The following is a 187,266-nucleotide window of genomic DNA, read 5'->3' as shown; positions in this document are numbered from 1 at the left end:
CTCTTTGCGTATCTACATTGCGCTTAGGGCTAGAAAGGCGGTGCAGATTTAATTCTCCGATATCACTTTTATCTGATATCTGACTTCTTTATGCTATTTTTCATTAAATCTGCACCTTGTCGGCTTGCGCCGAATGAGGCTCTGCCTCATACTCCGCTAGGGGCTTTGCCCCTAGACCCCACAAGCCCTCTAGCGCCGGGCTTGAGCGTGCGCTTTATCTCTCGCTTCGCTCGGTGCTTTATTTTACTTTATGCTTGTAATTTACTTTGGTCTGCTATGCTCATTCCTCATTTCTCATTCCTCACTTAAATCCCCCCTCCGACAATTTTTACACCCAAAACTGTGTTATGTTTAAACTGAGTTTATAAAACCCTATTATAATATCTTTACAATAACAAAAATAGGAGAAAATATATGCTTAGTTTAAAGGACATAAAAAAAGATTATGTCGTTGGTGATTCCACCGTTTCTGCCCTTAAAGGCGTTAGCATTGATTTTCGTGAGAATGAGTTCGTTTCTATCCTTGGCCCGTCAGGCTGCGGTAAAACCACTCTTTTGAACATTATCGGCGGTCTTGACAGATATACCTGCGGTGACCTTAACATTAACGACAAATCTACCAAGGATTTCAAGGATTGCGACTGGGATTCCTACAGAAACCATTCCATAGGCTTCGTGTTCCAGAGCTATAACCTTATACCGCACCAGACAGTGCTTTCAAACGTTGAGCTTGCTTTGACCCTCTCAGGTGTTTCAAAGTCAGAAAGACGTGAAAGAGCCGTCAAGGCTCTCGAGCAGGTGGGTCTTGGCGACCAGCTCCACAAAAAGCCTAATCAGATGTCAGGCGGTCAGATGCAGAGAGTTGCCATTGCAAGAGCGCTTGTGAATGAGCCTGACATTCTGCTTGCAGACGAGCCTACAGGTGCGCTTGATACTGAAACAAGCGTGCAGATAATGGAGCTTTTGAAGAGCATTTCCAAGGACAAGCTTATTATAATGGTAACTCACAATCCTGAGCTTGCAATGAAATATTCTTCAAGAATAATCAAACTTCTTGACGGAAAGGTCATAGACGATTCCGACCCTCTTGACAAGAATGTTGTTGAGCCTATCAAAAAGCCTGAAAAAGAGCCTACAAAGGCTGACAAAAAGGCGGCGAAGAAAGAGCGCAAAAAGCTTAAAACTTCCATGAGCTTCCTTACTGCACTGTCTTTGAGCCGAAACAATCTTATGACAAAAAAGGCAAGAACGCTTCTTACCTCTTTTGCAGGCTCTATTGGTATAATCGGTATCGCACTTATTCTTTCTATCTCAAACGGCGTTCAGCTTTATATAGATCAGGTGCAGTCTGATACCCTTTCAAGCTATCCGCTTCAGATAACAAAGACCACTGCAAGTATAGGCGAGATAATGAACACCATGGCGAAAAACCATGAGGATTCAGCAAACCACGATAAAGACAAGGTCTATTCTCAGAATGCCATGGGCGAGATGATAAACACTCTCATGGAAGAAACAAAGGTCAACAATCTGGAGAAGTTCAAGAAATATCTTGACGATAACAGCGACCTGAAAGACCTTACAAGCGACGTTCAGTACACATACGCCACCACACTTAACGTTTTTACGGAGAGCGACAGCGGTGTAATGCAGGTCAATCCGTCAACGCTTCTTGAAGATATGGGATATATGTCCTCAACTCAGATGGAAGCAATGTCCATGAGTGGCTCAATGGGTGGCATGATGGGCATGGGTACTGACGTATGGAGCGAAATGATAGATAACGAGGAGCTTATCGACAAGCAGTATGACGTTATCGCAGGACGTTTGCCTGAAAAGTATAACGAAGTTGTGCTTGTAGTTGATAAGAACAACGAGATAAACGACTATGTGCTTTATTCTCTCGGGCTTCTCGACCCAAGCTCGCTTAACGGCATAGTAAGACGTGCCATGGCAGGAGAGGATATATCCGTTGACAGCGAACAGCACGTTTACACCTATGATGAGCTTCTTGACCTGAAATTCAAGGTCGTTCCTACACCTGATCTCTATAAGAAAAAAGACGGTGTGTGGGAAAATATGACAGGCGATGAGAACTACATGAAAAAGGCTGTTGCAAACGGCACAGAAATAAGTGTAGTCGGTATCCTGCGACCTGACGAGGACGCTTCCTCTGCTTCCATAAGCGGTGCGATAGGCTATCGTCATGACCTTATGACATATCTTATCGACGAAGTAGATAAAAGCGAGATAGTAAAAGAGCAGATAGCAAATCCTGACATAGATGTTTTCACAGGACTTAAGTTCAAAACGGACGAGAATGCGGCAGATACAGACAGCAGTTCAGAAACCGTTTCCGACAGCACAGCAGATACAGAAAGCAAGGCTGACAAAACAGCAGACAGCTCCGACGCAGATAAGAAGGCTGGTTTGGTTGCAGGCGACAGCTCTATGGAAATTCCTGAGGGAATGACCGAGGAGCAGTATAAGGCTCTTATGGAGCAGAGCGGTGCTTCCGATACAGGCGAGCTTGCAGATATGGGCATGAATGCCATGGGTTCAATGGATATGTCAGCAATTCAGGGCGGTGATATGTCATCGCTTACCGAAACTCAGAAGAAGTATATAGCTTCACTTTCTGACGAGCAAATGGAGCTTATGAAGCAAATGCTCAAAGAACAGTCCGACACAAATGCGGATCAGCTTGCAAATAGCGGAAAATATTCCACTTCAAACTATGACAACAACATGAAAACTCTTGGCTATTCAGTTGTTGAAGACCCTGACAGCATAAATATCTATCCTGTGGACTTTGCTTCAAAGGAAAAGATAATAGATATTATCGACGATTACAACGACAGTGTTGGCGAAGAGGACAAGATAGAATACACAGATTATGTTGGTCTTATGATGAGTTCTATCACGTCTATAATAAACGCTATCAGCTATGTTCTTATCGCATTTGTTGCAATTTCACTTGTCGTATCATCTATCATGATAGGCATTATAACCTACATCTCAGTTTTGGAAAGAACAAAGGAGATAGGTATTCTGAGAAGTATCGGTGCATCAAAGAGGGATATATCAAGAGTGTTCAATGCCGAAACAGTTATCGTGGGATTTGTGGCAGGTGCATTGGGAATAATTATCTCCTATCTGCTCACAATACCGATAAATATGATAATCTCACATCTTACAGACGTGCCGATAAGAGCTTCAATACCTGTCAGTGCGGCAGTTATACTCATTGCAATAAGCGTTTGCCTGACGCTTATCGCAGGTCTGTTCCCGTCAAGAGTGGCGGCAAAGAAAGACCCTGTTATCGCACTGAGAACAGAATAGTTTATTTTATACCCCAAGGAGGTAATCACTATGAAAAAGCTTACAGCAGAAAAAATTGACAACATCATGGGCGCAATGAGTTGTATCGTAACAGGTTTTTGTCTTATGGCGCTCATTATGATGGGACATTGCTGATTTTCTGACATTTCCATAACAAATTCCTATATAAGCTGCTGCCCGTCATACCATTTTGGTTGGCGGGCAGTAGTTTTCTTGTGAATTGGTGCGGTATGGCTTAGAATATTCTATAAACCGTCACAAATTTTACACAATAATAGGTTATTATATAAGCAAAGAATATGAATTAAGGTAGCAACACACAAGATTTGTATGCAAGCAGATTGCGTGCAAAGCCGACAGGCGTTCCTTGTACGGTGCTGCCTGAATATGGAGGAATACTTATGGCAAAGATACTTGTTGTTGATGATGAGATAAAGATAAGAGAGATAATAAAGGAGTATGCCGAGTTCGAGGGCTATGAGGTGGCTCAGGCTGAGGATGGTATGCAGGCTGTGGAAATGGTGAAAAATCAGGATTTCGATATCATCATAATGGACGTTATGATGCCGAAGCTTGACGGCTATTCAGCTTGCAAGGAGATAAGAAAAATAAAGCAGATACCTGTTATAATGCTTTCGGCAAGGGGCGAGGAGTATGACAAGCTTTTCGGCTTTGAGATAGGCGTTGACGATTATGTAGTAAAACCGTTCTCGCCAAAGGAGCTTATGGCAAGGATAAGGGCGGTGCTTAACCGTGCGTCAGCTTCTCAGCGCACTGAGGACGTTATAAGATACGAGGGATTAGAGATAAACTTTACGGCCCGTGAGGTAAAGATAGACGGGAAGAAGGTTTCCATGACTCCGAAAGAGTATGACCTGCTTTTCTATCTGGTGAAGAACATGAACATTGCGCTTTCAAGAGAGAAGCTTCTTGAAGAGGTATGGGGCTTTGATTTTTACGGTGACGACAGAACTGTGGATACTCACATAAAAATGCTGAGAAACAGCCTTGGAAAATACCGCAATCTTATTGTTACTCTGAGAGGAATGGGATATAAGTTTGAAAAGATCCAGTAAGCTTGCAGAAGTCAAGGAAAAAGTCAGCAATAAGACAGCGGAGATAAAGGCGAAAAGAAGTCTGCGGTCATATGTGTGGATGTATTTTATCTTCTTCACGGCTTTTATTCTTATTCTTATTTGGCTTTTTCAGTATTTTTTCTTGGAAAGATATTATCAGTCGGCGAAGATAAGAGATATTACAGACGCTGCAAATCAGATAATCCAAGCATATGGCACTGACCAGCAGGAGGTAACGAACCGCTCGCTGGCTTTTGACAACAGCCTTTGCATCGTTATAACGGACGAAATGGGCAATCCTCTTGTGATGGAAAACAACATGGGAGCATATTCGCATCTTAACAAGATCATAAACAAGGGCTATGGCATCGGACTTTTCAAGATGATATCTAAGCTAAAACAGTCGGACGATAACTACATCACGAAAATTGCTCAGAATGAGAATTTCAAGAGCAAGGAGATATTTTACTGCACGTCTATCTACACTGATGATTCGGATAAGCAGGCGTATCTTTTTATTGAAAGCTCAATAGAGCCGATAGATTCCACTGTAAGCATTATAAGAGAACAGCTCATTTATATCACTATCATACTTTTTGAGCTTGCTTTTATTGTAACTATGTATATCTCAAAGCGACTTTCAAAGCCTATCGTTGACATTACTAACACGGCGAAGAAATTCGGTGAAGGGGATTATGCGGTGGAGTTCAATGGCCATGGCTATTGTGAGATAGAGGAGCTTTCCACGGTGCTTAACAATGCCAAGGACGAGATACAAAAGGTATCGGAGCTTAGGAAAGACCTTATTGCGAACATATCTCACGACCTGAGAACACCGCTCACTATGGTAAAGGCTTATGCGGAAATGATAAGGGACTTGTCGGGGGATAATCCTGTGAAGAGGCAGGAGCATATCCAAGTCATTATCGACGAGGCTGACAGGCTTTCAAGTCTGGTAAATAATCTGCTGGAGCTTTCAAAGCTGGAGTCGGGCAATGCGGAGCTTAAACTCACGGACTTCTCTATAGTTGACAAGCTCAATGACTGCATGACTCGATATCAGATACTCATAGAGCAAAATGGTTATGATATCAAGTATATCCCAGACGAGGACAGAGTGATAACGGCGGATATTACAAAGCTGGATCAGGTCATTTACAACTTTATAAACAACGCTATAAACTACACAGGTGACAACAAGGTCATTCGTATCAAGCAGATAAACAAGGCTGATGTGGTGCGTATCGAGGTAACGGACAACGGCAAGGGCATTTCTAAGGAGCTTCTGCCGAAGATATTTGACAGATACTACCGTGACGCAAAGGTAAAGCGTGACGTGGTAGGCACAGGACTTGGACTTTCCATTTGTCAGGAGATACTCAAAGCCCACGGCTTTGCATACGGCGTTCAATCGGAGGAGGGCAAAGGCTCGACCTTCTGGTTTGAAGCGAAGATTGCAAAGCAGGAGAGCAAGACTGTTCAGAAAATGGAGAGCAGGCTTTCGCTCAGCGGGCTGGAGGAGAAATAGGGTAAAATATGAGAGTGCATTTCACTGAGGTGGTAATGCACTCTTTTTTATTATATCAGCGTCTGCCATGGTGAAATAACAAAGTTGGGTTTATAAATAATGATCCATGAGCGACAATAAAAAACCGCCTTACATAAAGTAAAGCGGATCGGGTGCAGGGTCAAGCCCCTGCTGGTGGAGCTAACGAGAGCTTAGACGAACACTCATCTAATGCCGCAAATGCCGCTTGTTCCACCACATCAACAGATATTTCATTTTGTGAACTAATATTATATGTGATTATTATTTTGTTGTCATATAATATAACCTTATTCACGAACATATCAATAATATTACGTTGATATTCTTTATTATTTATATCTCCACCGAAAAAACGTTCGAGAGAGAAAATAACCTGTTCTTTCTCAATTACGGGCGTTGTTATTTTTTCCCTTTCTATTTCGCCCTCAATTATAGATTTCTGCTCCTCGAGTTCAAATAATCTGCTTTTCGTTGAGCTTGTTATAATTCCTGCCTCTATCGCTTTCATTATGTTGTTAATAGCGCTCTGAGTATCACGGAGCTGTTGCTCATAGTAGCGGAGCATTGACTTGTCCTCTTGCTCTAGCCTTTGTATCTCAACTACTCGATCAGCAATAAACTCTATTGTTTCCTTGTTGAGTATATCATCTCTTGTTATTCGTGTAACCTCAGTTTCAAGCCATTCTTTTTTTACATTCTTTTTAGTACACTTATTATGCTTGGAGATTTTATCGTGGCAAGCATAATAATAGAATTTGCGCCCTGTCTTACTCGTTCCACTCATTCCTCGCATAGTTCCTTTGCAATGCCCACAGAACACTTTACCGGTCAGAAGAAAATCAACATCACTATTGCTCCGCCTGCTTGCGGGAGCTTTTTTGCTCAGCGCACGTCTTTCTTGCACTCTATTAAATAGATCATCGTCTATTATGCGTGGCATTCCGCCGGGCGTTACAATATCGCCGTAGCGGTATTCGCCTATATATGCCCTGTTGCTCAGCACACGAGATATGCCATACTGCGTGAAGTCTTTACCTCTCTTTGTCTTTGCACCGCTTGCCACAATCTCACGCCATATGTCGGCAATCTTCATTCCCTCGTCGTACTTCTGAAATATTGTCTTGACTATCGTTGCCTCATTTGGCTCAATTTCAAAATACCCGTCTTTGTCTACAATGTAACCTAAGCTCTTTCCGGAGCCGTTGCTCTTGCAATGCAGAGCATTTTCTTTCATACCTCGTTTTATGTTCTGCGACAAATTGGCGGAGTAATATTCCGCCATACCCTCGAGCACGCTTTCAAGTATTATTCCCTCGGGGCTGTCGGGTATGTACTCTTTCGCTGATACGACCTTAACGCCTTGCAGCTTTAGTAGGGCTTTATTTTGTGCCATTTCTGCACGATTACGTCCGAAACGGTCTATTTTCCATACTACAACAACGGAAAAACCGCCACGCCTGCTATCACGGAGCATTTTTTGAAACTCTGCTCGGTTATCGTTCGTGCCCGTGTGCTTGCTGTCCGAGTACACGTTTATAATGCGTATGCCGTTTCGCTTAGCATACTCTTTGCACTCTCGGACTTGGCCCTCTATGCTCGCCTCCGTTTGGTTAGGACCTTCCGAATAGCGGGCATATATCACGCCGTCAATTATTTCCGAATTATTGTCTTGCTTTGCGGCTCTTGCCATTGTCCGCCTCCTTAATTATGCCTTGTAGATAACGACGTGAAGATTACAACCGTAATTCTTGTCTCCGCCGCCTGTTATATCTGAAATTGTAACTTTCATTTTGTTGTTAGGATATTTATGTATCAAATCGCTTGCTAACTCTGCATTTACGTTTCCGAGCTGCTTTCCTTTGGTGGTAAATACGCCGATAGCCTCGGGATATTTTTTAGTAGGTGTTGGTCTAAAAATTATATCCTGCCCTGGAACACACCCGCTTATAATTTTCTGTCTGTCTGTTCCGTCGTCATTTTTAAACGTAACTCCTACAACCTTTGTGTGAAAGTCCGAAACAACATCGTAAAATTGCATATCCATACGAACACTTGCAGGCGCACTAGAAACAGAGCCGCTCTTATATTCCTTGTAAGCGCCCACAATATCAACTATCCACCCTACACAAAAACAACCGAAAGTAAATAGCCACAAGATACCTAGTCCGATTTGTCCTTTGCGAAAGCGGGCATAACCCGTCCAGCCTAAGAAAATAGTAAGTACGAAGTTCACCATAATAAACACTCCCTATGTACAGCGAATTATTTCGCTGTTTGTTTTTGTATATACTCTTTGAAGTTATCATAAACCGCCTTTTCAAGCGAGCTTTGAAGAAACTTATTACGAGAGTATAGAATTTCCATTCGCTCCGATCTCACTTGCGCCGCTGCAAGCGAAATGTCGCATATTTCTGATATATCTTGCGGCGTGTGAACATTTAAAGCCCATAGCACACACGCAGGGGCAAGCAATCTAGCTGCGAACACGTCCGCCTCTTGCTCAATAGTCGGGCGTGACGTGTCAAATGTACGAGCATAGTGTTTGTCACACATAATGTGCCCTAAAAGAATATGCCCGAGTTCGTGAGCTACCGTAAATCTGCTGCGCTGCCTAGGCTCTGTATCATTATAAACGATATACCATTTTGAATTTATAAGATATGTTGCGCCGCTTTCACCCTTTGACAGCTCATTTATAGAACTGTTCTTTATTATCTTTATACCTAATTGCTTAGTGATCGTTGAGGGCTTAACTGGCAACTCTCTTATATCAAAATCAAGCAGGCATTGCCACGCCGCATTACGAGCATTTTTGTACGAACCATATAACAATATTTATCACCTCGCAAGGTAGTGTACCCTGCGAGGTATTTTATTATGTAATTAAATATCGTCGTCAGCTTCAGCGTTTTCAAACTTAGCCACACGGTCAGAAGTCATTTTCAAAGCGTCAACCGCACGATCATCACCACTACGAGCAGCTTTCTGACTTACTGTTATTTTTAGCTCTTGTATATCTAAGAGCTTGTCAATCGCCGCGTGCATTTCGGGGTGTTTTCTGTATTCCATAATGATGAGGCGTTCATTATCGGTTATTTCGGGGTAAATGTCAGCGCCTCTTTCTACGATATTCCCACTTAATAAATCATCAATGCTAAGATTTAATCTATCGCAAACGTAAAGAACAAGAGAAACGCTGCTGTTGACAAGCCCTCTTTTAAGCATATTATCAATCGTAGAATATGAACGATCTATTTGCATACAAAACTCTCTCAAACTCTTATAATTTTGCAAAATGTAATCTTTTAGTTTCTGCTCAACGTCACCTAATGTATAATTTTCCAATATAAGCACCTCCAATGCTGTAATTATATCACAGTTGTATAGAAAAATCAAGAGCAATTCACCCATAAACAAAAATTTTTTATAAAAAGGCTTGACAATTCACCAAATATGGTATATAATATAGAAAATTCACCACGGTGGGTGAACGCACAAAAAGGAGGTATTTATATGTACAGAAACCTTGAAGCGGAACTGAGCCGCTACGGCATAGCAAGAAAAGACATAGCCGCCGTACTTGGGCTTAACGTCAATACGGTATCTGAAAAGCTGTCTAACCCCGACAGGTTAAAGCTTAAGGAAGCTCAGACGATACGCCGAACATTTTTTCCTAAGCTCACTATGGAATACTTATTCGACGACGGCGAGTTGAGCGGCAAGTATCAGCGAGAAGCCTAAACGGACAAAAAAATGAAACGGAGTGATTTCAAATGATTAAGCTGACAATCGAAATAAGCGAACACACAACAGACGAGTTGAAGCCGCATTATGATAGGTTTAATGCTATCGAAACAGCAGCAGGCAGAGAGCCGCACACCTTTGAGGAATATCTTGAAATGGTGCTTACGCTAGGGTGTCACGGTTTTATGATACGCAACGCCGACCGCCTTGAAAGTAGCTTGAAAGCGTATTACAAGCAGACAGGAGGCGATAAGATTGACGAATAGAAAGTTTAAGGACTATCAGAAAAACCGCCTTGCTTTCATAGCTATTTCGAGAAACTATGAGCTGCTCTGCACAATCTTGCTTACTCTTAACAAAGAGTTTCCAAAGCAGTTCTATTCAAAGCGCTGCATTGAGTGGATTGATACATATGCCGAGAGCTGCAAGACGGCAAACGAGCAGGATCGTGACGGCGTACTTGATTTCAAGTTAGAACAGGGCGTTAAAAGGTGTTCTATTGACGTTGACAAGATCAACGCTTTTGTAGCGCGTCGCTGCTCAGATTTCAGCAAGGATAACAAAACCGTTCTAGCAGCCAATGTCAAGCTTGCCCTTATTCAGACTGCCGAGCAATTCGGCGTAGGTGCAAAGCGTATGCAGCGACTTCAAGAGGCGCTGCTTGCCGAACGCATAGCAAAGCCTGCTGAGGAAGTGAGCAAGCTCGGCATAAAGAACTACATAGAAGAAACAAACGTCGGACAAGTTGATTATCGTAAGTTCCAGTACAAGGAGAAAATGAAAGTTACCTTGCAGGAACAGAAAGAGGCAAGAGCAGGCTTAGAGGCGTTCAGACGGTGGACGCAGGAAAACGTCCCACAAAACATAGAAACGGAGTGATTTCAAATGAAGAAAGTGACAGAAGCAGAGGTTTATAAGCTGCTCGTGCGCATTGGCGTTTCCGCAGGGTATACGGGAATTGATTACATCATCAGAGCCGTGTTTGCTATAAACGCAGGAAAGGTTGATAATCTCGGCGAAGTCTACGATATTATCGCCAAAGAAGATAACATAAAGAGCGGCGCTGTTGAGAGAAACATTCGCACCGCTATCAACCGAGCATACGAGCATAGACCCCGCATATTTTCGGAGCTTTTCAGCATTGACAGCAAGCCCACGAACAAGCTTTTTATATACGCCGTAGTCAACTATTTCCGCTATGGCAAAGTAGGCAAAGCATAGGAGCGGTGCTATGTCAGACAAACCATTGCATTATAACTTTGATTGCGCCCTCGAGGGCTGCAAAGAATGTGTATATTTTAATCATATGTGTTGTGAGGATTGTTATTATGACGGCAAGTGCGATTTTTGCGCACACGATAGCGATTACAACCATGTGAGCTTTAACAGCATATGTAGCTACTGCTCGTGCAGAGCTGAGAAATAACCGAAAGGAGGGCGGAACAATGCCCGATATGATGATAGTTAAAACCGAGAGGCTGAACGTTAAGCCCTCTGACATTCCCTCTCACGTTGCCGACGGTTTCGCTCGGGCAACGCTGCGGGCAGTAGAGCGTTATTTCTCAGACCCCGCCGTTAAGGTAGAGTATGAAAAGTGGCTTGAAAAGCGGCGAAATGATATTTTATGCGAAGTAAATGAGGAGGAAAACCATGAAAACATATATTGACGCTAAGTCTCTGATCGATGAATTGTCAGCAGCGTGTATGCCAATATACGAAAAGGGCATAACGGGTATTCTGGGTGACAACAGCAGTATTGCTGACATAATCAATGAACAACCTGCCGTAGACGTACAAGAAGTGAAACACGGGCGTTGGGTCTACAAGGAACGAACGAAAGTCGTGAACACGGGCAATGTCGGCATACTGGAAGGCTATCGCACTATTACCGAAGAAAACATAGACAAAGCAACTATAATTTTAAAAAAACGCATAACGGTCAAAGTACCCTTTTGCTCGTTGTGCGGCGAACACGGCGACAACGAGGGCGACGCAACGCCGTATTGCCCTTGCTGCGGTGCGAGAATGGACAGCGAAAAGCAATATAAGAAACAAGAAACGGAGTGATTTCAAATGAAAGTAGTATCAAGAAATGTAGACTTGCCTATTAGCAAGATTTATCCACACCCCGACAATCCACGAAAGGACGTCGGGGACGTATCAGAGCTCGCCGAAAGTATCAAAGCAAACGGCATTTTTCAAAATCTCACGGTAGTAGGAGGCGGCAAAGGTGCGCCGACGGCGGACGATTACACCGTAATTATAGGACACCGCAGGCTTTCAGCAGCTAAGCAAGCAGGCTTAAAGCAAGTTCCTTGTATGGTGGTAGAAATGGACGAGCGAGAGCAGGCGGCAACAATGCTGCTCGAAAATATGCAGCGTTCCGATCTCACCATATATGAGCAAGCACAAGGATTTCAAATGATGTTAGATCTCGGTGAAACGCAAGACGGGATAGCAGAAAAGACAGGTTTCAGTAAGTCAACGATCAGACACCGCCTTAAACTGCTTGAACTAGATCAAGATGAGCTCCGCAAGGCGCAGGAACGGCAAGCCACATTTTCGGACTATATCGAGCTTGAAAGGATAAAAGACCCGAAAAGCAGAAACGAGGCTTTGAAACAAGTGGGTACGTCTAATTTCAAGTGGACGGTAGACAGATTAGTAAGAGCAGAGAATGCCGAAGCTAATGCGAAAGCTACTATTGCATTGTTAGATAGCAAGTTTAAACATATCGCATATGACAAGCGTTTTAGTTACAGGCAAATAAGCAGTATGTCAATTTCCTCTAAAAGCATTGAAGAAAATAGAAAAACCGTTGAGGAACTGGTAGACAAAAACGCAAAATACTACACGTTGAGCAGCGATGTATACGAATTTGCGTGGGCGTATATCTATGCTGACGCTAAAATGTTGACCGAGGAAGAGAAAGCCGCTGAGGCAGCACACAAAGAAAAAGAAAATCGCCGTGTAGAATGCGTAAACAAGATAAGCAAGCTTGAAGAACAGGCGGCGGAGCTCCGCAAAGCTTTTGTAAAGAAATACGCAAATCGCGAACACATAGAGGTGATAACTAGAGCATTTCTTACAGAGTCCAATCTTGACGACATTTGTTATAGTGATGTTGCAGATATGCTTTATCTTAATGAACAATATGAAAAGTTTAAAGATTTACAGAGCTTTTTGAACTGCAAAGAATATCGAGAATGCGTGAAGAAACATCCGGAAAGCGTTATGCTTACAATGCTCTGCACGATATATGAGGGCGCATACAGGACAACGCTTCACGATTATTACGGAAGTTACTGCCGCAATACGAGGCTTGAAAATTGGTATGCTCTGCTTACTAGAATAGGCTACAAAATGAGTAGCGACGAGCGAAAACTCCTTTCGGGTACTCACGAATGTTTCGGAGGCGAGCGCAATGAATGATACAAAGCTTAAGGAAATCGAAGAACAGCTCGAAACGATATACGACGAACTGACAATATTCAAAGGGCGTTACATCGACGAAGATAACGAGGACAACATAGACGAAGCACTCAGCGGCATTCAACAGGCAATAGACGCTGTAAGCTGTTTAAGGAGTGAGCTTTGAGTAGCAACGGTAAGCGCAAGGAGCTGACTTGCAAGGATTGTAAGCATTGCTTTAAGTGCATTGAATGGAGCAGGCTTTACCCGTGCAGGGAGTTTGCATTATATAAGCCTGGTAACAGAGAAACGGAGAGATTTCACAATGAAAAGAATAACAATCGAAATTCCCGACAGTAAATACGCAAAACTTACGGCGGACGCAGAAAAGCTTATAGCCGTAAAATCAAAGATGTGCCGCTTAGCGGGCGTTGAGTGCCCGAAATACAAAGCGGCGAACATCGTCAAGGAGGCGGCAGAGTTCGGAGCTGTTGAATATGTATCAAATTACATAGAAAACATATCATCTACACTCTCGAAGAAAATTAACCTTCTCGAAAATCATATTGACGGAGAAGCCGAGATAATAGTGCGGGACGCTGCCTCACCTATCAAGCGAATTGTAGCGGCGCTATCCTGCGACAACGAACAGGAGGCTAATTGATTATGATTAAAAAGTGGACTGCCGCCGAGGACAAGCAGGCATTAAAACTCGCAGACAGCGGAAAGAGCCTAGCTGACATCGCCTCGGCTCTTGGAAGAACGGAAAACTCTATTAGAAATAGACTTTACGAACTCAGAAAAGGCAAGAGAGGCTCTGAGAGCCGCCCGTTCCACGTTGTTATTAAGCTTACTGCCGAGCAGTACAGCGAATTGCTCCACGGTGCAGAAACCGCAAAAGAGAACGAGCGCCTCGTCGAGCGTCAAAGATTAACCTATGAGGACTATTGCAGCCTTTACGCCGTATGTCAAAAGCTTTTGAAACAGTACAAAAATCACAGAAACACAAAAGCAGGCTTTGAAGAACTTGAAAGAGAAATGGAGCTGAGAATGCCGTGCCCGTTCTGATTACTATACTGCTAGTCATTGTTGCAATCGTGCTTGCTCTTATCTGCTTTGCGCTCTGCATATGTTCGAGTAAGTTTGAACGCCGATTAGAGCGGCACAAGAAAGAATGGGAGGAGCAGCACTATGACTAGCGAAGAAGCAAAACAAGCGTTTATAAAGCAATGCCCTGTAATTGATCGTAGCTATTCGGCAAGATCAGATGTTCATTATAAATGTATATCGGCATTGATTTATAGAATAATCAACGGCAAGCCCGCTCTTTACGTTGAGCTTGCCGACAAGAATACAAGCAGCGTAACGATAACAAAACCCGATACCGTAAGAGAGGAGATTTTATGAAAACGAAAGTTGTTCCAATGAGGGAATATCCACAAGAGATTGAAGAAACAGTTCAGAAAATCAACAAATGCCTTAATATATCTCTTTTCGATTGGCAGATAGGCTACATTTTTTACAATAAGCCATTGCCAAAGGAAATATCTTTTGCTAGGCGTGCAGGGAAAACACTTGCAGCCGCTCTAAGAATGTGCGTTAGTAAGGCAGAACCGATTTACTTAAGGCGGCGAGATATTGCTCTAGAAGGCACGGAAACGTACAGGGTGTTGTCTTATTTCGCCGATGAAGATGTAGCGAATAAGTGCAGAATGGACATTTTCTACGTAACAGCTAAGGAGGTTTACTTCTCTCTGAAAAATATAAAGGGCATAGAACTGCGTAAAATAATATTTGCATAGGAGGAATTACAATGAATGAGATCAAACTAAGACCCGGTGAGGAGTTCGTATATAATGGTATACGTTTTATATGCCTCGATGTTATCAACGGCAACTACTTAGCGATAACGGCTGAGTGTTGGTGTGAAAAGCGTTTTAACGAGGAGTACAAGGACGGCTGCAACAACTGGGAGAAATCCACTCTCCGCCGCGTTCTTAACGAAAATGTACTCGAGGATCATTTTAACACGGAGCATCTTATAAAGCAAACATCTGACCTTGTCGCCGATAACGGCGATAAAGCTTACGGAACGTGCGAGGACTATATAACGCTCCTTTCCTGCGAGCAGTACCGCAAGTATAGAGACTATGTACCGCTGTTTGAAGAATGTATGTGGACGCTCACTCCTTGGAGGTGCGACACCGGCAACGCTTACTACGTGCGTTACGTCTACCCGGCAGGAGCTATCTACAGCACCAATGCGATCAGCAGTTTCGGGCTCGCTCCGGTTTGCTTATTTAATTCTGATAATCTTACATTGCGCCGACAGGCGCAGCTTATATCCGCTGAATAATTTTCCATAATAGAGCGACTGTCTGTCAAAATCAAAGGCAGTCGCTTTTGTGCCCTTTATATATAGTACAAAAAACAAATCGCTCGGTCTGAGCGTTGCAGGGCTTGTAATGGATATTATCTTTATGCACAAAAAAATAAATCTGTTGTGTCTATGGAGAAAGCGGAGGGCGAGGGGGATTGTAAGGGGGAGAGGGAGGAGCTTTCTCTTTAAGGCGGCTAACAAGCCGCCGCTCTTTATCCCCTCTCCCCCTTACCTACACTAAGCGATAGGAGGAATATATATGCGATGTCTGTACAGAGAGAAAAAATATATATGCGGAGAATATATTGACGTAGATATATACCCCGTGTTCTCGACTTCTCGAGGAGGCCGAGGAAAGAAAGCAAAATGTTCATCAGCGGCGCAAGAGAGGCTTAATCAGCATAACCGTGAAAAGAAATTCTCACGGCTCGTTATGACGAACTTCACTAGCTCCGATCTCTGCATACACTTGACCTACAACGGAGATCATTTGCCTGGGAATGATGAAGCGGTCAAGAAACAATTTCGTAATTTCATCGCCCGTCTTAAGCGCTATCGAAAAAAGCACGGCTTGCCGTCGCTGAAATATATGTCGGTAACAGAAAGGGGAAGCAGAAACGGCCGCTATCATCATCATACGATCGTTAATTGTGGTGATATGCCTGCTCCGGTGCTTGTAGAGTTATGGGGGCAAGGCTATGTTGACATTAAGGTTTTGCAATTCGATCAATGCGGCGTTGAGGGGCTATCTCGTTATTTTTGCAAAGGCAGAAAGAAAAAAGCCGCTACGGACGAGGATATAGGAGAAACTATCGGTTACTCCTGGACGTGTTCCCGAAATCTCGACAAACCGATAGAGAGCAAAAGGGACGGGCGCTTGTCCGCTCGAAAAGTGAAAGAGCTTAGTTCGTTCGGAGAATACGACGGAAATTTAGAATACGAAAAGCTCTATCCAGGATATGAATTTTCGCAAGCGAAGCCGTTTTACAATGACATTAACGGCGGATTTTACATATCATTGCGAATGCGCGAAATCACAAACAGAAAGCTAACAAAGAAAATAAGGGGTGAATGATATGAATTATTTTAAGTCAGCCGAACAGTTGCTCGGGTCTATTCCTGCGCTTAACGCAGCGATAGAAAATATCAATGGCCGAGCAAGCCATATCGCACAGGCAAGCAGTAAGCCTAAGTATAGCAACGTTAAATCTATCGAACAGTATCTCGAATGTGGGCTCGAGGAAATAGAGCTTAAGCGTTGCTTACAGAGGACGAAGAACCTCATATCTGACATAGAGCGTGTATTGTCGCAGCTCGACGACGAAGAACAAGAGATACTCCGTCTTTGGTACGTTGACAAAAAGCCGAAAGAACAGATACTCGCAGCAATGCACATAGAGTCTTTATCGACCCTTTACAGCCTGCGCAACAAAGCAGTTGCTGACTTTGCACTCAGATACTACGGCGCACCTACGTTGATGTCTATATAGCCGAAAATATTCCGTATGGAAATAATTAAATAATCGCCGTATAATCGTAGTATGGAAACGTGCAGCAATGCACAAGGGTATAGAGCATATTAAGATAAGCGAGGGGCGGGACGCACAATATGCGAGAATTTGCAAAAGATTTTTATAACTCAAAGCCGTGGCGTGAACTGCGAGCTTATGTGTATAAGCGTGATTGCGGCTTATGCGTAAGGTGTGGGGCTCCTGGCGAGATCGTACACCACAAGATACATTTAACGCCTAAGAATATCAACAATCCCTCTATTGCACTAAACGAAGATAACCTCGAACTGCTATGCAGAAATTGTCACGCAATAGAACACGAGGGCACTCTAGCAGTAGATCGAGAGCTTATGTTTGACGTAAACGGAAATTTAGTCAAGAGGTGCAGCGATGAAAGTGCAGGACATAACGATATATGCAACAACAGGAGCAGCGATTGAATATACGGTCATTGCTCACAATGGCATAGAGTTTGAGGACGAGCTATGCGCTGCACTCGAGGATGGCTGCGTGCTACTCGACACAGTTGACGGAAACAAAGTGATTATCAATCCGCTGACGGCAGTTGCGGTAGAAATTGCCGCCGTGCGTGAGGTCTAAACGGAATTTTTTCTCAAAATACACCCCCGGGTGCAAAATCGTGAGGTTTATTTTTGAGAACCGCGTATAAGTCCTTTTTGAGCCTCCACGGGTGCATATAGACCCCCCTACTCAAACAGAAAGGAGCTGATTTTAAGGTGAATGAGGACGTATTTAAAATAAGAAGAAAAGAGTTAAACAAACTTAAGAATTTGTATAAAAATATGCCGAAAGATAAGCTTAAAATCAACGAGGACTTGATGAAACGGGCTGTTTTTATGCAAGAAAAACTAGCAGAAATGGAGCAGCGCATAGACAGCGACGGGCTGCTTGTATCTATGCCGCAGGGGAATTATAGCATAGATCGTGCACACCCATTGATTTCTCAGTACAATGCTATGGTTAAGAACTACACGACAATCATTAAGCAGCTCAACGAGGTAGTGCCAGCTGCTGACGCCGACAAAGCAGGCGAGGCGCTGTTGCAGTTCGCCATTAAGAAGCCGAAAGGGAAGCAGCAGGCTTGAACTATATCCGTGAATATGTCGAGCTGATTAAACGAGGCAAAATAAAAACCTCCGCACGAGTGCGGAAAGTCTATACACGGTTGCTCAAAGAAATAGATCGTCCACCAAAGAACTTCAAGTATTATTTTGACGAAGAAACAGGCGAACGTCCTATTAGTTTTATAGAAACTTTTTGCAAGCAATCGCAAGGTGACCTCGGAGCGCCGCTCGAGCTTGAACTCTTTCAGCGGGCTTATATTCAAGCTCTTTTTGGTTTTCTCGACAAAGAAACAGGCTATCGCCGTTTTCGAGAAACGATGTTCCTTGTCGGCAGAAAAAACGGCAAAACAACGCTTATGGCGGGCATTGCATTATACTTACTCACCGCTGACTATGAGGGCGCAGCCGAGATATACTCAGTAGCGACTAAGAAAGACCAAGCTCGAAAGGCATTAACAGAAGCGGTCAATATGATTAAGCAAAGTCCCGAATTGCGAGCGTTGTTGAAAAAGCGTCGCAATGATGTATACTTTGCGGCGACAAGCTCGAAATTTGAAGCGCTTGCCTCTGACAGTAACACCCTTGACGGGCTTAACTCGCACGGGGTAATCATCGACGAGCTGCACGCTATCAGAGATAGGAACTTGTACGAAGTTATGAAACAATCAACATCTTCACGCCGTCAACCGCTCATTGTGATGATTACAACAGCGGGAACGGTGCGTGAATGTATTTTCGACGATATGTACGAGTACGCCTGTCGAGTAGCTGACGGCGAAGAAGTAGACGAAGCATTTTTGCCCATTCTCTACGAGTTGGACGAACGCTCGGAATGGCTTGACCCGAAAATGTGGATTAAAGCTAATCCAGGGCTCGGCAAGATCAAGCAAGTTGAAACGCTGAGATCATTCGTCGAGCGAGCCAAGAAAAACCCTGCTGACAGAGCAGGCGTTCTCTGCAAGGACTTTAACGTGCGGGAGAACGACAGTACGGCGTGGCTGCCTTTCGACGTAATCAACAACGAGGCTACATTTGACCTTGCGGACGTTTACGACACATACGCTATCGGCGGTTGTGACCTATCATCAACGACCGACCTCACTTGCGCTACGTTGCTTATCCGCAAACCGAACGATAAGACAGTATATGTGTTGCAACATTACTTTTTGCCACAAGCCCGAATTGATGAGCTTGCCGACAAAAAGCAACGCAGTGGCGGTCATAGTAACGATGAAGCTCCTTATAAGCTATGGGCTGAAAGAGGATTGCTCACCGCCTGTCAAGGTGCTCGTGTCAATTATAGTGATGTTACAGCGTGGTTTGTACAAATGCGTGAGCGATATAAGATTGACTGTTGGAAATGCGGCTACGACCGGGCGCTTGCCGGCTACTGGGTGGACGAAATGACCGCTAACGGTTTCACAATGGATAAAGTAATTCAAGGAACTTATACATTTTCTCAGCCTATGCGAGAACTCGGAGCGGCGCTGCAAGACAAGCTTGTGAATTATAATAACAATCCCGTGCTTAAGTGGTGTCTATCTAACACGGGTAAGAAAGAGCAAGGGCTTAATAACATAATGCCCGTTAAGATTTCCGAAAAACGAAGAATAGACGGTATGGTATCTCTACTTAATGCCTGGGTGGTATATGTCAGAGATTACGAAGATTATATGTACAACGTAGGGTAGGTGATTTGAAATGCGAAAACGAGGGCTTTTTGAAACAATTTTCGGCAAAAACAAAAATGCTAATACGTCCGAACAATTTCGCTTGCTGAATACCTATCAGACGTTATTTGCGCCGTTTTCGGGAAACGCATATGACATAAATACAGTTCGTGCCGCCGTTGACGCTTTCGCACGCAGATGTGCGGACGTAAGGCCTCGGCACATACGCCGAGGCGAGGGCAAGTTTGCAGATGTTGCTAATAGTCGATATAATAGCTTGCTACAATTCCGACCTAACCCATATACGACGGCGTATAAATTCTATTACCGGCTCGCCACACAATACAAGATATACAATAATGCGTTTGTATATCCTGTATGGAATGCAGCAACAGGCGCCCTCGAGGCGCTGTATAACGTAAACGCAAGCTCTATTGAGCTTATAAACGTCAGCGGCGAACTTTGCTGCAAAATGACGTTTGCAACGGGCAATGTATATACTTTGCCGTATACCGATCTTATTCATATCGGCAGGAATTTCAACGATAACGATATTTTCGGCGATAGTAATAAACCTATTACCGCCGTAATTGCAACAGCAAATACGTTTAATCAATCTATGGGGAAAATGGCCGAGCTAGTCAGCGTTGTGCGTGGTATTCTGAAAGTGCAGTCAACCACAAAGACAGATGATCTCAACCGCCGCCGTGATGATTTTATCCGTGATAATCTTAAAATGGACAATAACGGAGCGGGCGTTATCGTTACTGACAACAAATACGAATACACGCCTATCACGGACAAGCAAACACCTATCCCGACAGGTCAGCTTGCATACATCAAATCCGAAATATATGATTATTTCGGCGTATCGGAAGAAATCGTGCAAAACAAGGAAACACCCGAGCAGGCGTCGTCTTTCTACAACGGTGAGATAGCGCCATTCTACGCACAGTTATCACAGGCTTTCACAAATGGTCTGTTTTCTGCCCGTGAAATGGGTTACGGAAACGAGATTATCTTCGAGGGAAACTCCCTCCAAAACGAAAAGCTCTCCGATAAAACGACCGCCTTGAAGTTTCTCGCTGACATAGGAGCTATCACAGTTGATAACGTACTTTTAGCTTATAATATGTCGCCGCTAGGTGGAGAAGAGGGCGCTCGTCGTGTGCAAACGCTGAATATGGTTAATGCAGACAGAGCCGACGAATATCAGCTCGGAGATAGTTCAGACAATCAACCGCCGCAAGAGGGCGGAGAAGAGGAGGAATAACAATGCCATTCAAACCAGGAGAACGAGAGTATAGAGTATTCTCGTCCGTCGCGGCCATTCCGTCTAGCGACGAGAATACGCCTGCGTACCAGGTCAAAGGACGTGCCGTTGTATTTGATAGCCCTACTTGTCTTGCAGAATTTGAGGGCGTCAAGTATTTCGAGATAATCGACCGCAACGCATTCATAGGGTGCGATACATCAGACGTGATTATGAATTATAACCACGGCGGAAAGGTAGTCGCTCGCCTTAGAAATCATACACTTAAGCTTGACTTTAACTCTGAGGGCGTAGACGTGACCGCCGATTTATCGGGAACGGACGAGGGGCGCAAGCTATGGGAAGAAATCAGAGGAGGCTATATTGACAAGATGTCTTTTGCTTTCACGGTAGCGGACGACGGCGAGGAGTACGACGCCGAAACTCATACCAGGAGAGTTACTAAGATAAGAAAGCTATATGATGTCTCAGCGGTGGATATGCCGGCATATGAGCAGACGTCGATTTCTGCGAGGAAATCTTTCGAGACGGAGCGGCAGAAAGATTTTGAAAAACTGGAGCAGGAACGCCGCAGAAAAGTAGCAATAGCAATGACTTATATTTAACGAGGAGGAAAAACAATGTTTGAAAAAAGAAAGAGTGAGATCAACCGCCGCAAAGCAGAAATAAGGGAACTGCTTGAAAAAGGCGTTGACGCAGACGGAAACGCAATCAACATCGACAATATCACGGAGGAACTGAGGCAGCTCAACGCCGAGCTTTCAGACCTTGACCGCAGGGCGACAGCACTCGGCGAGGCAAGCGAAACACCAAGCTCAATCCCTAATCCGTTCGTAGAGCAGCGCAACGAAGGACACGAGGTAGAGAGTTCTGAGCCTAGGGCTGTATTAGCCACGCCGGAATATAAATCAGCGTTCGCTAAGACGTTGCTTAATCGCTCTCTGACTGAAAAAGAAAGCAGAGCGCTTGACACGGCGCTCACCACTACCGCAACAACATTCGTTGCGCCGAGCGGTTCGGCTGACGGCGTAAATAATGGCGGACTTTTTATCCCAACCGATATGAACCTTTCGCTACTCGAGCATATCGGGCTTGTATCGCCTATTTTCCGTGATGTGTCTAAGACTGCTGTTCCTGGACTTACAAAGTTCCCGTATCGTTCAACAATCACAAAGCCTAAGAATGTAAAGGAAAATGCTAAGACACCCGAAACGTCAATCGAATGGAAAGACCTTACGCTGTCTATTTCCGAGATTGCGGCAACTATCCCTGTTTCGTGGAGACTTGAAGCAATGGCTGTCAAGGAATTTATCTCATATCTTATGGGCGAACTCACGGAACAAATGGAAGATAAGAGCGTTACCGAAACTATCTACGGAACAGGCTCAACAGACGATCAGCTCAGCGGTATATCAAAAGACGCTGTTAAGTACGAATACGAGGGAACGGCTCTCGACGCTATCGGCGTAGCTCTCGGCAAGTTCAAGAGCAAAAAGTACCTCGTAGGCGCTAAGATATACGTTTCAAACTCTATCATCAACGATATATCGTTCACTAAGGACGCAAACGGAAACTACATCTACACGCCTATCAACGGAGCAGGCATTAAGAGCATTGCTACATATCCTGTTGAGGCTGACCCATATCTGAATGACGGTGACTTCATCATAGGAAATCTCAGCAGATACTACAAGATGAACGAACACGAGCGCATTTCTATCACCCGTGACGTGAGCGGAGCTAAGCGCCGCAACGATTACACCGCCTACGGCATATGGAGCGGAGCATTACAGCCCGAAACCGTTGTATACGGCGTGAAGAAAGCAGAGTAACCTAAAAGGAGTGCTGCACAATGAAAGACGCTATATCGGAACAATATGTGATTGCATTCAGAGCGGCGCTCCGTATCAATCATACTCGCCTTGACGATGAGATCAAAGACATTATATCAGCCGCTCGAGCTGACTTGCAGCTTGAGGGCATAAGGCAAGATAAAGTATGCGATGAAGATGACCCGCTTATTAAGCGGGCTATCTCCGCATATATGAAAGCCGAGTTCGGACTTGATAATGCCGACGCTCCTAAGTATCGTGAAAGCTATGAAATGCTTAAGCGCAAGCTTACGTTGAGCGACGAGTATCTTGAAACTAGGGAGGAATAGCTATGCTATGGCGTGATATAGGCTATCTTTGCAAAGCTGTCAAAAAGCTCGACGCTATGAGGCGACCGACCAAGACCGAGTATGAAAAGCGTGAAATTTTCTGCAATGAGAAAGGCATAAAGCGCAATGAGTTCTACCAGGCTCAGACGGCAGGATATAAGCCCGAGCTTTGCGTAGAAATAAAAGCCTCTGAGTATCACAAAGAGGAATATTTCGAGTACGGCGGCGATATGTACCGCATATTGCGTTCGTACCCTACAAAAGCCGAAAACCTTGAAATCATATGCACAGCGTTGGTAAATGAAAATGTCTAAGAAATCAGAAGTTATATTCGTTGATACATCGCCCGAAGTCAAGAAAGTAATGGCAGGGCTTGCGAAATCTGCACTAAGAGCTAGCGTTAAAGTCATAAGAAAGCATATTCGTGATGATGTACCGCTTAGGACTAAGCGAATTAAAAATCATATAGCGTCGTGGGCATTCATCGACCGCAAGACGGGACAACCGCAAATGCAGATAGGTTTCTACGGCTGGCAGAAAGTCAAGAAACGAGGCAAGCAGCCCTCACATTCGTCGCCGTGGTGGATTGAAGAGGGCACAAAACCGCACCTTATACATTCGAGCAAGACAATGTACGATAAAAGTACAGCTACGAAGTACGGACACAACGTAAATCACCCTGGACAAGCAGCAACGCACGTTCTTAGAAATTCTGTATACAACAATATTTCCGAGATACGAGCGGCGCAAGAGGAGTATTTGAAACTGCTTTCGGAAGAAATCGAAAAAGCAAAATCAAAAATCGACGATAAAGACTATGAGGAGGACGACTAAATGTCGGTGTTGTCAAAAAACTTATTTACGAGCATAGTCGGTATGTTCAATGAGATCATACCCGCATACTTTGAGGACGCCGCACAAGACAACGAGCCCATATACTGCGTAATCAATTCGCCTATACGAACAGGTATCACAGACGAGGACGCAGAACTCATAGCCTTTTATGTTGATGTGTACGGAAACGATAAGCTCTTTGACAATGGAGAAGATATAATCGACGTGTGTGATAACTTGCGAAATAGGCTTAATAAGTCAATTATCAAAGCGCTGCAACTAAGCGGGCATTTAAACTTTGAAAAAGAAACGCCGCTGCAAGAGGCGGAGTTCGACATTAATCATCGCCGCCAAGAATGGACGGCAAGAGTATTTTATTACAATAAGGAGGGTGACTAAATGTCAATAGTGAAAAACCTCACAAAAAAAGAAATCGAAAAAATTCAGATTGACGAGGGCGTTATAGTCCTTGACTACGGCGAAACCACCGAAAGACCGCTTGCGCCGTGTCGTGGCGGCGGTGAGTTCACGGCGACGGCAACACTCAGAGATATTGAGTTTGACGGCAGAAACGGCAAGACAGCAGGCTTACAGCCTATCGAAGAACAGGCAGCTAGCCTTAAAGTGACTACTATCTGTATGTCACAGGAGAACTTAAAGCTAGCTATGCCATTCGCACGAATTGAGGGTGACGGCAAAACAATAAAAAATCCGAAAATGGGCGTACCCGAAAGCAGCGACTATCTCAAAAATGTAACGATGTTCTGTCGCACTCTTGACGGCGAGTATAAGAAAATTGTGGTGTATAACGCTATGCACGAGGGTGGCATATCGGCAAAGGCAGTTCAGAAAGCCGAGGGTGAGCTTGCGCTCGAATTTGCGGCGCACTACACCGTTGACGATCTTGACGGCGATCTCTGGCAGATAACAGACGTAAGCGAGTTCACAATGCGCAAAGCAGCTGAAGCCTCGCACGCATAAGAACGGAGGAATAAACAATGCTCAATATAAAGTCAATGGCAATTTTGCTCAAAATCACAGCCAAACTCGACATTAAGCCTGTTATCGACAAGCTTAAGAACCTTGATATATTCGCAGAGGCTAAGTCCCCGGACGAGGCTATGAAACAGCTCACAAAAGAAAAGGCAGCTATAGTAGGTGCAGAAATGTTCGCCGCAATACTGCCTCAGCTCGACAGTGTATCAGATTTTCTCGCTGAGTTCGTAGCGGCTTATAAGGGCGTAAGCGTCGAAGAAGCTGAAAAGCTTGACGCTATCGAGGTAATCAAAGAGCTTATAGGTGATTGCGGCGTTCTGAATTTTTTCAGCTCTGCTCTACGAAAGAAAGTAGAGCGGACACACTAATACTGCTCAATAAGTATTATTGCTTTGACCTAATAGCAGACCTACCGCTCTCAGAGCTTGAAAGCCTTATAGCAGCCGCTCGGCGTAAAGAGGAACAGGCGGCGAAAGCAGACATAGAAAAAAGGTTGTTTCCGTTGTGGCTAGCCAATGACGCAGTAAGTAAGCTTAAAGGCGCTGATAGTCCTATAAGCTATCAAGAATTTTTGAATAAAACAATAGGTGCAGAACGCACGGAGCGACGCCAATACGCACCCGAGCCCTCAACACATAAGAAAACGGGGCAAGAGATCATAGACGAGTTTATGCCGATAATCGAGGCAGACAGGGGGCGTTAATCAGCGTGGCAAGCATATTCTCTCTTTTCGGTGAAATCTTCATTGACAACAAGAAAGCTAACGAAGAAATAGACAAGACAACACAAAAAGGTGAGAGTGCAGGGTCAAAAATCGGAAAGGCATTCGGAACGATTGGCAAGGCCGCTGTCACAATGGGAACGGCAACTATCGCAGGAGCAACGGCTCTCGGCGGTTCAGCTTATAAAATGGCTATGTCAACAGCCGAACAGGCGGACTACATAGACAAGCTCTCAGAAAGAACAGGGATAAACCGAGAAGAACTGCAAAGGTGGAAACACGCAGCCGATCAAAGCGGTGCTAGTGTAGATAGTTTCAAAAATGGTATCAAGAAAATGACTGATACCATAGATAGCGCTAATCAAGGCTCGGCTACTGCTCAGACTGCATTAGAACGTCTAGGACTGTCTCTTGACGACCTTAACGGAATGACAACAGAGCAGCAATTCGACGCCATAACAGCGGCATTAGCTGATATGGAAGAGGGTGCAGAGCGAAACGCTATCGGAAATGACCTACTAGGCAAAACGTACACGGAAATGCTGCCTCTGCTTAATGCAGGCTCAGACGGTATTAAGGACTTAAAACAAGAAGCCGACGATTTAGGCATAGTAATGTCCGAAGATACAGTTAAGGCGGGTGTTAAGCTCGGTGATACCATAGCTAACGTTAAAGACGCACTCAACGGGTTTAAAAATCAAATAGGGGCGGCGGCAATTCCTATAATACAGAAATTCGCCGATATGCTTATAGCGGGCTTGCCGAAAGTACAATCTCTCGTAGAACAGCTTGTTCCTGTTGTTACAGAAGTATTTGATAGTGCTATACCGCCCTTATTTGAACTGGCGAAAACAATCTTTCCAATTCTATTAACCGCGATACAAACGCTATTGCCTCCGCTACAAAGCATTATACAAGCTGTTCTGCCTGTTCTCGTAACGTTCATTCAACAGCTTGTGCCACCATTGCTTGAAATTGCACAAACTGTCCTGCCGTCGGTGGTATCGCTGATAACGGACGTTATACCGATATTCATGCAGATACTTGAAACTATACTGCCGGTACTTATAGAGCTTTTACAAGCTATTCTGCCGACAGCAATACAAATAGTTGAAACAATTCTGCCTGTAATTCTACAAGTTGCGCAGTCACTCTTGCCGATATTAGTTCAAATTGTGGACACAGTAATGCCGCTGTTGATTGAGCTCATTAACGCTATATTGCCGCTTGCAATGCAGATTATAGAGGCTATATTACCTGTATTATTGCAGCTATTTGACGCTCTTATGCCGTTTATTCAATCGGTGGTAGACAATATATTGCCCGTACTGATAGAGCTTATAAACTCAGTATTGCCGCTTGTTACAGAGATAATAAACGCTATACTGCCTGTACTTATCGACCTACTTAACACGTTACTGCCTGCATTGCAGCCGTTGCTTGACTTGCTCGTAACTATCCTCGAACCGATCACAACGCTGCTTGAAAGCCTGTTGCCGCCGCTTATGGACGTTATCAAGTATTTGTTCGAGGCACTATTACCGCCTCTTGAGGCGGCTTTCAAAGCGGTATCAAGCACTATCAGTGACCGATTTAAGGGCGCATTTGAAAGTATTAAAACAGTATTCAATAGTGCCAAGGAGATTTTTAATAGCATTATTGATTTCGTCAAGAATGTTTTTACTGGAAATTGGCGTGGTGCATGGCAAAACATTGTAGACATATTCGGCAACATTTTTTCGGGTATTGGAGAACTCTTCAAAGCTCCGATAAACTGGATCATAGACGGTATAAACGGATTTATCAACGGCATTAACTCGCTCGAAATACCCGACTGGGTGCCGGGCGTGGGTGGATATAGTCTTAATATTCCGAATATATCACGGCTGCGAATAGGTCTTGATTATGTACCATATGATGAATACCCCGCATTACTGCATAAGGGCGAACAGGTGCTCACGGCCTCGGAGCGTGAAGAATATCAAGAGCAAAAAAGTTCTGCTGCTCAAGTCGAGAGTAATCCGCAGATAAATGTTAATGTTTCTGTCAATATAGAAAACATTGAAAATAAAACGGAAAAGGATATAGACGAGTTTATAGAGTATATCTTGCAAAGAATTGAAGAAATAATAAAGAGAAAGGGAGCTGTTTTCGGTTGAGTGTAAAATTACCATTTTTATATTTCAAGGGAAAGAGCTCCCTTGATTTTAACTTAATAATCAAAAGCAAAGGCTCATATAATGCGCCTGCAAGGGACGTAACGATCACAAGCGTTCCTGGGCGCAACGGTGATCTCATACAGGACAACGGACGCTATCTCAATGTAACAATACCTTATGATTTATGTTTGGTTAAGCGTGACGCAAGAGGCTTTGATGAGCTCGTGAGTGAGGTCAAGAACTGGCTGCTCTCTGATAGCAGGTACGCTCAGCTTTGGGATAGCTACGATGTAAGATATTTTAGATATGGCGCATATAGCGGTGGTGTAGACATTAAAGAGGAGCTACGAAATTACGGAGAATGTTCTATAAGTTTTAACTGCAAGCCGTATCGTTATTCGTTCGAGGGTCAAACTGCTGTTGAAATACCAAGCGGCGGCGCAACGCTAGAAAATGCGGAAATGCTCTCCGCAAAGCCATATATCAAGATATACGGCAGCGGTAATATTTCATTGCATATAAACTCAGACACATTCACCTTTGAAAATGTGTCCGACTACATCGAAATAGACAGCGAAACAATGAACGCATACAAGGGTCAAAGTTTGCAAAACAACGTAATGAGCGGTGACGGTTTCCCGATACTTTCTCCAGGTACTAACGCTATAAGCTTTACTGGCTCAGTAACAAAAGCCGAAATCGTGCCAAGGTGGTGTACGTTATGATACCTGTTTTATATGATAAATCAGAGGAAAATTTCACAAGAAACGGCATAGGTTTTCTTACCGACGCTATATCGTGCGAAGTCACCGAAGAAAGAAACGGCTCGTATGAGCTGTCAATCAGCTATCCTATAACGGGCAATATATATGCGTACATAAACGAGGGCAACATCATCAAATGTAAGGCGAATGACACAAGCGACCCTCAGTTGTTCCGTATATATAGTTGCTCAAAGCCGCTTAACGGCATTGTATCAATTAAAGCAGAGCACATAAGTTACGATCTCAACGGCATACCGATTGCAGAGCTTAAGCTTAAATCGGCTACCGCTCAAATGGCTATCACAAAGGCTATATCCGACGGTGCTTTCAAGAGCAAGTTTAAAGCGTTAAGCGATATAGCAACGCTCAATACTATTGACCTTTCCGAGCCTTGTTCAATCAGAGCTGCCCTCGGGGGTCAACAAGGCTCAGTGCTTGATATATGGGGCGGCGAGTACGAGTTTGATAATTACGTTATAAAGCTACACTCACATAGAGGCTCAGACACGGGCGTAACGATCGAGTACGGCAAGAACTTAACTGATATTAAGCAAGATAAAAATATAACAGCAACGTATACTCACATAATGCCATATGCTACATATACAGAGCAGAAAGACGACGGCAACGGCAAAACCACATCAGAGGACAAGTTCGTATATCTCAAAGACAAAGTATTGCCTATCAATGAGGCGGCGGAGCTTGGGCATAAAAAAGCATATATCATAAATCTTTCCGATCAATTTTCAGCGGGCGACGAGATAACACCGGCAACACTCCGCACAAAAGCGGAAACGTATTTGAAAGCACACACAAGCCTCGGAGTTCCGAGCGTAAGCATTACTGCCTCTTTTGTTTCGTTGTGGCAGACTGAGGGATACAAAAATATTGCGCCGCTTGAAAAAGTTAAGCTCTGCGATACTGTAACCGTTAAATTCGCAAAGCTCGGCGTATCAGCAAAAGCCAAGGTAATTAAGACTGTATATGACGTATTAGCCGAGAAATACAAGTCAATTGAGCTCGGTGACGCTAAGAGCAACTTTGCTCAAACTGTCTTAGATCAGAATAAGGCAATAGCGGGAATTACCACGCTTGTGAAAAAGGGGCTTGCAAATGCGTCAACAGAGCTCAAAGAGGCCATAAAAAATGCGACAAATCTTATAACAGGCAACAGCGGCGGTTATGTAGTTTTACACCCTGCGGAAAGCCCGCAGGAAATACTTATACTTGATAGCCCCGACATTGAAAGCGCCGTCCGTGTGTGGCGCTGGAACTCAGCGGGCTTAGGCTACTCAAAAAACGGGTATAACGGCGATTATGGGCTTGCTATAACAATGAACGGCGCAATAGTAGCAGACTTCATAACGGTGGGCACACTTAATGGAGCACTCCTTGCGGCTGATAGCGTACAGGCGAACGCCATATCTCAGGGTTTTAAAAAATCCATTGAGGACAACATAACCGGCGCAAAAGAAAGCGTCGAGCAGGCTTTCAAGCTTGCGGACGAAGAGTTAAAAAGCACGATCACAACGAGCTATACCGACGCCATATCAGCGGCTGAAAGCTCACTCAAAACGCTTATAAGTCAAACTGCTGATAGTATCACATTATCCGTAAGCCAAACTCTTGAAAGCTACGCTAAGACAGAGGACGTAACAGCAGCTATTGAAGTATCAGAAAACAATATAACACAAACTGTAAGCACGACATACGCTACTAAAGCTACTGTAAACAATATGCAATCGACAATGAATACTATGCAATCGTCGATAACGCAGAACTCGCAGAGCATATCTCTTAAGGTGAGCAAGTCTAATCTTGTATCCGAGATAAATCAATCAGCAGGAACGATCAAGCTCACTTCTAACAGGTTTGTTGTTGAAAGCGACAATTTTAAGCTCACCGCCAATGGAACTATAACGGCAAAAAGTGCAACGTTAAACAGTGCAACGATTACAGGATCTCTTACAACCGCAACTACCGATTTAACGTACTTATATGTGCACGGAAATCAGCTTGAATTTTTCAGAGATAATAAACGACTTGCATATATCACCCCTGTTGGGTATAGCAACACTTACTATCAACTTGGAATTATGGCTTCGGGTAATTATCATGGCATAACCCTAGGTGGTGCATATGATAACGGCTGGGAAACATATTATAAGTGCAATATTCAAAGTGCGGCAACTGATATGGATTGCAGGCATTATTTCTATGGCGATATTAAGTTTGGCAACGGAAAAATCAAAAGTATGCTTAATTTTGATGATAACGTCGGCGTTGCATGGGGCGGGAACACGGGGCTTAGGTACTGGAGCAACAACGCAACATACGGAGCGGGATTATATCTCGGTATTACCGCTAATAGCTGTAACACTTACGTTGTCGGAAACTCAATAACAATGCGGTGTGACACCTGGGTGCAAAATCATAGCCTTTATATTCGGAAAGGTTATCTTGATATTGACGACGGCTGCGGAATATGCTGCACAGGCACGATAGCATTTAGGTGGGTCAATGGTAATGGATTATTTGTTGGTATGGACGCTTATAACCTCAAACTTGTGGGCTCAAACATTTATGCTAACGGCTCGCCCGTTGCCGTAACGTCCGACGCCCGAAAAAAAGAAAATATCGTTCCACTTTCCGAACGATATTTAAGCGTTATAAAAAATATAACGCCTGTATCGTTCAATTATACAAGCGATATAGCGTTAAGCGGCAGGACACACACAGGCTTCACGGCACAAAACGTGCTTGAAGCTATGAAAAAAGCAGGCATTAGCGCCTCTGAGTTCGCTGCATTCGTTGATGTAGACGGCGACGGAAAAGAATATGCACTCAGATACGAGGAATTTGTACCGTTGTTGCTAGCATACATTAAAGACCTCGAAAACAGAATAATCAATATCGAAAAGGCGGGATAATATGAAAATCAAGAAATCAAACGCTGAACTCGAGCAGAAGCTAGAGCAGATCAAAACGTTAATCAAGCAGAAAATCGAATTGCCGTCCAAAACGTCATACGCTATTATCAAAAACAAAATTGCGATAGAGCGGGCATTAGAGCCGTTCGTTTTTTCTCGTGATGAGATCATAAAGAATAAGGCGGGCGGCAAAACAAGTGTTTCAGCCAAAGACGACCCGAAAGCATTCAATGAGATATGCGAGGCTATAAACGAAATAGCCTTAGAGCTGTCCGAGGTGGAAATATCAACAATAAAGCTATCTGATATAGCAGAAAGAGAAATGCCTCTTAGCGCTATTGACGCACTTTCTTTTATGATTGAGGAGGGCTAACTTATATGAAAAGTTCAACAAGCATATCGCTTGATGTTTCACGTTCGACATCTCCGCCGATAGTATTCGCCAAGCAAGGTGACAGCAGCAGCCGCTACGTTAATATTACGATAACAGATAACGGCAAGCCGTATACGCTTGACAGCGGTATTACAGCACGAATAAGAGCGGTTAAGGCAGATAAGAAAGCAGTATTCAACAACGCCACTATTGAAAATAACGTAATCGTAGCAGAACTCACAGAACAGATACTCGCAGTAGAGGGCTATGTTATTGCTGAAATATCCCTCTACAAAGAAAACTCGCTGCTTACGACGCAGTATTTCTATATTGCGGTGCAGCGCTCAGCAGTATCAGACGACGAGATAACGTCCACGAATGAGTATAAGGCGCTTGCTGAGGTTTTGAATAAAGCGAGCAAAGCTGTTGATATAGCCTCAGCTGCCGCAAACAAAGCGAACTCCGCCGCCGATAATGCAGACACGGCAAGAGAAAGCCTTACAGGAGCAGTCAATACAGTAATAGCTACTGCTAACGCCGCAACTGAGCGGGCTAATAAGGCTGCCGAGAGCGTCGGTGATGTAATCGACGGCATAGCTCTTAAAAATACTGATACTGGAGCGGCGTTCATTGTTAAACTAAGAATAACCGACGGCAAGCCTTACGCTGTATGCGAAACATTATGAGGAGGGATAGTGTGATAACTATATACAAGGCGACAACTTCACTCACAGACAGAGTGTCTATACTGGAGCTTAGAGGCAAGTCAACCGATACCAAGCCCACGGATATGATATGCGGGTACAAAGTCGGAAACGGCTCGACTTTTTTTGAAATCGACACAGGCGAGGTTTTCGTTTTCGACGGTGAAGCTCTATCCTGGGTAAAGATATAGGAGGCAGCACAAATAATGGACTTAGAAGCAACCGCTATTGCGAGGAAAACCGTAAAATCAGCTAATGTGGCAGCAACAGCCGCAAACGCAGCGGCAGCAGAAGCAGAAAAGGCCGTGAAAAACATTTATCACGACAAGAATTTTTTACTATCAGTAAACAGCGATAAAAGTTTATCGTTGACATATAAAGAAACGGAGGAATAACAATGGCAGAAACAATAGACCTCGTAAGAGACAGCACTATGCAGGGCATAGCTCGTTCGGTAGCTGCGATTGCAGCGAACACGGGCGGTTTTAAAATCAAAAGCTTTGCAGACGTGCGGGCTATCGTAAGAGCGGGTATGGCAGACAAGGTGTTTGCTATCGGCGATCAGATCATAGCCGAAAAAGAAACTGCGATAACTGCAACCGTCGGCAACACAGAGGGCACAAGCGGCATTACCGCTGCCACAGTAGCCGCAGACACGTTCATAGCGGCGGTAGGTACGTCACACAACGGGGAGTATGAGTTTTCATATAACGGCGCTGAGTGGCATTTCAATGGTGAGCCTGTACAGCTTTCGGCGTATGGTATCACAGTAACGGGTACACCAAAGGCAGGCGACGAGGTGCTTGTGCACGAAACGACAAACAAGCTTGTGTTTGACATCATCGGCATAGATCACGACACACCCGCCGATAGTCAATTCAAGCACTCTCTCACATTGCAGCTTCACGACCTCTATCAGAACATACAGTTTGACAGCACAGAGGCTATATATTATGCTCGTGAAGAACTTGCGGCAGGAACATATAACATAACATTGCCTGCGGGATATGATGTAGAAAATGGCGGAGGCAAGACATATCAGTTTACGCTTGCGAAACCTGTACCCGCAGCGGGTCAGATTATGTTTCCGTGGGCGTATCAGCAGCAGGCGTCAGCGACCAAGGTTTCAACATATGTCAATGCTAATGCCTCGGCAGCAATTGAAACTGTATCTGTTAAAGAGGGCTCAGAGGGCACGTCGCTCGGAACAGCAGACGGCACCGTGTCAGACCTCAATCACATTCATCGTGCTCGATATGGTTCAAACAACTGGGCTGAGAGTGATCTCAGAATGAGGCTTAACAGCTCTGCCGCTCCTGGCGGAACGTGGACGATGCAGAGCAAGTTTTCACACAAGCCGTCCTGGGCAGACACTGAAAGCGGCTTTCTGCGTGGCGTAGACCCCGATTTCCTTTCAGTTCTCGGCGAGGTCACGAAAGTAACGGCGCTCAACACACTTACTGACGGTGGAGGTTCTAAAACAAGCACGGAGAAAATATTCTTGCTTTCACGTTCCGAAGTTTACGGAAATTTTGAAAATAGCGTTGATGAGGGTGCGGCTTATCCATACTATAAGAATTATTCGGACTTTGCGAGCAAAAATGACGGCAACGACACAAACCGCATTAAGTATCAAAGTAACGGCACGCCATACTATTGGTGGCTGCGTACTCCTCACACCGGCAGCGCTAGCAGCGTGCGTAGCGTCACCCCGTCGGGAGCTATCAACGGTAACGGTGCGAGCAGCAGCAGCGGGCTCGCCCCGGCTTGTTGCATTATTTAATCAATAATCGCCCTCGATAGAGGGCGGAAAGGAGAAAGTAATGTCAGTTGTAAAATCAAAACAGACTGAGGGCAAGTTATTAGTAGTAACCAAAGCAAGAGAGCTCGCCGCATATACAATTAAGATATGTTCAAATGAAAAGAACTTTCCTAAGCGTTATAGGTGGTGCATTACTGCTAAAATCGTTGATTGTGCCATTGATGTGAGTAGCAACGTTAATGCGGCCAATTCTATTTACGTCAGTGATGATAACAAGAAAGATTATCAGCTAAGACGACAGTATCAAACGAAAGCTCTTGCTGAAACATACGCCTTGCTCAGTATGATTGACATTGCATATAGTGTTTTCGGCATAGAAAGCAAACGTATCGAGTATTGGACTAGACTTGTAAACGAAGTTCAAGTGTTACTGCGTAATTGGAGAAAGTCCGATTACGATAGATACGGAAAGTAAATTAGGGTAATAGTTGTTTTATTTCTGCTTTGTGGTGGCTGCGTACTCCTAACACCGGCAACGCTAACAACGTGCGTAACGTCAACCCGTCGGGAGCTATCAACAATAACAATGCGAACAACAGTAACGGGCTCGCCCCGGATTGTGATAATGCTAGTTTAAAGTAGGCGTAATAGCCGAAATCAATGCGATCACACAAGGAATTATTATCCTAGCCGATATGGTGAAAGTATAACGTTGATGTAATTTACTCTACGAGTAAGCATTACTATTAACAACGTAAGTTTTGTGAAAAAGATAATATGACAGTAAAAGAAAATGTATGTGACTTTGAAAACCTGTACAAAGCAATGTGTATATGCAGGCGCAATGTGATGTGGAAAGACAGCACAGCAGGATTTGTCAAGAACGGCTTGACAAATTGTTATAAGCTCAAAGACGAGCTTATGAGCGGAAAATACAAAATCGGTGCGTACACCGTTTTCAAAATTTACGAGCCGAAAGAACGTGTTATTGTAAGCACAAGGATAAAAGATAGAGTATTTCAACGTTCGCTATGTGATAACTATCTTACAGAACAGATAACTAAATCTTTCATATATGATAATTGTGCTTGCCAAAAAGGTAAAGGCACGGATTTTGCTCGTGAACGGCTAAAATGTCATATGCAGCGATTTTATAGAAAATCGGGGCTAAACGGTTATATTATCAAATGTGATATTTCGGATTATTTCGGCTCTACGCCTCACAGTGTCGCTTGCGCTGCCGTTCGGAAAAGAGTTTCTGACGACTGGGCGTATGCCGAAACCGAAAGAATTATAAACAGCTTTACGCAAGGAGCTGACCCGTCAAAAGGAATGGGCTTAGGCTCACAAGTCACGCAGCTTATTCAGCTTGCAGTATTAGACGACATCGACCATTTAATTAAAGAGCAACTAGGCATAAAGTATTATGTTCGTTATATGGACGATTTCATACTTATACATCAAAGCAAAGAATATTTGACATTTTGCAAAGAGCACATAGGCGAAGAACTCGAGAAACTAGGGCTAAAATTTAGTAAGAAGAAAACTCAATTATTCCCGATTAAACAGCCCATACACTTCTTAGGTTTCAGTTTTAGGCTTACAAGCACAGGAAAGGTCATAATGCGTGTATTGCCGGAAAAGGTCACGAGAGCTCGCCGCAAGCTCGCAAAGCTTGTGCAATTATGTGAACGTGGCGCAATGAACCGAGAACAAGTTGACGAGTGTTTCAAGTCCTGGGCTTCGCACGCAAGCAAAGGAAACTGCTATAAGCTGATAGATAGTATGCAGGAATATTATTATAATCTATGGAGGGAATAGCTATGTTTGGCTACATATCAGTAAAAGAACAGCTCATAAAAGAGCGACAGAAAAGCGCCGCACTTAAGGTGGAAAACGACAGAAACGCCGCTAATATTGACTATATAGCAATGGTGTTTGATGTAGAACTCGAAAACGAAAAAGAGGAGGTGCTTGAAAATGTCACAGAGTAGGAAATATGCTAAGGTCAAAGACTACTACGAGCGTGGTTTGTGGGATATACGCAAGGTATATGACGCAGTAGTGCACAAGTGGATCACAGCCGAAGAATATAAAGAAATCACAGGATATGATTTCGACGACGGCAAGGAGGCATAAATGAAAGAAAACGTATTTAAGGGCATTGTCGCCGCCGCCCTAGGTGGTCTGTCTGCATATTTCGGCGTAATAGCTATACCGCTGCTTATACTGATCGCCGTTATGATTATAGACTATCTGAGCGGGCTTGCGAAAGCGTGGTATAAGAGTGACCTAAGTAGCCGAATAGGGATTGTCGGAGCTGTCAAAAAGCTCTGCTATATCCTTGTAGTGTGCGTAGCGGGTGTCACGGACTGGCTCATAAGTGAGGGGCTGTCCTCGGTGGGAATTGATATAGGATTTAGCTATTATTTCGGCGTAATCGTCACAATATGGCTCATCATCAATGAGTGTATAAGCATTCTTGAAAACCTTTCCGTTATCGGCGTGCCGTTGCCGTCATTTCTCGTTAAAATCGTACACCGTTTAAAAATAACAGTTGAAGAAAGCCAAGGAGGAGAACAGTAATGACAAACATTTCAGAGCAAGAGAAAAATGAAATATTCAAAAGCTTTGCGTTCGGTATGACATATGATGATATTTCGGACGTTTACGAAATTGACCTTACCGACGTTAAAAAGCTCTTGACAGATAACGCCGACAAGGTCAATAAGATCAAGTCCTACTACAAGAAAATGGAGGAATAAAAATGGCTACATACAAAGGCGTAGACGTATCTCAGCATAACGGAAACGTTGATACAAAGAAGCTCAAAGCAAGCGGCATAAACTTTGTAATGATACGATCGAGCTACGGCGACATAATGTCTTATCCTAGGCAGATTGACAAAAAGTTCGAGCGTAATTATGCAAACGCAAAGGCCACAGGACTTAACATAGGTTTCTATCACTATATGTATGCAGATACAGTAGAGGCAGCGAAGAGAGAAGCAACAGGCTTTGTTAATCTCATCAAGTCTAAATGCCCATTCTCTATGCCTGTTGCACTTGACATAGAAGAAGCTGCACAATATAATATGCCCGGACAGCGTGACGACATCATCAAAGCCTTTATTAGCGTTGTTGAGGCGGCGGGATATTATTGTATGCTCTATTCTTACGAAGCTTTTCTCACCGCCAAAGTGTCGGCAGCTCTCAGAAGTCGCTATGCGATATGGTGTGCAAATATCACCCGAACCCCGTCCATAGCGCATAAAATGCACCAGCACAGCTTTACAGGGAGAGTAAACGGCGTTACAGGCAGCGTTGACCTCGATACTGCAAAAGTCAATTTCCCGTCAATCATAAAAGCCGCAGGGCTTAACGGCTATAAGAAAAATGTTACACCGTCGGAGCCGAAAAAAGACACACCTAAAAAGACAGTAACTAGATATACAGTCAAAAAGGGTGATACTCTTTCGGCGATAGCCGCAAGATATAAAACGACAGTCGCAAAAATCGTTAAGGACAACAACATAAAAAATGCTAATCTTATCTATGCAGGACAGGTAATCAAAATTATTAAGTAAGAATAAACGCCTCATGAAATCAATCATGAGGCGTTGTTATTATTCCGAAAAGACCACTCACAAAGAATATATTTGTTGTGTTCGTCTTTTCAACATTTGGTGGAGGTGAGGAGAATCGAACTCCTGTCCGAAAGCCTATCCCCACGAACTTCTACGAGTGTATTCTGTTATTGCGGAAAACTCCCGTTCCCTTGCACAAAGGCAAACAGACACGCCTGTGTGTTTGGTAGGCTGTGATACATCACAAGGCTACAGCCGTCGCTTTGTAACGTTCACCACTGATCGACGCCTTTACCAAAGCCGTGGTACTCTAAGGCAAGACGAGCGCTGACTTAAGCAGCAGCTAATTCAAAATTATCGTTGTCGTCTAATTTTAAAACGTACGCCGTTTAAAGAGTGTGCGCTCCTCTACTCGCTTATCGTGCTTCAAAACCCCCGTCGAAACCTTTACACCCCCATGTTAGTTTCGCTCTTTCATGGCACGCTCTATGTCACGCTGTGCGGCTTTCTTTGCCATGTCGTCACGCTTGTCATAAAGCTTTTTACCTTTGCAAAGCCCAAGCGCAAGCTTGACTCTGCTGCCTTTGAAATATAGCGACATCGGGATAAGCGTAAGACCCTCCTGCTGTACCTTTCCGAACAGCCGCAGTATCTCACGTTTGTGGAGCAGCAGCTTTCTCTCCCGGCGTGGATCACGGTTGAAAATATTGCCGTGTTCATAAGGGGATATGTGCATACCCTTGACCCACATCTCTCCGTCCTCGATAGAACACCAGCTGTCTTTCAGATTGACGCCGCCATTCCTTATAGACTTGACCTCTGTTCCCACAAGCTCGATACCGCACTCTATCTGCTCCAGCACGAAATAATCGTGACGTGCCTTTCGGTTGTCGGCAATCTGCTTTGTGCCTTTTTTGTCTATCGCCATACTGCTCACCTCCCGTGGAATATTATTATAACACCATTTCATGCCTTTGTCAACAGGCAAAGAGTTCAAAAAATTGTACAAATGGTCGTAATGTTTAGATTTTTACTCATCTCTGTGTGTGCTTATGTGCAAATTCGAGTATTGAAATAGCTTTTATGGTGTGATATAATATTAGGTGTGAGAAATAGTTAGTTGAAAGATGAGAGAAGATCCGGTATGAAAAATAAGAAAATAGATATGTTAAACGGTCCGCTTGTGGGCAAGATCGTCATTTTTGCACTGCCCCTTGCATTGTCAAGTATTTTGCAGCAGCTTTTTAACTCCGCTGACCTTGCGGTGGTGGGCAGATTTGACAGCGACAAAGCCATGGCGGCGGTTGGAAGCAATTCTTCATTGGTGAACCTTATTGTAAGCCTTTTTCTGGGGCTTTCTGTCGGTGCAAACGTTGTGGTGGCCAGGCTTATAGGTCAGGGGAGAAAAGATAAGGCAAACGAGGCTGTACATACGGTGGTGCTTTTGGCGGTCATAAGCGGATTTATCATACTGGGTGCAGGCGAGATACTTGCACCGATACTCCTTGGCATGATGAATGTGCCTGACGATGTTTTAAAGCTTGCAACGCTGTATCTCAGGATATTCTTCTTTGCAATGCCTTTTATCGAGATATACGATTTCGGTTCGGCAGTGCTTAGGAGCAAGGGCGACAGCACCCGACCTCTTTACGCTCTTATCACCGCAGGCGTTATAAATGTTATTCTGAACCTTGTGTTCGTGATCGTGTTCAAAATGGGCGTGGCAGGCGTTGCAACGGCAACTGTTATATCAAACTTTTTCAGTGCCTGCATGATACTTTACTTTCTTACCCACGAGGAGGAGATGCTAAGACTCGATTTCAGAAAGCTCAGGATACGCTGGGAATATCTCCTCGGTATCATAAAGATAGGCTTGCCGGCAGGTTTGCAGAGCATGGTTTTCTCGCTGTCAAACGTTGTGATACAGGCGGCGATAAACAGCTTCGGTTCAGACGGTATCGCCGGAAGTACAGCGGAACAGAATTTTGAGTTCATGGCATATTTTGTGATAAACGCTTTCGCTCAGACTGCGACCACATTTACAAGTCAGAATTTTGCGGCTCAGGATAAGGAACGCTGTAAAAAGATATACAGGCTTTGCACCTTTATCGGGCTTGCAAGCTGTCTTGGGCTGAGTTTGATATTCCTTATTGGCAGACACCTTTTTATACAGATATTCTCAACGGACGAGAACGTTATACACTACGCAATGATAAGAATGTGGTCAGTTTGCCTGCTGGAGCTTCTTACGGGCGTTTACGAAATATCGGGCGGCTGTCTTAGGGGAATGGGTCACTCTATGACACCTGCGGTCATAACTGTGCTTGGCACCTGCGTGTTCAGGCTTGTGTGGGTGAACACGATTTATGCGGCTCACAGAAGCTATCTTATGCTCATGATAGTTTACCCTGTTTCCTGGGTGATAACAGGCACTGCGGTAACAGTGGCTTACTTTATCATACGGCGCAAAGAGTTTGCACAGATAGGTAAACGCAGGGCGGATATTATTTGATAGACAGGCGACAATTCAGATAGACGTGGAAATGGGCAAACGCTGTTCGCCTCTACAGAAAAAGATAAATCTGCACTCTGAAAGCTTTAGAATTTTCGGAGTGTAGATTTTTTTTGAAAAAAGTCGCAACTGTCCAAAAAAAGTTACCACAAATGGTTTTTAGTGTGATATAATACATACATCAGGAACGAATCAAGGCAATACCGCACAAGGCACGCCTTATAACTTCTGCACACTCCTTTTAAATTGTTTAAATTGTGTTTTATTTGTTATCTTATGGTGTTTACTACTCTTTTGTTTGATTTTGTTTTGGTTTTTGAAACTTTGCGATGTTTTCATAATACCCCTTTACTGTGTTCCTGAGAGCAGAAGTCATTTTTTTACCGCAGTTCTTTTTGAACTGCGGTATCTTTTTTTATATGTTATATAAGCCTATAAAAACAGGCGTCATGCTTTTGATACAAAGCCTTTTCGCAGAAGGGGGATAAGGATTCCGCCAATGGAGTTGCCAAGGGACATTATAATAAGATAGCCAAAGGCTTTAACGCTCCATAAGTCTGCTATGGTAAAGAAATACATATTAGCGACGCAGTGTTCAAAGCCGCTGAGGATAAAGACCACAACCGGGAGAAATATTGCAAGTATCTGTCCCACAGGGTTTTGGATAGTTTTATAGCCGTCTGCGGCAACGAACATAAGTATTCCGCAGAAAAATGACAGGATAAAAACGCTTGTGATATTATCCCCAAGCTTTATATTGCAAAGCTCTGTGGCTTTGTCGCTTATGGCGGATATGCGTGTTTGGGTAATAAGCAGGGCGGAGAGGACTGCTCCTGCAAAATTGCCGAGCCATATTATGCCAAGCTCACCGAGATAAGAGGGTTTGTTTTCAACTGCATATCCGACTTTTCCTGTGAAGAGATTAAAGCCGAAAGACAGTATCACAAACAGTCCTATGCCAAAAAGGAATGCTCCCAGATATTTGTTAGGGCAGGAAAGATAGACTGTTCCGCCTATGGCTATTGCCACGCCTGTGAGCAAAGAACGCAGAAATATGTCGATAATTTTCTTCATGTTTATTCTCCTATAATTTTTTATGTGACAAAGCACTGTGTTATTATACTATATTATCATGGCGGTTTCAACAAAAACGTGGCATTGTTTACACTTATTTTGATTTTTGTTTCCAAGTAAGCCATGGGTAACATGAGCTTTGTGACATATTTCTTGTGATATGGGAGATATGCGATGTGAAGAATGGTCAGAACAGATCCAGCATACTGTCGAGATAAATTTGCTCTCTGACCTTTAGCTGATGTTCGGGTCTTGTCATATAGTAGAGCAGAAATTCAAGGATAATGGCACTTCCTAAACTTCTGCCCTCTATTTTGAAGTTTGAAAATCCCATGGGGAGATAGGTGTTTTTGATATCCTCTATGCCGATAAAGGCAGGGCTTTCCATGGCTTTTGAAAAGCGGTAGCCCTCTGAGGCATTGGGTGCTTGGCAAATATGGTCGGGGCAGTTTTCACCGAGATTTTTGCGGCTGACGTTTTCATAGCAGTTTTTTCGGTCTGCACAGCCTATATAACAGCACTCGTTGCAAAGAAACTCCACTTTGTTTTTCTGCTCAGTGGTGAGATCGGAGAGTTTATCCAGGGCTTTGTTCAGGCGAAAGTCTGGGACTACATAGGAAAAATCGTCATTATCAAGCTCGTTTACAAGCTGAGAAAACTCGGTAAGGACTTTTGTGGTAGAGGACACAAAATAGAGGTGGGGATAATTCTCTTTCAGATATGAGAGAAGCAGGTCGGAGCATATTATCACGCCGTTTTTTGGGTCTGCATTTTGGGAGAAAAGCTTGCAGAGGTCATTGCGTTTTTTGTCGGAAAGGTGTTCTTCTCTTAGCAGGGAATTGCTGAAGGTCAGCCGTGAGGAGATGTTATATTCTTTCATAAGGTCGAGGACTTCTCGTGGAGAATGTTCGCCAAAGCCTGCTCGTCCGCCGCCCCATATACAGTCGGCAGGTGCGCCATAGACAGAGCCTATTTCGCACCAGTCATAGAAATAATCTCTATGGTCACGGAATATGGGAAGAAATGTGGCGTAAAGCTCGTAAAACTCGAAAAGCCCCGGCAGGTGGTAGTATGCTTTATTGGTCATGTGGGGTCACCTCTTTTTTTATCATTATAGCATGGCGGGGGTGGGAAGTCAAAGGGGTGCGTGGTCAATAAGCTCATAGGTCAGACTATTACGGCAGTGTGACTATTTTATCATAAAGTATCTCAAACTTCGGGTTTAGTTTGCTCACATAGTCGCAGTGATAATGCCCGCAAAACCAGCGTTCATATTGCATTTTATCTGCAAGGTCACGAAAAAACTCTGTGAGCCTGTTTTCTGAATAGTAGAAATTATAAGCGGACGTGCATTTTCCATGCTCCACCTCATATTCGATATCTGTAGGGGCGCAGTGAGTTATAACATAGTCAGCTTTGTATTCGCACTTTTCAAGGGTGGAAAGTGCTTGGGCGTATTCTTTGTTATTAGGAAGCTCCTGCTCCCATATGCTTATGCCTATGGTGCGAAACTCTCTGTCATGGCTTTCTGCACCGCCCATGGTGAAAAAGTTTTTGCCCTCGATATCGAAAAGCTGTCCTCGCATAAGGTGGATAATGCTTGGGGCTATTCGGTGTATCTTTCCGCCATGCCAGTTTTCTACGGGGTAAGCGTTCAGAAGGTCGAAATTCTCGTGATTGCCGTCAACAAAGAGGGTGGTGAAAGGTCTGTCATTAAGCCAGCTTCTCCACCACATATCTTCCTTATCATTGTTCCATACAAGTCCGAAATCTCCGCAAATTATAACGTAATCATCCTTTGTCATGCTGTTGAAAATATCCTTGAAGTCGGGGTTGCCTTTGTTGCTGAGCTTATGGATATCGTGGCTTCCGTGGATATCGCCTGTTATAAGTATCATTTTGCGCTCCTCCTTATTTCATCAAGTGTTCTGGGGGTGTAGTCCATATAATAGAGCATACAGCCCACATTATAGCTTTCAAATGGTATGGCAAGGTTTTTGCATATTTGCGCATACTGCAAAAACGCCTGATAGTCCTTGGTGTTATGGACATGACCATAGAGGTGAACAGCGCCACGATATTGATTATACCAATGGGCGATAGGATAATGAGAAAGCACCGCCTGCGTTTCGTCGTCTTGTATCACTGCATAGTCTTTTACCCACTGAAAGCAGGCTTTCATTTCTTCTGTGGGCTTATCGTGGTTGCCGAGGATAAGATACTTTTTGCCATTAAGCTGAGAGAGCATTTTAAGCCCCTGAGCGTTTTTCCATGCAAAGTCACCGAGGATATAAACTTCGTCGCTATCGGAAACGGTGCTGTTCCAATTTGCCGTCATGACAGCCTGCGTATGGTTGATGTCAGTAAAAGGTCTATTGTCATGGCGCAGGACGTTATGGTGTCCAATGTGCATATCCGATATATAAAATATTGGCATTTTATCCTCTCCTCTTTTAGTACCACAGGCTCACGAAGTTTATCAAATAATCCCATATAATTTTCCTCCGATAGTTTTTTAGATAGTGTTATTATACCATATTCCGTATGTCATTTCAAGTATTTTACTTTGCAATGTGGTACAATTATTGTAGTACTACACAGATTAAAAGGGCTTGACTTTGAGGGCTGTTGAAATATTGCGGATAATGTGATATACTGTCAATAAACGAAATACCGCAGTAATGATAGGACGGACAATGTGCTTGTCAGGTTTTCTTCTTTTGCAAGGCTAAGTGAGGCTTATCCTAATTATTTTGCGGATATAGGGGAATTTGTTGGCGTTGTAGAGGGGTACTTGAAGTGAGATACATTACAGAGGTGACGGCAAAATGACATACCATTATTATGGCGACAAAAATGCTGATATTGTTCTTATCCAGCCTGTGGGCGACCATGATCTGCCTGAGATAGAAAACGAGGTGGCAGAGATAAAAAAGCTCACGAGTGTGGATTTTCAGCTTATTGCGGTGAAGGTCGAGGATTGGAACAGGGAGCTTTCACCATGGGAAGCCCCTGCGGTATTTGGCAATGAAGGCTTCGGCAATGGAGCGGAAGACACTCTGGCGGAGATATTAACGCTTTGCTCGGACAAGAGCAAGAATTATTACATTGGCGGATATTCTCTGGCAGGGCTTTTTGCCTTGTGGGCGGCGTTTCAAACGGAGAAATTTTCAGGCGTTGCGGCGGCTTCTCCGTCGGTGTGGTTTCCTGATTTTGTGGGGTATATGAAAGAGAATAAGATAAAATGCGACGCTGTTTATCTCAGCCTTGGTGACAAGGAAGAAAGGACGAAAAATGCGGTCATGTCAAAGGTGGGCAACTGTATCCGTGAGAGTTATGATTTGCTGACGGGGCAGGGTATCGAATGCGCCCTTGAATGGAACAAGGGCGGGCATTTTAAAGAGCCTGCTTTGCGGACAGCTAAGGGGTTTGCTTGTGTGATGAACGGAAGATAGGGGAATGACAATGGATAAGAAAAAATTGTAAAACAGGCTTATGATATTGCAAAACTAAGAGACAAGTCGATCAAGGGAACAAAAGAGACAATATATTTTGACAACATATCTATTGGAGTTCTTCTAGAGATCATTACAGAAAACACCATTGTTGTTGCAAGCTCCAATAATGGTGCAGTGCAGAATATCGTAAATGAACTTCCTCTCACTAAGGAACAAATCGACGAAAAGTTTGTTGAGGAGCTTAAAGGTGCTGACTATTTTTGCAGTATCGCTCTCAAATAAAGCCTGTACTCACAATGGATGCAAACATTCTGAATATGTTTAGAGAACATTTTGGAGTGACTGAAAAATATTTATCAAATTCCGCATCAACACAGACATTGACTGAATGTTGCTGCTACCCGTGCAAAAAAAGAATTTTATATTGTTGGAGATAAAAAATTATATCTGAATTGCGGCGGTGATACGCTGTTTGATGGGCTATTTGCGTGGCGGAACTTCTAAATTTGGGATTATAGCATGGAGGGGGTGGGAAGTCAAAGTTATTTTTCCATTACTACTATCTTGTTTGATATATTGCTCACAGGCTTTATCTTTTTAAGAAGCTTGAATATTGGGATAAACTCTGCCATACCATCGGCGAGGCTGTGTTCTTCTATAAGGCGGAAGTTCGGGAGAAGCTTTGCAAGCTCTTTGCCGTCCTTGACGCCCCATGTGAATTTGGCTTTGCTGCCCTCGATAGACTTTTCCTTCATACGCTTTACCATAGTGGGGCTCATCGTCTCGACCAATACTGTGACGTGGTCAAAGCGTTTGCTTATGACGTCAAATATCTGCTTTACGTCCTTTTCTGAGAGGTACATAGTCAGACCCTCGATAATGACGATAGCAGGGGCATCGTGCTCGGTTATTTCTTCGCTCCAATCGTCCATGGCGGACATTGCTATCTGGGATATCTCGCCTGATTCAGGGAGAAGCTTTTCTCTCACGGCGATAGTTTCGGGCAGGTCAAGGTTATACCAATGGGTGTAGCCGTTCATTCTGTAACAGCGTGTATCAAGTCCGCAGGCGATATTCACCACCACTGCGCCTTTGTTTTTTGCAAGATACTTGTTCGCAAGCTTATCGAGGACTATTGTCCTTGCCACAACGCCACTGTGCATTGCTGAGTCCTTATCGGCAAGTGAAAAATCATAGTTTATCTTATCTATTATCTCCACGGCTTTTGTATCTTTTATCGCACCCCTTGTTTTGGTTTCCTTTGCACGGGCGTAAACAGTTTGAAGCATAGTTTCAGGCACGCCTGAGAGCTTTGGTTTTTCATTCATATCCATTTTTCTTCCTCCTGTGGTGTTATTAAGATAGTTGCAACTAACTTACTTTTTTTATGATAGCACATTGAGGGGAAAATGTCAATAGAGGTGGGGCGGATAGGGGCGTTGGGGCAGAAAAATACCGATACAGGGGAGCTGTATCGGTGGGTGTGAGTAAAAGGAGTAAACTGAAATTTATTACTCATAAACGGAAAATTTAATAAATTCATATGGCAATCCCATATCTTCGGAATATTTGCGTATCTCTGCCTTTTCGTCATCATTCATTTCGTTATAGAATGGTCGGTCTGATACTTTCCAATATATTTTAACTTCATCTATTATCAACACATCTCCCCAAGGGGCAGCATATAATTCCCCGACTTTATATTTTCCAAGTTCTTTATATACTCTTGTGGTATAACAATATCCCAATTTCTTTAAGTAATTTTGGATAGATCCATATTCATATTCGGGAAATGATATTTTTTCAAACATACAATAGACCTCCTGCAAATGTAACACAAACTGTTTTATCCTAGTCGGTTATGATATTTAACGGGACAAGTATAGCACATTTTGAAGTAATTTTCAAGGGGCTAGTTTATTTTGTCAACATAAAACTCACTGTCTGTTTCAAAACAGTATGCGCACAGCCGTCCACCTGAGGCACAGCCACAGTCTATGGCTATGTGTCCGTTGGCTTTGTAGGCTTCGGGTCTGCCGTGGTTTGGGATATTGGCGGTAGGGGTGTGACCTGTCACAAGGAAAGTATTCGGGTCGCTGAAATAGCGTTTTGAATAGTCGGCACGCTCCCAGATAAGCTGGTGGAGGGTATATTCATCAAGGGGCTTATCCTCGCTAAAGCCCCCAAGACCTGCATGGGTGAGGACAAAACGTTTGCCGTTTATGGTAATATCCTCATACATTGAGAAGCTTTTGAGAAACTCCATGAAGTCCATGCGGTCGGCTTTGGAGAGGGAGATAAATTCGCTGAAAGTGGGTTTGCCTCCGCTGGTGAGCCAATCTATCAGGTCTAGCCGTTCGTCTTTTGTAAGCTTGCTCACGTCATTTTTTATGAGGTGGCGGAGATTGATATAGGCAAGGTGTTCGTGGTTGCCGAACAGCGGGATAACATTATCACGAGTCATGATGTCGTTATAGATCTCCATAGGCTTTTCGCCCCTGTCGCAGATATCACCTAGGATATAGAGGGTATCGTCCTCAGAGAAGCCTATTTTTTCGAGAAGCTTAATATACTCCTCATAACAGCCGTGGATATCAGATATTGCATATGTCATAAAAGCACCTCGCTGGGTTTTGGGTCGGGTTTCTTGTCTATTCTATTATAGCATACTTAGGGGTAAAATTGGGGAGGTTTGAAAAAAATTTTTACCCATTGGCATAGAGTTCGCTTCAAGCTGTATAATGGGGGTAAAATTAAGGGGAGTTGAGCAAAAGTAACCGTAAAATATTCCGCACACTACCCGACTTTGCCACTAAAAAATAATAAAAGGGACAGAATATTCAATTGTCCAAAAATTGTTACCACAAATCTTAAAAAATATGGTATAATATCAGAAATACAGTTTGGAGGTGTGATTATGGAATCTGGAAAAAGCAACAGAAACGAGGAAATGCTTGACGATTATATAGGCTACAAGCTGGCAACAGAAAACAGCTCTCAGCATAGTTCGTTCAATCTCAAAGGAATCGTTGTCGCTGTGTTGATCATCATAGGGATAGCCATGATCTATGATGCCCTGCGCCCCAAATGCGCACACTCGGGCTGTGGCAATTCTCCTGAAGAAGGCAGCTGCTACTGTTTGATACATGACCCTAAGTATTACAATAATAAGAACAGCTATACTTCAGTATTCACAACTGCTACAACATCACGTCCGAAAACCACTACAGCAGGTAGTTCAGCTACCAGAGCTACCCATAAGAATACCAATAAAACCTCAACCAGTAAATCTGCTGAGTATGATGCTCATGATTATGACGACCCAGAGGATCTTTATGAAGATCACTATGATGATTTCTATGACTACGAGGATGCAGAGGATTATTGGGAGGAGAATAATTGACTCGTTTTTCATACAAGAATAAGCACAAATGCAAAAGACGTTCCATTTGGATAAAATGAAACGCCTTTTGTTTGATAATAGTTTTATCGTAGTCCTATAAACAGGAGAATGTAATGTCTACACGACAGACGGATAAATCTGTGAGATATTGTCCCGTATATTCTACTTTCTAAAATCTCTGGGACTGTACCCGTAGGCTTCTTTAAAGGCTTTTGAAAAATAGCTGTGATCGTCAAAGCCGCAAAGCCCACAGATAGCATTTATCGAGTCAGATGTGTTTTTTATCATATATGCCGCATTGCGCAGACGATAATTTTTTTAGATATTCAAACGGCGACTGTCCTGTTATGTTCTTAAAACACCTCAGCACTTCGCTTTTGCTGACAAATGCCGCTGACGCCAGTTATAGGTAAAGGAGAATAGTCTTAATAGGAAAGTGTATATCAATATAGTTTTTTATGTGGGTTCAGTATAGCTTTAGCTATGACTAAGATTTTAAGTACAACACCTAAATGACCTGTCCGTAATTATCCTAGCGAAGATAAGCCCCAAAGGCAGAGCTAGTATTATCAGCAGGGCAGACGCAAGCCATGACGCAGATGTTTCAAGGGACATGACACCCAAATTATAGAAAGCCTTGTAAAGATATAATCCCGGAACCATTATGACTATGGACGGAACGGTTATGGATATTCTCGGATAGCCCACATACTTTTTCAGCAGCGAGGCGAGTATGCCTGCGGTGAATGCCCCCACAAACGCAGCAGCTGCCGGAGGAAATGAAACAAGGTCAACAAGTTCCAATCTCAGAGTGTTTGCAAGTGCACCTATAACTGCCGCAGAGGCTGCAAGCTTGACAGGGCTGTTGAACATAACGGAAAATCCGAAAACCCCGCAGAAACTTGCCGCAAGTCTGAACAGTATGAACTGCCATAAGGTAAGGTGCAGAGGCAAAAAGTCCATTGGCGTAAGGTGCAGGATAAGTGCCATTAACCACGCCGTCATTGTGGCTACAATTATAATGATGAGGGCGTAGGTCAGCCGCTCGATGCCCGAACGCATATCGAGCTTTGAAAGGTCTATGCCGCTTGTGATGAACGGAAAACCAGGTATAATAAAAAGCATTGCACATATGTAGCCTGCCTCATGCTGCATTTTTATATTGAAAAGTATTTTCGCAAGTTCAAACAGCCCTGCATATGAAAGGCACGCCGCCGATACTGAGGCAACTATTCCAAGCACAAGGGTAAGGTGGTGCTTTGTGAATTTGCTCCGCACATAATTGCCAATGCCTGCACCGAAAAATGCACATATCATCTCGGTCAGTCCACCGCCAAGCAGGAATGTGAACGCTCCGCAGGCAAGTGCCGCCGCAAGACCCAAAACAGGCGGCGAGTAAAGTCCGTGTATCTTTTCGATATCGTCAAGTTCATTGTGGACCTGTTCGCAAGTCAAACTATCGCAGCGGCCGACAAAATCGTTGATGAAATTTTCAAGACGTGTTAGCTTTGAATTGTTTACTCCCGTGTTAGTAAGGCAAAGAGACTGCGAAAAGCAAGCCTCGCCGTCAAAACAGGTGTAGTTTATGGACATAAGCCCGATATCTGCTGTGCAGGTCAGTCCCATACATTCCGACATGGTGTTCATGGAACTTCTCACACGCCACGCTCCTGTTCCGCAGGAGAGAAACATCATTCCCACCCTGCCTATAACAGAGGCTTTTTCTTTTAGGCTCGCCTTTGATACCGGCTCGTCCTTTTCGGCGTCTGTGAAATCGTGCCATGGGATATCCATGTGATTTTTCTTAACTATAGTTTGTGACATTCAGTATCACTTCCGTTTTTAAAGATCAAGGCTGTCTGAGCCTGCTTTTTTCATCATTTCCTCACGGCAGGCAAGCACAATGCCGTCTATCTCGCTGAGGTGCATGAGCATTTTCTTTTCAAACTGATGAACAGGCAGTAAAACGCCGATCTCATCAAATGATTTTCCAGCCTTTTCGCCTGTTTCTTGTCCGTAATAGACCATTGCAGTTGGGGCAGTCTGCTGTATCTTGTGGAAAGTATTCCATATAACATCATAGGTCTGAGCCTCGGAAAGTCCAAGTTTTACAGTGTCAGGCAGGGCGTAAAGTATAAGCACGCCACGTCTTTTGTCAACACGCTTTTCCTTAATGTTCATTCCGTCGGTATAGACCCTCATAAGGTCATATCCGTCTGCAAGATAAAGCTTTGAACGTGGTGCACAGCTGTGGTTTTTGTACACATCACGAAATTTCTCGAACTCATGCTTTGTGACAAGCTTTTTCTTTTCTTCAATGACATCGCCTTCAGGGGTCGTAAGGAGTTCAGGATTTTTTCCGGCTTTTCCGTGAAAACGCTTTGGTATAAGGTAAGCCTCTCTCAGCAGATCGAAAAGACTTCTTCCACAAAGCTCCAGAAGAAGTGCACTTATATCACCGTTCGTATATGCGGTCAAAAGCACCTGCACAAGATGTTTTGGGTCAGGATCGGTCTGCATATCATCGTCACTAAGGTGATCGTAAAGCACGTTGCTGAGCCTTTCGCAAGCTCCTTCCGATGCCATTATCCTTGAAAAAAACTGTTCGACTTCATTTTCTTTTGGCAAAACTGTAGGCATATTATTATCTCCTTTCATGTATGTCATATCTCAGCATTTGCAAACATATTACACTTTTTCAGTATCATTTTTTGTATCTCTGTAGCGGCGGCATTGAGTTTTTTGTCTGCATTTTCTGCAAGAACGATGCTCCTCTTTGGAAACTCTTCATCAGTTTTCAGAATATAAACATCGCCGCTTTGTGCCATTGGTTCAGGTATAAGACCTATGCCAAGGTTGCTTTTCACAAGCGGCATTATCTGATCGGCAGTTGCGACCTCTATATCCGGCTGAAAATCTATTCCATGCTGGAAAAAGAAATCGGAATAAAAATCATATGTCCTTGTGTTTCGGTTAAGTGATATTATAGGGTGGCTGCAAAGTTCCTCAAGAGTGAGCGTTCGCTTTGCAAGATCCTTTAGCTTTGTGCTGCATATGATAAGTTCACGGAACTCTCTGAGCTTATGAAAATTCAGCGAGCCCTCTGTGCTTATCGGCGTTGTTACCACAGCGAGGTTTGCAATGCCGCTTTTGAGAGCAGTCAGTGCCTGAGGGGTTGAATGGTTCAGAAGCTTTATTTTTATTCCCGGATATCTTTCATGGAACTCATTGAGAAGTGGCAGCATAACGCCGTGAAGTGCGGTCTCCGTCACACTTATGGTGACAGTTCCGCTTTGCAGGTCGTTGGCTTTTGAGATCTCATCTTCGCCCTCTGTAATAAGTTCCACCGCCTTTGAGATGTGCTCGTAAAGTATCTCTCCCTCAGGGGTAAGCGTGACGCCGTTTTTCATTCGATTGAAAAGCGTGCAGCCAAGTTCTCCTTCGAGTATTTTTATCACCCTTGTGATATTAGGCTGATTTGTGAGCAGCACTTTTGCCGTTCTTGAAAAGCTGCGGTTCTTTGCGGCATAATAAAATATCTTATAATATTCGTAATTTATATTCACTTTATCACTTCCCTGCTATATCAATATTTTATATCTTGCATATCAATTATATATTTGACTTATATATCTGAGATAATTATAATGGAAAAAGGAGAAAATTAAAGTGCATAAAAATATTTTTCTTGTTAATTTTTTATGAAGGAATATGATAAAATGATGTTACGATCAAGAAAACAAATGTCTGAAACCAATATGCTCATGATACTTCTGACCATATCAGGGGGCTTGCAGGACGCATATTCGTATTTTGTGCGAGGTGAAGTTTTTTCAAATGCACAGACGGGAAACATTGTGCTTATGAGCACATATGTCGCAAAAGGCAACTGGCACAGGGCGTTGCACTATCTTATACCTGTGCTGGCGTTTGCAATGGGGATTTTCATAGCCGAGCGTCTGCACGCACGTTTCAAGGACGTGGGATTTATACATTGGCGGCAGATAATAGTTTTCACGGAAATGGTGCTGCTTTGCATTGTGGGGTTTATACCGCTTGGCGGTTCATATGATTTTGTTGCGAATGCACTTTCATCATGTGCCTGTGCAATGCAGGTGCAATCGTTCAGGAAAGTAAATAGTTATCCATACGCAAGCACGATGTGCATAGGAAATATGAGAAGTGCAATGGAATCCATAAGTGCATACATGAGGATAGGGGACAAGTCGCTGCTTAGGAAATCGCTGCAATATTTTCTTACGATATTCGTATTTGCCTGCGGTGCAGGAATAGGCGGAGCATATTCATTATACATAGGCAATGAGTTTATATGGATATCTTGTGCATTGCTGCTTATATGCTTTGTGCTTATGTTTATAAAGAGTGAGAATGATATGATGAGGGAGGATATGTAGGGCACATTTCGGTTAGTATTGTATTATAAAGGTCAAAAGCCGCAAGGTCGGACAGCTTTTTTGCTGGTTTGACTTTGCGGCTTTGATTTTGATATAATGGATAAAATAGTTGCAGACGGGGTAGATAGACACCTTGTAAATGTGGAGGAGCGTAGAATTATGATCGACAAAAAATATTATGAAAAAGCGGCAAGGTACGTTGGGACGAGGCTTTGACAGTTGTGATTTTTTATTTTTATAGGGATAAATGATTTTGTGAGGAAAATTGAAAAATTTTTTCGCTGCCCCCTTGAACAAACCTTATTTTATGTAGTATAATTATATAAAAAACAGGAGGAAAAACTATGTCAAACTTAACGATCAGATTTTATTCAAATTGCCTGCGGAGGTATACCACGTTTAAAATGTACCTGCCATGTGACATAAGGCAGGACTGGGGGCAGACAGATACGAAATACTCGGAAAACAGCACCAAAACGCTTTTCTTGCTGCACGGTTATACAGGCGACGCAGAAAACTGGGTGCCTGAATATCTTTCGGACAAGTATAATTTTGCGGTAGTTATCCCCTCGGGCGAAAATTCTTTTTGGCTGGACGGACGCTCGACTGGTCATCAGTTCTGCAAATTCGTCGGCGAGGAGCTTGTGGACTATGTAAGACGAGTTTTCAGACTTGCGAAAGACGGCAGTGAAACATACATTATGGGTCTTTCAATGGGCGGATTTGGTGCGCTTCATACAGCATTTGCATATCCAGAATCCTTTGGCAAGGTTGCTGCATTATCTTCGGCTCTTATCGTACACGAAGTCGCAGGAATGTCAGAGGGGCAAGGCAATGCCACAGCGAATTATGAATATTACAGAGAATGTTTCGGCGAAACGTCTGAGGTGCTGAACAGCAGGAACAATCCCGAATTTCTTATAGACGAACTTCAGCGAGAGGGCAAAAATATCCCAGATATATTTATGTGCTGCGGTACAGAAGATTTCCTGCTTGAAAACAACCGTGATCTTCACAAATTTCTTGAAAGCAGAAACGTTTCTCACGAGTATTTTGAAAGCAAAGGCAACCACGACATGATTTTTTGGAGTGAGTATGCTGAAAAGGCGGTCAAGTGGATGTTTGAGGAGAAGTAAGAGCGGTGATGTCTTTGCGGTTTCTTATGTGATAATATGAAACACAAGAAACCTCATACAAACTGCACAATATAAAAATACCCTTTGAGAAAGGGATTTCACCTCTCTCAAAGGGATTGATAAATGGGAATTTTCAAATTAGTCTTTGCAAATAACCTTTGAACCTTCACCATCAATTACAATTCCCTGACGGTTGTTAATCGGGCATAGATTCAAATCCGAAAACTCAGTCATTATTTTCTCGGTAACTTTCTTAAATGGTGCTGTAAGATAATGCGGAAGAACATAGAAATCAATCAAATCAAGCCCTGCATCATCTTCTTGTGAGTAGTCTTCCGGCTTTTCATCCATTTGCTCGATATATTGGATGCTTGGAGCGCATATAATTGCGCCTGCCGACTCGCCGATCATCAATTTTCCATTTGCCAATTCCTTTTTCAGTAGCCCATCAGTTCCCGTTTTACGGAGCTGGTCCATAAGAAAGAAAGAATTTCCGCCGGTAAAATATATCACATCTGCTTCTTCAAAAACAGACTGTATCGTTGAATAAGCCTCCGTTGAAATATCAATTTCAGTTACGATTGCTCCCAACTTTTTGAATAATTTTCGAGCCGAGCCGACATAACCGGTGTAGCCTTCACGCAGTGAAGCTGTTGGAATAAATGCGACTTTCTTATTTTCAATTTCTTCCTTTATCAGACTTCCCACACTTGAAAAGTGCGAACATAAAAATAGTTTCATCAATATTCTCCTTTATAAATACCAATTTATCTTTTTCTTTCTGAAAATGGGCAATCCCGATTGGAATTGCCCATTAATTCTACAAATTATCTTACTATGTTTATTCCAACGTCTTCATCGTAGGGAAATACCCACACCGCCTTTTTATATCTTTTCAAAAGCTCGCAAACCCTTGATTTTACTGGATTTGCGACGTTTTTGCTTTTTACAAAAGTTTATATATTCTCGCAAAACCTACGCCATTTTGGCGTAAAATTGGCGTATTGGTATTTGGTGGGGGATGAGCTAATCTAAAAAAATTTTATCATTCTTTATTTTTCTTATAGTATAGCTTTCCAATTATATGCTTATATTGCCCAATTTCCTTTTCTGCTTGCTTTATTTCATTGGACATAGCTAGATTAGTTTCTTGGAGAGATTCTATATCCTCATCAACCTTTTTCCGGAACGTTTTCATGTTGCTTAAAATTTTTTTATTTTGCTCCTTTAAAATAAGATTTTCCTTTTTTAGTGATTCAAAATCATCAATAATCGTAGTTCTTTGTTTTTCCATGCCCCAACCCTCACGTTTTTCTAAGGATATTACTTTTACGGAACTAAATCCATAAGTTTGTCCTATTCTGGTGTCTTTTCTTGGTAATATTCTATGCCCATTTTTACATTTCAATGATATTTCAAAGGTTCTGCGTTGATTTCCTCTTTTTAATTCTAACCCTGCATCAAATGATAAATAACTATTACATATTTCGCATTTTGCAGAATCAGTTCGCTTAAATCTATAGTACCCATCTTTAGTACGTGTTTTTTCTTCTATCTGCTTTATTCTATTTAGATTTTTAAGATGATCATTTATTTTACTACCATAAGCATATTGATAATTTTTAAGTTTATCACAAATGGCTACCATTTCCTTGTTTTCAACATGGCAGTTGTAATAATTGAATAATAAAGTTAAATAATCTTTGATAGTATCAATTCCTAAAACATAATCATTAACAAATTGAGTTTTTAGTTGCAATGATTTATATTGAAGCAATAATTCCAATGTAATCACTTTTTCCCTGCAAATTTTAAATGTGGAACAAAAAACATTTTTGTGATAATTATTTTGATAAATCGGATTATCTGTGATCTCACCATTTAAGTGATTCCATACATGATTTTTATACTGTAAGGATTTGTATTTGCCGTTTTTGGTTTCTCCTAAAATAATCAAATCATTTAATATAAATATATGATCTATTTCGCAGGATACCCGACCATAAATCGAATAGTAGAATAGAATAACTGGTCCAAAAGTTTTCACTTTAATTCCCAATTCCATTTCTATTTCTTTTACGATATCTACTATTTTCTGTTCTCCTTCTTTGCCAAGTTGTTCGTTTGTCATATTATCTCCCTTGACTTTTTAGTATGAATTAAATCATAATTACTGCAATTCTTAAGATAAATGCTAATCCATTTACATCACGATTTTCTCAATCCTGCAGCAATGCCTCTTCTCATCGTCATAACTTATCCTCACAAGCAAAACCTCGCCCGAGTAGTTTTTCAAACAATCAGGATAATTCTTGTCCTTTATCTGCTGTATCGCTGACGAAATCAATCAATTCATTCATATCTTTTGATTCACTGAGAAAATTCACCATATTTATATGGATAACATTATACTTGTTCAGGTGCTTTTCAAAGCTAGCAGATTTCGCAATTTTTAGATTAGAAAACATTTCACGAGAATCGCAGCCACGGCTGTAATAAGCAGTGAGCATATTTGCGGTCATTGATTTGTCGAAGCGCAAGGGCATAGAGATATTGATAAAGCGATCTTCTGTATCGATATATTTATTGATACATTCTATTATCATACTTTTGTCAACGTATATATCCTGTTGCAAACATTGCTGAAAATTCGCATTATCAGGGTTAACGTAAATGCCCATACAGTCTGCCTTCTTGAAAAATATTGTTATTCTCATTATACCATTTTTCTGCGGGGAAAGCAAGCTGAATCGAAATAACAGCCACTCCCTGTGCAATCAAATCAACACAGAGTATGGCTTGTCTATTATTATTATTCCATTGCATTTAAAATAGAATAAATATTTTGTTCGGATAAATATCCGGAAGGGATATGGCTCTTGTTCTCGTGATACTCAAGATTTGCTCTGCCATTAGTTTCTGCCACCAGCAATGCAGTAAAAAAACGCTCCCAACTGAAATACTTTTCACAATCTATATGTTCTGCCGGGTCAGCCAAAATCTCTTGAACATTATCGTTACGGTCAAAAATCGCCGAGCGGAGAATAAGCCATTCAAAACTCTCCGGCAAAAAGAGGTCGATCTTATTATTTGATACAGATCTCAAATACATAAGCACTTTGATTTCTGAACCAAGTGCCGCAGCGTCGGCTATTACAAGAATGCGCTTACCTTTATGCTGTTCCAGTAATTTTACAATTCCGCTTTTTCCATTAGAGCTGATACATTCGAGATCACGATCTTCAGTTGCTTTCTTAAAGAACTGAAGCCCCGACCTGCTGTCTTCAACGATCACAATATCATATGGAAATGCTGATATATCCTTTTTTGAAATGTTCTTATATATCTTCTCGAACTTCGGTTTTGCACCATTTTTATGGATCTTCCTGATAGCATCTATGCTGTATGGAATTTGTGCCAATGGCTCTCTTGTTACAAGAACATAATAATTATCAGAACCCTGAATCGCTTTTGCAAACTCATAAGAAGATAGAAATTGCGTACTTTCTTCAACAAAAACAATGCTCTCGTGAGTATTTTCAAGAATGGTTTCCCAATTAGCATTTGACAATACAAGGCAAGGCTTACTGCACTTTAAAGTTACACCGCTTTGTTCACCAAGTTCGGAATAGTTTCTCACCATATTGATGAGTTTCGTTTTTCCAGTGCCACTGTCCCCTGTCAATATCGTTACATTTCTCTCAAGAGTAAAATTAAACGTTATGTGCCTGTTTTTTATTTGTATTTTTATTTTACCCCTCATTATCTTCACTCCTCAGATATCTATCTGCAAGCATCAAATATTCAATTGGGTCTGTAATCACTTTTCTTTTTCCTTCATTTATTATTTTCACAGAAAAAGACTTTCCAAAGTCCATCAAATGATGCAATGATACCGTAATATCCTTGCTTTCAGCCATTTCAAGCAGATACTTTGAGCAGTTATCTCCGCAATTTGAAATATTGAAGATCTTTTTAGGCTGATTATATATCAGCAAAAGAGTCTTAACGCCCGCTGACAATTCCGTTGAATTAAATTTGCCAAAAATATCGTTTTCTATAAGATCAGGGCCAATTACAGTTGAGTCATCAATATCCTTAATGATCTTTTTTGCAAATGGTTCCATGACCCACATTTTATCATACTGATTTGCATAATAGACCTCAGTATTGTATATTTCTTTAGGGTGTTTTCCAAAAAATATTCTAAGCACAACACCATCTCCTTATAGCTATTATTCACAAGCGAAACGGACGTATACGCCCATACAGTCTGTCTTCATTGAAAATATTTGTTATTCCTATTATACCATTTTTCTGTTGGGAAAGCAAGGGCAGAGTAAAGTCTGTCAGATAAAAAAACGATACAGCCGCCAAGCCATATCGGTGCCGATGATAAATTTCAGCAATAAAAAAGATAGCCAGACGCATCCGACTATCTTAGGCTTAGTCCGCAGACGTCAGCCGCTATTCTATATTATATTATACTACATCTGTATAAAAAATGCAAGTTCCTTGTGTTGTCAAATCGGCACAGAGCGTAGCTGTTATGTTGATAATAATTTTGTTGTACATCTATAAGTTGGAATTTATCTTTCAGCAGCGATCAGTATAGCTCTGCAAGGCGAACCGTCCGCACCTGATAGATTTAATGGTGCTGCGTTTAAGAAATAAACGCCCTCTGAAACTTCTGCTAAACGTATCCCTTCAAGCAATACAGCGCCAGCTCCTAATAGGATAAGGTGTACTTCCATCGGAGCATTTTCAGGACCGACAGTTTGAGATTCATTACCAAGAAGTAAAATGTTTGATTCAGCAAACACTTTAGCTGCTTCCGCAGAGACCTCTGCATCTCCCTTGATAAGAATTCTCTTTGCCACTTCTGAATTCTGTTTTTTCGCTTTTTCAAGTATTTCCGTGGCATCATCGGCAGAAACGATTCCATTATGTTCTGCAACATAAGCCATTCCTATAAATGTATCTAAACTTACGGAATCTACGGTTTTTCCGTCTTTGATAAAATGAAACGGCGCATCTATATGCGTGCCGTTGTGAGCGCACATACTAAAAGCCGTCAGGTTATACAAATCGCCTTTTTCCATTGAAGAAATCACCCTTTTTTTCGGTGTCGGGTCGCCTGGATATACCTGACAGCCGAAAACCTCTTGAGAAATATCATAGATTTTCATTTCATATTCTCCTCCACAAATTCCGATTGAGATTTCACCTGTTTTAAGAAATTTAATAACTGTTATATTTTATTATTAAATTCTTCGCACCCCCTTGAAAACACTGGATTTGTCGCAGGTGAGCTTTCCCTTATTATTTCCCTTGTGTTATATCGTCCCATCAGTGTTTATGCACTCTGATAAGGGCAAATACAAGGGCAAGAAAAATCTATAAGACAGTATAACACAAAATAAAAGTGACATGGTGAACTGATTGAAATGCTTCTTAATTTTTGCTACTACTGATTGATTAAATGATAAGGAGATGGGATACGATGAGAACAATATTTGCAGAATACAATCCACAGTGCAACAGCATTGATGTATATACTAATACGGGCTATATACTCCGTATTGATTGTTGGGAAGCAGAAAAAAATTTAAGAACCACACCTGGATCTGATTGTGCTTTGACATCGCTTGCAATCGATGAGCCATTAGAATATGCAAGGTTATATCTTGATGGGAATTTACAGATGTGGGTAGATGCTGAAGATTCATTAGAGTTATGATTATTCCAATCAAAATCTACTAGAATTTATTAAAAATTATATATGTCTTTTTGACTATCTTTTTATATCTCCTTAAATGTCCGCAAAGCCTTATTTTATAGGCTCTACGGGCATTTTGCTTTTGTGGTAAACCTCACATATCTAGGTCTATCTTCTTATATTTTCGCTATCAAGCGTGGTTAAAATCGTGGTAAATACTTCTATGCGATTAGACGCTGAACCTCTGATTTTGCGGTATCTATGGACGCATGAGCGTACCAGTTCATTGTGATACTAATGTTTGAATGTCCCATGATATACTGTAAATCTTTTGGGTTCATGTTCTTGCTTGCCAGTCTTGTGCAGAATGTATGGCGTAGCGTATGCGGTGTGATATGTGGCAAGGGATTGTCCTTGTGGTGCTTGTTATATTTCTTTACCATACGGACAAATAAGGCGTTGTAATCAATCGCAACTTTGGGCTTGCCTTTATGATTGACAAATAAGAAATTGCTCTGTCCGTCTATCACAAATGGTTCTGCCTTTGGGCGTTTCTTCATAACCCGTTGAAATGCCTGTATTGTTTCTCTACTTAATGGCACTTGTCTTATTCCGCTTTTCGTCTTAGGCGTTTCAATATAATAGCCCTGTTCCTTGCTCTTTAGTAACTGGTGGTCGATAATTACAACTTCATTCTTGAAATCAATATCAGCTACTGTCAGTCCGCACAGTTCCGAGATACGAAGTCCAGTCTTTAACAGTATCAGCACATCATCATAATGCTTGTGATACACATTGTCTGTCTTGATAAATGAGAGTAAGGCTTGTTCCTGTTCCTCTGTCAATGCGACTTTCTCTTTGGTATCATTTTCTAGGACTTCACTTAACTTAAAATCAAAAGGGTTCTTCCTTACACAATCGTCTTGTATGGCGATATAGAATGACGCTTTTAACGAGCGTTTATGGTTGTTAATGGTGTTATAGGAAAAGCCTTTATCTTTCATGCGTAACGCCCATTCCTTAGCGTCAGAGGGTTTTATCGCATCAATGCTCCTAGCACCCAACTTGTCCTCTTTCAATAACCGCATGAGTTGTTCCCGTTGTTTTTGTGTGCTTTTCTTCACATTCGCCCTCTGTAAGTTCTGTTTGGCATAGAGTTGGCAAAGCGTCATTTTCTTGCCTGTGCTGTCGATACCGTCCTCAATATCCCGTCTTATCTGCTGTTCCAGTTCACGAAGTGAGGGTTTTTCCCGTTTTTCCTTTGGTGTCGGGTCTGTGGGTGTCAATCTCCAAGCATACACATATTTTGTGTTTCCAAATGCGTCTACATATTTATATAAGTATTTCCCGTCTGTTCGTTGGCTCTCTCCAGTATGCAGGATACGTCCTTTACTATCCCGTCTTTTTTCTTTCATGGTGTCTGCTCCTTTCCTTGTTGGAAAGAGCCTTGATATGACTTGTGTTCATCATAACACATACAAGGCTCATTTGCATTAGATTGCGTCCAATTTGTCAATAACCTGTTCAAACTGTCGGCGTTTAATCTGTATGCGGTTGCCATTCATAATGAGCCAGCCAGCGTCCTTGTTTTCCTCTGCTAAGCGTCTTAACTTGTTTTCTCCGATACGGAAATACTTTGACGCTTCTTCAATGGTAAGGGTATATTTTTCCCATACGGGAATATCCTGTGCATTACTCATAAAACACCCCCTCACTTTCGATTACATCTGCTATATCCGTACACATCTGTTCTACAAGCATTTCCTGTTTTTCGGAAAGGTTGGTACATTCATCAATCATTTTCATGTAGTTTGAGCCTGTCAGCCTGTCGATTTCCTCTATCATCACGATTGACGGCATGACCTGTCTTTCCAGCCATTGCAGAGTGCGTTCCATATTGACAGGTACGGGGTTCATTTCAAAAGGTAAACTGTCATGGGAAATGAATATCTCCCACAGCGGATAATCGGGAAATTGCACAAAATCAGTAATAAGGTAAAACACCAACCCATGAGGGTTATATGTCAATAACAATTCCTCAACTGCCTGTACTGCCTTTTTATCACGCAGACGAATTTCAAAACGGTTGATAATATCCGTATGTTTCTTTTTGGTTGCCTGTTCCTTTTGTTTTTCATACAGGCAGAAATATTTTGTGCTTGCCTTTGAGCCGATATAAAGGGTACTTGCTAAATTACGGTTTTTTCCGCTTAGTTTTCCACCTTGTACATTTTCATAGTTTTTACAGCGACAATCCGCACCGCCATTTTTGTATTTTTCAGACAAAACGGGAATATCCAGCAGACCGCACATATCATTGATTGCCAAGTCAAAACGTCGGATAACACCGCCACAGTCAAGACAGCGGTTTAAAAATGAATACCAATCCCTGTTCTGTGCCTGTAAGACATATTCCATGTTGCGTGAGCCTGCCCCTTTTAATTCTAAAAATACACCCATGTGTTCATCATCAGAAGCCATGACCTTGATTTCCCCGTAGGCATAATGCTCCTTATAGCCATAATACCCATAGTCATAATGGATAAAATAGTCCGCTTTCATGCCAAGCACCTTTCGGATAACTTCTAATGCGTCAGTCGTTGGAAAACGGACAGACAGATAATCAACGAGCAGATAAAAAGGCTTATCACAGACATAGTAATTCAGACAACGCAGGATAATGTTCTGTGTTTCTTTACTTGCGTTGGCTTTTCCGTTCTCAAAGCGGTTGATACTATATCTTGATACATGGGTAAGACTTGCAAGTTCTCCTTGTGAAAGACCGCTTGCAAGACGTTTGTTCTTCATTTCAAGTGCAAATTCTAAATTGTTCATTGTATTCCTCCAATCCCACAACAGCCTTGAAATACCTGTAAACCACTATTCAAAAGAATGTGAAATTACTATCTTCTTAAAACTTCTCATTACTACTCACAGGTTTGGGGTTGTATGGTTTTTGACTTGTCTTTTGTGAAATAGTGCCCCCCTGTTAGATAACGGGGGCACAGTCAAGGCTCGCAGGCTCGCCAGCCGACAAAGCATTTCTTCCCCTTGACACAAGGTGTCATGGCGGTAAGCCTGAGAGGCTTCCGCCACCGTGTCAGAAATACTTTGTCAGCAAGTCCTGTTTTGCCTTTTCTAACAAGTTCCATTTCAACCAATATTCATATCTACGGGTTTAATCAGATGGGTATTTCTTTTTGAATGTTTTTGTATTTCATGCTATTGTGCTTATTCACTCACAATAGCATAGTAATTCTTATATGCTTATTTGTCAATATCTTTTTTTGTCTTTACAAATCATATTAAGCATGATAGACTTATAACAGTGAAGATATAACGAGATATGGAGGGTTGTGCAATGAAAATAAGCCATTTAGGAAATAATATACAGACCATAAGAAAATTTAGGGGAATGAAACAACAGGAACTTGCGGACAAAATCGGTATCAATATGCAGAGCCTTTCCAAGATTGAAAGAGGGTTGAACTATCCTGCTTATGAAACGCTGGAAAAGATAATGGAAGTGCTGGACGTAACGCCGAATGAATTATTATCGGGAGAATGGAAGTATGTCAATCAGTCTGAAAAAGAAGTCTGTCAGTTTTTAAGAACAGAAGAACGTCTAAATGCAGAACTGAAACACGGACACTATGATAACTTCTTTGACAGCGAGGAAGAATGGCTGGAATATGAGTTGGAAAAGTTACGGGAATACATTACAGACTATATCAACGGGAAAAGCATTGAAGCGTCCGACCTTTACCCAATCAAAGAATTTATCCAGCATTTGAAGTTTCAAAAATTACTAGACCGCTATGATGATTTATACAGTATGGATATGTTTGGGGAAAGCATAGAGGGACATAAATATAGGACACCTTATCAAGTCGTGAAAATGATAAATCCGAACTCAAAAGAGGATATGGAACTGTTACGGGAAGTATTAAGGAATAACCATTTTGATGATGAGGACGAGTAATCTTTTTCCTCTTGCGAGAAGATACAGCAAACAAAAAGCCCGATCAAGAGTGCAAAGCACCACCAATGGTGGCAAGCTCTTGACAGGGCTTTTTCTTTTCTGTTGTGGGTACTCAAGAGGAAAAAAGGAAAAGTGTGATGTCTCAATTTTTTTATCTTGCACGCATAAAAAGATTGAAAGAGGTGTTTGTTTCCAGTATAATGTTTTTTGTATAGAAGCAAGGATTGAATTTTTTTGAAAGAAAGGGTTGACAGTCATGTTCACACATTGTTACGCTTGCGACAGACAGACAGACAGACAGACAGACAGACAGACAGACAAGTAAATTCTGCCCTTTTTTCAATTCTATCAATAATAAACAGAACGCACAGATTATCCAGTTATAAGGGGGAGTTTGTGCGTTTTTCTATGCAAAGAATTTATGAAAAATAAGGAGTGAACAAACTATGAAGAAAAAACAAGTCCTTGCAGTAAGTTCCGCATTGATGATTGGAACAACAACTGCACTTACAGGGCTTCCTACTCCTGTCATGGCACAGGAAAACACAGAAGTTGTGCAGGAAGCCGTTGTAGAAGAAAACAAGACAGAGCAAGTTCCTGTGGAACAGAAAACAGAAAACGCAGAAGTACAAGAGAATATAACAGACAAGGAACAGGAAGAAACTGCTGAAAATGCAGAAACTTTAAAAGAAGAAAGTACAAAACAGGAAACACCTGCAACACCAGAAAAAGAAGTGGTTACCGAAGATAAGACCGTTGAAGCAAGCAAAAATACAGAAGTAAAAGCTGGAAGCATTGCTATTGATGAAGCACATTTTCCAGACAAAGTATTTAGAGAACAAATCATTGCAGAATTTGATAAAGACGGCGATAGTGTGTTATCTGTTGATGAAATATCAAAAGCCCAATTCTTAAACTTGCATGATATGAAAACGATATCTTCATTAGAGGGTATTCAATATCTAACAAATTTGCAGTCTTTAGATGTTTCTACGACTTCTGTTTCAGACTTAAGTCCGGTTAAAAACTCATCTTTAAAAAGATTAGATTGTCGTTCTTCAAAAGTAAGAAGCGTTGATTTAACACGTTATCCGAATTTGGAAGCTTTCGTTTGCGATAATACATCAATTAACAGTCTTGATGTATCTAAGAATGAAAAATTGAATACGTTATTTGCAGATAGTACCTCTATTTCCAATTTAGATGTAACAAACAATCCTAACTTAGAACAACTATCTTGTAGCAATACAGGATTAATGGAACTTGATGTCACACATAATCCGCAATTAGTCACTTTAGATATAGGAGATACAAAAGTAAAAACACTTGATATAAGTAAGAACCCTAATTTGAAACAACTATCATGTTATATGACAAATATAGCTGAATTAGATGTAACAAAAAACACAAAACTGACACGCCTTTTTTGTCATGATACAACTATTAAAAAATTAGATTTAAGCAATAATTTAGAACTTGAAATGCTACGTTGCGGTGAAATTTTTGAACAAGGGATAAGAGGTCTTGATATAAGTAAAAACACAAAAATTAAAAAATTAATTTGCGATGATTTATACTGGTTAAATGTCGGAGAGAATAAAGTTCTTGAAAATAATCATGCTTTTGTAGGCAACGGTTATATTGATATTAAAGGGAATAAAATCGACTTAAAAAAAGATGTTGAACAAGGAATAGATATTTCAAAAGTAAAAGTTACTGCAAATGGAACTTTAGATAAAGATACAGGAATTATAACGGTAGATGATGTAAAAAAACCAGTTACTTATGAGTATGATTGCGGTACTTATAAAGACGGAAACGTTGTTTTAAAAGTAGAATTATCGTTAAACTCACAAGGAGAAGATAATACAGCACCAACTATTTCTGCAAATGATGTTACATTGAATGTAGGCGATACTTTCGACCCATTGGCAAATGTAACAGCAACAGATAAAGAGGACGGAACTATCACTTTGACAAAAGATAATATTGTTGCAAATGATGTAGATACTTCTAAGGCTGGTACTTACCATGTGACTTATAAAGTAACAGATAAAAACGGAGCTTCTGCTAAAAAAACGATTACTGTAACTGTGAAACAAAATACAGGCGACCTTAACTCTGCTCCAATCATTTCAGCAAATGATGTTACATTGAATGTAGGCGATACGTTCGACCCATTGGCAAATGTGACAGCAACAGATAAAGAGGACGGAACGATTATTTTAACAAAAGATAACATTATTGCAAATGATGTAGATACTTCTAAGGCTGGCACTTATCATGTAACTTTCCGTGTAGTAGATAAAAATGGTGCAATTACTGAAAAAACAATTACAGTTACCGTAAAAGAAAAAGTAACAAATAAACCTGTAAGTCCACAACAGCCACAGAAACCGAGCAAGCCAACTACTCCAACAAAGCCTAGCGGACAAAAGAACCCTGTAAAAACAGGTGATATGACAAACGTAGGATTGTTTACTTCTATGTTTGCTGGTTCAACCGGTGTATTAGCTGTTTTATTAACGACAAAAACATACCCAGGAGGACTTTTACATGACCCAAGTACATTTTACACTGAAAAGCGAAGAGATTCAAAGCATTATTGAATATTCTGTAAAGGATGACGTTTCTAAAAATATTTTAACAACGGTATTTAATCAACTAATGGAAAATCAACGAACAGAATATATTCAAGCAAAAGAATATGAACGAACAGAAAACCGACAAAGTCAACGAAATGGCTATTATGAGCGCAGCTTTACGACACGTGTAGGCACGCTAGAATTAAAAGTACCCAGAACACGTGATGGCCATTTTTCACCCACAGTGTTTGAACGTTATCAACGAAACGAAAAAGCCCTCATGGCTTCAATGTTGGAAATGTATGTATCAGGCGTTTCAACTCGTAAAGTATCAAAAATTGTGGAAGAACTTTGTGGTAAATCCGTCTCTAAGTCCTTCGTTTCTAGCTTAACAGAACAGCTAGAACCTATGGTTAACGAGTGGCAGAATCGTTTATTATCAGAAAAAAATTATCCTTACTTAATGACCGATGTACTCTATATAAAAGTACGAGAAGAAAATCGAGTACTCTCAAAAAGCTGTCATATAGCGATTGGAATAACCAAAGATGGCGACCGTGAAATTATCGGCTTCATGATTCAAAGTGGCGAAAGCGAAGAGACCTGGACAACATTTTTTGAATACCTAAAAGAACGCGGTTTACAAGGTACGGAACTCGTTATTTCTGATGCGCACAAAGGATTAGTCTCTGCCATTAGAAAATCCTTCACCAACGTAAGTTGGCAAAGATGCCAAGTTCACTTCCTAAGAAATATCTTTACCACCATTCCTAAAAAAAATTCAAAATCTTTCAGAGAAGCTGTTAAAGGAATTTTTAAGTTCACAGATATTAACTTAGCGCGTGAGGCTAAAAATCGATTGATTCATGATTATATCGATCAACCAAAATATTCAAAAGCTTGCGCATCATTGGATGATGGATTCGAAGACGCCTTTCAATATACCGTACAAGGAAATTCCCACAATCGACTAAAGAGTACCAATCTAATTGAACGACTGAATCAAGAAGTACGCAGAAGAGAAAAGATTATTCGCATCTTCCCCAATCAAACATCAGCCAATCGCTTAATTGGAGCCGTTCTTATGGACCTACATGATGAATGGATTTATTCTTCAAGAAAATACATCAATTTTGATAAGTAGAAATGGTAAAAACATTGTATAGCATTTTACACAGGAGTCTGGACTTGACTCACTTCCTTTATTATTTTTCATTTTTTTAAACTATTTAATACTAATGTCTTTTATAATAGCTTTTCATATATTATATAATCAATCTTTATAAGTCCTTTTATAAATTTCTTTTCTACCATTTTCGATAAATTCCTGTTTAATATTTTTAATTCCATAAACAATAGTTTCAATAGGATAATATTCTTCAACTATATCTTGATATTCTTTTGCTTTCTCAATATCTATATTTCCATACATTCTTAATATATCTTCTCCAAAATTTGTTCCTATTTCTTCTTCACTATCTTCAAGTAAGTATATAAAATCACAATATTCATCTATAATTCCAGAATCTCCAAAATCAATTATTCCAGTTAATCTATTATTGCCATCTAACAATAGATGATTACAACTAAAATCATTATGGCATAAACACTTTTTACCCTCAAAAACTGTTGTTGCATTTAGTCTTTCCATAAAACTTTCTATATAATCTTTTTCTATATCAGTTAAATCATTATAAATAGTTTCACGCAACAATATATACTCTTCTAATACATTTTGTTTATTATCAATAGTACATTCACTAATATCTGTATAATCTAAACCGTGCATTTGTCTTAAAAAACTGGCAATATCTCGTTTTAACAAATTTTGTTCTTCTTCTGACATAGTAGAATAAATTTCTGGTGTTAAAAAAGTTCCTTTAATTTCTTTATAACCTAGTATAGATAATTCATCACTAATATACGAATATTCAATATTAGGAATTTTTACATTAGTTTCTAAATTTGTATTTAAAAAATTATATATTGCTTTTTCTTTTGCATAACCTTTTTTCTTATTAGTACTAAATTTTGTTTTAAAAATGTATTCATTATTAACTAAATATGCCACACTATCATAACCACTACCGATTATTTCAATACTATCTACTTTGAAATTATCAAAGTAATGCTCAATTAAATATTTCATTGCCTTAACATTTGTGGCATTATCATCATATCTATATTCCATTAAATAACAATCTTCTTTTTTGCCCTCGTGTAATTCATGTTCTGGCAAATCTTCAATAATTCTAAAACCAGATTTTTGGTATGCCCTTATTGCTCTTGGATTATTTTTATGAGGGTCTAAAATAACTGCATTAGCATTTCTTTCTTTTTTCAAAAATTCAAAAATCAATTTAATATATCTTGTACCAATTCCTTTACTCCAATAATTTGGCTCTCCTATAAATTGATCCATACCATAGACTATCTCATCAGTTTTTGGATAATGATAATCAGTATATAACTCATCATACATTTTATATATTTGTCCATATCCAATAGGAACATTGTTATATTCAATAATTACTCTAAAAACTTCATCTTCCCAAGGCTCTGTATAATGTTTTTTTAATGATTCTAATGTATATTTTTTATCTCTACCACCATAAAATTCTAATACTCTTTCATCAGTTAACCATTTTAACATCAAAGGAAAATCATCATCTATTAAAGTTCTTATACATATTTCATTTTCAACTATATTCATTTATTTATCACCTTTTTCATAATCATATACATATACTATTTCATCTTTATAATCATTTTTACCACCTAATTTTTCATATACATGGCAAGCTCTAGGATTACCTTTATCAGTTATTAAAAACATTTCAGAACAACCAATCTCTTTAGAATATTCCTTAATAAAAGATAATAATTTTGAACCATAACCTTTGTCTTGATAGTTAGGTAACATTCCTATTGAGTGTAAATAAAACATTGTTTTTCCATCAGGTCTTAAAAGTGTATAGCAATATGCAAATCCTATAATTTTATTATTTTCTTTAGCTATAAACCCAAATGAACTGGTATCATTAAGAAATCCTTTTAAATTATCAATATCAAAAACCATATTATCATCAATTAAAACTTCTTCCATTTTCAGCCTGTATCATAGCTAAACAAATCGAGTTGTGTGTCCGTTTTTGGGCGTTCTGCTAGCTTGTTTAAAGTCTCTTGAATGAATGTATGTTCTAAGTCAAAAAACTCTGACAGCGCCTTTATATAGCTTTCTTTTTCTTCTTTTTTTACTTTAATGATCGATAGCAACAATGATTTAACACTAGCAAGTTGAATGCCACCATTTCTTCCTGGTTTAATCTTAAAGAAAATTTCCTGATTCGCCTTCAGTACCTTCAGCAATTTATCTAATGTCCGCTCAGGAATGCCTAGCGCTTCTCTAATCTCTTTTTTAGTCGTCACCAAATAAGGCTTGTATACATCACTTTTTTCGCTAATATAAGCCATTAAATCTTCTTTCCATTCTGACAAATGAACACGTTGACGTTCACTTCTTTTTTTCTTGAATTTAAACCACCCTTGACGGACAAATAAATCTTTACTGGTTAAATCACTTGATACCCAAGCTTTGCAAAGAATGGTAATGTATTCCCTATTAGCCCCTTGATAGTTTTCTGAATAGGCACTTCTAACAAGTTTAATCACTTCTTTTTCTTCTAAGGGTTGATCTAATCGATTATTAAACTCAAACATATTATATTCGCACGTTTCGATTGAATAGCCTGAACTAAAGTAGGCTAAAGAGAGGGTAAACATGACGTTATTACGCCCTATTAAACCCTTTTCTCCTGAAAATTTCGTTTCGTGCAATAAGAGATTAAACCAGGGTTCATCTACTTGTTTTTTGCCTTCTGTACCGCTTAAAACCGTTAGACTTGAACGAGTAAAGCCCTTATTATCTGTTTGTTTGAAAGACCAATCTTGCCATTCTTTGAAAGAATAACGGTAATTGGGATCAAAAAATTCTACATTGTCCGTTCTTGGTATACGAGCAATCCCAAAATGATTGCACGTTAGATCAACTGGCAAAGACTTTCCAAAATATTCTCGGATATTTTGCGAGATTATTTTGGCTGCTTTGACAGATTTAAATTCTGATTTTGAAGTCACATAAACTGGCGTTTCTAAAACAAAATATGCTTGATAACCTTTATCAGATTTGATAATTAACGTAGGCATAAAACCTAAATCAATAGCTGTTGTTAAAATATCGCTTGCTGAAATAGTTTCTTTTGCCGTGTGAATATCAAAATCAATAAAGAAGGTATTGATTTGTCTTAAATTGTTTTCAGAATGTCCTTTCGTGTATGAACGGTTTTCGTCTGCATACGTACCATAACGATAAACGTTTGGTGTCCAATGCGTAAATGTATCTTGATTTTCGTGAATCGCTTCTTCGGAAGTCAGAACAACGCCACGTCCGCCAATCATGCTTTTTTTTGAGCGATACGCAAAAATAGCCCCTTTGCTTTTACCTGGCTTGGTAGTGATTGAGCGAATTTTACTATTTTTAAATTTGTACTTTAACAAGCCGTCATGAAGCACAGTTTCTACAACAAAAGGGATATTCATTCAGCTGTTCTCCTTTCTTACGAAAATTAATTAGTTAGAAGCTACGATCAAAGTTGAATCACAACAAAAAAGGCAATCAACTAAGTTTTTCTTAATTGATTGCCTGGTATCTTCTTAAAGACTTGAAATTCCCTCAAAAACCCGATATAATGGGTTTACAGATATTTAAGTATCTGATTAATAAAGTAATTAAATACTTTACCAAATTTCGGGTCTCGACTTCTTTAATTGATTGGTGGTAATCAATTAAGGCTCGCAACTTATTTTCTTGGCGGAAAATAAGTTGGTCGTGGCTCTTTTTTTGTATTCTTTATTCAGTTCGTTGTTTCGTTATATCTAGTATACCGCTTTTAAAAAAAATAAGCAACAATTTCGTTAAATATATTAACGACAATCATTGCTTCTCTTCTTCTATTTGCAACTCTACTTGTTCTAATTCATTAGGAATTAAGTCAATAACTAAGGTTGAGTTTGTCAATTCTGCAATTCGTTCCAATGTTTTTAATGTCGGATCTGATTTTCCTGATTCAATCAATGAATAATTTGATCTACTCATTTCTAATTCTTGGGAGAATTTTTCTTTTGATTTGGTACCTCTCATCTTTTTTAAGCTTTCTCTAAATGCTAGTTCCAAGTTTCTCCCTCCTGTTTATGTAAATATTTTGCACGTTTTCCATTTAATTATATCGTTACACCTTGTAAATCACAAGTGATTAATCACAAATCACTTGTGATTAGTGATTGTTATTGGTGTTGCCTAGAACGATTCTAAGCACATGTTTAATTTTAAAGTGGGCAATTATCTTTAAAATGTCCTACAATGATTCAATAAAAGCATGGCTGCTAGTGAAACTTGCGACCATGCTTTTAAAAATACTTAATGGGGTCCCGAGCGCTTTAGCTCCTTGGAAGCTGTCAGTAGTATACCTAATAATTTATCTACATTCCCTTTAGTAACGTGTAACTTTCCAAATTTACAAAAGCGACTCATAGAATTATTTCCTCCCGTTAAATAATAGATAACTATTAAAAATAGACAATACTTGCTCATAAGTAACGGTACTTAAATTGTTTACTTTGGCGTGTTTCATTGCTTGATGAAACTGATTTTTAGTAAACAGTTGACGATATTCTCGATTGACCCATTTTGAAACAAAGTACGTATATAGCTTCCAATATTTATCTGGAACATCTGTGGTATGGCGGGTAAGTTTTATTAAGACACTGTTTACTTTTGGTTTAGGATGAAAGCATTCCGCTGGCAGCTTAAGCAATTGCTGAATCGAGACTTGAGTGTGCAAGAGCAACCCTAGTGTTCGGTGAATATCCAAGGTACGCTTGTAGAATCCTTCTTCAACAATCAGATAGATGTCAGACGCATGGCTTTCAAAAACCACTTTTTTAATAATTTGTGTGCTTAAATGGTAAGGAATATTCCCAACAATTTTATACCTCTGTTTGTTAGGGAATTGAAACTGTAGAATATCTTGGTGAATTAAAGTGACACGAATGTTCAGTTTTAATTTTTCTGACGATAAGTTGAATAGATGACTGTCTAATTCAATAGACGTTACCTGTTTACTTATTTTAGCCAGTTTCGTCGTTAAATGCCCTTTACCTGTTCCAATTTCGTAAACGGTATCGGTTTCTTTTAAATTCAATTGTTTTATTATTTGGTTGAGTACTTTTTCACTCGTTAAAAAGTTTTGAGAATATTTTATATTTTTGTTCATGTAATCACTCCTGAAGTGATTACATCTATAAATAAATACAGAAGTTAAACGATTTGTTTGTAATTTTAGTTATCTGTTTAAAAAGTCATAAGATTAGTCACTGGTAGGAATTAATCTAACGTATTTATTTATCTGCGTAATCACTGTTTTTAGTCTGTTTCAAAACAGTAGATGTTTTATCTACATTACGCATTTGGAATACCAACATGACGAATCCCTCCTTCTTAATTACAAATTTTTAGCATCTAATTTAACTTCAATTCCTATTATACAATATAGTGGTTCAGTTGTCAAGACAAAAATCTAAGCTTTTTATAATGAACTGATATATGTAACTGGGTAGGGGAGAAAATCCCCCCTTAGGCTGCATGATCATCCAGTAACAGAATCGGATAATAGCAGGATGCCGGTGTTTGATTATTGAGTGCAGAATGACAACGTTCAAAGTTGTAAGTGTGCACATATTTACCGATTGCCTTCCGTGCTTCTCTGATATTGTTATATTGGGTCAGATATGCTTCCTCGTACTTGAAGCTTCGGAACCATCGTTCAATCATGATATTGTCAGCCCACCGGCTTTTACCATCCATGCTTTGACGGATCTGGTTCTCTTTGAGGAAATTCATGTACTCATTGCTTGTAAACTGACAGCCCTGATCTGAATTCAGGATAACAGGTTTTGCCACTATAAACGCCTTTTTTAACGCAGTTATGACCATTCTGGTATCCAGAGTATCATCGACTTCCCAGCCAACGATACAGCGGCTGTACCAGTCAATCACAGCGGTCAGATACAGAAATCCACGCTTAATGGGGATGTATGTAATGTCGATTGACCATGCCTGATTTGGACGGTCGATAACGGCGTTACGTAGCAGATACGGGCAGACTTTAGCCTGTCGCATACGTTTAGAAAGGTTCATTTTTGGATAAATTGGATCAATCCCCATTTCATTCATATAACGGCGCGTTTTCCGGCGACCAACCTGATGCCCACGCTTCTTCAGTTGAGCAGACAGTTGTCGTGCTCCCCAGGCCGGATTATCCGTGTGTAATCGATCTATGATCGATTTGCAATCCAACTCCTCCTGAGATATGGGCATGCCCTTGTAATAAACACTGGTACGATTGATATCAAGAAGTGTAGCTCCTGTTTTAACTGGAAGTTCTTTAGTCTTCAAAAGGTTTTGGACTAAATTTACTCTCGTAGTCAGGTCCAAGTGTTTCTTCAGATTTTTTTTTCAACCAATCCACCTGCATGGTGAGCTGGCCAACTTTTTTCGCATATTCAGCTTTTTCCTTGCGTTCTAAAGCGAGTTTTTCTTTCAGATTATCCTCTCGTGTGTCATTAAAAACCACGGATGCTTTATCGAGGAACTCCTTCTTCCAGTTGCGGAGAAGATTCGGCTGAATATTGTTTTCGGTTGCGATTGTATTTAAGTCTTTTTCTCCTTTGAGCAGTTCAATCACTAATTCTGATTTGAATTTGGCAGAGAAATTTCTTCTTGTTCGAGACATAATAATAATCCTTCTTTCTGTAGTGTTTACAGTATATCAGATTCATTAAGAAATGTCTCTTGAAGTGTCTTAAATTACGATACCATTATACAAAATTTTAAGATAATGCACTATCAACACACTCTTAAGTTTGCTTCTAAGTCTTATTTCCATAACTTTAGGGTTAACCATACGCAAGACCAATCACTCTCGGACAATACTCATGATTTTCGGTAAAAAACGTAAAAGAAATAAGAACAATTAACAAAATGTATAATAACAATCAATAGCGACTAATGATTTTCATGTAAAAGGACACCAAACTATACGGTGTCCTTTTCAAATTCTTACGTCATATCAAGGCTCATTCAATCGTGGTAAATTCGTGGTAAAATGAGTGCTTTCCTATATTTCAAAATGCTTGAAAGTATAGTGTTTATGCGGATAATCAAAAATCAGATATAAAATTTAAATATAAATTAGCTTCATAATTTTAAAAGGACAGCCCTATTGCTATGAGGCTGTCCTTAAAAATACAATAGATAAACCTAGATTATTCTTGCTACTATCTGATTGTTAAATTTTCTGTATTCCATATTGCAAATCTCCCTTTTCGCAATATTTTATTAGTATGAATGCCAGAATCGCTGAAAAAACACGTGCCAATACCGTACTCCACCATATCATAATCTGTCCACCAAATAAAGGTGGTAAAACAAGCATAAATATCAGCATCAATACTGGTTCAATGAATGTAAGAATGTATGACAATCCACTTTTTTCAGTAGCATAAAATCCAGCTGTCGCTATTCTGGTAATCGCAACAAATGGTAATGACACTAAAAATATAGGTACAATTTTAGAAATCTCAATACTTACTTCATAAGAAGCTCCGAAAACCCCTCCAATATTTGCTCTGTTTACATACATGATAATTCCACCACAAACAGCAAGAATTATTGCAAAAATGTATGCCATTCTCTGAACTCCTCTCAGGCTTTCTTGATCCTTCTCACCATAAAAACGGCTCATTAAAGGTTGACTTCCATCACCTACGCCCTGCAATATGAGATATATGATACAGATAATATAGGATACACATGCATAAGTTGCAATAGCTTTTTCTCCCCCATAAGAAGCGGAGAATCGGTTTATAAACACCAATGAAATATTAGGAGTCAATGCTAGCCCAAATGGTGCAAGACCTACTCTGAATATAGCGCCACACATTTCTTTTACATTTTTTAAGGATACATACACATAAAACTTTTTATTATATAATGCGTATATGATTGCAATTGCTGCAGTCACACCCTGTCCGGCTATTGTAGCTGTGGCTGCACCTTTCATGCCCATTTCATATATCCATACAAAGATAAAATCCAGAACAATATTGGTTATGAATCCACCAACCATCGCAAACATTGACCAGAAAGAGTTTCCATAATTTCTAATGAATGGCATCATTCCAGTTCCAAGAATCTGCAATATTGCTCCAAGTGCTATAATTTTGATATAATCTGTCGCATTTGTTAATATAATTCCATCTGCTCCAAGCAATCCTAAAATTTTAGACGAAAAGGAGTAAATAATTATGGTATTGATAACACTTACTATTACAAGAAGCCACCAGCTTGTAGCAATAAATTCTTCTGCCCGTTTTCCTTTCTTTTCTGCTGCATTAATTGAGTAATAAACAGCTCCTCCCATACCAATTCCTGTTCCAAGAGCCTGAATCAAAGCCACAATCGGATATGCAATATTAATAGCCGAAATTCCAGCATCTCCTATGGTATTGCCTACAAAATATCCATCCACTATCGCATATATTCCTGATAATGCAAATGCTATAATAGATGGAATAACATATTTAAAAAATAATGATTTATGATTCATTTTTCTTACAATCTCCTTCCTTGAAAAGTCTGATAAACAGCTCTGTATTATCATTAAGACTTTCTATATTCTCTAATCCCATTTTTTCGATTACATATATTTCTTTTGAGTGCAGTTTTTCTATGATATCTTTCGTATATTCCATTCCTGATTCTGTGAGGCATATCAGCTTATTTCTCTTGTCTGAATCATCAGATACCATATTGATGTATCCTTTTTTCTGAAAATCTTTTAGTATCGTATTTACCGTTTGCTTAGGTATATTCCATTTTTCACTTATCATTTTCTGCGTGCATCTTCCATTACTTTCATAAAATGAATACAAAGCAAAAACTCCATTTGAAGACAGTCCCTGATCCTTTGACCATTCCTCATACATTGCTGTACATTCTTTCCATAAAGCATAATATCGTTGCAACTGTATTATCATATTATTATCTTTTCTCATCTTTTTTCTCCTTAAATTAGTACGAATCCGGACTTTTATAGTATAGTCCGAGTTCGTACTAATTGTCAAGATTTATTTATATACTTTTTCTTTATATAAACAATCAATAGTCCCTTACTAAGGACAGGAAGATTATGAAATTTCCCTGTTCTCTTTTAATAATATCCTCGTTCTTCCATCCAGTCTTTCACATAACATCTGATTCCAATATAAATAATATGCGACAGTAATAGCAATACAATAAGATTTATCGGATTAGCGTTTTTAATCCATTCTCCAAAGTAAATTACAACAGCTGTACTCGTTATCGCTACCACGATACTGATGATATCCCAACAATATTTCCGGTAGATTTTTCCTACCTGATAACCAATCCCGATTATCAGCCACCCGGTTATTACGAATAAAATTGCCATGACAGTACCGGCAATCAGCCAGTACACAATCCCGGAAAGAATACTGTTAGGTATTCCACTGCTTAACTGTCCGAAAGAGTCTGCACCTGTCACAAACTCCCGAAATAAACTTCCCATTCCTTTTCCTAACGCACCAAAAAAGACGATACAGTCGTTAAGGAAAACCGGCGAAAGAATCGCAGTAAACAGTGTTGTTGTTATGCTGTACCATGCCAGTAGAAACAAGATACTTTCATAACCAATCGTCATATTTTTATATTTCTTTTCTAACTGGCTTTTACGGCTATCGCATTTTTCTTTTGCTTTCCGGTAAGCAGTACGGTCACATTTTTCACATTTCTCATAAGGCACTTTTTTCTCAACAGCTACCTCTACCGTCTTTTGGTGTGTCTGTGCATAAAGTTTTTCCTGCTCTGCTTTTTCATACTTAAATTTCCATGCCACGGCTTCTGCGTCGGCTCTTTTCCTGCTGTCTGTCTCGCTGGTCAATCGTTCCTCTGTTTGCCTTAATCTTGTCCGCAATGCTTCGATATTCTCGGCTCTGTTTTCGCTGTTCAATTTCTCGTTCAAGGTCAGCGATTCGCTTAGCTGCCTGTTTAGTTCCTGGATTGTCTGGTCTTTCTGATCCAGTTCGTCCTGCATCTGTTCGGTCATCAGCAGAAGTTCTTCCACCTGCCCGACGTTCTCTAAGTTTCTGCATTCGCTCATCGATCTCCCTCGCTTTCTCTATCTGCTGTTTAAGGTCAGCAATTCGCTGTTCTGTTTCTGCAATAAGCTGTTCTCGTTGTTCAGCTTCTGCGTTAATTCCTGCCATTGCTGATTCTCGTTTTCCAACTGTTCGATTCTGGTTTTCTGTTGCTCGATCTGTGAGAGCAGTTCTTCTGTATCTGGCAAAAGATTTAGCAGCCTGGATAATTCGCTGTTTAAGCTTTTTAAACTCTGGTTCTGCTCCTGAAAAGACAGGAGCTGTCGATCCCGTTCCTGCAATTCCTGTACCATCGCTGCCATAAAATTCTGCTGTTCCTCGATCTGGTTTATCATTGTCTCCATCATGGGAATGACTTCCCGGCTTTCTTCTAATGTCATCCAATCGCTCCTTCCATTGTGTCAATGCACCGGATACCTTTCCGAAAGAAATCTGTATTTTATCCAGCAGTGCATTTTGTCTTTTTATGATCTGATTTTCTACCACTTTCCATGACGCTGATTGTGTCTGCCCATTTTGAAATTTCTCATCAATTTTTCTGGCATCCGCGCCCTCATGGATCGTCGGTATCTCTAATTTCCCCTGCCTTGCATAAGAACGGTGGTCAATGTGATTTTCCGTTTTCAAATGTGCATTACAGACATTCGCCCATTCACTCCGCCACAGTTCACAATTTTTCGGACTGTTCCATCCGGTAGCATCGGTTAATACACGTTTCCACTGTTTACGGTTCCTTGCACCGACTTTCTGATTACCGTTTTCGTCCAATACCGGGATTCGGATTCCATGACGGTCAGGGTCCTTTTTATCCTGCCACCAGTCCGGATGGGATTCATCCACCACAATATTTCCATTTTCATCTCTGACAAACTCCCAATCCTTGATTTCTTTGTTCCCCCATGAGTGGTCTGGATTGAATGGTCGCATCGTCACAAGTAAATGCACATGGGGATTTCCATCTCCTTTATCGTGGATACTCCAGTCCGCACACATTCCCTTATTTACAAAGGTCTTTTGAATATATTCGGTTGTATAATCAATCTGTTCCTGTCTGTTCCATTCTTTCGGAAGTGAGAACTCAAATGACCTGCCGAGTTGTGCATCTGCACTTTTTTCTATCCTCAAAACTTCATTCCATAAACGCTGCTTCTGAAAAGTAAGTTTAAATTTTTTCAGTGCGGCTTCTTTGTTATCTGCCCTTTTATATCGGACAGATTTCTGGAACCGTCTGATATTTTCAGCAGGTACATTCAGCCATTCCTGTGGTGCATTTTCACACATCAACAGGCTGGTATAAACAACTTCTCTTTTGGCAGTGTAGTAGCTGATCCTGCCTGTTTCTTCATTTTTCATCACATCACCATTGAGATACGCAGATGCTGATATGATGGATTTCCCTTTGCTGCGTCCAACAATCTTTACTGTATAATGAAAAATCGCCATGCTCCGTTTCCCCCTTTCTGCCGTATCCGGCTTTGATTTCCGGCAGGTAACGTTTTCCCAAAAAGAAAATGGTATCTGCCGGAACGCCCTCTGCGTAAGAGTGCCCTGTGCATAACAGCCTGCATGGAATGCGCCCCTCTGGCGAAGAGTGCCTCCTGCGGCATGAGCAGGTCTGCATGAAATGCCCGCCGACGGAACGAGCCCGGCAAGCGTAAGCGCAGACCGGTTGCCACCTGTGGCAAACTTATACGGACGACCTCTGGTTGTCCATAAGTGCGCCCTTCATGAAAAAGCAATGAAGGGAATGGAAAACCCACTCCCTCCGGCATTACACTTCCTCCGTATTTGCAACTGGCTCTTTCTGCATTGCCTTTGAGAAAAACTTTCCGTTTGCTTCCTGCCTTTTTAAGAAGCCGATCAGCTTCGGGATATCTTCTTCCTCAATCGCAGAACCCAGCACTGATTCCACCGCACCGCCAATCTGGCAGAGCCTGTGTGTCCGCTTTTTGGTTTCCACATCTTTCTGACGTTTCTTCAGTTCCCGTTTCTGTGTTGCATACTGTTTTGCTTTCTCAAGGCTTTCCTGTTCTTTCTTTTCCAACTGGAGCATACGCTCCTCATAACTCTTTGTTGATCTTGCCATAAATATCATCGTCCTTTCTTTTTCTTCCAAACATAAGTTTCCTGTTGTCTGTCAGACGAAGTACATGGTATAATCTGTTTGCGTGTAGGTATATCATGACTCCGGTCTGATAGAACCTTTGGCGGTTTCTTCGGGAACCGCTTTTTTAAGTTGAACCGTTTCTTGTGACTGCTTTCACATTTCCCTTATCCCTCAAGTCCCTGCCCTCGTTGGCTTCCATAAAAAGTTCCAGCATATCCGTTTTGATCAGCACTTTCCTCCCGACCTTTAATACCGGAAGTTTCTTCCACTCCACCAGTTTTCTCAGGGTGTTCCTGCCGATTCCCGTATAATCAGCAGCTTCCTCAATAGATAAGGCAATCTTTCTTTGTGTCATATGACCACCTCCTCTTTAGTTGCATTATGCAATTTCATTTGTGCTGTCAGTATAGCGTGTTTATATTGCTTTGTCAAGCATTATGAAATTATGTTTCTTTTTCTTAAATTGCATATTGCAATATATTTTGTTGCGTGGTATAGTAATGACATACCGAAAAAGGAGGCACATCAGCATGAAAGATAAAGAACTACGCAAGCTGATCGGCAGCAGGGCAAAACAGCGCCGTCTCGAATTAAATCTGACACAGCCTTATGTCGCAGAGAAGATGGGAGTTACCGCTTCCACAATCCTGCGTTATGAGAATGGTTCGATTGACAATACCAAAAAGATGGTACTGGAAGGTCTTTCGGAAGCACTTCATGTATCGATTGAATGGCTCAAAGGGGAAACCGATGAATATGAAACTGATATTACGGATAAGAAAGAATTACTGATTCGTGATGCGATGAGTGATATTCTCAAACAGTTACCGCTCGACCTCAATAAAACAGAAGACGCATTTTCCAAAGACTTACTGCTGTTAATGTTAAAGCAATATGAACTGTTTCTGGATTCGTTTCAGTTCGCCTGTAAAAATTACAAGGGCAGTACCAAAGATGCGGACATTGCCAAAGTAATGGGCTTTGAATCGAAAGATGAATATAACGAGATCATGTTTCTCAGGGAGATCACACATACTGTCAACGCATTTAACGATATGGCAGATGTGATAAGACTCTATTCTAAGAAACCGGAAGCAGCAGAACAAAGACTTGCCAATCTTTTATCCGAAGTTATGTATGAGGATTCTGAATCGGTATAGTAAGACAACCGGAGTTGTGATATACTTACACGCAAGAAGCATTTCAACAGTTCCGATTGTCTGATATCGAAAGGAGACATACGATTATGGCAAAAGGATCTGTTAGAAAAAAAGGAAAAAAATGGTACTATCGCTTCTATGTAGAAGATGCAAGCGGTAAAATGGTTCAGAAAGAATATGCTGGAACCGAAAGTAAAAGTGAGACGGAAAAACTTCTCCGCAAAGCACTGGAAGATTACGAAAATAAGAAGTTTGTCGCAAAGGCAGACAGCCTTACGGTAGGAGAGCTTCTGGATATGTGGGCGGAAGAAGAACTGAAAACCGGGACACTCAGCAACGGCACAGTGGAAAATTATCTTGGTGCAATCCGCTGTATCAAAAAACACCCGATTGCAGACCGCAAACTGAAAACAGTTACTGCCGAACATTTACAGGCATTTCTTGATCTGCTTACATTCGGTGGTGAGTTTCCAGACGGGAAAGTAAGAAAGGGATACAGCAAAGATTATATACATTCTTTTTCCGCAGTGTTACAGCAGTCATTCCGTTTTGCAGTATTTCCAAAACAACTAATCAGTTTCAATCCGATGCAATATATCAAACTGAAACGACAGGCAGAGGAAGTTGACCTCTTTTCCGATGATGAAGTGGAAGAAGGCACACAGCCGATTTCACACGAGGATTACGAGCGACTTATCAAGTATCTGGAAAAGAAAAACCCACCTGCCATTCTGCCGATTCAGATTGCGTATTATGCCGGGCTCCGTATCGGAGAAACCTGTGGTCTTACATGGCAGGACATTAACCTTGAGGAACAATGCCTGACCATAAAACGCAGTATCCGCTACGACGGCATAAAACACAAAAACATTATCGGACCAACGAAACGGAAGAAAGTAAGGATTGTTGATTTTGGCGATACTCTGACTGAAATATTAAAAGCTGCCAGAAAGGAACAACTCAAAAACCGGATGCAGTATGGCGAATTATATCACCGCAATTACTACAAAGAAGTTCATGTGAAAAACAGAGTCTATTATGAATACTATCATCTTGCCGGAACACAGGAAGTCCCGGCAGATTACAAAGAAATCTCCTTTGTCTGCTTAAGACCGGATGGCTCTTTGGAACTGCCGAGTACACTCAGCATTGTATGCAGATCAGTGTCAAAAAAACTGGAAGGATTTGAAGATTTCCATTTCCACCAGTTACGTCACACCTACACCAGCAATCTGCTTTCCAATGGGGCTGCACCGAAAGATGTACAGGAACTGTTAGGACACTCTGATGTCAGTACCACAATGAATATTTACGCTCACTCAACAAGAAAAGCAAAGCGGGATTCCGCAAGACTTCTTGATAAAGTAGTGAGCAATGCTTAACTAAAAATTTCCCTTATTTCCCTTGCGGATTCCGCATAAGGGCAAAAATAAGGGAAAATACATATCATTTCACTATCTAAGAGGCTGTAAGCCTTGAAAAATAAGGAAAGTTCAGGAAATCTCTCCACAAATTCCGATTTGTATTTCCATTCGTAATTGTCCACTCTACCTTTATCCTCACCTTGCCAAATACTTCTGATACTTACTCTTAGGCTTCTCAGGTATTGTCATAATAAGCCTGCCGCTTGCTATCATTGGCTTGACGTACCTTTCCATAACGTAAGCGATCGTCATTCTGCCATTGAAAAACTCCGCTATCTCATTCCTGCTTTTCGGCGTTTTACAGAATTCAAGTATCTCAGTTTCAATGTCATCTACCGGCACGCTTTTGGCGGCGCTGTTGTACAACGTCACCTTGAATACGCCTCTGTCGCTCTCGAATTTCGGCGCAGGCAGACCGCTTTCTTCCATTGCATTTATTATCGTAGGTATGCCGCTGTATCTGTTCTCCGTTTCACCGAGTATCTCCATAGCACCCGCTATCTTAGGGTTTCTTGTGTCGGCAGACACTTTTCCCAATCTGTCAAGGGTCATTCTGCCGTAAAGTCCGCCGGGATTTTCTATCTCAAAACGGTCGCTGAACATCTTTATGGTTATAGGCGTCGTGTCCGTGTGGATACTGTAATCTCTGTGGATAAGAGCGTTCAGGATAAGCTCTCTTATAGCAATTACAGGATATTCCGTCTTGTCCGTTCGCTTGCCCGTGTTCGGGTCTATGATAGTCGCAGTTTTCATATTTTTGCGCACGAACACCAAAGCATCATTCAGCATCTGCACAAGTGTTCCGTCTATTCGCTGATTGTCTATAAAACGTTCGCCGACGCTTGCCGTACTGCTTATCTCAGTTCCGGGCACAGACACAGCCGTTATGCAAAGCTGCGGAAAAAACGCCTGCGGGTAGTTTGAGAAAAGCATTATCCCTGCCAAAGTCGGTTTGCCCTCATCAGTAAAACCTTGCAGACGGCATATTTCTTCATTTGAAAGCTCGGCAAGATTAGGCTTTTTGCTTTTCAGCAGGTCAAAATAAAGCTTGAATGTGTTGGTCTGAATGTCCTTTTCAAAGGCTCTTTCGCAAGTTCTCAGCTCGTCGTGAATGCTTTTTTTGAAAGCCTCATAGCTGTAAACCTCATATTCCGTCATAAGTCTGTCAGCGTCGCCCGACCTGACATATGAGCCTTTCAGCCTGCCCACACCGCTGTAAAAGCAGGGTTTGTCAGCATTATCAATCTCCTGTATCTCGGCAGATACGACAGTTTTGCCGTCGATAGATGCAACGGAAAACAGCGGTCTTATCACAGGCGTCATTTGCTGACACTGCGCCTCGACTTTTTTCATAAGGTCAGCGGCATCATACACTCCGCAGACCTCGTACCCGTCATTTTCATCTACGCCGAAAATAATAACGCCTCCGCCCGACTGATTTGAAAAAGAGGACAGCGAATCACGCACCTTAGGGCAGCCCTTATTTGCCGCTTTTATCTCTATCTTGTTGCTTTCGCTGCGAACAAGCTGTATTTGTTTCACCATATCTACAAGTTCATTATCCAGCATTTTATCGCCTCCATAATATAATTATACTGATTTTATTAGAATTTGTCAAGATTAAAATCTTATAAAATTGTAATTTGTCTTATAAAAGTCTAATAAAAGTCGTATAAAATGAGGTGGTTGCTTATAAATTGATACGGGAGTACAAAAATCTTTATAAATGGCTGTTAAACGTAGGTTAATGTAGATTTGTATATTGTATCAATTCCACAAAAACAATTATCACATTTGCATACAAGAAATTTAGCAAGTTCCTCAGGCGAGGCTTGACACAATGGTTCTATAGTCACCGATTTTATGGCCTTAAATAGTTCTGAGCCTAATTCAAGTTTCCTGTAAGGGATTAATCGATTTTTATTTGTTCTATAATCAACAGGAGAGATTTTCATATTATTTTCTAAATAATATATATTTCCCATATATTGTTTCAAGCCCGTTGCTCCAATATGTATATCATCAAATACATATTGCTTTATAGCATCATCACTTAATGAATCATATAAACCAATTCGAAATTCATTTTCCGCTAAAAAAGCAGGATTTTTTACTTTAGCTCTTTTAAGCCCTATTTGCATTTTTACTTCACGAGTAAATTTAACTGAGTCTGTTATCAAACTATGCTCATTTTTTATTGAAATCAATTTTTCTGAAATAAAAGAGTGTAATTCTTCCTTTGCCTTATAAGTTACATTTTCAGCGAAAAATCCCTCTTTTACCAACCCTTCAAAAAATGATTTATCAAATCCTATACATATACCTTTACCATCATCACCATAAGCACGCCACTGGTTTAAATCATCTCGTATATTTGAAAAACAACAAATAAAGCACACATTAGCATATAATTCAGAAAGCCTCGTCATGTATTTTTTCATATAATCATCGCTTTCAATATTTGCTTTTTCTTCATCTGATAAACCGTCATATAAGTTTTTCATTTCTTCCTCAAAAACATCTAAAAAATATTTTTCTTCTGAACTATCATTCATATAATGATAGCCTGACATAAATAAAACTTTGTTCTCCACAATAAGACGAAATGTTTCAAGGCTGCAATAATGATAAACTTGGTTTTCAAAAGGCATTTTTTCTGTGATTTTTATACACATAGCATTTCACCACTTCCTACATTTATAGTTAAATCAAATTCTCTTCACATTCAGCGATCCACCTATCCAGTAACTTCACTTAATTCTCATAACATAGAAGATTTATAACTTAGTCCAACTTCAATACAATCTTTGAAATATTTGTTATCCTTATTATAGCATTTTTATGTGTGTATGGCAATGGTGCAGTGAAGAAATCACAAAATATATTTCTGATAATTTGCCTTATGTCTTCTGTGAGCAGATTGGCAAGGAGATTCGGGATATTTCGGACGAGATACCATTTGAGATTCCTGATTCGTGGGAGTGGGTAAGGTTAGGAAGTATCGTTTATAACAGAGGTCAAATGAAGCCTACATCAGACTTCTGCTATGTTGATATTGGTTCGATTGACAATAAAAGACAAAGATTAGGCGATACAGAGAATATCATAACACCCGATAAAGCACCGTCACGAGCAAAGAAAATAATAGATGTTGGCGATATTATCTATTCTACTGTAAGACCATATCTGCATAATATGTGTATCATTGACAGGCAATTTTCTCTACAACCTATTGCAAGCACGGGATTTGCTACAATGACTTGTTACAGCGGTTTACTTAATAAATACTTGTTCTATTATCTACTTGCACCAGATTTTGATAATTATGCTAATGATACTGAAAACTCTAAGGGTGTAGCATATCCTGCAATAAATGATGATAGATTATATAAGGCACTAATTCCTCTGCCACCTCTCTCCGAACAGCACCGCATAGTAGCCAAGATAGAAGAACTCCTCCCATACATCGAAAGATACGGCAAGGCAGAAGAACACATCACTGCCCTCAACACTACCTTCCCCGAAGCACTGAAAAAGTCTATCCTGCAAGAAGCGGTGCAGGGCAAGCTTGTCCCGCAGGATCCTGACGATGAACCTGCAAGCGTTTTGCTGGAACGTATCAGAGTTGAAAAGCAAAAGCTCATCAAAGCCGGCAAGATCAAGAAAAGCAAGCACGAATCGGTCATCGTAACAAGGGATAAAATTCCTTATGAGATTCCCGATAGTTGGGTGTGGTGTAAACTATCCGACTTAGCTATTTTAGAGAATGGAGATAGAAGTAGTAAATACCCTGTTGAAGCAGACTATGTTGAGATTGGTATCCCTTTCTTTGGAGCTAAAGACATTGATGGTGATATGATGAGCTTTCAGAATGTTCGATTTATATCACAACAAAAGTATGATGAACTTGGCAATGGCAAACTTGTAGACGGGGATATAATCTGCTTACTTAGGGGAAGTGTAGGAAAAACAGCGAAATTTGAAGCTAATGAACAATTCGATACGGGCTTTATATGCGCACAAATGCTTATAATTAGACTGTTGGATAAATCCTTGTTTGGTTATATATCAAGTTATTTCAAGTCACCCGACTATACGAATTATGTAGAAAGCAAAGTAACAGGAACAGCAGTAAGACAAATGCCTGCAAAAGAAATGGGTAATCTGCTTATCCCGCTTCCACCTCTTGCCGAACAGCACCGCATAGTCGCAAAAATTGAAGAAATCATGCCCATGATTGAAAGATTAACTCTGAGGTGAGAGTATGAAGCAAGGCGAACAGGAAGCAAAAATGATACTTGTGCGCAAGGGAGTAGCTTTTGATGACAATTATCACGATGACAACTCCCGTCCGTCTATGCCTGATTTCAAGTATCTGGACGAAGAGCGTTTTCTTGAAGTCACCCACACACTACATAACAATGCAATCATAACGCATATCAATCGGTTTCATCGAAAAAGCACCGCAGAACAGCTTGAAATCATGGAGAAAGCACGAAATGTTTATGATAGAATCCATGAATACCGTTATCCCAATACAGAGGAAGGAATGGCGCAATACAGATGCGATTTGAAGCTCGTGAAATCGCATATGGGATATGATCCTACAAAATGGGACTTTGCAGAAAAGCTTTATGAGTTTTATTGCGATTCTCCAATCATCGAATGTTCAACTGAAAACATTCTGCGTGAAGTGCGAGAGAAGGGCGAAAAGCATAAAAGCGGCAATACCGACCTGTTCATCTTCGTCTTGGAAGATGAATTTCGTGTGATGATGGATTTGCTTCACAGCGGACCACAAAACGGTTGTTACGGTGCTTTTTTCAAAGCGATTCTGCGTTCGCCCTTTCCTGCTGTGTATGTCTGTGCATGGAACTGGGAGACTCAGACATACGAGATTGATGATCCGCTCATCATGAAGTTTGAGAAAACTGAGAATGGCGGTATGGTTGCAGGGCGAATATAATACCTATTTTTTTAAATCGTATATTCAGTTATAATTATATCGGAAGGAGGTCTTTCGATATGATTGACACATTTAAGGCATATTTGGACAAGACAAATCTGTCCGAAAACTCGAAGTTTGCCTATCTGTTCGCTCTGAGACAGTTCATCGAGCAGTACGGCAGCGTGACCAAGAAGAACCTCACGGCATACAAGGTGTGGCTTGTGGATCACTTCAAACCGCAGACGGTAAATCTCCGCCTGCGTGGAATGAACTGCTACCTTGAAAGCGTGGGCAAGGAGAAGTGGAAGCTGTCCTTTGTAAAGGTTCAGCAGAAGCCGTTCCTCGAAAATGTTATCAGTGAAGCGGATTACTTGTACTTCAAGAAGCGTCTGAAAGAGGACGGCGAATTGTTCTGGTACTTTGTGATCCGCTTTCTTGCTGCAACGGGAGCGAGAGTGAGTGAGTTGATCCAGATCAAGGTGGAACACGTCAGACTCGGCTATCTTGACTTGTACTCTAAGGGAGGTAAGCTCCGCCGCATCTACATTCCGAAGTCCTTGCAGGGAGAAGCCATTGCGTGGCTTGCAGAAAAGAAGCAGGACAGCGGTTTTATCTTCCTCAATCAGCGTGGACAGCGTATCACCACAAGGGGCATTTCGGGTGAATTGAAAAAGTTTGCGGAGAAGTACTGCATCGACACAAAAGTGGTATATCCGCACTCGTTCCGTCACCGCTTTGCCAAGAGCTTTCTTGACCGCTGCAATGATATAGCGTTTCTCGCAGACCTTATGGGACATGAGAGCATTGAAACAACTCGCATTTATCTCCGCAAGACCGCCACGGAACAGCGTGAGATCGTGGACAGCATTATTGACTGGTGATCCATAAACACAACGGGCATACCCTCAGAAACGAGAGTATGCCCGTTTTTTATAGCTTGTCGCAGTATTGCATAAGTTCTTCTATCTTTGCGACTATTTTCTTTTGCTCAGCTAAAGGTGGGAGTGGTATTAGTAACTTGTCTATTGCATTTGATGAAAGTCCTTGTATGCCTATACCCTTACCGCCAATCAATCCAGCTCTTTTATACAGATAAAACACATAATAGAAGAAGTAAACCTCGACGGGAGCATAAGAGCGTAATCTGTGTATGTGATTTTGAATACGCATAGGATAGTCATAATTCCAGATTGCCGCTCTGCCTATATCTCCGCCTTCACAAACAAGCAAGTCACCCTTAGTGACAGTGCATTTTTCTACCTCACTGTCTGTAAATAGCATTTCCTTGAGCTTATCCAATTCAAACCTGTCCCAATATAGATTAGAGGTTGTAATATACTGCATCATTGTTCCTTGATGATTTGAGGAATTAAGAGCCTTGCCTGTGTTATGCTGAAATATCGTTCCCAGCCTACACCAGCACCAACTCTCCGGCAGCTCAAACGGCACTTCATCGGCTATACACCGTTCTTTTCCGTCTATGATCTCATAAGGAATTTTATCCCTTGTTATGATGGCCGATTCGTGCTTGTCTTTCCTTATCTTTCCTGCCTTGATAAGTGCCTGCTTTTCAGCTCTGATACGCTCCAGCAGTACGCTTGCAGGCTCATCATCGGGGTTCTGCGGGACAAGCTTGCCCTGTACTGCTTCTTGCAGGATAGACTTTTTCAGGGCTTCGGGGAATGTGGTGTTGAGGGCGGTGAGGTGTTCTTCTGCCTTGCCGTATCTTTCGATGTATGGGAGGAGTTCTTCTATCTTGGCTACTATGCGGTGCTGTTCGGCAAGCGGTGGGATAGGAATAAATAACTCTTTGATCCTATCCGCTTTCAGTTCCTTTTGCTTTGTTGAGCCTTCGCCGCTTTCTTCAAGATACGGCTGGTACCATTTAAGGATATAATAAATATACTGCGATATACTTTTGCATACCCTTACTATGGTGACGTGAGAATCAGGAACTAAGGGTAAATTGTTTGGATTGTCCCTATCAGAATATAGACCAATTCTACCAAGTGTACCTGTACCAGTAGAATTGACGATAATGTCTCTGTCCTGCATATATTCCTCTTGCGGATATTTGCTGATAACACTATCTGAAAGATACTTTGCAAGCGTGATATTGATTCTGCCTGTTTTTACATTACATTTCTGAGCGAATACAAGGACAGAGCCACTATCTGCATAAACAGGCGATTTTCCTCGCTTAATCTCTTTGATGGCTAAATCCGAAAGCCTGCACCACTCCCACGAATCAGGAATCTCAAATGGTATCTCGTCCGAAATATCCCGAATCTCCTTGCCGATCTGCTCGCAGTAGGCATAAGGCAAATTATGGGCAGCACCTCTGAATATCTCCGAGGACTTCTTATCCTTTTTTATTTTGCCTGCCTTGATAAGCTCCTGTTTTTCGGCTTTGATACGCTCTAACAGTACACTTGCAGGCTCATCGCTGGGATCTTGCGGAACGAGCTTGCCCTGCACTGCCATTTGGAGTATGGAGTTTTTTAGCTGCTGTGCTGTCATGTCAAGTCCTCCATATCGCTGATACCGAGAATACCCGTGATCTGCTCCAAAATACGGTCAATATCCGCATTTAGGCTTGCACGCTTCTCCTGATACTGCTGGATCAGCTCTCTCGGAGGGAGTATTTCTTCTTCCTCATGGGGAAAACCGCAGAGGTCAATGTTATAATTTCTCTCCGCAAGCTCCTCAGCCGTGTACTTCTTCGCCTTGTCAAAACCGTCAATGGTTATCTCCTGACGGTCACTCCACCACTCAATAGCAGGGGCGAAGTGTTCGAGCTTCATCGGCTTGGTCTTGGAGAAATTCTTGTACCCGTCTGGCATATCCAGACGATAGAACCATGTTTCTTTAGTAGAACCTGTCCTGTCAAAGAACAGGATATTTGTAGTAATAGAGGTGTACGGAGCAAAAACGCTGTGCGGCATACGAATAACTGTGTACAGGTTGAACTCGCTCATCAGCTTTTTCTTGATAGCGACCTTTGCGTTATCCGTACCGAACAGGAAACCGTCAGGGAGAATAACCGCAGCTCTGCCGTTCTGCTTCAGGCGGTACATAATGACCGACATGAACAGGTCAGCCGTCTCACTGCTTGCGAGATCAGACGGAAAATGATTCTTGACTTCCGTTTTCTCGCTGCCGCCGTATGGTGGATTCATCAGAACAACGTCAAACTGATCGTCCTCCGTATAGTCAAGAACATCCTTTAACAGCGAATTATCGTGATATACTCTAGGTGTGTCAATATCATGGAGCAGAAGGTTTGTGACACAAAGCATATACGGGAACTGCTTCTTTTCAATACCGTAAACCGAGGTGTCAAACGCAGCTCTGTCCTCAACGGTCTTTTTCTGCGATTCAAGGGCTTTCAGCCAACTGATGATAAATCCGCCCGTACCGCAGGCAAAATCAGCCATCTTTTCACCGATTACAGGCTTTATCATCTGTGCCATGAAGTCAGTCACAGCACGGGGCGTGTAAAACTCACCGGCAGAGCCTGCACTCTGCAACTCTTTCAGGATAGACTCATAAATATCGCCAAATGCGTGGCTTTCCTCATAATTGGTGAGGTCGAGCTCATCAATGACATTGACCACCTGTCGGAGCAAAACACCGTCCTTCATGTAGTTGTTGGTGTCCTCAAATGTTGTCTTGACGATAGCCTTATTGATAGGCGTAGTCTTGGAAACTTGTATGCCTTTCAGCGTGGGAAACAGCGTATTATTGACGAAATCAAGCAGATCATCACCTGTCAAAGCTGTACCCTTGCCGTTATCTACCGCCCAATTACGCCAACGGCATTCTTCGGGGATAATAGACTCATAGGCATCATCATCAAATTCCCAATCTTCTTCCTTTGTATCGTAAACCTTGAGAAACAGCAGCCAAGCGATCTGCTCGATACGCTGTGCATCACCATTGATACCTGCGTCATTTCTCATAATATCACGTAATCTCTTTACGAAATTACTTAAACTGCTCATAATTTAAACCACCTTGTAAATTTCTTCTTCAAGCTCTTTTACAGCCTTTTTATATCCTTCCTTACCACCAAACAGCTTAACGATCGCCGCAGGCTTGCCCATACGGATAAAAGGATCAAGCTTTAATACCTGTGTGTCCTCTATCTGATAAATGCCCTCGTTTGAGTACATATCAAGCAGGGCTTCCAGCACTTCTTTCGCAAGACCATTATATTTGCTGATAAAATCACGTTTCTTTACATCGTTTGCACGTTCTTTCCGTGTCAATGGTTTCTTATCAAACGCTATGTGTATTATAAAATCAAAATCGTCTATATCGCACATACCCTGTGACTCTTTTAAGGCCTGAATATCTATCCCGTGTTCTTTAAATAACTCTGAAATAGTGCGTTTCTTTTCTTCGCTGTTCCAACTTCTAATAAAATGTTCCAGGTTGGCAAATTCGCCAAGAATATTTGTCTTTGTATAATCTATTATATTCTCATGACGAAGTAGCTTACCATCAGCATCATAAACCGATACCACTTTGTTTATAATTCGTACAGTACAGCCATCTACATCGACATAAGGCTTAGGCTGCGGCTCAGGAGATGGTAATGGAGGATCAACAGGACCGTCAGTACCGATCTTAGGTTCTGGAGAATGATAATTTTGATCAATTTCGACCGGCCCATCCCAGCCTTCATCATAGAACAACCTCGTAACGCCTCTAAAGTCCATAACAACGAAGTGAGTTTTTCCATATTCTTCACGCAAACGTGTGCCTCTGCCGATTATCTGTTTAAACTCTGTCATAGAGCCGATGTTTTCATCAAGAACTATCAGCTTTGTCATTTTGCAGTCTGCACCTGTGGACAGCAATTTTGAAGTAGTTGCTATTACGGGATATTTTTCTTTAACTGAAATAAAATATTTGAGTTTACTTTTGCCATAATCGTCTGAACCAGTGATACGTACCACATAATCCGGATTTTTAGCACACATATCTGAGTTAAGGTTTGTGAGTGCTACTCTCATACGTTCTGCAGCGTCCTCTGTTGCACAAAATACTATCGTTTTCTGCATGCGGTCAGTACTGATAAGATAATTTGTTATTTCACGAGCAACCTGATTTATACGATCAGCAATAATTATATTATAGTCATAATCCGTATTGTTATAAATCCTATCCTCAATCTCATTGCCATAAAAGTCACGCTGTCCTTTCAATGGTCTCCAGCCGTCACTAATGTCAGTTGTTATGCTGATAACCTTAAACGGGGCAAGAAAGCCGTCCTCTATACCATTTTTCAGGGAGTAGGTGTATATAGGCTCGCCAAAGTAATCTATGTTTGATATATAGGTCGTTTCCTTTGGCGTTGCTGTCATACCGATTTGTGTAGCAGAGGAGAAGTACTCAAGTATCCTGCGCCATTTGCTGTCCTCTTTGGCGCTGCCACGGTGACACTCATCTATAATGATAAGGTCAAAAAAATCTTTATCAAACAAATCAGCATAATGTTCCTGATCATCATCGCCAATAAGCTGCTGATACAGTGAAAAATAAACTTGATATGAGGTGATCGTTAACCTGTCGTCTTTTGCGACATTTATTTTATGGATCACACTTTTAAGAGGCGAAAAATCCTGCTGAATTGATTGATCAACAAGAATATTTCTGTCAGCAAGATACAGTATTTTCCGTTTCATGCCGCTTTTCAGCAGACGATAGACGATCTGAAAAGCCGTATAAGTCTTGCCTGTGCCAGTAGCCATAACAAGCAGAAGCCTATTTTCTCCACGTGCAACAGCATCAACTGTACGATTTACCGCTACACGCTGATAGTATCTCGGCTCATATGTATTTTGGCTTGAATAGTAAGGCTGATCAATAACAGTAAGCTCATCTGCTGATAATCCATTGCCCTTGTTCGCATTTGATGTATAACGCTCTATAAGCTCGTCTGGAGTTGGAAAATCAGAAAGTGGAATCTCACGTTCTTTACTGGTAAGCAGATCGTGTTCATAGAAAGCGTCGCCATTTGAACTGTAAGCGAAAGGCACATCCATCATTTTTGCATAAGTGATTGCCTGCTGTAAACCAAACGAAACGCCATGATTATTGTCTTTTGCTTCAACTATTGCTATTGGAAAGCCGCTGTTCCAATAGAGTACATAATCGGCATACTTTGCGCTTTTCTTATCCCTATGGACAAAGTTTCCGTTCAAACAGATCTTTCCGTCTGTGATCTTTGTTTCCATAGTAATTCTGTTTTTATCCCACTTATCAAGAATAGCAGGAGTAATGAATTGAAGCTTTATATCCTCTTCTGACATTTCTTTTTTTGCAAGTATGGTCATTGTCACACCTCCACTTCAAATAAGATAAAATTATAAGAAGTTATATATTTACATCATACCACATTTCCCACAAATAGTCAATCGCTTAGCTGCGTTTTTTATCATTTTGTAACAACAAATGAAGAAAAGTAACTAAAATCAAGATGAAAAAGCAGCCTTCCGACTTCTTAAAAAGCCGAAAAGCTGCCATAACAAAATTCAAAAATCTCAGCTCAGCGAACTAATATAATACCCTAGTGTACTCTTAGGATTAAGCTCCGAAAGATCGACCGCCACACCTACCGTCATGCCCAGCCGCTCGCGGTCTGCCTGCGATACGTCAAACTCTATGCCCCATGCATTGCCGTCTATGTTTATCCACGCCGTAGGGCCGAACGTTCCGCCGTCAAGCGTTGCACCCTCCAGGCTCGGGCAAATGGCTTTCAGCTCGTTGTACGTCATGCCTACCTGCACGCCCTCGGTGATGTATCCGCCCGGCGTGACGTGTATCGCATACGGAAAATCAAGCGTGCCGATGTTCTGTATGTCCATGGTGTAAAAGCCTATCTTCGTGTTCGGATACACGTCGTCGTTCTCCACAGCGATGATGTTTTCCTGCCCCACTGATATAAAATCCATGCTGAAATCGTCGCCCAGTTCGGCAAAAATATCGTCCGCTGTTTCGTAGATAAGGTCGTTCGCATACACCGTGTCGTCGTAAATGTCATACGGCGCAAGCGTGGTCACGGGCTTAGTCGTGGTCGCCTCGGCGGTCGTTGTGGTGGTAGTTTCCGTCGGCTTAGCGGCGCTGTCAGATTTTTCGTCTGCCGAACTTCCGCCGACTTCGATAAGAAAAGTCGCCGAATGTTCGTCACCGTCTGAATCATAATGGCTCTCAGTTATCTTGAAATCACCCGCATTGTCCACACCAATGCAAGCCTGAGCCTTGCAGGTGCTTCCGATAGGCGCTTCATTTGGGTTTCTCGCAACGTCGCCCGGGTAGCTGTAACCCATAACGCCATTGCTGTCTATTATGGTGTCCTCCATGTCGAAGAAAATGCCCTTTGCTATGCCGTCCTCGTCCTCGTAACCGATGTTTGTATATTCGTAGTCCACGATATAGACCGCCGCAGGATTTTCGTCCGCATACTCATTGCGCTCAGCCGTTTCCGTGACGCCTGTAACGGTAAGCGACCACTGCCCGTCAACCGTCCAAGTTTCGCCAATGGTGTAGTAGTCTTTCTTCTTGCTTTTTTTGCCGCTGCCTGAATCGCTGTCAGAACAAGCGGTGAGCAGCAACAGCGCACCCGTGAGGACTATTGCTGTTAGCTTTTTTATGGTCATTTGGTGATACCCCCTATATCTTGATCTCGATAGCTAGCAGTTTCTCCTCAGTTTTCTCGACCTCTTCAAGAACCGTGCTTCTCGTTCTTACAATGTACTTGTCCACGGTTTCATGAAGGTCATTTTTGATAGCTTTTGCCGTCTTTACGTTTATCTTTATCTCTGCAAAAAGCTTTTTCATAAGCTCTTTGGTAACGTCCTCGTTCATGAATTTCAGTATCTTTCCCATTGATTCGGCGAGCCTTTCCACCTGCTGACTTACTTCTTCTTTGAAAGCCTTTGTTGCGTCAAAAAACATTATTTGGTCGTTCAGCAGCTTTAACGCGTCCATACCAAAAACGATCGCATAATACTCTTTTGACAGCTGCTGATAATAATTATACGCATCGTTAAACTCGTTATTTAGTTTCATTACAGACTTAGAAACAAACATTCCGAATTCTTTGTTTATTTCCTCTTCAAACTTATCGAGCTTATGATGCTTTCGCAGAACAAAGCTTGTACTTGCCACCATATCGTGAAGCTTATCGTGCTCGCTGCGAAACATTTCGTTGGCGTGCTCTTTTATTTTATACGGCACTTTTACCTTGTAATTGTTCCACAAGTTGCGGATAATGCAGTTTACTACCTCTTCGCGCCCAAACTTTTTTACCTCGCCAGAAATAAGTTTTTTCTCATAGTTGTTTACAAATATCACCGAGTCAGCCGAAACGCTGCCGTCTTCAACTATGCGCTTTTTCATACGCTCCGCTCTGTCGTCGTTCTCAGATTTGCAGTGGGTTATCACAACGTTTACGTTGTTTTTCTCAGCTATAAGGTTGTTTATTATGCTTATCTCAAAATCTTCCACTCTGTCAGAGTCGGCGCTAAGGCAGTAGATTATGGTGCTGAACCATTCATTGATAGAGTGCTTGTCGTATTCTGCTACCTTTTCGATTATCTGCTTGTGCCATTCGTCCGCTTTATCGGGTTCAAGACCCCAGCTGTCGCATATCGAAAAAGATATTCGGTCGTTATCTTTCAGCTCGAAAGAATATTCGTGCAGGCCCTCCGCCGTTACGGGCTTTCCCGCACCCGTCTCCGCGACCTCTTCGCCAAATATGTAATTCAGCAGACTGCTTTTGCCAACGCCCGATTTGCCAGCTATCAGTATATTAGTTTTTATCTTGTTGCCTTCCATTATTTTCTTGCTCCTTTTTTCGTATCCTTGAACATATCAACTACAGCTTTTACTATTCTCTCTACAATTTTCTGATCCTTGCCCTTGCTGATCTCTTTCATTACCTTTTTCAGATTTTCAACAGTAAAGTAGTCGGAAATTTTGGTGATCATAAGGTCTTTCGAGCCGCCGTTCTCTATGCAGGCTTTAGTGTATTCCTCGCAGATCTTCGTTATCGCAACGCCGAGGGTAGCCGTAACAGTAGTTGCCACTGAAACATTTACCGTGGCTTTCGCCGCGCCGCCGACAAATGGGATCACCGAAAGCAGCTGAGAAGCCAGCGTTTTTCCTATATAAGAAACGAAGCCCGCTCCGGCTAAATTTTTCACAGCGCCCTTCATATCATTATCTATTCCGTAGCAGCTTAAAATATCCATCGCCATTTTTACCTGTATGCCCATAAGCGGAACCGAATCGGAAAGTGGCACGGGTACAAATGATGTAGCCGTAACAATACCTGCGGCTAAAGCCGCGTATTTCGGTATCTTGTGCTTTATCATCATTTCTGCCATTTGACCCTGCGCTTTTTTGAGCGACGGGATAAAGCTTTCTCTGAGGTAATCGTCAAGATTATGATGTGCCCAGCTGTTTATCTCAGATTTCTGCACATACTCGTCGCCAAGATCGCTGTTAGTAGAATAGGTAAACACCTCAACGCCGTTTATTCTGCTGCGTTTTCCGGCTTCGCCGACAGCGTCCTTTATCTGGGCGACTTCGTTCTCGTCAAGATTATCCACCTTTGTAATAATAACGCACACGGTGATATTTCTCGCCTGTATGTCTTTTATCAGCCTTTCGTCAAGATCCATGAAGCGGTTATTTATGCAGTACCAAACCTCGTGGATGTGCATACCCAAATCCGCAGGATATGTATTTTTGCGTTCGTCGATAAGATCTATTATATTTTTGTAAAAAGCGCTGTTTTCCGGCGTAGACGAGCTTTCTACCTCGTAGCCCTCAGTGTCGAACAAGGTAATGCTCTTCGAACGATATTCGTGAATACCCCTTGTCTGCGGCTTTCCACTGCTTCCGACAGGCGCGGCGCTATCCTTATCGAACTCGAAGAAGTCGTTTATAAGGCTGCTTTTGCCAACGCCGGTAGCTCCGCACACTATGATATTGATATTTTTTGAAGCATTTTCCTTTACTTCTTCATAGCACTTATCATAGTCAAAGTTTTTTACGTCAAATTTCTTGTTGATGTTTTCGTTCATGTCAAAAACTCCTTTTCCTTATTGATTTGTCAATTATCAGCTATAACTGACATAATAATACGTTTTTGTATGTTAATTATAACACATTCTTTTTCACTTTTGTTAAGCTGGCTGCTTAGTATAACGTTTTCGTAAGATATTTTTTTATTTTAACAAAAAACATGGCACAATCCGCTTCTTATACAAATATCGCATTATTTCAAATACTTTACATCATTATATCATATTATTTCACATATTTCAACCCCTTTATAGGAAAAATTCCGACATAATGCATAATGATATAGGATAAAATATTATATATGGGGGTGCAAATAATGTACGAGAACAAATTCATGTATGACAATAATTTTGCTTTGAGGCTCTCAAAACTTCGCACACAGAAAGGTGTTTCCGCAAGGGATATGAGCTTATCTATTGGACAGAACGCAGGGTATATAAACAATATCGAAACAGGAAAAGCCCTGCCCTCTATGACCTCTTTCTTTTATATCTGCGAGTATCTGGGCATTACGCCGCAGGAGTTTTTCGATGCCGACGCCGAGCAGCCGAAAGAGCTAAGTAAGCTTATCTCTGACCTGAAAAAGCTCAACAAAAGGCAGCTGGAGAACATTGCTGATATTGTTAACGATCTGGCTAATGGGAATAGGCGGTGAGAGGGGAAAAGGTAAATTTGTACGTCTGCCACATAGACAAGACCGACACTTTGAAGCATGATTATAAGGTAAATAGGTACAGGAGAGGTGAGTTCAGGGCAAAAAAATCACAGCCTCCTCTAAAGCTGTGATTCCTTTTCAACTCAATACTCCTCCGCCAACAGCAGCGTAATATGATCCACATCGTCGATCATATACGCCTTGTCGTTTACCTCCACGTCGGTCGGTATGAAATATTCAAGCTTAGCCTCAGGGCATTCCTGCATATGATAAATGTGCAGGAATTTTTTCTGCCCTTTGACCCTTGTCACTATCTCGAAAACTTGCAGATAATCAAGCTGTCCGCTGACCTTTTCTCGCATTTGCTCTACGGCTGAAAATAACGCCACTTGCAATTCAATAGGGAAGTTTTCTGCCACGCCGCTTGTGATGTATTTGCTTCCGCTGAATGTGTATGCCATAAAATACCTCCTAATAATATTCCCCCACCAGCACCCTAGCCTCCTCGATACACTCCCTCAACATACTCCTGTCGCAAAGCATACCCTCTATCTCTTCGTCCGTGTAACCCATATCGTAAAGCAGCATAAGATCCTCCTGCGATACCCCGAACATACCACATATATCGAAAAGTTCGTCATCATCATAAGCGAGCTTTCTGTATCCGTAATAGTTCCAACCATAGCAAAATTCGTTCGGTACAAAGCTGCTTTTCTCAAAATGTCCACGCTTGTCAATGCTTATGATTTCCCCTTCTGTGACTTTTATCACTTCAAACGGCAGCTTTTCAAGGAAACTGCCTTTCAGCACGTTCTTCATAATGTCCTCTGTGGACGTGTACACATACAGCCCTAACTGCTTGTAATGGATAAGGCAGAGCGGATTGTCGCCCTTTGCGATGAAAAGCTTGTTCTTGTCGCTCAGTATCGTGAATACGAACGAACCCTCTACCGCCTCTGACATCTTCGCTATGGTCGTGAAATTAAGTCTGCCGTATTTCTCGATAAGCTGTGCGGCAACGTAGCTGTCAGTTTCTATCTTGCTTTTCGGCAGATGTTCAGACTTTGCAAGCTGGCTGTCGTTGTAAAGCACGCCGTTGTGACATAAAGCAAAAGACCCGTCCGCAGTTTTGCCTGTGAACGGGTGGTTATTGTAAATGTACCTAGCGTCGCCTTGGGTAGTCATTCTCGTATGACCTGTGAGGATAACTGTGTCTTCAGGCACATAAAGCCTTACCTTGTGAGCAGGCTTTGCTCTCTTGAAAACTTTAAGTTCGCCGTGTTTCACATAAGCTATTCCCGTTGCGTCTTTACCCCTCACCTCTGACTCGACGGATAATCTGTTGATAAGTTCTTTCATCTCGCTCCTGCTGAGCGAACGTCTGTAATTTACAAATCCAAATATCGCACACATAGTTAATCCTCCTCGCTGACAGGCTCGTTAACATAGAGCCTTTTCTCTTTCAGATACCTGATAAGCTCTGTATATTCAGGCTTTATGCCCAGCACAAAATCCGCCCAGGATTGCTTGTTCATATCATCATCATTAAGGCATACTGCGTTTTGGCATATGCTGTCTACAAGTTCAAGCGTCGCCATAAAGCTGTTGAATTTTAGAGTGCCCCTGAACAGCCTTATCTCAACAGTATCAGCATTTGTGATGTTCACGCAGGCATATCTGCCCTTAGTGCTTTTCTTTGCCTTTTCAAGTATCTCTTTCGGCTTGTCATTGTAGCCGTGTCTTGCCGCCCAGCGGTCAACGCTGTATGCAGTACGCCGTGAGAACTTGAAAAGCTCGTTCCAATGGCTCTCGAAAAAGAACATTATTCGGCTTATGACTTCTTCCTGTTCCTCATAGGAATATCCAAGCTGTTTTCGGCCAATATGGACGTGAAGTCCGCAGGTAGACGTATTATGCGAACGGTAGCCAAGGGAAAGCGCTTTTCTCACAATATCCTCCCACGGAAATTTCTTTCGGTGAAAATCTATTGAACAAGGGTGGCTGACAAGTTCCATTCCCTCGTCAAGAGAGCCGTCTGACTTTATGTAAAGCACTTCATTCTGACCATTAGCTGTATCATATATCTTTCCCGCATTATCATCGTATCTTCCTGCACCGTCTATCTCCAGTTCAACGCCGTAAAAACGCACGTTGTCTTCTTTCGGCAGTTTGTAGAACACGGGCTTTGGCTTGTAGTAATAATCGTTGATGTAGTCGCCGCTGTCACAGCAATCGTCATAACATTCACGGCAATAGGCATTATCGCCGCGCCAGTAAGTATCGTCTGAATGCACGATAGTTTCGCAGTTTGAACAGCGGTAGTAATGATTATCATAGCAATCTGTACAGAGGATAGTGTTCTCATCGCTCACAGTATTCTGTTCAAGACAGCGTTCGCCGCAATGGTCGCAGACCACGGTTTCGTTATCGTAGCAATCCTGACAAAGTATCTCGTTTTCGACTTCATAGCATTCCGCCTCGTCCTCTAAAGCGCAGCCGCAAATGCTGCAATGGGTAAGTTCGCTCATTTTAAAACTCCTTTACAAAATACAAAAATTAAAGGCAGACCCGAAAGCCTGCCCTATGGTGTTCACTCGTCCTTATCTGCGATATAGGTGATGATCTCCTGCGCAATCTCCACCAGCACGCTGCCAACAAGCACGAGTATGACTTTAGCTTTGTTCATCGTAACGCCCTCCTTTCTGCATTTGCGTTACTTCACAAAGATAATGTATATTTGTAAACGTTAAGTTTCCGAAAAGTGCCGTACTAAACCGCTGAACATTAAGATAAACCGATATTTTTTGAAAGGAATGATAAATTATGTTTGACGATATTCCCGACATCCTTACCGCTAAAGAATGTCAGCAGCTTTTAAAGATAGGCAAAAACTCTATGCTTCGTTATCTTAAAACAGGAGAGATAGAGGGTTTCAAGATAGGCAGCAGGTGGAGGATATACAAGTTTAGTGTTATTGAGTTTTTGAGGAAGAGGTGAAAAAAGAACCGCCCATGTACTGTGTTTTTCAGTACAGGGGCGGGTGATTACTTTTGTAGTGTTACAATAGCACTTATACAAAAGTTAATGAAAAAGGACTTGTAAAAAAGCCAAAAGTGTGTTACAATAGAGATGATTTGGTAATTGCAAATGTAAAATTCAAAAATAAAATGATACCTAAATGGCAATAAATCACAATAAGCTGTGAGATTTGCTGATAGATACAACCTGATAGATACAACCATAAATACAAAAACTCATTGTCATGCCGCTTGAACCAGCTAGTCAAATGAAAAGTTTGCATGGAAACTTAGCACAGTCAAAACTCTACTCAAAAAATTAAAAAGCAAATGAAAAAGCTTAACATCTTATATTATATTTCTGATACATCACCTAATACCCCCCGCTAAGATCAACAGTGAAAAACGGCATTTTGAAAATGCTCTTGCAAAAACTTGCAAAATAAAATATGCTAATGATAAATTCAATTAGTGACAGAACATTGAAAGTCGGAAACTCATACATATTTCATTTGAACAATTCGAAGAACTGTTCTTTCAATAAAGCAACTATATAAAGTTCCTGATTTCAGATTTGATACAGACATTTTTACCGCAACTGCAATGATCGGTGGGAAAAGTGATCTTTAGCGTGGATTTTATAACTTCATGATACTGATAAAAGTTACAATATCAACATTATCAAGACAGAATAAAATTAAGAATGCCCCTGTTTACTGACATGTTTCTAAACCGCAGAAACATACCGTCATGGTATTTGGCATTTCAAAAACAATGTAAAACAGAAGCCTAATATTGTTCGTATTTTCCAGAGCAGTTCTGCATGTACTCTTTTTTTGTTTGAATGCATGCACGCTAATCTCTAATACTTTGATAGATTTGATACTCTCGTGCAAGACAGAGCATAATAATCTTAAGGCTCCGTTTTGGATTAGACATATTAAGGATATAATAATTCAAAGAATGTTTAAGTTTATAAGTGTATAAAAGAGGTAAAACTATGCCGGACGAAATAAAAAAAATTGAAATGGGTTCTGCTACATTTGAAGAAAATAAAGCTGATAGTCATATTCCTTCAAAAATCCAAGCAGATACATTGTTCACATTTACCAGTCAGATTGAATATTTAATACCATACATAGAAAATGCTTGTCTTTATCCAAGATACTGTGATGAAGATATTGAATATCTCAATATCGAAAAGTATAAAAAGATCTATATTCCTATGAAGTGCTTTTGTGATATTAATCTTCATAGAATAGACTGCCATTTAGACTGGTACGGTTACTATGGTTTAGCATTTCCAAAAAAGTGGGGTATGAAGAATGGTATCCAACCTATTCAATATATTAATCCAGAATCAAACCTAAGAAAAGACTTTTCTGTTGTTTTTAATCAGATATTAGATGATGACTCATCTGGGACAGATTCTTTAGGAGATATGATGAAGAGCTTCATGCTTCATGAGCTTATGTATTATAAGCCATATGAAGGGAAAATGAGAAATCGAAGATCAAAGATGATTGAGAAGAAGTGCTTTACTGATGAATGCGAATGGCGATATGTCCCTGATCTTTCAAACACAGAATTTCAACATATATACTATGATCCGAATATTATGAATGCTGGTATTATGAATGATATTAGTAATTCGCTCACTAAGGTTGAAGGCATCGCCTTGAAATATGATTATACTGATCTTAAATATATCATAATAAAAACAACTGACGATTTTGTTAAACTGGTTTCTGTTATTGATAGATTGAGGATTGATGTTAACACAAGGAATGAACTCATTTCAAAAATTATAATATGGGATAAGTCGAGGGAGGATTTCTAATGTTTGTTGATTTTAATAAGGTTTTTGGAAAAACACCTCAAACAGAATTAAAGATACCTCAAGCATTAATTGATCAGTTGAGTTCAAAACTTCCTGATGGATTCATTTATGTTGTGGATAGCAATAATAATCTGACTATTTCTCATGATGGTAAAAAAGATTTAAAATATACTATTAGTGGGATGATTCTTGAACCTACTGATCAACAAAAGGAGATATTAGGCGATGATTTCTCCTTTGATGATATTATGAATTTATCATATAACTCTCAGAAACCGGTGCCGGTGAGATTTAAAAATGGTAAGTATGTGAATATTAACGGGACAGATATTTCAATAGAACAACTATCATATAACCCTTTTAAGCCGTATGAACTTGTAATTGATTCGACATATATCCATCCTTCACCTTTCCCTCCTCCATTCACCATACAAATAGGAAATATAAATAAAAAGATCGAATTGTCAATCAAAAGAATACCTCACAACAGTCTTGATACTAATGCGTTTAAATCAGATGATAGTAAATGTCTTTCCGTAGTCTATTATTTAAATCCGGATAAACGATATTTATCAATGACGATAAATATTATGATCAGTAAAGCAAAAAGTGTTCAAGAAATAATAGATTCCATTGAGATCTATAACGCATTCATTGAGGGAAAAGGATATATATTTAACGCATTAATTGATTCCCGACTTGAAACCACAAATGCAAATAAGTATGATGATGAAGCGTTAGCATTTTGGAAGAAAGTCAAGAAACTTGAAGATAAACTTGGTGTTTCTTTTGATCCTCATGCAAGCGAGTTCGAATTTAAAGATATATGCAATATTGAAGAAATATATCAAAATATTATCAATAAAGCTCCTATAAGACATAATACAAGCATTAATTCCATAACAAGTAAAATAGAGTTTTCAAAAGATAATACTGCTAAAGACGCATTAGAAAAACCAATTTATTTTGAATTCAACGGAAAATCTGTAGTTGCGCTTTTGGGACAAGAAATAGAATTACCATGTATCATTGGCGTTTTCAATGCGGTGTTTGCAAAATATGAAAAAAATGAAGAAAGAGATGAGTGTACTATTTTCTTAGAAAATGAATCTGATGAAAAACAAATGTATATTTCTGAACTTAGATTTTTAAATGATGAGGAACTACTAAAATATAAGGAAGAGACGCCGGATCGTATGAATCAGTTCAAAAATGCAAAAAAAATCCACGAGTATTTAACACGATAACAAAGAAATGAGTGTTGCCAGAATGGTAGCACTCATTTTTCTCATCCATCTACGTCGAATACTCATCAAATTTGTACATAATTTGAATGAAAATGTACTCTGTTTGGTCGTATTTCTCGCTATCCGCTGACATCATCATTTTGAGTAATTTATCTTTCACATCTTCATAATCAGTTTAGATATGGTTCCGAAAAATAAACCGTGTAAACGCAATAATCGCCAAATTTCTGACAATACTAAAATTGCAGCCAAGCAGGGCAACGCTGAGGAGCGGCCTGACGCAGGCTGTGAGATAAAATGGTGGAAAGTGGCGGCAGAAATGTCGTCGTTTTTCAATATTCCACCGGATATCTCCAAAGCGGATAAACCTCAGGGGTTTGGGGACAGAGTCCCCGACAGCCGTCAGGCTGCAAATCTGTCCTCAAAGTATATCGCAAACTGAGAATACGCCAGACCCCAGTCTCTGATAGGCATGGTCCACTTCTTGGCTATCTCTTTGACGCTCATATAGATGACCTTGCGTATGGAATCATCAGTCGGAAAAACCGCCTTTGATTTTGTGAATTTTCTTACCATTCTATGGTAGCTTTCGACAGCGTTCGTCGTATATATTATCTTCCTGATCTCCTGCGGATATTCAAAGAATGTTGTCAGTTCAGCCCAGTTTTTGTCCCATGATTTTATGATGTTGAGATATTTCTTGTCCCACTTTTCACGAAACTCTTCCTTGGCAAATTCTGCGTCGTCAAGATTGACTGCACCGTAGATTTTCTTTAAATCAGCGCATACAGCTTTTCTGTCCTTGTAAGGCACGAATTTACAGCTGTTCCTGATCTGATGAACGATGCAGAGCTGATTCTTTGTCTTTGGGAAAATAGCGTTGATCGCATCACAAAGTCCTGTCAGATTATCGTGACAAGCGATGAAAATGTCCGTGACTCCGCGGTTTTTAAGGTCTGAGCATATACTTGCATAAAAGCTTGCGGACTCATTTTCAGAAATCCATATTCCAAGAATTTCCTTATGACCCTCCATGTTGATACCGAGTACAGAGTACACGCACTTATTGATGATTTTATTGTCCTTGCGCGAATTAAAAACGATTCCATCAAAGAAAACGATAGGATAAATACTGTCAAGAGGTCTGTTCTGCCACTCGTTTACTTCGGGAAGAATTTTGTCGGTTATGCGTGAAACAAGTCCCTGAGAAATTTCTGAACCGTAGATCTCATGAAGAGTGTCCTCAATATCAAGCTGAGACATTCTCTTAGCGTACATTGCCATGATCTTCTGCTCAATTTCGTCTGTACGGGTCTGTCTTTTTTCGATGATTTTAGGTTCAAATTCACCGTTTCTGTCACGGGGAACGGCTATTTCACACTCGCCGTAATCGCTGGAAATGGTCTTTTTGCCGTAACCATTTCTACTATTTCCGGAGTTGTTGCCTGCGGCAGAATGTTTCTCATAACCCAGATGCTCGTCCATCTCAGCTTCAAGCATCTGCTCGATAGTTCCTGCAAACAAACGCTTGAGTTTAGCCTGAATATCGCCTGTGCTTTCGCACTCCGCCATGATGAGCTTCACAAGCTCCATTTCCTTCTCGCTTAAACCGTGTTCTCTTGTTTTCATTACAATCTACCTCCAAATTTCTTTGTGGGTATTATTGTCATTTACACGGTTGGGTATTCAGACTCTTAGATATTGTACCTGCCATTACGCATGATAGTGATGAAATTCGATCTTGCATCGCCAATTCAGATATAGTTAACATAGTGGTTACCTACATTTTTCAAATAAGATACGGTGTTATCAATATTTCTATATCAAAAACAACTTCATCGATATTATTATTCACATTAACATTGTAAGCAAATTTCTAACATAATCCAGCAATTTGACAAGCTCGATCTTCGTTCTTTCTGTATCATTTTCTAAGTGAATCTCCATAATATGACCAATTTCATCTGTTGAAAATATTATATTTCATTTTTAAAAAAAGTCAACTAAAAACATTTCCCTTACTCTTAAAATTTATTTTGCAGAAACAAATAATTTGCATAAACAGTTTTTGTTCACCTCTTCATGCTATAAATCATATCGATCCACGCATTTTCCACAAAAAGTATTGAAAAGCCGCTCTTTATATGGTATAATATACATATTGATTAACTTATTAGTACAAAAATAATATAATGGGGTGAATGAATGAAACCGATAATATTCGTTGATACAGAAGTCAGCGAGGCGGATAACAAAGCTTACGATTTCGGAGCAGTTAGCGAAAGCGGAGAAAAATTGCATACGGGTTCTTTCAGCGAGTTTCATTCGTTCATTTCAAACTCAAAATATCTTTGCGGACACAATATTATTGACCACGACTCAAAATACATAGCAGCTCCCGAGAATGCTGAGTATATCGACACTCTCTATCTTTCACCTTTGATGTTCCCGAACAGACCTTATCATAAGCTTTTGAAAGACGATAAGCTGTGCACCGACGAACTTAACAATCCGCTGAACGACTCGCTGAAAGCAATGAGCCTGTTTTATGATGAGATAAATGCTTTTCAGAGCCTTGATAATGAACTGAAACAGATATACTATATGCTTTTGAAAGACTGTCCATATTTTTCAGGCTTTTTCTCATATCTTGACTATTCAGCCGATGATGACCTTGAAACCGCTATATTAGTGTATTTCTCAGATAAAATATGCGAAAACGCACCATTATCAGATTTTATTACCTATTCACCGGTTGAGCTTGCTTACTCACTTGCTATGATATCTGCGACTGAAAAATATTCGCTTATACCAAGGTGGGTGATAATGAATTATCCCAAGGTCGACGCAGTTCTAAAAGCATTAAGAAATACGTCATGTGGCAAATGCAGCTACTGCAAGTCTGAACTTGATCCTAAAAAATATCTCAGCAAATACTTTGGATACCCTGATTTTCGTACATATAATGGTGAGCCTTTGCAGGAAAATGCAGTGAATGCCGCCGCTGAGCATAGATCTCTGCTGGCTATCTTCCCGACGGGCGGCGGTAAATCACTTACATTCCAGATCCCCGCACTTATGGCAGGCGAGACCGAAAGGGCGCTGACTGTTGTCATTTCGCCTTTGCAGTCCTTAATGAAAGATCAGGTGGATAACCTTGAAAAGAGAGGTATCGCTGACGCTGTTACCATAAACGGTCTGCTGAGCCCTATTGAAAGAGCTGAGGCTATCGACCGCGTTGAATCAGGGCTGGCTTCTATTCTGTATATTTCTCCTGAGTCGCTTCGTTCTGTTACGATCGAGAGGCTGTTTTTGTCACGCCATATTGCAAGATTTGTTATTGATGAAGCCCATTGTTTTTCTGCGTGGGGACAGGATTTCCGTGTTGACTATTTGTATATCGGCGATTTTATAAGAGAGTTGCAGGAGAAAAAAGGCGACGGCTGCAAGATACCTGTGTCTTGCTTTACTGCAACGGCAAAGCAGAAAGTCATAAGCGACATCAAAGAATATTTCAAGAATAAGCTTGACATTGAGCTTGAACTGTTTGCAACAAGTGCGTCAAGAACGAACCTCCGCTATGAGGTTTTGTATAAAGAAACCGACGCTGAGAAATATGATGCTCTGCGCTCACTTATCGAGCAAAAAAATTGTCCCACCATAGTATATGTATCGAGGACTAAACGTACAAGAATGCTTGCCGAAAAGCTTACGAGCGACGGATTTAAAGCCCGAGCTTTCAACGGAAAAATGGAGAGCAGTGAAAAGCAGGAAAATCAGGAAGCTTTCATTAATGATGAGATACAGATCATCGTTGCTACATCGGCTTTTGGCATGGGCGTTGACAAGGCCAACGTCAAGCTCGTTGTGCATTATGATATTTCAGATTCTTTGGAGAACTATGTGCAGGAGGCCGGCCGTGCAGGACGTGACCCGTCCCTTCAGGCAGAATGTTATGTATTGTTCAATGACAGCGACCTTGATAAGCATTTTATGCTGCTCAATCAGACAAAATTAAGCATAAGTGAGATACAGCAGGTTTGGAAAGCTGTAAAAGACCTGACCAAAACACGTCCTGAGGTATGCTGTTCGCCGCTTGAAATAGCAAGGCAAGCCGGCTGGGACGACAGCGTTGCCGACATAGAAACGAGAGTGAAAACGGCGATACAGGCTCTTGAAAATGCAGGTTATCTTCAAAGAGGTAAAAATGTTCCCAGAGTATATGCGACCAGCATACTTGTAAAGAATATGATAGAAGCGTCTAGGCAGATAGAGTCGTCTTTGCGCTTTACTGACGAGCAGGAACGTGTTACAGCCAAACGAATAATCAGCTCGCTAATATCAAGCAAGAGCATTTCCAGAGCAGGCAATGATGACGCTGAGTCGAGAGTCGATTATCTCGCAGACCGTTTAGGCTTACAGAAATCAGATATTATCCACTCGATCCAAATGATGAGAGAAGATAAACTTCTTGCCGATACCAAAGACCTTACTGCATATATTTTCAAAACAGATACTGAAAACAAATCGCTTCTTGTGCTGCGCAAATTTCAGACACTTGAAAAGTTCTTGCTTAACTACATTGACGCAGACAAACTTTGTATGAATTACAAAGAACTTAACGAAGCGGCACTCGCAAACGGAATAAAGTCAAGCTCTGTCAATTCGATCAAAACGTTGTTTTATTATTGGACAATACGAAGCTACGTTCAGAAAGAGCAGGACGCCGCCACAAATAAAGTGCTTATAGTTCCAAAGCTTAATTTCAAGACCCTTGCCGAAAAACGTGAAAAAAGTTATCGCATTGCTGAGTTTATCATTCATTACCTATTTGAAAACAGCGACTTTGTATCAGGCGAAAAAGAAGAAGTCTTGGTAGGGTTTTCTATCCTTGAGCTTATGAACGCATATGACGCTGACGTTTCGGAGGAGGACATCGAGGAAGCGTTGCTGTTTCTTTCAAAGATAAATGCTATCAAGCTTGAGGGCGGATTTCTTGTTCTGTACAGCGGAATGAGGATAAAAAGGCTTGTTCTCGATAATAAGATCAGGTACAAGCTTGAGGACTACAAACAGTTGAATGAATTTTATCAGCAGAAAATACAGCAGATACATATTGTTGGCGAATACGCAAATATGATGGTGCGAAATTATGATGAAGCTCTGCGTTTTGTCAATGACTATTTCCAAATGGATTATAAGAAATTCTTGTCGCAGTATTTTTCGGGGGAGCGTGCCGCTCAGATAGTAAGAAATATCACGCCTGCAAAATACAGTCAGCTTTTTGACACACTTTCTGAAAGACAGCTTGAGATAATTCGTGACAATACATCTCAACACATTGTTGTTTCAGCAGGCCCCGGAAGCGGTAAAACAAGAGTGCTGGTGCATAAGCTGGCGGCTTTACTGCTGTTGGAGGACGTAAAGCACGAACAGCTTCTCATGCTGACTTTTTCAAGGGCGGCAGCTATCGAGTTTAAACAGCGTCTAAAAAAGCTCATCGGTAATGCGGCAAGCTTTGTGGAAATAAAGACTTTCCATTCATATTGCTTTGACCTGCTTGGTAAGATTGGAAATATCGAAGACTCAGAAAATATCGTCAAGGACGCAGGCGAGCTTATAAAAAGTGGTGATGTAGACCTTGGCCGAATAACCAAAACAGTGCTTGTTATCGACGAAGCACAGGATATGGATAAATATGAATATCAGCTTGTGGAAGCACTTATGGATCGTAATGATGATATGCGTGTTATTGCCGTGGGTGATGATGACCAAAACATATATCAGTTCAGAGGCTCTGATTCGGTATTTCTAAAAAAGCTCATCACTGAGCACAATGCTAACCAATACTCTCTTGTTGATAATTACAGAAGCTGTCAGAGCGTAGTTTCTTTCGCCAATAGATTCGTAAAAGAAATATCTGACAGAATGAAGGATGAGGATATTGTAGCTGTTTCGCAGTTCAGCGGTGAAACAAAGCTTATAAAGCACAGTGGAAAATACATAGAAACTGCCGTGGTGGACGATATAGAGGCTGAAAATGTGGCAGGAACTACCTGCGTCCTTACAAACACAAACAGAGAAGCTCTGATCGTAATGGGCATTCTCAAACAACGGAATATTCCCGCAAAGCTTATCCAATCTATCGACGGCTTTGATATGTATGACATTGCGGAGATACGTTACTTTTTGAAGAAGCTTCAAGTAGAGGGTGAGGAGGTCACGCCCGTTATAAGCGATAACCAATGGAAAAATGCCATTGAAAAGCTAAAACAGCAATACCGCAATAGCGAATGTCTGCCGTTGATACTTGATATTCTCACCGCTTTTGCAGAAACCAATGCAAGAAAATATCGCACTGACTTTGATATGTTCCTGCACGAATCAAAAATAGAGGACTTTTATCAGAGCAAGCAGGGTGTGGTCACTGTGTCAACTATGCACAAGTCAAAAGGCAGAGAGTTTGACAATGTTTTTATGATGCTGAATGATCCTGACATTGATACCGACGAATCAAAAAGAAAACTATATGTTGGGATAACAAGGGCGAAATCACTTCTGCACATGCACTACACGGGTGATGTCTTTGATAAATTTACAGATGCTGCATCCACGGATGAGATCGACCTGCACTCATACTCTAAGCCTACCGAACTGATAATGCAGTTATCTCACCGAGATGTATATCTTGACTTTTTCAAGGATAAAAAGCTGCTGATACTGCAACTGCGAAGCGGCACGCACCTGTACGCACAAAACAACAGATTGTATATTCGATATAAAGAGAGACTGTTGCCTGTTTTGCAGTTCTCTTCAGCTTGTTATGAAAAGGTCAAAAAATTAATTGCAGACGGATACAAACTTTATGACGCAAAAATACGTTTTATATGCGCTTGGAAAGGCAAAGAAGACGAAACCGAAACGGCAGTAATTCTGCCTGATATTTATTTTAAGTTGTGAAAGGCTTAATAGAGAAATGAGCGATAAAACCAAAAGCCGGGAGGCTGTAATGAAAACAATAAAGTATGACAAACTTGTACGTGACAAGATCCCTGAAATAATCGAAAAGTCGGGTAAGAAATGTGTTGTTGAGGTAATGGATAAAGAAACCTACATACAGTATCTTGACCGCAAACTTAATGAAGAGCTTGCAGAATATCAGTCTGACAAGTCAATAGAGGAACTGGCAGATCTTCTCGAAGTAATGCAAGCCGTTGCTGTTGCAAGAGGTTATTCTGCTGAGGAACTTGATAACGTGAGAAAAGAAAAAGCTACAAATCGCGGAGGCTTTGAAAAACGTTTGCTTTTAAAGGAAGTGATCGAAGATGCTGACTAGGCTCTCAAATAATGCAGGGAACAGTAGTGCTGAAGAAAAATTTGTTCAACTTTTTTGCGATGTTTTTGGTGCTGAAAAAGGGCAGTATGTCTATCTTCAGTACCCCTTTGTAGATATTTACGGTAAACATCGAACTATTGATTTTGCAATAAAAACCGAAGCGGATAAGATCGCTTTTGAAATAGACGGTGAAACATGGCACAACCCGACTAAGGTTTCAAAAGACAAGTACATTGATGATCTGCTGAAACAAAACAGCATGGTTCATAATGGCTGGAAAGTGTTCCGTTGGACTGATTCACAGCTTGATAAAACACCCGAACGAGTAAAAGATGAGCTGGTCACCTTTTTAGGCTATACTCCTACGCTTACATATATAGACGATGATATGCCCTCACAGAAAGGGAAAGTCTTTGAACTCAGAGAGCACCAAGAAGAGGCTTTGGCAAGTCTTAATAAAATGCGCGAAGAGGGAAAAACAATTGCTCTTGTGCAGGGTGCAACAGGCTCAGGAAAATCAGCTATTGGCGTGCTGGACGCAAGATCTATTGGAAAAAGAGTTTTGTTTCTTGCTCACACAAAAGAACTTGTTGAACAGGGTGTTAAAAATTTCGAGAAGCTATGGCCGGAAGTTTCTGTAGGAAGATTTTATGAAAACTATCACGAAACAGATACACAGGTAGTGTGCGGCAGTATCCAAAGTATTATCAGAAATCTTGATCTTTTCCGTCCCGATGACTTTGATTACATGATAATAGATGAGTGCCACCATGCTTCTGCAAAAAGCTACGCTACCATTCTCAGCTATTTCAGGCCTTCATTTACTCTCGGGCTAACAGCTACCCCCGAGCGTGCGGACGGCGAAGATCTGCTTGAAGTGTTTCAGAATGTGGCCCATAAACTTGATATAAAAGATGCCGTTGAAAGCGGAGTTCTTGTGCCTGTACGCTGTATCAGGGTAAAAACGAATATAAATTTGACTGATGTGCGTATAAACGGATTTAAATATAATTCGATGGATCTTGAAACAACAGTCGTTGTTCCTGAACGAAACAAACTGATAGTTGATACTTATCTTGAATATGTAAAAGATAAATCGACAGTAATTTTCTGCACTTCTGTCGATCATGCTGATAAAATAGCTGAATTACTGAGAAACAATGGCGTTAAGGCTGAAAGTGTTTCAGGAAAAACAGAAAACAGCAAACGCAAGCAAATACTTAAAGACTATGAGAATAAAAAGATAAAAGTTCTTTGTGCCTGTGACCTGCTTAACGAGGGCTGGGACAGCCCCATAACCGAAGTTTTGTTTATGGCAAGACCTACAATGTCAAAAACAATATATATGCAGCAGCTCGGAAGAGGTATGCGTATCCACGAAGGCAAAGAGTTTCTTATGGTCTTTGATTTTGTAGATAACGCCAATATGTTCAATTGCCCATACTCACTTCACAGAATACTTAATATCAGCGAATACGTTCCCGGCGGAATGGTTCTTGGAACTAAACACGGTATGTCTTGGGATAAGGATATGTTCAAACATGGTGATAAGCCTGCGGTTCTTATTGATTATCCTATCCACGCTACCGACTATGAGATCATTGATCTGTTCAATTGGCAGGAGAAAGCAGACAAGATGTATTCTCAGCTTGAGCTTACCCGTCACGTTTCAGCACAAGGCGAAACGATCGGCAAATATATCAGAGAGGGCAAAATAAAAGCTGATCTGGAAGTTCCCATAAGTGAAAATAAAACACTTTACTATTTTGAGCGTGAACGCGTAAAAGAATTCTGCAAAGAATTTGGCTGGACTGAAATAACCCCCACTAATCGAAAGCGATTATTTATGGATTTTTGCAAGAAAATGACTATGAGCTATTCATACAAGCCTGTATTTCTCATTTCACTTATTTCAACTATGAACGAAAAGGGTGAAGCAGATCTTGACGATGTTGCGTATGCTTTTTCAGAGTATTATAAAGATCGTAAAGAACAAGGATTGCCTGCTGAGAAGAAAAAATGTATTTTTACTGAGGGCAACTATACTCTGAAAGATGTAGAGAAGCTGATACTAAGTAATCCATTCAAGAGGTTTGAAGATATGGGCTATATGCACCATTCAAAATATCTCGGCATATTGCAGATCGACAAGAGCATAATAAAGCACTTTAACGATAATGATATGTCTGATTTGCTGACATACTGTTCAGAAGCGCTCAATAGATATTGGAAATAATAACCATAGAAGAACTATTTGAGATTCATCGCCTATTTCAAATAGTTCTTCTTTTGATCCCAACAAATCACTCCCTATCATCTCCCCCATACCAAAACACTTCCTTCCCCCTAGACTTTCTGCGTATATATTCATACAACGCTTTTTCCTCCTCACTCGGCGGAGAAAACCCCAAAATAGTGTTCAGCGATTGTAAAAACGGCGTTTCCTTGTCGCTTGTTGGAACTGATGAAACGCCCATATCCTCAAATTTGCTGAGTAGCTTTGAAACTGACCGCTGACATTTTTCGCTGTTCTCTATCACGCTCTCCATAGTAGGTCGTGAAGCGTGCGCAAGTTGCTTTGAAAAATCATTCATCTTTTCGCCAAGCTTTGTCTTGCCCGAAACGTACTTTTTGATCTGTTTTTTCTGCCAGTAGGGCGATATAAAACAACTGTCTTTGTTAAGCACAAAAACGTCATCGAAAACATCTCTTATGACTTCCATTCTCTTACGGTATATTTCCACCAGCTTTTGAGCCGTGTATACTTTCTCGGAAAGCTTGTCCGCAAACTTTTTCCTGCACCTTACTTCAACACGCATAGTGTCTTTGTAATGTTCCTTCTGTTCATCACTGCTGTTCTTTTTACTGCGAACTTCGTGACCCTTGTTATATACAACAAATTCAACCTTTTTAGAGTCATTGACCGCATTGAATGAACTGTCAGGATCAAAATTCTCAGTATTCTCCTCAAGCTTTTTGTTGTGATGAAAACCCAGCGTCAAATAAAGCTGACGCATAATGCGTATGTACTGAGTAATTTTATCCTCAGGGATATCGTGAATATCCTCCGTCAGATCGACCCTTGTGATCTCGAAATCGTCTATCGTCAAGCCGCTAAAACAATACTGTATCTGCATATCCAACCGCTCGACCATATCGCAAAATTCTATAATATTGCTTATATGCTCAGTCTTCATATAAGGCTTATAAAATTTATTAGGATTTATCTTAAGTACTAATTTGTACTTATTGCTGTTTTTATACAATTCAGCCTTACTGCTTCTTCTTGTTTTTATTATAATACCCATGCCACTTAATTCAGTGGAAATAAATTCTTTATTACCTGCCCCTTTTTTAGGGTCTACCATTTTAAAATTTTTAGTTAGTTTAATTATGTCATCGAAGTCGGAACTGTAAGTAAGTTCCAGCGTATCTATGAAATAAATATTCAAGATAATACCTCCTAACAATTAATTTTCAACAAATATTTGTCAAATTAATTTCATGTTATCTTGCTATTTGAATTTTATGTCACAGACAAATATATAAAAATATTAAACTTACAACTATTATTTAGTAAGCAGTATTTATATAATACCAGCTATCAAAACTCCCTAAAATTAGAAATAAGAATTATGGGGGTAAGGGGGAGAGGTATCCTAAAAATGACAAAAAAGGTGCAGCGGTTTCCCATTTATATATAGACAGAAAATCTGAAATACTTACGAAAAAAAAACACAATGGTAACGGTTGAACCCTTATCATTGTGGTTTTTAAACTTATTTTTTCATAGTAAAATTACAGTATATTTTATAATTTACATATATAGTATGTTAGCTGCTTGCGATAATATGTCCTTCGCTTATGGTAAGATCAAGCAGAAGATTCTATTTATTGGAGGCGGGCGATTTAGAGTTCTTATTATTATAATCCTTTCTGCTGCCACAATTTTTTCTCTTATTGTCTGTTAATGACATAAGAAAATATTCATAACACCTTGTGCAGCGTCGATACCCCTGACCTTGCTTATAATTCAGTAATAATGAATAATACATCGCCTCCAAAAGTGTGTTCACCCTTAACGAAAGTCCTTTTTCTAAGTCAAAACTCGGTCTAATATTTTTTATGTTATGCTCGATCTCATCGCAAATAACCTTCTTAGCTATGATTATCAATGCTTCTTTCATCTTTGGTGTGAACTTCTTCAAATCCGGTTTGCCGACATATTCTAGTTGGGTTACTATACGTTTGTCTGCTGCACAATTTTCTGTTACATTTTCTATATCTGCTACTTTTTCTATACATCCCTTCACTATCCCAACTTGTTCAAAATACAGCTTCATAAAAACAATAATTTTAAGATCATCTACATTGTTTTTAAGATTTTCGAAATTAAAAAATAGCGCATTGTTTTGATAATAAAGGGAACCTACGTGGTTTACATCATTTATATTTAAATCCGCTTTAATCTTTTCAAGATCAGATTTTTCTTCGCTTTCCTTGGAATTCTCTGCTTCGATTATCTCAGTATCAGATTCTTCTTTGTTTTCCTTGGAATTCTCCGCTTCTTCGTTTTCTTTTTCTGAAATTTCGGGAAAGCACTCTTCAAATATTTCATTCAATTCATCGTTGCTAATTTTTGCTTCATAAGAACCATACTTATCATCGTCACTGTTCGTTCCCCAACTCCCTAGTCTACTACTATCTGTTTTCAAATGATATGGACCATTTATTAGATCATAATAGTTATGTACACAGGATCTGTATGTGTAATTTTGCAATTTTATTTCTACCGGCTTAGAAAGCAATAATTTTAATACAAGTGCAAGTATAGTTTGATAATAATTATCATTATCTAGATTTAACGAGATCTCATGGATCAGGTCAACAAGAATTGAGAATCGCTCTATTAAACAGATCATTTTACCATACTCTATATACTCATCATCTGTAATAGGGAAAAAGAAGCCATAGTTCTTTATGAAGGTAAAAAGATTTTTCCTAGTCTTTTCCGGATCATCCTTGATTCTTTCAACATTTCGCTTAGCATCTTTGGCTTTTTTCTTATTTATTATATTCAAGAACAGTTTGACGACATCTTTTTCGCTTTTTAAAGGCACCAATGTGTGTGCGTCGTCGTTAAACTCAAATCTTCTTGTGCTGATGGCGGGAACAATACCGCGAATCAAATCAAAACGTATTTTACTTGTATCATGTTTCGGAGTAATCAGTATCTTCTGAGACATATCATTATACAAAAGATTCAAAAAATCAAATCTTTCTTCCTCAGAAATGTTACATAATGTGTTGTCAAAGCTATCACATCTTAGATCATTGAAATTTATGATTTTTTTACATTTTGATTTTGCCACCACAATTACCTCCCTATAATTACAAAAACGGATAAAAAATTTTTATTTAGAAAAAAGTCGGCTCTTTTTTTCTAAAATATATCACATTTTTATTATACAAAATAGCTGAAATTGTTCCGAAGCTGTAAAAAGTGTAAAAAGTGCGAATTTGCAACATAAAAAAGAAGGTGATATAATGTGAACATTAAATTATTCGAAAGGATCTTACTTATGGAAATAAAAAATTACCCCAGGGGCTACTCAGCAGGTCCGGACGGTATCTACTATCACGGCGAGCATTTTTCAAACGCTCTTATAGAAATAACCGATTACTACGAAGTAAAGTTTTTGACTTCGGGTGTCACAAGTGATACCTATGTTGAAGTCAAATTTATAGTGGAAGAAAAAAACTACTTTGCAACGATCCCGTACTACGATCTAAAAAATGCTATGCGCTTTATCCCACGTAATGATGTCAAGTTTGTAAAAAGCGAAAGCGTATGTAACAGATTTTTGTCGGAAACTATTAAAGGAGCTATTCTTAATAAGGAACCCCGAATCAGATATTCTCTCGACCAGGGCTATAATCGCTTTCCCGCAGAGAAAGATTCCGATGCGCATTACGTTTTTCTGCTTGGCAACTGCATTATTGGCGATACGGAACGTATAGGCGTTGATATAGCCCCGCAGAACGAAGCCCTCGCAAAATTTAAACGCCCGCTGTCAACGCAAAATGCTGAATTTATGCCGTGGGTATCGGATTTTCTTGATTCAGATAATATACCCGGCGTATTGCTTATGGCGGCACTTACGCCATTCATAATGCCACTTATAGACGAATCGCAAAGAAGCAGATTTGAGTTCAACACTTACGTTTACGGCGATTCGGGTTCGGGAAAATCTGCGATAACCAAACTGCTTGTAGATTATTTCGAGGGCAGTCCAAATATTATAAATCTGCACAGCAATAAAAGCGAGATCGACAAGATATTCGAGTACAAGCATTGTTGCGTGGCAATTGACGACCTCTGCGGCACTGATTCCAACAGAGAAAGAGAGAATAACGAACAGAAACTTTCGGAAAATCTCAAACGTGTTCAAACTCCGGGGCAGATAGTCCGTGACGGCAAGAAGATCAAAAATGAAAGTATGCTTTTTGTGACGGGTGAATATCTGCTTAAAAGTTCAAGCACGCTGAATCGCTGTCTTGTAGTAAATCTTAAAGATCCGATACCGCCGAAGGAGATCAACAAGCTTTGCCGTAATAAAGATCAGTATCTTGAAATGGTGCGGTGCTTTATCGAGTGGGTCTGCAAAAACTATGACAGACTCAGCAAAAATCTAAACAGCAGGCTTAGCGATGTCAAAAATCACAAAAGCAAGGCTGCGAGATATTCGGGCTTTAACCGAAACTATGCTATAAAGTCCTTGCTGTTTTGCACCTGTGATATATTTTGTGAGTTTATCAGAAGCGTTTCGAACGATGATATGACAATGATCACAAGGCGCCGTTCTATCGAAAACTCTATCGAAGCACAGATAGATGACACATTGCGTCACCTTGAAAACCGCAGCAGCGAATATGCCTCCTCTCGAAACATAGTCGAGGAAGTAGCCGCCGCTATTTTAAATTCGAAAAACGTCTATGACGATATTAAAGTTTTTCGTAACGCAATATGTTTTGACGAAGGTCCTCGTTATTACGATGATCAGCTTGAGGGAAGCTTTATCATTAGCGGAGAGGAACTGAAAAAAATTTTTTCGTCAAGGCTTTCTGCAAAGTCCATAGGTGAAGCCCTTGCAGACGAGAACATGCTTATTCTGTCAAAAGACGGAAGCAGAACATACCCTATCAGAAAGCAGGGCAAGTCGAAAGACAAATGGACGAAAAAGTTTTATCATATAAACGCCGATGCGCTAAAAGAGTATGCCCCTTGTTCCGATGAAACGGAAGATAAAAAGCCTAAAAAGCCTAAAAAGCGTGAACCGGGCATGTTCCCGCTACCAAAACAGTATGGAGTCTGGAACAAACGGAAAAAGCAATGATTTAACTTATACATTATTTTCAAGATACCAAGGAGGTAAGCAATTATGGATATGGTCAGAGAAAGGGAACTCAACGTCCCTATATTTCAAAAGCAAAACCTCACTATCGAGGAAGCCGCCGTTTATTCAAACATCGGTCAGCACAAGCTGAGAGAACTCACGGCAGACGAACGCTGTCCGTTCGTTTTGTGGGTGGGGAACAAAAGGCTTATCAAGCGCAGGCAGTTTGACGAGTATATGTCGAGAGCTTATTCTATCTGAACTGCGAGAAATGTGAAAAATGCCGACCGTCCGGAAAGCCGATGGTCTGCAGAATTTTGAAAGGAGAGTTTTATTATGGCAAAAAGGCGCAGAGACAGCAAAGGCATTATGCTGAAAAAAGGTGAAAGCGAACGTGCGGGCGGCGGTTATGATTACCGCTGGACGCAGAACGGCGAAAGGCGCGTGATATATGCACCCACGCTGCAGGAACTTCGTGAGAAAAAAGAGGAAATCTCTGCCGATGTTCTCAGAGGCATAAGGCCTAACGCCCGAAACCTCACGGTAAATGACATCTATAAAATGTGGGTGAGAGATAAAATGGGGCTAAAGGACAACACTATGCTGAACTATATGTATATGTATGAAATGTTCGTTGACCCCTATATCGGCAAAAGCAAGATTTCAGGACTGCTGTATTCGGACGTTAAGGACTTTTACAATATGCTTTACAGAGAACGCGGGCTAAAAGTTTCTACTATCGACAACGTAAATACCGTGCTTCATCAAGTGCTTGAACTCGCCGTGCAGAACAGGCTTATCCCCGCGAACCCCTCCGACAATGCGATAAGAGAACTGAAACATATGCACGGCAAGGAGATACAGAAGCGTCAGGCGCTTACCGCAAAGGAACAGGAACTTTTTCTTGATTACCTCCGCAGCACGCCGCGTTATCAGCATTGGTATCCTGTATTTCTTACAATGCTTTATACAGGTCTGCGTGTTGGCGAGATAACGGGGCTGCGCTGGTGCGATGTTGATCTTGAAAACGGCTTTATCAGCGTCAACCACACGCTTGTTTACTACAAGCACGATACGAACAAATGTCAGTTCAGCATACACAAGCCTAAGACAGAAGCGGGAAGCCGCAGCGTGCCTATTATGAGCGAAGTCAGGGAAGCGCTCGAACAGGAGAAAGAGTATCAGGATATAGCGGGGCTGAGATGCAAAGTTAAAGTCGACGGCTTTTCTGATTTTATTTTCATAAACCGCTTTGGCAATGTACATAATCAGAACAATCTCAACAGGGCATTGCGCAGGATAATCCGTGACTGCAACAAAAGAGTGCTTTCGGAAGCGCAGAAAAGCGAAAACGTCACCCTACTGCCCGATTTCAGTTGTCACACCCTCCGCCACACCTTTGCAACGCGAATGTGCGAAATGGGCATAAACCTCAAAGTGATTCAAGACGTACTCGGCCATTCAGATTTCAGCACCACGATGAACGTCTACACCGACGCCACGAGCGACTTCAAAAAGAAAGAATTTCAGACCCTTGAAAAGCTTCTCAAGGGCGGCAGTGCCGAATAATAAAAAAGAGATCACCGATGAACCAAAACATCAGTGATCTCTCATATGTTATCATATTTTTTTATAAGTTTCTGACCGATTGGCGTAAAATTGGCGTAAGCCATCGGTCAGACCTGCTGAAAACCCCGCAAGATCAAGGGTTTATCACTCCAACGTCTTCATCGTAGGGAACAACAGCACATCTCTGATAGCCGGTGAATTAGTCAGCAGCATAACAAGTCTGTCTATGCCGTAACCAATACCGCCTGTAGGTGGCATACCTATCTCCAAAGCTCTCAGGAAGTCCTCGTCTGTGTGGTTTGCTTCCTCGTCACCCTGCTTCAATGCCTCTTCCTGTGCCGCAAATCTCTCACGCTGATCTATCGGATCGTTCAGCTCTGAGTATGCGTTGCACATCTCTCTGCCTGTGATGAAAAGCTCAAATCTTTCTACATAGTCAGGATTTTCAGGCTTCTTCTTTGTAAGTGGAGAAATCTCGATAGGGTGATCCATTATGAATGTAGGCTGTATAAGATGCTCCTCAACATATTCCTCAAAGAACAGGTTGAGTATGTCGCCCCTTTTGTGCCTTGCCTCGTATTCAATGTGACGCTCGTCTGCAAGTGCCTTTGCCTCTTCTGTTGTGGCTACCTGTGAGAAATCAACGCCAGAATACTTCTTTACTGCGTCGATCATTGTCATTCTCTCAAACGGCTTGCCAAGGTCGATCATTACATCACCGTATGGTACGCAAGTTGTGCCGCATACCTCTTGTGCAACGTGTCTGAACATATTCTCTGTGAGATCCATCATGCCGTAGTAATCTGTGTATGCCTGATAAAGCTCCATAAGAGTGAACTCAGGATTGTGCCTTGCGTCAACACCCTCGTTTCTGAATACTCTGCCTATCTCGTATACTCTTTCAAGTCCGCCGACAATAAGTCTTTTCAGATAAAGCTCCAAAGAAATTCTCAGCTTAACGTCCTCGTCAAGTGCGTTGTAGTGTGTCTCAAATGGTCTTGCGGCAGCTCCGCCTGCGTTAGATACCAGCATTGGAGTTTCAACTTCCATGAAGCCCTGTCCGTCAAGATATCTTCTGATAGATGAAATTATCTGCGACCTCTTTATGAATGTATCCTTTACCTCAGGATTGCATATAAGGTCTGTGTATCTCTGTCTGTATCTAGTGTCCTGATCCTTCAGACCATGCCACTTCTCAGGCAACGGCAGAAGCGACTTTGAAAGCAGTACGAACTTCTGAGCGTGAATTGATATCTCGCCCATTTTTGTTCTGAATACAAAGCCCTCAATGCCAACGATATCACCGATATCGCCCTTCTTGTAATCGTCAAATTCTTCCTTGCCGATCTCGTTCATTCTCAGATAGACCTGAACCTTGTCGCTCTTATCTCTCAGGTCGAAAAAGCTTGCCTTGCCCATAAGACGTCTTGACATTACTCTGCCTGCAACGCTTACTGTTATGCGGTTTGCCTCGAGAAGCTCCTTGAGCTTTTCCTCGTCTTCGCCTGCCTGCTCCTTAAGCTCAGCCTCAAGCTTTTCATACTGTGCTTTAGCCTCGGCACAGCTTGCCGTAACGTCATACTTTGTTATCTCAAATGGATTCTTGCCCTTGGCTTTCAGCTCCTCCAGCTTGTCCATTCTTATCTTCTTTAAGCTGTTTATGTCCTCCTGAGTAAGCTCTTCCTCAGGAGCGTTTGTGCGGTTTTCCTCGCTCATTTATATTTTCCTTTCCGTGTGTTTTGTAAGTGGTCTGTTACTTTGAAATGTCGATGACTTCGAATTTCAGCAGACCGGCAGGTGTTTCAGCCTCGAAAATGTCGCCTACCTTGTGCTTGAGTGCAGCCTTGCCTATAGGTGACTCGTCAGAGATCTTGCCGTTGTCAGGGTCAGACTCAGTTGAACCTACTATCTGAAGATCCTCGATCTCGTCAAGCTCGATATCCTTTATCTTGATGATAGAGCCTACACCTATCTCGTTTACAGAAATATCATCGTCCTCAACGACAGTTGCGTTTGAAATGAGAAGCTCTAACTCATTGATCTTTGATTCAAGGATAGCCTGCTCGTTCTTAGCCTCGTCGTACTCAGCATTCTCGGAAAGGTCTCCGAAAGAACGTGCTTCTTTAAGCTTCTGAGCAACTTCACGTCTTTTTACTGTAATAAGGTATTCAAGTTCCTCCTGCAATTTAGCATAACCTGCTTTTGAAACAGTCTTAGAAATAGCTGCCATAATTAAACACTCCTATATCAATATAATTTTATACGGGTACTATCAACTTAATATTATACACGATTTGCCCTCTTTTGTCAAGGTCGGAAGCCGTCGCAAACGGGCTTTTTTGCACCTTTGGACAGTCTGCACGATTTTACATTTTGCACAAATTTTCACCTCTGACAGCGTGTTAGGATATTGAAAATAATGATGATATGATCTATAATTATCTTATGATAAAACAAGTTATGAAAAAACATAGGAGGAAATTTTCATGCCAAACCCCATTTTGCCTGCATGGGAGTATATCCCTGACGGCGAGCCGAGAGTTTTCGGCGACAGAGTTTATCTTTACGGCTCACATGACAGAGCTGCTCAAAGCGATTTTTGCGACTATAAACTGAAAGTCTGGTCTGCGCCCCTTGACGACCTTAACAACTGGGTCTGCCACGGACACAGCTTCCATACCCGTGATGACCGTGACCATAAGTCCGACACCGAGGGAATGACCGACCGCAAGCTGTTCGCTCCGGACGTTATAGAAAAAGACGGCAGGTATTATCTCTACGCCTATATAGTCGGCTCAAAGGGAGTTGTTGGCGTGTCCGATAAGCCCGAAGGTCCTTTCAAACTCCTTTCTCAGTATAAATATGACCCTGAGGACGCAGGCGATGACGGCATTTATAATGATGCAGGCGTGCTTGTTGATGATGACGGCAGAGTGTATATTTATTACGGCTTCACAGAATCCAACTTCAACGAGATAGACCCTGCGGATATGTATACCATTAAAAAGGGAAGCTACAAAAGAGCGGTCATTGATGACAGCGACAACGCACCGCAGGAACAGCGCTTCTTCGAGGCAAGCTCTCCGAGGAAAATCGGCGATACATACTATCTTATATATTCCCCATGTGTAGGAAGCAGGCTTGCCTATGCAACCTCAGATAAGCCACAAGGTCCGTTCAAATATCGTGGATATATAATCGACAACGGCGTGGATTTCCCAGGGGGAAATGACCATGGCTCAGTGTGCAACATAAACGGTCAGTGGTATATTTTTTATCACAGAATGACAAACAATACCATAATGTCAAGACGTGCCTGCGTTGAGAAAATAGAGATTCTCCCTGACGGAACGATACCGACAGTGGAAATGACCTCGCTTGGCTTTGAAGACAGCCTTGACCCTTTCAAGCCTTATCCTGCGGATATAGCCTGCGTGCTGAAAGGCGGCTGTTTTATCACCGAAAAGGATATCTTCACAAGAAGTATCGTGAATATCACCTACGGTAATGTTATAGGCTATAAGTATTTTGATTTTGGCGAGGACTTTTCCTCGAAGACCATGAAGATAGCCCTGAAAGTCAGGGGCATGGGAACTATTGCAAAGGTGGCGGTCTATGCTGATGACTATGAGAACAGCGAGCCAGTAGGCTATGTTGATATAGGCACAGGCGACGGAGTTTACACAGGAGTAGTCAAGTCACTCACAGGCAGACATTCTATCTATTTTGTGCCTACTGCTTTTTCAGATGAGCTTGACGATTGGATAGCGGATTATTTCAAAACCAAACCGCTTTTTGAACTTGAAGAATTTGTATTTATGAAATAGGAGGAAATGACATGGAAAAGTTTAGGCTTATCCCACTTCTTACTGCGGCGGTCATGGGATGTACTGCACTGCTTGCAGGCTGTGGAAAGGGAAGTGACAGCTCTTCATCAAAGGCAGAGGATGGCGCAAAGGCCTCTGATGACGGAAGCATAAATAAAGACCTTACCGCAACCGAGCTTGCAAGACTTCTGGGCAACGGCACAAACCTTGGAAACACAATGGAAGCCTACGGTCATAAAAGCTATTCCGCAGACACCGACCCTGAAAGCTTTGAAACTCTCTGGGGTCAGCCTGTCACAACGGAAGAAATGATAAAGGGCATGAAAGCAAGCGGCTTTGACTCTCTTCGTGTGCCTGTGGCATGGACAAACGCAATGGAGTATGAAAAAGGCGATTACACCATAAATGAAGCCTATCTCGACAGAGTGGAGGAGATAATAAACTACGCTTTGGATAATGATATGTATGTTATCATCAACGACCACTGGGACGGAAGCTGGTGGGGAATGTTCGGTTCTTCCGAGCAGAGCGACGTTGACAAGGCGTTTGAAATGTATAAGTCCATGTGGACGCAGATAGCGAACAGATATAAAAAATACTCCGACAGACTTATATTTGAGGGTGCAAACGAAGAGCTTGGTGACAGACTCAATGACACAGACGTGTGCAAAAACTCAGGCTCGCTTTCAAAAGCCGAGTGCTATGAAATGGCCAACAAGATAAATCAGACCTTTGTTGATACTGTCCGTGCAACAGGCGGCAACAACGAACAGCGTTTTCTTCTTATCGCAGGCTACAATACCGATATCACAATGACCTGCTCAAACAAGTTCCAAATGCCAACGGACACCGCAAAGGATAAGCTCCTGCTTTCTGTTCATTATTATACCCCATGGGATTATTGCGGAACAAAGGGTCGCTCAGATTGGGGAACAAAGACAGACTATGAGGAGCAGAACAGACTTTTCAGGAACATGACAAAGTATTCCGAGCAGGGCTACGGCATAATAATAGGCGAGTATGCAGTGCTTACAAACGGCGGTGACGTAAAGAAAGGCACTGACAAGTTTATTGACAACCTCCTTGACAACTGTGACGCCTACGGCTTTGCACCATTCCTTTGGGATTGCAGTGATTTCTTCTCCCGTTCAGAGCTTAAAATGCGTGATGAAACTGTGGCAAAGATATTTGATGAAAGACGCCGTGATAACCAATCCTCGATGACAGTGGAGGAGGAAAGAGCCGCTGCTGTAAAGAAGCTTGATGAAACTCTTGCGGCTGCACCTGAAAAGCTAACAGATGATACCGCACCGCAGGCTGACGAGAACACAGCGGTGGCATGGATAATGTATCAGAGTGCAGATTTTTCCGTATGCTACAGCGTTGGTGACGAGTATGACCCGGCTTCAAAGAGCGACGGAGTTATCGCAGAAAACGCAGTTATAGACGGTGAGGGGACTTACACAGTAAGCCTTGATATGTCATCAAACAACGCCAACGGCATTGCATTCTCGGCTCTGGGTATCGCAAACGGGGAGAAGCTTTATCCGAACTATATCGCAACTATTGACGAGATAAAGATAAACGGCGAAGCTGTTGAAACCACAGCGGAGGGCTACACCACATCTGACGACCAGCTTTGCACAAGAGTGAACCTTGTAAATCAGTGGGTATCCGCACCGCCTGAGGACGCAAGGATAGCAGGCGGTGACCTTTCAAAAGCTTCTCCAACAATACTTGACTATGCAGGAAAAATAAACACTCTCGAAATAACATTCACATACGCTCCTGCGGCATAAACTAAGCAATATAAAAACGGCAGTTCAGCATCAAGCTGTTCTGCCGTTTTGGTTTGTGAAATATCAGAACTGCGAATTAGTCCAGTCCACAATACTTTGGATAGACTTATCACGCTTGTTAATGAACGCTCTTATGCAGTCTGATGAAGCATATCCTCCATGAAGCGCTTCTTCAGCCGAGCCTGTATCCGGGTATCTTGCAAAGAACTGCTCATAAAGAGGGGAATAAATGCTCTCAAATTCTGCGAGCCTATCAAGTGCCTTTTCTTTTTCAAAGGTACCCTCAGACATCTTTAAAAGCCTGTCATTGAAATCGTTCCTGAAATCCTTATTTGACATAAGATAAGCAAAACTCAGCACCGCAGGATTTTTCGTGTCCGTGTCAAGCAGTCCCTTTGGCTTGTAGTTATCCTCTTTCATGGTGTTCGTCCATGCGTCGCCCTCGCCGCTCACTCCGCCAAACTCAACGTCATAGAACATGAAACGCCATTTGCCGTCTGCATATTCGTTGGAACTGTCTGTGTTCTGCACCTTCCACATTGACCAGTTTTTGCCCGGCCAATCCCACTTGTTGTTTATCCAGACCTCTGCAAGGAAATAATCTCTCACGCTGTCCGTGTCAACAAGCTTTGAGAACTCCTCATAATCTGCCTGTGCGGATAAGTCTTTGTGAGAAGCGAAGAAATCTGTAAGCTCCTTGAAGAAATATCCCTCGTCTGTTTCTCCCTCCGGAAGCTTGCCCTCGTCAAGCTTGTAGCCGCTTTGATAGGATTCTGCGTCGCCTTTGTAAACCACCACATCGTCTTTGTTCACACCATAGTGGCTTTCAAAATAATTGTCGGAATAGTCTTCCTCCAGCACATAAAGTCCCCAGTATTCGCCATTCAGATAAACAACGCATGGACGTGAAGCCTTTGTTGAGCCGTCAAGCTCTGTCATAAGACTCTGCCAATAGGTGTCATTGAATTTTGCCGTAAAAGCACAATTTCCACCTGCACGGAGAGTAAGCGTCTTAAAGCTGTCGATAGTTTCATTAGATGCGTTTTTCAGCCCCTCAAAGACCTCATAGTTAAACTTCTTTTCGCCATATTTCTTTCTGGCGTAAAGCCTGAATCCCTTTTGCAGGTCGGAGCGTGAATAGTTTCCCTGTATCCTTATGCCGCAATCCTGTGACAAAGCGTTCGTCACATTTCCCTCGGCTGAAATCTCGTTAAGCTCGATGTGACAATTACGTTCCCATTCCTTGCCACGCTGTTTGTAGTTTGCGTCAAGCTGTCTTGCGGTTTCGTTTTCTATGCTTTCTCCGCCGGATTTATAGTCCTCAAGTGCTTTGTTGAAAATATCTCCCTTGACGTAAATGCCGATCTTGCTGTCGAAAAGATCGCCATAGTCCATTGTGATGTTCATTACCGCAAGGTCATGCCCTGCCGCTTCACAGCTTTCTTTAAGCCCTTTTATATGCTCTTCTGCGCTTCCTATGTAAAAGCTGCCTGAGAAGCTTTTTGAAACGCTTCCGTCGCTTTTTTCGCTTGACGCTCTTATAACAGTGCATTTATCCACCACATTGTCAGAAGGTGCTTTTTTGTTGCACCAGAAATCCCCTTCGCCAAAGCTGAACTCATTGAAATTTCCTGATATCATTTCTGTCGGCACAGCTGAAACCACATTAGGGTCATTGCTCCTGTCTTTTATCTCGATAGGGGCAGTGTATTCTTCTCTCGTGGCAGAGGTCCTAGGGTCTGTGCCGTCAGTAGTGTAGTATATCTTCTCACCCTCGTTTGCGGTAAGCTCAAGGCTGAAACCGCTGTCATAAAAGCCGCTTTCCTGCGAAAAGCCTATCACGCTGTCATTGAGGTCAAACTCAGGCTTGTCTGTTTCAGGCTCGGTGGTGGTATTATCATAGTCTGAAACACTGCTGTCTGCCTTGCCGGAGCTTTCAACCGCTTTTGATGAAGCCTGTGAACCGTCCGCACCCTTTGAACAGCCCGACAGCATAAGCACTGCGGCCATAAGGCATAATATTTTTCTTGCGTTCATATATTTCCTGCTTTCTGTTTTATGTAAACGTTTTACTTTGCACATATGATTGTACCATAACAAAGCTGTGAAAGCAATAGAAACGCATGATTTTTGGCATATGCAACTGTTTAAAGCCCGTTTGTTTGTCTATTATGGATATAAAAAGCGACATAAAAAAGCGTCGGATAAAACTACCCGACGCTTTGTGTATTGTATTTTAAGTTATTGTTTGTTTTTATTGTAGATTATCATAAGCCCTTTGAGCAGAAGCTCATCGTCAATGACGATGTCACGCTTGCAGTAAGGCACTATTATCTTTGCCACACCGCCTGTGGAAACCACAGTGCATTTTTCACCAAGCTCGTTTTCTATCCTCTCTATAACTCCGTCAATGCTTGCGGCGTTGCTATGAATTATACCGCTCTTCATACAGTCGATAGTATTAGTGCCTATGACCTTTTTAGGCGGCACAAGGCTGATAAAAGGAAGCTGTGAAGCCTTGCCCGAAAGCGAGTCGAGGGAAGTTCTAAGTCCCGGTATTATCATTCCGCCTATGAAATTCTTTTCCTTGTCTATTACTGATATGGTAGTAGCAGTGCCCATATCTATCATTATGATAGGCACAGGGTAGAGGTTTATCGCTGCAACTGCGTCAGCAACTCTGTCGCTTCCAAGCTGTGCAGGATTGTCAAGATTTATCTTAAGTCCCGTCTTTATTCCGGGTCCTACCACCATGATGCGCTTTTTGATAAGCCTCTCCATTGCCTCTTTCATAGTAAGCGTAACAGAAGGCACAACGGATGAGATTATGCCGCCCCTGAAATCTGACATATCTATAGAATGTATCTCAAGAATGTTCTTGAGCATTATGGCATATTCAAGTGCCGTGGACTGCTGATTTGTAGAAAGTCTTTCAACAAAAAGTATCCTGTCGCTTTCAAAACAGCCCATTACTATGTTAGTGTTTCCTATATCGACCGCTAAAACCATTTGTATGTTATCCTTTCGGTGAATTTATGCCTGCGCTTTGTTTTTGCTGGGTATGAACCTTGCCTTATAAAGTGCAGCACCCACTGTACCTGTAACAAATGTACATACAGCCATTTCGACCAGAGCGTTTATGCCTACAAAGGTGCAGATGAATACTATGATATTCTTTCCGCCCATAAGCTCTTTTACATAATCGGTGTTGCCGAAAAGCAAAACAAGCGCACTCATAAAGAACGCAGTGTTCAAAAACGCGGTAAAAAAGCCCGTAACAGCATATGAAACATAATTGTTTGTTACCTTGCTCATGCCTTTTGCAATAAATCCTACGATAATGCCGTCAAGAAGTCTTGGTACAAATCGCTGAACGAAAGCCAGAACCGGATCGATCGCAACAAGTGCTGCACCCATTCCGCTTGGCACGCCTATTCCGAAGCACTGCAAAAAGCTGAGCAGTCCGAAAACTCCTCCAATGACTGCACTTCCCACAGGGCCTACCGTTACAGCCGCTATCGCAATAGGAATTACGTTGAGAGTAATTACCAGCGGTCCGATAGGTATAGAACCGATAGGAGTGAACGAGAAGATCATTGTGAGAGCTGTCATCAATCCCAGTATCACCAATGATTTTGTGTTGACCTTTGTTTTCATATTAAATTTCCTCCTTGTTATTATTCCTCCATCATGGGAGGATACAATACAATACCAATATATTATAGCACATTTTTTCGCATATTTCCATAGCTTAAGCAAATTTTTTATGAATTTTTTTATCTTCATAAACAGGAATATCTCCCCACTCACAAATGTATAATTTATTAACAAAAGAAAACGAAATAAGCACTGCAAAATTCCATATAGTGCAAACAAAATCGTGATTTTTCATGTAATTGTGATATTTTTTTCACCTGTTTTACACATTCATATGTACATTTAGCTGTATGCACATACTTATATATGCTATGTAAAAGTTAATAATTAATAGAATATTCATAGATTATGTTAGAATAGTTCATTGACATTTTGTATAATTAAAGTCAAGCAAAGAGAGAATTTGTGTGAGATTTACACAAACCTCTTTGAACACATTATTACATTACATATAGGAGGAATTAGAAATGAGATTTACATTACCAAGAGACCTTTATCACGGCAAGGGAGCATTGGAGAACCTGAAGACACTGAAAGGTAAGAAAGCTATCATCGTAGTCGGCGGCGGCTCAATGAAGAGAAACGGTTTTCTCCAGAAGGCAGAAGCTTATCTGAAAGAGGCTGGAATGGAAGTTAAGCTTCTTGAGGGCGTAGAGCCAGACCCTTCTGTAACAACAGTTATGAACGGTGCAAAGGTCATGCTTGAATTTGAGCCTGATTGGATCGTAGCAATGGGCGGCGGCTCACCTATCGACGCTGCAAAGGCTATGTGGATCAAGTATGAGTATCCTGACTGCACATTTGAAGATATGTGTAAGGTATTCGGTATCCCTGAGCTGAGAAAGAAAGCACACTTCTGCGCAATTTCTTCAACATCAGGCACAGCTACTGAGGTAACAGCATTCTCTATCATCACAGATTATGACAAGGGTATCAAGTATCCTATTGCTGACTTTGAGATCACACCGGATGTAGCTATCGTTGATCCTGACCTTGCTGAAACAATGCCACAGAAGCTGACAGCTCATACAGGTATGGACGCTTTGACACACGCTATCGAAGCTTATGTTTCAACAGCAAACTGTGCATATACAGATCCGCTTGCTATCCACGCTATCGAAATGATCCAGAAGGATCTCGTTGATTCTTATAATGGCGATATGGGCGCAAGAGACAGAATGCACGACGCTCAGTGTCTTGCAGGTATGGCATTCTCAAACGCTCTGCTTGGTATCGTTCACTCAATGGCTCATAAGACAGGCGCAGCTTTCGCTGACTATGGCGCACACATTATCCACGGTGCAGCTAACGCAATGTATCTGCCAAAGGTTATCGCATTCAACGCTAAGGACGAAACAGCTAAGAAGAGATATGGCGTTATCGCTGATTATATGCACCTCGGCGGTTCAAACGATGACGAGAAGGTAAAGCTCCTCATCGAGTATGTAAGAGGCATGAATGACAAGCTCAACATTCCTCACTGCATCAAGAACTATGGTACAGACAGCTATCCATGTGAGCAGGGATTCGTTCCTGAGAACGTATTCCTTGAGAGACTCCCTGAGATCGCTAAGAACGCTATCGCAGACGCTTGCACAGGTTCTAACCCACGTCAGCCTTCACAGGAAGAAATGGAAAAGCTCCTCAAGTGCTGCTACTACGATACAGAAGTTGATTTCTAATTCTCCAGATTATAGAACAGAGAGCGTCCCGAACTTGTTTCGGGGCGTTTTCTGCTTTTTTGTGTATTTCGCTTAAAAACACTTGATTTTTGCTAGATTTTATGTTATAATTTTAGTAGACTTGGGAATTTTTATTATATAAGCAGGGGAGAGTGTTTATTTTGCAGGATATGGACTATTATTTTTCTCATTTTCCTGTGCTGGAAACAGAAAGACTCATACTCAGGGCGAAGACCGCTACTGACGCAGAGGATATGAAAACCTATATGGCTGACGAGAACCTTTACAAATATTGGGGCAGAAACATGACAAGGCAGGAAAGAGAGCCGTCGCTTTTTTTCGGACGCACTCTTAACAACGGCAAAAAGGATCATATAAGCTGGGGGATAGAGCTAAAGAAAAATCATAGGTTGGCAGGGGAGGTAAATCTCTTCAATATCGAGAATGACAGACAGGCAATGATAGGCTATCGAATCTCGGCGGCGTATCAGAACATGGGCTTTGTCACGGAGGCTTTAAGGCGTGTGATCAGATTTTGCTTTGAGGAAACAGGCGTTCAAAGGCTTGAAGCTGAGGTCATGACGGTGAATGTGGCTTCAAACAGAGTAATGGAAAAATGCGGCTTTACCTGTGAGGGAACAAAGCGTCAGGCAAAGTTTGTGAACATCTACACAGATTTCAACATCTATGGGCTTCTCAGAAGCGATATTATGGGAGAGCGTGCGGCTTCTACATAAGACAGAAAAATAACGGGCGGAAGATTTGGTCTTCCGTCCGTTTTGTGTTGTTCTGTATTAGCTTATCAGCCTATGGCTTTGAACGCCTCTCTTATTGAGCGCACACCGATTATTTTCATTGAAAACTTGCTTGTGTCAACGCTTTTCAGCGAATGTGCAGGAACGATACAAGTTTCAAAGCCCATTCGTTCGCACTCCGCAAGGCGCTGTTCACAGTGGGAAATGCTCCTAAGCTCTCCGCCTAAGCCTATCTCGCCAAGGGCGATAAGCTTGTCGCTTATGACCTTGTCCGTCAGCCCCGAATAAAGAGCCAACGCCACCGATAGGTCAGCCGCAGTGTCATCAAGCTTTAATCCGCCTACAATGTTGATATAAACGTCCAGCCCACCGAAAAAATAGCCAAGCCGCTTTTCAAGCACAGCTATTATTATCGCCATTCTGTAGTAGTCAAAGCCCGTGGCAGTACGTCTTGGGGAGGCAAGCACGCTCTTGCATACAAGTGCCTGGACTTCCGCCATAACAGGTCTTGTGCCTTCCATTATGCAGGCAACGCAAGTTCCCGAAGCATCTGTCGGTCTGCCCTCCAAAAACATCATAGAGGGATTTTCAACTTCCAGCAGTCCGCTGTCAGCCATTTCAAACATACCTATCTCGTTGGTTGAGCCAAAACGGTTTTTTATGGCTCGCAGTATCCTGTAGGTGAGATTTCGCTGACCCTCAAAATACAGCACGCAGTCAACAATGTGTTCCATGACCTTTGGTCCTGCAATAGCACCGTCCTTGTTGACGTGACCTACTATGAACATTGGTATCTCTTCCGACTTTGCTGTGCGCATGAACATATTTGTACATTCTCTTACCTGCGTCACAGACCCCTGCGCTGAGGATATCCCGCTTATGTTCATGGTCTGGATAGAGTCGATTATGACTATCTCAGGCTTTTCTTTTACTATCACAGAGCATATCTGCTCGCAGTCATTGTCTGCAAGAAGATACAGATTTTCAGAATCAACATGAAGCCTGTTTGCACGAAGCTTTATCTGCCGTACAGACTCCTCTCCTGATACATAAAGTATGGTGTGGTCTTGACCTAAATACTGACATATCTGCAAAAGCATTGTGGATTTTCCTATGCCCGGTTCACCGCCCAGAAGCACCAGAGAGCCTTTCACAAGCCCTCCTCCAAGCACTCTGTCAAGCTCTTTCAGTCCCGTTGCATAACGTATCTCGTTGTAGCTTGCGTCAACGTCGTCTATGCCAACTATCTTGTCTGAAATATCCCTGACAGTCGTGGGCTTAGACTTTGCACCGCCTGTCCTGACCGCAAGCTCGACCTCCTCAAAGGTGTTCCATTCGCCGCAGTTAGGGCATTTGCCGTTCCATTTTGAAGTTTCATATCCGCACTGACTACACACATACGAAGTTTTCACCTTTGCCATATGGACGTTCCTTTCTGCATATTTATCTGATGATTTGCTGATATATAAAAATGCTGCGCCGATTTTGTGTAGGGGCTGGCGCCCCCGACAGCCCGTTTATGCTGCGGTGATCGCTCGTGCAAAGCGCTGAAATTACTTGCCCTCAAGACCCTTCAAAGCCTTTATCTCGTCACGGTCGAGCCTTATAACAGAATCCTTTATTACCTCAATATCGTCTTTCTTTACCACAACTACATTGTCGTTTTTATCCATTTTAACTCTCAGCTTGCCTGTGAGCAGATTTACTTCCTCGACAACGCCCTTTCCGTCAGCCGTTCTTACGATAGCGCCCACCTTTGGTGTGTGCCTGAGAAGATCCTCATAGCTGTCCTGCTCGTATTTCAGACAGCACATAAGTCTTCCGCAAGTGCCTGAGATCTTTGTAGGGTTAAGTGACAAGCCCTGCTCCTTAGCCATTTTAATAGAAACAGGCTGGAACTCTCCCAAAAATCTTGAACAGCAGAAAGGCTGTCCGCAGATGCCAAGACCCCCAAGCATTTTTGCCTCGTCACGAACGCCTATCTGACGAAGCTCTATCCTCGTTCTGAATACCGCGGCAAGGTCTTTTACAAGCTCACGAAAGTCAACTCTGCTCTCGGCGGTAAAATAGAAAAGAAGCTTGTTGTTGTCAAAAGTACATTCAACGTCGATAAGATTCATTTTCAGCTTGTGGGCGGCTATCTTCTGCTCGCATATCTTGAAAGCGTCCTTTTCCTTTTGTCTGTTTTTTTCGATAGTTTTCATATCGTTAGGGGTGGCAAGCCTTATAATGCCTTTTACGGGGTTTGTGAATCTTGTTTCGTCTATTTCCCTGTCCACAAGCGCAACTTCACCACATTCAACGCCCCTTGCGGTCTCAACGATAACTTTGTCGCCCATTTTCACGTCATAGTCTTTTGGGTCGAAGTAGTATATCTTGCCAACGCTTTTAAAGCGTACTCCGATTATTTTTAACATCTCTTTTTCCTTTCAAATATATATCACGGCTTTGCCGTCAGCTACTTTCCTGTGACAGAATATATCTGTCCTGCCAGACTGTTTATGGTCAGGCTTATGTTGCAGTTTGCGTCTATCCTGCCTATGTAGTCAGAAACTATATCGTAAAGCCTGACCGCCTGATCTGAGGAAAGGCTTCTGCTGAGCGTCTTTGCACCCTCTTTCGCACAGCTCACAGACTTTTCACTTTCTCCCCCGAGCCTGAATGCCGCACTGTCACGGAGTATCTCTTGAAAAAGGCTCAGCCCCTCTCTCAGCAACGTTTTTTTGCCGTCCGCCGCAAATAGCGTTTTCAAAACGTCATATTCGTTTCCGCCGCACATTGCGTCGCACAGACCTCTTGCAAGCTTCACGCTGTCAAAAAATTGGGAGTGTTCAAGATACTCGACACATCTGCCGATATTTCCACGCCCTGCTGAAACAGCTTCGCTTATGAGCGCAGGGGCAACGGCAGGATATTTCTCCTGCAAACACGCCATGCTCTCCGCCTCCGTGACAGAGGTCATGCCAAGGGAAAGCACTCGTGAGATAATGGTAGGCAGAAAAATTTCCTTGCTCCTCGCCGTAAGTATTATAGCAGTATGCTCAGGCGGTTCTTCAATGACTTTAAGCAGAATGTTCTGCACCTGAATAACAGTGTTCACCGATAAGTCAAGGTCAGGGATTATGTATACTTTCATTCTCGCCTCGTTCGGTGCAACGGGAGCTTCCGCAACTATAGGTCTGATAGAATCGTCAACGATATAGTTGCCGTTGCTGTTTGCCTTTGCCACCATAACGTCAGGGTGAGCTCCGTCGGCTATCATTCTGCAAGTTCTGCAAATGCCGCAAGGCTCGCCTGTCTGACGTTCGCACAAGAGTGCCGCCGCTATCCACCGTGCAAGGGTCTTTTTACCAAGCCCCTTTTCTCCATGTATCATTATGGAGTGCGGCTCTCTTTTCTTTTTTATCATCTCAGATACGAGCCTGCGAGGCTCGCTGTTTCCGTATATTATCAAGCCCTCAGACCCCTTTCTGAAAATTTTCTATCCCTTAGACTTTCTCGAAACGCTCGATATCAGTAACGAAAATAGTTGCACCGCCGATAGCCACCTCAACAGGATATGAAGCCGCACCGTCAGGCTCCATGATAGTAGATGACGGAACGAACTGCTTTCTTTTCTTTGAATACTTTTTGCAGACCTCTATAACAAGGTCTACCTGCTCGTCAGGGCAGCAGATAAGAAAGGTGGTGTTTCCTGACATAAGAAAACCGCCTGTTGAAGAAAGCTTTGTGGCTCTTATGCCGGCTTTCAGAAGTCCTTTATTTACAGCGTAGGTATCATCGCTGTTTACGATAGCATAGACAAGTTTCATGACTTTTGCCTCCTGTTATTTTTGATGTAGGAATAGCTTTTTTAGCTACACCTTATATTATAGCACATTTATGCGTTCAATTCCATAGTTTTTCAAAATTTTTATTACCTGCGGTGTTATCTCCTCGCCGCTCACTGCCACAGGCACAGAGGGCTGACAGCTTGTGACGGTCATTCCGCATATAAGACCGCAGGCGTCCTCTACGTTTACGGTGTGCTGAGCTGAAAAAGCCGCCTGCCTTATACCCATGCGTTTTATCCCTTTTGGTATAGCGGGTAAGTCGCCGAAAAGCCTTATCCTAAGCTGTTTTATCTCTGAAAACGCCTTTTCAAGTTTCAAAAAGTCCTCCTCGCTGTTGAAAGGCGACGGCATAAGCACAACATATTGTGTGTCGCTGTATTCAGGCTCGATGCCATATTCCCTCAGCCTGTCTGCAAGGTCGTCACCTGTGATACCGCTTTTGTATGCGGCAACTGTTATCTTCATAGGCTCTTCACCTATGGTATGCCAGCCGAAAGCTGTTATCCTATCTTTGCAGACTTTCACCCTTTCCAGAGTGCGTTCAAGGTCACGAGGAAAACTGCCATTCACATAGTCAGCGCAAAGGTCAAGGCTCTCCATTATAAGATAGGAGGGGCTTGTTGAGCCGAACATTGACATTATCTCTTTGGCGCAATCATCATAATTCGCAGGGGCGTGATTTGAAATATGAAGCATTGCTCCCCCTGTGTAGCATGGAAGCGTTTTGTGAGCAGAGTCACAGCACATATCAGCCCCCAAGTCCATGGGGTGCAGGCTCTCAGGGAGAAACTTCAGATAAGCTCCGTGAGCGTTGTCGCAAAGAAGAGGCACGCCATATTTTCTGCAAACCTCGCTCATGCCCTTTATGTCGCTGAGATCGCCAAGATAGTCAGGTGAGGTCACATAAACGCAATCTGCCTTTGCCCTTGACAGCACCTTCTCAACGTCCTCGGGAGTGACGCTTCCTGCGCATATAGACGTAAACTCGCCCTTTGGATATATCCACTCCACGTCAATGTCAAGGAGTATGCAGGCATTTATAAACGCCTTGTGGACGTTTCTTGGTGCGGCAACAGTTATCTTTTTTCCTTGTCCACTGCGACATACTATGCCAAGCATTGCCTTTATGCAAAGGCTCGACCCCTCGGCAGAGTAAAAAGTCCGCCTGCTGCCATAGGCTTTTGCCATTTTGGCTTCGCTCTGTGCGATGATCCCCTCGGCTTCAAAAAGATAGTCCGCACCCTTTATTTCAGTGATGTCAAGAGCCTCAAGACCATGAAATTTCTGCCCTTTGTGACCAGGCATATGAAACCTCGCTATGCCTGACTTTGCATATTCTCTAACGAATTTATTCACAGGTGCGTTCAATGCTATCTCCCTTTCAGTGCGCTTTTGAGCATGGCAGGTTTCATACCGCAGGATATCCGCTTTCTTGCAAGCCCGATAGTTCTGGATACTGTGGATTTTGAAACACCCTCTGCGTCGGCTATCTCCTGCATTGTCATGCCCTTTGTATAATACATTATTATATAACATTTCTGCCGTTTCGTCAAATTTTCCCGTACTATCTCACGCATGAGCCTGTTTTCTATGGCAGAGGCAGGGTCGGGACTATCTTTCTCGGTGTCACGAGGACTTGAGATATAGTTTTGTGTAAGCTCGTATGATACCTTTGTGTGTTGCATAAAAATCCTTTCTTTATCTTTTTTTGATGTCTTCTGACCATTTTTTTACCCACTATATATTGTGGGCAAATTTTTGGACAAACACAATTTTCAAAATTCTTGTTTAATTTGTGGGAAATTAAACGGACTGTTTGTGCATTTTACCATTGCAATTTAAAGAAATATGTGTTATAATGTATCTGCAAATTTGTTTGAGGGTGTTTTGTTGGACTTATAAATATAAATAAAGAAAAAAGCCGATATGAACATCTTTTGAATGAAAAGGGCGGTATTGTGTAAGCTGCCCGTTCTATTTTGAGCCGAATACTGCGGATAAAAATAAAAACACAGGGCAGTATGAAGCTTTAAGGAGAAGTGTAAAAATTTATGGAGAAAGTAAAGCTTAACAGATTGTCTGAGCTTACTGCTATTGCGAGAAAAAGAGAGCTTACCGCAGAGGAGAAGTCTGAGCGTGAGGCTTTGAGAAATGAGTATCGCAGAAGCGTTATAGCTAACCTGACAGGTCAGCTTGAAGCCACGACGATCATTGAGCCGGACGGCTCAAGAATTAAGGTTTCGGATATGAAACGCAGCGGGGAGGATAAAATAAAGTGACAGGAGTTTCCAGACAGAAACAGAAGCTTTTGACCATGAAAAAGCTTTTTGAGACCAAGACAGACGAAAAGCACACCATTACAGGAAACAGGCTTATCGAGATCCTGGGCGACTACGGCATAAAAGCTGAGCGTAAGACTATCTATGACGATATCAAGACCCTCTGCGACAGCGGAATGGATATCGAGATAACTAAGGACGGTCACTCCAACGCTTATTATCTTGCTCAAAGGCTGTTTCAGGACGAGGAGCTGTATGTTCTTGCAGACGCAGTTGCTTCAAGCAGGTTTCTTACACAGAAGAAATCGAAGGAGCTGTTAAAGAAGATACAATCACTTACATCTGAACACAAGGCAAAGGATCTGCGCCGAATGGTCTATGTGTCAAACAGGACAAAGACCTTCAATGAGCAGATATACTATGCTATAAACAGCATACAAGAGGGCATTTTCAGCGGTTTGGAGATACACTTCAAGTATTACGAATACACCGTTGAAAAGCGCAAACAGCTTCGCCACGGCGGCGAGGTGTATACGGTTTCACCGTATTCTCTGGTTTGGGAAAACGACAACTATTACCTTGTGTGCTATTGCGAAAAGCATGAAAAGATATGCCGCTACAGAGTTGACAGAATGACTCAGGTCACTGTTACAGATATCCCCAGGAGGGAGCTTTCCGAGGAGGAGAAGACAGAGGTCACAAATCGTCAGACTATCTACGGAATGTACGGCGGCGAGCTTATGACGCTGCAATTGCAGTTCGACAATAAGCTCATAGATGTTGTAATGGATCGTTTTGGTGAGAAAACCATATGTCACAAAAATTCCGACAATACCTTCTATATAAATGAGGAGGTACAGGTCGCGCCAACATTCTGGGGCTGGCTTTTCCAGTTCGGCCCACAGGCAAAGGTGCTTGGACCTGAAAGGGCAGTGGAAATGGCAAAGGACGCTATTTCAGATATTGCCGATTGCTACAAATAAAAATTTGGACAAGGATAAAAGAGCCGAGATATAAATAGGCGAACGTCTGCTGTAAAAGGCAGGCGTTTTTTTATTTTGATATACTGTTTCACTATTGATTATAGCACATATGTTCGATATTGTCAAGGGGTAATGTAAAATTTCCGTAAGATGTGGGCAAAAAGTTGACAGCACAGGGGCGAATATGTTATAATATTTACACAAGCAAAGGCGCTTTGAGTAGAAGATACCCAAAGCGCTATTTTTATAATAAGGTAAAAAGGGGTGATAAGCTTGACCACAATGCTCATTTTATCTTCAGTGATAGTGCTGTGCTGTGTGTTTTTCAATAAAATATCGGACAAGTTTGGACTTCCTGCATTGCTGGTGTTCATTCTCCTTGGAATGTTGTTCGGCTCTGACGGGCTTTTTAAAATAGAGTTCGATAACTATAAATTTGCCGAGGAGATATGCTCGGTGGGACTTGTTTTTATAATCTTTTACGGAGGCTTCGGCACGAAATGGAGTGAAGCCAAAAAGGTGGCAGGCAAGTCACTCATACTCGCTTCCGCAGGGGTTTTGCTCACAGCCTTTTCAACGGGAGTATTCTGCAAGCTTGTGCTGGGCTTTGAGTGGCTGGAAAGTCTGCTTATTGGTGCGGTAATAAGCTCCACAGACGCAGCGTCGGTGTTCTCTGTACTTAGAAGCAAAAAGCTGAACCTGCGATACGGTACGGCTTCAATACTGGAGCTTGAAAGCGGAAGCAACGACCCTTGGGCTTATATGCTCACTGTTATAATACTTTCAGTAATGAAAGGCGGTGCGACGGCAGGAGGCTTTGTTGCGAGCTTGCTTGCACAGGTGTTCTTCGGTGTGGGCTTCGGTGCGCTTATATCTTTGGGCGCAGTGTATCTCATAAAACGTGTGCGATTTGACGCCGCAGGCTTTGACGCTATCTTTGTTACTGCCATAGCTATTCTTTCCTATGCTCTGCCCTCGGCGGTGGGTGGAAACGGCTATCTTAGCTGTTACATTGTGGGAATAGTCCTGGGCAACACAAAAATATCAGGCAAAACAGCCCTTGTGCATTTCTTTGACGGAATAACGGGCTTCACACAGATATTGCTGTTTTTCCTACTTGGACTTTTGGCATTCCCGTCACAAATGCCGTCAATAATACTTCCTGCGGCGGCGATAGCATTGTTCCTTACATTCGTTGCAAGACCTGCGGCTGTTACTGTTATCATGAAGCCTTTCGGTGCAAAGTGGAAGCAGATAGCCCTTATCTCATGGGCAGGACTAAGAGGAGCGACCTCCATTGTTTTCGCTATCATGGCGACAGTAGATGACGCATATATGAAAAATGACGTTTTCCATATCGTTTTCTGTATCGTGCTTATGTCTATAGGTATTCAGGGTACGCTTCTGCCGCTGTTTGCTAAAAAGCTCGATATGATAGACGATGAGGAGAACGTAATGAAAACGTTCAATGACTACAGCGACGAAACGGAGGTGCAGTTTATAAAGCTTTCCGTTCAGCCGGACAGCAATTGGGCAGGACGGAAGATAAAGGATATACCGTTTCCGAGAGGTCTGCTTGTGGTTATGATACTCCGTGACAAAGAGAAGATAATACCAACAGGCAAAACCCAGATACTTGCAGGGGACGTTGTGGTGCTGAGTGCGGCAGGCTTTTATGACGACAGCCATTTTGTCCTAAGCGAAATGAACCTTGATAAGCACCACGAGTGGTGCGGTCTGAAAGTGTCAGAGATAACAATGTCAGAGGACAGCCTGATAGTAATGATAAAACGTCAGGGGCGTATACTTATCCCAAACGGCAGGCTGCGGCTGAAAGAAGGGGACGTGCTTGTGGTCACGTCAGGATAGAGAATATGCAGGCGGCGGATTGACTTGCGTTTTGTGTGAGCCGTTTATATGAAAACCACTTTGCTTTTCTTATCAGCTTATTTTCAGTGTCTTTTCATAAAACTATCATATTGAACAGGTATTATATATACAAGGTCAGAGGAACACCGAGAAAGACCTCAGGCAAAAGCTTTGAGCGCTTACTGAAAGTTCCGTCAACCAATTACTCATAATGAGTTTTCATACATGGGCAATGCCGCACAAGGAACGCCTGTCGGCTTTGCACGCAATCTGCTTGCGGATTTTCCGCCATATCACCCAAAAGCTCTTTGACTGGCGTCAGCCAGCCTGCGTCACTTTTAGATGATCTGACGAAAAATCTGACTACGCATCTTACGCACAATCCTTGCGTGGCATTGCCCAATAATTTTCCTTCATTCTTCTTTTCATTTCATCTCGCTGTGCTCTGAATTTTCAGAGTGCGGCAAAAGTGAAATGGCATGGAAAAATACATAACTTTAGCATTCCCCATTCATAATTTTTTCTTCATATTATACTTCTTACTTCTCTGAAAGACCCTGCGGCTTTTGCCGCGGGGTCTTTTGGATTTGTAGAATTTATATCAAAACAAACGTTCTTAACTGTGCATATCGACAAAAAACTTGCTGTCCAAAAAATTACCCCTCAAATTCATGAAGTTGTGTTATCATACATACAGCCCCGAAATAGAAAAATATGAGGATGTGTGTAAAAATGATATGGATAATCATGATGAATGTTTTTATCGTTGCGGCAGGTGCAGGCGGCGACAGGTGGCTTATGAAAACTATAATGAGAATGGTGCTGTTTTTCCTGTTTGTTGCGGTGGCAGAGAGGAACATGGGAGCAGTGTTTGCCGCAGGCATCGTGTTCACAGCGGCATGGGCGGCACTGTCGCTTTTTGAAGCGGAAACCAAAAAGAAACGCCATGCAAATAAGGTCAGACAGTGCCGTGTCAGAAAAGATATAAACCGTACAATACAAATTGAGCAATAATTAACAAAAAAATCACTTATTTTATGGGCTTATGTGTTATAATTAATAATGATTGTAATAATTTAGCCTGAGAGGTGATACAGCTTTTGAAAAATTCTGCTGATTTTGAACTGTATGATAAAATAAAAAAATATAGAAGATCTATTTTGAAAACAAGCGTGTCAGTGATGTTCATTGCTTGTATGCTTGTGTATATCTGTGCCTGCTATTACAGCGGTGTGAACGCATTTCATAAAGAGGCTCAGCTTTGCTCTGCCATAAATGCGGAAGCAGATCAGAACGTGGCTGCCTTTATGAAGAAAATGGAGGACACTGCCAAGCTTATAATGGGTAATGAGGACTATGCGAAATATGATCCTGCTGATACGTCAAAGAGCGAATTTGCTGTGCTTAATGAGGAGAATGCTCTCACTGAGAGGCTTATAGAGCTAAGTACGCTGGGCAACTATACTGATTTTGGCATTGTAAGCAGTAATGAACATAATGTGGGAAAGATAACCGACGGTACAAAGGATATCTTTGATGACGAGATATACAAGAGAATTTCCGCTCTTATGGGGGACAGCAAGATAAAATGGTTCACGGGACAGGACAATAATTACAGGCGTGTGTATTTTGCAGGCAGGATAAATGACGATCTTATTTTTATCTCCTCTGTGTTTTCAACGGAGTTTGATCTTGTTTTTCTGCCCTCTGACAATTACAGCGAGATAAATACCATGCTGTGTGATGACGATGGCAGGATAATCTATGCTAACGACGGAAAAAGAGTTGTCGGCGAAAAGCTCGATGAAAAGCTCTCTAAATTCCTTGAGGGCGGCACCGGAGTCACCGTTTCGGATATGACTACTATCTGTGCTATTGATGATTGCAGTGACGATTGGGTGGTCATTACTACCGTGGATATGTCAGACACTTTGCGCCATTATGTGAGAACAGGGCTTAAATGCCTTGGTATCTTTATTTGCTGCGCAGTCATATTTATTATGATATCTGCGGCAGCGGCGGCGGATAACGATCCGCAGAACGGACCGAAGTTTGGAAAATATCCAAAGGTGGACCAATATACAGGGCTTTTCACTGCGGAATATACCGAAAACAGCATTATGGATAAAATGGAAACTTGTATCTCAGGCTCGACTATCGCATTTATTATCGTGAAAATAACAAATCTGGAGCTTATAAGGCTCAACTATGGCGAGGAGATAGTGGCGGAAGCTGAGCGAAAGGTCGCCGAAATACTGGTGGAGAACCGCAGGGAGGGCGATATCTGCGGAATTTTCAGGGAGGGCGAGTTTGCTCTGTTTGCAGACCACACGGACTTTGACCTTGTTAAAGCTTATGGTAATGTGAGGGCTTATGTTAAAGAGCTTAACGATAAGCTGAAGGAATGTTGCCTTGACGATGACAGGGGCTACATAAAATGTGCAGTGGGTGCGTCGGTCTACCCTGAAACAAGCGATGATTATGATGAGCTTTACGAAATGGCAGAAAAAGCCTGTGAGAAAGCAGAACACAGCGAGGACGCAAGAGCGGTGATATATGATAAAAAAGAGGAAGAGGTGAGCCGTAGTTGAGAACACGCATTGTAAGGTGTGCGGCTTTGACCGCTTCGGCGATCTGCACAGTGACTGTCATGACGGGCTGTGCATTGTCTGAAAGGAGAATGGAGCATACCGTAAAGACCGAGGTGTCCTTCTCGTGGTGGGGCAAGGACGCGCGTAACGAGTATACTCTCGACGGGCTTAAAGCCTATCAGAACAGCAACAAGGACGTTGTGGTAAGACCTGAGTATGCAGACTTTGACGGCTTCAAAACACGAATGGACGTGGAATTTTTCTCTGACACCACCGCAGATATCATGCAGTTAAACTACAGTTGGCTCTATGAATATTCTCCCGACGGCGAGGACTTTTATGACCTTAATGAGCTGTCGGAATACATAAATCTTTCAGCATTTGATGATGACAGCCTTGCATACGGCACTATAAACGGTAAGCTTAACGCCTTGCCTACCGGTACGAACTGTATAACCTTCTACTATAATAAGACGATGTATGACAGATATGGTCTGAGCCTGCCTGAAAATTGGTCTGACCTTATAAATGCGGCAGAGGTCATGAAATCAGACGAGGTGTATCCTGTTGAAATGACGAAAAAGGCGGCTTATCTCAGCTCTGTGGCGTATGTGGAGCAGGTAACGGGAAGAAAAATGTTATCTGACAGCGGTGAGTTTCAGTATACCTCGGAGGACGTAAGGCTCATGCTAGCCTTTTATCAGGAAATGCTGAATAAAAAGGTCACAAAACCTGCGTGGGATTTCGATAGGAACGATCTTGAAAAGTGCCTGACGGCAGGCGTGGCTTCCTGGATATCAGACGCAGAGTATTACTGCGAGCCTGCTCAGAAGTTTGGCTTTAACATCGTTATAGGCGACTATCCAAAGCATAAGCAGGCAGTGAGCAGCGGTTGGTATAAAAAGCCCACTAGCGTTTATGCCATAAAGAAAAATACCAAGTCCCCTGAGGAAGCCGCAAAGCTTCTTGATTATCTTGTGAACGGTGAGGAAATGGCTCTCCTGCAGGGCATGGGAAAGGGCGTGCCTGCGTCAAAGGCGGCATTGGAAGCCCTTGAAGCGAGGGATATGCTTGACGGGATAGAGTATAAAGCCAACGAGAAAATGGCAAACTCAGAGGAGCTTGAAATAATGTCCCCGAAGCTTGAAGATCAGGGGGTACTTGACCTTTTTATAAGCACCTCCGAGTCGCTTTATTATGGCAGGGCGGAGATAGAAAACGCTTCTGAAAATCTGTATAATAAGATGAAGGAATTATACAAATAGTTAAATATGCGAAACAATTAGTGCAAAATGTATTCAAAAATGAATGAGAAGTGTACAGAGTTCACAAAAATAACGAAACTGTTAAATAAGTCTTGACAATTTATTTGTTTTAAGATATAATTAAGAACGATGTAAGGTGATACATCATAAAACGGTGTGTGACAAAGTGTGTGACAGAATTTTTTGTGAGAATGTCAATATAGTGTTACAAATCGTCAAAATGACCGATTGAAAATTAGTTTTTCGTCAAGTTGAACAAAGTTGAGAAAAAATCTGAAAAACTATTGACATTTTGGACAAGATGATGTATACTTTAATCATGGTGATAAGGAGAACACAAAGAACTCCGAAAGCCACTTAATTATTGGAAAGTAGCTGCTTAAATCGGCTTGCAGCTCTTTTATAAACAAATTTATTTAATTTATTATGGAGGGATTTTCTATGAAGAAATCTAACAGAAAAGGTTTCACCCTTGTAGAGCTCGTAGTTGTTATCGCTATCATCGGTATCCTTGCAGCTATCCTCGTTCCTACAATGATGAACTATGTAAAGAAGTCAAAGCTCAAGACAGCTAACTCAAACGCTAAGCTCGTTTTCACAACTGTAAACAACGAAGCTGCTGATATGCTCGTTGAGGGTACATCAGTAACATCTGATGCTTCAATGAAGGTTACATCAGGTAAGGGTAACAAGATTAAGGAGAATTTTGGTGGCACTGATGATACTGCAAAGGCTAAGCTTGCTTCTGCAGTTTGGAATGCACTTAAGGACAATGGTGATGGCGCTGGCTATTGCGTATATGTTCTTGGCGATGATGGTAACGTTACATTTGCTCAGTGGTCTGACGTTGAGAACCCAACAGGTGGAGTTCTTGGCCAGTATCCAAACCCATGTAGCAAGCCTGACAATGCTAATGAGCCATTCGCTGATACAGCATACACAAAGGATTCTTGGGCTGCAGGTGACTAATTTACAATTAAAGCGTTTTGAGAACCGCTCATTTGAGCGGTTCTTTTTTTGTCTGAAAATATATAAAATAGCCAATAAGAATAGTTTGCCTTTGTGCAAATGGTAAAATTGAGTAATAAAGCTTGCCTTTTCCTTGACAAAATCGGGTAAATTTTGTATAATATACTTGTCGAAATATTAAATGGGGATCAATATTCCGATGAAAGAATTGAGGGAAAGACATGAATAAAAAAGGCTTTACTTTGGTGGAGCTTGTGGTGGTTATTGCCATTATCGGCGTGCTTGCGGCTATTCTTGTGCCAACTATGATGAGTTATATCAAAAAGGCAAAGCTTAAAAGCGCAAACAGCAATGCAAAGATAGTGTTCAATACTGTAAATGCGGTCGTTACTGATATGCAGTGTGAGGGAAAAGATATTGATGTCAGCTCTTGCACGGCTGTTGTTGATTGCACCGCCGAGCCTGACTCTTCAAAAAAACTTGAAAAAGCTGTCCATGATGCACTTAATGGAAATGGTGACAATGCAGGCTATGCTTATTGGATCGCAGGGGAGGACGGCAGATATAAGCTTGCACAGTGGTGTGATACAAGTTCGCCAAGGTCTAAAGGCATTGTAGGGCAGTATCCTGACCCTGTGAACAAACCTGACGATCTCCCTGAGAATTTCAGTTGGGGCATTAAATTCTGAAACTATTGACGATCTGTCATTGCCGTGGAATAATTAAGATAACAAAAAAGAGGCATACTGCTGTAAGCGGTTTACCTCCAGTTGGTTAAATTTTGTTTATAACCGTCCTATGTGGTAGTGGGGCGGTTATTTCTTTTTATTGCTGACATTGAGCATAAGCCCGATTATGTCAATATTTGTCGCAAAAAGTTTCACAAAAACATTGACTAATTTCTTAATAAATGGTATAATTTATATGTCAATTATTTTTTTGGAGGATATTAATGAAAGAGAAATTTAAAAGCTGGGCGTTCAGCAAAGAGCATGGAAAATGCGATGTTATAACGCTGATAATATACCTGCTTGGCGTTTGCACTGTATCGTTTTTTCACGAACCGTGGTTTGATGAAGCTCAGGCGTGGGCGATTGCACGTTCGGGAACTATAAAGGAGATACTTTTTGGGATACCACACTATGAGGGTCACCCGCCACTGTGGCATTTGATATTGGTGCCTTTCGCAAAGCTTGGCGCTCCCTATGAGCTGTCCCTTGCGGCAGTAAATATATTTTTTATGACCCTTGCTGTGGCGGTCTTGCTTTTCAAGTCGCCTTTTCCAAAGCTGATACGTTGTCTGTTGCCGTTTAACTTCTTCTTGTTTTATCAGTACGGCGTTATAAGCAGACCCTATTGCATACTTGTGCTTGCGATTTTCCTTGCGGCAGTGTGCTATAAGAATAGAAATGAACACCCTGTAAAATATCTTTTATGCCTTGCACTCATGTGCGCTGTGCATTTAATGGGAATCATCATGGCTGGCTCGTTTTGTATCATATGGCTATGTGAGATTTTTTCAGATAAATACAAGGCAGGGAAGTTATCTGACGTTTTAAAAGATAAACGTTGTTGGCTGATGTTGGCTTTGCTTGCGTTTGTTGTTGCGATTTTGATTGAGATTTACCCTAATCATGATACATATACCTTTAAAAGCACAAATAATGATGAATTATTTGGAGTTGAGTTGAGTCCTAAATTGATTTTTGGTTTCTTTTTGGTACTAGCAGAGGCAACTATCGGTCAGAAACCAGATTCTTTTTTGTATGTATATGACTATATCAGTGCAATACCGCTTTTCTTATTGGCTGTAACGCTTTTTGTGTTGTGCGTAATGATATTTCGTGCAAATAAAAAGCTTTCACTATTTTTATTAACATACACATTTTTTGCAGGCTTTTGCATATTGATTTATTCCTCAAGGTATCACATAGGTCTATTAACTGCGTTTTTGATATTTATGTTTTGGATAATACTAGATGAAAATGGTGCTATTAATTGTCCAGATGCTCTTAAAAAATCAGCAAATAAAATTAATAAAAGCTTGCTCAAAGCAATTAAATGTGCGTCATCATTGATACTTATAATTCCTTTGTTTTGGAGTATGGTTTCATCATATAACGATATATGTTATCCGTATTGGATTCGTGGTGTAGCAGATTTTATAAAGGAGAATAATTTAGAGGGGTATAAAATACTATGTCAATGGAATCAACAGGTTGATGGAGATGAAGCTGAGTATTCTGGATTGGGATATGATGATTCTAATATACCATGGGTTGACTATCCGAACATTCAAGGCGTAGCAGCTGCGTTGGATCCTTATTTTGACCATAATATTTTTTATAATTTCAATATTGATAAACCTGCACAAACTTATGTTACACATAGATCAACAACAGAAAATGAAAACAAAGAGATATTTGCAAAATGGAATAATGTCGGACTTCCTGATGTAGTTATTGGAAGATGTGGTGTTACGAGGGCATTTCCTGATATTAACGTTGATGATTATGTTGCGGTTGCACAAGTTCACGAGTATATGACATTTAAATTTGAAAAGAGTGAAAATTATATAACCATCTATGTAACGAAAGACCTGTTCAATAAGATCGGCACTCTTGAAGAATTGACCGCCCAAAAGCTATACTAGGAACGATATGACAAAAAGTTTGTTTTTGGATTAATTATCCGAAAACACTTTATTTTCCCTTAATGATGTGTTAAAATAATACATAAAACAGGAAACGTTTTACGATGGAGATTTTAATGTGAAAAAGCTTGACCTTGATAAGATAATAAAATTTGTATTGACTTCTGGAATAGGTTTTTTGCTTGATTTCATATCCTACTTTATGATGACGCAACTAATAAATATCAGTGTTGTTTATGCGAATTTTACAAGCTCAATAGTAGGCGCAACATTTGTTTTCATAGTTTCTACGAGAAAGATATTTATACATGATAATGCAAAGATCCCATTAATGTGCAAATATATTTTGTATATAATGTATCAGCTTATCATGATAACGGTGGCGTCGTTGCTGATCTCTTATGTAAATAAATTTCTGTCAGCATCAACGGATATATCATTGATAGTTAAATACAGCAAAATGTTATCGAAGATTTTGGTAACGCCGCTGACGCTTTCGTGCAACTATATTTTTATGAGAACGATTTCCAAGCTGTAATATGACATATATCGATGAAGGAGAAGCGTTATGAAGAAAGATAAGATCATGGTGTTTATACCTGTCTATAATTGTGAGAAGCAGATCACGAGAGTGCTTTCACAAATCAATGACGATGTGCTTACATATGTTGATGAGATCATTGTGGTAAACAATTTAAGCACGGATAATACAGTAAAGGTTACACAGGATTACCTATTGAAGCATAGAGAACTTCCCTGTAAGATAATAAATAATAATGCAAATTTTAATCTTGGCGGATCACACAAAGTTGCCTTCAATTATGCTTTAGAAAATGGTTTTGATTACGTCATTGTCCTCCATGGCGACGATCAGGCTGATATCAGAGACTATTTGCCGATCTTGAAAAAGAGAAGTTATAAAAGGGCTGATTGCGTTTTGGGCGGTAGATTTGAATCAAGATCTCGCCTGATAGGCTATTCAAAAAAGCGTATACTTGGAAACCATGTCTTTAATCTTATCTATTCACTGGCAGCTGGAAAGTCTATAAGAGATATGGGCTCAGGACTTAATATGTATAGCACCAATATGCTCAAAAGTAAATTTTACATTGGTCTGTCAGATTCGCTGTATTTCAATGCCGAAATGCTGCTGTTTTCAGCATATTATAATGTTGATTTCAAGTTTTATCCGATCACATGGCGTGAGGAAGATCAGGTATCAAATGCAAAATTATTTAATTTGTCATATAATTTGTTTGTCATGGCTTTGCGATATAGGCTTAACAAAAAGAAGTATATAGATTCCTACTGCAAAAAAGATATATATGAGGGAAAAATCATTTTTGATAATACTGCTGGGGGAGAGCAATGAAAAATTTTCATTTAATAATGCCAATGGGCGGCAAGGGACAACGCTTTTTCAATGACGGATATGTAGTCCCTAAACCATTGATCGAGATAAATAATAGACCGTTCTTCTATTGGTCAACTATGTCCATACTAAAGTATAATCCAGATTGTGACGTTACTTTTGTTGTGTTGAGAGAACATATAGAGAAGTTCGATATAAAAAATCGCATATTATCGTATTTTTCACAGGCTAGGGTGGAGATAATACCTGAAGTTCTTGCAGGTGCAGTGCTGACCTGTATGGCAGGTGTAGAAAATATCAATGACGATCGTCCTATCTTGTTTAATGACTGCGATCACATGTTTTGTTGCTCTGAGTTCAATTTTATGGATAAAAAAAGTGCGGCAAAGTATGACGGCTTGTTGTTCACGTTCAAATCAGATCTGCCGCAGTTCAGCTATGCTTTGTGTGATGAAAATGGTGTTGTTATTAGAACTCAGGAGAAAGTTGTTATTAGTGAAAATGCAATATGCGGAGCATATTATTTCAGAAATAAGGACATTTTTCTTGAAAACGCCAAGAGATATTTGTCGGAGTGCGAATATAGTGAATATTTTATGAGCGGCGTGTATAACAGCATGATAAAGAATAAACTTATATCCGGCGTAGTGGGTACGGATTATCATATATCGTTTGGTACACCTGCTGAGTATCAGGACGCAGTTGACAGACTGGAATTTGGAGAGCTGCTATGAACATTCTTATGTTTTTAGCTGCGCTGGCTGTGATAACTCTTGGACACTTTTTTAGAATTAGGCGTTGGAAAAGTTTTATATCGGTCTATGAAGATTCACATGATTCAGACTTGATGTTTTGCACAGGAATAGGTTATTTGGTGGATAATGTTCTGCCATTCCATGTGGGCGATATTGTCAGAGCAGCGATAATTGGCAAAAAACTAAAAAATGGTGCTGCATTTTCTCTTGCCGTGATAATCATAGATAGGATCTTAGATGTTTTCGTTGTAGCGTTCATTTATGGGACGATTTTTTTTGTCTCAGGGAAAAATCTGATGAATTTTATTTTCTTCACCGGTTTTTCAGCACTGCTACTGTTTTTTCTTGGGTTGTCGGTTACATTTAGCAAACGTTTCAAAAAGTGTGTGCTTGTATTTTCCTCAATATTTAATACGAAGATCCAGCTTTGCATCTTAGAATTTGTGTGGTCTTTTATCTGTACCATACGCAATACAGTGAAAAAGATCGACAAAACAAAGCTTGTTCTGAGAACACTTTGTATGTGGTCTTGCTACATTTTGTCATATCTGATGTATTCAAATTGCTTAAAAAACACGTCTTTCGTAGATGTTTTCAATAATTTGTTCAGCATAGATTCTTATTCTCCATTTGTTGATTGTGTACGTCATGGCTTTTCTCACTATTATTTTATTTTCCTGCTTTTTAATTTCCTCACTTGTGTGTCTATAATAGTGGTCGCATTTTTTGAAAAATTCAAAAAATGCAGCTCTGAGAATAAAGGAGAGCTTATTATACCATATACAAATGAAAACAGCTGTCTTGACTTTTTGAAAATATATTTCTCAGATATCCGTGATAAAAATTATATTGACCGGTTTCTTGAAATAAATAAAGATGTAATTATATTGAGAAACTGTTCAGCAGGTTCAAATGCAACAACTTTGCAATGTATAAAAAGCGGAAGAATGGTGTATCGGAAGTATGCCTTTGGCAGTGACGGTGAAAAATTATTTGAACAGGTAAAGTGGCTTCAAAATAATAAAGATCAGCTGTATGTTACTGAGATCCTAGATGCGTATCAGAAAAATAATGTTTGTTACTATGATATGCCGTATCTTGGTGATTCTATAGGTTTGTTTGATTACATACATTCTATGCCTTTGGAGAGTTCTTGGAGAATAATGGAGAGCGTAGTCAGCGATCTTGAAAGCAATTATTCTAAGAAATATAGTTTCAAGGCTGACGCTGATACAATAAGGCAGTATTATGATAAAAAGATTAGGTCCAACATAGATAAAATAATGAATGCACACGTTTTGAGCGAATTGACAAACTATGAAAAGGTTGTCATCAACGGTGAAACATATGATAATCTGACAATGTTTCTTGACAAATTATACTCCTTTGACTTTTGGAAAGAAATATTTGAAAATGACTATTATTCAGATATCCATGGAGATTTGACAGTAGAAAATATTGTGTGCAATATTAATTATCCTAAAGGGTATTATCTTATTGACCCAAATGGCGGAAATATCCATTCGTCGCCTAACCTTGACTATTCAAAGCTTCTGCAATCGCTTCATGGAAATTATGAGTTCTTTATGCACACTGCAAAGGTCAAAGTTAATAAAAATGAGATATCGTTTAAGATAACAAGAACTACATCATATGACGTATTGTATAAAAGGCTTGATAAGTATCTAAAAGACACGTTTGATGCCAAGAGAGTCAAAAGCATATATTTTCACGAGATAGTGCATTGGCTAAGATTGATGCCGTATAAAATAAATAATGACAGTGATCGTGCAGCAATGTTTTATGCAGGTCTTGTAATGGTCGTAAATGATATTTTTGAGGAGTTTGATAATATTGACAAAAGGATCGGAATTAAAGCTTGCAATGTTTGACCTAGATGGTACGCTTTTTGATACGAACAAGGCAAATTATCTTTCCTATAAAGAAGCCTGCAACGGTTTCTGCGATGTAAGCGAGGATTTTTTTTACGAGCATTGTATGGGAAAAAGCTATAAGACTTTTTTGCCCCTCTTAGGAGTGCAGAATAAAGAAAATATAGAATTGATACATAAACGGAAAAGTGATAATTATAAGAGCTTTTTCTATTTTATACGTCCTAATTTTTCACTTCTGAAGATAGCTGAACTGTTTAAGACAAATGGTATAAAGATCGCAATAATAACAACCGCGTCAAGAAGCAATACTTCAGCGCTTTTGAAGTTTTTCGATTATGATGATTTTTTTGATCTGGTGGTCACACAGGAAATGACAGATAAGACAAAACCTTTTCCTGACGGGTATCTTTATGCCATGAAGTATTTTCATTGCACGTCTGACGAAAGTATTATATTCGAAGATTCTGACATTGGATTGCAAGCTGCTCTTAATACAGAAACTGCGGTATATAAAATAGTACGCTTTTGAAGGGTGACACAATGAAAAATAAAACCAGAAATTTGATATCTGTGCTTGTAATAGTGCTGTATTCAATATTGTTCTTTGCTGTTATTTTGTCAAAGAATAGAAGTTCCCTTTATGTTGATGATAATATTCTTCAGTGGGGACCTGTTATAAATAAAGCATTTGATAATATTTTCAGCGGTAAGGGCATACCATATTGGAATTTTTATCAGTATAAAGGCATAAACATTTTCAGCAGCGGTTATTATGGCTTGTTGAATCCCTTTATGTATGTTTCCTATGCCATAAGCCATTATCTTTTAAACGGCTTTCTTGAAACGCTAATTGTTTATGAAATAATTATGTATATGCTTGGTAATCTTATGATGTATAAGATACTGAGAACATTAAATTTGAAGCGTAGTACGATAATAATAGCGATGCTTACATATTCAACAAGTATAATTTTTTTCCTTTTCAGCTTTTATTATTTTACTTTCAATAATTATTTCTTTATGCCGTTTTTAATGTGGACCTTTATTCAGACCAACTCCAAAAGGACCCGCTATTTTATTCCTGGCATAGTTTTAGCTTTTTCCCTGTTAATGGGCCATGTTCAATTCAGCTGTTATTATGTAATGGTATACTGTATTTTTCAAGTGGTCGCTTCTGTCCAAAAGAAAAAGTTAAAAGAATTAGTTCCGTTACTAATCAACTTGGTAATATTTACAGGGTTGTCATGCGGAATCATAATCGGTTCTATGAAAGTTTCAGGCGACAGAAGTCTGATACTTTCTGGCTATGGCAACAATGATTTCTTCTCGCAGGACATATCTATTTCAAGCGTTTTTAAACCTATTTATATAGTTCTATTTAATGATAAAATAGTAAAGCGTGATTATTATATGAACTATATTGGTTTGGGCTTTTTTGCTTGGTTTTGTTTGATGTATGCTACACCGATCTTAAAAAAGCTGCACGAAAAGACAGAATACGGCATACATTTAGCCATTAATAAGTTGGCGTCACACGAACAAATAGGCAAGAAGCCAAAAATGATGTTGTATGGGTTGCTTTACTTTGCAGCTTTAAGAATAGTTGTATATTATTTGTTTGAGCAATATCATTACTCGCCAATAGCAGATGCCGTGCTTGTTGTTCTAACTGCAGTCAGTGTTGTGTGTTTGTTGGTTCGTGACCAAAAATCTGATACCCATTACCTGACTTCGCATAAATTAAGAACAGGCTGTGTGCTGTTTTTAATTCTGCTGTTTCTTGTACTAAAGCTAGATATTGTATTATATCTTGCTGTCATAGTATACTATATTTACTTCTTTATAAAAGGAAAATGTCAAAATGAATATAACGAGTCTGAGAAACTTATGCACTGTTTCCTTTTTGCGGCGGCGTTCTTTGTTATAATGGCAGAGGGAAGTGGGCATGGCATTGCTGATATATTAAGTCACCTACCTTTTATCCGTGAATTTCGATTTCTGTATAAATGTTCGTTTATTTATGTGCCGCTCATAATAGTGACGGGGGCGTATAAGCTGGACGGCATAAAAAAATATTATAAAACAGCTATAATTGCTTCAATAATAAGCTCCGTTTCTTCATTCGTTATTGTACTCTATTTCATGCTCTCTGGCAATCATGTATACATTAACAATAAGCACTATGATTATTGGGATTATAAGAACATTAAGTCAGAAGTTGAAATCATGCTTGATGAAAACCATATAGACAATAATTACAGATTTCTTACGATAGGAAAGACTTATAGAGATAACGTGACGTATTACAATAACCCCATTGAATATAGTTCTAAAATATGTTTTTATGGTTTTACAAAAAATATCGGCACTGAGTATGGCTTGTTTTCCTTAAACGGTTATGATAATATATTTTCCAAGAAAGGCTTTGATCAGAGCAATGCGATAATGAGCAGTATCACAGATGAAGGTATGATGTGCAATATGGTAGCATCACCATTAAGTTATCTGCAATATATGAAAGAACCCGAATGGATAAATAAGTTTGAAGATCAGATGATATCAAACGGAGTAAAATATGTTCTGGTCGATAAAAATAGTCTGAAAGCTATCGAAGCATTTACCAAAGTCATCGAAAAATGCCCTAAATTGACAATATCAAATGTACATGATTGGACACGTGGTATGGAGCTTATAGAAATAGACGGAGTCTCTCCTATCTGTTCCTATGGGGATAATATTGAAATTCCAATAAAAGCAGATTTGGATACGCTAAATTTTGATACTGACTTTGCTAAGGATACCGAGATAGTTGTATCAATGACCTACGTTGATAATTACAAATTGACATTATATCAAGACGGAAGATCAGTAGGAGATGCTGAACTGTCAGAAACCTCGGATGGCTATATTTCAGCAGTTATACCTAAGGGTAATTATACAGTGCAATTAAGCTATGAAAACAAGGAAATGGATATAACAGTGCTCATTGCCATATTCACAACAATAATTACATCGGCAGCAACCATTTATTTGTTTTTGGATAAAAGCTCCAAGACAATTAGCACTTGATTTGTATATATCGCTTCGACTGCCACAACTGCACGGACGCTTTGCCACAACTTGTCGCTGACTTACCGTTGGCAATCAGCGACAAGTTCGTGGATATATTGTGCGGTTCAATAGTGGCAAGAGCGCGGTTTTGTAACCGTTAAAGTGCGGTTTTAAGTCAGTGCAGTTGCGGTTCTGTGGGCGGTATATACATTTTTCTATCCAAAATAAACCCCATAATACCTGCAAGCCTTTATCATAAAATCCTCGCTCACATCAAAATGTTGCGCAAGCAGATAAATACTGTCCAGATTTTTCTTTATGGCTTTGATAAGCTCGCTTTTCGGTATCAGATTTTCTATCGCCCACTTGTCTGCACGGTATTCATGCTGTGAGATGTTGTCTGCTGTGGCGTATCTGTTGTAAAATGCACCCTTTATGCAGTGACCTATCTCGTGAGCAGTGCGCTCCTTCAAAAGCCTTGCGGGCGTCTGGCTGTCTATGCCGATCGCACAGCCTCCTGCGCCAAAAAGCGATATCGCCCCGCACTTTGGACAATCAATAAAATCTATAGTTATGTTCTCTCTACTGCAAATATCATACAATTCCTGTATGTTCGTCATCTCTCACTTTTCACCAGCCTTTCTGCGCTTTGCTTCCTCTCTGAGCATGACCATTTCTGCATACTGCTTGACCTCGTCAAACATTTCGTCTGTCACTCCAAGCGTGCCGTTGAATAATGCATATTTCAGCTTCGTGTCAAAATCTTCTTCCCTGCCAGATATAAGATATTGTACGCTCACTCCAAATCTGTTCGCTATCTTTGTAGAATTCTCTGCGGACAGTCGTTCCGTCCTGCCTTTGCTCAGCTCAGATAAACAACTCCTCGTTATAGACAGCTCCTTGCACATCTGCGATACCGTAATATGGTTCTCCTCGCATAGTTCTTTTATCCTTTTGTACATTTCGGTCATATTTTCTTCCTCCAATTGTGACCATTTCACAAAAATACAGAAAACTGTATCAAATTTGCTGATAGCTATTGACTTTTGCAGAAACCTGTAGTATACTATATGTATCGTTAGTACAGATATCTGCATAAAATCTGGCTTTGATATAATTATAATACATTTCTCTGTAAAAGTCAAGAGGATAAACCGCCCCCCTTTTTGACATCTCCGCCCCGAGAAATATACAGAAAACGGTTATCTGAAATGTCATTGCTTTATTTTATTTACAGTATATCATACTAACTGTCCAAATGTCTGTACAAAAAGGCGAAAGGAGAAAAATGTACGATAATATAGATTATTCCGTAGAGGTAAATTCAATAAAAAGGCTTGCGCCCTCAGCGAGCCGATATAATTTCAGAAGCGGTGGAAGCAGAGTTAATACAGCCGCACTGCGAAAGCTTTCACAGTATCGCAAACTAAGGTGGCAGGAGTGGAAGCTTAAAGAAGATATCTGCGAGATGTCCTCACAACTTGCAGCAGTAGGGGAGTATTGCGGACGGATAGCCCACCGTGGCAGAAAGCTCACCGACCTGTGGCTTGAGCTTGCCAAAGTGCAGCTGCGATTGAGAGAATGCGAGGAGCTTGCAGAAAAAATGCCAAAACGCTACCGTGCCGTGGTGAAAAGCAGATACTTCGACGGCAGCAAAAAACACCCGCCTGAGTGGGGAAGTTCCGCCGCAGAGTTCGGCTTTCCCTTTGGAGGAGAAGAACTGCGCAGGCGAGTGACAAAGTGCCTGAATGAAATATGCAATTAATAAAACACCTTACACAAGGTAAGGTTTAAATGCTCGCCACGGCGAACATATAGCTTTCCCAGCATATCATGCCTATGGGCGGAAATAAAAAAATCCGCTACCATAAATGATAGCGGATTTGGTGCAGGTGCAAGCACCCACAAAGTAAAAATAACAATTAACTACACCTAGCGGCGTAATAGTAAGATTTAAAAGAAAGATGGGCGTAAAATGCCCACCACGGCGAACATATAACTCTCCCAGCATATCACGCCTATGGGCGGAAATAAAAAATCCGTTACTATAAATGATAGCGGATTTGGTGCAGGTGCAAGCACCAACAAAGTAAAAATAACAACTCAACTACACCAAGCGGCGTAGTCGTAAGATTTAAAAGAAAGTTGAGCGTAAAATGCCCGCCACGGCGAGTGGCTGGTGCGCCTGACAGGAATCGAACCTGCGACCTCAAGAGTCGGAGTCTTGCGCTCTATCCAACTGAGCTACAGACGCATATAAGGAGCGGAAATCCGCTCCTTGTTTTTTTATAAATTTTTTATCTAAGCTTAGCTCCGCATGGCAAGTCCTGATCCGGGAAAATAACGCTTGCCGCACCGTCAGGTGTGTCAGCCGCACATATCATGCCGTTTGACTCAACTCCGCAAAGCTTCACAGGCTTCAGATTGGCTACAATAACTACCTTCTTGCCAATAAGATCTTCAGGCTTGTACCATGCCGCAATGCCCGATACTACCTGCCTGCCGCCAAAACCATCGTCAAGCTGTAAGCAAAGAAGCTTCTTGGACTTCTTTACCTTCTCGCAGTCCTTAACAAGAGCAACTCTCAGATCTACCTTTGCAAAATCATCTATGGTTATCTCGTCAGCTATAGGCGCAGGCTCAAATCCATCATCAGCCTTTTCCTCAGGCTCTGCATTGCTGCCTATTATCTTGTTAAGCTCCTCTATCTCCTTGTCAACGTCAATTCTTGGGAAGATGATCTCACCCCTGTGAACTGTAACGTCAGCAGGAAGTACACCAAACTTGCCAGCGTTCTCGTATGTGATGTCGCTCTCAGCCGCACCTATCTGCTCCCATACCTTTGGCATTGTTGTAGGCATAAAGTTGCTGAGAAGCGTTGATACTATCCTGATAGTTTCAAGCAGATTGTAAAGAACTGTCGCCAGTCTTGCCTTTTTGCTCTCGTCCTTGCCAAGTACCCATGGAGCTGTCTCGTCAATGTACTTGTTAGCCCTGGATACTACCTTGAATATTTCAGCCAAAGCATTGTTTATCTGAGTCTTGTCCATGAACTCGTCGACCTTTGCTCTAAGCTCTTCAGCCTCAGCTATAAGCTCAGCGTCAAATTCGCCGACCTCTCTGTCAGCAGGAAGCGTGCCGCCAAAATATTTGTCAGCCATAGCTACAGTTCTTGAAACAAGATTGCCAAGACCATTTGCAAGGTCAGAGTTTATTCTGTTTATCATTATCTCGTTTGAGAATGAGCTGTCTGCACCCAAAGCCATTTCACGAAGAATGTGGTATCTGATAGCGTCAGCACCATATCTCTCGCCAAGAATGAACGGGTCAACAACGTTGCCCAAAGACTTGGACATCTTCTGTCCGTTGAATGTTATCCAGCCATGTACAGCAAGATGCTTAGGCAGTGGAAGATCAAGCGCCATAAGCATTGCAGGCCAAATGATAGCGTGGAATCTCATGATATCCTTTGCGACCATGTGAACGTCAGCAGGCCAGAACTTGTCAAAATCATTGTACTGCTCGTTCCAGAAACCAAGTGCAGAAATATAGTTAGAAAGTGCGTCTATCCAAACGTAAACAACGTGCTTGTCATCAAATGTAACAGGAATACCCCACTTGAAAGTGGTCCTTGATACACAAAGATCCTCAAGACCGGGCTTGATAAAGTTGTTTACAAGCTCAGTGGCTCTTGTCTTTGGCTGGAGATAATCTGTCTCAGTGAGAAGCTTCTCTATCCTCTCAGCAAAAGGCGACATCTTGAAGAAGTAAGCCTCCTCCTTAGCCTCTGTTACCTCTCTGTGACACTCAGGACAACAGCCGTTCTCATCAAGCTGTGACTCAGTCCAGAAGCTTTCGCAAGGGGTGCAGTATTTGCCCTTGTATTCGCCCTTGTAAATGTAGCCCTTGTCATAAAGAGCCTTGAAGATCTTCTGAACAGTTTCAATGTGATAATCGTCAGTAGTTCTGATGTATCTGTCATAGCTGATGTTCATGTAGCTCCAAAGCTTTTTGAAAGTCTTGACTATCTCATCAACATATTCCTTAGGTGTAACACCCTTTTCAGCAGCCTTCTGTTCGATTTTCAGACCATGCTCGTCAGTGCCTGTGAGGAACATGACATCATAGCCCTGCATACGTCTGTATCTGGCAATAGAATCGCAGGCAACAGTGGTGTAGCAGTGACCGATATGAGGATTACCTGAAGGGTAGTATATCGGGGTAGTGATATAAAACGGTTTTTTCTCCATATAAAGGACCTCCGTAAAAGAATTTGCATAAGCAGCATTTCTTATATTATACTACTTTACAGTGGTTTCGTCAAGCGGTAAAGCGATTTAAGTGAGGAGTTAGGAGTGAGGAATGAGGAATGAGCAAAGCCTACCAAAGTTGTGCCCCCTGCATCGAGCGTAGCGAGAGATAAAACGCAGGCTCAAGCCCGGCGTTAGAGGGCTTGCAGGGTCAAGGGACAGAGTCCCTTGCGGAGTTTGAGGCAGAGCCTCATTCGGCGTAAGCCGACAAGGTGCAGATTAAGTGAAAAAAGCAAAAGAAAGTATGTACTATTATAAATGTAATATCGGAGCACAAAATCTGCACCGCCCACCCTCGCCCTGAGCAAATGTAAATCCGCAAAGAGCGTAGCGATTTTGCGGCATAACAAACCATAGCAATCAAATGTAGGGGCTGGCGCCCTCGACAGCCCACCCCCCTTGACATTTCGCATTATTGTTTATCTCACAACCCTTGATAACCCCACAAACATCGGTAGGGGCGAACATCGTTCGCCCGTGCTCAGAACTTGCATAAATTCTGAATCATAGAGGACACCACCCGATTTGTGCTGATTTAACAAATAATTCATACACATTTCGTATAAAAATGCTATAATAAAAAGGTTAAAGTATAAATTCTAAGAAAAAGTAATTCTAAGGTGGGAATCGTAAAATGGAAGAAGTAAGAGAAAATAAAATGGGAACGCAGCCCATAGGCGATCTGCTGTTCAAAATGTCCCTGCCGATCATGATATCCATGCTCGTGCAGGCGCTCTATAATATCGTTGACAGCATATTCGTTGCCAAAATAAGCGAGGACGCACTCACTGCCGTGTCACTGGCTTTCCCTGTGCAAAATCTTATGATAGCCCTCGGTGCAGGCACTGGTGTCGGTATCAACGCACTGCTGTCAAAATCACTTGGTGAGAAGAATTTCAAGCAGGCTAACAGCGCCGCCAATAACGGCATTTTCCTTTGCCTTGTGAACTTCGCTATCTTCGTGGTTTTCGGTGCATTTTTCACTGAGATCTTCTATCGCTCACAAACCTCAAGCAAAATAATTATCGAATATGGCGACCAGTACCTCACTGTCATCAGCCTGCTAAGTATCGGTCTTTTCTGTCAGATGACTATGGAAAAGCTTTTGCAGGCAACAGGTAAAACTATCTATTCAATGTATACTCAGGGAATAGGCGCAGTGATAAATATTATCCTCGACCCTTGCTTTATCTTTGGCGTGGGCTTCTTCCCTAAGTGGGGCGTAACAGGTGCGGCTGTGGCTACCTGTATCGGTCAGTTCACCGCTGCAGCCTTCGGACTTTTCTTTAATATGAAGTTCAACAAAGAGATAACCATAAACCTTGTGAAGTATAGACCGCAGGCAAAAATAATCAAGAAGATCTACGCTGTCGGTCTGCCGTCCATCATAATGCAGTCTATCTCTTCTATCATGACATACGGCATGAATAAAATACTTATCGGCTTCTCAAACACTGCCGCCGCAGTTTTCGGTGTGTATTTCAAGCTTCAGAGCTTCGTTTTCATGCCTGTTTTCGGACTTAATAACGGTCTTATCCCTATCGTTGCCTATAACTATGGTGCAAGAAAGAAAAAGCGTATCACAGGTGCAATAAAATACGCCATGATATATTCTGTGTCTATCATGATAGTCGGAACTATCATAATGCAGATTTTCCCTGCACAGCTTCTGAAACTCTTTGACGCAAGCGATAATATGCTAAGCATAGGCGTAACAGCCCTGCGTATAATCAGCACACACTTCTTCTTCGCAGGCTTTGATATAATCATAATCTCATCATTGCAGGCTCTCGGCAGGGGACTTTCCTCTATGCTCGTTTCATTTACAAGACAGCTTGTTGTGCTTCTTCCTGTGGCGTATCTTCTTTCCCTTACAGGCAAGCTTGACGCTATTTGGTGGGCGTTCCCGATAGCCGAAATATTCTCGATCCTGGCGTCGCTGTTTTTCCTTAGAAGAGCCTACAACGCTGAAATAAAACCAATGGCAGACTAACTAGGAGGTATTTTTATGCGTCTTATTTTTATCAGACACGGCGATCCCGATTACGTTCATGATACCCTTACAGAAAAGGGCAAGCGTGAAGCAGAGCTTCTTGCACAGCGTGTAAAGAATTGGGACGTTTCAAAGTTCTATGTTTCTCCCCTTGGCAGAGCGCAGCTCACAGCGGAATATTCCCTGAAACTTCGTGGGGATACCGCTGAAACTCTCCCATGGCTGAGAGAATTTAACGGCATAATACCCACCTCTGACGGAGGACATCGTATCCCATGGGATATGTACCCCACCGAATGGGCGGATAAAGAGATATACTATGACCAAAATAATTGGTTCAAGTCCGACTATATGCAGACAGGCAATGTTGAAGAACAGCTTAAATGGGTGCATGAGGGTATTGATAAGCTTCTTGCCGACCATGGTTATATCCACGAGAACGGTATGTTTCGCATCGAGAAGCACAGCGATGAAACCCTTGTGTTCTTCTGTCACTTCGCCGTATCAATGGTGATAATAGGACATATTCTTGGCATTTCCACCATGAATATGTGGCACGGCTTCAATATGCAGCCTACCTCTGTGACGGTCCTCGGCTGTGAAGAGCGTGAGGGCGACTATGGCTTTTTCAGATGCCACGTCATGGGCTGTACAAAGCACCTTGCAGGCGGCAACGAGCCTATCTCCAACGCAGGCTACTTCACCGACGTTTTTCAGGATTAAATAAACCCGTAAGGGTGACTTTTTCGCTCGCATATTATTGCATACAAAAATATCCTCTAACCGCTCTGTTATTTCAGGGCGGTTATTTTATTGTGCGAAACCTTAGTTTAATATAATAAAACAGTCAAAGAAAACGTTTTCTTCTAAATATGACTATCGTTAGATAACAACATATTCATAATTTGTGAAAAAGCACAACAAAAGCTTCGTGTTTTCGTTGATTTTTTAGCTTACTTTATGTAAACTAAATGCTTTTACCCCCTTGACTTTACTTTCAAAAGGGCTTATAATATCCCATAGCTTAAAAAGAGTATGGGTTTCATATTTTTATATATGTGCCTATGAGAGCATGAAGTTTAGAAGAATAAAAGGAGAGTGAAAGAATATGTTCCAGCTTCAATGGATATGGCACAATCTGAAAGGCTACCGAAAATTCTATGTAACAGCCCTTGTGCTGTCTATCGTATGCAACGCCCTGTATCTTACCACACCTTATTTCAGCAAAGAGCTTGTGGATAAGTTTCTTTCAAGCAAGGACGCACTTTTTAATCTTGAGCATGAAAGAAAGCTGTTCTGGCTGCTGCTTGCAGGCATGGTGGGCTTTACCTTGGTTAGAACTATCTGTCAGTACACCTGCAACATGACCTATGAATTATCATCTCAGGGCATGATATACAGAATAAGGACACACCTTTTCAGACGTATCGAAAATCAGGATATGGAGTTTTATGACCGCAACCGCACAGGCGACCTTATGACAAGACTCACAGGCGACCTTGATATGGTGCGCCATGCAGTGGCATTCGTTTTTAAAGGTATGCTTGAATCATGTTCGCTGTTTATAGCCTCATCAGTTTATTTTTTTATGGTAAGCTGGAAAATGGCACTTCTTCTGCTGGCTGTTACACCGTTTATATTCGGTGTGGTGGTGCTTCTTGATAAAAAGGCAAAGCCGGTCTACGTTGACCTTCGTGAGAAACTGTCTAAAATGAATACAGACGCTCAGGAGAACATCTCAGGCAACAGAGTTGTAAAAGCCTTCGCCCGTGAGGACTATGAGATAGAAAAGTTCCAAAAAGCCAATAAAGAATATTCTGACGCCAACAAAAAAGCGTCACTGCTGTGGCTTAAATTCTTCCCTTATATGGAAGCTTTCGCAAACGCCTTGTCAGTTGTAATGCTCCTTGGCGGTGGATTTTTCCTTATAAAAGGGGAAATAACAATGGGCGAGTATGTTGCTATCTCAGGACTTATCTGGGGCATCGCAAACCCTGTCAGAAACCTTGGTATCTATGTGAACGATATGCAAAGGTTCATGGCTTCCGCAATGAAGGTCATCGAGATATACTATGCAAGACCTATCATCACCGACCGTGAAGACGCAGTTGACCAGACAGAAAGGCTTCACGGAGATGTCGAGTTCAAGGACGTTACCTTTAAGTTTGGCAAGCATATAGTCCTTGACGACGTGAATTTCAAAATAAAAGCAGGTCAGACAGTTGCCATAATGGGCGAAACAGGTTCAGGCAAGACTTCGCTTATAAATCTCATTCCAAGATTTTATGATACCAACTCAGGAGAAGTCCTTGTGGACGGTGTGAATGTAAGAAAGCGTAAGCTCTCACAGCTCCGCTCACAAATAGGCATGGCAACGCAGGACGTTCTGCTTTTCTCAGATACCATAGACGGCAATATCGCATACGGCGACTCTGATATGTCCGAAGAGGACGTTAAGCACTATGCAAAGCTTGCGGCGGCAAACGAGTTCGTTGAGAAAATGCCTGACGGCTATGAAACTATCGTAGGCGAGCGTGGCGTAGGTCTTTCAGGCGGACAAAAGCAAAGACTTTCCCTTGCAAGAGCCTTAGCCATAAAGCCTGCTATTCTTATCCTTGACGATACCACCTCCGCCGTGGATATGGAAACAGAAAAGTATATTCAGGACAGCCTTAGAAACCTCGATTTTCCATGTACAAAGATAATAATAGCCCAGCGTATCTCCTCCACCAAAGACGCTGATATGATAATAATCCTCGATGACGGCAAGATAACCGAAATGGGTACTCATGATGAGCTTATCGCCAAAAAGGGATACTATTACGAGGTGTTCAAGCTACAGAACGATGGCTTCGGAAAGGAGGCGGTCTAAATGGCAAGAAACCGTTATGACGTTGACGAAGTTCTTGAAACCCCATTTGACTTCGCCCACCTGAAACGCTCCTTTGTGTATATCAAAAAATATAAGGGCAAAATGATAACCGCCCTTATGCTGAGCGTGTTCGCCGCAATATCAGGACTTCTCGGACCGCTCATCACCCAGTACGCTCTTGATAATACCATACCGCAGAAAAATATGGGACAGCTCGTCCTGCTCACCCTCGCATTTATCGGCACTATAGCCGTGTCCATAACATTCTCCACTATCCGTTCAAGGATAATGACAGTTGTTGGTCAGGATATAATCTTCGATATCCGTACCGACCTTTTCAAGCATTTGCAGGAGCTTCCATTTGAGTATTACGATAACCGCCCACACGGCAAAATTCTTATAAGAGTTGTAAACTATGTAAACTCCGTGTCGGATATGCTCTCAAACGGTATCATCAATGTTATACTCGAGTGCCTTAATATGCTTTTCATCATGATTTTCATGTTCTTTGTGAATGTGAAGCTGTCATTGGTGGTGCTTTCGGGTCTGCCGATATTTGCAGTCATAATGATGATGATAAAGAAAAGACAGCGTAAAGCATGGCAGGACGTTTCAAACAAATCCTCAAACCTTAACGCCTATTTGCAGGAAAACATCACAGGCGCAAGAGTGACCCAGATATTCACCCGTGAGGAAGAAAACGCCCAGATATTCGACAGACTTTCCGAGAAATATCGTAAAAGCTGGATAAACGCCGTGAAATATTCTAACCTTGTTTGGCCTGCTACCGACAACGTTTCTACTCTTGTGAGAGCCGCAATATTCGTGGTGGGTCTGCTTGTTCTGACCCCTGCGGCAGTGAGCCTTGGAACTATCGTTGCCATGACAAGCTATGCTTCAAGCTTCTGGCAGCCTATCATGAACCTGTCAAACATCTTCAATAACTTCATCAACAATATCGCATACCTTGAGCGTATCTTTGAGACCCTTGACGAGCCTGCCACTATCGCAGACAAGCCGAACGCTCAGGAGATCGGTGATATCACAGGCGAGGTAAAATTTGATGACGTTACATTCAGCTATGAGCAGGGCAAAACAGTTTTGGAGCATATCTCCTTTGACGTTAAGCCGGGCGAAAGCGTTGCCCTCGTTGGACCAACAGGCGCAGGAAAATCTACAGTAGTTTCTCTCCTGTCAAGATTTTATGACCTGGACAGCGGTAAAATAACCATAGACGGCAAGGATATAAGTCAGGCGACCTTGCATTCCCTCCGCTCACAAATGGGCATAATGCTTCAGGACAGCTTTATTTTCAGCGGCACTATTTACGATAATATCCGCTACGGCAGACTTGACGCAACGGAAGAAGAAATAAGAGAAGCCGCAAAGATAGTCTGCGCAGACGAGTTCATAAGCGAAATGAAAGACGGCTATATGACCGAGGTCAACGAGCGTGGCTCAAAGCTTTCAGGCGGACAGAAACAGCTTATCTCCTTTGCAAGAACGCTCCTCTCCGACCCGAAAATACTTGTCCTTGACGAAGCAACTTCATCAATAGACGCACGAACAGAAAAGCTCCTTCAGCAGGGACTTCAAAGACTTCTTGTTGGCAGAACTTCATTTATTATCGCACATAGACTTTCCACTATCAAAAACTGCGATAAGATAATGTATATCGACAACAAAGGCATTGCCGAGTGCGGCACTCATGACCAGCTTATCGCAAAGAAAGGCGAATATTACAAGCTTTATACCGCACAGCATATGGACGAATAAAATAGCATAAAAACACGGGCGAACACTGCCCCCTGCAAATGTGGCTATCCACATCTGTAGGGGCGAACAGCGTTCGCCCGTTTGTTATTTCACCCTGTTATCACGTTGTTTATCTTTACTTTATCGCTATCTTATCCAACGTTTCCCCAACCTTGTCATGGATAACAAGGTCGCAGGAGCCGTCCATGGAAGTCTTGTCCCGATTTATCAGCACAAGATTATCCCCCTGAAAATATCTCACCATTCCAGCCGCTGGATAAACTGTCAGAGAAGTGCCTGCAATAATAAGCGTGTCGCACTGAGATATATCTCTCACCGCCTCCGTCACAGTTTTATCATCAAGCCCCTCCTCATAAAGCACAACATCAGGCTTTATTATTCCGCCGCAGGTGCATTTCGGAATGCCTGTGCTGTTTAAAATATCCTCCGCAGTGTAGAATTTTCCGCAGTCCATGCAGTAGTTGCGGTGTACGCTTCCGTGAAGCTCCAGCACCTTTTTGCTTCCTGCCGCCGTGTGAAGTCCGTCAATATTCTGCGTTATCACCGAAGAAAGTATGCCTGCCCTCTCCATTTCCGCAAGCTTGTAATGCGCCTTGTTAGGCTTTGCCGTCAGACAAAGCATTTTGTCACGGTAAAAATCATAAAATGCCTTTGTGTGCCGCATGAAAAACGTGTGGCTGAGTATCTGCTCAGGGGGATAATCATATTTCTGATTGTAAAGTCCGTCCACCGACCGAAAATCAGGAATGCCGCTCTCTGTTGATACCCCTGCTCCTCCGAAAAATACTATCCTGTGTGACTTGTCTATTATCTGCTGCAGCTCCATTTCTATCACTCCTATGAAAAATGCGGTCTATACCGAAGCACAGACCGCATTGATTATTTACGATATTAGTCGATCTTAACGATCCAGCCGAACTCGTCTGGTATCTTGCCCCACTGAATGCCTGTCATTGTATCATAAAGCATCTGTGAAACAGGGCCGATCTTGTTGTTGTTTATCTCCATTACCTTGTCGCCCCACTTAAGATGACCAACAGGTGAGATAACAGCAGCAGTGCCTGTGCCGAATACCTCGTCAAGCTTTCCGTTGTCATAAGCCTCAGCGATCTCCTCGATAGAGATCTTTCTCTCGCTTACCTTGTAGCCCTTCTTCTTGCATATCTCGATAGCAGACTTTCTTGTGATACCGGGGAGAACAGAGCCAAGAAGCTGTGGTGTAACAACTTCGCCGTCAATAACGAAGAAGATGTTCATTGAGCCAACTTCCTCAACATACTTTCTCTCAACACCATCAAGCCAAAGTACCTGCTCGTAATCCTGCTCGTGAGCTTCTTCCTGACCCGCAAGCGAGATAGCGTAGTTAGCGGCTGTCTTAGCAAAACCTGTACCGCCTCTTACGGCTCTTACATACTTGTTCTCAACATAGATCTTAACAGGGTTAAGACCGGTTGAATAGTAAGCGCCTGAAGGTGAAAGAATAATGATGAACAGATAGTGGTCAGCAGGCTTAACACCTACATATGGGTCAACTGCGATGATAAATGGTCTGATGTAAAGGGAAGCACCCTCAGTGTGAGGAACCCAGTCCTGCTCCATTTTAACAAGAGTTTTCAGAGCGTAGAGCATATCTTCTTCGTTTATCTTAGGGATGACCATTCTCTCAGCAGAGTTGTTCATTCTCTTGAAGTTCTCCTGCGGTCTGAAAAGCTGAACAGAGCCGTCAGCAGTACGATAAGCCTTAAGGCCCTCGAATATCTCCTGACCGTAGTGCAGGCACATAGCAGCAGGGGAGAGTGAAAGGTCGCCGTAAGGCACGATCCTAGCGTCATGCCAACCCTGACCTGCGTCATAATTCATAACAAACATATGGTCAGTAAAAATGTGACCGAAACCAAGCTTTGTCTCATCAGCCGGTTTTTCCTTTGGAGTAGTGGTACGTTCGATCTTGATATCTAACATACAGATCCTTCTTTCTTAAATTAATGATCGGCTCGGCAAGCGAACCTTTACCACATATATTATAATACTTATTGTGATCTTTTTCAAGAGGTTTTGCAAAAAAAAATTCTTTGTCACAGGAAAAATATGCAGGATAACATTTTGAAAACTGCATTTTTATACAACTGTATGAAAACTGTTGAGAAATCGTCATAAAATTGTCTTTATATTGTAGGAAATACTCCTTGAAAAAAAGGTGATAGTGTTGTATAATAGGGTAAAATAAATGTGAAACGAGTATATTATAATAAGGACATATAAGGAAAGGTAATGTTATGAACGATAGAGAAAGAAAGGATAATGAGCTTGGTATAGATCTTGATATGAAAGGTCTTACCCTCGACAGCGATGAAGCCGCAAAGCCGCAGGCGCAGAACCGCCCTATGAGCCATGAGGATATGGCAAGAATGATCGCTAAAAATATGGCAATGCAGGACGGCGGCTTTGACGAGCCTATCACTCCCGTAAGAGGAGTTTCAGACTTTGGCGAGGAAACTACCAAACCTAAAAAGCCCAAAACAACTGAAACACGCAGTAAAAATGCAAAGCCTGCATCAAAGCAGACTTCAAAGAGCGGCTCAAAGAATGGAAAAAAGAAGAAAAAGAAGTCCTCGTCAGGAAAGACTGTCGCAATAGCAATATGCTCAGTTGTTGGCGTTATGATAGTCGCCGCAGGTGGCTTCTATCTGTGGGGCATGAATTCGTATAAGGATAGATTTCTTGGAAATACATATATAAACGGCATCGAGGTCAGCGGAAAGACCAAGGCGGAAGCCTATAAGCTCGTAAGCGAGCAGGCTGTTATCCCAAAAGCCATCACCGTTACAAAGAAAGACGGAACAACATTTTCCATAAAGCTGTCTGAAATAGGCTATAACGATAATACTCAAAACCTTATCACACAGTATTATACTCAGCAAAACCACTATTCATGGTTCTCTTCTGCCATGAAGCGTACGGATTTCACTTTTGAATCTAAGTTCAAGTATGATAAGGCTAAGCTTGAAAAGGTGCTGAAAAGAAAGGTGCTTGACTCTCAAAGCACAAAAGATCCTGAAGACGCCTATATCAAAAAAGACGACGACAACAGCTATGTTGTGGTAAAAGAAACCACGGGCGACGCTGTGGAGGAGGATAAGATAGACGAGCTTTATTCCTATGTGGAAAATCAGCTTGACGACGGCAGCTTTGACGTTGATATCTCAAAGGCAGATTGCTATAAAAAGCCTGCCATAACAGCGGATATGCTTGAAGAGACCTGCAAGAAGCTCAATAACCTTAACGATATCGAGATAACATTCGATTTTATCTACACCACCGAAACTCTCACGGGTGATACTATCATGGATTGGATAACCTTTGATGAGGATAACGCCGAAGCAGGCTATACAGTTGATGAAGATAAGGCAATGGCATATGTTGAAGACCTTGCAGATAAGTATGATACCTTTGGCAAGGACAGAGAGTTCAAGACCACAAAGCGTGGAACTATCACTATCTCCGAGGGCCAGGGCTGTTACGGCTGGTGGATAGACCAGCAAAAGACCTGCGACCTTATCGTAGACCTTGTTGAAAAGGGCGAGTCTGCCGAAACAGAGCCTGTCTACTATGTAAACCCTGACTCAGCCTATGAGTATACCTGCAATAAGGATTGGCGTACAGCCGATAAGGATTACGGCAACACTTATATTGAGGTAGACCTTACTGCGCAGCATTTGTGGTATTATAAAGACGGCAAGCTCACAATGGAGTCTGATATAGTTTCAGGCTATCCAAGCAAGTCAAGAAATACCCCTGGCGGTGTTTATAAGCTTTGGTATAAGGAAAAGGGCAAGACTCTGAGAGGCTCAGCAGACGGACAGTCTTACGCTTCATATGTTGACTATTGGAACAACGTTTCCACTATCGGCATAGGCCTTCACGACGCATCATGGCAGAACGGCAACTTTGGCGGTGAGCGTTATAAGTCAAGCACATGGGGCTCACACGGCTGTATAAATATGCCTTTAGATAAAGCAAAATACGTTTATGAAAAAATAGATATGGGTACTCCTGTATTTATGTATTGGTAAGAGATAATAGCAAGGCAATACGGACAACTCGTATTGCCTTTGCTTTTAGTTTAAGTTAGGAGAATTTATGTATATTACAGATGAAGACAACCCACGCCTGCCATTTCTGCGTGATAAAACTTCAAAGCTCACCACCTCACCGGGCTGTTATATAATGAAAGACAAAATGAAAAAGATAATCTATATCGGCAAGGCGAAAAATCTCCGCAACCGTGTGACATCTTATTTCAGAAAGGGACAGGATCACCTGCCAAAGGTGTGGAAAATGGTGTCCCACGTCTATGACTATGACTTCATCGTCACCGACTCTGAGTTTGAAGCCCTGGTGCTGGAGTGCTCTCTTATAAAGCAGTATACCCCGAAGTATAATATCCTGCTGAAAGACGATAAGGGCTATAGCTATATCAGGGTCACAAATGAGGACTATCCACGCCTGCAAGCCGTCCTGCAAAAATACGATGACGGAGCAGAGTATATAGGACCCTATACAAGTTCATTCGCAGTAAAACAAGCCGTTATCGAAGCCAATAAAGTCTTTATGCTCCCTACCTGCACCCGAAAATTTCCGCAGGATTTCAGAAAACAGCGTCCCTGCCTTAATATGCACATAAAGCAGTGCATGGGCGTTTGCACAGGAAAATTCTCCAAAGAGGAGTATAATTCTATAGTACGTCAGGCGGTGGACTATATCCGAAACGGCTCGTCAGATTCAGTTGAAAGACTCACCGATGAAATGAACAAAGCCGCTGAGGAGCTTGACTTTGAGCTTGCCGCAAAGCTTCGTGACCGTATCCAAGCCATACAGAAAGCCGCTGAAAGTCAGAAGATAATTAATGACGATATTCGTGACACTGATATAATCGCCATTGCTCAAAATGGCGAAATGGCTTGTGCCAGCGTTATAATGTATCGTGGGGGCAGACTTTTTGATAAGGCTTCCTATTTTCTTGGAGAGAAAGATGACAGCGTAAAAATGCGTGAAGATTTTCTCATGCAGTATTATTCCTCCAAAGACAGCATACCGAAAGATATCCTCCTTGACGAGGATATCACAAACGGCGAGATAATCGAGAAATTTCTCCGTCAGAAGTATGACCATGCCGTGAATATCTCTACTCCGAAAAGAGGACAGTTTCTCCGCCTTACCACCCTTGCAAAAAGCAATGCCACCGAGTATCTCTCCATAAAAGTCGGCAGAACGAGCCGTGAGATAACCGCCCTTGAGGAGCTTGCCAAAGCATTGGGACTTCCCAAGACCCCGAAATATATCGAGTGCTACGATATATCAAATCTCGCTTCTACAAATATGGTCGCAGGCATGGTGGTCTTTGAAAACGGCAGACCATGCAAGAAGTATTATAAAAAGTTTTCTATTAAAACAGTTGCAGAGCAAAATGACTATGCCTGTATGCAGGAGGTCATAGAACGTCGCTTTAGAAACTACTTTGATAAAACAGACGAGGGCTTTTCCATTATGCCTGACCTTATCTTGCTCGACGGTGGAAACGGCCACGTCAATGCCGTTGAGCCTGTCTTAGAGCGAATGGGTGTGACCTGCCCATTGTTCGGACTTGTGAAAGACTCCAAGCACCGCACAAGAGCAGTCGCCACAGGCGGCGGAGAAATAAGCCTTGCAAAGTGCAGAGCGGCGTTCAATCTTGTTACCGCCATTCAGGACGAGGTGCACAGAGTAGCCATAACCTATCAGGCGCAGAAACATAAAAAGAATGCCCACCGACTTGAAATAACCAAGGTCAAAGGCATAGGCGATAAAAAAGCCGCAAAGCTAATAACCGAGTATAAGACCAAAGAGGCTCTCAAAAAAGCCACAGCAGAGGAGCTTGCAAAGACCGCAGGTGTGAATATAGACACCGCAAGAGAGCTTAAAGAAATAATCGACGAAATGTAGGGATAGAATTGATAGAAAATACCAAAGACATAGACGAGCTTGAATTTATAAACAGCTTTTCCCATTCAGGTAAGCCAGTGAAAGACTTATCCAGAATAAAAGCCTTGCTTTCCGACCTTGGCGATCCGCAGGACAGCCTTAAATTCGTTCATATCGCCGGAACCAACGGCAAAGGTTCAATGGCGCAGATGTTCAGCGAGGTCTTTCAGTGCGCAGGGCTGAGAACAGGGCTTTTCACCTCGCCTTATATAATAAGCTATACCGACAGGATAAAAATAAACGGCATTGATATTCCAAAGCCTGCCCTTGCGAAAATGGCAAAGCGTGTCAAAGCCGTCACCGATATGCACTGCGACCGTGAGAATTTCTCTCAGTTTGAAATAACCACCGCCATAGCTTTCCTCTATTTTGCCGAGGAAAACTGCGATATAGTCGTCCTTGAAACAGGTCTTGGGGGACTTTTGGACAGCACCAACGTTATAAAAACCCCTGTCATAACAGTCATAGGATCAGTGGACTTTGACCACACCGCCATTTTAGGTGACACCTTGGAGAAAATAGCCTATCAGAAAGCAGGCATTATAAAACCCCACTGTCCATGCGTTTTGAGCGCAGGCAATGACATGAAAGTTATCCGCACCGTCAGAGAGCAGGCAGTAAAAAATCTTTCTCAGCTGGTTATCCCCGACATCAATCAGCTCAAACTTATAAGCTGTGACGTTTTCGGCTCAAAGTTTGAGTTCAAAGGACAGCCCTATGAAGTCACAATGGGCGGCGCACATCAGGTGCTGAACGCCATGAGCGTCATAAGCGGAATACGCCTTATCAACGATACCATGAAAATTCCACAGGATAAAATTTTTGAGGGCATCAAAAAAGCCCAGCTCCAAGGCAGAGTGCAGATACTCAGCCGTGAGCCGCTTTTGGTACTGGACGGCGCACACAATCCCGACGGTCTGTCAGCCTTGGCAGGCGTATTGGAGCATTGTGAAAAACACCCATGCTACGCTGTTATGGGAATGTGCAGGGATAAAAACATCACCGAGGCGGTAAAGAAACTCATACCGTATGTAGACAAATTCTACACAGTTGACGGTTTCAGCGACAGAGCCGAAACTGCCTCTGACCTTGCCGACATCATAACCAACGCAGGCGGCAGGGCAGAGCAAAGTCCAAAGCCTGCCCTTGAAATGGCACGTCAGCTAATAAACGAGAATCCTCACGGAGTGAATCTTATATGCGGTTCGCTTTTCCTCTGTGCCCAGGTGCTTAATGAAATGAAAGATGATTAACGTACATCAGTAGGGGCGACCTCAGGTCACCCCTACATCTTATTCGGGCAAGTTCTTTCGCCGCAAAATCGCTGTCGCTCTTTGCGGAATTCACTTTGTTTAATGGGATAGAAAAAAAAGCGGTGCAGAGATTTTTTCTCCGACACCGCTTTGTTGTTTCTTTTACTTTGTTATGCTTTTAAGTCTTTTTCTGCACCGCTTGTAGGCTTACGCCTATTGAGGCTCTGCCTCAAGCTCCGCAGGGGCTTTGCCCCTTGACCCCACAAGCCCTCTGGCGCCGGGCTTGACCGTGCGCTTTATCTCTCGCTTCGCTCGGTTTCTTCTATTCTTTTTCTGATTTATTTCTCAATAGCCGCTTCGACCGCTTTCTTCCAACCACCTATCAGATCACTGCGTTTACTCTCGCTCATAGACGGAATAAACTCCCTGAACTTATCCGAAACGCCAACAAGCTCTTCCATACTGCCCCAAAGTCCACAGCCAAGCCCTGCAAGATATGCCGCACCTGTTGCGGTGGATTCCACGTTATAAGGCCTTATGACCGAATGACCCAATATATCAGCCTGAAATTCCATTAGAAAATCGTTGCTCGCCGCACCGCCGTCAGCCTTTATGCTGCCTATTGCCCCGGCGTCCTCCTCCATCGCCCTGAGAACGTCATAGGTCTGATAGCACATAGCTTCCAATGTCGCCCTGACGATGTGGCATCTGTTTGTTCCTCTTGTAAGCCCTGTTATCATGCCCCTGGCTTCGGGCTTCCAGTATGGTGCGCCAAGTCCCACGAATGCAGGCACAAAGTAAACTCCCCCTGCGTCCTCGACGCTTCTTGCAAGCTCCTCGGTTTCTGCCGCTGTGCGTATTATGCAAAGCTCGTCACGAAGCCATTTTACCGCCGCACCCGATACGAATACCGAGCCTTCCAACGCATAATTGACCTTTCCGCCTATTCCCCAAGCGATAGTCGTGAGCAATCCATGACGGCTTTCCACAGGCTTTTCACCCGTGTTCATAAGCAGAAAACCGCCCGTGCCATAGGTGTTTTTCACATCGCCCTCACGGAAACAGCATTGCCCAAAAAGTGCCGCCTGCTGATCTCCTGCACAGCCTGCGATCTTTATCCTGCTTCCGAAAATGTTCTCCTCAGTTTCCCCCAAGTCACCCGAACATTCTTTGACCTCAGGGAGCATACAGCTGGGTATGCCCAAAAGCCCCAGTATCTCCCTGTCCCATTCAAGGGTGTGAATGTTGAAAAGCATAGTCCTGGAAGCATTGGAGTAGTCCGTAACGTGTACCCTTCCCCCTGTCAGATTCCATATGAGCCAGCAATCCACGGTGCCGAAAAGTATCTCACCCTTTTCCGCACGCTCCCTCACTCCCTCGACATTTTCAAGTATCCACTTTATCTTTGTGGCAGAGAAATAAGGGTCGATAAGCAGACCCGTCTTGTCCTTGAAAAACTTTTGCAAGCCCTGACTTTCCATTCGTGCGCAGTCCTCAGAAGTCCTCCTGCATTGCCAAACGATAGCGTTGTAAACAGGCTTGCCGGTGTTCTTGTCCCAAAGTATCGTTGTTTCACGCTGATTGGCGATGCCGATAGCCGCCACGTCCTCCGCTGTTATCCCAGCCTTTGCAATGACCTCACGAGCAGAACTGAGCTGACTTTCCAGTATGTCCATAGGGTCATGCTCCACCCAGCCGTTGCCGGGGAATATCTGCGGATATTCTTTCTGTACGCTCGCAACCTTTTCACCCTTTGCGTTAAAAAGCACCGCTCTGGAGGAAGTCGTTCCCTGATCTAAAGAGAGTATGTATTCTTTCATAAAATTTCTCCTTATTGCAAAAAAGGGGCGGAAATCCCACCCCTTATAAATCTGTTATCTAAATTTCTAACACTGTTTATTTCCGTACAAAAATACGCATTGCACTATCATGTAGGGGACGGCGCCCTCGACGTCCCGTCTTGTCGCCTGTACAATCTGCATTATTCGCACAATTTGGTGCATTTCACAAACCCTGTAGGGGAGCGGCTCAATTTCTGCTTTGCAGAAATGCGACGTCCCGCTTGCCCGATGTTTTGTTTACTGATTCTTTTTCGTTACACCACGTTGCGGATATTCTCCCACACTTTATATCGTCATCAAATAAGCCCCGTGTAAAGCAGTATAAGATAAATGATCAACAAAAGCGACAGAACGCCAAGAAGCTTCCAAATACCCTTTATGGCTGACTTTTCCTGCTTTTTAGCTTTAACAAATTCCTCGATAGCGTCCGGAGTGTATTCTTTGTGCATCTGGCTTCCTACTGTTGGATTGAGCATATCATTGATGTTGATGTTGCGGTATTTTTCTTCACGAAGCTTCTTAGGATCGGTCTCCTTGGTGCTGATGTTATCATATGAAGAATTGAGCAGACTCTTGTCCATTTTCTTCATGTTGATAGCGTCCATAGAAAGCTCTGCTTCCTCAGGTCTGCCAAGGCTGTCACCATTGTCGTAAATATGCTTTGTGTCAACGCTCTTCATAAGCTGATTGTTTGAGCGGTTCGCCCTCAGCATCTTGATAAGAGTGTCAGTGTAGAGGTTTTCCTCTTCCTCAGCCTCGTCAGTAAGGATTATGTCCGAGGTGTCGTTTATCGCCTCGTCAACTGTATCGATAAGGGAAGTAAGTCCCTTGTTCGCCTTCTTGTATGGCTTTTTAGCCGCAGGCTTCGGAGCTTCCGCCGCAGGCTGTGGAGCAGGCTGGCTGTACACAGGTGCTGAAACTGTCTGCTGTGCAGACTGTGCTGTCTGAACAGGCGTTGGAGCAGGTGCAGGCTGTGAAACTGGCGGAACAGAAGCAGAAACAGGCTGGCTTGCAGGTGCAGAGCCTGAAATGCCCTCGTGTCCCGGAATGAAGATCTTTCTCTTTCTTATAGGTGCGTTTATCTCGCCGGGAATACCGCTCTGAGCCGCCGGCTCTGTGTTGAATACAGGAGCAGACTGTACGTCCTCTGCAGGCGTCAGAGCAGGCGCAGGAGCAGGCTGTGGCTCCGGTATAGGCTCTGGTGCTGGCTGTACAGCCGCAGGCTCAGGCTGAACGGGAGCTGGAGGCGGAACTACCTTAAGCTCAGGATTTTCCTCAGGTTCGTCAGGTATAGGCTCGCTGTCAGGACCGTCCTCGCCAACGATAGCGTCAGCAGAAATGGAGCTTGCAGCCGCAGAGAAATCGTTGCTCTCGATAGCAGAATCCTCGTCGCCCTCAAAACTTACCATTTTGCCTGTTGTAACATCATAGTATTCCTCGCCGTCCTTGACAGCGATCTTGAGCTTCGGCGCAGGCTCGCCCCTCTTAGGCAGGTTAGCCTGTGGAATGTCAATGTCAGGGAATACCTCGTCAACGTCCACCTTTGCGATCTTAAGTATCTCCATTGCGGTTCTGCACTTCATAGAACCTCTTACCATTTCCTTGATAGGAAGCAGAATTATATCGCAGAATGTGGCATAGAAAGACCTCAGCGCAGACATTGAACCGTCAAGCATATCCTGCGGAAAACGATGGTCAAAATACTTATCCCATTGCTCAGGACTTGACATTATCATCTTGTCTATGTACTGACAAAGTGGTATCCAAAGCTCAGGCTCTTCAAAATCTCTGTCGTTGGTGATGAGCCACATATAACATCTGAGGAAACAGTCATAGCATGAAATATCTCTGAGGTTGAGCATAACGTCATCAATGTTAAGGGAAGCCGAAAATACAGGATCAGAGAATGCGAAGCATCTGTATCCGTTGCTGGCGATCTTTGCATAAGCCGTCTTCAGATCCTTTTCGGAACGGGAGAAAGGCGGCAGAAAATCAAAATCATAAGGCGTTTCATAATCAGCCGTGTCACCTTTAGCCGCCATATCAAGCAGCTTTTTGTATGTGAGCGTGACATCAGCAGTAGGAGTGTCAACGGCTATGCCGAGCACCCTGAAAGGATTGCAGGCAAAAAGTTCCATTGCCGTTACCCCAAGTGACGGTCTTGTCATAAATATATCCTCCTCCATGAATTTACTTCATATATACTTAAGCTTTTACCTTTTTTATTCGTGTTGTCTTCTTCACGATCGGGTATTTTTGTGTATCTTTATGCCAAAAATAGTTTTCTTAAACTAATTTGTTTTTTGTTTTTAATTAACAAAATAAATAACTTAACAAATATAGTATAGCAAATATTAGTATAAATTACATTAACTAAACGTGAATTTTATATTTATATTATATTAATGCGAAACAAAATGCACAAAAAGAGTTTAAAAAATCGTACAAAAAGTAACTGTCAAAAGGTTTGCAATTTTGGTGAAAATATTGTATAATAAATAAGTATAAGATGTCAGGCATAAAATGCCGATATCAGATCATCATGCCAATAAAAAAGGGGGAGATCTTATGGGTCTGTTCAGCAGAAAAAGCTCCGAGCCCAAAACATCGACACAGCCTAAAAAGCAGCAGATAAATGCTGATGATATATGGAACACTCCTGTGAAGAGAGCAGGCGGAGATACGGCTTTTGTGAAGGAGTCCAGCAGCGATAAGGTACACGCTGAGAAGATAACCGATACCATAGAGCCGGAAACTATCCGCAGCAAGATGGAGCAGCTTGAAAAAGAGCTGGCTGAAAAGAAAAACGATCCCGTAAAGACCTATGCCGACTACGACGTGAACCCAGTAGGACAGGCTGAGATAACCGATGCCCAGAGCGAGTATGAAAAGCTTTATGAGGAGGAACACGCAAGATTTGTAGCTTCTCATAAGGAGGATATAAGCGTGGCGTCCGTTGAGGGTATCGACTCAAAGCTTGAGGAGATATATAGGATACATGACGAGAAAGTGGCTCAGGAGAAGCGTGATACAGGCAATATCGAAGCCATAAGTGCAGAGACCACAGCCGCAAAGGTGGCTGAGCTTCCTTATGCAAAAAAGCCTGAGGACTATGCAGAGTATAAGGATATAAAGGGAATATCCGTCGATGAGGCTCTTGTGGAGGGTCTTGGCTCTGTTGACCACAGCGAGGACGACGATGCTATCGGCTCAGTATCGGAAGAGTTTTTGGCGCAGAAGGTGAAAGAATTTAATGAAAAATATGGCAGATGATCGGGGTAAAGGCAGTCATTAGGGGTATTGCCAGAATAAATTGAATTGGAGAGATAAAATTGAAGATCAATACCGATAACCCTATCATAAAATTTTCAGGCAAAGGCAAGCCGTTTCAGTATGATAAGCTGCTTTATGCTACATTAAACGAGTATATACTTGATTATAAGAATGCAAGACTTGATAAACTTACCGATCAGGACGCTTCTATATGCCTTGCGAGAATAATAAGAAAAATGGAAGTCAATGACGTTCCTGTCCAGCAGTTTTTCCATGAAGAGCTTGAAAAGTGGAGCGAGCATACCAACTATGAGAAGATACTCAGACTTTGCGAGCTTATGGCAAAGGATATCTTCGGCTGTTTTGATAAGAACAGAGATGACGGCAACGGCGGCTTCTATAAAACAGACAGGCTCTATTGCGTAAATAATGACGGTGAAAGAGATTATATCGTTTGTGACGAGGTTGAGAAAAAGGGACTTTTCAAGAAAGTTCCAACTCCTGTCACATTGTATTTCAATGATCTTATGGAGAAAAATAAACGTGGCGAGCTGCCAAAATCAAAGTAAATTTTGTATTAACAAATAATAAGGAGAGTATTAACATGGTAAATATAGAAATGGCAAACGGAAAGAATATCAAGATCGAGCTTTATCCTGACGTTGCGCCTATCACAGTTGCAAATTTTGAGAAGCTTGTTAAAGAGGGCTTTTATGACGGACTTATTTTTCATAGAGTTATCTCAGGCTTTATGATACAGGGCGGCGACCCGACGGGAACAGGCATGGGCGGTGCAAAAGAGAAGATAAAGGGCGAGTTCCTTGCTAATGGTGTTCGTAACGACCTCAAGCATACAAGAGGCGTTATCTCAATGGCACGTTCAGCGATGCCAAATTCAGCAAGCTCACAGTTCTTTATCATGCATCAGGACGCTCCTCATCTTAACGGTCAGTATGCAGCATTCGGCAAGGTAGTCGAGGGCATGGACGTTGTTGACGAGATCGCAGCAGTTGACGTAAATTTCAACGATAAGCCGCTTGTAGATCAGGTCATGAAGAAAGTAACTCTTATTGAGGGCTAATAAAAAGGAAAATCATGGGCTGCGGTCTTTATGGCGGCAGCCCTTGTTTACGTCAAAAACAATATCAGGAGAGTAAATAATGGATTTCAAGAAAGTAACAGTGGGATTTTTTGCAGCGGTCATGGCAATGACCTCAGTGTGTTTCGCTGATCCCGAAACGCCTGTGACAACCGATGTGCCAGCCACAGATCCTGTACCGGAAACAACCACTACCGTTCAGCCTCAGCGGGAGGACACTGAAACGACTACAACTACCACAGCTCAGACATGGGAAACCACCACATGGGGAACTACCACATCTTATTCCTATGTTCCGGACACTCCGACTTCTACGCCGACAGTTGTAAAGCTTGTGGTCAGCGAGGTAAAGGATAAAAAGTTCACAGCGAAAATAAATATCCAGTGCGACCACCTTATCTCAAATGCCTCTATCTCCGTGGGCTATGACGATAGCCTTGTAGAGTTTGAAAAATGCGAAACCAACGATAAAGCAGGGGGCATGGCAGTTGACAACGCCTTTGCAGGTAAGTTTGTATATAACTATGTGAACGCAGACGGCACAGACTTTGACGGTGATTATGCGACCCTTCATTTCAAAGTCGCAGACGAAAAACTCACCTCAACAGTGCTTTATCTTACGGTAAATTCCCTTGATGACGAAAACCTCAATGCCATATCAAATCAGGTAGAGAACGGTATCGTCAAGTATCAGGACGCTGCAGACGTTCAGCAGGACGACAGCGATTATATCGAAATAGACGTTGACTATTCCAAGTACCCTATCGCTCCCGAGGATATAGGACTTACGGATGTTGACAGCGTAACAGTAGCCAACGGCGAAGTGCTTATATTCGAGGACGGCAAGTTCCAGACCCTCAGCACAGGCGAAACAAAGATAGATATTGTTTATAAGGACGGCTCAGTAGGGCATTTTAAAATAGTGATAAAAGAACCTGAAGCCGCGAAGCTTGAAAGCTCAGAAGCAGAAGCGACCTCAAAAGCCGCAAGTCCGGTGTCGGAAGAAAAGAGCGGTTCATCAATGGGCGTTATTATTGGCGTGGTCTGCGTTTTGTGCGTAGCTCTTATTGCCGCTGAGTATCTTATGATAGTGAAAAACAAAACAGTAGGCGACAATAAGTCAGCCAACAAGGATAATGATAAAGATATCCACGATACAGACGAAAGCGACGATACCAATTTGTCCGAGCCTGACGAACCTGACGAAAATGAAGAGCAGGAAGAAACTGATAATACAGACGACGATACAGACACAGATAAAGAAACAGAAGAATAAACAAAAAGCGGTGCAGAGAATTGAAACTCTGACACCGCTTTATTTTATTATTTGCTATTATTAGACAATTCCTTAAGCTCTCGACCCTCTTTAAGCAGGTCATGCAACCTTTGAGCGTCATTATTTGCAATAGCATCACGATACTCTGTTAATCTTGCGATTATATGCTCTATTTCGTCCACCAGTGGACCACGGTTCATAAGGAAAAGCTCCGTCCACATATCTTCGTTGAGTTTAGCCACTCTCGTAAGGTCTTTGAATGACCCTGCCGAAAAACCTGCCTGCTTTAAAAGACTAGGGCTTTTTACATAGGAACTTGATACAACATGAGCAAGCTGAGAAGTGAACGCAATGACGCTGTCATGCTCCTCAACGTTTGATACAACGACCTTTGCAAAACCGATATTATATGCAAGCCTTGATATATCCTGCACCACCCTCATAGGCGTTCTGTCAGTAGGCGTCATTATAAAGCTTGCTTTTTCAAAAAGATTGTCCACCGAGTATGCAAAGCCAGAAAATTCACGTCCTGCCATAGGGTGACAGCCGAGGAAGTTTACGCCGTTTTCAATGCAAACGCACTCTACAGCTCTGACTATCTCGCCCTTTACTCCACAAGTGTCAAGAACGATACCGCCTTTCTTGAACTTGCCTGCGTTCTCCGTGATGAATTTTATGGTAGCCTCAGGGTGAAGTCCCACGATAACAACGTCACAGCCTGCAAGGTCGTCAATGGCCATTTCACCGTCGATAGCCTCCTGCGCCAGCGCCCCTGCTATCGTTCCCCTGTCAATATCTATACCGAAACAGCTCTCATGAGTGTTCTTTTTTATTGCCTTGGCAAGCGAACCGCCTATAAGTCCAAGTCCAACTATACAAATCTTCATTGTCCGTCATGCTCCCTTTGCTTTTACACTTTTAAGCTTTTATGTAATAAAGTATACCACTAAAATCACACTTTGTCAAGAGCCATGCACACTCAATTATTCACCGCAAAGCTCTGCAATAGCATTAGCGTACATATTCAGATTTATTTTGAAAGTTTCCATGGAAATATGCTCGTCAGCTCCGTGCATATTGTTGTTTTCCTCAGGAAATTCCGCACCGAACGCAACACCGCCCTTTGTGTTGTGAACGTAGGTTATTCCGCCCTCTGCGATACATTTTCCCTTTTCGCCCTTGACCTTTTCGTATACACTTAACAAGGTCTGAACGAATTCACTGTTTTCGTCCACATAATGGGGCTCCATGCCGTCAAGCTCGTCCACCTTGAAGCCCTTGCTCTCAAGTGCCGAAGTTATGATACCGCCTATCTCAGCAAGCGTCTTGTCAATAGGGAAGCGTATGTCGATACCGCCATGAAGCCTGCCACCCTCAGTTTTAAGGATAGTCAGCGCACAGGTCATCTCGCCTGATACATCGTCTGAAAAACCAAGACCGCAGGATTTTCCGTTGCATTCTCCGTGTGGGAAAAGCTCAGCCAACCCACCAAGGAGAGCATTTTTATTTTTATATTCTGCCACAAATTTTGTCACCGCATTGTCGCCGTTTTCAGGTCTTGACCCGTGTGACGATTTTCCTCTGATGACCTTCTCACAGTCGTCAGCAAACTTCACAATGCACTTGTCAGGGATAGCATTTATAACGCTTCCGCCATTTATCTCAGCTATCTTATCATCTGAAAATTCAGCAGAGAATGTAAGATGCACCATGCCCTTTTCGCAGTTGAGCACAGGAAAAGAGCCGTCGGGGGTGAACACCATTTCAGGGAAAGGCTGTTTGCTTTCATAATATTCCATGTCCTCACAGCCACCCTCTTCATTGCCACCGAAAATAACACGGAAGTTCTTTTTTATAGGAATGTTAAGCTCTTTGATAGCCTTTACAGCCCACAGCACCGCAACGCTCGGACCTTTGTCGTCAATTGTTCCTCTGCCGAAAAGCTTTCCGTCAGCTTTAGTCAGCTTGAAAGGCGGATAGCTCCAGCCCTCGCCTGCGGGAACAGTGTCAAGATGTGAAAGCACAGCAAGCTTACATTCCCCATTTTGGTAAAAATCACCGTGAACAGCATAGCCGTCAAAGTCCTTTGTTGTCATGCCGAGCTTTTCAAGATAAGCCTTTCCCCAGTCAAGAGCCTTGCGAGAACCCTCGCCAAATGGCTTAACAGGGGCGTTTATGTCGCCAACGCTCTCGATAGAGATTATCTCGTCTAGGTCACGAAGTATCTCCTCCATGTGCTTTTCAAAATATTCTGCAAATTGTTTCTGATACATATTTATTCCTGCCTTTCAAGTGTGCAAATCATTATTTCCGAGGGATTATTCAGTCTGAATTTACCAAGTCCTGCCGTAACAGCAAGTTTTGCCAATCCCTGTTCAGCGTTAAGTTCGTAAATGCCCTTTGTGTATCGTGGAAAGAATTTCCGTTCGGGAGAAAGTATTCCGCCAATAAAAGGCAATCTTATAACTCCCCCATGACAGTGACCCGAAAAAGTCACATCTGCTCCCCAGTCCGCATAAGCACGGAAAGCCAGCGGTGTGTGCGAAAGCAAAAAGTTACACTCGCTCCTGTCAGGCTCGCCTAAAAGCTTTGTAAGCTCGTTCTTTGTGATCTGCGGCAGGTCGTGGTGTGAAAAATCTTCGTTGCGGTAAAATCTTTGGGGAAGCTGAGTGCCGTATATATTGATGTGATCCTCGCCTATTTTTATCTGCTCCATGTTGTTTCTCAGAATGTGTACTCCACATTCAGTTAGCTTCAAAGCAAGGGCTTCGGCATTATCCATGTTGTCAGTTTCATGGTTACCGAAAATATAATAGGTCGGTGCAATATGTTTTAGCCTTTTCATAAGGGCAAGCTTCGGTATCATGTCCGTTTCGTCACGGCTGTAAAGATCACCTGCAAAGAAAATAAAGTCAGGCTCGGCGGCAATACAGGAATTTACCAGATTGTTGAAATTATCCCCGTAACGCTTCTTGTGAAGATCTGCAAGAAGAAGTATCTTTTTACCAACAAAATTCTCAGGGAGCTTTGATACTTTCAGCTCATATTCGTTCACCCTTAGCTGTCTGTTTGAAATAAGCATATAACCGCCCAGAAATGTGGCGGCAACAAAAAGCGGCAGCTTGTATGACATTTTATTACCTCATTCCTACTTGCAAAGATATTTTTTCAGGTCGTCCATTGCCCATTTTGCGTGGGCGTAGCCGTAATCATAAAGCTTTTTCAGCTTTACAGGGTCGCCCTCAGTCCTGCCTACTCCGAAGGTGGTCTTTGGTGTGAAAACAAAGACTTTCCCCTCCGCTTTAAGTTCCATAAGCTCTGCCATACATTTGTTGTATCTCTCGGCTCTTGTGGCAAGGGCTTCGGCAAACTCAGGGTGCTTGTGATAATATTTCATGGCAAGCTTTGTGGCAGGCTCTTGGGTCTTTACATAGCCCTTTGGTCGGGTCAGCACAACGATATTTTTGTCACAGCCTGCTTTTATTGCCTGCATATATGGTATTGAATCTGATATACCGCCGTCCATATATTTTTCGCCGTTTATCTCTATCTCAGGGAAAAGCAGAGGAAGCGCACAGGTTGCTCTAAGCAAATTCCAGTGGGTGTCATCTTTTGGCACGTCCATGTACTCAGCCTTGCCGTTTTTTACGTTTGTAACAACTGCACAAAATCTGCCCTTGAAGTTTCTGTAGGCTTCATAATCAAAGGGAAGCTCAACATTAGGCACAACATTGTAGGCATAATCAAGGTTATAGTAGCATCTATTTTTGGGGTCGATAAGATGTCTTGCACCCATGTATTTCTTTGTTCCCATAAACTCAGTTGCAAGGCGAAGATTTCTGCCTATCTGACCTGAGCAATAGGAGATGCCGAATGCCGCTCCTGCCGAAACGCCTATAACATAATCGGCTATTATTTTATCCTCCAGCAGAGCGTCCATTATTCCGCAGGAATAGACCGTTCTGCTGGCTCCGCCCTCTAAAGTAAGTCCAAGCATATAATTACCTCTGTTTCTGAAAAGAGGACGGCTTGACCGTCCCCCAATTTTATTTTATATCTGTATCCTTTAAAATTATGCAGAAAACGGGCGAAGGATGTTCGCCCCTACAGTTTTTATCTTACGGCTTCAGATGTTGTGTCTGCCCTGCTGTTATCCAAAGCTGAATTGTCAAGAACTGTTTCTGTGAACTCTCTGCCGTCGTCGGTAAGAGCCTTTTTCAAGTCATCCATAGCGTTCTTTGTTGCGTTGTCGTCTGTTATCCTTACGATAACATTGTCGCTCATAAGCTTCACTGTGGAAACAAGACTGCTAAGATCTACCACACGCTCATCGATTATATAAGTGCTTCCCGAAACCTTGATGTCATAAAACTCCTTTGGAGCTGCTGTTGTTGTGGTAGTAACGGAAGCTTCATTGGAGGAAGCACTTGCGTCCCTGCCGTCCCCTGAGCCTTCGCCTTTTCCACCGCCCAGTCCAAGTCCAAGATACTGCATTATAAGAATAAGCGCCGCAATGATAATGACGATCAGCATGATACCAAGAAGCTTTTTCTTCTTTTTCTTTTTCTGCTTTTGTCTTTGTTTTTCAAGGTCACTGCGGTAGAGCTTTTCAACATCGTTCTGAATACTCATTTTTATTGTCCTTTCTATTTGGAAGTGTTTATGTATGTAAAGTAAACATTTTCGTATTTGTCTGACACAGCCTGCACAGCGTTTTCAACTATTCTCATGTTACGATAAAGCACAGCGTCACCGTCATAGACCACTGCCGCAAGCATTACTTCACCGTCTGCCGCACCGAGTCCTTCAAAAAGAGATATGAGCCTGCCTGAGATGTCTTCATCAGGGGTCACGGTCATAATATCCTCATCATTTCGGGAAATATACAGCTTGTCAGAGCCGTTTTCATTTCGCATATCAAGCGAGATAAGCATACCCTGAGTGTAGCCGTCAAGCGCCTGCTGATTTTTTGCGGCATTGCTGTTAATGTTCTCAGCCTTTTTATAGGCTTCATCTATCTGCTTTTGCATATCCTCACGGAGCTTATCAAGCTCGTCAGCGGACTTTTGCTTCTGCTCCTCAAGCTGTTGAGTGACAGCCTGCACCTGAGCTTTTGCGTCCTCTTTCTGACTGTCGGCAGATGCGGAAACATCGGTCATGACCCAGAAAAGCATTATCATGATAACATCGAGTAGGGAAGTCAGCTCAAGGACTATGCCCTTATTTTTCCTGAAACCATTCATGGCTGTTCACCGCTTTGGGAATGTTCAGCGTTGTTTCTTTCAAGATAGAGCTGAACATTTTTCTCGTTATCCTCTATTTTTGCAGAGATTATGCCGTCAAGAAATTTGAAGATTATAGCAAAAACAAGTCCCCAAAAAGTGGAGGTCAAAGCGCCATAAAAATTATCCTGAACGTTTGTCATATCGCCCACCATACCGAGGAGGGAGATAACAGTGCCGAGGATACCCAAGAGAGGGAAAATCCCTGTGAGATTTACGAACAGAGAATAAAGGCTTCCTGTGCGGTTGCGCATAGAAACGATATCTGTTTCACGAATGTCCGAAATATCGCTGTCAGCCTGACGGCGGGAAGCACCTGAGTCGGGAACGAAGATGTTAAGATGAAGCTTGTTGTAGAGAACATCAGCCGATTTTTTAGTGAGATAAAAGACGAGGGCGGTCGCGACTGCAACCAAGAAAATTATCATGTCGAAGCCGAAAAAGTTCATAAAAATTACGGAAAAGAGTTTTTTCATGGATAAGACCCCCTATAGAGATAATGATAGCACATTTTGAGGTAAATTGCAAGATGTGGGGGCGGATTTTTAGTGAGGAGGGGAGGAATGAGAAATGAGGAGTGAGGAGTGAGGAATGAGCATAGCAGACCAAAGTAAATTGCAAGCA

General features: G+C 41.7%; 183 protein-coding genes, 1 tRNA gene and 1 other RNA gene. 103 read left to right on the top strand and 82 right to left on the bottom strand.

The window, feature by feature from the left end; all coding sequences use genetic code 11:
* The first annotated feature begins 414 nt into the window (after positions 1–414).
* The 3 genes from DWW81_RS05600 (at position 415) to DWW81_RS05590 (ending at position 5,946) form a co-directional block, all read left to right on the top strand.
* Positions 415–3,342 (top strand): ABC transporter ATP-binding protein/permease, encoded by a 2,928-nt coding sequence (locus DWW81_RS05600; RefSeq protein WP_117896994.1) that lies wholly within the window; start codon positions 415–417, stop codon positions 3,340–3,342.
* Between the two features lie 401 nt (positions 3,343–3,743).
* A complete protein-coding gene (locus DWW81_RS05595) occupies positions 3,744–4,418 on the top strand; it encodes a response regulator transcription factor (RefSeq protein ID WP_117896993.1) in 675 nt (224 codons plus the stop codon).
* Positions 4,402–5,946: a HAMP domain-containing sensor histidine kinase gene (locus DWW81_RS05590; protein WP_242989568.1), complete on the top strand. Its 1,545-nt coding sequence runs from the start codon at positions 4,402–4,404 to the stop codon at positions 5,944–5,946. The genes DWW81_RS05595 and DWW81_RS05590 overlap by 17 nt, the downstream gene beginning before the upstream one ends.
* Positions 5,947–6,106: 160 nt before the next feature.
* Here the strand turns inward: DWW81_RS05590 and DWW81_RS05585 are convergent, their stop codons facing one another.
* From DWW81_RS05585 to DWW81_RS05570, 4 genes are read right to left on the bottom strand one after another with little or no spacing between them, the layout of a single operon-like run.
* On the bottom strand, positions 6,107–7,657 hold the full coding sequence (locus DWW81_RS05585; protein WP_117896992.1) for a recombinase family protein: 1,551 nt from the start codon (positions 7,655–7,657) through the stop codon (positions 6,107–6,109).
* Positions 7,658–7,672: 15 nt separating this feature from the next.
* Entirely contained in the window at positions 7,673–8,203 is a 531-nt protein-coding gene (locus DWW81_RS05580; RefSeq protein WP_117896991.1) for an NINE protein, read from the bottom strand.
* 26 nt (positions 8,204–8,229) lie between these two features.
* Entirely contained in the window at positions 8,230–8,799 is a 570-nt protein-coding gene (locus DWW81_RS05575; protein ID WP_181982674.1) for an ImmA/IrrE family metallo-endopeptidase, read from the bottom strand.
* 51 nt (positions 8,800–8,850) lie between these two features.
* Positions 8,851–9,312, bottom strand: a complete 462-nt coding sequence (locus DWW81_RS05570; protein WP_117896989.1) for a hypothetical protein — start codon at positions 9,310–9,312, stop codon at positions 8,851–8,853.
* Positions 9,313–9,480: 168 nt separating this feature from the next.
* On the opposite strand from DWW81_RS05570, the gene DWW81_RS05565 reads away from it, so the two are divergent.
* From DWW81_RS05565 to DWW81_RS05360, 44 genes are all read left to right on the top strand, one after another.
* Entirely contained in the window at positions 9,481–9,708 is a 228-nt protein-coding gene (locus DWW81_RS05565; RefSeq protein WP_117896988.1) for an XRE family transcriptional regulator, read from the top strand.
* 32 nt (positions 9,709–9,740) lie between these two features.
* Complete coding sequence (locus DWW81_RS05560; RefSeq protein WP_038672241.1) at positions 9,741–9,977, top strand: hypothetical protein; 237 nt, start codon at positions 9,741–9,743, stop codon at positions 9,975–9,977.
* Positions 9,967–10,590, top strand: a complete 624-nt coding sequence (locus tag DWW81_RS05555; protein WP_117896987.1) for a hypothetical protein — start codon at positions 9,967–9,969, stop codon at positions 10,588–10,590. Before DWW81_RS05560 ends, DWW81_RS05555 begins: the two co-directional genes overlap by 11 nt.
* A gap of 6 nt (positions 10,591–10,596) precedes the next feature.
* Positions 10,597–10,932 (top strand): sporulation initiation factor Spo0A C-terminal domain-containing protein, encoded by a 336-nt coding sequence (locus DWW81_RS05550; protein WP_117896986.1) that lies wholly within the window; start codon positions 10,597–10,599, stop codon positions 10,930–10,932.
* A gap of 10 nt (positions 10,933–10,942) precedes the next feature.
* Entirely contained in the window at positions 10,943–11,137 is a 195-nt protein-coding gene (locus tag DWW81_RS13105; RefSeq protein ID WP_117896985.1) for a hypothetical protein, read from the top strand.
* Between the two features lie 19 nt (positions 11,138–11,156).
* On the top strand, positions 11,157–11,378 hold the full coding sequence (locus tag DWW81_RS05545; protein WP_038672233.1) for a hypothetical protein: 222 nt from the start codon (positions 11,157–11,159) through the stop codon (positions 11,376–11,378).
* Positions 11,362–11,778 carry a hypothetical protein gene (locus DWW81_RS05540; protein ID WP_117896984.1) on the top strand — a complete coding sequence of 139 codons (417 nt, stop codon included), beginning with the start codon at positions 11,362–11,364 and terminating at the stop codon, positions 11,776–11,778. The genes DWW81_RS05545 and DWW81_RS05540 overlap by 17 nt, the downstream gene beginning before the upstream one ends.
* A gap of 6 nt (positions 11,779–11,784) precedes the next feature.
* Positions 11,785–13,143 carry a ParB/RepB/Spo0J family partition protein gene (locus DWW81_RS05535; protein ID WP_117896983.1) on the top strand — a complete coding sequence of 453 codons (1,359 nt, stop codon included), beginning with the start codon at positions 11,785–11,787 and terminating at the stop codon, positions 13,141–13,143.
* Complete coding sequence (locus DWW81_RS13215) at positions 13,136–13,309, top strand: hypothetical protein (protein ID WP_181982673.1); 174 nt, start codon at positions 13,136–13,138, stop codon at positions 13,307–13,309. The genes DWW81_RS05535 and DWW81_RS13215 overlap by 8 nt, the downstream gene beginning before the upstream one ends.
* A 138-nt stretch (positions 13,310–13,447) precedes the next feature.
* Positions 13,448–13,786, top strand: a complete 339-nt coding sequence (locus DWW81_RS05530) for a hypothetical protein (RefSeq protein ID WP_038672230.1) — start codon at positions 13,448–13,450, stop codon at positions 13,784–13,786.
* A 2-nt stretch (positions 13,787–13,788) separates the two neighbouring features.
* Complete coding sequence (locus tag DWW81_RS05525; protein WP_038672228.1) at positions 13,789–14,190, top strand: SANT/Myb-like DNA-binding domain-containing protein; 402 nt, start codon at positions 13,789–13,791, stop codon at positions 14,188–14,190.
* Positions 14,191–14,313: 123 nt separating this feature from the next.
* Positions 14,314–14,529, top strand: a complete 216-nt coding sequence (locus tag DWW81_RS05520; RefSeq protein ID WP_038672226.1) for a hypothetical protein — start codon at positions 14,314–14,316, stop codon at positions 14,527–14,529.
* Positions 14,526–14,924: a hypothetical protein gene (locus DWW81_RS05515; protein WP_117896982.1), complete on the top strand. Its 399-nt coding sequence runs from the start codon at positions 14,526–14,528 to the stop codon at positions 14,922–14,924. The genes DWW81_RS05520 and DWW81_RS05515 overlap by 4 nt, the downstream gene beginning before the upstream one ends.
* Positions 14,925–14,935: 11 nt before the next feature.
* Complete coding sequence (locus tag DWW81_RS05510; protein ID WP_117896981.1) at positions 14,936–15,478, top strand: hypothetical protein; 543 nt, start codon at positions 14,936–14,938, stop codon at positions 15,476–15,478.
* Between the two features lie 283 nt (positions 15,479–15,761).
* The gene (locus tag DWW81_RS05505; protein ID WP_117896980.1) at positions 15,762–16,577 is read left to right on the top strand and encodes a hypothetical protein; all 816 of its coding nucleotides are present in this window, start codon (positions 15,762–15,764) and stop codon (positions 16,575–16,577) included.
* 1 nt (position 16,578) lies between these two features.
* Positions 16,579–16,992 carry a DUF1492 domain-containing protein gene (locus DWW81_RS05500; RefSeq protein WP_117896979.1) on the top strand — a complete coding sequence of 138 codons (414 nt, stop codon included), beginning with the start codon at positions 16,579–16,581 and terminating at the stop codon, positions 16,990–16,992.
* Between the two features lie 119 nt (positions 16,993–17,111).
* Entirely contained in the window at positions 17,112–17,453 is a 342-nt protein-coding gene (locus tag DWW81_RS05495) for an HNH endonuclease (protein ID WP_117896978.1), read from the top strand.
* On the top strand, positions 17,404–17,613 hold the full coding sequence (locus tag DWW81_RS05490) for a hypothetical protein (protein ID WP_117896977.1): 210 nt from the start codon (positions 17,404–17,406) through the stop codon (positions 17,611–17,613). The genes DWW81_RS05495 and DWW81_RS05490 overlap by 50 nt, the downstream gene beginning before the upstream one ends.
* 137 nt (positions 17,614–17,750) lie before the next feature.
* Positions 17,751–18,119 carry a hypothetical protein gene (locus tag DWW81_RS05485; protein ID WP_051706657.1) on the top strand — a complete coding sequence of 123 codons (369 nt, stop codon included), beginning with the start codon at positions 17,751–17,753 and terminating at the stop codon, positions 18,117–18,119.
* Positions 18,116–19,789: a terminase large subunit gene (locus DWW81_RS05480; RefSeq protein WP_117896976.1), complete on the top strand. Its 1,674-nt coding sequence runs from the start codon at positions 18,116–18,118 to the stop codon at positions 19,787–19,789. The genes DWW81_RS05485 and DWW81_RS05480 overlap by 4 nt, the downstream gene beginning before the upstream one ends.
* 82 nt (positions 19,790–19,871) lie before the next feature.
* A complete protein-coding gene (locus DWW81_RS05475; protein WP_181982672.1) occupies positions 19,872–21,041 on the top strand; it encodes a phage portal protein in 1,170 nt (389 codons plus the stop codon).
* 2 nt (positions 21,042–21,043) lie between these two features.
* On the top strand, positions 21,044–21,646 hold the full coding sequence (locus DWW81_RS05470; protein ID WP_117896974.1) for an HK97 family phage prohead protease: 603 nt from the start codon (positions 21,044–21,046) through the stop codon (positions 21,644–21,646).
* A 15-nt stretch (positions 21,647–21,661) separates the two neighbouring features.
* A complete protein-coding gene (locus DWW81_RS05465; RefSeq protein ID WP_117896973.1) occupies positions 21,662–22,873 on the top strand; it encodes a phage major capsid protein in 1,212 nt (403 codons plus the stop codon).
* 20 nt (positions 22,874–22,893) lie between these two features.
* On the top strand, positions 22,894–23,202 hold the full coding sequence (locus tag DWW81_RS05460; RefSeq protein ID WP_117896972.1) for a DNA-packaging protein: 309 nt from the start codon (positions 22,894–22,896) through the stop codon (positions 23,200–23,202).
* Positions 23,203–23,204: 2 nt separating this feature from the next.
* The gene (locus DWW81_RS05455) at positions 23,205–23,516 is read left to right on the top strand and encodes a phage head closure protein (protein ID WP_117896971.1); all 312 of its coding nucleotides are present in this window, start codon (positions 23,205–23,207) and stop codon (positions 23,514–23,516) included.
* Positions 23,509–24,036, top strand: coding sequence for a hypothetical protein (locus tag DWW81_RS05450; RefSeq protein WP_147338965.1), 528 nt, complete (start codon positions 23,509–23,511; stop codon positions 24,034–24,036). The genes DWW81_RS05455 and DWW81_RS05450 overlap by 8 nt, the downstream gene beginning before the upstream one ends.
* Positions 24,037–24,435, top strand: coding sequence for a hypothetical protein (locus DWW81_RS05445; protein ID WP_117896969.1), 399 nt, complete (start codon positions 24,037–24,039; stop codon positions 24,433–24,435).
* On the top strand, positions 24,436–25,017 hold the full coding sequence (locus tag DWW81_RS05440) for a hypothetical protein (protein ID WP_051706650.1): 582 nt from the start codon (positions 24,436–24,438) through the stop codon (positions 25,015–25,017).
* Between the two features lie 17 nt (positions 25,018–25,034).
* Positions 25,035–25,400, top strand: a complete 366-nt coding sequence (locus tag DWW81_RS05435) for a hypothetical protein (RefSeq protein ID WP_117896968.1) — start codon at positions 25,035–25,037, stop codon at positions 25,398–25,400.
* A 340-nt stretch (positions 25,401–25,740) separates the two neighbouring features.
* Entirely contained in the window at positions 25,741–27,912 is a 2,172-nt protein-coding gene (locus DWW81_RS05425) for a hypothetical protein (protein WP_117896966.1), read from the top strand.
* A complete protein-coding gene (locus tag DWW81_RS05420) occupies positions 27,909–28,637 on the top strand; it encodes a phage tail domain-containing protein (RefSeq protein WP_117896965.1) in 729 nt (242 codons plus the stop codon). Before DWW81_RS05425 ends, DWW81_RS05420 begins: the two co-directional genes overlap by 4 nt.
* The gene (locus DWW81_RS05415; RefSeq protein ID WP_117896964.1) at positions 28,634–31,606 is read left to right on the top strand and encodes a phage tail spike protein; all 2,973 of its coding nucleotides are present in this window, start codon (positions 28,634–28,636) and stop codon (positions 31,604–31,606) included. The genes DWW81_RS05420 and DWW81_RS05415 overlap by 4 nt, the downstream gene beginning before the upstream one ends.
* 1 nt (position 31,607) lies before the next feature.
* Entirely contained in the window at positions 31,608–31,979 is a 372-nt protein-coding gene (locus DWW81_RS05410) for a hypothetical protein (RefSeq protein ID WP_117896963.1), read from the top strand.
* A 5-nt stretch (positions 31,980–31,984) separates the two neighbouring features.
* On the top strand, positions 31,985–32,665 hold the full coding sequence (locus tag DWW81_RS05405) for a BppU family phage baseplate upper protein (protein WP_117896962.1): 681 nt from the start codon (positions 31,985–31,987) through the stop codon (positions 32,663–32,665).
* A gap of 11 nt (positions 32,666–32,676) precedes the next feature.
* Positions 32,677–32,874, top strand: a complete 198-nt coding sequence (locus DWW81_RS05400; RefSeq protein ID WP_117896961.1) for a hypothetical protein — start codon at positions 32,677–32,679, stop codon at positions 32,872–32,874.
* A gap of 15 nt (positions 32,875–32,889) precedes the next feature.
* Positions 32,890–33,078, top strand: a complete 189-nt coding sequence (locus DWW81_RS05395; protein WP_117896960.1) for a hypothetical protein — start codon at positions 32,890–32,892, stop codon at positions 33,076–33,078.
* A 2-nt stretch (positions 33,079–33,080) separates the two neighbouring features.
* Positions 33,081–34,466 (top strand): DUF6273 domain-containing protein, encoded by a 1,386-nt coding sequence (locus DWW81_RS05390; RefSeq protein ID WP_117896959.1) that lies wholly within the window; start codon positions 33,081–33,083, stop codon positions 34,464–34,466.
* A 40-nt stretch (positions 34,467–34,506) separates the two neighbouring features.
* Positions 34,507–34,920: a four helix bundle protein gene (locus tag DWW81_RS05385; RefSeq protein WP_117896958.1), complete on the top strand. Its 414-nt coding sequence runs from the start codon at positions 34,507–34,509 to the stop codon at positions 34,918–34,920.
* Between the two features lie 446 nt (positions 34,921–35,366).
* A complete protein-coding gene (locus tag DWW81_RS05380) occupies positions 35,367–36,266 on the top strand; it encodes an RNA-directed DNA polymerase (RefSeq protein ID WP_181982671.1) in 900 nt (299 codons plus the stop codon).
* Between the two features lie 2 nt (positions 36,267–36,268).
* Positions 36,269–36,439: a hypothetical protein gene (locus DWW81_RS13210; protein WP_181982670.1), complete on the top strand. Its 171-nt coding sequence runs from the start codon at positions 36,269–36,271 to the stop codon at positions 36,437–36,439.
* On the top strand, positions 36,426–36,584 hold the full coding sequence (locus DWW81_RS05375) for an XkdX family protein (protein WP_117896956.1): 159 nt from the start codon (positions 36,426–36,428) through the stop codon (positions 36,582–36,584). Before DWW81_RS13210 ends, DWW81_RS05375 begins: the two co-directional genes overlap by 14 nt.
* Positions 36,585–37,031, top strand: a complete 447-nt coding sequence (locus DWW81_RS05370) for a phage holin family protein (protein WP_117896955.1) — start codon at positions 36,585–36,587, stop codon at positions 37,029–37,031.
* On the top strand, positions 37,031–37,210 hold the full coding sequence (locus tag DWW81_RS05365; protein WP_117896954.1) for a hypothetical protein: 180 nt from the start codon (positions 37,031–37,033) through the stop codon (positions 37,208–37,210). Before DWW81_RS05370 ends, DWW81_RS05365 begins: the two co-directional genes overlap by 1 nt.
* Positions 37,211–37,212: 2 nt before the next feature.
* Positions 37,213–38,031, top strand: coding sequence for a GH25 family lysozyme (locus DWW81_RS05360; RefSeq protein ID WP_117896953.1), 819 nt, complete (start codon positions 37,213–37,215; stop codon positions 38,029–38,031).
* 97 nt (positions 38,032–38,128) lie between these two features.
* Here the strand turns inward: DWW81_RS05360 and ssrA are convergent.
* Positions 38,129–38,488: a transfer-messenger RNA gene (gene ssrA / locus DWW81_RS05355) on the bottom strand.
* 3 nt (positions 38,489–38,491) lie between these two features.
* Positions 38,492–38,959, bottom strand: a complete 468-nt coding sequence (gene smpB / locus DWW81_RS05350; RefSeq protein WP_022286588.1) for an SsrA-binding protein SmpB — start codon at positions 38,957–38,959, stop codon at positions 38,492–38,494.
* A gap of 216 nt (positions 38,960–39,175) precedes the next feature.
* Here smpB and DWW81_RS05345 point away from each other — a divergent pair, with 216 nt between their 5' ends.
* Positions 39,176–40,543 carry an MATE family efflux transporter gene (locus DWW81_RS05345; protein WP_242989567.1) on the top strand — a complete coding sequence of 456 codons (1,368 nt, stop codon included), beginning with the start codon at positions 39,176–39,178 and terminating at the stop codon, positions 40,541–40,543.
* Positions 40,544–40,990: 447 nt separating this feature from the next.
* Here the strand turns inward: DWW81_RS05345 and DWW81_RS05340 are convergent, their stop codons facing one another.
* The 4 genes from DWW81_RS05340 to DWW81_RS05325 all read right to left on the bottom strand — a co-directional run bounded on the left by DWW81_RS05340 (position 40,991) and on the right by DWW81_RS05325 (position 44,054).
* A complete protein-coding gene (locus tag DWW81_RS05340; protein WP_181982669.1) occupies positions 40,991–41,617 on the bottom strand; it encodes a formate/nitrite transporter family protein in 627 nt (208 codons plus the stop codon).
* Between the two features lie 187 nt (positions 41,618–41,804).
* Positions 41,805–42,704 (bottom strand): hypothetical protein, encoded by a 900-nt coding sequence (locus DWW81_RS05335; RefSeq protein WP_117896952.1) that lies wholly within the window; start codon positions 42,702–42,704, stop codon positions 41,805–41,807.
* A gap of 88 nt (positions 42,705–42,792) precedes the next feature.
* Positions 42,793–43,515, bottom strand: a complete 723-nt coding sequence (locus DWW81_RS05330; protein WP_117896951.1) for a metallophosphoesterase — start codon at positions 43,513–43,515, stop codon at positions 42,793–42,795.
* Positions 43,512–44,054, bottom strand: a complete 543-nt coding sequence (locus DWW81_RS05325; RefSeq protein ID WP_117896950.1) for a metallophosphoesterase family protein — start codon at positions 44,052–44,054, stop codon at positions 43,512–43,514. The genes DWW81_RS05330 and DWW81_RS05325 overlap by 4 nt, the downstream gene beginning before the upstream one ends.
* Positions 44,055–44,445: 391 nt before the next feature.
* Here DWW81_RS05325 and DWW81_RS05320 point away from each other — a divergent pair, with 391 nt between their 5' ends.
* Entirely contained in the window at positions 44,446–45,072 is a 627-nt protein-coding gene (locus tag DWW81_RS05320; protein WP_117896949.1) for an esterase, read from the top strand.
* A gap of 545 nt (positions 45,073–45,617) precedes the next feature.
* On the opposite strand, the gene DWW81_RS05315 is transcribed toward DWW81_RS05320, so the two are convergent.
* The 3 genes from DWW81_RS05315 to DWW81_RS05305 form a co-directional block, all read right to left on the bottom strand.
* Positions 45,618–46,409, bottom strand: coding sequence for a class I SAM-dependent methyltransferase (locus tag DWW81_RS05315; protein WP_347502988.1), 792 nt, complete (start codon positions 46,407–46,409; stop codon positions 45,618–45,620).
* A 177-nt stretch (positions 46,410–46,586) separates the two neighbouring features.
* Entirely contained in the window at positions 46,587–46,886 is a 300-nt protein-coding gene (locus tag DWW81_RS05310; protein WP_022288235.1) for a hypothetical protein, read from the bottom strand.
* Between the two features lie 101 nt (positions 46,887–46,987).
* Entirely contained in the window at positions 46,988–47,689 is a 702-nt protein-coding gene (locus DWW81_RS05305; RefSeq protein ID WP_117896948.1) for a metallophosphoesterase, read from the bottom strand.
* 303 nt (positions 47,690–47,992) lie between these two features.
* Here DWW81_RS05305 and DWW81_RS05300 point away from each other — a divergent pair, with 303 nt between their 5' ends.
* Positions 47,993–48,478, top strand: coding sequence for a hypothetical protein (locus tag DWW81_RS05300; protein WP_117863844.1), 486 nt, complete (start codon positions 47,993–47,995; stop codon positions 48,476–48,478).
* Between the two features lie 162 nt (positions 48,479–48,640).
* Here the strand turns inward: DWW81_RS05300 and DWW81_RS05295 are convergent, their stop codons facing one another.
* From DWW81_RS05295 to DWW81_RS05280, 4 genes are all read right to left on the bottom strand, one after another.
* Complete coding sequence (locus tag DWW81_RS05295; RefSeq protein ID WP_278307760.1) at positions 48,641–48,784, bottom strand: helix-turn-helix domain-containing protein; 144 nt, start codon at positions 48,782–48,784, stop codon at positions 48,641–48,643.
* Between the two features lie 189 nt (positions 48,785–48,973).
* A complete protein-coding gene (locus tag DWW81_RS05290; protein ID WP_022288238.1) occupies positions 48,974–50,302 on the bottom strand; it encodes a threonine/serine exporter family protein in 1,329 nt (442 codons plus the stop codon).
* A gap of 18 nt (positions 50,303–50,320) precedes the next feature.
* Positions 50,321–51,118 (bottom strand): DUF4866 domain-containing protein, encoded by a 798-nt coding sequence (locus DWW81_RS05285; RefSeq protein ID WP_046440219.1) that lies wholly within the window; start codon positions 51,116–51,118, stop codon positions 50,321–50,323.
* 23 nt (positions 51,119–51,141) lie between these two features.
* Complete coding sequence (locus tag DWW81_RS05280; protein WP_022288240.1) at positions 51,142–52,044, bottom strand: LysR family transcriptional regulator; 903 nt, start codon at positions 52,042–52,044, stop codon at positions 51,142–51,144.
* A 135-nt stretch (positions 52,045–52,179) separates the two neighbouring features.
* On the opposite strand from DWW81_RS05280, the gene DWW81_RS05275 reads away from it, so the two are divergent.
* Both DWW81_RS05275 and DWW81_RS05270 read left to right on the top strand, forming a co-directional pair.
* Complete coding sequence (locus DWW81_RS05275) at positions 52,180–52,893, top strand: YoaK family protein (RefSeq protein ID WP_038672153.1); 714 nt, start codon at positions 52,180–52,182, stop codon at positions 52,891–52,893.
* A 344-nt stretch (positions 52,894–53,237) separates the two neighbouring features.
* Complete coding sequence (locus DWW81_RS05270) at positions 53,238–54,029, top strand: alpha/beta fold hydrolase (RefSeq protein ID WP_117896946.1); 792 nt, start codon at positions 53,238–53,240, stop codon at positions 54,027–54,029.
* A gap of 138 nt (positions 54,030–54,167) precedes the next feature.
* Here DWW81_RS05270 and DWW81_RS05265 read toward each other — a convergent pair whose 3' ends face one another.
* The 6 genes from DWW81_RS05265 to DWW81_RS05240 all read right to left on the bottom strand — a co-directional run bounded on the left by DWW81_RS05265 (position 54,168) and on the right by DWW81_RS05240 (position 59,218).
* Positions 54,168–54,770 (bottom strand): Type 1 glutamine amidotransferase-like domain-containing protein, encoded by a 603-nt coding sequence (locus DWW81_RS05265; RefSeq protein WP_055271744.1) that lies wholly within the window; start codon positions 54,768–54,770, stop codon positions 54,168–54,170.
* Positions 54,771–55,074: 304 nt separating this feature from the next.
* Complete coding sequence (locus DWW81_RS05260; protein ID WP_117896945.1) at positions 55,075–56,160, bottom strand: nuclease-related domain-containing protein; 1,086 nt, start codon at positions 56,158–56,160, stop codon at positions 55,075–55,077.
* 169 nt (positions 56,161–56,329) lie between these two features.
* The gene (locus DWW81_RS05255) at positions 56,330–56,710 is read right to left on the bottom strand and encodes an AAA family ATPase (RefSeq protein WP_117896944.1); all 381 of its coding nucleotides are present in this window, start codon (positions 56,708–56,710) and stop codon (positions 56,330–56,332) included.
* A 131-nt stretch (positions 56,711–56,841) separates the two neighbouring features.
* Positions 56,842–57,792, bottom strand: a complete 951-nt coding sequence (locus DWW81_RS05250; RefSeq protein ID WP_117896943.1) for a hypothetical protein — start codon at positions 57,790–57,792, stop codon at positions 56,842–56,844.
* Positions 57,782–58,243: a DUF4869 domain-containing protein gene (locus tag DWW81_RS05245; RefSeq protein WP_117896942.1), complete on the bottom strand. Its 462-nt coding sequence runs from the start codon at positions 58,241–58,243 to the stop codon at positions 57,782–57,784. The genes DWW81_RS05250 and DWW81_RS05245 overlap by 11 nt, the downstream gene beginning before the upstream one ends.
* A 375-nt stretch (positions 58,244–58,618) precedes the next feature.
* Complete coding sequence (locus DWW81_RS05240; RefSeq protein ID WP_117896941.1) at positions 58,619–59,218, bottom strand: cyclase family protein; 600 nt, start codon at positions 59,216–59,218, stop codon at positions 58,619–58,621.
* 314 nt (positions 59,219–59,532) lie between these two features.
* Here DWW81_RS05240 and DWW81_RS05235 point away from each other — a divergent pair, with 314 nt between their 5' ends.
* Positions 59,533–59,769, top strand: coding sequence for a DUF6061 family protein (locus tag DWW81_RS05235; protein WP_002578301.1), 237 nt, complete (start codon positions 59,533–59,535; stop codon positions 59,767–59,769).
* 200 nt (positions 59,770–59,969) lie between these two features.
* Here the strand turns inward: DWW81_RS05235 and DWW81_RS05225 are convergent, their stop codons facing one another.
* The 4 genes from DWW81_RS05225 to DWW81_RS13205 all read right to left on the bottom strand — a co-directional run bounded on the left by DWW81_RS05225 (position 59,970) and on the right by DWW81_RS13205 (position 62,900).
* Positions 59,970–61,163 (bottom strand): site-specific integrase, encoded by a 1,194-nt coding sequence (locus DWW81_RS05225; RefSeq protein WP_021361840.1) that lies wholly within the window; start codon positions 61,161–61,163, stop codon positions 59,970–59,972.
* Between the two features lie 78 nt (positions 61,164–61,241).
* A complete protein-coding gene (locus DWW81_RS05220) occupies positions 61,242–61,448 on the bottom strand; it encodes an excisionase (RefSeq protein WP_002341493.1) in 207 nt (68 codons plus the stop codon).
* Positions 61,441–62,583, bottom strand: coding sequence for an XRE family transcriptional regulator (locus DWW81_RS05215; RefSeq protein WP_021361841.1), 1,143 nt, complete (start codon positions 62,581–62,583; stop codon positions 61,441–61,443). The genes DWW81_RS05220 and DWW81_RS05215 overlap by 8 nt, the downstream gene beginning before the upstream one ends.
* Before the next feature lie 173 nt (positions 62,584–62,756).
* Complete coding sequence (locus DWW81_RS13205) at positions 62,757–62,900, bottom strand: hypothetical protein (RefSeq protein WP_181979568.1); 144 nt, start codon at positions 62,898–62,900, stop codon at positions 62,757–62,759.
* Positions 62,901–63,109: 209 nt separating this feature from the next.
* Here DWW81_RS13205 and DWW81_RS05210 point away from each other — a divergent pair, with 209 nt between their 5' ends.
* From DWW81_RS05210 to DWW81_RS05200, 3 genes are all read left to right on the top strand, one after another.
* Complete coding sequence (locus tag DWW81_RS05210) at positions 63,110–63,730, top strand: helix-turn-helix transcriptional regulator (RefSeq protein ID WP_009242236.1); 621 nt, start codon at positions 63,110–63,112, stop codon at positions 63,728–63,730.
* Between the two features lie 446 nt (positions 63,731–64,176).
* Positions 64,177–66,339: an immunoglobulin-like domain-containing protein gene (locus DWW81_RS05205; protein WP_021361842.1), complete on the top strand. Its 2,163-nt coding sequence runs from the start codon at positions 64,177–64,179 to the stop codon at positions 66,337–66,339.
* On the top strand, positions 66,287–67,459 hold the full coding sequence (locus DWW81_RS05200) for an IS256-like element IS256 family transposase (RefSeq protein ID WP_000195429.1): 1,173 nt from the start codon (positions 66,287–66,289) through the stop codon (positions 67,457–67,459). The genes DWW81_RS05205 and DWW81_RS05200 overlap by 53 nt, the downstream gene beginning before the upstream one ends.
* 129 nt (positions 67,460–67,588) lie before the next feature.
* On the opposite strand, the gene aph(2'')-Ia is transcribed toward DWW81_RS05200, so the two are convergent.
* From aph(2'')-Ia to DWW81_RS05125, 15 genes are all read right to left on the bottom strand, one after another.
* Complete coding sequence (gene aph(2'')-Ia, locus DWW81_RS05195; protein ID WP_001028144.1) at positions 67,589–69,028, bottom strand: aminoglycoside O-phosphotransferase APH(2'')-Ia; 1,440 nt, start codon at positions 69,026–69,028, stop codon at positions 67,589–67,591.
* Positions 69,029–69,421 (bottom strand): GNAT family N-acetyltransferase, encoded by a 393-nt coding sequence (locus DWW81_RS05190; RefSeq protein ID WP_000393259.1) that lies wholly within the window; start codon positions 69,419–69,421, stop codon positions 69,029–69,031.
* Positions 69,422–69,423: 2 nt separating this feature from the next.
* The gene (locus tag DWW81_RS05185; RefSeq protein ID WP_002380753.1) at positions 69,424–70,914 is read right to left on the bottom strand and encodes a primase C-terminal domain-containing protein; all 1,491 of its coding nucleotides are present in this window, start codon (positions 70,912–70,914) and stop codon (positions 69,424–69,426) included.
* Positions 70,915–71,308: 394 nt separating this feature from the next.
* Positions 71,309–71,548 carry a helix-turn-helix domain-containing protein gene (locus DWW81_RS05180; protein ID WP_002380754.1) on the bottom strand — a complete coding sequence of 80 codons (240 nt, stop codon included), beginning with the start codon at positions 71,546–71,548 and terminating at the stop codon, positions 71,309–71,311.
* Positions 71,549–71,909: 361 nt separating this feature from the next.
* The gene (gene erm(B), locus DWW81_RS05170; RefSeq protein ID WP_001038790.1) at positions 71,910–72,647 is read right to left on the bottom strand and encodes a 23S rRNA (adenine(2058)-N(6))-methyltransferase Erm(B); all 738 of its coding nucleotides are present in this window, start codon (positions 72,645–72,647) and stop codon (positions 71,910–71,912) included.
* Between the two features lie 124 nt (positions 72,648–72,771).
* Complete coding sequence (locus DWW81_RS05165; RefSeq protein ID WP_001814874.1) at positions 72,772–72,855, bottom strand: 23S rRNA methyltransferase attenuation leader peptide; 84 nt, start codon at positions 72,853–72,855, stop codon at positions 72,772–72,774.
* Between the two features lie 151 nt (positions 72,856–73,006).
* Entirely contained in the window at positions 73,007–73,828 is an 822-nt protein-coding gene (locus DWW81_RS05160; RefSeq protein ID WP_004841748.1) for an IS3 family transposase, read from the bottom strand.
* Positions 73,818–74,165: a transposase gene (locus DWW81_RS13535; protein ID WP_004615306.1), complete on the bottom strand. Its 348-nt coding sequence runs from the start codon at positions 74,163–74,165 to the stop codon at positions 73,818–73,820. The genes DWW81_RS05160 and DWW81_RS13535 overlap by 11 nt, the downstream gene beginning before the upstream one ends.
* A 555-nt stretch (positions 74,166–74,720) precedes the next feature.
* Complete coding sequence (locus tag DWW81_RS05155) at positions 74,721–76,040, bottom strand: MATE family efflux transporter (protein WP_108817236.1); 1,320 nt, start codon at positions 76,038–76,040, stop codon at positions 74,721–74,723.
* Positions 76,030–76,488 carry a MarR family transcriptional regulator gene (locus tag DWW81_RS05150; RefSeq protein ID WP_108817235.1) on the bottom strand — a complete coding sequence of 153 codons (459 nt, stop codon included), beginning with the start codon at positions 76,486–76,488 and terminating at the stop codon, positions 76,030–76,032. Before DWW81_RS05150 ends, DWW81_RS05155 begins: the two co-directional genes overlap by 11 nt.
* Positions 76,489–76,643: 155 nt before the next feature.
* On the bottom strand, positions 76,644–77,393 hold the full coding sequence (locus DWW81_RS05145; RefSeq protein ID WP_009243742.1) for a DUF6040 family protein: 750 nt from the start codon (positions 77,391–77,393) through the stop codon (positions 76,644–76,646).
* A complete protein-coding gene (locus tag DWW81_RS05140) occupies positions 77,332–79,053 on the bottom strand; it encodes a MobA/MobL family protein (protein ID WP_108817234.1) in 1,722 nt (573 codons plus the stop codon). Before DWW81_RS05140 ends, DWW81_RS05145 begins: the two co-directional genes overlap by 62 nt.
* On the bottom strand, positions 79,029–79,382 hold the full coding sequence (locus DWW81_RS13740; protein ID WP_108817233.1) for a hypothetical protein: 354 nt from the start codon (positions 79,380–79,382) through the stop codon (positions 79,029–79,031). Before DWW81_RS13740 ends, DWW81_RS05140 begins: the two co-directional genes overlap by 25 nt.
* Positions 79,382–79,696: a relaxasome subunit MobC gene (locus tag DWW81_RS05130; protein ID WP_108817247.1), complete on the bottom strand. Its 315-nt coding sequence runs from the start codon at positions 79,694–79,696 to the stop codon at positions 79,382–79,384. The genes DWW81_RS13740 and DWW81_RS05130 overlap by 1 nt, the downstream gene beginning before the upstream one ends.
* Positions 79,697–79,841: 145 nt before the next feature.
* A complete protein-coding gene (locus tag DWW81_RS05125) occupies positions 79,842–80,072 on the bottom strand; it encodes a helix-turn-helix domain-containing protein (protein WP_002578307.1) in 231 nt (76 codons plus the stop codon).
* 175 nt (positions 80,073–80,247) lie between these two features.
* On the opposite strand from DWW81_RS05125, the gene DWW81_RS05120 reads away from it, so the two are divergent.
* Positions 80,248–80,877 carry a helix-turn-helix transcriptional regulator gene (locus tag DWW81_RS05120; RefSeq protein WP_117896940.1) on the top strand — a complete coding sequence of 210 codons (630 nt, stop codon included), beginning with the start codon at positions 80,248–80,250 and terminating at the stop codon, positions 80,875–80,877.
* 86 nt (positions 80,878–80,963) lie between these two features.
* Entirely contained in the window at positions 80,964–82,259 is a 1,296-nt protein-coding gene (locus DWW81_RS05115; protein ID WP_108817231.1) for a tyrosine-type recombinase/integrase, read from the top strand.
* A 177-nt stretch (positions 82,260–82,436) separates the two neighbouring features.
* Here DWW81_RS05115 and DWW81_RS05110 read toward each other — a convergent pair whose 3' ends face one another.
* Both DWW81_RS05110 and DWW81_RS05105 read right to left on the bottom strand, forming a co-directional pair.
* Positions 82,437–83,870: an ATP-binding protein gene (locus tag DWW81_RS05110; protein WP_117896939.1), complete on the bottom strand. Its 1,434-nt coding sequence runs from the start codon at positions 83,868–83,870 to the stop codon at positions 82,437–82,439.
* Between the two features lie 164 nt (positions 83,871–84,034).
* Positions 84,035–84,976: a DUF2971 domain-containing protein gene (locus tag DWW81_RS05105; protein ID WP_117896938.1), complete on the bottom strand. Its 942-nt coding sequence runs from the start codon at positions 84,974–84,976 to the stop codon at positions 84,035–84,037.
* A 166-nt stretch (positions 84,977–85,142) separates the two neighbouring features.
* Here DWW81_RS05105 and DWW81_RS05100 point away from each other — a divergent pair, with 166 nt between their 5' ends.
* From DWW81_RS05100 to DWW81_RS05090, 3 genes are read left to right on the top strand one after another with little or no spacing between them, the layout of a single operon-like run.
* The gene (locus tag DWW81_RS05100) at positions 85,143–86,561 is read left to right on the top strand and encodes a restriction endonuclease subunit S (RefSeq protein WP_117945375.1); all 1,419 of its coding nucleotides are present in this window, start codon (positions 85,143–85,145) and stop codon (positions 86,559–86,561) included.
* Positions 86,562–86,565: 4 nt separating this feature from the next.
* The gene (locus DWW81_RS05095) at positions 86,566–87,267 is read left to right on the top strand and encodes a hypothetical protein (protein ID WP_117896936.1); all 702 of its coding nucleotides are present in this window, start codon (positions 86,566–86,568) and stop codon (positions 87,265–87,267) included.
* A gap of 59 nt (positions 87,268–87,326) precedes the next feature.
* Positions 87,327–88,130, top strand: coding sequence for a tyrosine-type recombinase/integrase (locus DWW81_RS05090; RefSeq protein ID WP_117896937.1), 804 nt, complete (start codon positions 87,327–87,329; stop codon positions 88,128–88,130).
* A gap of 49 nt (positions 88,131–88,179) precedes the next feature.
* On the opposite strand, the gene DWW81_RS13385 is transcribed toward DWW81_RS05090, so the two are convergent.
* The 6 genes from DWW81_RS13385 to DWW81_RS05060 all read right to left on the bottom strand — a co-directional run bounded on the left by DWW81_RS13385 (position 88,180) and on the right by DWW81_RS05060 (position 97,349).
* Positions 88,180–89,769 carry a restriction endonuclease subunit S gene (locus DWW81_RS13385; protein ID WP_117945374.1) on the bottom strand — a complete coding sequence of 530 codons (1,590 nt, stop codon included), beginning with the start codon at positions 89,767–89,769 and terminating at the stop codon, positions 88,180–88,182.
* Positions 89,766–91,253, bottom strand: coding sequence for a class I SAM-dependent DNA methyltransferase (locus DWW81_RS05080; protein ID WP_117896934.1), 1,488 nt, complete (start codon positions 91,251–91,253; stop codon positions 89,766–89,768). The genes DWW81_RS13385 and DWW81_RS05080 overlap by 4 nt, the downstream gene beginning before the upstream one ends.
* 3 nt (positions 91,254–91,256) lie before the next feature.
* Positions 91,257–93,593 (bottom strand): DEAD/DEAH box helicase family protein, encoded by a 2,337-nt coding sequence (locus DWW81_RS05075; protein WP_181982668.1) that lies wholly within the window; start codon positions 93,591–93,593, stop codon positions 91,257–91,259.
* 207 nt (positions 93,594–93,800) lie between these two features.
* Positions 93,801–94,916: a hypothetical protein gene (locus DWW81_RS05070; RefSeq protein WP_117896933.1), complete on the bottom strand. Its 1,116-nt coding sequence runs from the start codon at positions 94,914–94,916 to the stop codon at positions 93,801–93,803.
* 13 nt (positions 94,917–94,929) lie between these two features.
* On the bottom strand, positions 94,930–96,096 hold the full coding sequence (locus DWW81_RS05065; protein WP_117934518.1) for a GTPase: 1,167 nt from the start codon (positions 96,094–96,096) through the stop codon (positions 94,930–94,932).
* A complete protein-coding gene (locus DWW81_RS05060) occupies positions 96,096–97,349 on the bottom strand; it encodes a GTPase (protein ID WP_117896931.1) in 1,254 nt (417 codons plus the stop codon). Before DWW81_RS05060 ends, DWW81_RS05065 begins: the two co-directional genes overlap by 1 nt.
* A 335-nt stretch (positions 97,350–97,684) precedes the next feature.
* Here DWW81_RS05060 and DWW81_RS05055 point away from each other — a divergent pair, with 335 nt between their 5' ends.
* On the top strand, positions 97,685–98,005 hold the full coding sequence (locus tag DWW81_RS05055; RefSeq protein WP_117896998.1) for a helix-turn-helix transcriptional regulator: 321 nt from the start codon (positions 97,685–97,687) through the stop codon (positions 98,003–98,005).
* 143 nt (positions 98,006–98,148) lie between these two features.
* Here the strand turns inward: DWW81_RS05055 and DWW81_RS05050 are convergent, their stop codons facing one another.
* The 3 genes from DWW81_RS05050 to DWW81_RS05040 are packed head-to-tail and all read right to left on the bottom strand — an operon-like array spanning position 98,149 to position 100,533.
* Positions 98,149–98,466: a DUF960 domain-containing protein gene (locus tag DWW81_RS05050; protein WP_117896930.1), complete on the bottom strand. Its 318-nt coding sequence runs from the start codon at positions 98,464–98,466 to the stop codon at positions 98,149–98,151.
* Between the two features lie 10 nt (positions 98,467–98,476).
* Positions 98,477–99,418 carry a glucosamine--fructose-6-phosphate aminotransferase gene (locus tag DWW81_RS05045; protein WP_117896929.1) on the bottom strand — a complete coding sequence of 314 codons (942 nt, stop codon included), beginning with the start codon at positions 99,416–99,418 and terminating at the stop codon, positions 98,477–98,479.
* 2 nt (positions 99,419–99,420) lie between these two features.
* Positions 99,421–100,533, bottom strand: coding sequence for an amidoligase family protein (locus DWW81_RS05040; protein WP_117896928.1), 1,113 nt, complete (start codon positions 100,531–100,533; stop codon positions 99,421–99,423).
* 295 nt (positions 100,534–100,828) lie between these two features.
* Between DWW81_RS05040 and DWW81_RS05035 the strand changes: the two genes are divergently transcribed.
* The 4 genes from DWW81_RS05035 (at position 100,829) to DWW81_RS13100 (ending at position 104,551) form a co-directional block, all read left to right on the top strand.
* Positions 100,829–101,002: a helix-turn-helix domain-containing protein gene (locus DWW81_RS05035; protein WP_038672127.1), complete on the top strand. Its 174-nt coding sequence runs from the start codon at positions 100,829–100,831 to the stop codon at positions 101,000–101,002.
* Between the two features lie 1,020 nt (positions 101,003–102,022).
* Positions 102,023–102,862 carry an abortive infection system antitoxin AbiGi family protein gene (locus DWW81_RS05030; protein WP_117896927.1) on the top strand — a complete coding sequence of 280 codons (840 nt, stop codon included), beginning with the start codon at positions 102,023–102,025 and terminating at the stop codon, positions 102,860–102,862.
* Positions 102,862–104,109: an abortive infection system toxin AbiGii family protein gene (locus tag DWW81_RS05025; RefSeq protein ID WP_117896926.1), complete on the top strand. Its 1,248-nt coding sequence runs from the start codon at positions 102,862–102,864 to the stop codon at positions 104,107–104,109. Before DWW81_RS05030 ends, DWW81_RS05025 begins: the two co-directional genes overlap by 1 nt.
* Before the next feature lie 181 nt (positions 104,110–104,290).
* Positions 104,291–104,551, top strand: coding sequence for a hypothetical protein (locus tag DWW81_RS13100; protein WP_147338964.1), 261 nt, complete (start codon positions 104,291–104,293; stop codon positions 104,549–104,551).
* Here DWW81_RS13100 and DWW81_RS05020 read toward each other — a convergent pair.
* Entirely contained in the window at positions 104,512–105,702 is a 1,191-nt protein-coding gene (locus DWW81_RS05020; RefSeq protein WP_117896997.1) for an IS256 family transposase, read from the bottom strand. The two genes, DWW81_RS13100 and DWW81_RS05020, sit on opposite strands and share 40 nt — an antisense overlap.
* A 612-nt stretch (positions 105,703–106,314) precedes the next feature.
* Here DWW81_RS05020 and DWW81_RS05015 point away from each other — a divergent pair.
* From DWW81_RS05015 to DWW81_RS05005, 3 genes are read left to right on the top strand one after another with little or no spacing between them, the layout of a single operon-like run.
* Positions 106,315–111,069 (top strand): RecQ family ATP-dependent DNA helicase, encoded by a 4,755-nt coding sequence (locus DWW81_RS05015; RefSeq protein WP_117896925.1) that lies wholly within the window; start codon positions 106,315–106,317, stop codon positions 111,067–111,069.
* A gap of 49 nt (positions 111,070–111,118) precedes the next feature.
* Positions 111,119–111,445, top strand: a complete 327-nt coding sequence (locus DWW81_RS05010; RefSeq protein ID WP_117896924.1) for a nucleoside triphosphate pyrophosphohydrolase — start codon at positions 111,119–111,121, stop codon at positions 111,443–111,445.
* Entirely contained in the window at positions 111,435–113,681 is a 2,247-nt protein-coding gene (locus DWW81_RS05005) for a DEAD/DEAH box helicase family protein (protein WP_242989566.1), read from the top strand. Before DWW81_RS05010 ends, DWW81_RS05005 begins: the two co-directional genes overlap by 11 nt.
* 67 nt (positions 113,682–113,748) lie before the next feature.
* Here the strand turns inward: DWW81_RS05005 and DWW81_RS05000 are convergent, their stop codons facing one another.
* A complete protein-coding gene (locus DWW81_RS05000; protein WP_117896923.1) occupies positions 113,749–114,897 on the bottom strand; it encodes a phage/plasmid replication protein in 1,149 nt (382 codons plus the stop codon).
* Between the two features lie 435 nt (positions 114,898–115,332).
* Complete coding sequence (locus DWW81_RS04995; protein ID WP_117896922.1) at positions 115,333–116,817, bottom strand: hypothetical protein; 1,485 nt, start codon at positions 116,815–116,817, stop codon at positions 115,333–115,335.
* A 210-nt stretch (positions 116,818–117,027) separates the two neighbouring features.
* Between DWW81_RS04995 and DWW81_RS04990 the strand changes: the two genes are divergently transcribed.
* The 3 genes from DWW81_RS04990 to DWW81_RS04980 all read left to right on the top strand — a co-directional run bounded on the left by DWW81_RS04990 (position 117,028) and on the right by DWW81_RS04980 (position 120,411).
* Positions 117,028–118,842, top strand: a complete 1,815-nt coding sequence (locus DWW81_RS04990; RefSeq protein WP_117896921.1) for a hypothetical protein — start codon at positions 117,028–117,030, stop codon at positions 118,840–118,842.
* Between the two features lie 51 nt (positions 118,843–118,893).
* A complete protein-coding gene (locus DWW81_RS04985) occupies positions 118,894–119,103 on the top strand; it encodes an excisionase (protein WP_117891941.1) in 210 nt (69 codons plus the stop codon).
* A 75-nt stretch (positions 119,104–119,178) separates the two neighbouring features.
* Entirely contained in the window at positions 119,179–120,411 is a 1,233-nt protein-coding gene (locus DWW81_RS04980) for a tyrosine-type recombinase/integrase (RefSeq protein ID WP_117896920.1), read from the top strand.
* A 144-nt stretch (positions 120,412–120,555) separates the two neighbouring features.
* On the opposite strand, the gene lysS is transcribed toward DWW81_RS04980, so the two are convergent.
* Together lysS and greA are read right to left on the bottom strand one after the other, a co-directional pair.
* On the bottom strand, positions 120,556–122,127 hold the full coding sequence (gene lysS, locus DWW81_RS04975; RefSeq protein WP_117863839.1) for a lysine--tRNA ligase: 1,572 nt from the start codon (positions 122,125–122,127) through the stop codon (positions 120,556–120,558).
* A 37-nt stretch (positions 122,128–122,164) separates the two neighbouring features.
* Positions 122,165–122,641, bottom strand: a complete 477-nt coding sequence (greA, locus tag DWW81_RS04970; protein WP_022287906.1) for a transcription elongation factor GreA — start codon at positions 122,639–122,641, stop codon at positions 122,165–122,167.
* Positions 122,642–122,897: 256 nt separating this feature from the next.
* On the opposite strand from greA, the gene DWW81_RS04965 reads away from it, so the two are divergent.
* Both DWW81_RS04965 and DWW81_RS04960 read left to right on the top strand, forming a co-directional pair.
* The gene (locus DWW81_RS04965) at positions 122,898–124,238 is read left to right on the top strand and encodes a family 43 glycosylhydrolase (protein ID WP_117896919.1); all 1,341 of its coding nucleotides are present in this window, start codon (positions 122,898–122,900) and stop codon (positions 124,236–124,238) included.
* Positions 124,239–124,249: 11 nt separating this feature from the next.
* The gene (locus DWW81_RS04960) at positions 124,250–126,037 is read left to right on the top strand and encodes a glycoside hydrolase family 5 protein (protein WP_117896918.1); all 1,788 of its coding nucleotides are present in this window, start codon (positions 124,250–124,252) and stop codon (positions 126,035–126,037) included.
* Positions 126,038–126,100: 63 nt separating this feature from the next.
* Here the strand turns inward: DWW81_RS04960 and DWW81_RS04955 are convergent, their stop codons facing one another.
* The 3 genes from DWW81_RS04955 to DWW81_RS04945 all read right to left on the bottom strand — a co-directional run bounded on the left by DWW81_RS04955 (position 126,101) and on the right by DWW81_RS04945 (position 129,694).
* Entirely contained in the window at positions 126,101–128,074 is a 1,974-nt protein-coding gene (locus DWW81_RS04955) for a CotH kinase family protein (RefSeq protein WP_181982667.1), read from the bottom strand.
* Positions 128,075–128,278: 204 nt separating this feature from the next.
* Positions 128,279–129,046: a type III pantothenate kinase gene (locus DWW81_RS04950; protein WP_022287902.1), complete on the bottom strand. Its 768-nt coding sequence runs from the start codon at positions 129,044–129,046 to the stop codon at positions 128,279–128,281.
* 24 nt (positions 129,047–129,070) lie between these two features.
* Complete coding sequence (locus DWW81_RS04945; RefSeq protein WP_038672095.1) at positions 129,071–129,694, bottom strand: ECF transporter S component; 624 nt, start codon at positions 129,692–129,694, stop codon at positions 129,071–129,073.
* A 467-nt stretch (positions 129,695–130,161) separates the two neighbouring features.
* Between DWW81_RS04945 and DWW81_RS04940 the strand changes: the two genes are divergently transcribed.
* Both DWW81_RS04940 and DWW81_RS04935 read left to right on the top strand, forming a co-directional pair.
* Positions 130,162–131,376, top strand: coding sequence for an iron-containing alcohol dehydrogenase (locus DWW81_RS04940; RefSeq protein ID WP_117876580.1), 1,215 nt, complete (start codon positions 130,162–130,164; stop codon positions 131,374–131,376).
* A gap of 170 nt (positions 131,377–131,546) precedes the next feature.
* Positions 131,547–132,113, top strand: a complete 567-nt coding sequence (locus DWW81_RS04935) for a GNAT family protein (protein ID WP_038673306.1) — start codon at positions 131,547–131,549, stop codon at positions 132,111–132,113.
* A 65-nt stretch (positions 132,114–132,178) separates the two neighbouring features.
* On the opposite strand, the gene radA is transcribed toward DWW81_RS04935, so the two are convergent.
* The 6 genes from radA to DWW81_RS04905 form a co-directional block, all read right to left on the bottom strand.
* Positions 132,179–133,552, bottom strand: a complete 1,374-nt coding sequence (gene radA / locus DWW81_RS04930; protein ID WP_117896916.1) for a DNA repair protein RadA — start codon at positions 133,550–133,552, stop codon at positions 132,179–132,181.
* A gap of 132 nt (positions 133,553–133,684) precedes the next feature.
* Positions 133,685–134,548 (bottom strand): stage 0 sporulation family protein, encoded by an 864-nt coding sequence (locus DWW81_RS04925; protein ID WP_117896915.1) that lies wholly within the window; start codon positions 134,546–134,548, stop codon positions 133,685–133,687.
* Between the two features lie 41 nt (positions 134,549–134,589).
* Complete coding sequence (locus DWW81_RS04920; protein WP_038672088.1) at positions 134,590–135,585, bottom strand: hypothetical protein; 996 nt, start codon at positions 135,583–135,585, stop codon at positions 134,590–134,592.
* A gap of 34 nt (positions 135,586–135,619) precedes the next feature.
* Positions 135,620–135,943, bottom strand: coding sequence for a cyclic-di-AMP receptor (locus DWW81_RS04915; protein ID WP_022287895.1), 324 nt, complete (start codon positions 135,941–135,943; stop codon positions 135,620–135,622).
* A 57-nt stretch (positions 135,944–136,000) separates the two neighbouring features.
* Entirely contained in the window at positions 136,001–137,332 is a 1,332-nt protein-coding gene (locus DWW81_RS04910) for a PLP-dependent transferase (protein ID WP_117896914.1), read from the bottom strand.
* Between the two features lie 2 nt (positions 137,333–137,334).
* The gene (locus DWW81_RS04905) at positions 137,335–137,649 is read right to left on the bottom strand and encodes a sigma factor-like helix-turn-helix DNA-binding protein (RefSeq protein ID WP_117896913.1); all 315 of its coding nucleotides are present in this window, start codon (positions 137,647–137,649) and stop codon (positions 137,335–137,337) included.
* A gap of 366 nt (positions 137,650–138,015) precedes the next feature.
* Between DWW81_RS04905 and DWW81_RS04900 the strand changes: the two genes are divergently transcribed.
* From DWW81_RS04900 to DWW81_RS04825, 15 genes are all read left to right on the top strand, one after another.
* A complete protein-coding gene (locus DWW81_RS04900; protein ID WP_117864732.1) occupies positions 138,016–138,243 on the top strand; it encodes a DUF896 domain-containing protein in 228 nt (75 codons plus the stop codon).
* Positions 138,240–139,226 (top strand): WYL domain-containing protein, encoded by a 987-nt coding sequence (locus tag DWW81_RS04895; RefSeq protein WP_117896912.1) that lies wholly within the window; start codon positions 138,240–138,242, stop codon positions 139,224–139,226. The genes DWW81_RS04900 and DWW81_RS04895 overlap by 4 nt, the downstream gene beginning before the upstream one ends.
* 282 nt (positions 139,227–139,508) lie before the next feature.
* Positions 139,509–141,095 (top strand): potassium/proton antiporter, encoded by a 1,587-nt coding sequence (locus tag DWW81_RS04890; protein WP_242989569.1) that lies wholly within the window; start codon positions 139,509–139,511, stop codon positions 141,093–141,095.
* Between the two features lie 732 nt (positions 141,096–141,827).
* The gene (locus tag DWW81_RS04880) at positions 141,828–142,109 is read left to right on the top strand and encodes a hypothetical protein (protein ID WP_117896909.1); all 282 of its coding nucleotides are present in this window, start codon (positions 141,828–141,830) and stop codon (positions 142,107–142,109) included.
* A gap of 86 nt (positions 142,110–142,195) precedes the next feature.
* Positions 142,196–143,686 carry a diguanylate cyclase gene (locus DWW81_RS04875; protein ID WP_117896908.1) on the top strand — a complete coding sequence of 497 codons (1,491 nt, stop codon included), beginning with the start codon at positions 142,196–142,198 and terminating at the stop codon, positions 143,684–143,686.
* Positions 143,683–144,951 (top strand): ABC transporter substrate-binding protein, encoded by a 1,269-nt coding sequence (locus tag DWW81_RS04870; RefSeq protein WP_117896907.1) that lies wholly within the window; start codon positions 143,683–143,685, stop codon positions 144,949–144,951. Before DWW81_RS04875 ends, DWW81_RS04870 begins: the two co-directional genes overlap by 4 nt.
* A 441-nt stretch (positions 144,952–145,392) precedes the next feature.
* Positions 145,393–145,920, top strand: coding sequence for a prepilin-type N-terminal cleavage/methylation domain-containing protein (locus DWW81_RS04865; protein WP_242991647.1), 528 nt, complete (start codon positions 145,393–145,395; stop codon positions 145,918–145,920).
* A gap of 221 nt (positions 145,921–146,141) precedes the next feature.
* Complete coding sequence (locus tag DWW81_RS13685; RefSeq protein WP_117896905.1) at positions 146,142–146,609, top strand: type II secretion system protein; 468 nt, start codon at positions 146,142–146,144, stop codon at positions 146,607–146,609.
* Between the two features lie 263 nt (positions 146,610–146,872).
* On the top strand, positions 146,873–148,573 hold the full coding sequence (locus DWW81_RS04855) for a hypothetical protein (RefSeq protein ID WP_117896904.1): 1,701 nt from the start codon (positions 146,873–146,875) through the stop codon (positions 148,571–148,573).
* A 118-nt stretch (positions 148,574–148,691) separates the two neighbouring features.
* Positions 148,692–149,111: a GtrA family protein gene (locus DWW81_RS04850; protein WP_181982666.1), complete on the top strand. Its 420-nt coding sequence runs from the start codon at positions 148,692–148,694 to the stop codon at positions 149,109–149,111.
* Positions 149,112–149,141: 30 nt separating this feature from the next.
* Positions 149,142–149,945: a glycosyltransferase family 2 protein gene (locus DWW81_RS04845; protein ID WP_117896902.1), complete on the top strand. Its 804-nt coding sequence runs from the start codon at positions 149,142–149,144 to the stop codon at positions 149,943–149,945.
* Positions 149,942–150,679, top strand: coding sequence for a sugar phosphate nucleotidyltransferase (locus DWW81_RS04840; protein ID WP_117896901.1), 738 nt, complete (start codon positions 149,942–149,944; stop codon positions 150,677–150,679). Before DWW81_RS04845 ends, DWW81_RS04840 begins: the two co-directional genes overlap by 4 nt.
* Before the next feature lie 908 nt (positions 150,680–151,587).
* Positions 151,588–152,592 carry a hypothetical protein gene (locus DWW81_RS13525; RefSeq protein WP_242989565.1) on the top strand — a complete coding sequence of 335 codons (1,005 nt, stop codon included), beginning with the start codon at positions 151,588–151,590 and terminating at the stop codon, positions 152,590–152,592.
* Positions 152,555–153,124, top strand: a complete 570-nt coding sequence (locus DWW81_RS04830) for an HAD hydrolase-like protein (RefSeq protein WP_181982665.1) — start codon at positions 152,555–152,557, stop codon at positions 153,122–153,124. Before DWW81_RS13525 ends, DWW81_RS04830 begins: the two co-directional genes overlap by 38 nt.
* Before the next feature lie 11 nt (positions 153,125–153,135).
* The gene (locus DWW81_RS04825; RefSeq protein ID WP_117896898.1) at positions 153,136–155,664 is read left to right on the top strand and encodes a hypothetical protein; all 2,529 of its coding nucleotides are present in this window, start codon (positions 153,136–153,138) and stop codon (positions 155,662–155,664) included.
* 197 nt (positions 155,665–155,861) lie between these two features.
* Here the strand turns inward: DWW81_RS04825 and DWW81_RS04820 are convergent, their stop codons facing one another.
* Together DWW81_RS04820 and DWW81_RS04815 are read right to left on the bottom strand one after the other, a co-directional pair.
* Positions 155,862–156,266 (bottom strand): ImmA/IrrE family metallo-endopeptidase, encoded by a 405-nt coding sequence (locus tag DWW81_RS04820; RefSeq protein ID WP_117896897.1) that lies wholly within the window; start codon positions 156,264–156,266, stop codon positions 155,862–155,864.
* 3 nt (positions 156,267–156,269) lie between these two features.
* Positions 156,270–156,617, bottom strand: coding sequence for a helix-turn-helix transcriptional regulator (locus tag DWW81_RS04815; protein ID WP_117938682.1), 348 nt, complete (start codon positions 156,615–156,617; stop codon positions 156,270–156,272).
* A gap of 317 nt (positions 156,618–156,934) precedes the next feature.
* Between DWW81_RS04815 and DWW81_RS04810 the strand changes: the two genes are divergently transcribed.
* A complete protein-coding gene (locus DWW81_RS04810; protein ID WP_117876569.1) occupies positions 156,935–157,411 on the top strand; it encodes a hypothetical protein in 477 nt (158 codons plus the stop codon).
* Positions 157,412–157,823: 412 nt separating this feature from the next.
* Here the strand turns inward: DWW81_RS04810 and DWW81_RS04805 are convergent.
* Positions 157,824–157,900, bottom strand: a tRNA-Arg gene (locus DWW81_RS04805).
* 43 nt (positions 157,901–157,943) lie between these two features.
* Positions 157,944–159,896 (bottom strand): methionine--tRNA ligase, encoded by a 1,953-nt coding sequence (gene metG / locus DWW81_RS04800; protein WP_117896895.1) that lies wholly within the window; start codon positions 159,894–159,896, stop codon positions 157,944–157,946.
* Positions 159,897–160,590: 694 nt separating this feature from the next.
* On the opposite strand from metG, the gene DWW81_RS04795 reads away from it, so the two are divergent.
* From DWW81_RS04795 to DWW81_RS04780, 4 genes are all read left to right on the top strand, one after another.
* Positions 160,591–161,949: an MATE family efflux transporter gene (locus DWW81_RS04795; protein WP_117896894.1), complete on the top strand. Its 1,359-nt coding sequence runs from the start codon at positions 160,591–160,593 to the stop codon at positions 161,947–161,949.
* Between the two features lie 15 nt (positions 161,950–161,964).
* The gene (locus DWW81_RS04790) at positions 161,965–162,672 is read left to right on the top strand and encodes a histidine phosphatase family protein (RefSeq protein ID WP_117896893.1); all 708 of its coding nucleotides are present in this window, start codon (positions 161,965–161,967) and stop codon (positions 162,670–162,672) included.
* Between the two features lie 385 nt (positions 162,673–163,057).
* Positions 163,058–164,821 (top strand): ABC transporter ATP-binding protein, encoded by a 1,764-nt coding sequence (locus DWW81_RS04785; protein WP_117896892.1) that lies wholly within the window; start codon positions 163,058–163,060, stop codon positions 164,819–164,821.
* Positions 164,822–166,597 (top strand): ABC transporter ATP-binding protein, encoded by a 1,776-nt coding sequence (locus tag DWW81_RS04780; protein ID WP_117896891.1) that lies wholly within the window; start codon positions 164,822–164,824, stop codon positions 166,595–166,597.
* Positions 166,598–166,712: 115 nt separating this feature from the next.
* Here the strand turns inward: DWW81_RS04780 and DWW81_RS04775 are convergent, their stop codons facing one another.
* Positions 166,713–167,423 carry an NAD-dependent protein deacylase gene (locus DWW81_RS04775; protein WP_117896890.1) on the bottom strand — a complete coding sequence of 237 codons (711 nt, stop codon included), beginning with the start codon at positions 167,421–167,423 and terminating at the stop codon, positions 166,713–166,715.
* Between the two features lie 65 nt (positions 167,424–167,488).
* A complete protein-coding gene (locus tag DWW81_RS04770) occupies positions 167,489–168,559 on the bottom strand; it encodes a branched-chain amino acid aminotransferase (RefSeq protein WP_022287915.1) in 1,071 nt (356 codons plus the stop codon).
* 314 nt (positions 168,560–168,873) lie between these two features.
* On the opposite strand from DWW81_RS04770, the gene DWW81_RS04765 reads away from it, so the two are divergent.
* From DWW81_RS04765 to DWW81_RS04755, 3 genes are all read left to right on the top strand, one after another.
* Positions 168,874–170,670 carry a L,D-transpeptidase family protein gene (locus DWW81_RS04765; RefSeq protein WP_242989564.1) on the top strand — a complete coding sequence of 599 codons (1,797 nt, stop codon included), beginning with the start codon at positions 168,874–168,876 and terminating at the stop codon, positions 170,668–170,670.
* A 67-nt stretch (positions 170,671–170,737) separates the two neighbouring features.
* Positions 170,738–172,579 carry an excinuclease ABC subunit UvrC gene (gene uvrC / locus DWW81_RS04760; protein WP_117896889.1) on the top strand — a complete coding sequence of 614 codons (1,842 nt, stop codon included), beginning with the start codon at positions 170,738–170,740 and terminating at the stop codon, positions 172,577–172,579.
* Positions 172,580–172,587: 8 nt separating this feature from the next.
* Positions 172,588–173,871, top strand: coding sequence for a folylpolyglutamate synthase/dihydrofolate synthase family protein (locus DWW81_RS04755; RefSeq protein WP_117896888.1), 1,284 nt, complete (start codon positions 172,588–172,590; stop codon positions 173,869–173,871).
* Between the two features lie 338 nt (positions 173,872–174,209).
* On the opposite strand, the gene glpK is transcribed toward DWW81_RS04755, so the two are convergent.
* Together glpK and DWW81_RS04745 are read right to left on the bottom strand one after the other, a co-directional pair.
* Positions 174,210–175,691, bottom strand: a complete 1,482-nt coding sequence (glpK, locus tag DWW81_RS04750; RefSeq protein WP_117896887.1) for a glycerol kinase GlpK — start codon at positions 175,689–175,691, stop codon at positions 174,210–174,212.
* Positions 175,692–176,008: 317 nt separating this feature from the next.
* The gene (locus DWW81_RS04745; RefSeq protein ID WP_117896886.1) at positions 176,009–177,880 is read right to left on the bottom strand and encodes a hypothetical protein; all 1,872 of its coding nucleotides are present in this window, start codon (positions 177,878–177,880) and stop codon (positions 176,009–176,011) included.
* Between the two features lie 400 nt (positions 177,881–178,280).
* On the opposite strand from DWW81_RS04745, the gene DWW81_RS04740 reads away from it, so the two are divergent.
* The 4 genes from DWW81_RS04740 to DWW81_RS04725 all read left to right on the top strand — a co-directional run bounded on the left by DWW81_RS04740 (position 178,281) and on the right by DWW81_RS04725 (position 181,360).
* On the top strand, positions 178,281–178,985 hold the full coding sequence (locus DWW81_RS04740) for a hypothetical protein (RefSeq protein WP_022287921.1): 705 nt from the start codon (positions 178,281–178,283) through the stop codon (positions 178,983–178,985).
* A 59-nt stretch (positions 178,986–179,044) separates the two neighbouring features.
* Positions 179,045–179,554: a hypothetical protein gene (locus DWW81_RS04735; RefSeq protein ID WP_022287922.1), complete on the top strand. Its 510-nt coding sequence runs from the start codon at positions 179,045–179,047 to the stop codon at positions 179,552–179,554.
* 35 nt (positions 179,555–179,589) lie between these two features.
* Positions 179,590–180,066, top strand: a complete 477-nt coding sequence (locus tag DWW81_RS04730) for a peptidylprolyl isomerase (protein ID WP_117896885.1) — start codon at positions 179,590–179,592, stop codon at positions 180,064–180,066.
* A gap of 79 nt (positions 180,067–180,145) precedes the next feature.
* Positions 180,146–181,360, top strand: a complete 1,215-nt coding sequence (locus tag DWW81_RS04725) for a hypothetical protein (protein ID WP_117896884.1) — start codon at positions 180,146–180,148, stop codon at positions 181,358–181,360.
* Between the two features lie 47 nt (positions 181,361–181,407).
* Here DWW81_RS04725 and DWW81_RS04720 read toward each other — a convergent pair whose 3' ends face one another.
* The 7 genes from DWW81_RS04720 to DWW81_RS04690 all read right to left on the bottom strand — a co-directional run bounded on the left by DWW81_RS04720 (position 181,408) and on the right by DWW81_RS04690 (position 187,118).
* Positions 181,408–182,247 (bottom strand): prephenate dehydrogenase/arogenate dehydrogenase family protein, encoded by an 840-nt coding sequence (locus DWW81_RS04720; protein WP_117896883.1) that lies wholly within the window; start codon positions 182,245–182,247, stop codon positions 181,408–181,410.
* A 96-nt stretch (positions 182,248–182,343) separates the two neighbouring features.
* A complete protein-coding gene (locus DWW81_RS04715; RefSeq protein ID WP_117896882.1) occupies positions 182,344–183,633 on the bottom strand; it encodes a Sapep family Mn(2+)-dependent dipeptidase in 1,290 nt (429 codons plus the stop codon).
* Positions 183,634–183,635: 2 nt separating this feature from the next.
* Positions 183,636–184,493, bottom strand: a complete 858-nt coding sequence (locus tag DWW81_RS04710; protein WP_117896881.1) for a metallophosphoesterase — start codon at positions 184,491–184,493, stop codon at positions 183,636–183,638.
* A 15-nt stretch (positions 184,494–184,508) separates the two neighbouring features.
* Positions 184,509–185,357, bottom strand: a complete 849-nt coding sequence (locus DWW81_RS04705; RefSeq protein ID WP_117896880.1) for a patatin family protein — start codon at positions 185,355–185,357, stop codon at positions 184,509–184,511.
* 116 nt (positions 185,358–185,473) lie between these two features.
* Positions 185,474–185,992: a hypothetical protein gene (locus DWW81_RS04700; protein ID WP_117896879.1), complete on the bottom strand. Its 519-nt coding sequence runs from the start codon at positions 185,990–185,992 to the stop codon at positions 185,474–185,476.
* 14 nt (positions 185,993–186,006) lie between these two features.
* Positions 186,007–186,603, bottom strand: coding sequence for a hypothetical protein (locus DWW81_RS04695; protein ID WP_117896878.1), 597 nt, complete (start codon positions 186,601–186,603; stop codon positions 186,007–186,009).
* Positions 186,600–187,118, bottom strand: a complete 519-nt coding sequence (locus DWW81_RS04690) for a MotA/TolQ/ExbB proton channel family protein (protein WP_022287931.1) — start codon at positions 187,116–187,118, stop codon at positions 186,600–186,602. Before DWW81_RS04690 ends, DWW81_RS04695 begins: the two co-directional genes overlap by 4 nt.
* Between the last annotated feature and the right edge of the window lie 148 nt (positions 187,119–187,266).

Source organism: Ruminococcus sp. AF17-1AC (assembly GCF_003461385.1).
In the GTDB taxonomy this organism is placed as follows: domain Bacteria; phylum Bacillota; class Clostridia; order Oscillospirales; family Ruminococcaceae; genus Hominimerdicola; species Hominimerdicola aceti.
Note: the sequence above shows the minus strand (reverse complement) of the source record. Positions and strands in the feature narration are given on the sequence as shown.

Excerpts from the sequence above, each read along its gene's own strand:
- DWW81_RS05600 (WP_117896994.1), top strand. The coding sequence starts at position 415 with ATGCTTAGTTTAAAGGACATAAAAAAAGATTATGTCGTTGGTGATTCC.
- DWW81_RS05595 (WP_117896993.1), top strand. The coding sequence starts at position 3,744 with ATGGCAAAGATACTTGTTGTTGATGATGAGATAAAGATAAGAGAGATA.
- DWW81_RS05585 (WP_117896992.1), bottom strand. The coding sequence starts at position 7,657 with ATGGCAAGAGCCGCAAAGCAAGACAATAATTCGGAAATAATTGACGGC.
- DWW81_RS05580 (WP_117896991.1), bottom strand. The coding sequence starts at position 8,203 with ATGGTGAACTTCGTACTTACTATTTTCTTAGGCTGGACGGGTTATGCC.
- DWW81_RS05565 (WP_117896988.1), top strand. The coding sequence starts at position 9,481 with ATGTACAGAAACCTTGAAGCGGAACTGAGCCGCTACGGCATAGCAAGA.
- DWW81_RS05560 (WP_038672241.1), top strand. The coding sequence starts at position 9,741 with ATGATTAAGCTGACAATCGAAATAAGCGAACACACAACAGACGAGTTG.
- DWW81_RS05550 (WP_117896986.1), top strand. The coding sequence starts at position 10,597 with ATGAAGAAAGTGACAGAAGCAGAGGTTTATAAGCTGCTCGTGCGCATT.
- DWW81_RS13105 (WP_117896985.1), top strand. The coding sequence starts at position 10,943 with ATGTCAGACAAACCATTGCATTATAACTTTGATTGCGCCCTCGAGGGC.
- DWW81_RS05545 (WP_038672233.1), top strand. The coding sequence starts at position 11,157 with ATGCCCGATATGATGATAGTTAAAACCGAGAGGCTGAACGTTAAGCCC.
- DWW81_RS05540 (WP_117896984.1), top strand. The coding sequence starts at position 11,362 with ATGAAAACATATATTGACGCTAAGTCTCTGATCGATGAATTGTCAGCA.
- DWW81_RS05535 (WP_117896983.1), top strand. The coding sequence starts at position 11,785 with ATGAAAGTAGTATCAAGAAATGTAGACTTGCCTATTAGCAAGATTTAT.
- DWW81_RS13215 (WP_181982673.1), top strand. The coding sequence starts at position 13,136 with ATGAATGATACAAAGCTTAAGGAAATCGAAGAACAGCTCGAAACGATA.
- DWW81_RS05530 (WP_038672230.1), top strand. The coding sequence starts at position 13,448 with ATGAAAAGAATAACAATCGAAATTCCCGACAGTAAATACGCAAAACTT.
- DWW81_RS05525 (WP_038672228.1), top strand. The coding sequence starts at position 13,789 with ATGATTAAAAAGTGGACTGCCGCCGAGGACAAGCAGGCATTAAAACTC.
- DWW81_RS05520 (WP_038672226.1), top strand. The coding sequence starts at position 14,314 with ATGACTAGCGAAGAAGCAAAACAAGCGTTTATAAAGCAATGCCCTGTA.
- DWW81_RS05515 (WP_117896982.1), top strand. The coding sequence starts at position 14,526 with ATGAAAACGAAAGTTGTTCCAATGAGGGAATATCCACAAGAGATTGAA.
- DWW81_RS05510 (WP_117896981.1), top strand. The coding sequence starts at position 14,936 with ATGAATGAGATCAAACTAAGACCCGGTGAGGAGTTCGTATATAATGGT.
- DWW81_RS05505 (WP_117896980.1), top strand. The coding sequence starts at position 15,762 with ATGCGATGTCTGTACAGAGAGAAAAAATATATATGCGGAGAATATATT.
- DWW81_RS05500 (WP_117896979.1), top strand. The coding sequence starts at position 16,579 with ATGAATTATTTTAAGTCAGCCGAACAGTTGCTCGGGTCTATTCCTGCG.
- DWW81_RS05495 (WP_117896978.1), top strand. The coding sequence starts at position 17,112 with ATGCGAGAATTTGCAAAAGATTTTTATAACTCAAAGCCGTGGCGTGAA.
- DWW81_RS05490 (WP_117896977.1), top strand. The coding sequence starts at position 17,404 with ATGAAAGTGCAGGACATAACGATATATGCAACAACAGGAGCAGCGATT.
- DWW81_RS05470 (WP_117896974.1), top strand. The coding sequence starts at position 21,044 with ATGCCATTCAAACCAGGAGAACGAGAGTATAGAGTATTCTCGTCCGTC.
- DWW81_RS05465 (WP_117896973.1), top strand. The coding sequence starts at position 21,662 with ATGTTTGAAAAAAGAAAGAGTGAGATCAACCGCCGCAAAGCAGAAATA.
- DWW81_RS05460 (WP_117896972.1), top strand. The coding sequence starts at position 22,894 with ATGAAAGACGCTATATCGGAACAATATGTGATTGCATTCAGAGCGGCG.
- DWW81_RS05455 (WP_117896971.1), top strand. The coding sequence starts at position 23,205 with ATGCTATGGCGTGATATAGGCTATCTTTGCAAAGCTGTCAAAAAGCTC.
- DWW81_RS05450 (WP_147338965.1), top strand. The coding sequence starts at position 23,509 with ATGTCTAAGAAATCAGAAGTTATATTCGTTGATACATCGCCCGAAGTC.
- DWW81_RS05445 (WP_117896969.1), top strand. The coding sequence starts at position 24,037 with ATGTCGGTGTTGTCAAAAAACTTATTTACGAGCATAGTCGGTATGTTC.
- DWW81_RS05440 (WP_051706650.1), top strand. The coding sequence starts at position 24,436 with ATGTCAATAGTGAAAAACCTCACAAAAAAAGAAATCGAAAAAATTCAG.
- DWW81_RS05435 (WP_117896968.1), top strand. The coding sequence starts at position 25,035 with ATGCTCAATATAAAGTCAATGGCAATTTTGCTCAAAATCACAGCCAAA.
- DWW81_RS05415 (WP_117896964.1), top strand. The coding sequence starts at position 28,634 with ATGATACCTGTTTTATATGATAAATCAGAGGAAAATTTCACAAGAAAC.
- DWW81_RS05410 (WP_117896963.1), top strand. The coding sequence starts at position 31,608 with ATGAAAATCAAGAAATCAAACGCTGAACTCGAGCAGAAGCTAGAGCAG.
- DWW81_RS05405 (WP_117896962.1), top strand. The coding sequence starts at position 31,985 with ATGAAAAGTTCAACAAGCATATCGCTTGATGTTTCACGTTCGACATCT.
- DWW81_RS05395 (WP_117896960.1), top strand. The coding sequence starts at position 32,890 with ATGGACTTAGAAGCAACCGCTATTGCGAGGAAAACCGTAAAATCAGCT.
- DWW81_RS05390 (WP_117896959.1), top strand. The coding sequence starts at position 33,081 with ATGGCAGAAACAATAGACCTCGTAAGAGACAGCACTATGCAGGGCATA.
- DWW81_RS05385 (WP_117896958.1), top strand. The coding sequence starts at position 34,507 with ATGTCAGTTGTAAAATCAAAACAGACTGAGGGCAAGTTATTAGTAGTA.
- DWW81_RS05380 (WP_181982671.1), top strand. The coding sequence starts at position 35,367 with ATGAGCGGAAAATACAAAATCGGTGCGTACACCGTTTTCAAAATTTAC.
- DWW81_RS13210 (WP_181982670.1), top strand. The coding sequence starts at position 36,269 with ATGTTTGGCTACATATCAGTAAAAGAACAGCTCATAAAAGAGCGACAG.
- DWW81_RS05375 (WP_117896956.1), top strand. The coding sequence starts at position 36,426 with ATGTCACAGAGTAGGAAATATGCTAAGGTCAAAGACTACTACGAGCGT.
- DWW81_RS05370 (WP_117896955.1), top strand. The coding sequence starts at position 36,585 with ATGAAAGAAAACGTATTTAAGGGCATTGTCGCCGCCGCCCTAGGTGGT.
- DWW81_RS05365 (WP_117896954.1), top strand. The coding sequence starts at position 37,031 with ATGACAAACATTTCAGAGCAAGAGAAAAATGAAATATTCAAAAGCTTT.
- DWW81_RS05360 (WP_117896953.1), top strand. The coding sequence starts at position 37,213 with ATGGCTACATACAAAGGCGTAGACGTATCTCAGCATAACGGAAACGTT.
- smpB (WP_022286588.1), bottom strand. The coding sequence starts at position 38,959 with ATGGCGATAGACAAAAAAGGCACAAAGCAGATTGCCGACAACCGAAAG.
- DWW81_RS05345 (WP_242989567.1), top strand. The coding sequence starts at position 39,176 with ATGAAAAATAAGAAAATAGATATGTTAAACGGTCCGCTTGTGGGCAAG.
- DWW81_RS05340 (WP_181982669.1), bottom strand. The coding sequence starts at position 41,617 with ATGAAGAAAATTATCGACATATTTCTGCGTTCTTTGCTCACAGGCGTG.
- DWW81_RS05335 (WP_117896952.1), bottom strand. The coding sequence starts at position 42,704 with ATGACCAATAAAGCATACTACCACCTGCCGGGGCTTTTCGAGTTTTAC.
- DWW81_RS05330 (WP_117896951.1), bottom strand. The coding sequence starts at position 43,515 with ATGATACTTATAACAGGCGATATCCACGGAAGCCACGATATCCATAAG.
- DWW81_RS05325 (WP_117896950.1), bottom strand. The coding sequence starts at position 44,054 with ATGCCAATATTTTATATATCGGATATGCACATTGGACACCATAACGTC.
- DWW81_RS05320 (WP_117896949.1), top strand. The coding sequence starts at position 44,446 with ATGACATACCATTATTATGGCGACAAAAATGCTGATATTGTTCTTATC.
- DWW81_RS05315 (WP_347502988.1), bottom strand. The coding sequence starts at position 46,409 with ATGGATATGAATGAAAAACCAAAGCTCTCAGGCGTGCCTGAAACTATG.
- DWW81_RS05310 (WP_022288235.1), bottom strand. The coding sequence starts at position 46,886 with ATGTTTGAAAAAATATCATTTCCCGAATATGAATATGGATCTATCCAA.
- DWW81_RS05305 (WP_117896948.1), bottom strand. The coding sequence starts at position 47,689 with ATGACATATGCAATATCTGATATCCACGGCTGTTATGAGGAGTATATT.
- DWW81_RS05300 (WP_117863844.1), top strand. The coding sequence starts at position 47,993 with ATGGAATCTGGAAAAAGCAACAGAAACGAGGAAATGCTTGACGATTAT.
- DWW81_RS05290 (WP_022288238.1), bottom strand. The coding sequence starts at position 50,302 with ATGTCACAAACTATAGTTAAGAAAAATCACATGGATATCCCATGGCAC.
- DWW81_RS05285 (WP_046440219.1), bottom strand. The coding sequence starts at position 51,118 with ATGCCTACAGTTTTGCCAAAAGAAAATGAAGTCGAACAGTTTTTTTCA.
- DWW81_RS05275 (WP_038672153.1), top strand. The coding sequence starts at position 52,180 with ATGAAGGAATATGATAAAATGATGTTACGATCAAGAAAACAAATGTCT.
- DWW81_RS05270 (WP_117896946.1), top strand. The coding sequence starts at position 53,238 with ATGTCAAACTTAACGATCAGATTTTATTCAAATTGCCTGCGGAGGTAT.
- DWW81_RS05265 (WP_055271744.1), bottom strand. The coding sequence starts at position 54,770 with ATGAAACTATTTTTATGTTCGCACTTTTCAAGTGTGGGAAGTCTGATA.
- DWW81_RS05260 (WP_117896945.1), bottom strand. The coding sequence starts at position 56,160 with ATGACAAACGAACAACTTGGCAAAGAAGGAGAACAGAAAATAGTAGAT.
- DWW81_RS05255 (WP_117896944.1), bottom strand. The coding sequence starts at position 56,710 with ATGGGCATTTACGTTAACCCTGATAATGCGAATTTTCAGCAATGTTTG.
- DWW81_RS05250 (WP_117896943.1), bottom strand. The coding sequence starts at position 57,792 with ATGAGGGGTAAAATAAAAATACAAATAAAAAACAGGCACATAACGTTT.
- DWW81_RS05240 (WP_117896941.1), bottom strand. The coding sequence starts at position 59,218 with ATGAAAATCTATGATATTTCTCAAGAGGTTTTCGGCTGTCAGGTATAT.
- DWW81_RS05235 (WP_002578301.1), top strand. The coding sequence starts at position 59,533 with ATGAGAACAATATTTGCAGAATACAATCCACAGTGCAACAGCATTGAT.
- DWW81_RS05225 (WP_021361840.1), bottom strand. The coding sequence starts at position 61,163 with ATGAAAGAAAAAAGACGGGATAGTAAAGGACGTATCCTGCATACTGGA.
- DWW81_RS05220 (WP_002341493.1), bottom strand. The coding sequence starts at position 61,448 with ATGAGTAATGCACAGGATATTCCCGTATGGGAAAAATATACCCTTACC.
- DWW81_RS05215 (WP_021361841.1), bottom strand. The coding sequence starts at position 62,583 with ATGAACAATTTAGAATTTGCACTTGAAATGAAGAACAAACGTCTTGCA.
- DWW81_RS13205 (WP_181979568.1), bottom strand. The coding sequence starts at position 62,900 with ATGGAACTTGTTAGAAAAGGCAAAACAGGACTTGCTGACAAAGTATTT.
- DWW81_RS05210 (WP_009242236.1), top strand. The coding sequence starts at position 63,110 with ATGAAAATAAGCCATTTAGGAAATAATATACAGACCATAAGAAAATTT.
- DWW81_RS05205 (WP_021361842.1), top strand. The coding sequence starts at position 64,177 with ATGAAGAAAAAACAAGTCCTTGCAGTAAGTTCCGCATTGATGATTGGA.
- DWW81_RS05200 (WP_000195429.1), top strand. The coding sequence starts at position 66,287 with ATGACCCAAGTACATTTTACACTGAAAAGCGAAGAGATTCAAAGCATT.
- DWW81_RS05190 (WP_000393259.1), bottom strand. The coding sequence starts at position 69,421 with ATGGAAGAAGTTTTAATTGATGATAATATGGTTTTTGATATTGATAAT.
- DWW81_RS05185 (WP_002380753.1), bottom strand. The coding sequence starts at position 70,914 with ATGAATATCCCTTTTGTTGTAGAAACTGTGCTTCATGACGGCTTGTTA.
- DWW81_RS05165 (WP_001814874.1), bottom strand. The coding sequence starts at position 72,855 with ATGTTGGTATTCCAAATGCGTAATGTAGATAAAACATCTACTGTTTTG.
- DWW81_RS13535 (WP_004615306.1), bottom strand. The coding sequence starts at position 74,165 with ATGTCTCGAACAAGAAGAAATTTCTCTGCCAAATTCAAATCAGAATTA.
- DWW81_RS05155 (WP_108817236.1), bottom strand. The coding sequence starts at position 76,040 with ATGAATCATAAATCATTATTTTTTAAATATGTTATTCCATCTATTATA.
- DWW81_RS05150 (WP_108817235.1), bottom strand. The coding sequence starts at position 76,488 with ATGAGAAAAGATAATAATATGATAATACAGTTGCAACGATATTATGCT.
- DWW81_RS05140 (WP_108817234.1), bottom strand. The coding sequence starts at position 79,053 with ATGGCGATTTTTCATTATACAGTAAAGATTGTTGGACGCAGCAAAGGG.
- DWW81_RS13740 (WP_108817233.1), bottom strand. The coding sequence starts at position 79,382 with ATGCCGGAGGGAGTGGGTTTTCCATTCCCTTCATTGCTTTTTCATGAA.
- DWW81_RS05130 (WP_108817247.1), bottom strand. The coding sequence starts at position 79,696 with ATGGCAAGATCAACAAAGAGTTATGAGGAGCGTATGCTCCAGTTGGAA.
- DWW81_RS05125 (WP_002578307.1), bottom strand. The coding sequence starts at position 80,072 with ATGACACAAAGAAAGATTGCCTTATCTATTGAGGAAGCTGCTGATTAT.
- DWW81_RS05120 (WP_117896940.1), top strand. The coding sequence starts at position 80,248 with ATGAAAGATAAAGAACTACGCAAGCTGATCGGCAGCAGGGCAAAACAG.
- DWW81_RS05115 (WP_108817231.1), top strand. The coding sequence starts at position 80,964 with ATGGCAAAAGGATCTGTTAGAAAAAAAGGAAAAAAATGGTACTATCGC.
- DWW81_RS05110 (WP_117896939.1), bottom strand. The coding sequence starts at position 83,870 with ATGCTGGATAATGAACTTGTAGATATGGTGAAACAAATACAGCTTGTT.
- DWW81_RS05105 (WP_117896938.1), bottom strand. The coding sequence starts at position 84,976 with ATGTGTATAAAAATCACAGAAAAAATGCCTTTTGAAAACCAAGTTTAT.
- DWW81_RS05100 (WP_117945375.1), top strand. The coding sequence starts at position 85,143 with ATGTGTGTATGGCAATGGTGCAGTGAAGAAATCACAAAATATATTTCT.
- DWW81_RS05095 (WP_117896936.1), top strand. The coding sequence starts at position 86,566 with ATGAAGCAAGGCGAACAGGAAGCAAAAATGATACTTGTGCGCAAGGGA.
- DWW81_RS05090 (WP_117896937.1), top strand. The coding sequence starts at position 87,327 with ATGATTGACACATTTAAGGCATATTTGGACAAGACAAATCTGTCCGAA.
- DWW81_RS13385 (WP_117945374.1), bottom strand. The coding sequence starts at position 89,769 with ATGACAGCACAGCAGCTAAAAAACTCCATACTCCAAATGGCAGTGCAG.
- DWW81_RS05080 (WP_117896934.1), bottom strand. The coding sequence starts at position 91,253 with ATGAGCAGTTTAAGTAATTTCGTAAAGAGATTACGTGATATTATGAGA.
- DWW81_RS05075 (WP_181982668.1), bottom strand. The coding sequence starts at position 93,593 with ATGACCATACTTGCAAAAAAAGAAATGTCAGAAGAGGATATAAAGCTT.
- DWW81_RS05070 (WP_117896933.1), bottom strand. The coding sequence starts at position 94,916 with ATGACCATAAAAAAGCTAACAGCAATAGTCCTCACGGGTGCGCTGTTG.
- DWW81_RS05065 (WP_117934518.1), bottom strand. The coding sequence starts at position 96,096 with ATGGAAGGCAACAAGATAAAAACTAATATACTGATAGCTGGCAAATCG.
- DWW81_RS05060 (WP_117896931.1), bottom strand. The coding sequence starts at position 97,349 with ATGAACGAAAACATCAACAAGAAATTTGACGTAAAAAACTTTGACTAT.
- DWW81_RS05055 (WP_117896998.1), top strand. The coding sequence starts at position 97,685 with ATGTATGACAATAATTTTGCTTTGAGGCTCTCAAAACTTCGCACACAG.
- DWW81_RS05050 (WP_117896930.1), bottom strand. The coding sequence starts at position 98,466 with ATGGCATACACATTCAGCGGAAGCAAATACATCACAAGCGGCGTGGCA.
- DWW81_RS05045 (WP_117896929.1), bottom strand. The coding sequence starts at position 99,418 with ATGTGTGCGATATTTGGATTTGTAAATTACAGACGTTCGCTCAGCAGG.
- DWW81_RS05040 (WP_117896928.1), bottom strand. The coding sequence starts at position 100,533 with ATGAGCGAACTTACCCATTGCAGCATTTGCGGCTGCGCTTTAGAGGAC.
- DWW81_RS05035 (WP_038672127.1), top strand. The coding sequence starts at position 100,829 with ATGTTTGACGATATTCCCGACATCCTTACCGCTAAAGAATGTCAGCAG.
- DWW81_RS05030 (WP_117896927.1), top strand. The coding sequence starts at position 102,023 with ATGCCGGACGAAATAAAAAAAATTGAAATGGGTTCTGCTACATTTGAA.
- DWW81_RS05025 (WP_117896926.1), top strand. The coding sequence starts at position 102,862 with ATGTTTGTTGATTTTAATAAGGTTTTTGGAAAAACACCTCAAACAGAA.
- DWW81_RS13100 (WP_147338964.1), top strand. The coding sequence starts at position 104,291 with ATGGTTCCGAAAAATAAACCGTGTAAACGCAATAATCGCCAAATTTCT.
- DWW81_RS05020 (WP_117896997.1), bottom strand. The coding sequence starts at position 105,702 with ATGGAGCTTGTGAAGCTCATCATGGCGGAGTGCGAAAGCACAGGCGAT.
- DWW81_RS05015 (WP_117896925.1), top strand. The coding sequence starts at position 106,315 with ATGAAACCGATAATATTCGTTGATACAGAAGTCAGCGAGGCGGATAAC.
- DWW81_RS05010 (WP_117896924.1), top strand. The coding sequence starts at position 111,119 with ATGAAAACAATAAAGTATGACAAACTTGTACGTGACAAGATCCCTGAA.
- DWW81_RS05005 (WP_242989566.1), top strand. The coding sequence starts at position 111,435 with ATGCTGACTAGGCTCTCAAATAATGCAGGGAACAGTAGTGCTGAAGAA.
- DWW81_RS04990 (WP_117896921.1), top strand. The coding sequence starts at position 117,028 with ATGGAAATAAAAAATTACCCCAGGGGCTACTCAGCAGGTCCGGACGGT.
- DWW81_RS04985 (WP_117891941.1), top strand. The coding sequence starts at position 118,894 with ATGGTCAGAGAAAGGGAACTCAACGTCCCTATATTTCAAAAGCAAAAC.
- DWW81_RS04980 (WP_117896920.1), top strand. The coding sequence starts at position 119,179 with ATGGCAAAAAGGCGCAGAGACAGCAAAGGCATTATGCTGAAAAAAGGT.
- lysS (WP_117863839.1), bottom strand. The coding sequence starts at position 122,127 with ATGAGCGAGGAAAACCGCACAAACGCTCCTGAGGAAGAGCTTACTCAG.
- greA (WP_022287906.1), bottom strand. The coding sequence starts at position 122,641 with ATGGCAGCTATTTCTAAGACTGTTTCAAAAGCAGGTTATGCTAAATTG.
- DWW81_RS04965 (WP_117896919.1), top strand. The coding sequence starts at position 122,898 with ATGCCAAACCCCATTTTGCCTGCATGGGAGTATATCCCTGACGGCGAG.
- DWW81_RS04960 (WP_117896918.1), top strand. The coding sequence starts at position 124,250 with ATGGAAAAGTTTAGGCTTATCCCACTTCTTACTGCGGCGGTCATGGGA.
- DWW81_RS04955 (WP_181982667.1), bottom strand. The coding sequence starts at position 128,074 with ATGAACGCAAGAAAAATATTATGCCTTATGGCCGCAGTGCTTATGCTG.
- DWW81_RS04950 (WP_022287902.1), bottom strand. The coding sequence starts at position 129,046 with ATGGTTTTAGCGGTCGATATAGGAAACACTAACATAGTAATGGGCTGT.
- DWW81_RS04945 (WP_038672095.1), bottom strand. The coding sequence starts at position 129,694 with ATGAAAACAAAGGTCAACACAAAATCATTGGTGATACTGGGATTGATG.
- DWW81_RS04940 (WP_117876580.1), top strand. The coding sequence starts at position 130,162 with ATGAGATTTACATTACCAAGAGACCTTTATCACGGCAAGGGAGCATTG.
- DWW81_RS04935 (WP_038673306.1), top strand. The coding sequence starts at position 131,547 with ATGGACTATTATTTTTCTCATTTTCCTGTGCTGGAAACAGAAAGACTC.
- radA (WP_117896916.1), bottom strand. The coding sequence starts at position 133,552 with ATGGCAAAGGTGAAAACTTCGTATGTGTGTAGTCAGTGCGGATATGAA.
- DWW81_RS04925 (WP_117896915.1), bottom strand. The coding sequence starts at position 134,548 with ATGTTAAAAATAATCGGAGTACGCTTTAAAAGCGTTGGCAAGATATAC.
- DWW81_RS04915 (WP_022287895.1), bottom strand. The coding sequence starts at position 135,943 with ATGAAACTTGTCTATGCTATCGTAAACAGCGATGATACCTACGCTGTA.
- DWW81_RS04905 (WP_117896913.1), bottom strand. The coding sequence starts at position 137,649 with ATGCAACACACAAAGGTATCATACGAGCTTACACAAAACTATATCTCA.
- DWW81_RS04900 (WP_117864732.1), top strand. The coding sequence starts at position 138,016 with ATGGAGAAAGTAAAGCTTAACAGATTGTCTGAGCTTACTGCTATTGCG.
- DWW81_RS04890 (WP_242989569.1), top strand. The coding sequence starts at position 139,509 with ATGCTCATTTTATCTTCAGTGATAGTGCTGTGCTGTGTGTTTTTCAAT.
- DWW81_RS04880 (WP_117896909.1), top strand. The coding sequence starts at position 141,828 with ATGATATGGATAATCATGATGAATGTTTTTATCGTTGCGGCAGGTGCA.
- DWW81_RS04865 (WP_242991647.1), top strand. The coding sequence starts at position 145,393 with ATGAAGAAATCTAACAGAAAAGGTTTCACCCTTGTAGAGCTCGTAGTT.
- DWW81_RS13685 (WP_117896905.1), top strand. The coding sequence starts at position 146,142 with ATGAATAAAAAAGGCTTTACTTTGGTGGAGCTTGTGGTGGTTATTGCC.
- DWW81_RS04855 (WP_117896904.1), top strand. The coding sequence starts at position 146,873 with ATGAAAGAGAAATTTAAAAGCTGGGCGTTCAGCAAAGAGCATGGAAAA.
- DWW81_RS04845 (WP_117896902.1), top strand. The coding sequence starts at position 149,142 with ATGAAGAAAGATAAGATCATGGTGTTTATACCTGTCTATAATTGTGAG.
- DWW81_RS04840 (WP_117896901.1), top strand. The coding sequence starts at position 149,942 with ATGAAAAATTTTCATTTAATAATGCCAATGGGCGGCAAGGGACAACGC.
- DWW81_RS04825 (WP_117896898.1), top strand. The coding sequence starts at position 153,136 with ATGAAAAATAAAACCAGAAATTTGATATCTGTGCTTGTAATAGTGCTG.
- DWW81_RS04820 (WP_117896897.1), bottom strand. The coding sequence starts at position 156,266 with ATGACGAACATACAGGAATTGTATGATATTTGCAGTAGAGAGAACATA.
- DWW81_RS04815 (WP_117938682.1), bottom strand. The coding sequence starts at position 156,617 with ATGACCGAAATGTACAAAAGGATAAAAGAACTATGCGAGGAGAACCAT.
- DWW81_RS04810 (WP_117876569.1), top strand. The coding sequence starts at position 156,935 with ATGTACGATAATATAGATTATTCCGTAGAGGTAAATTCAATAAAAAGG.
- metG (WP_117896895.1), bottom strand. The coding sequence starts at position 159,896 with ATGGAGAAAAAACCGTTTTATATCACTACCCCGATATACTACCCTTCA.
- DWW81_RS04795 (WP_117896894.1), top strand. The coding sequence starts at position 160,591 with ATGGAAGAAGTAAGAGAAAATAAAATGGGAACGCAGCCCATAGGCGAT.
- DWW81_RS04790 (WP_117896893.1), top strand. The coding sequence starts at position 161,965 with ATGCGTCTTATTTTTATCAGACACGGCGATCCCGATTACGTTCATGAT.
- DWW81_RS04785 (WP_117896892.1), top strand. The coding sequence starts at position 163,058 with ATGTTCCAGCTTCAATGGATATGGCACAATCTGAAAGGCTACCGAAAA.
- DWW81_RS04780 (WP_117896891.1), top strand. The coding sequence starts at position 164,822 with ATGGCAAGAAACCGTTATGACGTTGACGAAGTTCTTGAAACCCCATTT.
- DWW81_RS04775 (WP_117896890.1), bottom strand. The coding sequence starts at position 167,423 with ATGGAGCTGCAGCAGATAATAGACAAGTCACACAGGATAGTATTTTTC.
- DWW81_RS04770 (WP_022287915.1), bottom strand. The coding sequence starts at position 168,559 with ATGTTAGATATCAAGATCGAACGTACCACTACTCCAAAGGAAAAACCG.
- DWW81_RS04765 (WP_242989564.1), top strand. The coding sequence starts at position 168,874 with ATGAACGATAGAGAAAGAAAGGATAATGAGCTTGGTATAGATCTTGAT.
- uvrC (WP_117896889.1), top strand. The coding sequence starts at position 170,738 with ATGTATATTACAGATGAAGACAACCCACGCCTGCCATTTCTGCGTGAT.
- glpK (WP_117896887.1), bottom strand. The coding sequence starts at position 175,691 with ATGAAAGAATACATACTCTCTTTAGATCAGGGAACGACTTCCTCCAGA.
- DWW81_RS04745 (WP_117896886.1), bottom strand. The coding sequence starts at position 177,880 with ATGACAAGACCGTCACTTGGGGTAACGGCAATGGAACTTTTTGCCTGC.
- DWW81_RS04740 (WP_022287921.1), top strand. The coding sequence starts at position 178,281 with ATGGGTCTGTTCAGCAGAAAAAGCTCCGAGCCCAAAACATCGACACAG.
- DWW81_RS04730 (WP_117896885.1), top strand. The coding sequence starts at position 179,590 with ATGGTAAATATAGAAATGGCAAACGGAAAGAATATCAAGATCGAGCTT.
- DWW81_RS04725 (WP_117896884.1), top strand. The coding sequence starts at position 180,146 with ATGGATTTCAAGAAAGTAACAGTGGGATTTTTTGCAGCGGTCATGGCA.
- DWW81_RS04720 (WP_117896883.1), bottom strand. The coding sequence starts at position 182,247 with ATGAAGATTTGTATAGTTGGACTTGGACTTATAGGCGGTTCGCTTGCC.
- DWW81_RS04715 (WP_117896882.1), bottom strand. The coding sequence starts at position 183,633 with ATGTATCAGAAACAATTTGCAGAATATTTTGAAAAGCACATGGAGGAG.
- DWW81_RS04710 (WP_117896881.1), bottom strand. The coding sequence starts at position 184,493 with ATGTCATACAAGCTGCCGCTTTTTGTTGCCGCCACATTTCTGGGCGGT.
- DWW81_RS04705 (WP_117896880.1), bottom strand. The coding sequence starts at position 185,357 with ATGCTTGGACTTACTTTAGAGGGCGGAGCCAGCAGAACGGTCTATTCC.
- DWW81_RS04700 (WP_117896879.1), bottom strand. The coding sequence starts at position 185,992 with ATGAGTATTCAGAACGATGTTGAAAAGCTCTACCGCAGTGACCTTGAA.
- DWW81_RS04695 (WP_117896878.1), bottom strand. The coding sequence starts at position 186,603 with ATGAATGGTTTCAGGAAAAATAAGGGCATAGTCCTTGAGCTGACTTCC.
- DWW81_RS04690 (WP_022287931.1), bottom strand. The coding sequence starts at position 187,118 with ATGAAAAAACTCTTTTCCGTAATTTTTATGAACTTTTTCGGCTTCGAC.